The sequence below is a fragment of the Roseomonas sp. OT10 genome, from assembly GCF_020991085.1.
Taxonomy (GTDB): Bacteria; Pseudomonadota; Alphaproteobacteria; order Acetobacterales; family Acetobacteraceae; genus Roseomonas; species Roseomonas cutis.
In genome coordinates this window covers 1,370,794-1,593,697 of record NZ_CP087719.1, presented here as the reverse complement: position 1 = coordinate 1,593,697, position 222,904 = coordinate 1,370,794, and the positions used below count along the sequence as shown (strand labels likewise).

General features: G+C 73.1%; 210 protein-coding genes, 2 tRNA genes, 1 pseudogene and 1 riboswitch (2 of these 214 running past the window's edge). Of the genes and pseudogenes, 95 read left to right on the top strand and 118 right to left on the bottom strand.

The genetic code is table 11. From position 1 onward, the window contains the following. The 3 genes in view from LPC08_RS07360 to LPC08_RS07350 are tightly spaced (each overlapping or abutting the next) and all read right to left on the bottom strand, a layout consistent with a single transcriptional unit that may run on beyond the window. A protein-coding gene (locus LPC08_RS07360) for an alpha-ketoacid dehydrogenase subunit beta (RefSeq protein ID WP_230452055.1) crosses the window boundary here: on the bottom strand, positions 1-480 show its start. 513 nt of this gene lie to the left of the window's left edge; only the first 480 of its 993 coding nucleotides appear in the window; the start codon lies at positions 478-480; its stop codon lies beyond the left edge, outside the window. Next, positions 480-1,475, bottom strand: a complete 996-nt coding sequence (locus tag LPC08_RS07355) for a thiamine pyrophosphate-dependent dehydrogenase E1 component subunit alpha (RefSeq protein ID WP_230452054.1) — start codon at positions 1,473-1,475, stop codon at positions 480-482. Before LPC08_RS07355 ends, LPC08_RS07360 begins: the two co-directional genes overlap by 1 nt. Continuing rightward, complete coding sequence (locus LPC08_RS07350) at positions 1,472-2,257, bottom strand: IclR family transcriptional regulator (protein ID WP_230452053.1); 786 nt, start codon at positions 2,255-2,257, stop codon at positions 1,472-1,474. Before LPC08_RS07350 ends, LPC08_RS07355 begins: the two co-directional genes overlap by 4 nt. A 152-nt stretch (positions 2,258-2,409) precedes the next feature. Here LPC08_RS07350 and LPC08_RS07345 point away from each other — a divergent pair, with 152 nt between their 5' ends. Further along, positions 2,410-3,255, top strand: coding sequence for a dienelactone hydrolase family protein (locus LPC08_RS07345; protein ID WP_230452052.1), 846 nt, complete (start codon positions 2,410-2,412; stop codon positions 3,253-3,255). Between the two features lie 22 nt (positions 3,256-3,277). Here the strand turns inward: LPC08_RS07345 and LPC08_RS07340 are convergent, their stop codons facing one another. Beyond that, positions 3,278-3,868, bottom strand: coding sequence for a 3'-5' exonuclease family protein (locus LPC08_RS07340; RefSeq protein ID WP_230452051.1), 591 nt, complete (start codon positions 3,866-3,868; stop codon positions 3,278-3,280). Between the two features lie 65 nt (positions 3,869-3,933). Between LPC08_RS07340 and LPC08_RS07335 the strand changes: the two genes are divergently transcribed. After that, positions 3,934-4,974 (top strand): MBL fold metallo-hydrolase, encoded by a 1,041-nt coding sequence (locus LPC08_RS07335; RefSeq protein ID WP_230452050.1) that lies wholly within the window; start codon positions 3,934-3,936, stop codon positions 4,972-4,974. Here LPC08_RS07335 and LPC08_RS07330 read toward each other — a convergent pair. From LPC08_RS07330 to LPC08_RS07320, 3 genes are all read right to left on the bottom strand, one after another. Further along, the gene (locus LPC08_RS07330; protein WP_230452049.1) at positions 4,941-6,290 is read right to left on the bottom strand and encodes a glycosyltransferase family 4 protein; all 1,350 of its coding nucleotides are present in this window, start codon (positions 6,288-6,290) and stop codon (positions 4,941-4,943) included. The genes LPC08_RS07335 and LPC08_RS07330 overlap by 34 nt on opposite strands. 125 nt (positions 6,291-6,415) lie before the next feature. After that, a complete protein-coding gene (locus LPC08_RS07325; protein ID WP_230452048.1) occupies positions 6,416-6,712 on the bottom strand; it encodes a SemiSWEET family sugar transporter in 297 nt (98 codons plus the stop codon). Positions 6,713-6,838: 126 nt separating this feature from the next. After that, positions 6,839-7,156, bottom strand: coding sequence for an HU family DNA-binding protein (locus LPC08_RS07320; protein WP_230452047.1), 318 nt, complete (start codon positions 7,154-7,156; stop codon positions 6,839-6,841). A 228-nt stretch (positions 7,157-7,384) separates the two neighbouring features. Between LPC08_RS07320 and LPC08_RS07315 the strand changes: the two genes are divergently transcribed. Both LPC08_RS07315 and LPC08_RS07310 read left to right on the top strand, forming a co-directional pair. Next, a complete protein-coding gene (locus tag LPC08_RS07315) occupies positions 7,385-8,434 on the top strand; it encodes a DUF2891 domain-containing protein (protein ID WP_230452046.1) in 1,050 nt (349 codons plus the stop codon). Between the two features lie 78 nt (positions 8,435-8,512). Next, entirely contained in the window at positions 8,513-8,890 is a 378-nt protein-coding gene (locus LPC08_RS07310; protein ID WP_230452045.1) for a response regulator, read from the top strand. Between the two features lie 20 nt (positions 8,891-8,910). On the opposite strand, the gene LPC08_RS07305 is transcribed toward LPC08_RS07310, so the two are convergent. Further along, on the bottom strand, positions 8,911-9,306 hold the full coding sequence (locus LPC08_RS07305) for a metallopeptidase family protein (RefSeq protein ID WP_230453008.1): 396 nt from the start codon (positions 9,304-9,306) through the stop codon (positions 8,911-8,913). A 71-nt stretch (positions 9,307-9,377) separates the two neighbouring features. On the opposite strand from LPC08_RS07305, the gene LPC08_RS07300 reads away from it, so the two are divergent. Then, positions 9,378-9,674 carry a 4a-hydroxytetrahydrobiopterin dehydratase gene (locus LPC08_RS07300; RefSeq protein ID WP_230452044.1) on the top strand — a complete coding sequence of 99 codons (297 nt, stop codon included), beginning with the start codon at positions 9,378-9,380 and terminating at the stop codon, positions 9,672-9,674. 33 nt (positions 9,675-9,707) lie between these two features. Here LPC08_RS07300 and LPC08_RS07295 read toward each other — a convergent pair whose 3' ends face one another. From LPC08_RS07295 to hemC, 9 genes are all read right to left on the bottom strand, one after another. Continuing rightward, positions 9,708-10,700, bottom strand: a complete 993-nt coding sequence (locus LPC08_RS07295) for a Bug family tripartite tricarboxylate transporter substrate binding protein (protein ID WP_230452043.1) — start codon at positions 10,698-10,700, stop codon at positions 9,708-9,710. Beyond that, entirely contained in the window at positions 10,697-12,118 is a 1,422-nt protein-coding gene (locus tag LPC08_RS07290; RefSeq protein ID WP_230452042.1) for a hypothetical protein, read from the bottom strand. Before LPC08_RS07290 ends, LPC08_RS07295 begins: the two co-directional genes overlap by 4 nt. Then, positions 12,115-12,831 (bottom strand): GntR family transcriptional regulator, encoded by a 717-nt coding sequence (locus tag LPC08_RS07285; protein ID WP_230452041.1) that lies wholly within the window; start codon positions 12,829-12,831, stop codon positions 12,115-12,117. The genes LPC08_RS07290 and LPC08_RS07285 overlap by 4 nt, the downstream gene beginning before the upstream one ends. A gap of 245 nt (positions 12,832-13,076) precedes the next feature. Next, positions 13,077-13,946 carry a transglutaminase-like domain-containing protein gene (locus LPC08_RS07280; RefSeq protein WP_230452040.1) on the bottom strand — a complete coding sequence of 290 codons (870 nt, stop codon included), beginning with the start codon at positions 13,944-13,946 and terminating at the stop codon, positions 13,077-13,079. A gap of 187 nt (positions 13,947-14,133) precedes the next feature. After that, positions 14,134-14,208: transfer RNA gene (locus tag LPC08_RS07275), tRNA-Thr, on the bottom strand. A gap of 61 nt (positions 14,209-14,269) precedes the next feature. After that, on the bottom strand, positions 14,270-15,562 hold the full coding sequence (locus tag LPC08_RS07270) for a heme biosynthesis HemY N-terminal domain-containing protein (protein ID WP_230452039.1): 1,293 nt from the start codon (positions 15,560-15,562) through the stop codon (positions 14,270-14,272). Further along, positions 15,562-16,935 (bottom strand): COG4223 family protein, encoded by a 1,374-nt coding sequence (locus LPC08_RS07265; protein WP_230452038.1) that lies wholly within the window; start codon positions 16,933-16,935, stop codon positions 15,562-15,564. The genes LPC08_RS07270 and LPC08_RS07265 overlap by 1 nt, the downstream gene beginning before the upstream one ends. After that, positions 16,932-17,573 (bottom strand): uroporphyrinogen-III synthase, encoded by a 642-nt coding sequence (locus LPC08_RS07260; protein WP_230452037.1) that lies wholly within the window; start codon positions 17,571-17,573, stop codon positions 16,932-16,934. The genes LPC08_RS07265 and LPC08_RS07260 overlap by 4 nt, the downstream gene beginning before the upstream one ends. A gap of 95 nt (positions 17,574-17,668) precedes the next feature. Then, entirely contained in the window at positions 17,669-18,706 is a 1,038-nt protein-coding gene (hemC, locus tag LPC08_RS07255; protein WP_230452036.1) for a hydroxymethylbilane synthase, read from the bottom strand. Between the two features lie 63 nt (positions 18,707-18,769). Here hemC and tsaD point away from each other — a divergent pair, with 63 nt between their 5' ends. From tsaD to LPC08_RS07235, 4 genes are read left to right on the top strand one after another with little or no spacing between them, the layout of a single operon-like run. Beyond that, positions 18,770-19,822 carry a tRNA (adenosine(37)-N6)-threonylcarbamoyltransferase complex transferase subunit TsaD gene (gene tsaD, locus LPC08_RS07250; RefSeq protein WP_230452035.1) on the top strand — a complete coding sequence of 351 codons (1,053 nt, stop codon included), beginning with the start codon at positions 18,770-18,772 and terminating at the stop codon, positions 19,820-19,822. Further along, positions 19,819-20,400, top strand: a complete 582-nt coding sequence (locus LPC08_RS07245) for a GNAT family N-acetyltransferase (protein WP_230452034.1) — start codon at positions 19,819-19,821, stop codon at positions 20,398-20,400. The genes tsaD and LPC08_RS07245 overlap by 4 nt, the downstream gene beginning before the upstream one ends. Continuing rightward, positions 20,397-21,224 carry a 23S rRNA (adenine(2030)-N(6))-methyltransferase RlmJ gene (locus LPC08_RS07240; protein ID WP_230452033.1) on the top strand — a complete coding sequence of 276 codons (828 nt, stop codon included), beginning with the start codon at positions 20,397-20,399 and terminating at the stop codon, positions 21,222-21,224. Before LPC08_RS07245 ends, LPC08_RS07240 begins: the two co-directional genes overlap by 4 nt. Then, entirely contained in the window at positions 21,217-22,209 is a 993-nt protein-coding gene (locus LPC08_RS07235; protein WP_230452032.1) for an NAD(P)H-dependent glycerol-3-phosphate dehydrogenase, read from the top strand. Before LPC08_RS07240 ends, LPC08_RS07235 begins: the two co-directional genes overlap by 8 nt. Here the strand turns inward: LPC08_RS07235 and LPC08_RS07230 are convergent. From LPC08_RS07230 to ccmA, 4 genes are all read right to left on the bottom strand, one after another. Continuing rightward, a complete protein-coding gene (locus LPC08_RS07230; RefSeq protein WP_230452031.1) occupies positions 22,133-23,245 on the bottom strand; it encodes an alginate lyase family protein in 1,113 nt (370 codons plus the stop codon). The two genes, LPC08_RS07235 and LPC08_RS07230, sit on opposite strands and share 77 nt — an antisense overlap. A gap of 8 nt (positions 23,246-23,253) precedes the next feature. After that, positions 23,254-23,673 carry a hypothetical protein gene (locus LPC08_RS07225; RefSeq protein ID WP_230452030.1) on the bottom strand — a complete coding sequence of 140 codons (420 nt, stop codon included), beginning with the start codon at positions 23,671-23,673 and terminating at the stop codon, positions 23,254-23,256. A gap of 100 nt (positions 23,674-23,773) precedes the next feature. Continuing rightward, complete coding sequence (gene ccmB, locus LPC08_RS07220) at positions 23,774-24,436, bottom strand: heme exporter protein CcmB (protein WP_230452029.1); 663 nt, start codon at positions 24,434-24,436, stop codon at positions 23,774-23,776. Further along, entirely contained in the window at positions 24,433-25,059 is a 627-nt protein-coding gene (ccmA, locus tag LPC08_RS07215) for a heme ABC exporter ATP-binding protein CcmA (RefSeq protein WP_230452028.1), read from the bottom strand. The genes ccmB and ccmA overlap by 4 nt, the downstream gene beginning before the upstream one ends. Positions 25,060-25,122: 63 nt before the next feature. Between ccmA and acnA the strand changes: the two genes are divergently transcribed. The 4 genes from acnA (at position 25,123) to LPC08_RS07195 (ending at position 31,099) form a co-directional block, all read left to right on the top strand. After that, a complete protein-coding gene (gene acnA / locus LPC08_RS07210) occupies positions 25,123-27,825 on the top strand; it encodes an aconitate hydratase AcnA (protein WP_230452027.1) in 2,703 nt (900 codons plus the stop codon). Positions 27,826-27,895: 70 nt separating this feature from the next. Further along, positions 27,896-28,828, top strand: coding sequence for a diacylglycerol/lipid kinase family protein (locus LPC08_RS07205; RefSeq protein WP_230452026.1), 933 nt, complete (start codon positions 27,896-27,898; stop codon positions 28,826-28,828). Then, the gene (locus tag LPC08_RS07200; protein WP_230452025.1) at positions 28,825-29,595 is read left to right on the top strand and encodes a metallophosphoesterase family protein; all 771 of its coding nucleotides are present in this window, start codon (positions 28,825-28,827) and stop codon (positions 29,593-29,595) included. Before LPC08_RS07205 ends, LPC08_RS07200 begins: the two co-directional genes overlap by 4 nt. Before the next feature lie 298 nt (positions 29,596-29,893). Then, positions 29,894-31,099, top strand: coding sequence for a Hint domain-containing protein (locus LPC08_RS07195; protein ID WP_230452024.1), 1,206 nt, complete (start codon positions 29,894-29,896; stop codon positions 31,097-31,099). A 55-nt stretch (positions 31,100-31,154) separates the two neighbouring features. On the opposite strand, the gene LPC08_RS07190 is transcribed toward LPC08_RS07195, so the two are convergent. Continuing rightward, positions 31,155-32,285, bottom strand: coding sequence for an MFS transporter (locus LPC08_RS07190; protein WP_230452023.1), 1,131 nt, complete (start codon positions 32,283-32,285; stop codon positions 31,155-31,157). Positions 32,286-32,414: 129 nt separating this feature from the next. On the opposite strand from LPC08_RS07190, the gene LPC08_RS07185 reads away from it, so the two are divergent. The 4 genes from LPC08_RS07185 to LPC08_RS07170 all read left to right on the top strand — a co-directional run bounded on the left by LPC08_RS07185 (position 32,415) and on the right by LPC08_RS07170 (position 37,130). Further along, positions 32,415-35,342 (top strand): helicase-related protein, encoded by a 2,928-nt coding sequence (locus tag LPC08_RS07185; RefSeq protein ID WP_230452022.1) that lies wholly within the window; start codon positions 32,415-32,417, stop codon positions 35,340-35,342. A 37-nt stretch (positions 35,343-35,379) separates the two neighbouring features. After that, positions 35,380-35,670: an RNA-binding S4 domain-containing protein gene (locus LPC08_RS07180; protein WP_230452021.1), complete on the top strand. Its 291-nt coding sequence runs from the start codon at positions 35,380-35,382 to the stop codon at positions 35,668-35,670. Positions 35,671-35,817: 147 nt separating this feature from the next. Then, positions 35,818-36,150 (top strand): ferredoxin FdxA, encoded by a 333-nt coding sequence (fdxA, locus tag LPC08_RS07175; RefSeq protein WP_230452020.1) that lies wholly within the window; start codon positions 35,818-35,820, stop codon positions 36,148-36,150. 248 nt (positions 36,151-36,398) lie between these two features. Next, entirely contained in the window at positions 36,399-37,130 is a 732-nt protein-coding gene (locus tag LPC08_RS07170) for a CarD family transcriptional regulator (protein ID WP_230452019.1), read from the top strand. Positions 37,131-37,244: 114 nt separating this feature from the next. On the opposite strand, the gene LPC08_RS07165 is transcribed toward LPC08_RS07170, so the two are convergent. Together LPC08_RS07165 and LPC08_RS07160 are read right to left on the bottom strand one after the other, a co-directional pair. After that, complete coding sequence (locus LPC08_RS07165) at positions 37,245-38,048, bottom strand: Bax inhibitor-1/YccA family protein (RefSeq protein WP_230452018.1); 804 nt, start codon at positions 38,046-38,048, stop codon at positions 37,245-37,247. 110 nt (positions 38,049-38,158) lie between these two features. Beyond that, on the bottom strand, positions 38,159-38,659 hold the full coding sequence (locus tag LPC08_RS07160) for a nucleoside deaminase (protein ID WP_230452017.1): 501 nt from the start codon (positions 38,657-38,659) through the stop codon (positions 38,159-38,161). Between the two features lie 176 nt (positions 38,660-38,835). Between LPC08_RS07160 and LPC08_RS07155 the strand changes: the two genes are divergently transcribed. After that, positions 38,836-40,191 carry an Ig-like domain-containing protein gene (locus LPC08_RS07155; RefSeq protein ID WP_230452016.1) on the top strand — a complete coding sequence of 452 codons (1,356 nt, stop codon included), beginning with the start codon at positions 38,836-38,838 and terminating at the stop codon, positions 40,189-40,191. A 461-nt stretch (positions 40,192-40,652) separates the two neighbouring features. On the opposite strand, the gene LPC08_RS07150 is transcribed toward LPC08_RS07155, so the two are convergent. Beyond that, positions 40,653-43,244 carry an ABC transporter permease gene (locus tag LPC08_RS07150; protein WP_230452015.1) on the bottom strand — a complete coding sequence of 864 codons (2,592 nt, stop codon included), beginning with the start codon at positions 43,242-43,244 and terminating at the stop codon, positions 40,653-40,655. Beyond that, complete coding sequence (locus tag LPC08_RS07145; RefSeq protein ID WP_230452014.1) at positions 43,241-43,945, bottom strand: ABC transporter ATP-binding protein; 705 nt, start codon at positions 43,943-43,945, stop codon at positions 43,241-43,243. The genes LPC08_RS07150 and LPC08_RS07145 overlap by 4 nt, the downstream gene beginning before the upstream one ends. Before the next feature lie 157 nt (positions 43,946-44,102). On the opposite strand from LPC08_RS07145, the gene LPC08_RS07140 reads away from it, so the two are divergent. From LPC08_RS07140 to LPC08_RS07125, 4 genes are all read left to right on the top strand, one after another. Further along, entirely contained in the window at positions 44,103-44,717 is a 615-nt protein-coding gene (locus LPC08_RS07140; RefSeq protein ID WP_230452013.1) for an arylesterase, read from the top strand. 3 nt (positions 44,718-44,720) lie between these two features. Next, on the top strand, positions 44,721-45,257 hold the full coding sequence (gene thpR / locus LPC08_RS07135; RefSeq protein WP_230452012.1) for an RNA 2',3'-cyclic phosphodiesterase: 537 nt from the start codon (positions 44,721-44,723) through the stop codon (positions 45,255-45,257). 65 nt (positions 45,258-45,322) lie between these two features. After that, on the top strand, positions 45,323-45,763 hold the full coding sequence (locus tag LPC08_RS07130) for a DUF2946 family protein (protein WP_230452011.1): 441 nt from the start codon (positions 45,323-45,325) through the stop codon (positions 45,761-45,763). Positions 45,764-45,819: 56 nt separating this feature from the next. Next, positions 45,820-46,386, top strand: a complete 567-nt coding sequence (locus LPC08_RS07125) for a copper chaperone PCu(A)C (RefSeq protein ID WP_230452010.1) — start codon at positions 45,820-45,822, stop codon at positions 46,384-46,386. Between the two features lie 36 nt (positions 46,387-46,422). Here the strand turns inward: LPC08_RS07125 and LPC08_RS26190 are convergent, their stop codons facing one another. Continuing rightward, positions 46,423-48,471: a glycosyltransferase family 2 protein gene (locus LPC08_RS26190; RefSeq protein WP_304622071.1), complete on the bottom strand. Its 2,049-nt coding sequence runs from the start codon at positions 48,469-48,471 to the stop codon at positions 46,423-46,425. A 223-nt stretch (positions 48,472-48,694) separates the two neighbouring features. Between LPC08_RS26190 and LPC08_RS07110 the strand changes: the two genes are divergently transcribed. From LPC08_RS07110 to LPC08_RS26185, 3 genes are all read left to right on the top strand, one after another. After that, positions 48,695-49,402, top strand: a complete 708-nt coding sequence (locus LPC08_RS07110; protein ID WP_230452009.1) for an NAD-dependent deacylase — start codon at positions 48,695-48,697, stop codon at positions 49,400-49,402. A 62-nt stretch (positions 49,403-49,464) separates the two neighbouring features. Further along, positions 49,465-50,037, top strand: coding sequence for a uracil-DNA glycosylase family protein (locus tag LPC08_RS07105; RefSeq protein ID WP_230453006.1), 573 nt, complete (start codon positions 49,465-49,467; stop codon positions 50,035-50,037). 145 nt (positions 50,038-50,182) lie between these two features. Further along, positions 50,183-52,042: an AI-2E family transporter gene (locus LPC08_RS26185; protein WP_304622070.1), complete on the top strand. Its 1,860-nt coding sequence runs from the start codon at positions 50,183-50,185 to the stop codon at positions 52,040-52,042. A gap of 469 nt (positions 52,043-52,511) precedes the next feature. Here the strand turns inward: LPC08_RS26185 and LPC08_RS07090 are convergent, their stop codons facing one another. The 7 genes from LPC08_RS07090 to LPC08_RS07060 form a co-directional block, all read right to left on the bottom strand. Beyond that, positions 52,512-53,108, bottom strand: a complete 597-nt coding sequence (locus tag LPC08_RS07090; protein ID WP_230452008.1) for a cytochrome b — start codon at positions 53,106-53,108, stop codon at positions 52,512-52,514. A gap of 68 nt (positions 53,109-53,176) precedes the next feature. Further along, entirely contained in the window at positions 53,177-53,953 is a 777-nt protein-coding gene (locus tag LPC08_RS07085; RefSeq protein ID WP_230452007.1) for an ATP-binding cassette domain-containing protein, read from the bottom strand. Continuing rightward, entirely contained in the window at positions 53,950-54,918 is a 969-nt protein-coding gene (locus LPC08_RS07080) for a sugar ABC transporter substrate-binding protein (RefSeq protein WP_230452006.1), read from the bottom strand. The genes LPC08_RS07085 and LPC08_RS07080 overlap by 4 nt, the downstream gene beginning before the upstream one ends. 26 nt (positions 54,919-54,944) lie before the next feature. Next, positions 54,945-55,910, bottom strand: coding sequence for an ABC transporter permease (locus LPC08_RS07075; RefSeq protein ID WP_230452005.1), 966 nt, complete (start codon positions 55,908-55,910; stop codon positions 54,945-54,947). Between the two features lie 125 nt (positions 55,911-56,035). After that, entirely contained in the window at positions 56,036-57,496 is a 1,461-nt protein-coding gene (locus tag LPC08_RS07070) for a xylulokinase (protein ID WP_230452004.1), read from the bottom strand. Positions 57,497-57,504: 8 nt separating this feature from the next. Beyond that, positions 57,505-58,377, bottom strand: coding sequence for an aldose epimerase family protein (locus LPC08_RS07065; protein WP_230452003.1), 873 nt, complete (start codon positions 58,375-58,377; stop codon positions 57,505-57,507). Positions 58,378-58,384: 7 nt separating this feature from the next. Then, entirely contained in the window at positions 58,385-59,233 is an 849-nt protein-coding gene (locus tag LPC08_RS07060) for an NAD-dependent epimerase/dehydratase family protein (RefSeq protein ID WP_230452002.1), read from the bottom strand. A gap of 139 nt (positions 59,234-59,372) precedes the next feature. Between LPC08_RS07060 and LPC08_RS07055 the strand changes: the two genes are divergently transcribed. Further along, positions 59,373-60,725: an amidase gene (locus tag LPC08_RS07055; protein ID WP_230452001.1), complete on the top strand. Its 1,353-nt coding sequence runs from the start codon at positions 59,373-59,375 to the stop codon at positions 60,723-60,725. Between the two features lie 18 nt (positions 60,726-60,743). On the opposite strand, the gene LPC08_RS07050 is transcribed toward LPC08_RS07055, so the two are convergent. After that, entirely contained in the window at positions 60,744-61,211 is a 468-nt protein-coding gene (locus LPC08_RS07050; RefSeq protein ID WP_230452000.1) for a hypothetical protein, read from the bottom strand. Positions 61,212-61,324: 113 nt separating this feature from the next. Between LPC08_RS07050 and LPC08_RS07045 the strand changes: the two genes are divergently transcribed. The 5 genes from LPC08_RS07045 (at position 61,325) to LPC08_RS07025 (ending at position 66,113) form a co-directional block, all read left to right on the top strand. Beyond that, positions 61,325-61,807 carry an acyl-CoA thioesterase gene (locus LPC08_RS07045; protein WP_230451999.1) on the top strand — a complete coding sequence of 161 codons (483 nt, stop codon included), beginning with the start codon at positions 61,325-61,327 and terminating at the stop codon, positions 61,805-61,807. Between the two features lie 167 nt (positions 61,808-61,974). Beyond that, the gene (locus LPC08_RS07040; RefSeq protein WP_230451998.1) at positions 61,975-62,970 is read left to right on the top strand and encodes an MBL fold metallo-hydrolase; all 996 of its coding nucleotides are present in this window, start codon (positions 61,975-61,977) and stop codon (positions 62,968-62,970) included. 152 nt (positions 62,971-63,122) lie between these two features. Continuing rightward, entirely contained in the window at positions 63,123-64,337 is a 1,215-nt protein-coding gene (locus LPC08_RS07035) for an NADP-dependent isocitrate dehydrogenase (RefSeq protein WP_230451997.1), read from the top strand. 140 nt (positions 64,338-64,477) lie between these two features. Then, complete coding sequence (locus tag LPC08_RS07030) at positions 64,478-65,335, top strand: GGDEF domain-containing protein (protein WP_230451996.1); 858 nt, start codon at positions 64,478-64,480, stop codon at positions 65,333-65,335. A gap of 82 nt (positions 65,336-65,417) precedes the next feature. Further along, positions 65,418-66,113 carry a DUF599 domain-containing protein gene (locus LPC08_RS07025; RefSeq protein WP_230451995.1) on the top strand — a complete coding sequence of 232 codons (696 nt, stop codon included), beginning with the start codon at positions 65,418-65,420 and terminating at the stop codon, positions 66,111-66,113. A gap of 44 nt (positions 66,114-66,157) precedes the next feature. Here LPC08_RS07025 and LPC08_RS07020 read toward each other — a convergent pair. The 5 genes from LPC08_RS07020 to ssb form a co-directional block, all read right to left on the bottom strand. Next, positions 66,158-66,233: transfer RNA gene (locus LPC08_RS07020), tRNA-Lys, on the bottom strand. Between the two features lie 64 nt (positions 66,234-66,297). Then, positions 66,298-66,834, bottom strand: coding sequence for a peptidylprolyl isomerase (locus tag LPC08_RS07015; RefSeq protein ID WP_230451994.1), 537 nt, complete (start codon positions 66,832-66,834; stop codon positions 66,298-66,300). A gap of 56 nt (positions 66,835-66,890) precedes the next feature. Then, on the bottom strand, positions 66,891-67,433 hold the full coding sequence (gene coaD / locus LPC08_RS07010) for a pantetheine-phosphate adenylyltransferase (RefSeq protein ID WP_230453005.1): 543 nt from the start codon (positions 67,431-67,433) through the stop codon (positions 66,891-66,893). Between the two features lie 22 nt (positions 67,434-67,455). Further along, positions 67,456-70,176 (bottom strand): DNA gyrase subunit A, encoded by a 2,721-nt coding sequence (gene gyrA / locus LPC08_RS07005; protein ID WP_230453004.1) that lies wholly within the window; start codon positions 70,174-70,176, stop codon positions 67,456-67,458. Positions 70,177-70,341: 165 nt separating this feature from the next. Beyond that, positions 70,342-70,896, bottom strand: a complete 555-nt coding sequence (ssb, locus tag LPC08_RS07000) for a single-stranded DNA-binding protein (RefSeq protein WP_230451993.1) — start codon at positions 70,894-70,896, stop codon at positions 70,342-70,344. A gap of 355 nt (positions 70,897-71,251) precedes the next feature. On the opposite strand from ssb, the gene uvrA reads away from it, so the two are divergent. Beyond that, positions 71,252-74,134 carry an excinuclease ABC subunit UvrA gene (gene uvrA / locus LPC08_RS06995; RefSeq protein ID WP_230453003.1) on the top strand — a complete coding sequence of 961 codons (2,883 nt, stop codon included), beginning with the start codon at positions 71,252-71,254 and terminating at the stop codon, positions 74,132-74,134. A gap of 19 nt (positions 74,135-74,153) precedes the next feature. Here uvrA and LPC08_RS06990 read toward each other — a convergent pair whose 3' ends face one another. Continuing rightward, entirely contained in the window at positions 74,154-74,987 is an 834-nt protein-coding gene (locus LPC08_RS06990; protein WP_230451992.1) for a cyclase family protein, read from the bottom strand. Positions 74,988-75,150: 163 nt separating this feature from the next. Here LPC08_RS06990 and LPC08_RS06985 point away from each other — a divergent pair, with 163 nt between their 5' ends. Then, positions 75,151-76,026: an alpha/beta hydrolase gene (locus LPC08_RS06985; RefSeq protein WP_230451991.1), complete on the top strand. Its 876-nt coding sequence runs from the start codon at positions 75,151-75,153 to the stop codon at positions 76,024-76,026. 95 nt (positions 76,027-76,121) lie between these two features. Next, positions 76,122-76,367: a hypothetical protein gene (locus LPC08_RS06980; RefSeq protein WP_230451990.1), complete on the top strand. Its 246-nt coding sequence runs from the start codon at positions 76,122-76,124 to the stop codon at positions 76,365-76,367. A 1-nt stretch (position 76,368) separates the two neighbouring features. Here the strand turns inward: LPC08_RS06980 and LPC08_RS06975 are convergent, their stop codons facing one another. Further along, positions 76,369-77,184, bottom strand: coding sequence for a squalene/phytoene synthase family protein (locus LPC08_RS06975; RefSeq protein WP_230451989.1), 816 nt, complete (start codon positions 77,182-77,184; stop codon positions 76,369-76,371). Positions 77,185-77,294: 110 nt separating this feature from the next. Here LPC08_RS06975 and LPC08_RS06970 point away from each other — a divergent pair, with 110 nt between their 5' ends. Further along, positions 77,295-77,933 carry a superoxide dismutase gene (locus LPC08_RS06970; RefSeq protein WP_230451988.1) on the top strand — a complete coding sequence of 213 codons (639 nt, stop codon included), beginning with the start codon at positions 77,295-77,297 and terminating at the stop codon, positions 77,931-77,933. A gap of 138 nt (positions 77,934-78,071) precedes the next feature. On the opposite strand, the gene yajC is transcribed toward LPC08_RS06970, so the two are convergent. Beyond that, positions 78,072-78,425, bottom strand: coding sequence for a preprotein translocase subunit YajC (gene yajC / locus LPC08_RS06965; RefSeq protein ID WP_230451987.1), 354 nt, complete (start codon positions 78,423-78,425; stop codon positions 78,072-78,074). 168 nt (positions 78,426-78,593) lie between these two features. Here yajC and LPC08_RS06960 point away from each other — a divergent pair, with 168 nt between their 5' ends. Beyond that, on the top strand, positions 78,594-79,454 hold the full coding sequence (locus LPC08_RS06960; RefSeq protein ID WP_230451986.1) for an ATP-binding protein: 861 nt from the start codon (positions 78,594-78,596) through the stop codon (positions 79,452-79,454). Further along, positions 79,451-80,419, top strand: coding sequence for an MBL fold metallo-hydrolase (locus LPC08_RS06955; RefSeq protein WP_230451985.1), 969 nt, complete (start codon positions 79,451-79,453; stop codon positions 80,417-80,419). Before LPC08_RS06960 ends, LPC08_RS06955 begins: the two co-directional genes overlap by 4 nt. Positions 80,420-80,432: 13 nt before the next feature. On the opposite strand, the gene LPC08_RS06950 is transcribed toward LPC08_RS06955, so the two are convergent. From LPC08_RS06950 to LPC08_RS06935, 4 genes are all read right to left on the bottom strand, one after another. Further along, a complete protein-coding gene (locus LPC08_RS06950; protein ID WP_230451984.1) occupies positions 80,433-82,025 on the bottom strand; it encodes an ABC transporter substrate-binding protein in 1,593 nt (530 codons plus the stop codon). 87 nt (positions 82,026-82,112) lie between these two features. Continuing rightward, the gene (locus tag LPC08_RS06945; RefSeq protein WP_230451983.1) at positions 82,113-82,595 is read right to left on the bottom strand and encodes a DUF192 domain-containing protein; all 483 of its coding nucleotides are present in this window, start codon (positions 82,593-82,595) and stop codon (positions 82,113-82,115) included. 5 nt (positions 82,596-82,600) lie between these two features. Then, complete coding sequence (gene prpB, locus LPC08_RS06940) at positions 82,601-83,539, bottom strand: methylisocitrate lyase (RefSeq protein WP_230451982.1); 939 nt, start codon at positions 83,537-83,539, stop codon at positions 82,601-82,603. A 13-nt stretch (positions 83,540-83,552) separates the two neighbouring features. Beyond that, entirely contained in the window at positions 83,553-84,947 is a 1,395-nt protein-coding gene (locus LPC08_RS06935) for a sodium:proton antiporter (protein WP_230451981.1), read from the bottom strand. Positions 84,948-85,192: 245 nt separating this feature from the next. Between LPC08_RS06935 and LPC08_RS06930 the strand changes: the two genes are divergently transcribed. The 14 genes from LPC08_RS06930 to LPC08_RS06865 all read left to right on the top strand — a co-directional run bounded on the left by LPC08_RS06930 (position 85,193) and on the right by LPC08_RS06865 (position 96,341). Beyond that, entirely contained in the window at positions 85,193-85,870 is a 678-nt protein-coding gene (locus LPC08_RS06930; RefSeq protein WP_230451980.1) for an SRPBCC family protein, read from the top strand. 1 nt (position 85,871) lies between these two features. Further along, positions 85,872-86,780: an AAA family ATPase gene (locus tag LPC08_RS06925; RefSeq protein WP_230451979.1), complete on the top strand. Its 909-nt coding sequence runs from the start codon at positions 85,872-85,874 to the stop codon at positions 86,778-86,780. Beyond that, positions 86,767-88,005, top strand: coding sequence for a vWA domain-containing protein (locus LPC08_RS06920; RefSeq protein ID WP_230451978.1), 1,239 nt, complete (start codon positions 86,767-86,769; stop codon positions 88,003-88,005). Before LPC08_RS06925 ends, LPC08_RS06920 begins: the two co-directional genes overlap by 14 nt. Further along, the gene (locus tag LPC08_RS06915) at positions 88,002-88,334 is read left to right on the top strand and encodes an XdhC family protein (RefSeq protein WP_230451977.1); all 333 of its coding nucleotides are present in this window, start codon (positions 88,002-88,004) and stop codon (positions 88,332-88,334) included. The genes LPC08_RS06920 and LPC08_RS06915 overlap by 4 nt, the downstream gene beginning before the upstream one ends. Further along, positions 88,331-89,026: an XdhC family protein gene (locus tag LPC08_RS06910; protein ID WP_230451976.1), complete on the top strand. Its 696-nt coding sequence runs from the start codon at positions 88,331-88,333 to the stop codon at positions 89,024-89,026. The genes LPC08_RS06915 and LPC08_RS06910 overlap by 4 nt, the downstream gene beginning before the upstream one ends. A gap of 10 nt (positions 89,027-89,036) precedes the next feature. Further along, positions 89,037-90,671, top strand: a complete 1,635-nt coding sequence (locus tag LPC08_RS06905; protein WP_230451975.1) for an NTP transferase domain-containing protein — start codon at positions 89,037-89,039, stop codon at positions 90,669-90,671. Positions 90,672-90,717: 46 nt separating this feature from the next. Further along, on the top strand, positions 90,718-91,221 hold the full coding sequence (locus tag LPC08_RS06900) for a hypothetical protein (protein WP_230451974.1): 504 nt from the start codon (positions 90,718-90,720) through the stop codon (positions 91,219-91,221). Further along, on the top strand, positions 91,218-91,625 hold the full coding sequence (locus LPC08_RS06895) for a hypothetical protein (protein WP_230451973.1): 408 nt from the start codon (positions 91,218-91,220) through the stop codon (positions 91,623-91,625). Before LPC08_RS06900 ends, LPC08_RS06895 begins: the two co-directional genes overlap by 4 nt. 8 nt (positions 91,626-91,633) lie before the next feature. Continuing rightward, complete coding sequence (locus LPC08_RS06890; RefSeq protein ID WP_230451972.1) at positions 91,634-92,920, top strand: MFS transporter; 1,287 nt, start codon at positions 91,634-91,636, stop codon at positions 92,918-92,920. 88 nt (positions 92,921-93,008) lie between these two features. Further along, on the top strand, positions 93,009-93,887 hold the full coding sequence (phhA, locus tag LPC08_RS06885; protein WP_230451971.1) for a phenylalanine 4-monooxygenase: 879 nt from the start codon (positions 93,009-93,011) through the stop codon (positions 93,885-93,887). A gap of 606 nt (positions 93,888-94,493) precedes the next feature. After that, a complete protein-coding gene (locus LPC08_RS06880) occupies positions 94,494-94,844 on the top strand; it encodes a RidA family protein (protein ID WP_230451970.1) in 351 nt (116 codons plus the stop codon). Positions 94,845-95,132: 288 nt separating this feature from the next. Next, entirely contained in the window at positions 95,133-95,837 is a 705-nt protein-coding gene (locus tag LPC08_RS06875; protein WP_230451969.1) for a CHAP domain-containing protein, read from the top strand. 12 nt (positions 95,838-95,849) lie between these two features. Continuing rightward, positions 95,850-96,002 carry a cupin domain-containing protein gene (locus tag LPC08_RS06870; RefSeq protein ID WP_230451968.1) on the top strand — a complete coding sequence of 51 codons (153 nt, stop codon included), beginning with the start codon at positions 95,850-95,852 and terminating at the stop codon, positions 96,000-96,002. Positions 96,003-96,023: 21 nt separating this feature from the next. Beyond that, the gene (locus LPC08_RS06865) at positions 96,024-96,341 is read left to right on the top strand and encodes a cupin domain-containing protein (RefSeq protein WP_255702334.1); all 318 of its coding nucleotides are present in this window, start codon (positions 96,024-96,026) and stop codon (positions 96,339-96,341) included. Here LPC08_RS06865 and LPC08_RS06860 read toward each other — a convergent pair. Together LPC08_RS06860 and LPC08_RS06855 are read right to left on the bottom strand one after the other, a co-directional pair. Continuing rightward, positions 96,320-97,726 carry a cytochrome P450 gene (locus tag LPC08_RS06860; protein WP_230451966.1) on the bottom strand — a complete coding sequence of 469 codons (1,407 nt, stop codon included), beginning with the start codon at positions 97,724-97,726 and terminating at the stop codon, positions 96,320-96,322. The two genes, LPC08_RS06865 and LPC08_RS06860, sit on opposite strands and share 22 nt — an antisense overlap. A 73-nt stretch (positions 97,727-97,799) precedes the next feature. Then, positions 97,800-98,855 carry an alcohol dehydrogenase gene (locus LPC08_RS06855; protein ID WP_230451965.1) on the bottom strand — a complete coding sequence of 352 codons (1,056 nt, stop codon included), beginning with the start codon at positions 98,853-98,855 and terminating at the stop codon, positions 97,800-97,802. Between the two features lie 35 nt (positions 98,856-98,890). Between LPC08_RS06855 and LPC08_RS06850 the strand changes: the two genes are divergently transcribed. Further along, positions 98,891-99,514: a YidB family protein gene (locus LPC08_RS06850; RefSeq protein ID WP_441295832.1), complete on the top strand. Its 624-nt coding sequence runs from the start codon at positions 98,891-98,893 to the stop codon at positions 99,512-99,514. A 352-nt stretch (positions 99,515-99,866) separates the two neighbouring features. On the opposite strand, the gene LPC08_RS06845 is transcribed toward LPC08_RS06850, so the two are convergent. After that, entirely contained in the window at positions 99,867-101,990 is a 2,124-nt protein-coding gene (locus LPC08_RS06845) for a lytic transglycosylase domain-containing protein (protein ID WP_230451963.1), read from the bottom strand. A 103-nt stretch (positions 101,991-102,093) separates the two neighbouring features. Continuing rightward, a complete protein-coding gene (locus tag LPC08_RS06840; protein ID WP_230451962.1) occupies positions 102,094-102,960 on the bottom strand; it encodes a uracil-DNA glycosylase in 867 nt (288 codons plus the stop codon). A 103-nt stretch (positions 102,961-103,063) separates the two neighbouring features. Between LPC08_RS06840 and LPC08_RS06835 the strand changes: the two genes are divergently transcribed. Then, entirely contained in the window at positions 103,064-104,749 is a 1,686-nt protein-coding gene (locus LPC08_RS06835) for an electron transfer flavoprotein-ubiquinone oxidoreductase (protein WP_230453002.1), read from the top strand. A gap of 18 nt (positions 104,750-104,767) precedes the next feature. On the opposite strand, the gene LPC08_RS06830 is transcribed toward LPC08_RS06835, so the two are convergent. Beyond that, positions 104,768-105,100: a hypothetical protein gene (locus LPC08_RS06830; protein WP_230451961.1), complete on the bottom strand. Its 333-nt coding sequence runs from the start codon at positions 105,098-105,100 to the stop codon at positions 104,768-104,770. A gap of 10 nt (positions 105,101-105,110) precedes the next feature. Beyond that, positions 105,111-105,593 (bottom strand): peroxiredoxin, encoded by a 483-nt coding sequence (locus tag LPC08_RS06825; RefSeq protein WP_230451960.1) that lies wholly within the window; start codon positions 105,591-105,593, stop codon positions 105,111-105,113. A 197-nt stretch (positions 105,594-105,790) separates the two neighbouring features. Here LPC08_RS06825 and LPC08_RS06820 point away from each other — a divergent pair, with 197 nt between their 5' ends. Further along, positions 105,791-106,480, top strand: a complete 690-nt coding sequence (locus LPC08_RS06820; RefSeq protein ID WP_230451959.1) for a YqgE/AlgH family protein — start codon at positions 105,791-105,793, stop codon at positions 106,478-106,480. A gap of 55 nt (positions 106,481-106,535) precedes the next feature. Here the strand turns inward: LPC08_RS06820 and LPC08_RS06815 are convergent, their stop codons facing one another. Both LPC08_RS06815 and LPC08_RS06810 read right to left on the bottom strand, forming a co-directional pair. Further along, positions 106,536-109,076, bottom strand: a complete 2,541-nt coding sequence (locus LPC08_RS06815) for a PAS domain-containing protein (protein ID WP_230451958.1) — start codon at positions 109,074-109,076, stop codon at positions 106,536-106,538. A 57-nt stretch (positions 109,077-109,133) separates the two neighbouring features. Further along, positions 109,134-110,717 (bottom strand): ABC transporter substrate-binding protein, encoded by a 1,584-nt coding sequence (locus LPC08_RS06810; RefSeq protein WP_230451957.1) that lies wholly within the window; start codon positions 110,715-110,717, stop codon positions 109,134-109,136. A 141-nt stretch (positions 110,718-110,858) separates the two neighbouring features. Next, positions 110,859-110,966: riboswitch (TPP riboswitch) on the bottom strand. Between the two features lie 207 nt (positions 110,967-111,173). Between LPC08_RS06810 and LPC08_RS06805 the strand changes: the two genes are divergently transcribed. Beyond that, on the top strand, positions 111,174-112,706 hold the full coding sequence (locus tag LPC08_RS06805; protein ID WP_230451956.1) for a UxaA family hydrolase: 1,533 nt from the start codon (positions 111,174-111,176) through the stop codon (positions 112,704-112,706). 26 nt (positions 112,707-112,732) lie between these two features. Here LPC08_RS06805 and LPC08_RS06800 read toward each other — a convergent pair whose 3' ends face one another. Both LPC08_RS06800 and LPC08_RS06795 read right to left on the bottom strand, forming a co-directional pair. Next, complete coding sequence (locus LPC08_RS06800; RefSeq protein ID WP_230451955.1) at positions 112,733-113,494, bottom strand: hypothetical protein; 762 nt, start codon at positions 113,492-113,494, stop codon at positions 112,733-112,735. 11 nt (positions 113,495-113,505) lie between these two features. Next, positions 113,506-113,850 (bottom strand): FitA-like ribbon-helix-helix domain-containing protein, encoded by a 345-nt coding sequence (locus LPC08_RS06795; RefSeq protein WP_230451954.1) that lies wholly within the window; start codon positions 113,848-113,850, stop codon positions 113,506-113,508. 434 nt (positions 113,851-114,284) lie between these two features. Here LPC08_RS06795 and LPC08_RS06790 point away from each other — a divergent pair, with 434 nt between their 5' ends. From LPC08_RS06790 to LPC08_RS06765, 6 genes are all read left to right on the top strand, one after another. Further along, a complete protein-coding gene (locus LPC08_RS06790) occupies positions 114,285-114,743 on the top strand; it encodes a hypothetical protein (RefSeq protein ID WP_230451953.1) in 459 nt (152 codons plus the stop codon). Continuing rightward, positions 114,715-114,885, top strand: coding sequence for a hypothetical protein (locus LPC08_RS06785; RefSeq protein ID WP_230451952.1), 171 nt, complete (start codon positions 114,715-114,717; stop codon positions 114,883-114,885). Before LPC08_RS06790 ends, LPC08_RS06785 begins: the two co-directional genes overlap by 29 nt. Positions 114,886-114,961: 76 nt before the next feature. Next, positions 114,962-116,440, top strand: a complete 1,479-nt coding sequence (locus LPC08_RS06780) for a helicase HerA domain-containing protein (RefSeq protein WP_230451951.1) — start codon at positions 114,962-114,964, stop codon at positions 116,438-116,440. 100 nt (positions 116,441-116,540) lie between these two features. Then, complete coding sequence (locus tag LPC08_RS06775) at positions 116,541-117,275, top strand: FadR/GntR family transcriptional regulator (RefSeq protein WP_230451950.1); 735 nt, start codon at positions 116,541-116,543, stop codon at positions 117,273-117,275. A 68-nt stretch (positions 117,276-117,343) separates the two neighbouring features. Beyond that, positions 117,344-118,267: a 5-dehydro-4-deoxyglucarate dehydratase gene (gene kdgD, locus LPC08_RS06770; protein ID WP_230451949.1), complete on the top strand. Its 924-nt coding sequence runs from the start codon at positions 117,344-117,346 to the stop codon at positions 118,265-118,267. Positions 118,268-118,387: 120 nt separating this feature from the next. Then, the gene (locus tag LPC08_RS06765; RefSeq protein ID WP_230451948.1) at positions 118,388-119,176 is read left to right on the top strand and encodes a class II glutamine amidotransferase; all 789 of its coding nucleotides are present in this window, start codon (positions 118,388-118,390) and stop codon (positions 119,174-119,176) included. A gap of 542 nt (positions 119,177-119,718) precedes the next feature. Here LPC08_RS06765 and LPC08_RS06760 read toward each other — a convergent pair. From LPC08_RS06760 to LPC08_RS06730, 6 genes are all read right to left on the bottom strand, one after another. Further along, positions 119,719-121,725, bottom strand: a complete 2,007-nt coding sequence (locus tag LPC08_RS06760) for a PhoX family protein (protein WP_230451947.1) — start codon at positions 121,723-121,725, stop codon at positions 119,719-119,721. A gap of 149 nt (positions 121,726-121,874) precedes the next feature. Next, a complete protein-coding gene (locus tag LPC08_RS06755; RefSeq protein ID WP_230451946.1) occupies positions 121,875-123,212 on the bottom strand; it encodes an NTP/NDP exchange transporter in 1,338 nt (445 codons plus the stop codon). After that, positions 123,202-123,981, bottom strand: a complete 780-nt coding sequence (locus tag LPC08_RS06750; protein ID WP_230451945.1) for an aldo/keto reductase — start codon at positions 123,979-123,981, stop codon at positions 123,202-123,204. Before LPC08_RS06750 ends, LPC08_RS06755 begins: the two co-directional genes overlap by 11 nt. A gap of 322 nt (positions 123,982-124,303) precedes the next feature. Next, complete coding sequence (locus tag LPC08_RS06745; protein ID WP_230451944.1) at positions 124,304-124,669, bottom strand: hypothetical protein; 366 nt, start codon at positions 124,667-124,669, stop codon at positions 124,304-124,306. A 38-nt stretch (positions 124,670-124,707) separates the two neighbouring features. Then, complete coding sequence (locus LPC08_RS26180; protein WP_304622069.1) at positions 124,708-126,111, bottom strand: YadA family autotransporter adhesin; 1,404 nt, start codon at positions 126,109-126,111, stop codon at positions 124,708-124,710. A 337-nt stretch (positions 126,112-126,448) separates the two neighbouring features. Next, entirely contained in the window at positions 126,449-128,752 is a 2,304-nt protein-coding gene (locus LPC08_RS06730) for a molybdopterin-dependent oxidoreductase (RefSeq protein ID WP_230451943.1), read from the bottom strand. Positions 128,753-129,003: 251 nt separating this feature from the next. Between LPC08_RS06730 and LPC08_RS06725 the strand changes: the two genes are divergently transcribed. The 3 genes from LPC08_RS06725 (at position 129,004) to LPC08_RS06715 (ending at position 138,459) form a co-directional block, all read left to right on the top strand. Then, complete coding sequence (locus LPC08_RS06725; protein ID WP_230451942.1) at positions 129,004-131,940, top strand: family 16 glycosylhydrolase; 2,937 nt, start codon at positions 129,004-129,006, stop codon at positions 131,938-131,940. 323 nt (positions 131,941-132,263) lie between these two features. Continuing rightward, entirely contained in the window at positions 132,264-135,206 is a 2,943-nt protein-coding gene (locus tag LPC08_RS06720) for a family 16 glycosylhydrolase (protein WP_230451941.1), read from the top strand. A gap of 220 nt (positions 135,207-135,426) precedes the next feature. After that, positions 135,427-138,459: a family 16 glycosylhydrolase gene (locus LPC08_RS06715; RefSeq protein WP_230451940.1), complete on the top strand. Its 3,033-nt coding sequence runs from the start codon at positions 135,427-135,429 to the stop codon at positions 138,457-138,459. 23 nt (positions 138,460-138,482) lie between these two features. Here the strand turns inward: LPC08_RS06715 and LPC08_RS06710 are convergent, their stop codons facing one another. Continuing rightward, positions 138,483-139,079 carry a DUF2585 family protein gene (locus LPC08_RS06710; protein ID WP_230451939.1) on the bottom strand — a complete coding sequence of 199 codons (597 nt, stop codon included), beginning with the start codon at positions 139,077-139,079 and terminating at the stop codon, positions 138,483-138,485. 148 nt (positions 139,080-139,227) lie between these two features. Between LPC08_RS06710 and LPC08_RS06705 the strand changes: the two genes are divergently transcribed. The 4 genes from LPC08_RS06705 to LPC08_RS06690 are packed head-to-tail and all read left to right on the top strand — an operon-like array spanning position 139,228 to position 143,494. Beyond that, complete coding sequence (locus LPC08_RS06705) at positions 139,228-140,622, top strand: aspartate aminotransferase family protein (protein ID WP_230451938.1); 1,395 nt, start codon at positions 139,228-139,230, stop codon at positions 140,620-140,622. Next, positions 140,622-141,827, top strand: coding sequence for an O-antigen ligase family protein (locus LPC08_RS06700; protein ID WP_230451937.1), 1,206 nt, complete (start codon positions 140,622-140,624; stop codon positions 141,825-141,827). The genes LPC08_RS06705 and LPC08_RS06700 overlap by 1 nt, the downstream gene beginning before the upstream one ends. 8 nt (positions 141,828-141,835) lie before the next feature. Next, positions 141,836-143,092, top strand: a complete 1,257-nt coding sequence (locus LPC08_RS06695) for a hypothetical protein (protein ID WP_230451936.1) — start codon at positions 141,836-141,838, stop codon at positions 143,090-143,092. Positions 143,093-143,122: 30 nt separating this feature from the next. Further along, on the top strand, positions 143,123-143,494 hold the full coding sequence (locus LPC08_RS06690) for a hypothetical protein (RefSeq protein ID WP_230451935.1): 372 nt from the start codon (positions 143,123-143,125) through the stop codon (positions 143,492-143,494). Between the two features lie 51 nt (positions 143,495-143,545). Here the strand turns inward: LPC08_RS06690 and LPC08_RS06685 are convergent, their stop codons facing one another. Genes LPC08_RS06685 through LPC08_RS06675 form a run of 3 tightly spaced genes read right to left on the bottom strand, consistent with a single transcriptional unit; the run spans position 143,546 to position 149,168 of the window. After that, entirely contained in the window at positions 143,546-144,718 is a 1,173-nt protein-coding gene (locus LPC08_RS06685) for a hypothetical protein (RefSeq protein ID WP_230451934.1), read from the bottom strand. Further along, positions 144,715-147,735, bottom strand: coding sequence for a glycosyltransferase (locus tag LPC08_RS06680; RefSeq protein WP_230451933.1), 3,021 nt, complete (start codon positions 147,733-147,735; stop codon positions 144,715-144,717). Before LPC08_RS06680 ends, LPC08_RS06685 begins: the two co-directional genes overlap by 4 nt. After that, positions 147,735-149,168, bottom strand: coding sequence for a hypothetical protein (locus LPC08_RS06675; protein ID WP_230451932.1), 1,434 nt, complete (start codon positions 149,166-149,168; stop codon positions 147,735-147,737). Before LPC08_RS06675 ends, LPC08_RS06680 begins: the two co-directional genes overlap by 1 nt. Before the next feature lie 116 nt (positions 149,169-149,284). Here LPC08_RS06675 and LPC08_RS06670 point away from each other — a divergent pair, with 116 nt between their 5' ends. Next, positions 149,285-149,965, top strand: a complete 681-nt coding sequence (locus tag LPC08_RS06670) for an acylneuraminate cytidylyltransferase family protein (protein WP_230451931.1) — start codon at positions 149,285-149,287, stop codon at positions 149,963-149,965. Positions 149,966-149,977: 12 nt separating this feature from the next. Here the strand turns inward: LPC08_RS06670 and LPC08_RS06665 are convergent, their stop codons facing one another. From LPC08_RS06665 to LPC08_RS06645, 5 genes are all read right to left on the bottom strand, one after another. Continuing rightward, complete coding sequence (locus LPC08_RS06665) at positions 149,978-151,195, bottom strand: MFS transporter (protein WP_230451930.1); 1,218 nt, start codon at positions 151,193-151,195, stop codon at positions 149,978-149,980. An 85-nt stretch (positions 151,196-151,280) separates the two neighbouring features. Then, positions 151,281-151,682: a DUF350 domain-containing protein gene (locus tag LPC08_RS06660; protein ID WP_230451929.1), complete on the bottom strand. Its 402-nt coding sequence runs from the start codon at positions 151,680-151,682 to the stop codon at positions 151,281-151,283. Next, a complete protein-coding gene (locus tag LPC08_RS06655) occupies positions 151,679-152,824 on the bottom strand; it encodes a glutathionylspermidine synthase family protein (protein WP_230451928.1) in 1,146 nt (381 codons plus the stop codon). The genes LPC08_RS06660 and LPC08_RS06655 overlap by 4 nt, the downstream gene beginning before the upstream one ends. Before the next feature lie 6 nt (positions 152,825-152,830). Further along, a complete protein-coding gene (locus tag LPC08_RS06650) occupies positions 152,831-153,100 on the bottom strand; it encodes a hypothetical protein (RefSeq protein ID WP_230451927.1) in 270 nt (89 codons plus the stop codon). Positions 153,101-153,155: 55 nt separating this feature from the next. Beyond that, positions 153,156-154,475: an alanine racemase gene (locus LPC08_RS06645; RefSeq protein WP_230451926.1), complete on the bottom strand. Its 1,320-nt coding sequence runs from the start codon at positions 154,473-154,475 to the stop codon at positions 153,156-153,158. A 148-nt stretch (positions 154,476-154,623) separates the two neighbouring features. On the opposite strand from LPC08_RS06645, the gene LPC08_RS06640 reads away from it, so the two are divergent. After that, entirely contained in the window at positions 154,624-155,262 is a 639-nt protein-coding gene (locus LPC08_RS06640) for a metal-dependent hydrolase (RefSeq protein ID WP_230451925.1), read from the top strand. A 108-nt stretch (positions 155,263-155,370) separates the two neighbouring features. Here LPC08_RS06640 and LPC08_RS06635 read toward each other — a convergent pair whose 3' ends face one another. After that, complete coding sequence (locus LPC08_RS06635; RefSeq protein ID WP_230451924.1) at positions 155,371-156,147, bottom strand: SDR family NAD(P)-dependent oxidoreductase; 777 nt, start codon at positions 156,145-156,147, stop codon at positions 155,371-155,373. Positions 156,148-156,303: 156 nt separating this feature from the next. Here LPC08_RS06635 and LPC08_RS06630 point away from each other — a divergent pair, with 156 nt between their 5' ends. The 4 genes from LPC08_RS06630 (at position 156,304) to LPC08_RS06615 (ending at position 162,012) form a co-directional block, all read left to right on the top strand. Further along, positions 156,304-157,053, top strand: a complete 750-nt coding sequence (locus tag LPC08_RS06630; protein ID WP_230451923.1) for a gluconate 2-dehydrogenase subunit 3 family protein — start codon at positions 156,304-156,306, stop codon at positions 157,051-157,053. Next, entirely contained in the window at positions 157,053-158,819 is a 1,767-nt protein-coding gene (locus LPC08_RS06625; protein WP_230451922.1) for a GMC family oxidoreductase, read from the top strand. The genes LPC08_RS06630 and LPC08_RS06625 overlap by 1 nt, the downstream gene beginning before the upstream one ends. Beyond that, positions 158,816-160,048 carry a c-type cytochrome gene (locus LPC08_RS06620; RefSeq protein ID WP_230451921.1) on the top strand — a complete coding sequence of 411 codons (1,233 nt, stop codon included), beginning with the start codon at positions 158,816-158,818 and terminating at the stop codon, positions 160,046-160,048. Before LPC08_RS06625 ends, LPC08_RS06620 begins: the two co-directional genes overlap by 4 nt. A 341-nt stretch (positions 160,049-160,389) precedes the next feature. After that, positions 160,390-162,012, top strand: a complete 1,623-nt coding sequence (locus LPC08_RS06615) for a calcium-binding protein (RefSeq protein ID WP_230451920.1) — start codon at positions 160,390-160,392, stop codon at positions 162,010-162,012. A 130-nt stretch (positions 162,013-162,142) separates the two neighbouring features. On the opposite strand, the gene glpD is transcribed toward LPC08_RS06615, so the two are convergent. Beyond that, on the bottom strand, positions 162,143-163,693 hold the full coding sequence (glpD, locus tag LPC08_RS06610; protein ID WP_230451919.1) for a glycerol-3-phosphate dehydrogenase: 1,551 nt from the start codon (positions 163,691-163,693) through the stop codon (positions 162,143-162,145). 123 nt (positions 163,694-163,816) lie between these two features. Between glpD and phnD the strand changes: the two genes are divergently transcribed. Then, positions 163,817-164,791: a phosphate/phosphite/phosphonate ABC transporter substrate-binding protein gene (gene phnD / locus LPC08_RS06605; RefSeq protein ID WP_230451918.1), complete on the top strand. Its 975-nt coding sequence runs from the start codon at positions 163,817-163,819 to the stop codon at positions 164,789-164,791. Positions 164,792-164,855: 64 nt separating this feature from the next. Here phnD and LPC08_RS06600 read toward each other — a convergent pair whose 3' ends face one another. From LPC08_RS06600 to LPC08_RS06570, 5 genes are all read right to left on the bottom strand, one after another. Beyond that, a complete protein-coding gene (locus tag LPC08_RS06600) occupies positions 164,856-166,148 on the bottom strand; it encodes a capsule polysaccharide biogenesis protein (RefSeq protein ID WP_230451917.1) in 1,293 nt (430 codons plus the stop codon). Further along, on the bottom strand, positions 166,145-167,287 hold the full coding sequence (locus LPC08_RS06595) for a hypothetical protein (RefSeq protein ID WP_230451916.1): 1,143 nt from the start codon (positions 167,285-167,287) through the stop codon (positions 166,145-166,147). The genes LPC08_RS06600 and LPC08_RS06595 overlap by 4 nt, the downstream gene beginning before the upstream one ends. Next, positions 167,284-168,603 (bottom strand): aminotransferase class I/II-fold pyridoxal phosphate-dependent enzyme, encoded by a 1,320-nt coding sequence (locus LPC08_RS06590; protein ID WP_230451915.1) that lies wholly within the window; start codon positions 168,601-168,603, stop codon positions 167,284-167,286. The genes LPC08_RS06595 and LPC08_RS06590 overlap by 4 nt, the downstream gene beginning before the upstream one ends. After that, the gene (locus LPC08_RS26175; protein WP_304622068.1) at positions 168,600-175,865 is read right to left on the bottom strand and encodes a type I polyketide synthase; all 7,266 of its coding nucleotides are present in this window, start codon (positions 175,863-175,865) and stop codon (positions 168,600-168,602) included. The genes LPC08_RS06590 and LPC08_RS26175 overlap by 4 nt, the downstream gene beginning before the upstream one ends. Positions 175,866-175,945: 80 nt before the next feature. Beyond that, positions 175,946-177,346, bottom strand: coding sequence for a glycosyltransferase family 4 protein (locus LPC08_RS06570; protein ID WP_230451914.1), 1,401 nt, complete (start codon positions 177,344-177,346; stop codon positions 175,946-175,948). Positions 177,347-177,588: 242 nt separating this feature from the next. Between LPC08_RS06570 and LPC08_RS06565 the strand changes: the two genes are divergently transcribed. Then, complete coding sequence (locus tag LPC08_RS06565) at positions 177,589-178,782, top strand: FIST signal transduction protein (RefSeq protein ID WP_230451913.1); 1,194 nt, start codon at positions 177,589-177,591, stop codon at positions 178,780-178,782. Beyond that, the gene (locus tag LPC08_RS06560) at positions 178,779-180,155 is read left to right on the top strand and encodes a sensor histidine kinase (RefSeq protein ID WP_230451912.1); all 1,377 of its coding nucleotides are present in this window, start codon (positions 178,779-178,781) and stop codon (positions 180,153-180,155) included. Before LPC08_RS06565 ends, LPC08_RS06560 begins: the two co-directional genes overlap by 4 nt. 123 nt (positions 180,156-180,278) lie before the next feature. Here LPC08_RS06560 and LPC08_RS06555 read toward each other — a convergent pair whose 3' ends face one another. From LPC08_RS06555 to LPC08_RS06545, 3 genes are all read right to left on the bottom strand, one after another. Next, positions 180,279-181,466 carry a fatty acid desaturase gene (locus LPC08_RS06555; RefSeq protein ID WP_230451911.1) on the bottom strand — a complete coding sequence of 396 codons (1,188 nt, stop codon included), beginning with the start codon at positions 181,464-181,466 and terminating at the stop codon, positions 180,279-180,281. A 541-nt stretch (positions 181,467-182,007) separates the two neighbouring features. Next, complete coding sequence (locus tag LPC08_RS06550) at positions 182,008-183,018, bottom strand: C-terminal binding protein (protein WP_230451910.1); 1,011 nt, start codon at positions 183,016-183,018, stop codon at positions 182,008-182,010. Positions 183,019-183,103: 85 nt separating this feature from the next. Next, positions 183,104-184,075: a tripartite tricarboxylate transporter substrate binding protein gene (locus tag LPC08_RS06545; RefSeq protein ID WP_230451909.1), complete on the bottom strand. Its 972-nt coding sequence runs from the start codon at positions 184,073-184,075 to the stop codon at positions 183,104-183,106. A 214-nt stretch (positions 184,076-184,289) separates the two neighbouring features. Between LPC08_RS06545 and LPC08_RS06540 the strand changes: the two genes are divergently transcribed. The 6 genes from LPC08_RS06540 to LPC08_RS06515 all read left to right on the top strand — a co-directional run bounded on the left by LPC08_RS06540 (position 184,290) and on the right by LPC08_RS06515 (position 190,775). Then, positions 184,290-185,507 carry an FAD-dependent oxidoreductase gene (locus LPC08_RS06540; protein WP_230451908.1) on the top strand — a complete coding sequence of 406 codons (1,218 nt, stop codon included), beginning with the start codon at positions 184,290-184,292 and terminating at the stop codon, positions 185,505-185,507. 37 nt (positions 185,508-185,544) lie between these two features. Next, entirely contained in the window at positions 185,545-186,615 is a 1,071-nt protein-coding gene (gene gtdA, locus LPC08_RS06535; protein WP_230451907.1) for a gentisate 1,2-dioxygenase, read from the top strand. Then, positions 186,615-187,178, top strand: coding sequence for a MarR family winged helix-turn-helix transcriptional regulator (locus LPC08_RS06530; RefSeq protein WP_230451906.1), 564 nt, complete (start codon positions 186,615-186,617; stop codon positions 187,176-187,178). Before gtdA ends, LPC08_RS06530 begins: the two co-directional genes overlap by 1 nt. Beyond that, complete coding sequence (locus LPC08_RS06525) at positions 187,175-188,032, top strand: fumarylacetoacetate hydrolase family protein (protein WP_230451905.1); 858 nt, start codon at positions 187,175-187,177, stop codon at positions 188,030-188,032. Before LPC08_RS06530 ends, LPC08_RS06525 begins: the two co-directional genes overlap by 4 nt. A 59-nt stretch (positions 188,033-188,091) precedes the next feature. Next, positions 188,092-189,717, top strand: a complete 1,626-nt coding sequence (locus LPC08_RS06520) for an FAD-dependent monooxygenase (RefSeq protein ID WP_230451904.1) — start codon at positions 188,092-188,094, stop codon at positions 189,715-189,717. A gap of 68 nt (positions 189,718-189,785) precedes the next feature. Further along, positions 189,786-190,775: a Bug family tripartite tricarboxylate transporter substrate binding protein gene (locus LPC08_RS06515; RefSeq protein WP_230451903.1), complete on the top strand. Its 990-nt coding sequence runs from the start codon at positions 189,786-189,788 to the stop codon at positions 190,773-190,775. Positions 190,776-190,820: 45 nt separating this feature from the next. Here LPC08_RS06515 and LPC08_RS06510 read toward each other — a convergent pair whose 3' ends face one another. From LPC08_RS06510 to LPC08_RS06500, 3 genes are read right to left on the bottom strand one after another with little or no spacing between them, the layout of a single operon-like run. Next, complete coding sequence (locus LPC08_RS06510) at positions 190,821-191,633, bottom strand: thiazole synthase (protein WP_230451902.1); 813 nt, start codon at positions 191,631-191,633, stop codon at positions 190,821-190,823. Between the two features lie 5 nt (positions 191,634-191,638). Then, on the bottom strand, positions 191,639-191,866 hold the full coding sequence (gene thiS, locus LPC08_RS06505; protein WP_230451901.1) for a sulfur carrier protein ThiS: 228 nt from the start codon (positions 191,864-191,866) through the stop codon (positions 191,639-191,641). A gap of 54 nt (positions 191,867-191,920) precedes the next feature. After that, positions 191,921-192,610 carry a response regulator transcription factor gene (locus LPC08_RS06500; RefSeq protein WP_230451900.1) on the bottom strand — a complete coding sequence of 230 codons (690 nt, stop codon included), beginning with the start codon at positions 192,608-192,610 and terminating at the stop codon, positions 191,921-191,923. A 176-nt stretch (positions 192,611-192,786) separates the two neighbouring features. On the opposite strand from LPC08_RS06500, the gene LPC08_RS06495 reads away from it, so the two are divergent. The 3 genes from LPC08_RS06495 to accC all read left to right on the top strand — a co-directional run bounded on the left by LPC08_RS06495 (position 192,787) and on the right by accC (position 195,381). Continuing rightward, positions 192,787-193,080: a hypothetical protein gene (locus LPC08_RS06495; protein ID WP_230451899.1), complete on the top strand. Its 294-nt coding sequence runs from the start codon at positions 192,787-192,789 to the stop codon at positions 193,078-193,080. A gap of 404 nt (positions 193,081-193,484) precedes the next feature. Then, a complete protein-coding gene (gene accB, locus LPC08_RS06490) occupies positions 193,485-193,949 on the top strand; it encodes an acetyl-CoA carboxylase biotin carboxyl carrier protein (RefSeq protein WP_230451898.1) in 465 nt (154 codons plus the stop codon). Positions 193,950-193,962: 13 nt separating this feature from the next. Further along, positions 193,963-195,381, top strand: a complete 1,419-nt coding sequence (gene accC / locus LPC08_RS06485) for an acetyl-CoA carboxylase biotin carboxylase subunit (RefSeq protein WP_230451897.1) — start codon at positions 193,963-193,965, stop codon at positions 195,379-195,381. 446 nt (positions 195,382-195,827) lie between these two features. On the opposite strand, the gene LPC08_RS06480 is transcribed toward accC, so the two are convergent. Further along, complete coding sequence (locus LPC08_RS06480) at positions 195,828-196,814, bottom strand: Bug family tripartite tricarboxylate transporter substrate binding protein (protein WP_230451896.1); 987 nt, start codon at positions 196,812-196,814, stop codon at positions 195,828-195,830. A 154-nt stretch (positions 196,815-196,968) separates the two neighbouring features. On the opposite strand from LPC08_RS06480, the gene LPC08_RS06475 reads away from it, so the two are divergent. The 5 genes from LPC08_RS06475 (at position 196,969) to LPC08_RS06455 (ending at position 200,640) form a co-directional block, all read left to right on the top strand. Next, positions 196,969-197,163, top strand: coding sequence for a hypothetical protein (locus tag LPC08_RS06475; protein ID WP_230451895.1), 195 nt, complete (start codon positions 196,969-196,971; stop codon positions 197,161-197,163). Between the two features lie 146 nt (positions 197,164-197,309). Continuing rightward, the gene (locus tag LPC08_RS06470; RefSeq protein ID WP_370643346.1) at positions 197,310-198,113 is read left to right on the top strand and encodes an NAD kinase; all 804 of its coding nucleotides are present in this window, start codon (positions 197,310-197,312) and stop codon (positions 198,111-198,113) included. A gap of 12 nt (positions 198,114-198,125) precedes the next feature. Continuing rightward, entirely contained in the window at positions 198,126-198,272 is a 147-nt protein-coding gene (locus LPC08_RS06465) for a hypothetical protein (RefSeq protein WP_230451893.1), read from the top strand. Between the two features lie 67 nt (positions 198,273-198,339). Further along, entirely contained in the window at positions 198,340-199,143 is an 804-nt protein-coding gene (gene otsB, locus LPC08_RS06460; RefSeq protein WP_230451892.1) for a trehalose-phosphatase, read from the top strand. 3 nt (positions 199,144-199,146) lie between these two features. Beyond that, the gene (locus LPC08_RS06455) at positions 199,147-200,640 is read left to right on the top strand and encodes an alpha,alpha-trehalose-phosphate synthase (UDP-forming) (protein WP_230451891.1); all 1,494 of its coding nucleotides are present in this window, start codon (positions 199,147-199,149) and stop codon (positions 200,638-200,640) included. Here LPC08_RS06455 and aat read toward each other — a convergent pair. After that, positions 200,529-201,203 (bottom strand): leucyl/phenylalanyl-tRNA--protein transferase, encoded by a 675-nt coding sequence (aat, locus tag LPC08_RS06450; RefSeq protein ID WP_230451890.1) that lies wholly within the window; start codon positions 201,201-201,203, stop codon positions 200,529-200,531. The genes LPC08_RS06455 and aat overlap by 112 nt on opposite strands. Before the next feature lie 108 nt (positions 201,204-201,311). On the opposite strand from aat, the pseudogene LPC08_RS26290 reads away from it, so the two are divergent. Further along, a pseudogene (locus LPC08_RS26290) lies at positions 201,312-201,545 on the top strand (putative quinol monooxygenase); the annotation flags it as partial. A gap of 243 nt (positions 201,546-201,788) precedes the next feature. Continuing rightward, positions 201,789-203,387 carry an ABC transporter substrate-binding protein gene (locus LPC08_RS06445; RefSeq protein ID WP_230451889.1) on the top strand — a complete coding sequence of 533 codons (1,599 nt, stop codon included), beginning with the start codon at positions 201,789-201,791 and terminating at the stop codon, positions 203,385-203,387. Between the two features lie 141 nt (positions 203,388-203,528). Here LPC08_RS06445 and LPC08_RS06440 read toward each other — a convergent pair whose 3' ends face one another. After that, complete coding sequence (locus tag LPC08_RS06440) at positions 203,529-204,503, bottom strand: LysR substrate-binding domain-containing protein (RefSeq protein WP_230451888.1); 975 nt, start codon at positions 204,501-204,503, stop codon at positions 203,529-203,531. A 114-nt stretch (positions 204,504-204,617) separates the two neighbouring features. Between LPC08_RS06440 and LPC08_RS06435 the strand changes: the two genes are divergently transcribed. Both LPC08_RS06435 and ycaC read left to right on the top strand, forming a co-directional pair. Further along, positions 204,618-205,496, top strand: coding sequence for a pirin family protein (locus LPC08_RS06435; RefSeq protein WP_230451887.1), 879 nt, complete (start codon positions 204,618-204,620; stop codon positions 205,494-205,496). Positions 205,497-205,566: 70 nt separating this feature from the next. Then, on the top strand, positions 205,567-206,193 hold the full coding sequence (gene ycaC / locus LPC08_RS06430; RefSeq protein WP_230451886.1) for an isochorismate family cysteine hydrolase YcaC: 627 nt from the start codon (positions 205,567-205,569) through the stop codon (positions 206,191-206,193). Between the two features lie 621 nt (positions 206,194-206,814). On the opposite strand, the gene LPC08_RS06425 is transcribed toward ycaC, so the two are convergent. From LPC08_RS06425 to rpsG, 30 genes are all read right to left on the bottom strand, one after another. Continuing rightward, on the bottom strand, positions 206,815-207,207 hold the full coding sequence (locus tag LPC08_RS06425) for an Ivy family c-type lysozyme inhibitor (protein ID WP_230451885.1): 393 nt from the start codon (positions 207,205-207,207) through the stop codon (positions 206,815-206,817). Between the two features lie 74 nt (positions 207,208-207,281). Continuing rightward, positions 207,282-207,707 carry a 50S ribosomal protein L17 gene (gene rplQ / locus LPC08_RS06420; RefSeq protein WP_230451884.1) on the bottom strand — a complete coding sequence of 142 codons (426 nt, stop codon included), beginning with the start codon at positions 207,705-207,707 and terminating at the stop codon, positions 207,282-207,284. A gap of 27 nt (positions 207,708-207,734) precedes the next feature. Then, complete coding sequence (locus LPC08_RS06415; RefSeq protein WP_230451883.1) at positions 207,735-208,751, bottom strand: DNA-directed RNA polymerase subunit alpha; 1,017 nt, start codon at positions 208,749-208,751, stop codon at positions 207,735-207,737. A 26-nt stretch (positions 208,752-208,777) separates the two neighbouring features. After that, positions 208,778-209,176, bottom strand: a complete 399-nt coding sequence (gene rpsK / locus LPC08_RS06410; RefSeq protein ID WP_230451882.1) for a 30S ribosomal protein S11 — start codon at positions 209,174-209,176, stop codon at positions 208,778-208,780. 1 nt (position 209,177) lies between these two features. Beyond that, on the bottom strand, positions 209,178-209,555 hold the full coding sequence (gene rpsM / locus LPC08_RS06405) for a 30S ribosomal protein S13 (RefSeq protein WP_230451881.1): 378 nt from the start codon (positions 209,553-209,555) through the stop codon (positions 209,178-209,180). Positions 209,556-209,742: 187 nt separating this feature from the next. Next, positions 209,743-210,393: an adenylate kinase gene (locus LPC08_RS06400; protein ID WP_230451880.1), complete on the bottom strand. Its 651-nt coding sequence runs from the start codon at positions 210,391-210,393 to the stop codon at positions 209,743-209,745. Beyond that, positions 210,390-211,787 carry a preprotein translocase subunit SecY gene (secY, locus tag LPC08_RS06395; RefSeq protein WP_230451879.1) on the bottom strand — a complete coding sequence of 466 codons (1,398 nt, stop codon included), beginning with the start codon at positions 211,785-211,787 and terminating at the stop codon, positions 210,390-210,392. Before secY ends, LPC08_RS06400 begins: the two co-directional genes overlap by 4 nt. Before the next feature lie 93 nt (positions 211,788-211,880). Next, the gene (gene rplO, locus LPC08_RS06390) at positions 211,881-212,381 is read right to left on the bottom strand and encodes a 50S ribosomal protein L15 (protein WP_230451878.1); all 501 of its coding nucleotides are present in this window, start codon (positions 212,379-212,381) and stop codon (positions 211,881-211,883) included. A gap of 4 nt (positions 212,382-212,385) precedes the next feature. Then, positions 212,386-212,571 (bottom strand): 50S ribosomal protein L30, encoded by a 186-nt coding sequence (gene rpmD / locus LPC08_RS06385; protein WP_230451877.1) that lies wholly within the window; start codon positions 212,569-212,571, stop codon positions 212,386-212,388. Further along, on the bottom strand, positions 212,564-213,187 hold the full coding sequence (rpsE, locus tag LPC08_RS06380; RefSeq protein WP_230451876.1) for a 30S ribosomal protein S5: 624 nt from the start codon (positions 213,185-213,187) through the stop codon (positions 212,564-212,566). Before rpsE ends, rpmD begins: the two co-directional genes overlap by 8 nt. A 12-nt stretch (positions 213,188-213,199) precedes the next feature. Next, positions 213,200-213,553, bottom strand: a complete 354-nt coding sequence (rplR, locus tag LPC08_RS06375; RefSeq protein WP_230451875.1) for a 50S ribosomal protein L18 — start codon at positions 213,551-213,553, stop codon at positions 213,200-213,202. Continuing rightward, positions 213,553-214,089: a 50S ribosomal protein L6 gene (gene rplF, locus LPC08_RS06370; protein WP_230451874.1), complete on the bottom strand. Its 537-nt coding sequence runs from the start codon at positions 214,087-214,089 to the stop codon at positions 213,553-213,555. The genes rplR and rplF overlap by 1 nt, the downstream gene beginning before the upstream one ends. Positions 214,090-214,102: 13 nt before the next feature. After that, entirely contained in the window at positions 214,103-214,501 is a 399-nt protein-coding gene (gene rpsH / locus LPC08_RS06365; RefSeq protein WP_230451873.1) for a 30S ribosomal protein S8, read from the bottom strand. Between the two features lie 16 nt (positions 214,502-214,517). Then, entirely contained in the window at positions 214,518-214,823 is a 306-nt protein-coding gene (rpsN, locus tag LPC08_RS06360; RefSeq protein WP_230451872.1) for a 30S ribosomal protein S14, read from the bottom strand. A gap of 67 nt (positions 214,824-214,890) precedes the next feature. Next, entirely contained in the window at positions 214,891-215,457 is a 567-nt protein-coding gene (gene rplE / locus LPC08_RS06355; RefSeq protein ID WP_230451871.1) for a 50S ribosomal protein L5, read from the bottom strand. Continuing rightward, positions 215,454-215,774, bottom strand: a complete 321-nt coding sequence (gene rplX, locus LPC08_RS06350) for a 50S ribosomal protein L24 (protein WP_230451870.1) — start codon at positions 215,772-215,774, stop codon at positions 215,454-215,456. The genes rplE and rplX overlap by 4 nt, the downstream gene beginning before the upstream one ends. Next, on the bottom strand, positions 215,774-216,142 hold the full coding sequence (gene rplN / locus LPC08_RS06345; RefSeq protein WP_230451869.1) for a 50S ribosomal protein L14: 369 nt from the start codon (positions 216,140-216,142) through the stop codon (positions 215,774-215,776). The genes rplX and rplN overlap by 1 nt, the downstream gene beginning before the upstream one ends. Continuing rightward, the gene (gene rpsQ, locus LPC08_RS06340; protein WP_230451868.1) at positions 216,139-216,441 is read right to left on the bottom strand and encodes a 30S ribosomal protein S17; all 303 of its coding nucleotides are present in this window, start codon (positions 216,439-216,441) and stop codon (positions 216,139-216,141) included. Before rpsQ ends, rplN begins: the two co-directional genes overlap by 4 nt. Before the next feature lie 17 nt (positions 216,442-216,458). Beyond that, complete coding sequence (rpmC, locus tag LPC08_RS06335; RefSeq protein WP_230451867.1) at positions 216,459-216,665, bottom strand: 50S ribosomal protein L29; 207 nt, start codon at positions 216,663-216,665, stop codon at positions 216,459-216,461. Between the two features lie 4 nt (positions 216,666-216,669). Next, positions 216,670-217,089 carry a 50S ribosomal protein L16 gene (rplP, locus tag LPC08_RS06330; RefSeq protein ID WP_230451866.1) on the bottom strand — a complete coding sequence of 140 codons (420 nt, stop codon included), beginning with the start codon at positions 217,087-217,089 and terminating at the stop codon, positions 216,670-216,672. Between the two features lie 13 nt (positions 217,090-217,102). Beyond that, the gene (gene rpsC, locus LPC08_RS06325) at positions 217,103-217,780 is read right to left on the bottom strand and encodes a 30S ribosomal protein S3 (protein WP_230451865.1); all 678 of its coding nucleotides are present in this window, start codon (positions 217,778-217,780) and stop codon (positions 217,103-217,105) included. Position 217,781: 1 nt separating this feature from the next. Then, positions 217,782-218,186: a 50S ribosomal protein L22 gene (gene rplV, locus LPC08_RS06320; protein ID WP_230451864.1), complete on the bottom strand. Its 405-nt coding sequence runs from the start codon at positions 218,184-218,186 to the stop codon at positions 217,782-217,784. Between the two features lies 1 nt (position 218,187). After that, a complete protein-coding gene (gene rpsS, locus LPC08_RS06315) occupies positions 218,188-218,466 on the bottom strand; it encodes a 30S ribosomal protein S19 (protein WP_230451863.1) in 279 nt (92 codons plus the stop codon). A 4-nt stretch (positions 218,467-218,470) separates the two neighbouring features. Further along, positions 218,471-219,307 (bottom strand): 50S ribosomal protein L2, encoded by an 837-nt coding sequence (rplB, locus tag LPC08_RS06310; protein ID WP_230451862.1) that lies wholly within the window; start codon positions 219,305-219,307, stop codon positions 218,471-218,473. 3 nt (positions 219,308-219,310) lie between these two features. Beyond that, entirely contained in the window at positions 219,311-219,607 is a 297-nt protein-coding gene (locus tag LPC08_RS06305; RefSeq protein ID WP_230452999.1) for a 50S ribosomal protein L23, read from the bottom strand. A gap of 32 nt (positions 219,608-219,639) precedes the next feature. Then, entirely contained in the window at positions 219,640-220,254 is a 615-nt protein-coding gene (gene rplD / locus LPC08_RS06300; protein ID WP_230451861.1) for a 50S ribosomal protein L4, read from the bottom strand. Positions 220,255-220,264: 10 nt separating this feature from the next. After that, positions 220,265-220,942 (bottom strand): 50S ribosomal protein L3, encoded by a 678-nt coding sequence (rplC, locus tag LPC08_RS06295; protein ID WP_230451860.1) that lies wholly within the window; start codon positions 220,940-220,942, stop codon positions 220,265-220,267. Between the two features lie 20 nt (positions 220,943-220,962). Then, a complete protein-coding gene (rpsJ, locus tag LPC08_RS06290; RefSeq protein WP_043835383.1) occupies positions 220,963-221,277 on the bottom strand; it encodes a 30S ribosomal protein S10 in 315 nt (104 codons plus the stop codon). 5 nt (positions 221,278-221,282) lie between these two features. Beyond that, complete coding sequence (tuf, locus tag LPC08_RS06285) at positions 221,283-222,470, bottom strand: elongation factor Tu (protein ID WP_230449014.1); 1,188 nt, start codon at positions 222,468-222,470, stop codon at positions 221,283-221,285. 31 nt (positions 222,471-222,501) lie between these two features. Further along, positions 222,502-222,904 carry the 3' portion of a 30S ribosomal protein S7 gene (gene rpsG / locus LPC08_RS06280; protein WP_230451859.1) on the bottom strand. The gene runs 74 nt beyond the window's last position, so the window shows 403 of its 477 coding nt (coding positions 75-477); its start codon lies off the right edge, out of view; it ends in the stop codon at positions 222,502-222,504.

The window sequence follows — 222,904 nt, the reverse complement described above, 5'->3', positions numbered from 1 at the left end:
CGCCGCCTTCAGCAGCCCCTTGTTGTCCGCGGGCGTGGAAGGGCACGCCACGACCAGCCCCGGGACATGCGCGTACCAGCTCTCCAGCGACTGCGAATGCTGCGCGGCGGAGGAGCGCCACATGCCGATCGGCTCGCGCGCCACCAGCGGCACCCGGGTCTGGCCGCCGAACATGAAGCGCGCCTTGGCCGCCTGGTTGATCAGCTCGTCCATGGCGCAGAGCGCGAAGTCGGAGAAGCGCATCTCCACCACCGGCCGCGTGCCCATCATCGCCGCGCCGACGGCGGCGCCCATGATGGCGGATTCCGAGATGGGCGCGTCGGAGATGCGGTCGGCGCCGAACTCCGCCACCAGCCCGCGATACTGGCCGAAGACGCCGCCGCGGCCCAGATCCTCGCCCACCGCCCAGACGGTGGGATCGCGCCGCATCTCCTCGGCCAGGGCTTGCCGGGCGGCATCCAGATAGGTGATCACGGGCATCAGAAGGCGACCTCCGCCGGGCTGCCGATATCCTGCACGTCGGTGAAGGCGACGCTCGCCGGGGGGAAGGGCGCGGCGAAGGCCTCGTCGTAGGCGGCGGCCATCTCCGCCTCCGCGGCCGCGCGGTCGGCCTCCAGCTCCACCGCCGCGACGCCTGCCGCCAGCAGCACCTCGCGGGCACGGGCGATGGGGTCGTCCCCGGCATGCGCCGCGTTCTCCTCGGCGGTGCGATAGGCGGCCGGGTCCACGCCGGTATGGCCGGTGACACGCCAGGTGTGGGCGTGCAGGAAGCGCGGCCCCTCCCCCGCGCGGATCGCGGCCACCAGCCGCGCCGCGGCCTCCTCCACCGCCAGCACGTCGTTGCCGTCCACCTCCTCGCCCGGGATGCCGAAGGCGCGGGCGCGGGCGGAGGGGCCGGGCCCGGCCGTCATCGTCGCCGTGCGGGTGGTGGCGGCGTAGCCATTGTCCTCGCAGACGAACAGTACGGGCAGGTGGAACACCGCCGCCCAGTTCAGCCCTTCCAGGAAGGGCCCGCGATTGGTCGCCCCGTCGCCGAAGAAGCAGGCGACCACGCGGTTCTCGCCCTTCAGCTTCACCGCATGCGCGGCGCCGGCGGCGATGACGATGTTGGCCGAGACGACGCCGTTCGCCCCCAGCATGCCGACGCCGAAATCGGCGATGTGCATGGAGCCGCCCTTGCCGCCGCAATTGCCGCCCTCGCGGCCGAACAGCTCGCGCATCATCGCTCCCGGCTCGGCGCCCTTGGCGAGGGTATGGCCATGGCCGCGATGGGTGGAGAGCAGCAGGTCCTCGCGCGTCAGGCGGGAGATCACGCCCGTCGGCACCGCCTCCTGCCCGATCGAGGGATGGATGGCGCCCAGCACCACCTTCGCGTCCTGCCCGCGCAGCGCCGCCTGCTCCAGCGCGCGGATGCGCCACATCATCCGGTGATGCGCGCGCAGCCGGCCGCGATCGAGATTTCCTGGCGCGCTCACGCCGCATCCTCCTGCCGCAAACCCGTCTCTCCCATGATGTCGCGCAGCCGCTCCGCCTCGGCGCGCAGCGCGCGGACCAGTTCCGGCCGCCGTTCCGGCCCCATGCGGTCGCGGATGGCGGCGAGGCTGAGCGCCACCGGCGAACTTCCCGCCCGCGCCGGCAGCGCTACGCCGACCGCGTTCATCGCCGCGACGATGCGGCCCTCGTTCCAGGCATGGCCCTCCGCGCGGGTGCGGGCGACCAGGGCCGGCAGCGCCTCCGCCCCGAAGCCGGGGAATTGCGCCAGCCATTCGGCGTTGCGGGCAAGGCTCTGCGTCGCCTCCGCCTCCGGCAGCGCGGCGAGCAGGGCGAGGCTCCCCGCCCCCACCCCCAGCGGGCGGCGGTCGCCGACGTTCAGCGTCAGCGTGCGGATCGGATACTCACCCACGGCGCGGGCGACGCAGACGGCGGCCCCGCCCTCCTGCACCGAGGCGAAGACGGTATCCCCGGTCAGCGCCGCCAGCCGCTCCAGCGCCGGCTGCGCCAGGGCGGCGACATGCTGCTGCCAGGCGTGGCGGCCGATTTCGGCAGCCCCGGCACCGAGGCGGTAGCGGCGGGTGGACAGGTCCTGGAAGGCGAAGCCGACCTCGGACAACGCACCGAGCAGGCGGTGCGCGGTCGGGCGGCTGAGGCCGGCGGATTCCGCCAGCTCGGTCAGCGGCAACCCGGCCGGCCCATGCGCCGAGAGGGCGCGCAGGATCGCGGCGATGCGGTCGACGGTCTTGACGGCAGCATCCTGCACGCCTGCGCTTCCTCCACGGAGGCGGTCGGCGCCGCCTTTCCGAATTTGGCCGATTCGATAGCCCCGTTTCGGAATTCCTGTCCAGAGGCTCTCCCCTGGCCAGCGGGCGCGGGACGGGGCAGGCTCCTCCTTCCCCGGGAGGAATGTTTCGGATGGCGCAGGACGATCCCACCCGCCGCGGCGTGCTGGCCGCGGCCGGCACGCTGACCGGCTTCGCAATGGCCGCCCAGCCGGTCGTGGCTCAGACGGTGATCCAGACGGACACTGCCGGGCTGGAGGCGCGCGACGTCCAGATCCCCGCCGCCGACCGCGCCATCCCCGCCTACATGGCCCGGCCCGCGGGCGGCACCGCCGCACCGGTCGTGCTGGTGGTGCCGGAGATCTTCGGCCTGCACGAGCACATCAAGGACGTGGCCCGGCGGCTGGCCAAGGCCGGGCACTTCGCCGTCGCCATCGAGCCCTTCGCGCGCCAGGGCGATCCCACCAGGCAGGCGGACATGCAGGCGCTGATCCGCGACATCGTCTCCCGCACCCCCGACGCGCAGGTGATGTCCGACCTGGATGCGGCCGTGGCCTGGGCGAAGGCGCAGGGCGGGGATACCGGGCGCCTCGCCATCACGGGCTTCTGCTGGGGCGGGCGGATCGTCTGGCTCTATGCCGCGCACAACCCGGGGCTGAAGGCCGGGGCGGCCTGGTACGGGCGGCTGGAGGGCGAGACCAACCCGCTGCAGCCGCGCCACCCGATCGGGGTGGTGCGGGAGCTGAAGGCGCCCGTGCTGGGCCTCTACGGCGGCGCCGATACGGGCATCCCGGTGGCGAGCGTGGAGCGCATGCGCGCGGCGCTGCGCGAGGCGGGGCAGGCGAAGTCCGAGATCATCGTCTTCGACGGCGTGCCGCACGCCTTCAACGCCGACTACCGTCCCTCCTACCGCGAGGCGGCGGCGAAGGAAGGGTGGCAGCGGATGCTCGCCTTCTTCCAGGCGAACGGGGCAGGATAGTCCACGCCCTTCCCGCGGGCTCTCAGCCGCCAGCCGGCGCCTCGCCCCGCCGCCACGCCGCGGCGGCGGACTCCGCCGCCCGGCGGATCGCCTGGAAGCGGGCGAGCGACTGGCGCGCATCCTCCAGCGCGCGGTGCGCGGGCGGGCGTTCGGCGCGTTCCCACGCCTCCCGCGTCGCGGCGAGCAACGACCCCGCCATGACCTCCCGCTCCGCCTCCGGGATACCGGCGTCGCGCAGAGCCGCCTGCACCGCCGCCTCCTCCGCCTCGTCCGTGTCGCGCAGGCGCAGCGCGTGGCGGGGCAGGCCGGCGGCGCGCAGCAGGCGGCTGAGCCACTGGCCGTCCCAGGAGGGCGCGGTGGCGTAGAGGGACTGGCCCGCCAGCCGCTCGACCATGCGCCGCGCCACCGCCCCATGCGCCTCGCCCTCGCGCAGCAGGCGCTCGCGCGGGATGCGGTGGGTGGCCTCGGCCAAGGCGGACCAGTCCGTCCAGTCCGGCGCAGGGTGGATCAGGTGGTCCTCCCCCTCCCCGTCCTCGAAGACCCAGCCGACCTCGATCGGCACGCTGCGCTTGCCCAGCGAGCTGGCCTCGAAATCCAGGAAGACCCGGGCCATCGCTTGCCCCCTGCCGCCGTCATGGCTTGCCAACCGCGCCCGGGCGTCGGAGTTCCCACGGCACGATGCTCCCGCCGATCCATGCCAGCCTGGTGAACGGCCGCTTCGGCGACCCGGCCGTCTTCCTCGGTTTCCGCTTCGAGCGTCGCGCCCTGCTGCTCGACCTGGGCGCGCTGCACCTCCTGCCCGCGCGACAGCTGCTGAAGGTGGAGGCGGCGCTGGTCAGCCACGCGCATGTCGACCACCTGATCGGCTTCGACCACTGGCTGCGCCACCTGGTCGGGCGGCAGCGCACGGTCGCCCTCCTCGGCCCCGCCGGGATCGCGCAACGGATCGGCCACAAGCTGGCCGGCTATGCCTGGGACCTGGTCGATCTCTACGAGGCGGAGCTGACCTTCGCCGTGACGGAGGTGGCGCCCGACCTGTCCTGGCGCCGCATCCGCTTCCGCCTCTCCACCGGCTTCGCGCCTGAGCCCGGCGAGGCGGGCGCGGCGGAGGATGGGGTGGTGCTGCGTCTGCCGGGCCTTGCCATCCGCGCCGCGCCGCTGGAGCACCATCGCACCGCCTGCCTCGGCTATGCGCTGGCGCAGCCGGCCCAGGCGAACATCGACCGGGACTGGCTGGAGCGGCACGAGCTACCGGTGGGGCCCTGGCTCGCCCGGCTGAAGCAGGCGGTGCTGGACGGGGCGTCCGACGACCACCCCGTGCCCGTCTTCGCCCGGGCGGCCGAGGCGGCCGCCGCCCCCGCCCGGCCTCTGGGCGAGGTGCGCGGGGCCGTCGCCGTCACGCCGGGGATGCGGATCGGCTACCTGACCGACTTCGCCGACACGGCCGCGAATCGGGCAGCGGCGGTGGCCCTGGTGCGGGACGCCGACCTGCTGTTCTGCGAGGCAAGCTTCGCCGCCGCCGACGCAACCCTCGCGGCGCGGCGCGGCCACCTGACGACGCAGGCCGCCGGGGAGATCGCGCGGGTGGCGGGGGTGCGGTGCCTGGAACCCTTCCACTTCTCGCCCCGCTACGAGGGGGAGGAGGAGCGGCTGCTCGCCGAGTCGGCGGCGGCCTTCGCCGGGGATCAGCCGCCGAGCGGCACGCCCAGCCGGCCGTAGAGCGCCGCGATCCGGCGCTCATAGGCGGCGGCCGAGAACAGCGCCGCCTGGCGTGGCCCGGCTTCCGACAGGCGCCCACGCAGATCGGCATCCGTGTCGAGCGCCCGGATGCCCTCCACCAGAGCCCGCACGTCATAGGGGTCCACGGTCAGCGCCGCATCGCCCACCACCTCCGGCAGGGAGGCGGTGTCGGAGGTGAGGACGGGCGTGCCGAGGCTCATCGCCTCCAGGGCCGGCAGGCCGAAGCCCTCGTAGAGCGAGGGGAACAGCACGCTCCGGGCGCCGCGGATTACGCTGACCAGCAGGCGGAAGGGCAGGTAGTCCACCAGGATGATGCGCTCGCGCAGGCGGCGCCGGGCGGCCGTCGCCGTGCCCTGCCCCCCCGGCAGCACCCAGCGCTGGTGGTCCTCGTAGAGCATGCGGAGTTCCTCCTCGCTCTTCCAGGCCTGCTTGCCCACGATCACCAGTGGCCGCGCCACCCCGGAGGCGAGATGGGCCTCGATCAGCCGGCCGACGTTCTTCTTCGGCTCGATCGCGCCGAAGAACAGGAAGTACTCCTTCCAGCCCAGGCCGAGGGAGCCCATCACCTCGTCGCGCGCCTCGTCTTCCGGCTTGCGCGCCAGGGACGGGGGAAGCTCCACCGACTGGTAGGTGTTGGTCACCTTCTCCGGCGGGCAGCCGAGAAGGTTGATGATGTCGCGCCGCGACGCCTCGCTGACGGTGACGATGTGGTCCGCCTCTCGCACCAGCAGCCGGTTGAGCCGCAGGTAGCGGCGCTTGTGGTCCAGCGTGGTGTAGGGCAGGCGCAGCGGCACCAGGTCGTGCAGCGTGTAGATGTTGCGCAGGCCGCGGGCCACGACCGGCACCGGATAGGTCCAGTGCATCAGCCCCGGCCGCTCCGGCAGGCGCACCTTCAGCCGCGTCTTGTGCAGATTGAAGTGGTTGGCGGCGAGGGAGAACAGCTCCTCCACGTTCCACAGCGCGTCGAAATGCGGCAGCCGCGCCTCGAAGCTGCGCGTCAGCACCGTGCCCGTGATCGGCACCCGTTGTGCCTTGTGGCCGATCGCCGGCAGGAGCAGGCGCCGCACCGTCCGCAGGATGCGGCCCAGCGGCCGCGCCTTGCCGACGCGCCCGTCGAAGAAGGCGATCTCGCGGATCAGCGGGTCCTTGGACGGGCTTGCCCGCGTGCCGTAGAGGACGTCCACCGACGCGCCCATCGCCCCGAGCCGGAAGGACAGGTTGCGGGCATAGGTCGCAACCCCGGTGCCCTGCTCCAGCCCCAGATTATACCCATCGATGCAGATTCGTGGCGTCATGGCCCGAACCTAGAGCATTTCCGGCGCAGGCGCGTTCGCACCCCAGATCCTCGTCCGGAGAGCGGGGCCACGCGCCTGGACCGCGCCGATCCCTGGCGCCCCCCAGCCCGGCCGCGCGGGCCCGCTCAGCCGCCGGGATCGAGCGCGGCCGCCACCGCCTCCTTCTGCGGACGCGGCAGCAGCTTCATCACCAGGATGAAGGCGGACAGCAGCAGGCACAGCCCGTTCGTGGCGATCAGCGGCCATTGGCCCAGCAACAGCCCATAGGCCAGCCACAGCGCGAAGCCGAGCACGGTCACAGCATACATGCCGGCCGAGATGGCGGCGGTGTCACGGGTCCGAATGATCTTCCAGGCCTGGGGCACGAAGCTGGTGACGGAGGCCAGGGTCGCGGCGCCGCCGACCAGGGTCGCGAGATCCATCCTGCCTGCTCCCGGCAGGGCAGCCTCGCCACGGGGGCCGCCCTTGCGGGACAGAACCCCTCGCGGCCCGCCGGGTTGCCGGCGGGCAGGTCGCCGGGCCGGGGCCGGCCCGGCGACCCGAACGGATCAGGCGGGGGTCTTCGCCGCCTTGCGCTTGGCCTTCTTCAGGCCGGCGAAGGCGGACTCCTTCATGGCGGGGCTGGCCTTGAACTTCACGGTGGCGCCGGCCTTGACCGCGACCTTCTCGCCGGTGCGCGGGTTCAGCGCGGTCCGCTTCGGAGTCTCGCGCACCGAGAAGGAGCCGAACTCCGGCAGGGAGAAGCGGCCGGTGCTGATGATCTCGTTCTTGATCGCCTCGATCAGGGCGGTGGCCAGCTTGTTCGCGGCCACGCCCGTCATATCGCTGGACTGAACGATGACGTCGGTGAGGAACTTCTTAGACATGCGGGATCCCTTTCACGTCGTGCCGCGTAGCGCAGTCGGCGGTCCAGGCCAACGGGGGCGGAGGCCGCGGCCGAAGCCAAGCCGACCGGCCCGGGCGCCTCGCGGGCTCAGGCCACGGACACGATCCGCCGCACCATGCGGTCAATCCTTGAGCTTGCACAGCGATTCGCCGCGTGGTCACGAGAATCTTGCCGACCGGCACGCAGGAACGGGCGAGGAAGGAAGCCGATGATGACCGCAGCACTCACCGAGGCCCTGGCCGACCGATTCGCGGCGATCGCACTGGGGCACGTCACCCGCGAGTACCCCAATAAGCTGGACCACGTGCTGGCCGGCCCGGAGGATGCGCGGACGCCCCGGGCGCTGCACCCGATCTTCTTCGGCAGCTTCGACTGGCACTCCTGCGTCCATGCCTGGTGGCTGCTGGCCCGGCTGCGGCGGCGCTTCCCCGGCCTGTCCGCGGCGCCGCGGATCGCCACGCTGTTCGACGAGCTGCTCACCGAGGGCAACGTCGCGGCCGAGTGCGCCTACCTCGCCCGTCCCGGCGCGCGCGGCTTCGAGCGGCCCTATGGCTGGGCCTGGCTGCTGATGCTGGCGGCGGAGCTGGACCGGCGGGAGGACCCGCGGCCGGGGCGCGTGCTGGCCCCGCTGGCTCGGGCCTTCGCCGACCGGTTCCACGATTTCCTGCCGCGCGCCACCTACCCGATCCGCACGGGTACCCATACCAGCACCGCCTTCGCCCTGGCGCTGGCCCAGGAATACGCGGCGGCACGGGACCCGGCCCTGGCCCGGCTGCTGCGGGAGAAGGCCCGGGCCTGGTACGGCGACGACGCCGGCTGCCAGGCCTGGGAGCCGGGCGGGGACGACTTCCTCTCCCCGGCGCTCATGGAGGCGGAGTGCATGCGCCGCCTGCTGGACGGCGCGGATTTCGCGCGCTGGTTCGACGGCTTCCTGCCCCGCCTGGCCGAGGGCGAGCCGGCCACGCTCTTCCGCCCCGCCACCGTGAGCGACCGCAGCGACGGCAAGATCGCCCATCTGGACGGGCTGAACCTGAGCCGCGCGTGGTGCTGGCGGAGCTTGGCCACCTCCCTGTCCCCCGAGGACCCGCGGCGGCCGCGCATGCTGGAGGCGGCGCGGGACCACCTGGAGGCCAGCCTGCCGCACGTGTCCGGCGACTACATGGGCGAGCACTGGCTGGCCACCTTCGCCGTGCTGGCGCTGGACGCCGACGATGCGGACGGGCTTCACAACAACCGGAGCGATATCCCGACTTCGTGAGAATCGGTTTCAACGAGGGAACGATTCCCTAGGGTCGGGTCTTGAGACAGGGCACAGGAAGCCCGGGGAGTCGGGAGGTTGTCCGAGGTCATCATCATCGACGACGAAGCTCTGATCCGCAGCACGCTGGTGACGATCTTCGAAATCTCCGGGTGGCAGGCGTGTTCGGCCGGCAGTCCGGAGGAGGCGCTCGGCCTGATCAGCATGGCGTGCCCCCGCCCCCTGCTGGTGGCGGACCTGAACCTCGGCGAATCGGTGGACGGGTTCGAGGTTGCGGACCGGGCCCGGGGCATCCGCCCCGACCTGTCCGTCCTCTATGTCAGCGGCGAGCCGGAACGCCTCACGGGCCTCGACCTGTCCTGCCGGGAGCGGGCGCTCACCAAGCCCTTCCGGACCGAGGAGCTTCTGGCGGCCGTCCGCGACCTCCTGCCCCCGCCGGCGCTGCCTGGCGCCTGAGCGCCCGACGCGCACCCTCCCTACTCCTCGCCCTCCAGCCGCGCGATCTCCTCGTCGGAGAAGCCGAAGTGGTGGCCGATCTCGTGGATGAGCACGTTGCGGACCAGGCGGAAGAGGTCCTCCCCGCTCTCCACCCACTCCACCAGGATCGATTCGCGGTAGAGCTGGATGGTGTCCGGCTCCATCGGCACATCCGTGCTCGATCGCCCCGTCAGCGGCCGGCCGCGGTACAGGCCCGTCAGCTCCCAGGGGTGGTCCAGCTCCATCTCCGCGAGGGTGTCGTCATCCGGCACCTCCTCGACCAGGATGGCGACGCCGCGGATGGAGGCGCGAAGCTCCTGCGGCAGGGCGCCGAGCGCCGCCTCCGCCAGCTCGGCGATGTCGTCGATGCTCGGGGGGGTGGTGTAGCGCTGCATGGCCCGCACAGGGGGCGCATATCCGGCCCCGGCGCGTCAAGCACCGAGGCTGTTCCGATGGAGGTGGCGCGATGGTCCCGGCCCTGACGGCGGCGGAACGGGAGCGGATCCCCCGGGATCTGCCGGAATGGGAGCCGGTGCCCGGGCGCGACGCCCTGCGGCGCCGCTTCGCCTTCCGCGACTTCGGCGAGGCCTGGGGCTTCATGAGCCGCGTGGCCCTGCTGGCGGAGCGCCAGGATCATCACCCGGAATGGTCGAACGTGTGGAACCGCGTGGAGATCGTGCTGACCACCCATGACGCCCGGGGGCTCAGCGCGCGTGACCTGCGGCTCGCCCGGGCGATCGATGCCCTCCTCGCCGGACGCTGAGGCGCCGCGCCGCGGCGCCGTGGCGGGCCGCCGTCAGTCCACGCGGATGTTCGCCCGCTCGATCACCGCGCCGTAGCGTGCGCGCTCGGCCGCCACGAAGGCGGTGAAGGCCGCCGGGTCCATCGGCCGCGGCACCATGACCTGCTGGCGCATCTTCTCCTCCGTCTGCGGCTCGCGCAGCACGGCCTGGATCTCCCGCGACAGGCGTTCCACCACCGGCCGCGGGGTGCCGGCGGGAGCGGCGAAGCCGTGCCACGGATCGATGACGACCTGCGGCCAGGTTTCCGCCAGCGTCGGCAGATCCGGGGAGAAGGAGGCGCGCTCCGCCCCCGTGGTGGCGACGGCCCGCAACGCCCCGGACTGCACATGCGGCCAGGCGACGGAGGCGGCGTCGATCGCCAGGTCGATCTGCCCGCCGACCAGGTCCGTCATCATGGGGCCCGAGCCGCGATAGGGCACGTGCGTGGCCTTCACCCCGGCGGCGGCAAGGAACATCTCCATTGCCACATGGATCGCCGTCCCCGCGCCGGAGGAGCCGTAATTGGCCTGGCCCGGATGGTCGCGCAGCCAGGCGACCAGCTCCTGCAGGGTCCCGGCCGGAACCTTGCGCGGATTGACCACCAGCACGTTGGGCGTGGTGGCGCCGTTGCTGATGAAGGCGAAGTCGCCGACCGGGTCGAAGGGCAGCCTGTCACGGTAGAGCCAGGGATTGAGGCCGAAGGTGGTGAGGCTGACGATCCCGATCGTGTACCCGTCGGGCGCCGAGCGGGCGAGCGCGGCCACGCCGATATTGGCGGCGCCGCCCGGGCGGTTCTCCACCACCACCGGGCGGCCGAGCCGTGGCGACAGCCGGTCGGCGACGAGGCGCCCGATCATGTCCGTCGCCCCGCCCGGCGCGAAGGGCACGATCAGCGTCAGGCCGCGCTCGGGCCAGGCGCCCTGCGCCAGCCCGGGCCGCGACAGCAGCGCCGCGCCGGCGAGGCCCAGCAGCGCGCGGCGGCCGGGCTGGCGGAGGGTGTGGGTCATGCTGGTCCTCCCTGCGGCGCTTCGCGTCGGATGGCGCCGATGGCATCGAGCTTGGCGTCGGACAGGTAGCCGTAGCGGTTGACGAAGACCCGCCCCCCCGAGGCCCGCCAGGCGATGCGGAAGCGCGCCGCCACGTCCGCGAGCGGCCCGTAGCTGTGGGCGAAGGCGAAGACGGGGGTGCCGCCCGCCGCCATCCGTGCCGCGGCGATCTTGCGCGCCTGCGCGCCGGCGCCGACCGGGTGCGGCTCCTCCGGCTCCGGATAGCGCAGCCGCGCGGGATCGGCGGGCCCGTCCACCAGATCCAGCGCCTGCGCCAGCGCGGCGAGCAGCGCCGGGTCGCCGGGCCGCCCCATCCCCTCCGCCCAGAAGCGCAGAATCATCGGCCAGTGCATGGTGTAGAGCTTCACGCCCATCGCCGGCACCAGGGGTGCCAGCGCGGCCGGGTCGAAGCCGCTGACGACATCCAGCGGCGCCGGGAAGCCCTGCGGGATCAGCGCGATGCGGCCGCCGCTCGCCTCGCGCAGCGCCGCCGACGCGGCCCCGACGAAGCGCGTGGCCACGGCGGCCTTGAACCGCGCCAGCTCCACCAGCCCGGGCCGCGCGCGCATCAGGCGCAGCAGCGCGTCGGCGGTGCCGCCGGGCTGCGCCGCCAGGACCGCCTGCGCCGCGCGGCCATCGCGGATCGCATGCAGGACGGCGAGCGCATCCCGCTGCATCGTCTCCAGGTCGAAGCCCAGGCGGCGCGCCAGGGCCTGCGCCGGAAGCGAGAAGTCGAACAGGGCGGCCGCCGGCGCGTAGGGCGGGTATTCCGGCCAGTCCAGGCGGATCGCGTCGACCTCCGGATAGGCGCGCGCTAGATCGCGCAGCAGGGCGCGGAGGTAGTCCAGCACCGCTTCGGAGGCGAGCGACGCGTTGCCATCCACGCGCCCGGGCAGCTCCGATCCATCGGGCAGCAGGGGCCGGTCCTCGGCCGCGGGGCCGCCGAACTGGACCCGGTAGCCCGGCGGCATGGCCGCCTGCACCTGCAGGTGGACGGCCAGGCCACGGCGCTTCGCTGCGCGGATCGCGGCGGCGATGCGCGGCCCCTGCTCCATCGTCAGGGAATCCGGCTCCGCGGGCTGGTAGCGGAGCCCGGCATAGAGCGCCGTATCCGGCACGAAGGCCGGCGCGGCACGCACCCAGAGCTCGCGGCGCGCCCAGAGCGGACGGTCGAGCAGCCGCGCGCCGCCGGCACCGGCATCGATCGGCGGCTCCCGCCCGCCTTCCCCGTCCGGGGTCGGGGTCAGCACGTAGGGCGAGGTCGCGATCGCCGTCGCGCCCGCCCGGCGCTGGAGGTTGTCGAGGACGGCCTCCGCCCCTTCGGTGAGAAGGAACTCCGGCATCACGGTGATGCCGAGCTGGTCGCCTCGCGGGCTCATGGGCCGATCCAGTCCGGGTGCTGGCGCCGCAGCGCGTCAAGGTCGGCGGCATTCGCCTGGATATGCGACGCCATGGCCGCGCGCGCGGCTTCCGGGTCACCGGCCTCGATGGCGTCGAGGATCGCGGCATGCGCGGCCACCGCGGCCGCGATCCTTTGCCGCACCGCCACGGCGGCATGGTGGACGCGCTCCATGTGCGCCCGCGCGATGCGGCAGGACTCCCACATCAGGGGCAGGCCGGCCGCCTCGAACAGCGTGCCGTGGAAGGCCTCGTCGAGCGCATAGACGACATCCTGCCGCCCGGCCGCCAGCGCCTCCTCCTGTCCGCCGAGCAGGCGGCGCAGCACCGGCTGCCACGGGCCGATCCTGTTGGCGAGCCGCGCCGCGGCCTCGCCTTCCAAAAGGCGGCGCAGCGTCACCGCCTCCTCCTGGCGTGACAGGGACAGGCGGGTGACGAAGCTGCCGAGGTTGGGCATCACCTCGACCAGCCCTTCCTCGCGCAGCCGGCGCATGGCCTCGCGCACCGGGGTCCGGCTGACACCGACCCGCAGGGCCATGGCCGCCTCCGCCACAGGCGCGCCGGGATGCAGCTCGAGGCGCAGGATGGCGCGGCGCAGGGCGCTGTAGATCTGCTCGGGCGCAGGACGATGACGGTCCACCGAGGGCAGTTCGATCACCGCGGGTGGCAGGGCATCGTATCGTGAACGCGGCATGCGGCCATGCTGCACAACCGGGCGTACCCCCGCAATACCGGTATACCGGTACTGCGGGCCGCCACGGCGGTGACATCGTATCGTCTCCCGGCCCGAATCAGGGCCGGTGCGGAGCCGATCGCCCCGGCATCAGCGGAGCGTCGCGTCGGCGGTCAAATGGACGGCATCAGGCCCCGCCCGACGCCGCGCAGTCCAGCTCCGGACGGCACGGCGCCGCTGCGCCGCTCGCTTCGCAGGTCGCGCCGCTAAAGCCGGCCCGGAACCGCCGAAGGCTCCAGCAGGGGCTCCTCGACCTGCCCGAGGGATGCCGCCGCCAGCTCGTCGGTCTGCACCTCGAACCCCGCGAGGTAGTGCGATCCGAAGGTGGTGGTGATGGCGACATCCGTCGCATCCCGCCCGCGCGCCAACAGGATCCGTCCGATCCGCGGCACGTTGTTGCGGGCATCGAAGACGTGCCAGGCGCCGCCCAGATAGACCTCGAACCACGCGGCGAAATCCGGGACACCCCAGGGCTGCGGCGTGCCCATGTCGCCCAGGTAGCCGGTGCAGTAGCGGGCCGGGATGTTCAGGCAGCGGCAGAAGGTGATGGCGAGGTGCGCGTAGTCCCGGCACACGCCGCGGCCTTCGTCGAAGGCTTCGGCCGCCGTGCGGGTGGCGCGCGCCGCCTGGTAGTCGAAGGCGATGTGCCGGTGGACGTGATCGCAGACGGCCTGCACACGCTGCCAGCCGGGAGGGAGATGCCCGAACAGCCGCCAGGCGGCGTTGGAAAGCAGGTCCGTCTCGCAATAGCGGCTGCCCAGCAGGAAGCCGACCGCTTCGTCGGGCAGCGTCTCGACCGGGTGCTCCACGGCGTCAGGGACCAGGGTATCCGGAAGCCCGCTGTCGCGCACCACGGCGCTGTTCGACAGGGTGAAGCGGCCGGGCGGCGCGACCAGCCGCGTGCCGATGTTGCCGAAGATATCGCGATAGGGGCTGGCCGCGACCGGCGGATCGAAGACGGGCGCTTCGGGAACCAGGATATCGCCGGCGCGGCTGGGATGGATGGTGAGCATCAGCACCATGGGCGTGGGCTGAGGCAGGTCATAGGTAAGGCGGTATCCCACCTGGATGTGCATTCGGGTCCCTTCGACAGACGGCAGCGCCCACGTCCGATCGTCGGAGCCGTTGCGGTACCATAGCGGCCGGCCGGCCCCGCTGTGGGAAAGACGTTCCGGCGGTCCTCACATCTGCTCGACGGGTGGCCATGGGTCACCCGGCAGCGTCACGATGCGGGGTGATGCAGGCGAATGCCAGGGAGGGGAGTGGTGCCGACGCCCGGGATTGAACCGGGGACCTACTGATTACGAATCAGTTGCTCTACCGCTGAGCTACGTCGGCATCCGGCGGTGCGGCGCTCTCTAGCCGCACACGCCGCAACAGGCAACTCCGCCGGCGGCGCTCAGGCCGCGGAAAGCGTCCGGGACGGCGCGGCCCCGGCCCAGGCAATGCGGCCAACCGTCTGGCAATGGCTGCAGACCGGCTCCCACCGCGCCTGCTCCGTGCCACAGGCGGTGCAGACCCAGCGCGGCTCCGGCGCCGCGGCCGCGGCGGCCCGCAGCCAGCGGCCCTCGGCCGCCCGCCCGGCGGGCGTGTCGCCCAGCTCCACCCGTTCCAGCTCGACCAGGGCCAGGAAGACCCGGCGGTCGCCCTCGCCGCTCTCAGCCAGCGCCTCCAGCTCCGCCCGCGCCCGCCCGACCAGCGAGGCCGCCAGCGCCTCCCGCCCCAGCAACAGCCGGCTTTCGGGATGCTGGCGCCGCGCATGGGTCAGCGCCTCCGCCGACTTCATCCGCGTCAGGGGATCGGACTGGCCGGCCAGGTAGGCCTCGGCGATGGAGGGGTGCGGCTGGGCGGCCCAGGCTTCCTCCAGCACCTTGCGCGCCCGCCGGTCCTGGCCCGTCTCCGTGAGGCGGCCGGCATAGGCCACGGCCACCGGGGCGAAGCCCGGATCCGCCTCGAAGCCGCGCTTCAGGTAGTCCAGTGCCCGCGCCTGATCCGGCTCCTCCGCCGCCGAGGCCAGGGCCAGCGGCGCGACCGCCAGCCCGGCGGTCCCGCCGCCCTTGGGGCCGGCCAGCGCCAGGGCCTCGCGCCAGTCATGGGTGCGCAGGGCCAGATGGCCGCGCTCCTCGCGGATCCAGGCGGCGCCCGGCTGCGCCGCCTCCGCCTCGCGCGCCAGCCGGTGCGCCTCGGCCCAGTCCTCCTTCTGCATGGCGGCGCGCAACAGGCCGCGCAGCCCCAGGAAGCGCGCATCCTCACGCTCCGCCAGCGCGCGGAAGGCGGTGTTCGCGGCCTCCTCCCGCCCGGCCATCCGCTCCGCCTCGGCCGCGAGCAGCAGGGTGTGCGGCGTGTCGCCCAGCATGCGGCGGGCGCGCGTCACCTCCACCCGCGCCTGGTCGGGCGTGCCGGCGGCGAGGGCGATCAGCGCCCGCGTCACCGCCGCGTCGCCATCCGCGCGGTTGCGCGCGGCACGGCGCGCGCGCGCCCGGGCCGGCCAGGCGCGCAGCGATGCCCAGCCGCGCAGCAGCCCATGCAGCACCAGGAACAGCACGATGCTGCCGATCAGCAGCAGCCAGAGCGGCACGGCGACGAAGACGTCCCCGACATGCAGCTCCATGAATCCGCCCAGCACGCGGAGGTACCAGGCGGCGGCGACACCCGCCGCCAGGAGGATCAGCAGCCCGATCGCGCGCAGCATCAGCCGGCGCTCCGCTCGGCGCTCAGCTCACCCAGCGCGTTGCGTGCCGCCTGCAGCCCCCGCGCCTGGGCCAGCCAGCCTTCCATCGCCGCCTTGGACGGGGGCGGCAACCGCTCCAGCCGCGCGATGGCGGCCTCCAGGTCCCCGGCCTCCAGGGCACGGCGCGCGATCTCCAGCTCGCCGGAGACGCGATCGCCCACGACGACCTCCTCGCCGCGCCGGACCGTCACCAGGCCCTGGATGCGGGAGAGCGCCGAATCCATCACCCCCTGCCCCTGCGGCTGCGCCGCGTCGCGGGCGGCACGGGCCGCCTCCTCGAAGGACAGGCGCAGCGACGCCTCGGTCGGCGGCGCTGCGCTGGCATAACGCGCCAGCGGCGCCGGCGGGGTGCCGGGCAGCCCGGCCAGGGCCCCGCCCAGCGGCCGCCCGGCCTCCAGCGCGGCCTGGATGGCGCCGCGCGCGGCCAGGAAGCCCACCCGGCGTTCCGCCGCCTCCGCCTGCCGCAGCCGCTGGTCGATCGTCGCCAGCCGCTGGTCCAGCGCGGCAGCCTGGGCTTCCATCCGGCGGTCCATCTCCTGGTTCGCCGCCTCCACCCGCTGCGCGATGCTCTGGTCGAGCGCGGCGAGGCGCGGCTGCACGGCAGCCTCGGCGGCGCCGATGCGGTCGGCCAACTGCTTCTCCGCCGCGGCGATGCGCTGCTGGAAGGCCGCCTCGGCCGTCGTGGTCCGCTGCTCGGCGCGGCGCTCCGCCTCGGCGATGCGGGTGTCGGCCGTCGCGGCACGCTGCTCGATCAGCCGGCCGGCCTCGGCCTGCCGCCCCTCGATCGCCGCGAGGCGGGAATCGAGCTGCCGGTCCGTCTCAGCGCGGCGGGCATCGGCCGCGGCCCGGCGCTGGGCGAGGTCGGCCTCGAGCCCCGCCAGACTCTCCTCCAGCCGCTTGGTGCTGTCGTGCTCGCGTCCCTCCAGCCCCTGCAGCCGGGCCGCCAGCGCCTCGATGGCGGGCTTGTTGGAAGGGTCGCCGGGGGGGCGGGAGGCCAGGTCCTGCGCCGTGCTCTCGAGCGTGGCGAGGCGGCGCTCATTGCCCTGGATGCGCTCGGGCAGGCCGGCTGCGGGATTCGGCCGGCCCTCCAGCGCGGCGATCCGGCCGTCGATCGCGGCGATCTGCCCGCGCAGATCCTCGCCCGGCGCCGTGCCGGAGCGCGGCGAGGAGAACAGGAAGGCCAGCGCGCCGCCCAGCACCACGATCCCCACCAGGATCGGCAGCACGGCGGGGTCCAGCCACTTCGCCGGGGGCGAGGGCGGCAGGGTGCTGGCAGCGCGGGGCGCCGCGCCGGCAGGGGCGGCTTCCGGGGGCGTGGCGGGGCTGTCGCTCATGGGACGGGCAGCGATCCTTCTTGGCCCGCCGGCCCCAGCAGGGCCAGCAGGGCGTCCTGGTCCGGACGCGAGGCGACGCGCAGGTCCCGCCAGGGCAGGTCCTGCAGCGCCGAGGCCACGCGCGCGCTCAACGCGAGCGCGACGACGGCGGTTGCCGCCGCCGCCACGCCCGCTTCCCGCCACAGCCGCAGCGCGACCTCGGCCGAGCGGGGGGAGAAGAACAGGGCCGCGCCGACCTGGCCCTGGGCCAGGGCGTCGCGGGCCGGCTCCGGCAGGTGCCGGGCCGGTCCTGCGGCATACACGACGCGGCGCAGCACCCGGAAGCCCCGATGCCGCAACGCCTCGGCGAGGTCGCGGGCGTAGCCCTCCCCCGCCGCCAGCAACAGCGGCCCTTGGGCGGGGTCCAGCCGGGAGGCGGCCAGGGCGGCGAGGGAGTCCGCCGTGCCGCCGGCCGCGGCCACCATGCCCGCCCCGGCGGCGCGGGCCTCGGCGGCGCTGGCCTCCCCCACGGCCAGCACGGGAGCCGCCGGCCAGCGCCCGGCCAGGGCGCGGGCGGCAGCCCGGCTGGTCAGCAACACGGCCTGGGCGGCGGGCAGCGGCACGGTGCGGGCATCGAGCCGAAGGGCCGGTGCGAGCACGGGGACCCAGCCCAGCGCAGCAACCCGGGCGGCGGTCTCGGCCGCGCCCGGCTCGGGCCGCGTGACCAGGCAGCCCGCCGGGGGCGCGGCAGGCGTCAGTGGAAGATGTCGGCCGGGCTGTCGGCGCGCAGCTCGCGCCCCAGCGCCTCGCCCAGCGCCTCCGCCTCGGCGGCGGGGCCGAAGGTGCTGCGCTTGAGCAGGAAGGAGCCGTCGGGCCGCGCCACCAGACCGGTCAGGCGCAGCGAGCCGTCCGGCAGCAGCTTGGCGTGCCCGCCGATCGGCGTGCGGCAGGAGCCGTCGAGCGAAGCCAGCAGCGCGCGCTCCGCGCGGGAGACGGCGCGCGCCTCCGGGTCCTCGATGGCGGCGAGCAGCTCGTGCAGCTCCGTGTTGGCGGCGCGCACGGTGACGCCGACGATGCCCTGGCCGGCGGCGGGGACCATCGCCTCGGGGTCGATCACCACCATGCCCTCCGGCTCCAGCTCCAGCCGGCGCAGCCCGGCCAGCGCCAGCATCGTGGCATCGACCTCGCCATCGGCCAGCTTGCGCAGGCGGGACTGCACGTTGCCGCGGATCATCGTGACCGTCAGGTCGGGGCGCGCATGCAGGATCTGGCTCTGCCGCCGGACGCTGGCGGTGCCGACCAGCGCCCCGGCCGGCAGGGTGGCGAAGGGGTCGGAAGGGTCCAGCCCGACGCAGCGCGGCCCCGGCAGCAGCACGTCGCGCGCGTCCTCCCGCTTGAGGGTGCAGGCGAGGACGATGCCCGGCGGCATCTCCGTCTCCAGGTCCTTGAGGCTGTGGACGGCGAAGTCGATCCGCCGGTCCAGCAGCGCCTCGTGGATCTCCTTGGCGAAGAGCCCCTTGCCGCCGATATCCGCCAGGCGCCGGTCCTGGATGCGGTCGCCCGAGGTGGTGATGACGTGCTCCTCGAACGCCTCGGCCATGCGCAGCACGGGGCAGAAGCGGGTGATGAGCGCGAGGAAGGTCCGCGTCTGCCACAGCGCCAGCGGCGAGCCGCGCGTGCCCACGCGCAGCGGCAGGCCGTGGCCGGCGGGGCGGTGGTGCGACGGGACGGGGCCGCTGGTGGCCGTCGCCGGGATCGGCGCAGGGGACGCAGCGGGGTGGGCAGGCAGCATGCGGCGCGTCATAGAGCCGTCACGGCGGCGGGGAAAGCGGCGGCAGGCGTGGGTGAGGGTCCGATGGAACGCGTGAGTGGGCCCGTGCTGGGGCTGGAGAGCAGTTGCGACGAGACGGCGGCCGCCGTGCTGGCGCCGGACGGCACCATCCTGGCCGAGGCGCTGCTGACCCAGCTCGCCGAGCATGCCCGCTTCGGCGGCGTGGTGCCGGAGGTCGCGGCGCGCTCCCACCTGGTCCACCTGCCCCTGCTGGCCGAGCGGGTGCTGGAACAGGCCGGTGTGGCGCCCGCCGCGCTGGGCGGGGTGGCGGCGACCTCGGGGCCCGGGCTGATCGGCGGGCTGGTGGTGGGGGCCAGCCTCGGCAAGGGGATCGCCCTGGCGCATGGCCTGCCCTTCGTCGCGGTGAACCACCTGGAGGCGCATGCGCTGACCCCGCGCCTGCCCGGCCTGCTACCGGAGGCACCGGCCTTCCCCTACCTGCTGCTGCTGCTCTCCGGCGGGCATTGCCAGTGCGTCGCGGTGGAGGGGCTGGGACGCTACCGCCGGCTCGGCACCACGCTGGACGACGCGGTGGGCGAGGCCTTCGACAAGGCGGCCAAGCTGCTCGGCCTGCCCTGGCCCGGCGGGCCGCATCTGGAGCGGCTGGCGGCGGCGGGCGATCCGCGGCGCATCCCCCTGCCCCGCCCGCTGCTGGGGCGGGAAGGGTGCGACTTCTCCTTCTCTGGCCTCAAGACCGCCGTGGCCCATGCGGTGACGAAGCTGACGGACGAGGCGGGCAAGGCCGACATCGCCGCCGCCTTCCAGGCCAGCGTGTCCGCCGTGATGGCCGACCGCGCGCGGCACGCGCTGGCCATGATGACGGGGGCGACCGCGCTGGTGGTCTCGGGCGGGGTGGCGGCGAATGGCGGGGTGCGGACGGCGCTGGCCGGGGTGGCGGAGGCCGCCGGGCTGCCGCTGATCGCGCCGCCCATCCGGCTCTGCACGGACAATGCGGTGATGGTGGCCTGGGCGGGGATCGAGCGGCTGCGCGCCGGGCTGGCCGATCCGGTGGACCATGCCCCGCGCCCGCGCTGGCCCCTGGCGGAACTGGCCGGCCCCGATGCGGAGGCGGCATGAGGGGCCATGTCGCCGAGGGCGGCGGCATCCGCCTCAGCCGCCCCTCGCGGGCCGACGCCCCCGCGCTGATCGCCGCCCATCGGGCGAGCCGTACCCTGCACCACCCGTGGGTGCAGCCCTTCACCGACGAGGTGGGGTTCGAGGCCTGGTTCCTGCGTGGCCTGACCGGGCCGAACATCGGGCTGGTCGTGCGCCGGGTGGACGGCAACGCGCCGGTCGGGGTGGTGAACCTCAACGAGATCGCCGGCGGGGCCTTCCACAGCGCCTATCTCGGCTACTGGGCGATGGCCGGACAGGAGGGGCGCGGGGCGATGCGCTGGGCGCTGACGCTCGCACTGGAATTCGCCTTCCGGGACCTCGGGCTGCACCGGCTGGAGGCGAACATCCAGCCCGGCAACCTCCGCTCCATCGCCCTGGTCCGCGGGCTGGGCTTCCGGCATGAGGGCTTCTCGCCGCGCTACCTCCGCATCGGCGGGGAATGGCGCGACCACGAACGCTGGGCCCGCCTCACGGACGACCCGCCGGCGGAGGCGCCACTGGCGGAGGCGCCCCCGCCGGGGCAGAAGCCGGCCGCATGAACTACCGCCACGCCTACCACGCCGGCAACTTCGCCGACTGCCTGAAGCACGCGCTGGTGCACCATCTGGTCCTGGCGCTGGGCCGCAAGCCGAAGCCGTTCCGGGTGCTGGACGCCCATGCCGGGATCGGCCGCTACGACCTGACGGAGGAGCGCGCGGCACGCACGGGGGAATGGCGGCGCGGGATCGGCCGGCTGGACGGCGTGGCGGACGGCCCCCTCGCCCCCTGGCTGGACGCCGTGCGCGTGCAGGGCTGGCCGCCGCTCTACCCCGGCAGCCCGGCGCTGGTGCAGGCGCTGCTGCGCGAGGAGGACCGGCTGGTGCTGTGCGAGCTGCACCCCGAGGACCAGGCCGTGCTGCGGGCGGCGATGGGCCGCGACCCGCGCGTGGCGATCCACGAGCGCGACGGGTGGGAGGCGTCCCTCGCCCTGACCCCCTTCCCGGAGAAGCGCGGCCTGCTCCTCCTCGACCCGCCCTTCGAGAAGGAGGGGGATTTCGCGCGGCTGTCCGACACGATGCTGGCGGTGTGGAAGCGCTTCCGGGGCTGCGTCCAGGCGGCGTGGTATCCGGTGAAGCACCGCGCCCCGGTGCGCGACTTCCACGACGCCGTCCGCGCCGGCGGGCTGCGCGACGTCCTCGCCTGCGAGCTGTGGCTGCGCGAGCCGACCGACCCGACCCGGCTGAACGGCTGTGGCCTGGCCGTGGTGAACCCGCCCTACGGCTTCGAGGCGGCGGCGGGGGCGATGCTGGCCGCCCTACTGGAGCGTCTCGGGGATGGCGAGCCCGGCCAGGGCTTCGCCGTCACGCGGCTGGCCGATGAATAGGGTCGCGGTGATCGGTGCCGGCGCCTGGGGCACGGCGCTCACCGTGCAGGCCGCCCGCGCCGGGGCGGAGGTCTCGCTCTGGGCGCGCGACCCGGCCAGGGCGGCGGCGATGCGGGCGGGCGGGACGAATCCGCGCCTGCCCTCCGCCTCGCTCGCCGGCATCCGCGTGACCACCGACGCCGCCGAGGCGCTGGACGGCGCGGGGCTGGCGGTGCTGGCCGTGCCGGTGCAGCCGCTGCGCGCCACGCTGGCCGGCCTGCCGCCCCTCCCCGCCGCCGTCGTGGTCGCCAAGGGGGTGGAGCGCGGCACGCTGCGGCTGCCGCTGGAAATCCTGGCCGAGGCGCGTCCCGGCCTGCCCGCCGCTGTGCTCTCCGGCCCCAACTTCGCGCATGAGGTCGCCGCCGGCCTGCCCGCCGCGGCCGCCGTGGCGAGCCGGGACGCGGCGCTGCGCGAGGCGGTGCGGGAGCGGCTCTCCACCGCCGCCTTCCGCCTCTACGACAATGACGACCCGGTCGGGGTGCAGATCTGCGGCGCGGCCAAGAACGTCGCCGCCATCGCCGCCGGGGCCGTGGTCGGGGCGGGGCTGGGGGAGAATGCGCGCGCCGCGCTGGTCGCCCGCGCCCTGGCGGAGATCGGCCGGCTGGTCGATGCCGAGGGCGGGCGGAGGGAAACCACCGCTGGCCTCTCCGGGCTCGGCGACCTGCTGCTGACCTGCTGCGGGCCGAGCAGCCGGAACTTCGCCCTGGGCCATGCGCTCGGCCAGGGGCGCGGCGCCGCCGAGGCCCTGGCGGCCGGCACGGGCGTGGCGGAGGGTGCGGCGACCGCCCCGGCCCTGCTCGCCCGGGCGCAGGCCGCCGGGGTGGAGATGCCGCTCTGCGCCGCCGTGGTGGCCGTGCTGGAGGGCGGGCTCAGCGTGCCGGAGGCGGTGGCGCGGCTGCTGGACCGGCCGCGGCGGGAGGAGCTGCCGCCCCCCAGGCCCCGCTGACCCGGCCGCCGAGCCAGCGCACCGCATAGGGTCGGAAGGGCGCCAGCGCCGCCTCCAGGGACGGATCGGGCGCCGCCTGCGCCCGGATTTCCAGCCCTGCCCCGGACCGCAGGGGTGGCCGCCCGCCCAGCCAGGGGTCGTCCTGCGCCACCCCGGCCAGGGCCGCGACCGTCTCCGGCTCCTGGGCGCCGGCCAGGGCGAAGCGCGTCAGCCGGTCGAGTGCCGCCGCTTCCGCCGCCGGCAGCGCCACGCCGTTCGCGGCGGCCAGGCGCTCCAGCACCGCCACGGCCTGCAGCGCGAAGAGGTGGTAGTGCAACGCCAGCGCGCCGCGGGCCAGCTCCTGCGGCAGCGCGCCCTGCCCCGTGACCTGGGCGAGCTGGGCGCGCAGGCGCTCCATGCCCCAGTCGAACAGCACGCGGTCGTTCCCCGCGATCCCGGCGGCCGCGACCGCCAGCCCGGCCCAGGCGGCGTGGTTGTTGCGGGTGTCGCTGATGGCCGCGGCCGAGGGCCGGTCGTAGCGCGGCCGGGCCGCCTCGGCCACGCGGCGCAGCCAGAGCCCGACGCGCCCCAGCGCCACGGGGTCCAGCCCCGGTGCATCCCGGACCTTGAGGAAGGCCAGCGCGGCGCCGGCCAGGGCCCAGACCCGGTGATAGCCGCCCTGCTGGTTCACGGCGCCCAGCAGGGCCCCGTCCTTCGCCCAGGAATCGAGCGTGGCCAGAGCGCAGGCGGCGGCCCCGGCCATCCCCTCGCGGTGCCGGTCGGCCGGGCCCTGCACCGCGTCGAGGAAGCGGTCGAGCCGCGCCTGGACCGCCCGGTCGGCGGCCAAGCGGGCAGGATCGGGGCGCGAGAAGGCGGGATCGGCGTAGAAGGAGACGCCCTCGATGGCGCGGACCGGCTCGGGCGGCGGCGGGCAGTCGCGGGCGGGGCCGGCGGCGGGCGGGGCCGGCGGGAAAGGCCCGCGCAGCGGCTCGGCAGACCAGGCGCCTGGGGCGGAAAGCAGCACGGCCACCACCGCGCCGCACGGCGCCCGCCGCATCGCGCGGCTCAGGAGCCCTCGCCGCCGAAGAGCGGCAGCGGCGCCGGCTCGCCCGCGCGGCGCTTGGGACGCTCCTTCTCGGCGCGCAGGCGCAGCAGCTCGTCCAGCATCCGGTCCATCGTGACCCAGATCGGCTCGTTCCCCTTGCGCTCCTGCATGACCAGCCGGTGCGCGGCCAGGGTCACGTTCAGCGTGCCGCGCGTCGTCTCCGGACGCGGCATGCGCATCTGCACCAGCGCCTTCTCCACCTCCTCCAGCGGGACGTTCAGCGCCTCGGCGATCTGCGCCGGCTCCAGCCCCTGGCGGCGGAGCTGGCGCGCCTTGTCCCGCTGCTTCGGCTGCAGCGCGATGGAGGGCCGCAGCGCCTGGGTGCGGCGGGAGATCTCGCCGGCGCCGGCACCGGGCGCCTTGCCCTTGAAGGACGGCATGGACGGGTTCGCTCCTGTCTCGTCCCCTCCGATGCGCCGGGACGGGCCGCGGTTCAATCCCCTTCCCGCGCCCATCCGCCCGATCACCCGCCCGGGACCGTCAGTCCCCGCGGAGGGCGGCGCCGGCCGCCAGCGGGGCCAGCGGCAGCATCGCCGCCACCAGCGCGCCCAGCAGCAGCAGGTAGGGGCGCGGGGACAGCCCGCCCGCCGCCGCCTCGATCGCGGCGGCGGCGAAGATGGCGACCGGCACGGCCAGCGGCAGCACCAGCACCGGCAGCAGCGCCCCGCCGCGGCGGGCGCCGAGCGTCAGCGCCGCGCCCATCGTCCCCAGCAGCGACAGCGCGGCCCCGGCCAGCGCCAGCGCCGCGCAGGCCGCGGGCCAGGCCTCCGGCGACAGGTTCAGCATTGCCCCCGCCAGCGGCGTCGCCGCCACCAGCGGCAGGCCGGTGACCAGCCAGTGCCCCACCGCCTTGGCCAGCGCGATTCCGGCCGGCGGCAGGCCGGAGAGGCGCAGCAGGTCGAGCGAGCCGTCCTCCGCCTCCGCCCCGAACATCCGGTCCAGCGGCAGCAGGGCGGCGAGCAGGCCGGAGGCCATCAGCGCGCCGGGCGCGAGCCGGGCCAGCGCCTCCGGGCTGGGGCCGACGCCGAAGGGGAAGAGCGCGCAGACGACGAGGAAGAACAGCACCGCGGCGAGGATGTCGCCGGGATGGCGCAGCGCCAGCCGCAGCTCGCGCGCCAGGACGGCCAGCCAGATCGCGGTCACAGCGCGAGCTCGCGCGGTGCATCCAGCGGCAGCGGCAGGTGGGTGGTGACGACGACGATGCCCCCCGCCGCCCGGTGCGCGGCGAGAAGCGGCGCGAGGCGCGCGACCGAGGCGGCGTCGAGGCCGACCGTGGGCTCGTCCAGCAGCCACAGCGCCGCCGGCCCCAGCGCGAGCCGCGCCAGCGCCAGCCGCCGCCTCTGCCCGGAGGACAGGGCCCGCGCCGGCAGGTCCGCGACCGCGTTCAGCGCCAGCGCGTCCAGCGCCGGCTGCACCGCGCCGCCGAGCAGGCGTGCGGCGAAGCGGAGATTCTCCCGCACCGTCAGGCCGGGCTTGGCCGCGTCCAGGTGCCCCACCCAGCGCAGCCGCCTGGCATGCGCGGCGGGATCGGCAGCGATGTCCTGGCCGCACCAGGACACGGTGCCGGACTCGGGCCGCAGCAGCCCCGACAGGGCCCGCAGCAGCGACGACTTCCCGGCGCCGTTGCGCCCGGTCAGCACCAGCGCCTCGCCGCCTGCCACGGAAACGGTCAGACCGGTGATGACGGAATGGCCGCCCCGACGCAGGGACATGTTCTCGACGTGCAGCAGCCGCCCAACTCCGCCGTGGTTCCCCTGGACCCGCATCGGCCGCCATGCTTCAAGCCGATTGAAAAACATCAACCTTTTTGCGAAAGGTTCGCAACTACCATGCGGATGATCGGGCAGGATACGCTGAAGACCCGCCGAACCCTTTCGGTGGACGGCAAGGACTACCACTACTTCAGCCTGCCCGAGGCCGGGAAGGCCCTCGGCTACGACATCGCGAAGCTGCCCAACAGCCTGAAGGTGCTGCTGGAGAACGTGCTGCGCTTCGAGGACGGCCGCGCCTACACCGTCGCCGACGCCGAGGCCTTCGGCGGCTGGATCAAGGACGCCCGCTCCGACCGCGAGGTGCCGTTCCGCCCGGCGCGCATCCTGATGCAGGACTTCACCGGCGTCCCGGCGGTGGTGGATCTCGCCGCGATGCGCGACGGCATCCTCAAGCTCGGCGGCGACCCGCGCCGGGTGAACCCGCTGGTGCCGGTGGATCTGGTGATCGACCACTCGGTGATGGTGGACGTCTCCGGCACGCCCGACGCGCTCGAGAAGAACGTCGAGATCGAGTACGAGCGCAACGGCGAGCGCTACGAGTTCCTGCGCTGGGGCCAGTCCGCCTTCGACAACTTCCGCGTCGTCCCGCCGGGTGCCGGCATCTGCCACCAGGTGAACCTGGAGCACCTGGCCCAGGTCGTCTGGACCCGCAGCGAGATCGGCGACACCTACGCCTATCCCGACAGCTGCTACGGCACGGACAGCCACACCACCATGGTCAACGGCCTGGGCGTGCTGGGCTGGGGCGTCGGCGGCATCGAGGCGGAGGCGGCGATGCTCGGCCAGCCCATCGCCATGCTGATCCCGGACGTGATCGGCTTCCGCCTGACCGGCGCGCTGCGCGAGGGCGTGACCGCCACCGACCTCGTGCTGACCGTCACCCAGATGCTGCGCAAGAAGGGCGTGGTCGGCAAGTTCGTCGAGTTCTTCGGTCAGGGCCTCGCCAACCTGCCGCTGGCCGACCGCGCCACCATCGGCAACATGGCGCCCGAGTACGGCGCCACCTGCGGCTTCTTCCCGGTGGACGAGGTGACGCTGGGCTACCTCTCCCTCTCCGGCCGCGACGAGCACCGCATCAACCTCGTGCGCGAGTACTGCAAGGCCCAGGGCCTGTGGCGCGACGCGAACACCCCCGACCCGGTGTTCACCGACACGCTGGAGCTCGACCTCGCCACCGTGCAGCCCTCGCTGGCCGGTCCGAAGCGGCCGCAGGACAAGGTGCTGCTGGGCGATGCCGCGACCGCCTTCGCCAAGGACCTGCCGGCGCTCGCCGGCGGCCCCGCCGACATCGCCAAGCGCTACCCGGTCGCCAACGCCAACCATGACCTCGGCCATGGCGACGTGGTGATCGCGGCGATCACCTCCTGCACCAACACCTCCAACCCCTACGTGCTGGTCGCCGCCGGTCTCGTGGCGCGCAAGGCGCGGGCCAAGGGGCTGCGGCCGAAGCCCTGGGTGAAGACCTCGCTCGCCCCCGGCTCCCAGGTGGTGACGGACTACCTGACCAAGTCGGGCCTGCAGGAGGACCTGGACGCCATCGGCTTCAACACCGTGGGCTATGGCTGCACCACCTGCATCGGCAATTCCGGCCCGATCGAGGACCACATCGTGGACGCGATCGAGACGAACAAGCTGGTCGCCGTCTCCGTGCTGTCGGGCAACCGCAACTTCGAGGGCCGCATCCACCCGAACGTGCGGGCGAACTACCTCGCCTCGCCGCCGCTGGTGGTCGCCTACTCGCTGTTCGGCACGATCACCCGCGACATCACCACCGAGGCGATCGGCCAGGACCAGGACGGCAAGGACGTCTTCCTGAAGGACATCTGGCCGACCCAGAAGGAGATCAACGACATCGTCGCCTCCGCCCTGGACCGGAAGATGTTCATGGAGCGCTATGCGGGCGTCTTCGACGGCACCTCGCAGTGGCAGGCGATCAAGGTGGACGCGGACAGCGACACCTATCGCTGGAACTCCGGCTCCACCTACGTGCAGAACCCGCCCTACTTCGAGGGCATGACGATGCAGCCGGAGGAGAAGGCCGCCATCGAGGGCGCCCGGGTCCTGGCGGTGCTGGGCGATTCCATCACCACCGACCACATCTCGCCCGCCGGCTCGATCAAGAAGGCCTCGCCCGCCGGCGAGTACCTGTTGGAGCACCAGGTGCGGCAGGCGGACTTCAACAGCTACGGCGCCCGCCGCGGCAACCACGAGGTGATGATGCGGGGCACCTTCGCCAACATCCGCATCAAGAACCAGATGGTCCCGGGCATCGAGGGCGGCATCACCAAGCACCTGCCCTCGGGCGACGTGCTGCCGATCTACGACGCCGCCATGCGCTACAAGGCGGAGGGCGTGCCGCTGGTGATCTTCGGCGGCAAGGAATACGGCACCGGCTCCTCGCGCGACTGGGCGGCCAAGGGCACCTTCCTGCTGGGCGTGAAGGCCGTCGTCTGCGAGAGCTTCGAGCGCATCCACCGCTCGAACCTCGTCGGCATGGGCGTGCTGCCGATGGTGTTCAAGAACGGCGAGAGCCACGCCTCGCTCGGCCTGACCGGCGAGGAGACGATCGACTTCGTCGGCCTCGAGACCATCACCCCGCGCATGGACGTGACGATGGTGATCCACCGCCCCGACGGCACGGAGACGCGCACCACGCTGACGTGCCGCGTCGATACGGCCGACGAGGTCGAGTACTACAAGCAGGGCGGCATCCTGCACTACGTGCTGCGCTCGATGGCGGAATCGGCCCAGGCGGCCTGATCCCCTGCGGGCCGGGAGGGCAACTTGCCGTCCCGGCCCCGCGTTGCGCGGCGCGGAGACGGATGACCGCATGACCCGCGCTGTTCTGGTGTTGAATACGCGGGCCGGCACGCTGACCGGCCGGCCCGAGCTACCCGAGCGCATCGAGGCCATCCTGCGGGATTCGGGCCTCGACCTGCGGGTCATCGGTGAGGACGCAGCCCCCGACATGGAGGGGCGGCTTGACCTCGCCGCCGCCGATCCGGCGGAGCTGGTGATCGTGGGCGGCGGCGACGGCACGCTGCGCGGCGCCGCGCAGCGCCTCGCCGGCACCGGCCGCCTCCTCGGAATTCTTCCGCTCGGAACGCTGAACCTGCTGGCCAAGGATCTGGGCCTGCCGCTCGATCCCGAGGAGGCGACGCAGGTCGCCGCCCATGGGATCACGCGCGAGATCGATGTCGGCGAGGTGAACGGCGAGGTCTTCACCTGCCAGTCCGTGCTGGGGCTGCCCAACCATATCGGCCGGCACCGGCAGCTGCATCGCCGGGAGCGCACGATCTTCTCCCGGCTGCGCCTCTGGATCGCCCTGATCCGGGCCATGGGGCATCCGCCGCTGCGCCTGGCCCTGACGCGGCCGGGCGACCCGCGCCGGCGGCGGATCTGGGCGCTGGCGCTGTCGGTGGTGAACAACCCCTATGAGGAATCGCTGGGCCGCCTGTTCCACCGCCCGCGCCTGAGTGGCGGCGTGCTGGCGGTCTATCGGCCCCGCCGCTTCGGGTTGCTCTGGGCGATCCGCATGCTGCTGGCGATGGCGCTCGGCGCCTGGCGCAATCCGGCAGAGCTGGAGATCCTGCACACGCCGGCGCTCACGCTCCGCTCGCGCCGCTCGCATCTCCGGGTGATGAACGACGGCGAGATGCTGGTGCTCGCCACCCCGCTCGAGTACCGCAGCCGCCCGGGCGCCTTGCGGGTCCGGGTGCCTCCGCCGCCCGTGGACGCCGCGGCGGAAGGCCCGGCGGCATGAGGCGGATCGACCACATCTCCGACCTGCATTTCAACCGCATCGACCCGGCGGCGACGGCGGCGCTGCTGGACCGGCTGAACGAGGACCCCGCCGACCTGGTCGCCGTCTCCGGGGACCTGACGATGCGGGCGCGGCGCCGGGAATACGCGGCGGCCGCCGAGTTCCTGCGGGCCCTCCGCGCGCCCTGGATCGCCGTGCCGGGGAACCACGACATCACGGCCTACTGGCCCTGGGAGCGTTTCCTGGTGCCCTTCGGCCGTTGGCAGGAGGCCGTGGGCGCGACGACGGAGCCCGACTGGATCGATCCGGAAATCGCGGTGCTGGGCCTCAACACCGTGAGCCGCGGGGGGCTGTGGCACAGCTGGGCCGACGGCGCCGTCCATCGCCGGGCGCTGCTGCGCCTGCTGCGGCGGCTGCGCGGACTGCCACGGGGGCCGGTGCGCATCGTGCTGGCGCACCATCCCTTCCTGGCACCATCCTGGGCACCGGAGACCACCCTGGTCCGGGGCGCGCCGCGCGCCCTCCGGGCTCTGGCGCGCAGCGGCGTGCGGCTCATCCTCGCCGGCCATCTGCACCGCGGATACGTCAGCGACTTCGACGTCGCCGCCACGCACAGGCATCGCCTGACGGTGCTGCAGGCCGGCTCCGCCACATCCCTGCGTCTCCGCGGCGAGGCGAACGCCTACAACCGGATCATCGTGGAAGCCGGGAATGTTTCCTGGACGGTGTCGCGCTGGACCGGCACGGCCTGGATGGAAGCGGCCTAGAACACAGGCCCGAGACCCGGGGTTGCTGCTGTCAGCCCTTATGCACAACAGAACCCGCTGATCCTTGCACATTCCACAGACGAAAACGCCGACAGGTTGGTGCAGAACGCCGAAACTCGCCCGATCGATACGGTATCAGGTCCATCATGCACAACCTGGAGCGTATGTGAAACCAAACAATGCCTCGTTGCAGTGTCAGATTTCTGCACGACCGGCGAATTTCTATAGTACACGAGGTTAACGGGTCGTAACCCGACTGCCCCGAGGAAGCGCCGCCCCATCATCAGGAGCGCATCGGATGAGCGGAACTTTCACCCCCGGACCCGCTGCCACCGAAGGGAACGACACCTTCGTCGGTGGCGGCGACACCAATGCGGTCCAGGGCCTGGGTGGCGATGACCTTCTGGCCGGCCGCGACGGCAACGACACCCTCGATGGCGGCAGCGGCGACGACCTGCTCTCCGGCGGCGAGGGAGTCGACAGCCTCTCGGGCGGCATCGGCAACGACTACATCAAGACCGGCCCCGGGATCGGCAATGTCGCCTATGGCGAGGAGGGCGACGACAAGATCGTCGGCTTCGGCGGCACCGGGCTGCTGGACGGCGGCGCGGGCAACGACACGGTCGTCGGCGGCCTGGGCGACGACACGATCCTTGGCGGCGAGGGCAACGACAGCCTCTTCGGCGGCGCCGGGGACGACATCGTCCACCTCGGCCCGGGCGACAACTCCGTCTATGCGGGCGGCGGCAGCGACACCGTTGTCTTCTCCGGGGCCATCGGCGACTACACCTTCCAGTTCGTGAGTCCCGGCAACTCCCTCGTCACCGGCGCCGATGGCACGCTCAACCGCATCCATGGCTTCGAGACCTGGCAGTTCGCCGACACCAGCATCAGCAGCCCCAACCCCTGCTTCGCCGCCGGCACGCGCATCGCGACCCGTCGTGGCGAGGTGGCGGTGGAGGAGCTGGAGGTCGGCGACGAGGTTCAGGTCCTCTCCGGCCGCCAGGGGGCCTTCGCGCCGGTGCTGTGGCTCGGCTGGCGCGAGGTGGACCTGCTTCGCCATCCGCAGCCCGGGAAGGTCTGCCCGATCCGCATCCGGGCCGGGGCGTTGGGCCAGGGCGCGCCGTCGCGGGACCTGGTCGTCTCGCCCGACCACTGCCTCTGGATCGAGGGCCTGCTGATCCCCGCCCGCATGCTGGTCGATGGCGCCGCCATCCTGCGGGATTCGGGCGTGGCGCGCGTGACCTACTGGCACGTCGAACTGCCGCGCCACGACGCGCTGCTGGCCGAAGGCTGCCCGGCGGAGAGCTACCTGGACACCGGCAACCGCGCCGCCTTCGCCAATGGCGCGGCGACCGACCTCCATCCGGATTTCGGCGCCGATGACGGCCGCGACGCCGACCGGCTCGCCCCCCGCTTCGCCGCGGAGGATCCGCGCCTCCCCGCGATCCGGGCCGGGATCGCCGCCCGCTGGCAGCAGGCCGCCCGGGCCCGCGCGGCCTGAGGGGCCGCCCCCTCCTGCCTGCCCGGCCGTGGCAGGCAGCGCGGGCGGTCCGGCTTCAGCGATCGGGCTTCAGGGTCCAGGCCAGCGGCAGCGCGGCCAGGCACAGCCCGGCCATGACCAGGAACATGCCGCCGCCCATCGCCGCGTAGAGCGGCCCGCAGGCCAGGGTCAGCAGGGCCAGCGCGCCGCCGGCCCCCAGGCTCGCATGCAGGGTCTGCGCCGCGGCCGCGCGATTCGGCGGCACCATCTGCGACAGCAGGTGCATGGCCGCGAGGTGATAGGCCCCGAAGGTCAGCGCATGCAGCAACTGCGCCGCGGCCAGGGCCGGCAGGGCGGTGGTGGCCGCCAGCACGGACCAGCGCAACACCCCCGCCACCGCCGCGGCCAGGAAGAGCCGGCGGGGATCGAGGCGCAGCAGCACCCGGCGGCCGAACCAGAACATCGCCACCTCGGCCGCCACGCTGAGGCCCCAGAGCAGGCCGATCGCCGCCGTGTCATGGCCCGCCCGCGCCCAGTGGATGCTGCTGAAGCCGTAGAGCGCGGCGTGGCTGCCGTTGATCAGCGCCGAGACCAGGAGCAGCCGGCGCAGCCCGGGGAGCGAGAGCAGCCCGGCGAGGCCCGTGCGGACCGGCCGCCCGGCCCGCATCGCCGCCGGCAGCAGCCACGCCGCGGCGGCCGATGCCGCCATGGTGGCGCAGAGCAGCAGCGGCACCGCGCCATAGCCCGCGCGTTCCGCCACCAGCCCGCCCGCGATCGAGCCGAGGATGAAGGCGACCGAGCCGATGGCGCGGACGCGGCCGAAATCGAGCAGCCCGGCGCGGGAGGCCACCAGGGTCATCGCCTCGGCCAGCGGCCCCAGCGGCGCCATGCAGAGGCTCCAGAGGATCTGCAGCGCCATCAGCGCCGCCAGCCCCTGCGCCGGCAGCCAGAGCAGCGCCGCGCCCGCCCCCAGCAGCGCGCCGAGGGACAGCATCCCGCGCGGATCGGGCATCCGGTCGGCCAGCGCGCCCAGCGGCGGGGCGACGGCCAGCCGCGTGGCGGAGCCCAGGAACAGGACCAGCCCGACGGCCTCGGGCGACAGGCCCTTGGCCGCCAGGTAGGGCGGCAGGAAGGGCATGGTGATCCCGACCCCGCCGAACAACGTGCTCAGCAGCAGGGCATAGCGAGGGGCGGGAGAGGCCGGCACGGCGGCAGGCTTGCCCGCTCCGCCGCGCTTGCCAAGGCCGTCCGGCGAGCGGAAATGCCGGGGCCTGTTGCCAAGCGCGCAGGCGGGCGTCACACACTCGCCCCCGATATGAGCCACCACGCGCCGCCCATGTTCGAACCGCGGGTGAAGGCCGTCCTCGGCCCCACCAACACCGGCAAGACGCACCTCGCCATCACCCGGATGCTGGCCCACAGCTCCGGCATCATCGGCTTCCCGCTGCGCCTGCTGGCGCGCGAGAACTACGACCGGATGGTGGCCGCCAAGGGCGAGGGGCTGGTCGCCCTCATCACCGGCGAGGAGAAGATCGTCCCGCCCGAGGCGCGCTGGTTCGCCTGCACGGTGGAGGCCATGCCGCTCGACCGGCAGGTCGAGTTCGTGGCGGTGGACGAGATCCAGCTCTGCGCCGACCCGGATCGCGGCCATGTCTTCACCGAGCGCCTGCTGCACGCGCGCGGGCTGGTCGAGACCATGTTCCTCGGCGCCGAGACCATCCGCCCCCTGTTGCAGAAGCTGGTCCCCTCGGCCGAGGTCGAGACCCGGCCGCGCCTCTCCCAGCTCTCCTATGCCGGGCCGGCCAAGCTCACCCGCCTGCCGCCGCGCTCGGCCGTCGTCGCCTTCTCGGCCGGCGAGGTCTATGCCATCGCCGAGGCCATCCGCCGCCGCCGGGGCGGCTGCGCCGTGGTGATGGGCCGGCTCAGCCCCCGCACCCGCAACGCCCAGGTGGCGCTGTACCAGGAGCGGGAGGTGGATTTCCTGGTGGCGACCGACGCCATCGGCATGGGGCTGAACATGGACGTGGACCATGTCGCCTTCGCCAGCCTCAGCAAGTTCGACGGCCACCGCCCCCGGCCGCTGACCGCGCAGGAGGCGGCGCAGATCGCCGGACGCGCCGGGCGCGGGATGCGCGACGGCACCTTCGGCGTCACCGGCGACTGCCCTCCCCTCTCCGACGAGCTGGTGGAGAAGATCGAGGGCCACCAGTTCGAGCCGCTGACCACGCTGGCCTGGCGCAACAGCGCGCTCGACTACGCGGGCGTGGACGCGCTGCTGGACAGCCTCGCCGCACCCCCGCCCTTCGCGGGGCTCGCCAAGGGCAACGACGCCACCGACCACGTCACCCTGGCCGCCCTGGCGCGGGAGGAGGAGGTGCGGCGGCTGGCCGATTCCCGCGGCCGCGTGCGGCTGTTGTGGGAAGCGTGCCAGATCCCCGACTTCCGCAAGCTGGCCGACGACAGCCACACCCGCCTGTGCTCCCGCGTGTTCCGCCACCTGGTCGAGGACGGCGCGCTGCCGGAGGATTGGGTGGACGGGCAGATCGCCCAGCTCTCCAACATCGAGGGCGACCTCGACACGCTGATGGCGCGCCTCGCCTCGATCCGGGTCTGGGCCTACATCGCCGCCCGCGCCGACTGGGTGAAGGATGCCGCCCGCTTCCAGGGCGAGGCCCGCGCGGTGGAGGACAAGGTCTCCGACGCGCTGCACGAGCGCCTGACCGCCCGCTTCGTCGACCGCCGCGCCGCGCAGCTCATGCGCAAGCTGGACGACAGCGAGGAGGAGATGCTCTCCGCCGTCACCCGCCGCGGCGAGGTGGTGGTGGAAGGGCATCCGGTCGGCAAGATCTCGGGCTTCGAGTTCCAGGCCGACACCGCCGCGGATGCGGGGGAGGAGGAGCGCAAGGTCGTCCTGCGCGCCGCCCGCCGGGCGCTGCGCGAGGAGATGCCGCGCCGCGTCGCCCTGCTGGAAGCCAGCCCCGACGACGCCTTCGGCCTCACGCCGCTGCAACGGGTGACCTGGACCCTGCCCGGCTCGCCGCCGCCCGGCGCGCCGGGGCATGAATCCGCCGAGATCGCCCGCCTCAAGGCGGGGCCGAGCCCCGACAAGCCGATCGTCGAGCCGCTGTCCTCCGAATTCCTGGATGGCGCCCAGCGGGAGCGGGTGCGGGCGCGTCTCGCCACCTGGCTGGAAGGGCTGGTCAAGAAGGCCCTCGCCCCGCTGGAGGCGGCGGAGACCAAGGCCGCCGAGGACGCCGCCCTGCGCGGCCACCTGTTCCGCCTGCGCGAATACCTCGGCCTGCTGCCCGGCGGCACGGAGCGCGAGATCACTCCCGAGCTGCGGGCCAAGCTGAAGGCCGTCGGCGTGCGCGCCGGCCGCTTCGCCCTCTATCTGCCGGAGATGCTGAAGCCGCGCCCGATGGCGCTGCGGGCGCAGCTCTGGGCGCTCTCGGCGCAGAGCGCGGTGCCGCCGCTGCCGGTGGGGGGGCTGGTCTCGATCACGCCGCCCAGCAACTGGCCGCGCGGCTTCGCCGAGACGATGGGCTGGGTGAACGCGGGCGAGGTGCTGGTGCGCCTGGACGTCGCCGAGCGCATCGCGGGCGAGCTGGGCCACCTGACCCGGCGCGCCCCGGCGGTGATGCCGCACGACGTGGCCAGCCGCCTGGGGCTGAAGGCCGAGGCGCTGGCGCCGGCGCTCCAGGCGCTGGGCTTCCGGCTGGTGACGGCCGAGGCGGTGGGCGAGGAGGTCTATGGCCCCCCTGCCCCGCCCATGGTCGCGACCCGCCGGGAGGACCACCAGCGCCACCGCCATCCCCGCCCGGAGCGCCAGCATCGCGGGCCGCCGAAGCCCGCCCCGGCCGTGCCGCAGGACGGCGCGGCGGCCCCGGAGCCCGCCGCCGCCGAGGCGGGTGCGGAAGCCGGCGCCGAGGCGCCGCGCCGCGACGCCCCGCGTCCGCCCCAGCGGGAGCAGCGACACGGCGATCCCCGTCAGGGCGACCCGCGCCACAACCGCCCGCATCACGGCAAGCCGCGCGGCGAGCGTCCCTTCCCGGGCGCGCCCCAGGGCGGCGGCCGGAACGCCGAGGGCAACGAGCGCCAGGGCGGCCGCGGCGGGCCGCCGGGCGAGCGCGGCGACCGGCCGCCCCGCGACAACCGTGGCGAGCGGCCGCAGCGCGCCTTCCAGCAGCCGCCGCGCCGGGAGGACCGGGCGATGGACCCGGACAGCCCCTTCGCCGTGCTGGCGAAGCTGAAGCTGGGCAAGTGACGCCACGCCACAGCCCGGCCGCGAGGCCGCGCGCCGCGTGACGGAGGCGGAGGGCCGGGACTGGCAGCGCCTGGATGCCTGGCTCTGGTGCGCCCGGGTGGCGAAGACCCGGGCCGCCTGCACCCGGCTGGTGGAGGCCGGCGCCGTCCGTCTGAACCGCCAGCCGGCGGAGAAGGCGCATGCCCGGCTGCGCCCCGGCGACGTGCTGACCCTGGCGCTGGGCGATGCGGAGCGCGGCGCCATCCGGGTCTGGCGCGTCCTGGCCCTGGCGGGCCGGCGCGGCCCCGCCGCCGAGGCCCGGCTGCTCTACGAGGAACTGCCCGGCTGAGCTGCCGCCGCCGGCCAGCCCGCCACGGATGCGGCGCGGCCGGGACAGCCCGCCGATTTGGCGGCTTGCCGCGACCCGCCGCCCGCGCCATGTGACGCCCGCCGCCGCCCTGCGCCTGCCGCGGCGCTTCGCCAGGAGTCGCCCACCGTGACCTATGTCGTCACCGAGAACTGCATCCGCTGCAAGTACATGGACTGCGTCGAGGTCTGCCCGGTGGACTGCTTCTACGTGGGCGAGAACATGCTGGTGATCCACCCCGACGAATGCATCGACTGCGGCGTGTGCGAGCCGGAATGCCCCGCGGAGGCCATCTTCCCCGACAGCGACGACCGGGCGACGGACTGGGCGGAGCTGAACCGGACCTATGCGTCGCAGTGGCCCAACATCTCGCGCAAGGGCGAGCCGCCGGCCGATGCCGCGGAGTGGGATGGCAAGCCGGGCAAGCGCGAGCTGTTCGACCCGGCCGCCGGCAAGCCGTGACCTGCCGCCCCGCGCATGACGCGGGGCCGATTCCGTGCTAGGGGCAGCGTCCCCTGGGTCCAGCCTGTGCCCGGCGGCCGTCACCCAGGGGTGATTCCGCCGCGCGCTGTTGGCCACGGTGCCTTCGCTTGCCCTCGCGCGTTTCCTCCGGGAGACCGGAGGCGTGGCGGTGTGCCGCGACGCCCGGGACCCACGCGATGACCGCCGCCCCGTCCTGACGGGGCCGCCCCGCGAAGGAGATGAACCGCATGGCGGCAAATGCCAGGAAGGACCCCGCGTCCGCCACCCCGCCGGCTGCCCCGGCCGCGCGCCCGAGGGCGGCCGCGGCCCGGACCTCCACCCCCACCAGGAAGGCCGGCGAGACCGTCGAGGAGGCCGCCCCCCCCGCCGAGGCCCCGGCGGAGCCGGCGGAGGAGGCCGCGCCGTCCGTCGCCGCCGGCCCGATCCGCCCCGCCCCGCCGCCCAAGCCGCTGGGCAACCAGGGCAAGGACTTCAAGGCGGGGGACCATGTCGTCTACCCGACCCATGGCGTCGGCCAGGTGCAGGGGATCGAGGAGATCCCGGTCGCCGGCACCACCCTCAAGGTAATCGTCATCACCTTCGAGGAGAACCGGATGACGCTGAAGGTGCCGATGGCCAAGGCGCCCTCCTCCGGCCTGCGCAAGCTCGCCTCGCCCAAGGTCATGGACGAGGCGATGGACACGCTGAAGGGCAAGGCGCGCATCAAGCGCACCATGTGGTCCCGGCGCGCCCAGGAGTACGAGCAGAAGATCAACAGCGGCGACCCGATCGCCATCGCCGAGGTGGTGCGCGACCTGCACCGCAACGCCGGCCAGCCCGACCAGTCCTTCTCCGAGCGGCAGATCTACGAGCTGGCGCTGGACCGGCTGGCCATGGAGGTCGCGGCGCGGGACGGCACGGACAAGCCCGCGGCGACCCAGAAGCTGATGGACCACCTGGGCAAGGCCGGCGGCGGCTGATCCCCGGCCGCCCCCGCTGCCCGGCAGGCGACGGCCCCATGAAAAAACCCCCGGGGAGCGATCCCCGGGGGTTTTCCATTGGCTGTCGCCGCCGGTCATCAGGCCGAGGCGTCGTCAGTCCGAGGACTGGCGGACACCCATGAACTGCAGCATCAGCTGGAACAGGTTCACGAAGTTCAGGTACAGGCCCAGCGCGTCGAACACGCTGCGCTTCGCCGCCTCGTCCGTGCCCTCGGCATAGGCGTACTGGACGTAGTCCGCCTTGATGCGCTGGGTGTCGAAGGCCGTCAGGCCGACGAAGACGACCACGCCGATGACGCTGATCGCGAACTGCAGCGCCGTGCTGCCGATGAACATGTTCACGATGCCCGCGATGATGATGCCGATCAGGCCCATCATCAGGAAGCTGCCCATGCGGGTCAGATCCGTCTTCGTGGTGTAGCCGTACAGGCTGACCGCCGCGAACATGCCCGCGGTCACCAGGAAGGTGCTGGCGATCGAGGTGCCCACGTAGATCGCGAACAGGTTCGCCATGCTGGCGCCCATCGCGGCGCAGAACACCCAGAACAGCGCCTGCACCGTGCCCTTCGACATGCGGTTCACGCCGAAGGACAGGGCCAGGACGAAGGCCAGCGGCGACAGGATGGCGGCCCAGCCCAGCAGCGTCGGCTGCGTGGTCACGTAGCCGCTCGCCGTGCGGCCGATCGTGTAGAAGGCCTGCGCGGCCGAGGTGTTCGCGATCACGTAGGCGACGATCGCGGTGAGGGCCAGGCCCGACGCCATCCAGTTGTAGACCCGGAGCATGTAGGCGCGGAGCCCGGCATCCAGGACGGCGGCATCGGTGGTCGAGGCCCGACCCAGAGGCTGGGTCCAGGCCGAGCCGCCCGTCGGGAAGCGGTTGTCGGGACGCAATGCCATAGCGAGAAAGACTCCTCCGGCGGGAATGAGGGTTGGGACCATCCCCGCTGACGTGAGTAATATGGACAATCCGTAATGCGGTTCAACCAGAGAGATTCGGCCAGGCCCCTTCAGGCCGTTTCCGTCCAGTAGCCGCGATGGGGTTCCGCCCCCTCGCCCTCCAGGCAGGGTCCTATCACTGTGGGGGGTGCATGGGCGCTCTCCAAGACCGCGCGGCAGGAGAGCGACAGGCCCGCCGTCTCCGGCCGGGCGTTGCGCAGGTGCAGGATGGCCTCGGCCGACAGGCCATACACCACCCGGCCGATGCCGACGTAGAAGATCGCCGCGGCGCACATCGCGCAGGGTTCCCCGGAGGAATAGATGCTGGCGCCGGCCAGCCGCTCCCGCGGGACGCGGGCGGAGACGATCTGCGCCAGGGCGTTCATCTCCGAATGCGCTAGGGTGCCGTCGCCGCTGGCGCCCTGGGTGGAGCCGGCCTCGGCCAGCACCTCGCCTTCCGCATCCACGACCACCGCGCCGAAGGGGCGGTCGCCCCGCGCCCGGGCATCGGCCGCGGCCCGGTAGGCGCGGCGTAGCCAGAAGGCGTCCTCCTCGGTGAAATCCCCGCTCATCGCCCCCTCCGCGACCTCGCGCGCCGGCGCACGGTGCCACGGCGGCCCCGGCGAGGCGAGCCCGCCGGGACAAGGCCGGCACGGCCGATCGTAACGGCCGCGTCGTCATTTCGGCATGCAGACCGGCGCTGCCCTGCTAAAAGCGGCAGGGTAACGAACACCGGGATGTTCCAGCCATGGCCTCCGCCGCCGCGCTTGCCAACGCCGCCCCCATGGCAGCCGACGATGCCTTTGATATCCGGCCGGACGTCGTCACCTTCCTGCCGGTGGAGGACCTCCTCGCCAACGACTCCGACCCGGATGGCGATCCACTGACGGTCGTCGGGGCGACCCTCTCGACCGGCAGCACCGGCTCGGTCGAGTTGACGCCGGAGGGGATCTACTACATCGGCGACTTCTCCGCCGGCGCCTCGCTCTCCACCATCGTCTACACGGTGGCCGATCCCGCCGGGCTGACCTCCTCCGCCGTCATCCAGATCCGCTACGGGCTGCCGGACCTGCCGGCGCTGGAGCTGACGGTGGCGGAGGATTCGCGGGTCTTCGTGACGTCCTACGTCATCGCCCTGGGTGGCGGGACGACCTACACCCAGCCCGCGCATGGCGAGACGACGCAGGAAGGAAACCCGGACTACACCCGGGAGCAGTTCATCTTCTACACGCCGGATCCCGACTACAACGGCACCGATTCCTTCTACCTCAGCTTCGGTGCCTTCGGCGGGCCACAGCAGCGGACGCCGGTCGTGATCACGGTGACCCCGGTGCCGGACGCGCCGGTCGCCGCCGCGGACTCCGTCTCCACCGCCTTCGGCACGCCGCTGACCCTCTCCGCGGCACTGCTCCTCGCCAACGACACGGACGCGGATGGCGACAGCTTGGCCGTGACCGGGGTGGGCGGCGCTACCCATGGCAGCGTCGCGCTCGCCGGCGGCACCATCACCTTCACCCCGGCCGCCGGGTTCAGCGGCACGGCCAGCTTCACCTATACCGTCGGCGACGGCACCGGCCTGTCCGACACCGCCACCGTGACCGTCTCGGTCGGCGCGGGCAGCCCCGCCTACCTGCGGGGCACGGCCTCGGCGGACCTGTTCGACCGCAGCACGGCCACGGACCGGGTGCTGATTGCGGGGCTGGACGGGGACGACACGCTGCGCGGCGGGGCGGCCGCGGATGCGCTGAACGGCGGTGCAGGGAACGACGTGCTGAACGGCGGCGGCGGCAACGACCTGATCACCGGCGGCCAGGGCGCGGACCGCATGGCCGGCGGGGGCGGCAACGACACCTTCGCCATCGCCCGCGGCGAGCTGGGGGCCACCAACGCCACGGACCACATCGTGGACTTCCAGGGCGCAGGCGTGGCCGGCGGCGACGTCATCCGGCTGAGCGGCTTCGGCCCCGGCGCGACCCTCGACCTCGTTGGCAGCACGGGCAACGCCCTGGTCTACGAGGTCCATGCCGGCGGCGAGGCGCTGGGGCGGCTGTTGGTCAGCAGCGGCGGCGTTGCCCTGGCAGCGGGCGACTACGCCTTCGTCTGATCCGCGGGGCGTGATGCGTTGACGCCTGCCGGTTGCCGCCCATGGCCCGGGGGCAAGGCTCCGCCTCGCCCCCGATACCCCCACTCCGCCAGGCCCCGCTGATCCCCCTTGGGGGCCCTGGACCCGATCAGCGCTGCCGCGCGGATGACTGCGACGGGGTCGAGGCGCCGAGGAGCCACGCTCCTCGGCGGGTACGGCCTCCGCTCGCGCTGACGCTTTCTGGATTTCTTCTGGAGTCCCGCCTGTCCGAGCTCCGTCAGGGTTCAGCCCGCAGGCTGACGGCGGCCACGAAGCACCAGACCCCCAGCGGGGTCCGGGGCCCGCTTGTGGCCCCGGCAGGGGAGGGCCTGGGAGGGGACGGCGTCCCCTCCCGGTCCCACGCCAGGGCGCCCAGCGCAAAAGGTCGCGACATCCCGCCAGCGCGCCCCGCCCCGCCCTGTCGGGACGGCGGGGACCTGCCGCTACTCGTTGCGCAGGTACGGTGCCGGCCGGGCCCGCAGGGCCAGCGCCGTGCCCACCCAGCCCATCGCCATGGTCAGAAGGGTGCAGCCCAGGACGGTGAGCGCCAGCGTGCCCGGCAGGAAGACCCAGTCGGCCCGCATCACGAAGCGCGTCACCCCCCAGGAGGCCAGTGTCCCCGCCGCTGCCGCGATGATCCCCGCCGTGGCGCCGAGCAGGCCGAACTCCACCAGCCAGGCGGCGCGGATCTGGGCACGGGTCGCGCCGACGGTCTTGAGCACCACCGCGTCGCGGATGCGCCGCCCCTGCCCCGCCGCCACGGCGCCGGCCAGCACCAGCACGCCCGCCAGCAGGGTCAGCCCGGCGGTGGCGGTCAGCGCGGCGCCGATGCGGGAGAGCAGCTCGGCCACCGCCTCGATGGCATCGCGCACGCGGATGCCGGAGACGTTGGGGAAGGCGTCGCCGACCGCGCGCAGCACCGCCCCCTCGCGCGCGGCGTCGGAGCGGACCGTGGCGATGTGCGTGTGCGGCGCCGCCTCCAGCAGCCCGGGCGAGGCGATCAGGGCGAAGTTCAGGCCCAGGCCCCGCCACTCGATGTCGCGGGTGGAGGCGACGCGCAGCTCCACGTCGCGGCCCAGCACGTTGACGGTGATGGTGGAGCCCGGCCCCGCCTTCCAGCCGCGTGCCAGCCGGTCGTCGATCGAGACCAGCGGCGGGCCGCGGTAGTCCGTGGGCCACCACTCGCCCTGGACGATCCGCGTGCCCTCCGGCGGGGTGGCGGCATAGGTCAGCCCGCGGTCGCCGCGCAGGGCCCAGGCGGCCTCCTCGCTGCTCTGCACCTGCTCGGCCGGCACGCCGTTCACCGCGACGATGCGGGCGCGCAGGGAGGGCACGCGCGCCACCTCCGTCACCCCCGGCAAGCCGCGGGTCAGCGAATCGAAGCGCGCCGCCTGGTCGTTCTGGATGTCGATGAAGAAGAAGCTGGGCGCCGCGGCCGGCATCTGGTCGCCGATCTGGCGGCGGATGTTGCCCTCGATCAGCGCGATGGCGGCGAGGGTGGTGAGGCCGATGCCCAGCGACACCAGCATCAGCGCGGTCGGCGCGCCGGGCCGGTGCAGGTTGGCCAGCCCCAGCCGCAGCGCGGGATGCCGCACGCCGCGCAACCGCCGCGCCACCGCCTGTAGCCCCCAGGCACCCATGCGGAACAGGCCGAGGGTCGCGATGGCGCCGAGGCAGAACCACAGCGCGAAGAGCGGCTGCTCGGCCGTGCCGACCACCAGCGCCACCAGCAGCCCGACGGCGGCGCCGGTCGCCCCCAGCAGCGCCGCGCGCGGCCTGGCGCCGGCCGGCTGCACCGCGTCGCGGAACAGCGCGGCGCCGGGGATCTCCAGCGCCCGGCCCAGCGGCCAGAGGGAGAAGGCCACCGCCGTCAGCAGCCCATAGAGCGCCGCCAGCGCCAGCGGCGCCGGGTAGAAGCCGAGGCGCGGCGGCACCGGCAGGGTGCCCGCCAGGGCCTGCGCCCCCAGCCAGGTCAGCCCGACGCCCGCGACGAGGCCGAGGAGGGTGCCCGCCACGGCCAGGACCAGCACCTGGATCAGGTAGGTCGCGAAGATGGTCGCCCCCGGCGCCCCGAGGCAGCGGAGGGTGGCGATGGTCCTGGCCCGCCTGTCCAGCCAGGCGCGCACGCCCGTCGCCACGCCGATGCCGCCGACCAGCAGCGCGGTGAGCCCGGCGAGCGTCAGGAAGGAGGCGGCGCGGTCCAGGAAGCGGTTCACCCCGGGCGACCCCTCGGCCGAGGAGCGCAGCCGCCAGCCATGGTCCGCGAAGGGCTGGGCACGCAGCTCGGCGGAGAAGGCGGCGGGGTCGGTGCCGGGCGGCAGGCGCAGGCGGTACTGGTACTGCACCAGGGAGCCCGGCTGGATCAGCTGCGTCCCCGGCACCGCGGCCAGCGGCACCATGGCGCGCGGGCCGAGGATGGTGGGGCGCGCCACCTTGTCCGGCTCGCCCGTGACCTGGCCGCGATAGACGAAGCGCCCCTCGCCCAACCGGACCTCCTGGCCCGGGGTCAGGTTCAGCCGTTCCGCCACGATGGGCTCCAGCGCCAGCGGGTAGCGGCCCTGCGGATCGGGCTGCGCGCCGAGCGGGCCGGGCGGGTCCAGCACCAGGTCGCCATAGAGCGGATAGGCGCCGTCCACCGCCTTCAGCTCGACCAGGGTGCGCTCGCCGGAGGGCGCGACGGCCATGGCGCGCATCTCCACCACCTCGGACAGGGCGGCGCCGCGGCCGGCGATCCAGGCCCGCGCCGAATCCGGCAGCGGGCGGTAGGACATCTGCACCTCCAGGTCGCCGCCCAGGATGCGGGCGCCATCCGCGGCCAGCCCGGCCTCGGTGGCGGCGCGCAGCGTCCCCACGGCGGCAATGGCCGCCACGCCCAGGGCCAGGCAGGCCAGGACGATGCGCAGCCCCTTCACCCCGCCGCGCAGCTCGCGCCGCGCGAAGGCCCAGCCCATGGCGAGGGAGGAGGCGGGGCCGGCCGGGGCGGCCCCGCTCGCCGTGCCGGCCAGGCGGCCGGCGGTGGCTCCGCTGGCGCTCATGCCGCGTCGGCCACCGCGGACAGCGCGCTGTCGGAGACGATCCGGCCATCCTCGATGCGCACCTGGCGCTCGCAGCGGGCGGCGAGCGCCGGGTCGTGGGTGATCAGGATCAGGGTGGTGCCGAAGCGCTCCCGCAGGCCGAAGAGCAGGTCCATCACCGCCTCGCCGGTCTTGCGGTCGAGATTGCCGGTGGGCTCGTCGGCCAGAAGCAGCGACGGCCCGGCGGCGAAGGCGCGGGCGAGCGCCACGCGCTGCTGCTCGCCGCCCGAGAGCTGGCCCGGGTAGTGGTCCAGCCGGTGGGAGAGGCCGACCTGGGTCAGCGCCTCCTCCGCCCGCGCGAAGGCGTCGGCGCGGCCGGCGAACTCCAGCGGCACGGCGACGTTCTCCCGCGCCGTCATGGTCGGGATGAGGTGGAAGGCCTGGAAGACGATGCCGATCCGCTCGCGGCGCAGCCCGGCCAGCGAATCCTCGTCCAGCGCCGAGAGGTCGGCGCCCGCCAGGGTGAGCGAGCCCCCCGAGGCGCGCTCCAGCCCGGCCAGCAGCATCAGCAGCGATGTCTTGCCGGAGCCCGAGGGGCCGACGATGCCGATCGCCTCCCCCGTGCGAACGTCGAGGTCCACGCCCTTGAGGATGTTGACCTCTCCGGAACCGGCCCCCACCCTGAAGGTCAGGCCGCATGCCTCGATGAGGCGGTCGCCCACGGGCGATGCGGCTGGGGGCGAGGAGGGCATCATGGCATCCGGCATCGCCCGAAGATTGGCCCGGCGTATTGCGCTGCACAGGGGGCTGGTCGGTTTCGCACTGTGTCTGGTGACGCTGGGGCCGGCAGCGCCGGGCGTGGCGCCGCTGGGTCGGGCCATGGCCCAGCCATCGGCCGCGGGGGGCGCGTCCGGCGGCCCGCCCGCCCTGCTGATGCTGGGCGATTCGATCACCGCCGCCTATGGCCTCGCCCGCAACGAGGGGCTGCCGGCGCGGCTGGAGGCGGCGCTGCGCGAGCGCAGCCGGCCGGTGCGCGTCATCGATGCCGGGGTCTCGGGCGATACCACGGCCGGCGGACGCGCCCGGCTGGACTGGTCCCTGGCCGAGAAGCCGGATGCGGTGATCGTGGCGCTGGGCGGCAATGACGGCCTGCGCGTGGTCGAGCCGCGCGACACCTACGCGAACCTGGCCGCCATCCTGGACACGCTGAAGGAGCGCAACGTCCCCACCCTGCTGGCCGGCATGCTGGCGCCGCCGAACCTGGGGGCCGATTACGGGCGGGAGTTCGGCGCCGTGTTCCAGCGCCTGGCGCAGGAACATCCGGAGGCGGTCTTCTACCCCTTCCTCCTCGACGGCGTCGCGGGGGAGGAGGCGCTGAACCAGCCCGACCGCATCCACCCCAACCCGCAGGGCGTGGGGGTGATCGTGCAGCGGATGCTTCCCTCCGTGGAGGCGCTGCTCGACAAGGTGGCAGCAGCGCGCAGGGGGGGCTGAGCGATGCTGCGTCTGTTCGTGGCGCTGTCCCTGCCGGAGGAGCTACGCGAGCAGCTCGCCCTGCTCACCGGCGGCATCCAGGGCGCGCGATGGGTGCCGCCCGGGAACTACCACCTGACCCTGCGCTTCATCGGCGAGGTGCAGAACTGGAAGGCGGACGAGGTGGACGAGGCCCTGGCCGCCATCCGCGCCCGCCCCTTCGACCTGTCGCTGCGCGGCGTCGGGACCTTCGAGAAGGCGGGAAAGATCCAGTCGCTCTGGGTGGGGGTCGAGCGGACCGACGCCCTGTCCCACCTGCAGGCCAAGGTGGAGACCGCCTTGCAGCGCATCGGGCTGGAACCGGAGCGGAAGCGCTTCGCTCCGCACGTCACCCTGGCCCGCACGGACCGGGCCGACCCGGCGAAGCTCGTCGCCTGGGTGCAGGCGCACAACCTCTTCCGCGCGCCGACGATCCGGGTGGAGCAGTTCACCCTCTTCTCCTCGCGGCTGACCAAGGAGAGCCCGGTCTACGTGCCCGAGGTGGAGTACGACCTGGCCTGACCCCCTCCTCCGTCCGCCGCTCCGCGCCTGCTGGTCTGCGCCGGGCGATCGGGTATAGGGCGGCGATGGCTCGTCGGCGCCTTTCCTGGCTGCTTGCGGCGCTGCTGGCCCTGCAAACGGGGTTGGCGGCGGCGCATTGCCTGCGCCCGCTCCAGGCTGGCGCGAACGCGGCATTCCAGGCCGGGGCGGACGCAGGTTTCCAGGCCGGGGCGGACGCAGGTTTCCAGGCCGGGGCGGCCATGGAGATCTGCACCCCGGAGGGCATGCGCTGGCTCCTGCCCGACGGACAGACCCAGGACCCTGCGGACCATGGCCATGCCGGGCCGCATGGCTTCTGCCCCGCCTGCCACGCCCTGCCGCAGCTGGCCTTGCCGGACGGGCCGGTGCCGCCCGCACCGCGCTGGGTGTTGCTGGCCGAGGCCGGCAGCGTGCCCACCGCCCCGGCGTTGCGCCCTCCGGTGCGCGGGCCGCCGCATGGCGCGCGCGGCCCCCCGATCCCCGGTTGAACCGATGCGTGCCGCCATCCGGCGGCGCGCCCCCTCAACCGTCAGGATCCTTTCGCATGACCATTTCCTTCCGCCACGCGCCCGTGGCGCCCTCCCCCCGCTCGCCCTTGGCGTCCCATCTCCGCGCGCCCTTGGCCTCCCATCTCCGCGCGCCTTTGGCGCGACGCCCTGTCCTGGCCCTGCTTGCGGCCCTCACCCTTCCCGCCCCGTTGCTGGCCCACAGCTACAAGGCGGGCGAGGTCAGCATCGGCCATCCCTGGTCACGCCCCGCGGCACAGGGCGGTACCGGCGCCGGCTACCTGACCCTGCGCAACGGCGGCAGCGAGGCCGACCGGCTTGTCGGCGCCAGCAGCCCCGCCGCCCGCGAGGTGCAGATCCATGTCACCCGCGAGGAGAACGGCGTGATGCGGATGCGCCCGGTCGAGGCGGTGGACCTGCCGCCCGGCCAGGAGGTCGCGCTGGCACCCGGCGGGCTGCACCTGATGCTGCTGGCCATCGACCGCCCCTTCCGGGTGGGCGACCGGGTGCCGCTGACCCTGCGCTTCGCCCGGGCGGGGGAGGTGACGGTGGAGCTTTCGGTGGACGCCCCGCGCGGCGGGTCGGAGCCGGCGCACCGGCACTGAGGGGGGCACGGCCCGGCGTAGCCGGGCCGACCGCCCCTACCCCCCGGCCAGGTGCCGCGGCGGGAAGGCGAGATCCCATTCGGACCCGGGCAACAGGCTGAGGTTCGGGTTGTGGAACGGGTCCGCGGCGATCACCGCGGCCCAGCGCTGCCGCAGCCGTGCGACCTCCGCCGCCTGGAAGGCCGCGCGCTCCCCGGCATAGTGCGAGCCGTAGGTCTGCAGCTCGTGGTGATGCAGTTCCGCCTGGGGTGCATAGACCACCGCGTATCCCGCCTCCCGCACCCGCAAGGCGAGGTCCACGTCGTTGAAGGCGCTGGGATAGGCTTCGTCGAGCCCGCCGAGGCGCTCGTACAGCGTTCGGCGGACTAGCATGCAGGCGGCGGTGACGGCGGAGAAGTCCTGCGCCAGCACCGCGCGCGACAGGTAGCCGGGCGCGGCGCCGGGCAGGTGCCGGTTGGCATGTTCGCACACCCCGCCCGGGCCCATCAGCACGCCGCCATGTTGCAGGCTGCCATCGGGGTAGAGCAGCCGCGCGCCCACCATGCCGGTGGCCGGGTCGGCCAGCCAGGCGGCCATCCAGCGCAGCCAGTCGGCGCGGATGGGCGAGACGTCGTCGTTCAGCAGCAGGATATGCTCACCGGCGGTATGCGCGGCGGCATGGTTGTTGGCGGTGGAGAAGTTGAAGCGCGGCGCCTGCAGCCAGGCGACCGTGGCGCGGGGATCGGCCGAGAGCGCGTCGGCCGCGGCGCGCTGGACCGCGTCCAGCGGCCCCGGCTGCATCACCACCACATGCAGGTCGAGCGCCGGATAGTCCGTCCCGTCCAGGATGGCGCGTAGGCAGGCCAGGGAGTGCGGCTGCCGCAGGGTCGAGGGCACGATCGCCGTCACCCGCGGCGGCGGCTCCTCGCCCCTCAGCCGGAAGGTCAGGGGGAAGGTCGGCAGCGGCACCACGGCGGGGGCGGCATTGTCCAGCCGGCGCCCGGCCACCGCCGCCAGGATTTCCGGCGGCGCCGCCTCCGCATCCTGGCGGCGGTGCGTCAGCACATGCGGAATGCGGGCGCTGAAGGAACGCGCCCCGGCCGCGTGGCGGGCCAGCCAGAGGTCGAGCCGCAGTGCCTCCGCCCAGCCGGCCGCCGCCCCGGGCGTGCCCAGGTGCCGCAGCAGCACCTCCCGCCGCACGAGCCAGAGGCCGCGGGAGAGCGTGCCCGACAGCATCAGCGCCTCGCCGGGCGAGGGCCGGAACCGGGGCTCCGTGCGCTCGCCCCGGGCGGTCAGCGTATCCTCGTCGGTCAGCGCGATCTCGGGCAGGCCAAGCGCGGCCAGGGCACCGCCGGCCACCCGGGTCGCGTAGGGGGGAAGCACTTCCCCTGCCTGGAGCAGTCCGACGACCTCGCCCGGCAGCCTCTCGACCGCCTGCCGCAGGACCTCCGCGGAGGGGTGGCCGGTCACGACCTCCCACGTGGCGTCCCCCTGGGCCGCCAGGCTGGACCGCGTGGCCTCCAGCGCGGCGGAGGCCGGCTCCTGCGCGAGGACGAGATAGGCGATGGACGGCGCCGCGGGATCGGGTCGGCCCTGCGCCGGCCAGGCCTCGTAGGCGGTGATCCAGGTGCCGTAGCCGTAGCGCGGCAGTTGCAGGCGGTAGGCGGTCTCGGCCAGCAGCCCGCGCAGTGCCGCGCCGAACTGGCGCGGCTGGCGCATCGCCCCGACCAGGCGCCGCAGCAGCACCGGGCGGGGCACCTGCGCCAGCAGCCGCGCCGACGCCGTCGCGGCGCCGATCCTGCGCAGGGAAAGCGGCTCCGTCTCCTGCGCCCGGTCGGTCTCGGAGATGACGGCGAGCTGTGCCGTCGCGGCCCCGGCGGGCAGGAAGGCGATCAGGTCGAACCTCTCTCCCTCCCTCGCCTCGCCCGTCGCCGGGGATGGCAGGTGGAGCGGGCCATGCGCCGGACAGCCCCGTGCGTCGAGAAAGGACAGGACCAGCATGTCCCGGGGCCCGAGCCCCGCCACGCGGCCGGACAGGCGGCTCCAGGCGCCACGCCAGCCGGGCTTCACCGGAACCTGGCACAACACGCGAGGAGAACGGATCACGCCTGGCCTCCGCCCGCCACGCCATACCATCCGTCGTCCGGGGCCGCAGCCTCGTCTCGCCCAAAACCCTGGGGCCGCTGCATGCTCGTCCTGTAACCTGGGGCCGTCCCTGTAGCAGAGCCCCCGCGGATATCTAGGGCAGCCGGTAACAGGGCACCGCCCACAAGGGCGTGAGGGCCGGGTGGGATTGACCGCCCCGCACGGGCCATGGCCCATCCGGCACATGTCCTCCTCGCCTGCCATCCTCCTCCTCACCGGCGCCGGGATCAGCCAGGAATCCGGGCTGCACACCTTCCGCGACCGGGGCGGGATCTGGGCGACGGTGCCGCTGGAGGAGGTCGCGACGCCGGAGGCCTTCGCCCGCGATCCGGGGAAGGTCCAGGGCTTCTACAACGCCCGCCGCGCGCAGCTTCGGGAGGTGCAGCCGAATGCCGCCCACCTCGCCCTGGCGGAGCTGGACGCGCGCTGGCCGGGCGAGCTGCTGCTGGTGACGCAGAACGTGGACGACCTGCACGACCGGGCCGGCACGAAGCGGCTGGTGCACATGCATGGCGAGCTGCGCAAGGCGCGCTGCCTGCGCTGCGGCGCCGTGTCCTCCTGGGAGGAGGACCTCTCCACCGTCACGCCCTGCCCCGCCTGCGGCCAGGCGGGCGGCATGCGGCCCGACATCGTCTGGTTCGGCGAGATGCCCATGCACATGGAGGCGATCGAGGCGGCGCTCGCCCGCTGCGACATCTTCGTCTCCATCGGCACCTCGGGCAACGTGTACCCGGCGGCGGGCTTCGTGGCGCAGGCGCGCCGCCACGCGCGCACGCTGGAGCTGAACCTGGAGCCCAGCGCCGGCGCCGCCGGCTTTCACGAGACGCGGCACGGCCCGGCCACCGTGCTGGTACCGGCCTTCGTCCGCGAGATGCTGGGCCGGCTGCCGTGACGGCCGCCGCCCATCGGCCGCCCGGCGCGGCCGCCGCGCCGGCGCCCGTCCCCGCGGCCGGGCTGGCGGAGGCGGAGGCAGCGGCGCGGGCCTGCACCCTCTGCGCCCCGGTGCTGCCGCTGGGGCCACGGCCGATCATGCAGCTCGACCCACGCGCCCGGATCCTGATCACGTCCCAGGCGCCGGGGACCAAGGCGCACCTCTCGGGCATCCCCTTCGACGACGCCTCGGGCGAGCGGCTGCGCGACTGGCTCGGCGTGGACCGGGACACCTTCTACGACCCGGCCTGCTTCGCCATCCTGCCCACCGGCCTGTGCTACCCGGGCCGGCTGCCGCGCGGAGGCGACGCGCCGCCGCGCCCGGAATGCGCGCCGCTCTGGCACCCCCGGATCGTGCCGCTGCTGACAGGGGTGCGGCTGCGGCTGCTGGTCGGCTCCTACGCCATCCGCCGGGTGCTGGGGGCAAAGGGCCCGCCACTGGCGGAGCGGGTGCGGCGCCATGCCGACGTGCAGCCGGCGCACTTCCCCCTGCCCCACCCCTCCTGGCGCACCCTCGCCTGGGCGAAGCGGAACCCCTGGTTCGAGGCGGAGGTGATCCCGGCCCTGCGGCGGGACGTGTCGCGGCTGCTCCGGTAAGCCTTCCCCCGGCCGGCGCGACCCACGACATTGCCGCGCCCGCCCGCGCGCCAAACCCGCCGCGCCGCGCGGTGTTTGCCTCCTGCCGCGCGAATCGCGGCGCCGACCGGCCGGCCCCCTGCCCGGGAGAGACAGCGAACGCCTCATGGCCCCTTTCGACCCCCGGCGGCCGGCCCTGACGACCTCCGCCCTCGTGGCCCCCGCCTCCGGCACCCTGGTCAACGGGGCGATCGTGGTGGCGGCCATCTACTTCGGCCGCGATCTCTTCGTCCCCCTGGTGCTGGCGGTCCTGCTGGCCTTCGTCCTGGCGCCGCTGGTCCGGCTGTTCCGCAGCCTCCGTCTGCCCGGCGCCCCGGCGGTGCTGATCGCCGTGCTGCTGGCCTTCGCCATCATCCTCGGCATCGGCGCTGCGGTCGGCCGGCAGGTGGGGCTGCTGGCGGAGAACCTTCCGGCCTACCAGGCCACCATGCGCGCGAAGCTGGATTCGGTGCGCATGGGCGGGCAGATGCTGGAGCGTGCCAATGCCACGCTGCGCGACCTCGGCCAGGCGCTGAACCGCGGCGGGGAGGAGGCGGAGCGCCCCGCCCGGCGCCCGGCCACGGTGATCGAGGGCACCGGCCCCGACACCAGCGCGCTGGGCCTGCTGGGCAGCATCGTCACCCCCCTGCTGGGGCCCCTGGCGACGACCGGCGTGGTGATCGTCTTTACCGTCTTCGTCCTGCTCTACCGCGAGAACCTGCGCGACCGGCTGGTCCGCCTGGCCGGCAGCCGCGACCTGCCGCGCACCACGCTGGCGATGAACGACGCCGCCTACCGGCTGTCGCGATTCTTCCTCAGCCAGGTGGGGGTGAATGCCTGCTTCGGCATCGCCATCGCCCTCGGCCTCTGGGCGATCGGGCTACCCAACCCGCCGCTCTGGGGGATCCTGGCCGGGCTGATGCGCTTCGTGCCCTTCCTGGGCAACCCGATCGCCCTGGCGCCCATGCTGCTGCTGGCCCTGGCGGTGGACCCCGGCTGGAGCCTGGCCCTGCAGGTGCTGGCGCTCTACGCGGTCTGCGGGCTGCTGATGAGCCAGCTGGTCGAGCCCCTGCTCTACAGCCAGAGCACCGGGCTCTCGCCGATCTCGGTGATCCTCTCCGCGACCTTCTGGACCTTCATGTGGGGCCCGATCGGGCTGCTGCTGGCGACACCGCTCACCGTCTGCCTCGTCGTGCTGGGGCGGCATGTCGACCGGCTGGAGTTCCTCGACGTCATGCTCGGCGACCGGCCGCCGCTGCGGCCGGAAGAAACCTTCTACCAGCGCGCGCTCGAAGGCGATGCCGACGGGCTGGTGGAGCAGGCGAAGCGCCGGCTGCGCGACACGCCCCTGGCCACCTACTACGACGAGGTGGCACTGCGGGGGCTGGTCCTGGCCCAGGCGGACATGACGCGGGAGGCGCTGGAGGGCGAGCGGCTGGAGGCGATGCACCAGCAGATCGAGACCTTGCTGGATGATCTGGCGCATCGCGACCTGCCGCTGCCGGCCGTCGCGCGTCCGGCCGCCCTGACGGGGGAGCTGCCGCCGGGCTGGCGGCGGGAGGATGCGGTGGTCTGCGTCGCCGGGCGCAGCCGCTTCGACGACCTGGGCGCCGGCATGGCGGCGCAGGTGCTGCAGCGCCACGGCTTCGGCGCGCGCGCAGAGCCGAATGCCGTGCTGGGCGCGCATCTGGAACGGCTGGATCCGACAACCGTGCGGCTGTGCTGCCTCTGCGTGCTGGAGGAGGGCAACAGCGCCGCCAGCATCCGCTACTTCCTGCGACGCATCCGGCGGCAGTTGCCGGATGCCACGGTGATCATCGCGCTTTGGCACACGGATGCCGACAGCCCGATGCTGCAGGCGCTGCGCGCCGAGGGCCAGAACGAGACGGTGGTCAGCACGCTGCGCGAGATGGCCGGGCTGGCCCAGGCCCTGGCCCTGCAATCCGAGCGCGAGCGCAGCCGGGCACCGGAGGAACCGGCCGCCTGATACGGATGGCGGGATGTCTTGAACCGTCGTGCTGTGGTGTTCCATCGTCGGACCGGGAGGGGACGCCGGCCTTCGGCATCGACGCCGTGCGTCGATCCCCGTCCCGGACCCTCCCCTGCCGGGGCCACAAGCGGGCCCCGGTCCCCGCTGGGAGTTTGGTGCTTCCGGTAGGCTTCAGCCTCCGGGCTGAACCCTGACAGAGCGTGGACAGGCGGGACTCTGGAAAAACTTCAGAAGGCGTCAGAGAGTGCTGCGGCTGTACCCGCCGAGGAGCATGGCTCCTCGGCGCTGTGACCCCGTCGAAAGCTGTCCCGCGGCAGCGCTGATCGGGTCCAGGGCCCGCAGGGTCCTGGCGGAGTGGGGGTACGGGGGCGAGGCAGAGCCTTGCCCCCGGGCCACGGGCGCCACGCCACCAGGGACGCCGCGCGTATGGCGCCGCGAGCCTGGACGATACGGAGGGCCAGCGGGTCTACCTTGCTTCCTGCCCGGCCAGGGCCAGCCGCGGCCGCCGGCCGGCCATGCGGGCGAGCAGCCCGTCGCGCCAGGCGAAGGCATGGACCAGCGCCATTGCGACATGGCCCGCCACGAGCGCCAGCAGGCACCAGCCCAGCAGGCCATGGACAGCATTGGCCGGCGCCATCAGGGCGGGGATGCGCTCCGGCAGCGGCGGGAAGAGGGGCAGGCCGAAGGGCGCGAAGCCACGGCCGAAGCCATAGGCGCGCAGCAACCCCAGGGCAGGGATCACGAGCATCAGCGTGTAGAGCAGCCCATGCCCCAGCGTGGCGAGGCGGCCGAGCAGCGACGGGTCCTTGGGCGGGCGCCGGTGCCGGTTCGCCACCGCCCAGCTCACCCGCACCAGGGCGAGGATGAAGACCAGGAAGCCCGTCGAGGCATGGGTCCACCAGAGCGAGCGGACCAGCGGCACGTCCCAGAACAGCGCACGGGCGGTGGCGGTGAGGAACATCCAGGCAAGCAGCACCGCCATGCCCCAGTGCAGGACCCGGGTGACGCGGCCATAGGCCGCCGGCGTATCTTCCAGGGCCGAGGGAGATGGGGCGGGTGGCATGGCTCGCTCCTCTTGCTGCACCGCGAAAGATGTGGAGCCCGGCGGCGGGTGCCAAGGCCCGGCCCGCATCAGCCCGGCACGGACAGCGCCGCGCCCGCCTCCTGCCCCGTCATCACCATGTGGGCGAGCGTGTCGGGATCGAGCCCCGCCACGGGCCGGTCGATCACCTTGCGGCCCGCCTTCATGATCGCGACCCGCGTGGAGACGGCGCAGACATCGGCCATGTTGTGGCTGACCAGCAGCACCGCCTTGCCCTCGGCGTGCAGGCGGCGGATCAGGCCCAGCACCTGCGCCGTCTCCTTCACCCCCAGCGCCGCCGTCGGCTCGTCCATGATGATGAGCTCGGCCTGCCAGCGGAGCGCGCGGGCGATCGCCACCGCCTGGCGCTGCCCGCCGGAGAGGCGTTCCACCGGCACGGACATGTCCCGCTGCGGCAGCTCCAGCCGGTCGAGGAAGCCGCGCGCCGCCGCCGCCATGCCGCGCTTGTCCAGCCAGCGCAGGCCGAGCATGCCCCGCGTCAGCTCGCTGCCGAGGAAGACGTTCTGCGCGATGGAGAGCCGCGGGGCGAGGGCGAGGTCCTGGTAGATGGTGGCGATGCCCCGGCGCAGCGCATCCTGCGGCGAACGGAACGCCACCGCCTCGCCGCGCAGGCGCAGCGTGCCGTCGCTGGCCGGCTGCGCGCCCGCGATCACCTTCACCAGGCTGGACTTGCCCGCGCCGTTGTCGCCGCACAGCGCCAGCACCTCGCCGGCGCGGATCTCCAGGTCGACGCCGCGCACCGCCTCCACCGCGCCGTAGGACCTGCGGATTCCGTGCAGCGACAGCAGCGGCGGCGCGTCGCTCATCGCGCGGCGAACTGCGCCACGTTGGAGGCGTCCACCAGCGTGGCGTCGAGCAGCAGGTAGGGGCCGGTGGTCACGTCGGAGGCCGGCTGCTTCCGCACGACGATGCTCTCGACGGCGGCGGCGGCGCGGCGGCCCATCTCCTCGAAAGGGATGGCGACGGTGGCCTGGAGCGTCGATTCCGGATCGGCGATGCGGCGATAGGTCTCCTTGCCGCCGTCGATCGAGACGAAGGAGACCTCGCCCTTCTTCACGCCCTGGGCCTGGAGCAGGTCGTCCACGACATAGGCCTGCCCGTCGAAGGAGGCCCAGACGCCCTGGAAGCGGCCGCGATGGCGCAGCAGCAGCGCCTGCATCCCCGCGCGCACGTCGTCCTGCCAGCTCGCGGTGCGGGCCATGCTGTGGCTGCCCAGCACCGACACCGCCTGGTTCTCCGACAGCACGGCGTCGAGCATCTTGCCGCGGATGCGGGTGCCGACATTGCCGTCGAAGCGCACCGTCAGCAGCGCGCCGCGGTAGTTCATCCGCCCCAGCAGCCACAGCGCCGCCTGGGCGCCCACCTGGTACTCGTTCACCGCGATGTCGAACAGCGTGTGCGGGCTGGTGCCGGACATGACGGTGATGACGGGGATGCCGGCCGCCTTCGCCGCCTGGAACTGCGCGTCCGCCTCCACCGGCTTGCCCATGCACACCACGATGGCGCCGGGCCTGCGCTGCACCAGGGCGGCGAACTGCTCCGCGTGCTTGGGCAGCGAGCCCTCGGAGTTCAGCAGGGTGACGTCCCAGCCCTTCTCCCTGCCGTAGGCCGCCGCCGCGTTGGCGGCGCGGGCATGGGTCTCGGACGACATCTGGAAGCCGATGACCGCGAGGCTGAACGCCGGGTTCGTCCCCTGGGCCGAGGCGGGGCGCGCCGCGAGCGAGGCGGTGGCGGCCGCCGCCGCGGCGAGGGTGAGGTCGCGTCTGCGCATCGTTCGTCTCCTTGCCGGGGGCCGGTTCAGCCGGCCATCCGCATGTTCAGCGTCTTGGTGAAGGCCGCGCGCCGCATCACCGTGGCCGAGAGCGCGACCGAGCCGATGATGATGCCGCCGAGCACGATGTCCTGCGCGTAGTAGGGCGCGCCCAGCAGCACCAGCCCGTTGCCCAGCGCCTTGAGCATCAGCGCGGCGAGCAGCGTGCCGGCGACGTTGGGCCGCCCCGGCTCGATCATCGTCATGCCCAGCAGCACGGCGGCGATGGCGTAGAGGAAGTGGTCGTTCGCCATGTTCGGCGCGGCCGAGGACAGACCCGCCGCCAGCAGCACCGCCGCCAGCCCGGCGAGCAGCCCGGCCAGCGCCAGACCCAGCCGCTTCATCCGCGCGGTGCGGATGCCGGCGAGGCGCGCCGCCTCCTCCGCCTCGCCGGTGGCGACCATGTGCAGCCCGGTGCGGGTCCAGCGCAGCAGCCACCAGGCGGCGAGCGCCACCAGCGCCATCCACCAGACGAGGTTGGAGATGCCCAGCAGCGACCCGCGCGCCAGCCCGGTGAAGCCCGTGGGCCAGCGCCCGACGAAGGCCACGCCCTGGGTCAGCATGAAGCCCAGCCCCTTGGCGATGGCCGCCGTGCCCAGCGTCGCGATCAGCGAGGGCACCTTCAGCACCGTCACCGCCACCCCGTTCAGCAGCCCCGCCGCCAGCCCGACGCCCAGCCCGGCCAGCACCCCCACGGCCGGCGCGGCGCCGCCCTGGATCAGCGCCCCCGTGGTGACGGCGGCGAGGCTCGCCACCTCGGTCACGGAGAGGTCCAGCTCGGCGGTCGAGAGCGCCAGGGCGAAGCCGGTGGCCAGGATGGCCAGCACCGCCGTCTCCTTCAGGATCACGGCGAGGTTGCCGGGGCTGGCGAAGTTGTCGGCGAAGAGGGCGAAGAACAGCACCACCAGGAGGCCCGCGAAGGCGGTGCCGTAGCGCGCGAGGAGGGTCGTCATGCCGCCGGCCGGGGGGTTCGGGCCTGTTCCATGCCCCTGCGCCTAAAGCGGATCGCGGCGGACCGGAAGAGGCCGGCGCGCGATTCCGGCGCGGCCCGCCCGGCCCCCTCCCGGCCCGGATGCGGTCAGGGCGCGGGCAGGGCCGCCAGGGTCGCACCGGCCTCCCGGGTCGCCGCCACCGCCCCGGTCCAGGCGGCGAAGAGCGGCGCATAGGCGGCGTGCCGCGCCAGATCGGGCGCATGCCGCCGCGCCACCCGCGCCAGCGCCGCCTGCGCCGCGCCGATCCCGTCGAAGGCGCCCAGCCCCGCCCAGGCGGCGATCGCCCCGCCCAGCAGGCCGGGTTCCGCCGCCGCGCCCACCGCCACCGGCCGGCCGGTGACGTCCGCCTTCGCCTGCGCCCAGGCGGGGCTGGCCGCGCCGCCGCCGCCGAAGCGGATCTCCGCGACCGGGGCGCCGAGCGCCACCTCGGCCCGCTCCAGCACCGTGCGGTTGAGGAAGGCCACGCCCTCCAGCACAGCCCAGGCGAGGTCCACGGCCCCATGCGACCGGTCCAGCCCCAGGAAGGCGCCGCGCAGCGACGGGTCCCAGAAGGGCACGCGTTCGCCCTGGAGGAAGGGCAGGAACAGCGCCGGATGCGCCGCGCGCGGGGTGGAGAGCAGCGCCTCCAGCCCGCCTTCCGGCCAGGCGCCGCCGAGCGCGCCGCGCAGCCAGGCGAGCGTGTCCGCGCCGGACTGGCTGGGGCCGCCGAGCTGCTGCGCCCCCTCCCCCCAATCCACCGAGAGCAGGCCGGGCGCTGCGGCCGGCTTCGCGCCGATCGCGCCGAAGACCTCCGTGGTGCCGGAGATGGCGTAGGCGAGGCCGGGCCGCAGCGCGCCCATCCCCACCACCGTCGCCCAGGTGTCGTGCGCCATGGCCAGCACCGGCACCCCGGCCAGCCGCCCCAGCGCCCCGGGCAGGCCCGGCCGCACCGGGCCGAGGATCGCCGTCGGCTCCAGCACCGGCACGGCCGCCACGGCAGGCGGCACGCCGAGGGCGCCGAGCAGGCTGACCCCCGCCGCGTCCCAGGGCATGGCGGCGGCGCGCATCCGGGCGGCGGAGACGCGGTCGTTGGCGATCCGGCCGGTCAGCCGGGCGTTGAGGAAATCCTTCGGGTCCACCACCGCCGCGAGGCGGGCGAAGGCATCCGGTGCCCGTTCTGCCAGCCAGGCGAGGCGGGCGGCGGGGTGGTAGGGGTTGAGATGCTCCGCCTCCGCCCAGCCCGGCGGGGCGAGGCCGCGCAGGCGCTCCGCCTGCTCCTCCGCCCGGCTGTCGTGCCAGGTGATGGCGGGGCGCAGCACCGCGCCGGCCGCATCCAGGAAGACCTGCGTGCGGGTCGCGCCGCAGATGGCGACCGCGCGCACCGGCTCCTCGCCCAGCAGGGCGCCGGCGCCATCGGCGAGGAGGCGCCACCAGTGCTCCGGGTCGGCCTCGGTGCCGGCGCCCAGGCCGCTGGGCCGGCTCGCCTCCCGCACCACCGCCCCGTCGCGGTCCAGCAGCGCGGCCCGGAAGTTGGTGCCCCCCAGGTCGCAGGCAAGGACGAGGTCCACGCGGGACCCTACGGCGCCTCGGCCAGGGTGAGGCTGGCGGAGAGCGATTCTTCCGGCGCCAGCCAGGCCATGTCCCCCCAGGGCGCCAGGGCGCGCCGGTGCAGCACGTTGGTGATGTGGCTGACCGGCTCGACGCACAGCACCGCCTTGTCGCGCGGGGCATAGACCTGGAGGTTCCCGGCCCAGGCGCCCTCGGCGCGCAGCTCCAGCGGCGCGCCGCCCAGCTCCAGCCGCGCCACTCCGTCCCAGCCGGCGAAGTGACCGTCCAGGCCGAGCCAGTCCGCCTCCCCGCCCTCCAGGCCCGGAGAGGGCAACGCCTCGGTCAGCAGGTTGCGCGCATCCTTGGCGAAGCGGTGCGTGGCATGGAAGCCGAGCCGCGTGCCCTCCGGCCGCACGAACCAGGGGTGCCAGCCGAAGCCGAAGGGCAGGATGGTGGGGGCCGCGTTGGTCACGCCCAGCGCCAGCCGCAGCCCGGCCGGGGTCAGCGACACCTCCAGCACCGCCTCGTAGCGGTAGGGCTGGTCCCTGGCCGCGAAGCGCTGCACCAGCCGCGCGGAATCCGGGGCGGAGCGCGCCATCTCCCAGGGGTGCTCGCGCGCCAGCCCGTGGATGGCGTTGCCGCCGGAGAGGTCGTTGACCGGGTAGCGGTGCTCCCGCTCCCCCGCCTCGCCCTCGGCGCCGATCGACCAGCGGAAGCGGCCGTCCTCGATCCGGTTCGACCAGGGGATCATCCAGAAGGCGCCGGCCCGGGCAGAGTTCGGGTCGCCTCCGGGCGGGATCGGCGCCAGCACGTCCCGGCCGTCCCGGGTCAGGGAGGCGAAGGCCGCCCCGGCCTCCGGCAGCAGCACGGCCTGCCAGCCGCCGGCGGCGAGGACCAGCACGGCGCGGTCAGCCCTCGTCCAGGTCGAAGGAATGGCGCGGGCTGGGCGTGGCGCGGGTATAGCCGGAGGCGGTGTAGCCGCCGCCCTGGTAGCGCTCCGTCACCGGGTCGCCGCTGAGCTTGTGGCCGACCTGCTCGCGGAAGATCTCGGCGCTGTCCTGCGGCTGCCAGCCGATGCGGTCGCGGTGGTCCTTGCCCCAGAAGGTGTCCGGGTTGGCGCTGGCGCCCCAGATCACGCAGTGGCCGGTGCGCTCGGCCAGCACGGCGGCCTCCATCATGCGGGCGAGGTCGGCGTAGGACAGCCAAGTGGAGAGCATCCGCGCATCCACCGCCTCGGGGAAGGAGGAGCCGATGCGGACGTTGACGTTCTCCACCCCGTGCTTGTCCCAGTACATCCGGCCCATCAGCTCGCCATAGGCCTTGGACAGGCCGTAGAAGCTGTCGGGGCGGAACTCGCAGTCGGCGTCCAGCTTGGCCTCGTTGCCCTTCGGGCGCTCGTGGAAGCCGATGGCGTGGTTGGAGGTGGCGAAGACCACCCGCGCCTTCTCCCGCCGCGCCGCCTCGTAGATGTGGAACAGGCCGCGGATGTTGGGGCCGATCACCGTCTCGAAGGGCTGGTCGTTGCTGATGCCGCCGAAGTGCAGGATGGCGCCGCAGCCCTCCGCCAGCCGCAGGATGGTGGGGCCGTCGTTCAGGTCGGCGCGCTCGAAGCGGGCCTTGGCCGGCAGCTCGTCCGGGAAGGGGCTGATGTCGGTCAGCACCAGGGTCCAGCCCAGAGCGCCCAGCTCGCGCGCCAGCATGCGGCCGAGATTGCCGGAGGCGCCGGTGATCAGCACGGGCTTGGCGGGAAGGGTCACGGCGTTTCCTTGCATCGCGATGGAGTCCGGCGGCCCAGGGCGGACGGACCCGTTGGCGCGGAGGCTGGCCGCCGCGCCGGCCGCTTGTCAAACCTCCGCCACGGGTTTCCTGTCACCCGGCAGCACCAGGGGGCAGGGCATGGAGTTCCGCAGCATCGAGGCCGCAGCGACCGCGCTGGAGGCGGGCACCGCCACCGCCAAGGAGCTGGCCGAGGAGGCGCTGGCGCGCATCGCCGACACGGATGGCGAGGGCAGCCGCGCCTTCATCGCCGTGCAGGCGGAGCAGGCGCGCGCCGCCGCCGGCGCGATGGACGCGCTGCGCCGGGCGGGCCGGGCGCCCTCCCGCTGGGCGGGCATCCCGATCAGCGTGAAGGACCTCTACGACCAGGCGGGCGTCACCAGCCTCGCCGGCTCCGTCGCGCTGCGCGGCGCGGCGCCCGCCGCGGCGACCGCGCCGGCGGTGCAGCGCCTGGAACGCGCGGGATTCGTGGTGCTCGGCCGGACCAACATGGTGGAGTTCGCCTTTTCCGGCCTCGGCGTGAATCCGCATTACGGCACGCCGCTCTCGCCCTGGGACCGGCGGACGGGACGTCTGCCCGGGGGGTCATCCTCCGGCGCCGCGGTCGCCGTGGCGGATGGCATGGGGCTGGCCGGGCTTGGCTCGGACACCGGCGGCTCCTGCCGCATCCCGGCCGCGCTCTGCGGCCTCGTCGGCTGGAAGCCCACCGCCCGGCGCGTGCCGCTGGAGGGCACGGTGCCCCTCTCGCAGACGCTGGACAGCCTGGGGCCGATCGCCAACACCGTCGCCTGCTGCGCGGTGATCGACGGCTGGATGGCGGGCGAGGCGGACCCCGCCGCTCCGCCGCCCGCACCGCTGGCCGGGGCGCGCTTCGCCGTGCCGCGCGGCACCTATCTGTTCGACGGGGTGGAGGCGGCCGTCGGACGGGCCTTCGAGGCGGCGCTCGACGCGCTGCGCGCGGCGGGCGCGGTCATTGAGGATCTGGACCTGCCGGAGCTGGCGGAGATCCCGCGGGCCAATGCCAAGGGCGGCTACGCCGCCTCGGAGGCCTGGGCCTGGCACGCGCCGCTGGTCGCCCGGGCCCGCGATTCCTACGACCCGCGCATCCTGGCGCGGATCGAGCGCGGCGGGACGATGAGCGCGGCGGACTACCTGACGCTCCAGCGGGAGCGGGCACGGATCACCGCCCGCATCGATGCGCGCACGGCGTCCTACGACGCCCTCCTCTGCCCGACATCCGCCCTGACCCCGCCCGCCCTGTCGGAGGTGGCGGAGGTCGCGGAGTACGACCGGATCAACCTTCTGCTGCTGCGGAACACGGCGGTGGGCAACTTCCTGGACCGCTGCTCCATCAGCATCCCCTGCCAGGAGCCCGGGACCGCCCCGGTCGGGCTGATGCTGACCGGCGCGAACGGGGCCGACCGGGCGCTTCTGGCCCTGGCGCAATCGGTGGAGGCCGCGATCCGGCGCTGAGCCGCCCCTCGGGGCAGTTCAGGCCTCGTCCGAATCCACCACCGGCACGCGCGTGCCGGTGGGCGGGTTCAGCGCCCCGGTGCCGGGATCGTCGATGACGCCCGTCGCCATCAGCCCGATCTCGTCCGTGGTCCCGCCGGGCGCCCAGCCGTCGCGGCGCCACTCCTCCGTCCGGGCGTCCAGGTCGACGGCGCCGTGATCCTCGAACACGTCCAGCGCGTGCTCGACCAGATCGTCCCCCAGCTCGGCGGAGACCACCGTGCCGCCGCGGCGCAGCCCTTCCAGCCAGGCCTGCCGCTCCGGGTCGGGCAAGAGGAGCCGCGACAGCGTCTCGTCGACGCCGCTGCCGGCGCCCAGCCGCGTGCGGCCCTCGCCCGGCACCAGGTGGACCTGCTCCGGCGCCACCCCGTCATGGGCCTGGAGGTGCGCTGCCACGGCCTCCGCCGCGGCGCGGTTGTCGAACAGCGCCGTCACCCGTCGTGTCATGGTCCATGCTCCCTGCCGTGGCGCGTCTGCGGGGCAAACGGCCGCCCCGGCAGGCCGGTTGCCGCCCGCCCCGGGGGCATGGCCGCGCCGCCCCGTCCTGCGTATGAGCGGCCATGTCCCGTGCCCTGCCCCGACCGGTCCCCCTGCCCGCCTCCGCCCTGCCGGCGGCGGCCTGGCGCGGCCGGCAGCGGGTGCGCTTCGGGGATTGCGACCCCGCCGGCATCGTCTTCTTCCCCGCCTGGTTCGCCATGGGGCACGCGGCGCTGGAGGACTGGTTCGACGAGGCGCTGGGCATCGGCTTCCACGCGCTGCACGCGGCACGGCGGATCGCCACCGGCTATGCCCATGCCGAGGCGGACTACTTCCGGCCCGGGCTGATGGGGGAGGTCGTCCACCTCACCCCGCTGGCCGGGCGGATCGGCGGCGCCTCCTACGCGCTGACCGTGCATATCCACCGGGGCGAGGAGGAGCTGGCGCGGCTGCACCTGCTGGTCGCCACCACCGACCTGGACACCCGCCGCCCGGTGGCCGTGCCCGAGGACCTGCGCGCCGCGCTGCTCGCCTACCGGCAGCGTTGCGGAGGCCCGGCCGGCTGAGCGCGCGCCAGTTCCAAGGTTCCCGTTCCGGGGCCGTGCTGCCGGCGCTTGCGTCCTGGCTCCCCGGCGGCCAGCCTGCGCGGGGCCCGCCCGCGGGCCGGGGCGCTTCGGTGACGGCATGCGGACCGAAGACGCTCCACCCCCTGCCCTGCCGCGGAGAAGGCCGAATGCAGCACCCCACCCGCCGTGCCCTGCTGGGCGCCTCGCTGGCCCTTCCCATGGCCGGCACGGCCTTCGGCCCGGGCGGCCGTGCCTTCGCCGCCGCGCCCTTCCGCAACGATGCCTCGCCCGGCTGGCACCGCTTCCGCATCGGCGGCTTCGAGGCGACCATCCTCTCGGACGGCGCCATCGGCTTCCCGCCCGCCCTCATGGTGCCGGAAGCGCCGGCGGGCGAACCGGAGCGCCTGCTGGCCGAGCGCCTCCTGCCGACCGACCGCGTGGTGCTGGAGCTGAACGCGCTGGTGGTGAACACCGGCCGGCAGCTCATCCTGTTCGACACGGGCATGGGCTCCAGCATGGCGGACGTTCCGGACGCGGTGCCGCCCGGCACCGGGCGGCTGGCGACGAACCTGCGCGCCGCCGGGATCGAACCGGCGCAGATCGACCTGGTCTGCCTGACGCATGCGCACAGCGACCATTGCTGGGGTCTGGCCGATGCGGCCGGCGCGCCGGTCTTTCCCAACGCGCAGGTGGCGATCGCCGAGGCGGACCTGCGCTTCTGGACGGATGAGGGCAACCGCGCCGGGCTCGGCCCCTTCGGCGCGATGATCGATGGCGCCCGGAAGAACCTGGGCGCCTATCGCGACCGGCTGGTGATGGTGCGCGACGGGCAGGAGGTGGCGCCGGGCATCCAGGTGCTCGCCACCCCCGGCCATACGGTCGGCCATGTCAGCTATGCCGTCACCTCCGGAAACCAGGCGCTGGTGAACCTGGGGGACGTGGTGCACCACCCGCTGCAGCTGCGCCGGCCGGGCTGGAAGATGGCCTTCGACACCGATCCGGACCGCGGCATCGCCACCCGCCGCCGCGTGCTGGACCAGCTTTCCACCGATCGCGTGCCCGCCCTGGTCTACCACTTCGCCTGGGTCGGGGCCGGCCATGTGGTGCGCGGGGCCGATGGCTATGGCTGGATGCCGCTGGCCCTCTCCGCCGGGCTGCCCTGACGCCTCCCCCGCGCGGCACGCCCGGGCAGCGCCCAGCGCGCGCCTCGGCGGCCCGGCCGGGGTTGCTGCACGGCGGTGCCGGTGCGAATGTCCGGCCGCAGCGCCCGTGACATTACCGGGCCGCAACGAGCTTGTCGCGGAGCAGGATCGCAATGGCCAAGATCAAGGTGAAGACCCCCGTCGTGGAGATGGACGGGGACGAGATGACCCGCATCATCTGGGGGTTCATCAAGGAGAAGCTGATCCTTCCCTACCTCGACATCGACCTGAAGTACTACGACCTGGGCATCGAGCACCGCGACGCGACGGACGACCAGGTGACGGTGGACGCGGCGAACGCCACCAAGCAGTACGGCGTGGGCGTGAAGTGCGCGACCATCACCCCGGACGAGGCGCGGGTGAAGGAGTTCAACCTGAAGAAGATGTGGCGCTCGCCCAACGGGACGATCCGCAACATCCTCGACGGCACGATCTTCCGCGAGCCGATCATCTGCAACAACGTGCCGCGCCTGGTGCCGCACTGGTCCAAGCCGATCGTCATCGGCCGCCACGCCTATGGCGACATCTACCGCGCCGCCGAGACCAAGATCCCGGGGCCCGGCAAGGCCACCATCACCTGGACGCCCGATGGCGGCGGCACCCCGATCGAACTCGAGGTGACGCACTTCAAGGGCAAGGGCGTGCTGATGGGCATGCACAACACCAACGCCTCGATCGAGGGCTTCGCGCGGGCCTCCTTCAACTACGGCCTGGCGCGCAACTTCCCCGTCTACCTCTCGACCAAGAACACGATCCTCAAGGCCTATGACGGCGAGTTCAAGGACATCTTCCAGTCCATCTTCGACGCCGAATTCAAGGCCGAGTTCGACAAGCGTGGCCTGACCTACGAGCACCGGCTGATCGACGACATGGTCGCCGCCGCGCTGAAGTGGGAGGGCGGCTACGTCTGGGCCTGCAAGAACTACGACGGCGACGTGCAGTCCGACATCGTGGCCCAGGGCTTCGGCTCGCTCGGCCTGATGACCTCCGTGCTGCTCTCCCCGGACGGCAAGACGGTCGAGTCCGAGGCGGCGCACGGCACGGTGACGCGCCACTACCGCGAGCACCAGAAGGGCCGCGAGACCAGCACGAACCCGATCGCCTCGATCTTCGCCTGGACCCGCGGCCTCGCCTATCGCGGCAAGTTCGACGGCACGCCGGACGTGGTGGCCTTCGCCGACGCGCTGGAGAAGGTCTGCGTCGAGACGGTCGAGTCCGGCTACATGACCAAGGACCTCGCCATCCTGATCGGCAAGGACCAGCCCTGGCTGAACACCCAGGCCTTCCTCGACAAGCTGGACGAGAACCTGAAGAAGGCCATGGCCTGAGCCGCGACGCGGGCCTCCCGGCCAGGGGGGCCCGCTGCCGCGTTGCGGCATGGCTGGCGCGGCCAGCCGCGCGCCCGCGAGCCGGGTGACGAACGCTCCCGCATCCCGCCCGGCGCGGCGATGCCCCGGATACCGCGCCGATGCCGTCCTCCGCGTTCCTGCTTCCCCAGGATCTGATCCGGGCCGCGGTGCTGGCCCTGCTGGTGCTGGCGACCACCGCCTGCCTGCACCGTTGCTGGCTGCGGCGACGGCAGCAGGACCGGGCCCTCCTCCTGCTGCTGCTCGGCGCCACGGCGGTGCTGGGGATGACCGCCTTCCTCCTCGCGCAGGACTACCGGCTGCGCGTCCTGCCGGACCGGATGGCTGGCATGGCCGTGCCCGCCTGGGACGGCTGGCTGCTGGTCGACGGGGCCATGGGCCTGCTGGCGCTGGCGCTGCTGGCCGTGTCGCGCCAGCGCGACGACCAGTTGCAGCGCCTTCTTTCCGAAGCCACGACCGATCCGCTGACCGGCGTCCTGAACCGGCGCGCCCTGATGGCGCTGGCGGGGCCGGCGCTGGAGCGGCCGCGCCGGCAGGGCGAGCCCTCTTCCCTGGTGATGCTCGACCTGGACCACTTCAAGCGGATCAACGACGGGCACGGCCATGCCGCCGGGGATGCGGTGCTGCAACAGCTCGGCGCCGTCCTGCGATCCGCCAGCCGTGGCAGGGACATCATCGCCCGCGTCGGCGGCGAGGAATTCGTCCTCCTGCTCCCGGGCGAGGGCGTGGACGGGGCGCGCAGCGTCGCGGAGCGGCTGCGCGAGGACGTCGCCCGGCTGATCCCGCACCCCGGTGGCGAAGGCCACCGGATCACGCTGAGCGCCGGCCTGGCCGCGATCGGGCCGGGCGAGCCGGTGGCCGCGCTGGAGAAGGCCCTGTCCGCCGCCGACCAGGCCCTCTACGCGGCGAAGGCTGCCGGCCGCGACCGCGTGATCGTCGCCTCGGGACCGGTTCGATAGGCGTCCGGGCCGGCCTGTCCTACACCGGCCGCATGCGCAGCCGACCGTTCCGGATTCCGCCCCCCAGCCGGGGCCGGGGCCGATGATCCCCTTCCTCAGCCACCTCGACCTGCTGGGCCTCGCGGTCTTCCTCCTCTGCTGGGCCGGCTACGCCCTGGTCGCCGACCGCATCCCCGCGATCCGCGCCCGCAGCGTCATCGCGGCCATGGACGAGCACCGGCGCCGCTGGCTGGTCTCCACCCTGCCCAAGGAGAACCGGATCGCCGACGTGGCCATCGTCGGCAACCTGATGTCCTCCACCTCCTTCCTCGCCAATACCTGCATCTTCATCATCGGCGGCCTGATGGCGCTCCTCGCCTCGCCGGAGGTCGGGCGCCGCGTGCTGGAATCCGTGCCCTTCGCCCAGACCGGCCTGTCCGACGGCGGGTGGGAGGCGCGGATCCTGCTGCTGCTGCTGATCTTCGTGCGGACGTTCTTCGAGCTGACCTGGGCGCTTCGCCAGTTCAACTACGGCTCCATCCTGATCGGCGCCTTCCCGCGCGACGCGGCGAATGGCCTGCCGGCGGCCGAGATCGCCGCGCGGGTGGTGAACCGGGCGGCGCGGCACTTCAACACGGGGCTGCGCGCATACTATTTCGGCCTCGCCGCCCTCGCCTGGATCCTGCATCCGGTGGCGCTGATGCTGGCGAGCCTGTGGGTGGTGGCGGAGCTGCACCGGCGGGAGTTCCGGTCAGCCGTGAGGCAGGCCGTCATCGAGGGGGAGGAACAGCAGCGCTGACGCGGGCGGCGCTGACACAGGGGCGCCGGGACGGGGAACAGAACTGGTGTGCCCGCTCGGGCTCGAACCGAGGACCCCAAGATTAAAAGTCTCGTGCTCTACCGACTGAGCTACGGGCACGTCCCGGGGGTACGGGAAGCAGCCGCCGTGCCGGGTGTCAAGCCGGCACGGCGCGTCGCACCGGCTACTGGCCGTCCGGCACGTCGGCCGCGACGCGCAGCTTCTGGATCTTGTCCGGCTCGCGCACCATGCCGTTCGGGCCGCTGCCGCGCTTGATCTTGTCCACGACCTCCATGCCGCCGACGACCCGGCCCCAGATGGTGTACTGGCCGTCCAGGCTGGCCGCCGGGGCGAACATGATGAAGAACTGGCTGTTGGCGCTGTTCGGGTCCTGGGTCCGGGCCATGCCGCAGACACCGCGGATGAAGCGCGCCTTGCCCGGCGAGCTGAATTCGGCCGGCAGGTTCGGCAGCGGGCTGCCGCCGGTGCCGGTGCCGGTGGGGTCGCCGCCCTGGGCCATGAAGCCCTCGATCACCCGGTGGAACGGGGTGCCGTCGTAGAAGCCCTGGCGGGCCAGGGTCTTGATCCGCTCGACATGCTTGGGCGCGAGGTCGGGCCGCAGTTCGATCGTCACCCGGCCGTCCTTGAGATCCATCAGCAGGATGTTCTCGCGGTCGGCCGAGGGCGCACCCTGGGCCTCGGCGTTGTTGGTCTCGCTCATCAGCGTTCCTCCAGCAATCATAGTGGCGGTCAGCAACGTGCGTCGCCGCATCTGGGCTAGCTCCCCTTGGATTCCGGCACCCCGTCCAGGCCGAGGCGGGCCAGGGTGCGGGCGTGGGTCAGGGGCGGGACGAAGCTGGACACGTCCCCCCCCAGCCTCGCGATCTCCTTCACGAACCGCGAGGAGATGAACTGGTTGCGTTCGCTGGCCATCAGGAAGACCGTCTCCACCCCGGCATCGAGGCGGTGGTTCATCCCGGCCATCTGGAACTCGTAGTCGAAATCGGACACGGCGCGCAGGCCGCGCACGATCATCCCCGCGCCCACCTCCCGCGCATAGCCGATCAGCAGCCCCTGGAAGGGCCGGACCTCGATGCAGGTGCCGGTGCGCTCGGCGACCAGGGCGACCTCGGCCGCGGCCAGCTCCACCCGCTCCTCCAGCGGGAAGAGCGGGTTCTTCTCGGCATTGGTGGCCACGCCGACGATGAGGCGGTCGACCAGCCGGGCGGCCCGGGCGATGACGTCCAGGTGGCCGTTGGTCACCGGGTCGAAGGTGCCCGGATACAGCCCCACCCGCTCGGTCCCGCCCGGCCGGGGCATGCCCGGCTCAGGCACGCCCGATTCAGGCATCCTCCGCCCCGCTGTCTCCCGCCGCGGTTTCCCCCGCTCCGGCATCCGTGGCCTCTCCATCCTCCACCACGGGGAAGCAGGAGGTGACGCGCTCGCTGTCGTCAAGCCGCAGCAGGGTGACGCCCATGGCCTGCCGCCCGGTCACCCGGACCTGGTCGACCGGTAGGCGGATCAGGCGGCCGGCATCGGTCACCAGCATCACGTCGTCCCCGGGGCGCGCCGGGAAGGTCGCCACCACCTCGCGCCCGGTGCGGGGGCTGAGGGAGATGTTGGAGATCCCCTGCCCGCCGCGCCCGGTCACCCGGTACTCGTAGGCCGAGGAACGCTTGCCGAAGCCGCCATCGGTGACGGAGAGGATCAGCTCCTCCGCCTGCTCCATCTCGGACAGGCGCTCGGCGGACAGGGAGGCGCCCTCCCCCTCCTCCTCGCTCTCCTCGGCCTCCACCTCGGCGCCGTTGCCGTTCGCCTCCGCCTCGCCCTCCTCGGCGCCGTTGCGGCGCCTCGCGGCGGCGGCCTTGAGATAGGCCATGCGCTCCGCCTGGGTCGCCGCGACGTGGCGCAGCACGGACAGCGCGATCACGCTGTCCCCGTCGGCGAGGCGGATGCCGCGCACCCCCGTGCTGTCGCGCCCGGCGAAGACGCGGAGCTGGTCCGCCTCCGCCACGAAGCGGATGCAGCGGCCGCCGCGGGTCGCGAGCATCACGTCGTCCCCCTCGCGGCAGGTCTGCACGCCGACCAGCGAATCCCCCTCGTCCAGCTTCATGGCGATGAGGCCGGTGGAGCGGACGTTGCGGAAATCCGACAGGCGGTTGCGCCGGACGTTGCCCTGGATGGTCGCGAAGACGAGGTGCAGGTTGTCCCACAGCGACTCGTCCTGCGGCAGCGGCAGGACCGCCGTCACCTGCTCGTCCTGCTGGAGCTGGAGGAGCTGGCGCAGGGAACGGCCGCGCGCGGCCGGGGCGGCGAGCGGCAGCTTCCACACCTTCTCGCGGAAGGCCATCCCGCGCGAGGTGAAGAACAGCACCCACTGGTGCGTGTGCGCGTTGAAGGAGCGCACGACCACGTCGTCCTCGCGCGTCGTGGCGGCCGAACGCCCGCGCCCGCCGCGGTTCTGCGCGCGGAAGCTCTCCAGCGTCGTGCGCTTGACGTAGCCGTCGCGGGTCAGGGTGACGACCATCAGCCCCGGCTCGATCAGGCTCTCGTCATCCTGCTCGGCGAAGCCGTCCACGATCTCCGTCAGGCGCGGCGTCGCGATCTGGGCGCGGACCTCCGCCAGCTCCTGCGCCATCAGCTCCAGCCGGCGCGGGCGGGAGGCGAGGATCTCCAGCAGCTCGCGGATGCGCCCGGCGATCTCGTCCAGCTCGGCGATGATCTTCTCGCGCTCCAGGCCGGTGAGGCGCTGGAGCCGCAGCTCCAGGATGCCGCGCGCCTGGGTCTCGGTGAGGTGCACCGTGTCGTCGATGACGACGTTGCCCGCATCGTCCACCAGCGCCAGCAGCGCGCCGACATCGCCCGCCGGCCAGGCGCGCGCCATCAACGCCTCCCGCGCCGCGTTCGCGTCGGGGCTCTCGCGGATCAGGCGGATCACCTCGTCGATGTTGGCGACCGCGATGGCCAGGCCGATCAGCAGGTGGCCGCGCTCGCGCGCCTTGCCCAGCCGGTAGCGCGAGCGGCGGAGGATCACCTCCTCGCGGAAGGCGATGAAGGCCTGCAGCGCGTCCTTCAGCCCCATCTGCCGCGGCCGGCCGTGGTCGAGCGCCAGCATATTCACCGCGAAGGTCGTCTGCAGCGCGGTGAAGCGGTAGAGCTGGTTCAGCACCACCTCCGGCGTCGCCTCGCGCTTCAGCTCGACGACGATGCGCATGCCGGAGCGGTCGCTCTCGTCGCGCAGGTCGGAGATGCCCTCGACCTGCTTGGAGCGCACCAGCTCCGCCATGCGCTCGATCAGCGTCGTCTTGTTGACCTGGTACGGGATCTCGGTGATCGCGATGAGGGAGCGGCCGCCGCGCAGCTCCTCGATGCTGGCGCGCGCCCGCACGGGGATGGAGCCGCGCCCCGTCTCGAAGGCCAGCCGGATGCCGGAACGCCCGAGGATCAGCCCGCCGGTCGGGAAGTCCGGCCCGGGGATGATCCGCATCAGTTCTTCCAGCGTCGTATCCGGCTCGCGGATCAGCGCGAGCGTCGCGTCGATCACCTCCCCTGCATTGTGGGTCGGGATGTTCGTCGCCATGCCGACGGCGATGCCGTTGGCGCCGTTCACCAGCAGGTTCGGGAAGGCCGCCGGCAGGACCCGCGGCTCCTGCGCGCTCTCGTCGTAGTTCGGCTGGAAGTCGACCGTGTCCTCGTCGATGCCGGCCAGCAGCGCGGCGGCGGACTTCGCCAGACGCGCCTCGGTGTAGCGCATCGCCGCCGGCGGATCGCCGTCGATCGAGCCGAAATTCCCCTGCCCGTCGATCAGCGGCAGCCGCATCGAGAAGGGCTGCGCCATGCGGACCATGGCGTCGTAGATCGCGGCGTCGCCATGCGGGTGGTAGACGCCCATCACGTCGCCGACCACGCGGGCCGACTTGCGGTGCGGCTTGTCCGGCGTGTAGCCCGCCTCGTGCATCGCGAAGAGGATGCGCCGGTGCACGGGCTTCAGCCCGTCCCGCGCATCCGGCAGGGCGCGCGAGACGATCACGCTCATCGCATAATCGAGGTAGGAGCGGCGCATCTCCTCCTCGAGCGCCACGGGAATCCCCGTCAGCGTGCCTTCGGGGGTCGTGCCCGAGCCCGGCTCCTCGCCGGGGCTGCTGCCGTCGTCGTCGCTCTCGCTCACGCTCTCGTTCCAGTCAGAAGTCGTTCAGGCCGGCCGTCCCCGGGGGAACGGGATGGGGGCTCAGAACGGGATGTCGTCGTCCAGGTCGCCCTTCGGCGCGTCCCAGCCGCCGCCGCCGCCGCCGCGTGCCGGGCGGGAGGCGCCGCCGCCCGAACCGCCGCCGAAGCCGCCGCGCTCCCCGCCGCCGGAGCGGGCGCCGCCGCCATAGCCGCCGCGCTCGCCGCCGAAGCCGCCACCGGAGGGGGCCTCACCCCCCTCCCCGCCGCCGCGGCCGCCCAGCAGGGTCAGCTCGCCGCCGAAGTTCCGGAGCACGATCTCGGTCGTGTAGCGCTCCTGGCCTTCCTTGTCGGCCCACTTCCGGGTCTCGAGCTTGCCCTCGATATACACCGAGCTGCCCTTGCGCAGGTACTTCTCGGCGACGTCGCCCAGCCGCTCGTTGAAGATCGCGACCGAGTGCCACTCGGTCTTCTCCTGCCGGTTGCCCTCGCGGTCCTTGTAGGTCTCGGTGGTCGCCAGCCGCAGGTTCACGACCTTGCCGCCGTTCTGGAAGTTGCGGACCTCCGGGTCCCGACCCAGATTCCCGATCAGGATCACCTTGTTGACGCTACCGGCCATGCCGCCCTGTCCTTCGCTCCGGAACCGCAACCTCTCCGGGATCGCGGAGAATCGCACGCGCCCGCGCGGCAGGGCCGGCGGGAACGCGCAACCTAGACCCCGGGGGCGGCGCTAGCCACCCCCGGGGAGGCCCCCCATGGACAGGCCGGTGGAGAAACCCGACCACGGAACCATGCGGAGAGAGCGGTCCAGGGCCGCCCCCCGGCAAGCCCCTTCCCGCCAGCCCCATATGGTGTCACAACCCCGGGAACACAATGCGAACGCCCCGGCGGCCACCCTGAAAATCAGGACATCCCGGACCTTGCCCGACAGCCTCCCCCCTGCCCCGAAGACCCGCGCGGCCCCGACCCAGCACCTGGCGGGCGCGGCCATCCGCGTGCGGGGGGCGCGGCAGCACAACCTGAAGTCGATCGACCTCGACATCCCCAAGGACACGCTGACGGTCATCACCGGGCTGTCGGGATCGGGCAAGTCCTCGCTCGCCTTCGACACGATCTATGCCGAGGGGCAGCGGCGCTATGTGGAGAGCCTGTCGGCCTACGCCCGGCAGTTCCTCCAGCTGATGGGCAAGCCGGACGTGGACAGCATCGAGGGCCTCTCCCCGGCCATCTCGATCGAGCAGAAGACGACCAGCCACAACCCCCGCTCCACGGTCGGCACGGTCACCGAGATCTGGGACTACATGCGCCTGCTCTGGGCGCGGGTGGGGGTGCCCTATTCCCCCGCCACCGGCCTGCCGATCGAGGCGCAGACGGTCAGCCAGATGGTGGACCGGGTGATGGCCATGCCGGAGGGCACCCGCCTGCTGATCCTGGCCCCCGTCGCGCGCGGCCGGAAGGGCGAGTGGAAGAAGGAGCTGGCCGAGTGGCAGCGCCGCGGCTTCGAGCGCGCCAAGATCAACGGCGAGCTGGTCCGCATCGAGGAGGCGCCGAACCTCGACAAGAAGAAGAAGCACGACATTGAGGTCGTGGTGGACCGCATCGTCGTCCGCGACGGCGCCCAGACCCGGCTGGCCGACAGCTTCGAGACGGCCCTGGGGCTGGCCGACGGCGTCGCCTATGCCGAGAACGCGGATGGCGGCGAGCGCACGGTGTTCAGCAGCCGCTTCGCCTGTCCGGTCAGCGGCTTCACCATCGAGGAGATCGAGCCGCGGCTGTTCTCCTTCAACTCGCCCCAGGGCGCCTGCCCCGTCTGCGACGGGCTGGGGACGGAGAGCTACTTCGACGCCGCGCTGGTGGTGCCGGACGAGCTGCGCGCCCTGTCGGAAGGCGCCGTCGCGCCCTGGTCCGGCGGCGCCTCCTCGGAATACTACGACCAGACGCTGGAGAGCTTGGCGCGGCACTTCAAGGTGCGGCTGACCACCCCCTGGCAGGACCTGCCGGAGGTGGTGCGCAAGGCCATCCTGACCGGCACGGGCAGCGAGGTCGTGGCACTCCGCTACAAGGACGGGCTGCGCGCCTACGAGGTGAAGAAGCCCTTCGAGGGCGTCATCCCCAATCTCCAGCGACGCCTGCGCGAGACGGACAACCCCTGGGTCCGCGAGGACCTGCTGCGCTACCAGGCGGAGCGCCCCTGCGCCGCGTGCAACGGCGCCCGGCTCAAGCCCGAGGCGCTGTCGGTCAAGGTCGCCGGGCTGAACGTCAGCGAGGCGGCGGCGCTCTCCATCCGCAAGGCGATGGAGTGGTTCGCGGGGGTGGACAGGACCCTCACCCCCCAGCGGCTGGAGATCGCCGGCCGCATCCTGCGCGAGATCAACGAGCGGCTGCGCTTCCTGGTGGATGTGGGGCTGGACTACCTGAACCTCGCCCGCTCCTCGGCCACGCTTTCGGGCGGGGAGAGCCAGCGAATCCGCCTCGCCTCGCAGATCGGCTCCGGCCTGACGGGGGTGCTCTACGTGCTGGACGAGCCCTCGATCGGCCTGCACCAGCGCGACAACGAGCGTCTGCTGGGCACGCTGCGCCGCCTGCGCGACCTGGGCAACACCGTGCTGGTGGTCGAGCATGACGAGGACGCGATCCGCGCCGCCGACCACCTGGTGGATATCGGCCCCGGCGCCGGCAAGCATGGCGGCCGCGTCATCGCTCAGGGCACGCCGGAGGAGGTCGCGGCGCATCCGGACAGCGTGACCGGCGCCTACCTCTCCGGGCGGCAGCGGATCGAGGTGCCGGCGGAACGCCGCGCGCCGGACAAGGACCGCATGCTGCGCGTCGTGGGGGCGCGCGGGAACAACCTGAAGAACGTCTCGGCCAGCATCCCGCTGGGCACCTTCACCTGCGTCACCGGCGTCTCCGGCGGCGGCAAGTCCACGCTGGTGATCGAGACGCTGTACAAGGCCGCCGCGCGACGGCTGATGGGCTCCGGCACCGTCCCCGCGCCGCACGACCGGATCGAGGGGCTGGAGCTGCTCGACAAGATCATCGACATCGACCAGTCGCCGATCGGCCGCACCCCGCGCTCCAACCCCGCCACCTATACGGGGCTGTTCGCGCCGATCCGCGACTGGTTCTCGGAGCTGCCGGAGAGCCGCGCGCGCGGCTACAAGCCCGGCCGCTTCAGCTTCAACGTCAAGGGCGGGCGCTGCGAGGCCTGCCAGGGCGACGGGCTGATCAAGATCGAGATGCACTTCCTGCCCGACGTCTACGTCACCTGCGACACCTGCAAGGGCAAGCGCTACAACCGCGAGACGCTGGAGGTGAAGTTCCGCGAGAAGTCGATCGCGGACGTACTGGAGATGACGGTGGACGAGGGGGTGGAGTTCTTCTCCGCTGTCCCCACGATCCGCGAGAAGCTGGTGGTGCTGAAGGAGGTGGGACTCGGCTACATCCATCTCGGCCAGCAGGCGACCACCCTCTCGGGCGGCGAGGCGCAGCGCATCAAGCTGGCCAAGGAGCTGTCGCGCCGCGCCACCGGCCGCACCCTCTACATCCTGGACGAGCCCACCACCGGGCTGCACTTCGAGGACGTGCGCAAGCTGCTCGAGCTGCTCCAGGCGCTGGTGAAGACGGGCAACACGGTGGTGGTGATCGAGCACAACCTGGAAGTCATCAAGACCGCCGACTGGCTGCTCGACCTCGGCCCGGAGGGCGGCGAGGGCGGCGGGCGCATCGTGGCGGAGGGCACGCCGGAGGCGGTCGCCGCCAACCCGGAGAGCCACACCGGCCGCTTCCTGGTGCCCCTGCTGGAAGGCCGCCCTGTGGTGCCGGCGCCGAGGCCGAAAGGCAAGGCGCGGAAGGGCTGACCGACCCTACCGCCCTGGCTCACACCAGCGCCAGGATTCGCCCCGGCCCGCCGGTCGCGCCGCGCACCTTCGGGGCGCCGACGACGATCTGCGCGCCCTTCGCGGGCAGGGCGTCGAGGTTGGCGAGCCCCTCGATCCCCCAGCGCCCGCTGCCCAGCCAGGCGTAGTGGACCGGGAAGGTGGCGTCCCGCCCGGGATCGAGGGAGAGCGTGTCCACGCCGATGGATCGCACCTGCCGCTCGGCCATCAGCATGGCCGCCGTCTCGGCATGGAAGCCCGGCATGTGGTTGACCCCGGCGGCGTCGCGGTTGGTGAAGCGCGGGGAGTCCAGGAGCCGGTGCCAGCCGGAGTTCATCACGACGCAGCATCCCTCCGGCAGGGGACCGTTTGCGGCCTCCCAGCGGCGGATGTCGTCAGGGGTCAGGGTCGTGTCCGCGTCCTCCTGCGCCCGCTGGCGGATGTCGATCACCGCCACCGGCAGCACCAGTTCGCTGGCGGGGATGGCATCGATGCTGCGGCCGTCGGCGGTGAAGTGCAGCGGCGCGTCCAGATGCGTGCCGGTGTGCTCGACCAGGGTCCAGCGGTTGATGTTCATCCGGTCCTTGGCGAAGCGCAGCATCGGCTCCGTGGTGAACCAGCGCGAGCCGTCGAAGGTCGGGAAGCCGTCGTAGAGCGGGTGGGTCAGGTCCTGCACCCCGGTGAAGCTGCGGGTCACGGCGGGCGCCGATGGCGGCGCCTGCGCGGCGGCGGGGGCCCCCGCCGCCGCGACGGCGACGGCCGCCAGCCCTCCGCCGAGCAGGCCGCGGCGCGAGGCGTGGCGGTGCATGGCCTGCAGGCAGCCGGGTGGGCACATGGTCCGTCTCTCCCTTGCTGGCCTTCGCGGCCGTTTCGCCAGGAGGATGACCCCGCACCCCCTCCCCGTCCAGCGCCGTGACCATTTCCGGCGGCCGATGGCCGGGCCTATCCTCGCCGTCGCGTGGCGCCCGCACGGGGGCCGCGGCACGGAGGACGCTTCCATGAACTGGTTCACCCGGCGCGGCATGGCCGCCGCGCTGTCCGTCGCGCTGTCGCTCGCCGCGATCCCCGCCTGGGCGGGCAGTATCGTCACGCGGGAGTTCCGCTCCGCCCAGCTCGACCGGCCGTGGAGCTATTCGATCTACCTGCCGGACGGCTACGAGGGCGGGAACCTGCGCTACCCCGTGCTCTACCTGCTGCACGGCAACGGCGGCTCGCTGAACGAATGGCCGGTGAAGGGCAACCTCCAGGCCACCGCCGACCGGCTGATGCGCGCGGGCGAGATTCCGCCCGCCATCATCGTCATGCCCGATGCGGGGACGAGCTGGTACGTGGACCGCAAGGAGAGGATGGAGAGCGCGGTCCTGCAGGACCTGATCCCCGACGTGGAGCGCAGCTTCCGCACCCTGACCACCCGCGAGGGGCGGCTGATCGGCGGGTTGTCCATGGGCGGCTATGGCGCGCTGCGCTTCGTCATGCTGCGGCCCGACCTGTTCGCCGCCGCCGCCCTGCTCTCGCCCGCCATCTACGACCCGGAGCCGCCGGAGACCTCCTCCGCCCGCCGCGTCGGCGTCTTCGGCGCGGAGCAGTACGACACGGCGATCTGGACGTCGCTAAACTGGCCCGTGCTGTGGGACGCCTTCCTGGCCAAGGGCATCGCCGTGCCGATGTACATCAACTCCGGCGACGACGACGACTTCTTCATCGAGGGCGAGGCGACCCGCCTCTACGACCGCCTGCGCCGGGCGAAGCAGCCGGCGCAGCTGCGGATCGTGGACGGGGCGCATGTCTGGCCGGTCTGGGAGAGCACGATCGGCGACGCCATGCGTTACGTCTTCTCCTTCAGCGCCCGCCCTGCCCTGCCGGAACCGCGCTGACGGCCTGCAACCCAGGGCGGCCCCGGGCATTCGATCCGGTAACGGGATGTCCCCCGCACGCGGCGCCGGGACGCCCGCCTTCGGGGAGTCGTGTCATGCTCAAGGTCGCCGCCCTGGCCTTCCTGCCCACCGCCGCCGTCCTGTTCGGCCTGCTCGCCGTGCCACTCGCCATGATCCCCGGCCTGCGCGACAGCTTCGCCCAGGGCGCCACGCTCTACTACGGCGCGGCGGCGCTCAGCTTCGCCCTGGCCGTGCCGATCTCCTGGTACATCGCCCATCGGATGCTGAGCCGCCGCGAGCGCGCCCTGCTCGATGCCGGGGCGGGGCGCGGACGGGCCTGAATCACACCCGGCCGCGCAACCCGGCCAGCGTCACCGCCCAGCGATCCCCGGCGCCGCGCGCCGCGGGAGGATGCGGCGGTGCGCCGTCGCGCGCGATGCGGTGCAGGTCGCGCCGCGCCAGCACCCCGGGCAGCGCCGCCGCCACCGCCTGCCGCGGCAGGGCCCGCAGCACCGGGCGCGCCGAGTTCAGCGAGGCCAGCGCCTCGGCCGCCAGCCGCTTCGTCGCCTCCCGCACGGCCGGATCGCGCGGGTCCGCGCTCCGCGCGCCGTCGAGCAGCTCCACCGGCAGGGGGGAGACCCCCTCCTCCCCCGCCAACACCGCGAGCCCGCCTAGCAGCCGCGCGAGGCCGGAGGCGGCGCCCCAGGCCTGCAACCCGACCAGCGTGCCCGGCGGCGCGCCCAGCAGCCGCCCCGACGCCACGGCGAATCCCCCCGCCGTGCCGCGCAGCCAGGCGGCGAAGGCGGCGGGGCTGGGGCTCTCCTCCTCCACCTCCGCCTCGCGCGCGTCGATCATGGCGCCGAGGTCGGCCGGATCGAGCTGCCCGGCGGTGATGGCCGCGTGCAGCGGCTCCGCCACCTCGTGCCGCCGGGCGGGGCGGCCGGCGGCGGCGGCCTCCACCGCGTCGCGCCACCATTGCAGACGGATCAGCGCGATGGTCGGCTGGCTGGCCACGGCGCGGGCCCGGGCCAGCTCGCGGTCGAAGGCGATCAGGGCGAAGAGGGACTCGCGCCGGTCGGGCGGCGCGAAGAGGGCGCAGAGGAACCGGTCCGGGTCGCCGCGACGCGCCAGGGTGCCGATGGGCGAAAGCTCGGGCATCGGACGGGGTTCTGGCGAAGCCGCGGCGTCACGTCCAGCGGCGCCCCCGGTTGACGCTGCTGTAACACCTGCCCACCTTCCGCGCGGTCCCAACCACGGGAGAGACCCAGATGGCCTTCAGCCTGCCCCCGCTGCCCTACGATGCCGGCGCCCTCGCGGCCCGCGGCATGTCCCAGGAGACGCTGGAGCTGCACCACGACAAGCACCACCAGGCCTATGTCACCGCGCTCAACGGCATGATCGAGAGCAAGGGCCTGGCCGGGAAGAGCCTGGAGGAGATCGTGAAGGCGGCCGGGGCCGGCGGCGCCGAGTCCCAGCCCGTGCTCAACCAGGCCGGCCAGCACTACAACCACATCCTGTTCTGGCAGGTGATGTCCCCGAACGGCGGCGGCGACAGCCTGCCGGCCGCGCTGGCGGCGAAGGTCGACAGCGACCTGGGCGGCCTCGCCAAGTTCAAGGAGGACTTCAAGCAGGCGGGCGTGACGCAGTTCGGCTCCGGCTGGGCGTGGCTGATCGTCGATGGCAGCGGCAAGCTGAAGGTCACCAAGACCCCGAACGGCGCCAACCCGCTCTCCACCGGCGAGGGCACGCCCATCCTCGGCGTGGACGTGTGGGAGCACTCCTACTACGTCGATTTCCGCAACCGCCGCCCGGACTACCTCCAGAACTTCATCGACAAGCTGGTGAACTGGGAGGTCGTGGCGGCCCTGCTGCAGCAGGGCGGCCTGAAGAGCGGCCAGACGGCCTGACCGGCACCCCCGCGTCCGGGCGGGGCGGCCATGGCCCCAACCCCGGCGCGGGAGGCATGAAAAACGGGGCGTCCCTTCACCGGGGCGCCCCGTTCGTTCCGGTGGGTTCGTACCGGCGGGCCCGGGGCCCGTGCGGCATCAGCCCTTGGCGGAGACCGCCGCGTCGTTTGCCGCCTGCGGCCGCACCACGCTGCCGATGGTGCCGCGCACGACGGTGACGCGGACGTTCGGGGCGATTTCCACCTCGATCTCGTCCGAGCCTTCCTTGACCTTGGTGATGGTGCCGACGATGCCGCCCGCCGTGACGATGCGGTCGGACCGCTTGAGTGTGCCCAGCATGTCCCGGTGCTCCTTCATCTTCTTCTGCTGCGGCCGGATGAGCAGGAAGTAGAAGACGACGAAGATCAGGGCGAGCGGCAGGATCTGCATCGCCATGGCGGCGGCACCGCCTGCTCCGGCGGCGTCCTGGGCGTAGGCGGGGCTGATGAACATGAACGGGCGTTCCCGGCTTGCGAAGGAGGAGGGCGGAACCTAGCTTCCGCCCCCCTGCCGTCAACCCGCCTTGCCGGTCGGCCTTCCGGACGCCCCCCCCCGGGATCTCCCCCGCGATCCCTCCCGGGCCCCTCCGTGCCGACCCAACCGGAGCCTGCCTGTCCCGCCATGGATGCCGATCTGCTGCCGGCCCTGAACCGCATCGCCGCCGCGCTGGAGCGGATGGCGCCCGTGCCGCCCGAGCCGCCCGGCCTGGAAGGGGCGGATGCCTTCGTCTGGCACCCGGGACCCTCCCCCCGGCTGGTGCCGGTGCCGAAGGTCTCGGCGGTCGCGATCGACCTGCTGCGCGGGGTGGACCGGCAGAAGGACATCCTGCTGGAGAACACGCTGCGCTTTGCCCGCGGCTTCCCGGCCAACAACGCGATGCTCTGGGGCTCGCGCGGCATGGGCAAGTCGTCGCTGGTCAAGGCGGCGCACGCCACGGCCAATGCGGAGGTGCCGGGCAGCCTGGCGCTGATCGAGATCCATCGCGAGGACATCCGCACCCTGCCCGATCTGCTGACCCTCCTGCGCGGGCAGGAGCGGCGGGCGCTGGTCTTCTGCGACGACCTCTCCTTCGAGAAGGAGGATGCGGACTACAAGGCGCTGAAATCGGTGCTGGACGGCGGCATCGAGGGACGGCCGGCCAACGTGCTGTTCTATGCCACCTCGAACCGTCGCCACCTGATGCCGCGCGACATGATCGAGAACGAGCGGTCCAGCGCCATCAACCCGGGCGAGGCGGTGGAGGAGAAGGTCAGCCTCTCCGACCGCTTCGGCCTGTGGATCGGCTTCCACAATTGCGACCAGCCCACCTACCTCGCCATGGTCGAGGGCTATGCCGAGGCGCTGGGGATCGAGGTCCCGGTGGAGGAGCTGCATGCCGGGGCCAAGGAATGGACCGTCACCCGCGGCTCCCGCTCCGGCCGGGTGGCGTGGCAGTACATCACCGACCTGGCCGGCCGCCAGGGCGTGCGCATCCCCGCTTGAGCGAGGCGCCACCCGCCGGAGCCCGGCGCGGCCCGGGCGGGCGCTTCCTGAACCCGGATGGCGGCCGCGCCGGCCAGCCCTGGCGCGCGGTGTGGAAGCTGCGCCGGGAACCGCCCGGCCCGCCCTGGCCGGAATGGGTGGAGGACCCGCCGCTCCCCCCGCCGGCCGAGCCGCCGCCGGGCCATGTGGCGGTGACCTTCATCGGCCATGACAGCTTCCTGATCCGCTTCGCCGGCGGCCCGACCCTGCTGACCGACCCGATCTGGAGCGCGCGTTGCAGCCCCCTCTCCTTCGCCGGGCCGAAGCGCCACCGGGCGCCCGCCCTGGCCCTGGAAGCATTGCCGCCGATCGACGCGGTGCTGCTGTCGCACAACCACTACGACCACATGGACCTGCCGACGCTCCGCGCGCTGCGCGCCCCGCGCATCCTCACCGGGCTGGGCTGCGGCGCCTACCTCGCGCGCAAGGGGATCGCGGGGGCGGAGGAGCTGGACTGGTGGCAGGAGTCGGCCCTGCCGCAGGGCGCGATGGCCACCTACCTGCCGATGCGGCATTTCTCCGCGCGGAGCTTTCGCGACGCGGGCCGCATGCTCTGGGGCGGCTTCGCGGTGACGACCCGTGGAGGCGGGCGGTTCTTCTTCGCGGGCGACACCGCCTATGGCCCGCACCTAGCGGAGATCGGGGCACGCCTCGGTCCCTTCGGCGTCGGGCTGGTCCCGATCGGCGCCTACGAGCCGCGCTGGTTCATGCAGGTCGTCCATGTGGACCCGGAGGAGGCGGTGCGGATGCGCGGCGACCTGCGGGTGCGGACGGCGGTGGCCATGCATTTCGGCACCTTCCGCCTGACGCGGGAGGCGATCGACGCGCCGGTGCTGGGAATGGAGGCGGCGCGGGAGGCCGCCGGGTTGCCGCCCGACGCCTTCCGCGTGCCCGCCTTCGGCGAGACGCTGGTGCTGCCGATGTAGCGGGACGGGCCGGTCAGGCCGGCTTCACCCCCCACATGTACGGCATCGAGCCCTTCAGCGGCGGCGTGATGCTCTTGCGCCAGGCGCTGCGGATGAAGAACTGGCCCAGCGGCACCGTGGCCACGTCGTCCTGGGCGACCCGGTTGATCTCCTCGGCCAAGCGCTTCTGGTCGGCCGGGTCCGCGGCGTCGAACCAGGCCTGGATCTTCTCCTCCGTCCCCGGGCTGGTGTACCAGCCGAACCAGCCCGCCGCTCCGTTGCCCCGGACCAGGGTGGAGACGGCCGGGTTCAGGTAGGCCAGCGCCGAGCCGAAGGTGTGGAAGATGCTCCAGCCGCCCTTCTCCACCGGCTCGCGCGAGGCGCGGCGCTGCACCACCGTGCCCCAGTCCGTCTCCGCCAGCTCCACGTTCATCCCGATCCGCCGCAGCGCATCGGCGGTGATCTGGCCGTGCGGCGCGATCAGCGGGAAGTCGGTGGGGTTGATGATGACCACCTTCTGCCCGGCATAGCCCGATTCAGCGAGCGCCTGCTTGGCCCGGTCCAGGCTGCGCGGCGGGGCGTTGAGGGCTGAGAGGTTCTCGACGCCGTAGGGCGTGCCGCAGGGGAACAGGCTGTGGCACTCGCGCCAGACGGATTTCTCGTCGCCCAGGATGGCGGTCATGTAGTCCGGCTGGTTCACCGCCAGCGCCACGGCGCGGCGCACCTTCGGGTTGTCGAAGGGCGGTTGCAGGTGGTTCAGCCGCATCACGCTCATCGTGCCGGCCGGCGCCAGCACGTCCACCGTGATGTCGCGGTTGCGCTTCAGCGTCGGGATCAGATCGCCCAGCGGCTGTTCCAGCCAGTCCACCTCGCCGTTCTGCAAGGCGGCCGCCGCCGTCGCCGGGTCGGTCAGGATGTGCCACTCGATGCGCGGGTAGTGCGCGACCTTGCCGCCCGTCGCCCAGTCCGGCGCGCCCTGGCGCGGCACATAGCCGTCGAACTTCGCATAGGCGACGCGGCTGCCGGTGACGAACTCGTCGCGCAGGAAGCGATAGGGGCCGGAGCCGACGATCTCCGTGATCTGGGTGTTGGCGTCCGTGCCGCGCGCCACGCGCTCGGGCATGATGAAGGCGACGTTGGCGTCCGGCTTGGCGATGGCATCCAGCAGCAGCGGGAAGGGCCGCTTCAGCCGGATCTCCAGCGTGCGGTCGTCCGCCGCGCCCCAGCTGTCGACCGAGCGCGCCAGCGCCTGGCCGAAGCCGTCGCGCTTCGACCACCGCTCCAGGCTGGCGGCGCAGTCCTGCGCCCGCACCGGCGTGTCGTCGTGGAACTTCAGCCCCTCGCGCAGGCGGATACGCCAGACCCGGCCGTCATCCGAGACGGTGTGGCCCTCCGCCATCTGCGGTTGCGGCCGCTGCTGCGAGTCCACGGCATAGAGCGTGTCATAGACCGCATAGCCATGCATCTGCGTGACGATGGCCGAGGTCCAGATCGGGTCCAGCGCCGTCAGGTTCGCCTGCGGCACGAAGCGCAGGGCGGCGGTGCGCGCGGGCTGCGCCACGGCCGGCGAGGCGAGCGCGGCAAGCCCGCCCGCGGCGGCGCTCCCCAGCAGAGTCCGACGACGCATGGCTTCCAGCCCCCGGTTGTCCTTGGGGCAGGAGGCTATGGGAGGGTGCGGCGCAGCGTCAACGCGCCGCCTGCCCCGGCGCCCGGATCAGCGCGCGTTGCCGAAGATCCGCTGCTCCACCCTGTCGCCGGGGTGGATGCCCAGCCGCTCGGCGGTGCCCGCCGCCAGCTCCAGCGTCGCGCGCACCGGGCCGCGGCTCTCGATGGTGGCGAGGCTGAGCGGCACGGTGCGCTCCGCGACCCGGTGCACCCGGCCATCCGCGGTGATGAACACCATGTCCAGCGAGGTGACGGTGTTGCGCATCCACATCGCGCTCTCGCGCGGCATGCCCCAGTCGAACAGCATGCCGCCATCGGCCGGGACGGAGGTGCGGAACATCAGCCCCACCGTCTGCTGCTCGGGCGAGAGCGCCATCTCCACGTTGAAGTCGTGGCGCTTGCCGTCGCGGGTGACGATGGTCAGCCGCTCGGTCGGCAGGTGCGGCTGCGGCCCGGTCTGGGCCCGGGCCGCCAGCGGCCCGGCGGCGAGCGGCGCCGCCAGGGCCAGACGGAGCAGGCGTCGCCGGCGCAAGACGGTCACTCCGCCGCCTTGCTGCCGTCCTGCGGCATGCCCTGGGGGATGACCGTCTTCACCAGGGTCGCGTCCAGCGCCTCGTAGTCGTGGTAGCCGATGGTCTCGTAGAGCTCGGCCCGCGTCTGCATCCGGTCGAGCATCTTCATGGTCCCGCCATCGCGGTTGATCGCGGCATAGAGCTCCTCCATCGCCTTGTTGGCGATGCGGAGCTGGCTGACCGGCCAGATGACCATGGCATAGCCCATCTCCTCGAACTCCTTGTCCGTGAAGAAAGGGGTGCGGCCGAACTCGGTCATGTTCGCCAGCAGCGTCACGCCGGGCATGCGGCGGGCGAACTCCCGGAACATCTCGGCGGTGGTCAGCGCCTCGGGGAAGATCGCGTCCGCCCCGGCCTCCAGGTAGAGCTTCGCCCGCGCCACGGCGCCGTCCATCCCCTCGCTGGCCGCCGCGTCGGTCCGGGCGATGAGGAAGAGGTTCCGCCGCGCCTTGCGGGCCGCCGCCACCTTGGCCGCCATGTCGCGCGCATCGGCCAGCTTCTTGTCGTTCAGGTGGCCGCACTTCTTCGGCAGCAGCTGGTCCTCGAGGTGCACGGCGCCCGCGCCCATCTCCTCGAAGGTGCGGACCATGTTCATCACGTTCAGCGCCTCGCCGTAGCCGGTGTCGCCATCCACCAGCACCGGCAGGCCCGAGGCGCGCACCACCTGGCGGATGTGCCAGGCGACGTCGTCCACCGTGATCATGCCCAGGTCGGGCAGGCCCATATTGGCCGACATGGCGGCGCCCGACATGTACAGCGCCTCGAAGCCGGCCCGCTTCGCCAGCAGCGCCGCCATGCCGCAATGCGCGCCGGGCATGCGCAGGATGCCCGGCCGGTCCAGCAGGGCGCGGAAGCGCTGCCCGGCCGGGGCATCGGGCAGGTCGGCGGCAATCACGTAGGGCATGGTCGGGACGTCCTCAGAAGAAGATCAGCGTGGCCAGGAAGAAGACCGGCAGAAGCACCACGGCGGCCCAGCCACAATAGCCGAAGAAGGAGGGCATGGGCGTACCCTGCCCCTCGGCGATGGCCTTGACCATCAGGTTCGGCGCGTTGCCGATATAGGAGTTGGCGCCCATGAACACCGCGCCGCAGGAGATGGCGGCCAGGATGCGCGCCCCCGGCCCCATCAGCCAGGCGGGGTCGCCGCCGGCCAGCTCGAAGAAGACCAGGTAGGTCGGCGCGTTGTCGAGGAAGGAGGAGAGCGCCCCGGTCAGCCAGAAGTAGACCCAGGGGACCGGCCGGCCGAGCGCATCCTCCGTCAGCGCCACCAGCGGCGCCGCGGCGCCGGAAGCGCCGGCCTGGAGGATCAGCAGCACCGGGGCCATGGTGACGAAGATGGCGGCGAAGAGCTTCGCCACCTCGATCATCGCGCCCCAGCCGAAGCCGTTCGCCTCCCGGACGGAGGCGGGGGTCAGGCGCACGGAGGCCCAGGCAACGGCCAGGAACACCGCCACCGCCAGCAGCCGCTCCACCCCCATCGGCTGGCCCAGCACGATGACCCGGCCGGGCTGCCAGACCCCCTGGAGCAGCACGGTGCCCACCACGACTCCCAGCAGGGCCAGGTTCACCAGCCCCTCCACCCGCAGCGGCCGGTGGGGCGCCAGCGCCGGGGCCATCGGCGCCTCGCGGGCGAAGGCGCGGCGGTCGAGCAGGAAATAGAGCAGCAGGAGCAGCCCGGCGCAGAACAGGAAGGGCGGCAGCAGATGCCGCACCGGCCAGAAGAACGACACCCCGCGCAGGAAGCCGAGGTAGAGCGGCGGGTCGCCCAGCGGCGTCAGGCTGCCGCCCAGGTTGGCGACTAGGAAGATGAAGAAGACCACGGTGTGGGTCCGGTGCCGGCGGAAGGCATTGGCCCGCAGCAGCGGCCGGATCATCAGCATCGAGGCGCCGGTGGTTCCCATGACGGAGGCCGCGGCCATGCCGGCGGCCAGCAGGGCGGTGTTGGTCACGGGCGTGCCGACCAGCGTGCCGCGCAGCAGCACCCCGCCCCCCGTCGCGTAGAGGGCGAGGAGCAGCGCGAGGAAGGGCAGGTACTCGCCCAGCAGCACATGCGCCAGCAGGTGGAAGGCGGCCCCGGCCCCGGCCAGGGCGGCGAAGGGCAGCAGCAGCGCCAGCGCCCAGCCGGCCGCCACCTTGCCGTAGTGATGGTGCCAGAGCCGCGCCGCCAGCAGCGGCAGGAGGGCGATGGAGAGCAGCAGGCCGGCGAAGGGCAGGCCCCAGAGCAGCGACAGCCCCGCGCCCCCGGCCGGTGGCTCCGCCGCGGCGAAGGCCGGCGCGGCCACCACGGCCAGCCCCGCCAGGGCCGCCGGCACCGCCCCCCGGAGGCCGCCGATCCTGGCCGGGAGGCATGTGCCGGAGCTCCACCTGCCTGCCATCCGCCCTGCCCACCCCCGCGGCCATCCTGCCCGGAGGCCCTACACCCGCCCGCCCCCAGGCGCCAATCCGGGCCCTTCCCGGAGCGGGGCGGCGCAGCAAATCCGCCCTCCGGCCGTTTCCGGGCCGCGGCGTCTCGCTTAGGGTGGCGCCCGACCAGCGAGTGGGTGAGGGAATTGCGTCGATGGAAATGACCGGCGAGCGGAGGATCGAGGCGCCGCGGCAGCGCGTGTGGGATGCGCTGAACGACCCGGAGGCGCTGAAGGCCGCCATTCCCGGCTGCGAGTCGGTGGAGCGTACCGCGGACGACCAGTTCCAGGCCCGGGTGGCCATGCGGATCGGCCCGATGGCGGCGAAGTTCGGCGGCAAGGTCACGCTGACCAACATCAACCCGCCCGTCTCCTACACCATCACCGGCGAGGGGAATGGCGGCGCCATGGGCTTCGCCAAGGGCGGCGCCGACGTGGCGCTGGAGGAGATCGACCCGGGCGCCACCCTGCTGAAATACGCGGTGAAGGCCCAGGTGGGCGGCAAGATGGCCCAGCTCGGCGCGCGGCTGATCGACAGCACGGCCAAGCAGATGGCGGACCAGTTCTTCGACCGCTTCGCCGCCCAGCTCTCCGCGCCGCCGGCCCCTGTCGCCGCCGCCCCGGCGGCCGAGCCGGCCCCCTTCGCGGACAGCACCATCGGCCGCTACGAGGGCGCGCCGGAGCTGGTGGTGGCCGAGAAGACCGTGGACGAGGTCCACAAGCTGGAGGAATGGTGGGCGCGGGTGCCGAGCCACATCTACGGCTTCCCCCTGGCCTTCTGGATCGGCTGCGTCTTCATGGTGATCATCCTGGCCCTGCTGTTCCTGATCTGACATGACAGGACCCTTCCCGGCCGACGTGGCGGCGACGCAGCGGCTGCTGGCCGGGGGCGGCTACGTCGCCGACCGGGCGCTCGCGACCGCCGTCCACCTCGCCCTGCACATGGGCCGTCCCCTGTTCCTCGAGGGCGAGCCGGGCACGGGGAAGACGGAGATCGCCAAGGTCCTCTCCGCCATGCTGCCGCGCCGGCTGGTGCGGCTGCAGTGCTATGACGGGCTGGACCTGAACGCCGCCGCCTACGAGTGGGACCATGCCCGCCAGCTCATGGCGATCCGGCTGGCCGAGGCGGCGGGCCAGGCGGAGGACCGGGAGCGCCTGGAGGCGGGGCTCTACGACCGCCGCTACCTGCTGCGCCGCCCGCTGCTCGACGCGCTGGAGGGCGCGCCCGCCGTCCTGCTGATCGACGAGCTGGACCGCGCCGACGAGCCCTTCGAGGCCTTCCTGCTGGAGATCCTGGCGGACAACCAGATCACCGTGCCGGAGCTGGGGACCATCCGGGCGGACGTGCCGCCGGTCGTCGTCATCACCTCCAACCGCACGCGCGAGGTGCACGACGCGATCCGCCGGCGCTGCCTCTACCAATGGGTGGACTACCCGGACGCGGCGCGGGAACGGGCCATCCTGAAGCTCCGCGCCCCGGGCGTGGGCGAGGCGCTCTCGGCCCAGATCGTCGCCTTCGTGCAGCGGCTGCGGGCCGGCGGCGAGTGGTTCAAGCTGCCCGGCGTGGCGGAGACCATCGACTGGGCCCGGGCGCTCGCCGCCCTGGACGCGACGGAGCTGGAGCCGGCGCTGGTGGACGAGACGCTGGGCGCGCTGCTGAAGTACCAGGACGACATCGCCCGGCTGCGCGGCGCCGAGGCCGCCCGGCTGGTCGCCGAGGCGAAGCAGGATGCGGCCGCCTGAAGCGACCCCCCGCCCCCGGGTTCCGGCGCTGCCGGACTCCGGCGGGGCGATCCCGGCCAACCTGATCGGCTTCGCCCGGCTGCTGCGCCGCGCCGGCCTGCCGGTCGGGCCGGCCGAGAGCCTGGCCGCGGCCGAGGCCCTGGCCGTCGCCGGGATCGAGGACCGGCGCGTGGTGAAGGCGGCGCTGCGCGCCACGCTGCTGCACCGGCACGAGCACGCCGAGATCTTCGACCACGCCTTCGAGCTGTACTGGCGCGACCCGGAGGCCGCCCGCCACGCCGCCGCCATGGCCGCGCTCTCCGGCGTGCGGGACAAGCGAAAGCCGCCCCCCGCCGCGCGCCGGGTGCAGGAGGCGCTGGCCGGCGAGCGCCCTCCCCCGCCGAAGGACCGGCCGCCTGAGGAGGAGCCGCCGCAGCTCGACGTGACCTTCACGGTCAGCGAGCGCGAGCGCCTCGGCGCGATGGATTTCGAGGCGATGGGCGCGGAGGAGATCGCGCAGGCCAAGCGCGAGATCCGCAGGCTCACCCTCCCCCTCCGCCCCATCGCCACCCGCCGCTTCCGCCCCGACCCGACCGGGCCGCGCACCGACCTGCGCGCCACCATCCGCGAGAGCCTGCGCCAGGGCGGCGAGATCACCGGCATCCGCCGCCGCCGCCGGGTGCGCCGCCCGCCGCCGCTGGTGGTGCTGTGCGACATCTCCGGCTCCATGGCGCGCTACGCCCAGGTGATGGTGCATTTCCTCCATGCGGTGGCGAACGACCGGGAGCGGGTGCACACCTTCCTCTTCGGCACGCGGCTGACCAACGTGACGCGCCAGCTCCGCCACCGCGATGCGGAGGTCGCCTTCGAGATGGTCGGCCGCGCCGTGCCCGACTGGTCCGGCGGCACGCGGATCGGCGACGCGCTGGCGCTGTTCAACCGGCTCTGGGCGCGGCGCGTGCTGGGCCAGGGAGCGGTGGTGCTGCTGATCACCGACGGGCTGGACCGCCAGGGCGCCGACGGGCTGGCGGAGGCCACCGAGCGGCTGGCGCATTCCTGCCGCCGGCTGATCTGGCTGAACCCGCTGTTGCGCTATGCCGGCTTCCAACCCAAGTCCCAGGGCGCGCGGGCGCTGCTGCCGCATGTGCATGAGCACCGCCCCGTCCACAACCTGAACAGCCTGCGCGCCCTGGTGGCCACGCTGTCCGGCCAGCCCGGGGCGCCGGGCGGGAGACATTCGGCATGAGCGAGGCGACGACGGACGCCGAGGACATCCTCGCGGTCGCGGAGGGGTGGCGTCGCGCGGGCGAGACGGTGGCGCTGGCGACGGTGGTGGAGACCTGGGGCTCCTCCCCCCGCCCCGCCGGCTCGCGCCTGGCGGTGACGGAGAGCGGGCGGCTGGCCGGCTCCGTCTCCGGTGGCTGCATCGAGGGGGCGGTGGCGGAGGTCGCCCGGAAGACCATGGCGACCGGCGAACCGCAGCTCCTCGACTTCGGCATCGCCGACGAGCGCGCCTGGGAGGTCGGGCTCGCCTGCGGCGGCAAGCTGAAGGTCTTCGTGGAGAAGCTGGCGTGACGCCGGACACGCTCGGGCGGCTGCGCGCGGCCCATGAGGCGCGACGGCCGGTGGCGTTGCTGACCCGCCTGCCGGACGGCGCGCAGCATCTCTACCCCGACGAGACGCTGTCCGAGGCGCTGGAGGAGGTCGCGCGCAACGCGCTCGATTCCGACCGGGCGGCCACGGTCGCGGTGGGCGACGAGAGCTGGTTCGTCCACCCGCACAACCCGCCGCTGCGGCTGATCGTGGTGGGGGCGGTGCATGTCGCCCAGGCGCTGGTGCCGATGGCGGTCGCCGCCGGCTATGCCGTGACGGTGGTCGATCCACGCCGCGCCTTCGCGACGGAGGAGCGTTTCGCCGCCGGGGCCACGCTGATGACGGAATGGCCGGACGACGCCATGGCCGCCCTGGCGCCGGACACGCGCACCGCCATCGTCACCCTGACGCACGACCCCAAGCTGGACGACCCCGCGCTGGATGCGGCGCTGCGCTCGGCCGCCTTCTATATCGGCGCGCTGGGCAGCAAGCGGACCCATGCGAAGCGTCTCGGCCGGCTGGCGGAGCTGGGCCACGCGGACGCCGCCTTCGCCCGCATCCACGCGCCGGTCGGGCTGGATATCGGCGCGGTGACGGCGCCGGAGATCGCGCTCTCCATCCTGGCCGAGATCGTCGCCACCCGCCGCGGCGGCCGGCTGGCGCAGCGCGGATGACGGGGCGGGCATGATCTTCGGCCCCACCCCGCTGGCGGAGGCGGAACGCGCCGTGCTGGCGCACACGCTGCGCCTGCCCGACCGGGTGCTGAAGAAGGGCACGGTGCTGGATGCCGCCGCCGTGGCCTCCCTGCGGGCCGCCGGGCACGGGACGGTGATCGCCGCCCGCCTGGAGCCGGGCGACGTGGCGGAGGACGCCGCCGCCGACCGGCTGGCCGACGCGCTGATGCGCGGTTCGGCCGGCAGGGGCCTGACCCGCTCCCGCGCCGCCACGGGGCGGGTGAACCTCTTCGCCGCCCTCCCCGGGGTGCTGGGGGTGGATGCCGCGCTGGTCGACGCGATCAACGCGCTGGATGAGAGCGTGACCCTCGCCACCCTGCCGCCCTTCGCCTCGGTGGCGCCGAAGGAGATGGTGGCGACCATCAAGGTCATCCCCTTCGCCGTCCCTGGCGCCGTGCTGGACCGGGCGGAGGCCCTGGCGCGCGGGGGCGAGGCCCTGGCCCTGCACCCCTACCGCCCGCTGCTGGCCGGGCTGGTGATCAGCGAACTCCCGGGGATGAAGCAGGCCATCTTCGACAACGCCGCCCAGGTGACCGGCGCCCGCATCGCCGCGCTGGGCGGAACCCTGCTGCCGCCCGAGCACGTCCCGCACGAGACGGCCGCCATCGCCGCCGCGCTGGGACGGCTGCGCGCGGCGGGGGCGGAGCTGCTGCTGGTGGCCGGCGCCTCGGCCGTGGTGGACCGGCGCGACGTGGGGCCGGCCGGGATCGTCGCGGCGGGCGGGGAGATCGAGCATTTCGGCATGCCGGTCGATCCCGGGAACCTGCTCTGCCTCGGCCGGATCGGCGAGGTGCCCGCCCTCGTCCTGCCCGGCTGCGCCCGCAGCCCCAAGCTGAACGGCTTCGACTGGGTGCTGCAGCGCCTCGCCGCCCGCATCCCCGTGACCCGCCGCGACATCATGGGCATGGGCGCGGGCGGGCTGCTGATGGAGATCGAGAGCCGCCCCCTTCCCCGCGAGACCGCCGCCCGGTCCCGCGGGACACGGCGCGTGGCGGCGGTGATCCTGGCCGCCGGCCTGTCGCGCCGGATGGGCCCGCGCAACAAGCTGCTGGTGCCGGATGCGGCGGGCGTGCCGATGGTGGCGCGGGTGGCGGACCATGCCCTGGCCAGTGCGGCGGAGCCGGTGATCGTCGTCACCGGCCACCAGCACGAGGCGGTGGAGCAGGCCCTGGCTGGCCGGCCGCTGCGCCTGGCGCATGCGCCCGGCCATGCCGAGGGGCTGTCCGCCTCGCTGCGCGCCGGGCTCGCCGCCGTCCCGGAGGAGGCGGAGGGGGTGCTGGTCCTGCTGGGTGACATGCCGCTGGTGAGCGGGGCGGTGCTGGACCGGCTGATCGAGGGCTTCGACCCGGTGGCGGGGCGCGCCATCGTGCAGCCGGTGCATGCCGGCCGGCCGGGCAACCCCGTGCTCTGGTCGCGGGAGTTCCTGCCGGAGATGCGGGCGCTGAGCGGGGATGCCGGCGCGAAGCGGCTGCTGGAGCGGCATGCGGCGCGGGTGGCCCGGGTGGAGGTCGCGGACGACTCCGTGCTGCGCGACTTCGACACCGCCGAATCGCTGCAGGCCCTGGCGGAGGCGGCCGGGGCCTGACGCCGCGCCCCTTCCGCCTCCGGCGGCCGGTCCCCATCTTGCCGGGGTGACACCCTCCATCGGCGTGGCCTGCGGGCCGGGCGGCGAGCTGGCCTACGCCGTGCCCATTCCTCCCGAGGCCATGCCCCCCGTCCCGCCCCGCGCGCTGCTCGCCGCCTGGGACACGGCGCGCGCGGCGGCCCATGCCCGGTTGCGCGGCCCGGAGCGGGCGCTCCGCTTCGCCCTGCCGGGCGCCGGGCCGGGCGGGGCGGCGGTGGAGCTGCGCCTCGCCGATCCGGATGCCCGCTGCTGGGCGGAGGCGATCGACGGGGTGGTGGACCTCTCCACCCTGCCTGGCCTCGCCGTGCTGCTGCGGCTGCTCGCGCTGCTCGATGCCATGGGCCGGATGCCCTGGCTGCGCGGCCTGTTCGACATCGGTGCGGGCGGGACGCTGCTGCACCCTTCCCTTCTCGCCGCCGCGGCCGATCTCCCCCTGGACCGGGCCGCCCGACTGGACGAAACCAGCCTCCGACGCCGCCTCTCGCGGCTGCCCGCCGGAGCATGCGCATGAAACGAACCGCCGCCCTCGTCCTCCTCCCGCTGCTCGGCGGCTGCGCCGCCCAGCCTACGGCGCCGCTCACCGCCGAACAGGCGCGGCAGAACGCCCTGACCGCCGCCTGCCGCCGGGAGGCGGAGCGAGTGGTCCTGTTCCGCGACCGCGGCCAGACCATGCGCAACGACGACATGGATGCGCGCATGGGCGTCTCCGGCAACCTCTCCTCGCGGGCGGAGAGCGACCGGCTCGGCGCGACCTTCGAGCGCGACCGGATCGCGGCGGAGTGCGTGCGGTCCAATTCCGGCGAGGCGGCCCCCGCGGCGGACAGCCTCCCCACCGCCGCGCCCGTCGCCGCGCCCGCGGCCCCCGCCGCCCCCGCGACCGGCCGCCGCAGCAGGGGGGCCCGGGGCGGGGGCTGACCCCGCCCTTGCCCGGACTCCTACGGCGACTCGGCGGCAGCGCGCTGGGGCGCGCCTTCGCCACCGGCAATGCCCGGCTCTATTTCAGCCTGAGCCTGCTCTCCTGGACGGGGATGTGGATGCAGCGCATCGCCGTGGCCTGGCTGGCCTGGGAGATGACGCGCAGCCCCTTCTGGGTCGGCATGGTCGCCTTCAGCGACCTCGCCCCCGCCGTCCTGTGCAGCCCGGTGGCGGGCGCCCTGGCGGACCGCTTCGACCGGATCCGGCTGACCACGGTGACCCAGGGGCTGACCGCGTTGCAGGCCCTGGCGGTGGCCGGGCTCACCGCCTTCGGCATGATGGACATCGTCCTGCTCATCGGCCTGAGCCTCCTCGGCGGCGCCATCTCCTCCTTCGCCCAGCCGGCGCGGCAGGCGATCATCCCCGGCCTGGTCCGGCGCGAGGACCTGCCGGCGGCGGTCGCGGTCAACAGCCTGGTCTTCAACGTCGCCCGCTTCCTGGGGCCGGGGTTCGCCGGCGTGCTGGTGGCCACCGCCGGGGTGGTGGTGACGGTGGGGCTCAACGCCCTCGCCTTCATCCTCGCCACGGCGACCATGCCGCTGCTGCGCGTGGCGGAATCCGAGCGCCGCGGCCATTCCACCACCGGCAGCGTCTGGACGGAGACGGTCGCGGGCCTCGCCTATATCATGCGCCATCCCGGGCTGGGCCCCATCTTCGCCTTCAGCGCCGCGACCTGCCTGACCCTGCGCGGCGTGCAGGAGGTGCTGCCGCCGTATGTGGAGCGGCTGTTCGGGCGCGGTGCCGAATCCCTGGCCCTGCTGACCGCCGCGATCGGCATCGGTGCCCTGCTCTCGGGCCTCGTCATCGCCGGGCGCGACCGGCTCGCCGGGACGGTGCGGCTGGCCGTGCTGGCCGTGGCGGGGCAGGCGCTGGTGACCGGGCTGTTCGTGGCGACCTCCTGGTTCCCCTTCGCCGTGCTCTGCACCCTGCTGATGGGGGCGGGGGCCTCGATGCACGGCATCGCCGCCCAGACCCTGATCCACCATGCCGCCGACCCGGCGATGCGCGGCCGCTCCATCGCGCTCTGGGGCCTGACCACCCGGGCCTTCCCGGCCGCGGGGGCGCTCATCCTGGGCATCAGCGCCGAGACCTTCGGGCTGCGACTGCCGACCCTGGCGGCGACGCTGCTGGGCTTCGCCACCGCCGCCTGGGGCTGGTCCCGGCTGCGCGTCATGGAGGCGAGCCTGGAGGCGCCGCCGGCCGACGCCCCGCGCACCGACCCACGGCGCGCCTGACCGCGCCCGCCGTGCAGCCTTTGGCCCCGCCGCGCGTCAACCGCGTGGAGCGGGGCCGCAGCCCCGGGCCCGATGGCGGAGGAACCCCATGGACGCTGCGAAGCATGGCGCGGCGGCCGGCGATGCGGCCCGGCCCGGACGCGCGGACTGGACCGTGGACCAGGGCTGGGAGAGCTACACGCCGGAGGAGCACGGCGTCTGGCGCACCCTGGCCGAGCGGCAGGGCGGGTTGCTGCCCGGACGCGCCTGCGACGAGTTCCTCCAGGGGCTGCGCCTCCTGGACCTGGGGTCCGGCGGCATCCCCGACTTCCGCCGGCTGAGCGAGGTTCTGACGCGGCGGACCGGCTGGCAGGTGGTCGCGGTGCCGGGGCTGGTGCCGGACGAGGTGTTCTTCGACCACCTGGCCCACCGCCGCTTCCCCGCCGGGCGCTTCATCCGCCGGCCGGAGGAGCTGGACTACCTGGAGGAGCCGGACGTCTTCCACGACGTCTACGGCCACGTGCCGATGCTGATGCACCCCGCCTTCGCCGACTACATGCAGGCCTACGGAGCCGGGGGGCTGCGGGCGCGGCGGCTAGGCGCCCTGGAGAACCTCGCCCGCGTCTACTGGTACACGGTGGAGTTCGGATTGGTGGAGGGACCGGAGGGGCTGCGCCTCTACGGCGCCGGCATCGCCTCCTCCCGCGCGGAGACGATCTTCGCGCTGACCGACGACTCGCCGCATCGGCTTCGCTTCGCGCTGGAGCGGGTGCTGCGGACCCGCTACCGCATCGACGACTTCCAGGAGACCTACTTCGTCATCCCCGGCTTCGACGCGCTGCTGGAGCTGGCGCGCATCGACTTCGCCCCGCTCTATGAGCGGGTCCTGGCCCTGCCCACGATCGAGCCAGGCGAGATCCTGCCGGAGGACATCTTCGTTGCCCGTGGCACAGGGGCGTATCATGCCGCCAGGCGACCGGCCGGCTGATAGCGACGGCGGGATAACCTGACCCGTCGTGCTGTGGTGGTCCTGCGGCGGACCGGGAGGGGACGCCGTCCCCTCCACGGACCCTCCCCTGCCGGGGCCACAAGCGGGCCCCGGTCCCCGCTGGGAGTCTGGTGCTCCGTGGTGGGTGTCAGCCTCCGGGCTGAACCCTGATGGAACGCGGACACGCGGGACTCTGGAATAGCTTTGAAGGCGTCAGTGAGTGCTGCGGCCGTGCCCGCCGAGGAGCATGGCTCCTCGGCGCCTCGGCCCCGTCGCAGGTAGCCTCGCGGCAGCGCTGATCGGGTCCAGGGCCCGCAGGGTCCTGGCGGAGTGGGGGTACGGGGGCGAGGCGGAGCCTTGCCCCCGGGCCATGGGCACCACGCCGGCACGGATCAAGGGACATCCCGCCGTCTGTATGAGGCCCGGAACGGCCGGCGCCCCACCTTCTGCGCGTAGCAGCGGAAGGCGGATTTCGTTCCTATAACAAAACGTAACCGGGCTTTCCTACGGTGAGAGGCGGAAATGACGAGGCGGGCAGATTCCCCCGCGGGGCGATCCGTCCTAGAAGCCGCGCGCCCCGTTCGGCGCAGGAAGAAGGACCCCGCGATGAGCAAGATCACCCGCCACGGCACGAACCCCATCCTTTCCACCGCGGTGGAGTACCATGGCTTCGTCTTCACCGCCGGCCTCACCGCCGACGATACCTCGCAGGACGTGACCGGCCAGACGAAGCAGGTCCTGGCCAAGATCGACGCGGCCCTGGAGGAGCTGGGCACGGACAAGACCCGCCTGCTGACGGCCCAGATCTGGCTGAAGGACATCCGCGACCGCGACGCGATGAACAAGGTGTGGACCGAGTGGCTGCCCCAGGGTGGCGCCCCCTGCCGCGCCTGCGTCGAGGCCAACATGGCCGATCCCCGCCTGCTGGTGGAGATCATGGTCAGCGCCTGCCGCTGATTCCGGCCCCTCAACGCTGTGGCGGCGGCGCCGCCACAGTGTGCCTATCCGGTCCGCGACCCGAAAGCCTAGGAAAACGGTCTTGATCGCGGCGGCGTGAATACCCCCGAACGAATGAATCACGTCGCTTTACGCCATGTTTCGCGTTCACGGCTTGGCGAGCATGAAACCCGCCGGTACCCGCTTCATACCACGGCGCGGCCGCGGGACGGGGCGCCGGGGGGCACCCCGGCAGTTGGTCCCGGAGGGGGGTTGGGGTTCATGCGGATCCAGGCGTCTGCCATCACCATGGCCGTCCTATTGGGCGGCCTGCTGCTTCCGGCCGGTGGCGCGGAGGCCGCGCAGCAGCGTCAGGCATCCAAGCAGAGCCGCCCCGCCGCCGCCCATGTCTCCACCCAGCGCGGCCCGCGGGTCGCGATCAACCGCCAGGCCTCGCGCTCCCGCCAGAACGGCCAGGCCGCGATGCGCAGCGCCCTCTACTCGGGCAGCATCTCCTGCGTGCCCTATGCCCGGATGGTCACGGGCATGGACATCTCCGGCAACGGCTGGGCCTGGTGGGGGAACGCCGCCGGCCGCTACGAGCGCGGCCAGCGCCCGGAGCCCGGCTCGGTGCTCGCCTTCCGCGCCTCCGGCGGCATGCGTTCGGGCCATGTCGCGGTGGTCGAGCGGATCGTCAATTCCCGCGAGATCACGGTCCAGCACTCCAACTGGGAGGGTCCGGGCATCCGCAAGGGCACGCCGATGCGCGGCGTCTCCGTCGTCGACGTCTCGGCCAACAACGACTGGACGGCGGTGCGCGTCCAGGTGGGCCGCAGCGACGACACCTATGGCCGCGCCTACCCGACCTATGGCTTCATCCACAATCGCCCGACCGGCGGCGCCACCCTGCGCTACACCTCCACCCAGCCGAGCGCCCCGCGCTACCAGGAGGTGGCGGAAGCCCCGGCCATCCCGCGCTCGCTGGACCTGACCGTCCGCAACCTGGACCGCTGAGCCGGGGCTCCGGTGAGCACGCCGGAGCTTCTCCGCTTCGGTCGCGGCGCGGGGGCGCCGAACAACCCCCGCCTGCCGGCGCTGCTGTATCGTGGCGCCCTGCCCGACCCGACCCCCGAGACCGCCGAGGCCCGCTTCGCCGCCCATCGGTGGCCGCCCGCCTAGCGCAACGGGGTCTATCCCTTCCTGCACTGGCATTCCCAGGCGCACGAGGCGCTCTGGGTGGTGCGCGGCCATGTCAGGGTGCAGCTGGGCGGCGATGACGGGCCGGTGGTCACGCTGGCGGCCGGCGATGCCGTGGTGCTGCCGGCCGGCACGGGCCATCGCAACCGCGGCGCCAGCGCCGACCTGCTGATCGTCGGCGCCTATCCGGACGGCACGGGCGAGGTCGATCTCGGCCGCGACGGCGAGGCACTGGAGCCGGCCGCGCGGCGGGTGGCGGAGGTGCCCGACCCGCCCTGCTGCCCCGTGACGGGCGGCCCCTACCCCACCGGCCGCGGCTGAAGCCGCAGCCGCATCCCCCCCTCCGGCCGCAGCGTCAGGCGGAAGCGCGGCAGCGGCGGCGCGCCGGGGCCGGGCGCGAGGTCGAAGCGGCGGATCAGCATGGCCAGCAGCGTCGTCATCTCCGCCAGGCCGAAGGCCGCCCCGGCGCAGACCCGCGGCCCCACCCCGAAGGGCAGGTAGGCGAAGCGCGGGATGCGCTTCGCGTTCTCGGGGCGAAACCGCTCCGGCCGGAAGGCGTGCGGCTGCTCCCAGATCTCCTCGTGCCGGTGCAGCAGCCAGGGGATGCAGAGCAGCGTGTCGCCCGCCCGCAGCGGCCAGCGCCGGATCACGTCGGCCCGCGCCGCCTGCCGCGCCAGCACGGCGACCGGCGGGTAGAGGCGCATCGCCTCCTGCAGCACCGCCCTGGCCTCGGTGAGCTGGGGCAGCCGCGCCGCCTGCGGCTCGGCGGCGCCCAGGACGGCCATCGCCTCCTCCCGGACCCTCGCCGCCGCGGCGGGGTCGGCGGCCAGCAGGTAGAGCGTCCAGGCGAGGGCATTGGCCGCCGTCTCGCTGCCCGCCAGGAGCAGCATCGCCACCTCGTCCAGCAGCCCCGCCGCATCGAGCAGCGGCGTGCCGTCCTCGCCCCTGGCCTCCCGCATCCCGGCGAGCAGGCCATCCGGCGGCACGGCCATGCCCAGCAGCGCGCCGATGCGCCGGCGGATGGTGGCCGCCGCCGCGCGCGCGGCCACGCCCTGCCGGCCGGCGAGCGGCCCCGGCAGCCCCAGCAGGTGCGGCAGGTCAATCACGTTCACCCGCGCCTGGTAGGTGGCGAAGGCTGCGGCGATGCCCTCGGCCTCCTCCTCCGGGACGGCAGGCCCGAAGGTGGCCCGCAGCATCACCCGCAGCGTCGCCGCCGCGAGGTCCGGCGCCACGTCCACTACCCTGTCCGGCGCCCCCGCCCAGCGCCCGTCCAGCCAGTGCCCCGCCTCGACGAAATGCGGCTGGAAGCGCGCCACGCCGCCGGGGTGCAGCAGCCGCGCCACCGCCGGCCGGCGGCGCGCCCAGAGGGTCCCGTGGTTGGCGAAGAGGCTCTCGCCGATCACCGGCCGCAGCGCCTGCTCCTTGAAGTGGCTCTTGCGGTTGTAGGCTTCGGCGCGGGCGACGAAGACCTCCCGCACGACCTCCGGATCGTTGACGATGACGACGCGGCGGCGGAGCAGCCGCACGGACATGACCTGCCGCCGGTAGGCCAGCCGCGGCAGGGCGCGCAGGATGTCGCCGCGATAGGCCAGCAGGCCGCGCAGCAGCCCGGGCGCGCTTTCTGGCGGCTCGGGCCGCGGCGGGGTGAAAGCCCCCGCCGCCCCCTGGGGGGACGGCGCGGCGCCCGCCGGGACGGGCGCGCTCACCGCGTGGCGCAACGGCCGGCCCAGAGGGTGGCCCATAGGGTGGCCCAGGGGGTAGCCTGGGCGGCGCCGCGGGTCACGCGGCGGACAGCACGACGCGGCCGGTGACGCGGCCCTCGCGCAGCCGGTTCAGGGCGGCGTCCGCCTGCTCCATCGGCATGGTGGAGACGGGCAGCGGCGACAGCCGCCCCTCCTTCGCCAGCCCGACCACCGCGCGCAGGTCGCCCGGAGAGCCGACATAGGAACCGCGCAGCGACAGGGCGCGCATCGCCATCAGCGGCAACGGCACCGCCAGCTCGCCGCCGAACAGGCCGACCTGCACCAGCGTCCCGCCCTTCACCAGCGCATCGAAGGCGAAGCGCGCCGTGGCGGTGCCGTTGACCAGGTCGATCACGGCGCGCACCGGGCCGCCGCAGGTCTCGACGATCCGCGCGGTGGTGTCCTCGCCGCCCGCCTGCACCGTGTCGGTGGCGCCCGCCTCGCGGGCGGTGGCGAGCTTCTCCGCGGAGACGTCGACCGAGACGATGCGCCGGTGCCCCAGCGCCCGGAGCATGGCGATGGCGTTCAGCCCCAGCCCGCCCGCCCCGACCAGCACGATGGGCGTATCCGGGGGCAGCGGCATCACCTTGCGGATCGCCGAATAGACGGTGATGCCGGAGCAGGCATAGGTCGCGGCCACGGCCGGCTCGATCCCGTCCAGGTCCACGAGGTGGCGCGGCTCCGGCACCAGCACGTGCGTCGCGTAGCCGCCGTTCTGGAAGATGCCCAGCGCCTTGCCCTGGAGGCACATGTGGTCCTCCTCGGCGAGGCAGCGGTCGCAATGGCCGCAGCCGACCCAGGGGTAGACGACCTTCGCCTGGCCCGCCGTCAGCCCCTTCGCCTCGGGGCCCCAGCGCAGCACCTTGCCGACGATCTCATGCCCCATGGCCAGCGGCAGGACCAGGCCGCGGTCCTTCATGGTCATCTTGCCGCGGCTGCCGAGGTCGTACTCGCCCTCCCAGATGTGCAGGTCGGAATGGCAGACGCCGCAATGCGTCACCTCCAGCAGCACCTGCTTCCCCACCGGCTCCGGGGTGGGCAGCTCGATCTCCTGCAACGGCTTCCCGTTCTCCACGACGGCCCAGGCCCGCATCCTCGCGCTCCATCCCTGATGACGATTGGCGCAGGATGGCAGCAGCCCCGGGCCGGCATGGCAAGCGGGCAGCGTCGCGCCGGGACGACAACCCCGTCCGCCCGACGGCGTTCTCCGCAGGCCGAGCAGGAGGACAGGCGATGAACGAGATGCTTTCGCGACTGGGCGGCGCCGCGCTGAACGACATGCGCGGGACGCCGCTGGACAGCATCCTGAACCAGCTCATGAACGGCCAGCAGGGGGCGTCCGGGCTCCAGGCGCTGGTCGACCGGCTGCGTCAGGGCGGGCTGGGACCGCAGGTGGATTCCTGGGTCGGCGAGGGCGAGAACGCGGACGTCGCCCCGCAGGATCTGGAGCGTGCGCTGGGCGCCGAGGAGATCGGACGTATGTCGCAGGCGACCGGCGTGCCGCAGCAGGGCATGTCCGGCATCCTCGCGGCGCTGCTGCCGATGCTGATCAACGCCCTCACCCCGCGCGGGCAGCTCCCGACACGGGACGAGGAGCTGCCGAGCCAGGGCTCCTCCGGCGGACTCGGCGGCATCCTCGGGGGTATCCTGGGCCAGCTGGGGGGCGGCGGCGGACAGGCGCCGACCTCCGGCACGGGCAGCTTGCAGGACATCCTCGGCTCCCTCCTGGGCGGGCGTGGGACGCAGCGCTGAGCCGGTGCGCAAACCGCGCCAGCCCATGTCCGATGGTGATGGTCGGGCGCGCGGGCGCAGGCTGGGCGGCCTCAGGCAGCGCCCGGCCCAACGCGAGGGGCAGACGCGGCGCAGCGGCCGCGTCCATGCCATCGGGCACCAGTCCGACGTCAGCCCCTGCCAGCCCATGGCGATGCGGGCGCTGGCCCCGTGATCCAGTCGGCTCCCGTCGCCGTCCCAGGCCTGGACGCGGCCTTCCGCGAGTTCCGCGCCCGCTTCCTCGCGGCGGAGGACCGTCCGGGCCGGCGGGTTTCGCAGTGCGGCTGTACGGGCGCCGCGACGCTTCCCGCACTCGGTCCGGTGGACCGGGGCGTCAGTGGGCCGCGGCGTTCCGTACCGCGCCCTGCTGGCGGACCATGCGCGCCACCTCCTCCGCGCTGGTGAAGCGGGGAAAGGCCCCGGCCGCCAGCGCATCCAGGCTGGGCGACGGCAGGCCGAGGCGGCTGGCGTAGATCCAGGAATAGGTCAGCACGCGCTGCACGAAGTTCCGCGTTTCATCGATCGGGATGGATTCGATGAACAGGAACGGGTCGTCGCGATGCTGGTTGGAGGGCTGCCAGCGCTGCAGGTTGCCGGGCCCGGCATTGTACCCGGCCAGCACCCGGATGAGGTCGCCCTTCACCTGCTCCTGCTGCGCCAGGTGGTGGAGGTAGCGCTGTCCGATCTCCAGGCTGAAGGCGGGGTCGTGCAGGCGCTGCGCCCCCAGCGGCCCGCCCAGCGAGGAGTCGTTGGCGACGAAGGCCGCGGTGGCCGGCATCACCTGCATCAGGCCGCGCGCCCCGGCCCCGGACACCGCCCGGGGGTCGAAGTTCGATTCCTGCCGGGCCAGGGCGTAGATCAGCGCGGGATCGACGCGGTAGCCGTTGAGGGGCTCCAGCTTGGGCACGGGGAAGCGCGTGAAGTCGCGCGGGCGGCCATCCTCCGTCTGGGCCAGCCCGGCGAGCTGGGCGGCGAACTCCGTCATCCCCGCCTGGGTCGCGGCGGCCAGCGTCGCGCGGGAGAGCATCGGGTTGCCCTGCACGGCGGGCCAGAGCCGGCGCAGCTCCGCCTCCGCCCGGTCCTTCTGGCCGACCTGGAGCAGGGCGAGCGCCCGCCAGCCGCCGGCATTCTCGGCCAGGGCGGCGGCCTCGATCTCCGCGGCCGAGTCGCGCTCCCAGGCGAAGCCAGGCGGCAGGCCGAGCGCGCGGCGGGCCACCAGCCCGTAGAAGGTCCGCGGCTCCTGCGCCGCCTGGAGCATCCAGGAGACGTAGAGCTGCGGCTGCCGGGCCCGGACGGCCGCGCGGGCGGTCCAGAAGGCGGCGGCGGCGCGCAGCACGGCCGGGGCGTCGTCGGCCCGGGCGGCGGCTTCGAAATAGGGCCGGGCGATGTCGAACTGCCCGCGGCCCCAGGCGGCGAGGCCCGCGACGAAGGCCGGCAGGGCCCGGCCGGGGGCGTTGCGCACCGCCTCGGCGGCGACGCGGAACGCTTCCGTGTCGTCGCCGCGCTGGAACAGGGCCTGCGCCACCTCGCCCTTGAGCAGGGCGGCATAGGCCGGAGTCATGCCGCGCGTGCCGTTGATCAGGCGCAGCGCCGCGGTGGCATCGCCCGACTGGGCCCGGTCGCGGACGGAGCGGTCCAGGGTCTGGTTCCGCACGACCGCCCGCGAGGCGGGGGTGCTTTCCTCCGGCACGATGTCCGTGGTGGCGGCCAGGGTGGCATCCGACGGGGCCGGCGGCAGGCTGGCCCCGCGCGGGCTGCGCTCGGCCAGCAGGGCGTAGATCGCCGGGGCGTCCGGATGGTCGGCGTTGGCGGCCAGCCAGGACTGGAGCTGGGCCGGGCTCGGCTCCGTCCGCTTCGCCAGCCAGCGCTCGGCCAGCAGGTGGCCGACCAGTCGGCGATCCTCCAGCAGGGAGATCTCGCGGTCGGCACCGGCGATGTCGCCGCCCTTCTGCAACTCGAAGGCCCGCCGCAGACGGGTGGCGTCGGAGGGGGCGAGCGGCTGCGGCAGCCCGGCCACCTGGCCGGGGCGGAGGGCGGGGGCGACGGCGATCTCGCTGAGCCGCACGGAGCGTCCCAGCGGGTTCGCCCGCGCCGCCCGGCTGGAGGAGGCGAGGACCACCTGCGGCGCGGGCTGGGGGCGCGCGGAACGGGCGGCTTCGGCGAGGCTCGCGACCTGCCGGCGTGGCGTGGCGGCCCAGCTGCCGCGCCGGTCCGTGGCGGGCAGGATGCGGATGCTGGCGCTGCGCGTCAGCGTGTTTCCCCGGGACGGGACGGCAGGCTGCTGGGTGACGGACAGGTCCAGCGGGGTGTGCGGAAGGGTCTGGGCGGTACCGGTCCTCGGCAGGGTGCTGCCGAGCAGCGAGGCCAGCATGACGGTGGCGACGCGGGCGGTACGGCGGTGATGAAGGGACAGGGTGAAAGGTCGTCTCGCGACGGCGTTCGTGTTCTGGGCTCCCATGGCGCCGTGGGCGTAGCGGGGGCGGCCCCGGTGACGCAACCCCCAAGGACGAGACGAATCTCACGCCACGGGATTTTCCCGGTCTGGCGGGCCCCTGCCCCGCTCAGCCGCCCCCGTCGCGCCCGGCATCCAGGCGGCGCCGCAGCAGGATCAGGTCCTGCCACGCCTCGCGCTTCGCGGCCGGCTGGCGCAGGAGGTAGGCGGGGTGCAGCGCCGGCAGGGCGGGGACGCGGCCCAGCCCCTCGACCTCCAGCATGTGCCAGCGGCCCCGCAGCCGCGTGATCCCCTCCTTGGCCCCCAGCAGCGCCTTCGCCGCCGTCCCCCCGAGCAGCACGACGAGCCGGGGCCGGGCCAGGGCGATGTGGCGACGGGCGAAGGGGAGGAAGAGCGACACTTCCGCGTCGGTCGGGGTCCGGTTCCCGGGCGGGCGCCAGCACAGGATGTTGGTCAGGTAGAAATCCCGCTCCCGGCTCAGCCCGATGCTCGCCACCATCCGGTCCAGCAGCCTGCCCGAGACGCCGACGAAGGGCTTGCCCAGCCGGTCCTCGTCGGCGCCGGGGGCCTCGCCGATCATCATCAGCCCGGATTCCGCCACGCCGTCCGAGAAGACGATGTTCGTGGCGGTGTCGCGCAGCGCGGCCTCGAACCGTTGCATCGCCGCCTTCAGCGCCTCCAGGCTGTCGGCCGCGGCGGCGAGGTCGGCCGCACGCAGCGCCGCCGGGGCCAGCACGGCCCCCGGGTCCAGCGCGGCACGGAGCGGCCGCGCCGGGGGGGCAGCCGGCGGGCGGCGGGCGGGCGGCGCCGCGGCCTCCGGCGGGACGGCGACCGACGGCGTAGCGGCGGCCAGCGGCGCCGCGGCCGGGCGCGGGCGGGCGCGGTCGAGCGGCGCGTCCTCCAGCGCCTCGTCGGCGCCCCAGGCGATCTGCAGGGCGAGCGCCGCGCGCAGGGCGTCGGCCTCCGTCATATCCATGCGGCGGATATCAGGCCCGGCCGGGGTTCCGTGCAACCGGGCGGGTGCTACATCCGGCGGGTGGCCGGGGAATGGGGGAAGCGCTTTGTCCGACCGGGAGGCGATGGAATTCGACGTGCTGGTGGTGGGGGGTGGCCCTGCGGGGCTGGCCGCTGCGATCCGGCTGAAGCAGGTCTCGCCGGGGCTGAGCGTCTGCCTGGTGGAGAAGGGCAGCGAGATCGGCGCCCATATCCTCTCCGGCGCGGTGCTGGAGCCGCGGGCGCTGGACGAGCTGTTCCCCGACTGGCGCGACGACCCGCCGGCGCTCGCCACCCCGGCCGGCGAGGACCGCTTCATGCTGCTGACCGAGAGGCGGGCGTTCAGGCTGCCCACGCCGCCGCAGATGCACAACCACGGCAACTGGATCGTCAGCCTGGGCAATGTCTGCCGCTGGCTGGGCGCGAAGGCCGAGGCGCTGGGGGTGGAGGTCTATCCGGGCTTCGCGGCTTCCGAGACCATCCTCGAGGACGGGCAGGTCCGGGGCGTGGTCGCCGGGGTGATGGGCATCACCCGCGACGGCGAGGAGGGGCCGAACTTCCAGCCGGGGATGGAGCTGCGCGCCACCTACACCCTCTTCGCGGAGGGCTGCCGCGGCTCGCTGACCAAGCGGCTGGAAGCCGGGTTCGACCTGCGCCGCGACGCGTGGCCGCAGACCTATGCGCTGGGCATGAAGGAGCTGTGGGAGATCCCGAAGGAGCGGCACACGCCCGGGCTGGTGTGGCACTCCGTCGGCTGGCCGCTGCCGCGCGACACCTATGGCGGGTCGTGGCTGTACATGCTGGGCGAGAACCTGGTCTCCACCGGCTTCGTGGTGGGGCTGGACTATCCCAACCCCTGGCTCTCCCCCTTCGACGAGTTCCAGCGCTTCAAGACCCACCCCGAGGTGCGGAGGATGCTGGAGGGGGGCAAGCGCATCGCCTACGGCGCCCGCGCCCTGAACGAGGGCGGCTGGCAGTCCATCCCCCGCCTCGCCTTCCCCGGCGGCGTGCTGATCGGCGACGGGGCGGGGTTCCTGAACGTGCCCAAGATCAAGGGCACGCACCTGGCCATGAAGACGGGCATGCTGGCGGCCGAAGCCGCGGCCGAGGCCCTGGCCGGCGACCGGCGCGCGGTGCTGGACGCCTATCCGCGGTCGATCCAGTCCTCCTGGGTGGCCGAGGAGCTGAAGGGCGTGCGCAACATCCGCCCGGGCTTCGCCAGGCTGGGCTTCTGGGGCGGCATGGCCCATGCGGCGCTGGACACCTACGTCCTGAAGGGCCGCGCGCCCTGGACGATGAAGCACCACGCGGACCACGAGACGCTGCGCGACGCGGCGCAGAGCCCGCGCATCGCCTATCCGAAGCCCGACGGGGTGCTGAGCTTCGACCGGCTGTCCAGCGTGTTCCTGTCCAACACCAACCACGAGGAGGACCAGCCGGTCCATCTGGTGCTGAAGGACCCGGCGCGCTGGAAGCCGGTGAACTGGGACCGCTTCCGCAGCCCCGAGAGCCGCTACTGCCCGGCCGCCGTCTACGAGGCGGTGGGGCCGGAGGCGGAGCGCGTGCTGAAGGGCGAGCCTGACGCCCAGGCGCTGGAGGCGCCGGGCGGGCAGAGTGCCGAGGTCGAGGCCGGCGACGCCGCCGCGCGCCTGGTGATCAACGCGCAGAACTGCGTCCACTGCAAGACCTGCGACATCAAGGACCCCAGCCAGAACATCGACTGGCACACCCCCGAGGGCGGCGGCGGACCCAACTACATCGGCGGCATGTGAGGGCGACGCGCGGCGGGGCTACTTGCCCCGCCGCAGCGCCCGCGCATTGGCGGCCACGCGCTTGCGCGCCGGGGCCACTGCGGCCTCGGTCACGGCCTGGATGTGCTCGCCGCGCAGCGCCGCCTGCCCGGCATCGACGAAGCCCTGGGTGAAGGCGAGCTGCTTCTCCATCGCCATGTCGGCCAGCGTCGCCGCGGCGGTGCCCGGCCGGGTCATCAGCTGTGCGCTGCGCATGGTGAAGACCAGCCCGGTCTGCCAGGCGAAGAGGCCCCAGCGCGTCGCCTCCGTCAGCGGGTTGGGCATGGACATCAGCGGGATGTTCGGCCGGGGCAGGCCGGCGCGGCGCTTCACGCGCGGGCCCTTACAGCGAGGCCAGGACGGCGTCGACGCCGCTGACCTCGAAGGCGCCCGGCGCCTCCACGGCGATACGGGCGACGACGCCGTCCTTGATGACCATGGCGAAGCGCTGCGAGCGCACGCCGAGGCCGCGCGCGGTCAGGTCCAGCTCCAGCCCCAGGGCCTTGGTGAGCGCGCCGGACCCGTCGGCCAGCATCGCCACCTGGTCGGTGATGCCCTGGTCCTTGCCCCAGGCCGCCATCACGAAGGCGTCGTTCACGGCGACGCAGGCGACCCGGTCCACGCCTTTCGCCCTCAGCTCCGCCGCCTTCTCCACATAGCCGGGCAGGTGCCGGGCGGAGCAGGTGGGGGTGAAGGCCCCGGGAACGCCGAAGAGGACGGAGGTGCCGCTGGCGAAGAGGGTCCCCGTGTCCACCTCGCGCGGGCCCTCGGCGGTGGCCTGCATGATCTTGACCGCGGGGAAGCGGTCTCCGGGCTGGATCGTCAAGGCGAAGCTCCTCGGGCATGGGCGGCACGGCGGGCTCCGGCGGAACGGTGCCGGCCGGGCCTCTCCGCGCATCTCAGCCCGCGGCCGGGCCGTGTCAATGTTGCGGGACGTGACGGCGCCTCACTTTTCGCGTCCGCAGCAAAGGCATGCGGGCGGTGCTTGCGAGGCGCGTGCGAGGCCGCCACATTCGGGGGACCATGGCTCGGCGACCGCAAGACGACCCCGATCCCTCCCTGCCGGAGGAGAAGGATTCCGATCACCGGCGACCCTCCCGCCGTGGCGGCACGCGCGGGCGGCGGCCGACCTCCACGATCGGCGCGACGGACCAGGGCGGCTACCTCGCCGGGCAGATCCTGATCGCCATGCCGTCGATGCAGGACCCTCGCTTCGCCCGCAGCGTGATCTGCGTCTGCGCGCATTCGCCCGACGGGGCGATGGGAATCGTGCTGAACAAGCCGATCGAGAACCTCTCCTTCGACGACCTGCTCAAGCAGCTCGACGTGGCGCCGGTGCCGCCGGCGCGGCGGATCGCGCTGCATGCGGGCGGCCCGGTGGAGGGCGGGCGCGGCTTCGTGCTGCATACCTCCGACTGGTCCAGCGAGGGCAGCCTGACGGTCGATCCCTCCCTGGCGCTGACCGCCAGCGTGGACATCCTGAAGGCGATCGCGACCGGCGGCGGACCCCGGCGCGGGCTGCTGGCCCTGGGCTATGCCGGCTGGGGCCCCGGGCAGCTGGAGCACGAGATCCATGGCAATGCCTGGCTCAACGTCTCGCCCGACGAAGCCCTCCTGTTCGAGGAGGAGGAGAACGACGCGAAGTGGCGCCGGGCCCTGGCCAAGCTGAGGGTGGACCCGCTGCTGCTGGTCGGCACGGCCGGCCGCGCCTGAACCGGCGCCCCGGCCGGCCCCCGGGCGGGGCGGACCCTGCCGGCGCGGCGCGTGCTCAGCCGCACACCATCTCCCGCAACCGGGCCGCCAGCGCGTCCAGGGTGAAGGGCTTGGTGAGCATCTGCATGCCCGGGGCCAGCCCTTCCGGGCCGAAGGCATCATCGGCATAGCCGGTGATGAACAGCACCTTCAGCTCCGGCCGAAGGGCCCGCGCCGCCTCCGCCAGCTGCCGGCCGTTCATCCCGCCCGGCAGGCCGACATCGGTGACGAGCAGGTCGATCCGCCCGACCGACTGCATCAGGGCGAGGCCATGCGGGCCGTCCGGCGCCTCCAGCGCGCGGTAGCCGAGCTCCCGCAGCACCTCGATGACGACCTGCCGGACGGTGTCCTCGTCCTCCACCACCAGCACCGTCTCCCCGGCGCCCGGGTCCGGTGCGACGAGGGAGGCGGCGGAGAGCCGCTCCGCCTCCGCGGCGCCGCTGTGCCGTGGCAGGCGGATGGAAAGGGCGGTGCCCTGCCCCACCCGGCTCTCGATGCCGACCTGCCCGCCGGACTGGCGCACGAAGCCGTAGATCATCGACAGCCCCAGCCCGGTGCCCTGGCCGATGGGCTTGGTGGTGAAGAAGGGATCGAAGGCGCGGCGCATCACCTCGGGGGTCATGCCCGTCCCGTTGTCGACCACGCGCAGCAGCACGCCGTCCGCCTCCGCCGCCGGCCCCGCGGGATCGTTGCGGGTCTCGATCACCACGCGCCCGCCGCCCGGCATCGCGTCGCGGGCGTTGATGACCAAGTTGAGCAGGGTGTTCTCCAGCTGGTTCGCGTCGCAAAGCGTGGACCACAGTCCCGGCCAGGCGCGGATCTCGAGCTGGATGGCCTCGCCCAGGCTGCGGCGGAGCAGATCCTCCATCGAGGCGACCAGCCGGTTCACGTCCACCGGCCGGGGGTCGAGCGGCTGCCGGCGGGCGAAGGCCAGCAGGCGATGGGTCAGCGCCGCCGCGCGGTGGGAGGAGGCGATGGCCGCCCCGATGTAGCGCTCCAGCCCCTCCGGGCGGCCGCCGGCGATGCGGTTGCGCAGCAGCTCCAGGCTGCCGACGATGCCGGTCAGCAGGTTGTTGAAGTCGTGCGCGATGCCGCCGGTGAGCTGGCCCACCGCCTCCATCTTCTGCGACTGGCGCAGCGCCTCCTCCGTCTGGCGCTGGCGCGTGATGTCGTCGATCAGCACCACCACCGCGACCGGCTGGCCCAGCTCGTCGCGGACCGGCGCGGCGCGGATGGATAGCCAGGCAATCTCGCCGTTGCGGTGGCGGTACTGCATGTCCTCCGGCCCCGTCGCCTGGCCGCTGCGCAGCACCTTCGCGCCCGGATACTCCTCCCGCGCATAGGGTCGGCCATCGGGGTGGATCGCGCCCTGGAAGAGATACGGCCCCGACGAGCCCAGGATGGTGCGCGCCATGGCGTTGGCCGAGCGCAGCGTCCCGTCCGGGGCATCCAGGATGAGGACGCCCAGCGGCAGGTGCGTCAGCACCGCGTCGAGCTGCGCCCGCTCCCGCGCCAGCTCGGCCGTGCGCTCGGCCACGGTGCGTTCCAGCCCGGTGCGCAGCCCGTGCAGCACCTGCTCCACCCGCTTGCGCTCGGTGACGTCCAGGATGACGCCGGTCAGCCGGATGGCCTGGCCGGAGCCGTCGCGCTGGAAGCGGCCGCGGGTGGCGACCCAGCGCGGCCCGCCCTCGCGCGAGTGCAGCCGGTACTCGTGGGAGATGGTGGTGTCGTAGCCGGCGACGGCGGTCCGCAGGCTGGCCAGCACGCGCTCGCGGTCCTCCGGCAGCATGGCTGCCGCCGCCCGCTCCAGCGGCACGCCGGAGGCGGCCTCGGCGACGGTGAGGCCGTAGAGGCGGGCGAAGCGCGCATCGGCGCGCAGGCGGCCGGCCGGCAGGTCGATCTCATAGGTTCCGACGGTGTCGGCGGCATCGAGGGCGAGCTCCATCCGCTCCTCCACCTCATGCCGCGCGGCCAGCGCCGCGTCACGCTGGGCCAGGGCCCGCCGCAGCTCGAGCTGGTTCATCACCTGGCGCGCCAGGGCGAGCAGGGCGGAGGCCTGATCCGGCGCCAGGCCATCCGGCCGCGGCACGTAGTCCAGCACGCACAGGCTGCCGAGCGGCAGGCCGTCCGCGGAATGGAGGGGCGCGCCGGCGTAGAAGCGCAGGTGCGGCGCGTCGGTGACCAGCGGGTTGCCGGCGAAGCGCGGATCGCGCGTGGTGTCCGGCACCACGAAGAGCTCCCGCTGCAGCATCGCATGGGCGCAGATGGAGACGCCCCGTTCCGTCTCGCGCACGCCCAGGCCGATTTCCGACTTGAACCACTGCCGCACCTCGTCCACCAGCGTGACGACGGCGATCGGGGCGTGGCAAAGGCGCCCGGCCAGGGCCGTCAGCTCGTCGAAGCCGGGCTCTGGCGGCGTGTCGAGGATGCCGTAGCTGCGCAGGGTGGCGAGGCGGGTCGGCTCGTCCCAGGTCGGCTCGCAGGCGGGTGCCGCCCCGCCCGGGGTGCCGGGCGGCGCATCCGGGTCAGGCGCGGCGGGACGACGGGACGAGGCCACCCCGCGGCTTTGCCCCGTCCCCGCGGGGGAGACAAGGGCGCCGGGCGCCTCGGCCACTCAGGCCCGCTTCACATTCCACAGATAGGGGTTCGGCCCCTGGAGCACGCCGGAGAGGTCGGCGCGGAAGCCCGTCTGCAACACGAACAGCCCCGTGGGGATGAAGGGCACGCTGTCCCAGGCCGCCTGCTGCACCGCGCGGAAGGCAACGGCCTGGGCGGCGGCATCGGGCGCGTAGAGCCAGTCCTGGATCGCCGCCTCCGCCACCGGGTCGGTGGGCCAGCCGAACCAGGCGGAGGCGCCGTCGCCGCGCACGCCGTAGTTCACCGCCGGATTCGCGACCGAGCCGGCGGGGAAGTTGGTGGGCAGCAGGCTCCAGCCCCCCTTCTCCACCGTGTCGCGGTTGGTGCGGCGCTGGAGCACCGTCGCCCAGTCCGTCTCCACCAGATCAACGTTGAGCCCCATGCGCGTGAGCAGGTCGGCGGCGAGCCGCCCCTGCGGTGCGATGGCGGCGAAGTCGGAGGGGTTGAGGATCACCACCTTCGCCCCCGCCTGCCCGGCCTCCTTCACGATCGCCCGGGCGCGGTCGAGGTCGCGCGGCGCGGCCGGGCGGTTCTCCACCCCGGCCAGGGTACAGGGGAACATGGCGTGGCATTCCTGCCAGTCGTTCGGCTGGGCCACGCTGGCCATGTGGTCCGGCTGGCTGACCATGTCGCGCAGCGCGCGCCGCACCTCCACCCGGTCGAAGGGCGGGTGCAGGTGGTTGGGCCGCAGCACGCCGAGGAAGCCGGTCGGGTCGTAGACCTGGGTCCGCAGGTGTGGGTCGCGCTGCATCTGGGGAACCAGGTCGGGCAGCGGGTACTCCACCCAGTCCACCTCGCCCGTGCGCAGCGCCGCCGCCGCCGTCGCGCCATCGGGGATGATGTGCCACTCCAGCCGGTCGAAATGCACCCGCTTGCCGCCGGAGGCGCCGTTCGCCGGCTCCTCGCGCGGCACGTAGGCGTCGTTGCGCGCATAGGCGACGCGGCTGCCGGAGACGAACTCGTCGGCCAGGAAGCGCCAGGGGCCGGAGCCGGTGATCTCGGTGATCGGCTGGTTGCCCGGGGTGCGGGCGAGGCGCTCCGGCATGATGAAGCAGGGCACCGAGGCGGGCTTGCCCAGCGCGTAGAGGAAGGCCGGGAAGGGCCGCGTCAGCCGCACCGTGAAGGTCCGGTCGTCGGTCGCGCGCCACTCCCCCACCACCTTGCGCAGGATCTGGCCGAACAGGTCGCGCGAGGCCCAGCGCTCCAGCGAGGCGATGCAGTCCGTGGCGCGCACCGGCTCGCCGTCGTGGAACTTCAGCCCCTCGCGCAGGCGGACGGTCCAGGTGAGGCCGTCATCCGAGACGCTGTGCCCCTCGGCCATCTGCGGGTGCAGGGCGAGCGTCGTGTCGGTGGCGTAGAGCGTGTCGAAGACGCAGAAGCCGTGCGTCGTGGTGATCGTTGCCTGGAGGAAGATCGGGTCCAGCACGGTCAGCGCCGCCTGCGGCACGAAGCGCAGCGTCCGGGCGCGGGCGGCCGGCGCCACGGCGGGCTGGGCCAGCGCGGGACGCGCCAGCAGCGGCGCCGCGGCAGCGGCCGTCAGCAGGGTGCGGCGATGGAGCATTCCGGAAGCCTCCGCGCGTCCGGGGCAACCGGCGCGGAGGGTGGGCGCCGGCCAGCGGGCGCGCGGCACGCCCGCGCCGGCCGGCCACGGCGCCGGGAGGCGTCGCACCGCTCGGAGCGGGGGTGGGGGCAGCGCGGGCTGGCCATGCGGACTCACCGATCCCTTCGCCGGTCCTAACCGGATCAGGTTCCAGGGGTCGCGGGCCGATCCCGCCTCTCAGCCCGCGAACGGGCTCCCCCCGATGATGCCGCCGGTATGCGGCCGCCGCCGCGACGGCGCAAGAGGCGCGGAGCCGCGCGCCGCGCAGGGGACGGGGCGACCGATGCCGGGCGGCGCCCTGGCAGCCTTGGCGCCCCGGCGCGACCCAGACACCGGGGCGGTAGCGGGCGACCGCGGGGCGGCGACAGCGCGGCGGAACCGGATTAGCGTGGCGGCAAACGGAGGAACCCCGCCGCCATGGACGCCGTCACCCAGCCCCCCGTCATCCGCCTGCATCCCGAGGACGGCGTGGTGATCGCCCGCATCGCCATCCCGCCGGGGACGAGCGTGGCGCCGGGGGTGACGACGCTGCGCCGCGTGCCGCCCGGGCACAAGATCGCCGTGCGGCCGATCGCGAAGGGCGAGGCGATCCGGCGGTACGGGCAGATCATCGGCTTCGCCACGCGCGACCTGCCCCCCGGGGAATGGGTGCATGTGGAGGAGTGCGTGATGGGCGACTTCTCCAAGGACTATGCCTGGGGGGTGGATGCCTCCCCCACCGCCTATGTGCCGGAGCCCGCGACCTTCCAGGGCATCCGCCGGCCGGACGGGCGGGTGGCCACGCGCAACTACCTGGGCATCGTCACCAGCGTGAACTGCTCCGCCCATGTGGCGGAGCTGATCGCCATGGCCTTCCGCCGCAACCCGCTGACCGGCGACGACCCGCTGGCCGCCTGGCCCAACGTGGATGGCGTCGTCGCGCTGACGCACAAGACGGGGTGCGGGATGACGGCGGGCGAGCCGCTGGAGCTGCTGCGGCGGACGCTGGGCGGCTATGCGCGGCATGCCAATTTCTCGCACGTCATCGGCATCGGGCTGGGCTGCGAGGTCAACCAGATCGGCGACATGCTGCGGGAGCAGAAGCTGTCCGGCCGGCTGCGCTCGATGGACATCCAGGAGATGGGCGGGGCGCGCAAGACCGTCGCGGCGGGGATCGATTTCGTGCGCGAGGTGCTGGCGGAATCCAACGCCGTGATGCGGGAGACGGTGCCGGCGAGCGCGCTGTGCGTCGCCCTGCAATGCGGCGGGTCGGACGGGTATTCCGGCATCACCGCCAACCCGGCGCTGGGCGTCGCGAGCGATATCCTCGTGCGGCACGGGGGGACGGTGATCCTCTCCGAGACGCCGGAGACCTATGGCGCCGAGCACCTGCTGACCCGACGCGCCGTGTCGCGCGAGGTGGGGGAGAAGCTGGTCGGGCTGATGCGCTGGTGGGAAGCCTATTGCGAGCGGGAGGGGGCGGAGATGAACGCCAACCCCTCGCCCGGGAACAAGGCGGGCGGGCTGACCACCATCCTGGAGAAGTCGCTGGGCGCCATGGCCAAGGCGGGGAGCACCAACCTGGTGGAGGTGGTGCGCTATGCCGAGCCGGTGACGGCCAAAGGCTTCGTCTTCATGGACACGCCCGGCTACGACCCCGTGGCCGCCACCGGGCAGGTGGCGGGAGGGGCGAATCTGGTGTGCTTCACCACCGGGCGGGGTAGCGTGTTCGGGGCGAAGCCGGCGCCGAGCCTGAAGCTGGCGACGAATTCCGCGATGTATGCCCGGATGGAGGAGGATATGGACGTGAACTGCGGGACCATCCTGACCGGGGAAGAGACGGTAGAGCAGGTGGGGGAGCGGATTTTCCGGACCATGCTGCGGGTGGCGAGTGGGGAGCTGACGAAGAGCGAGGCGTTCGATTTTGGAGCGGCGGAGTTTGCGCCCTGGGTGATCGGGGCGACGATGTAGAATTTTGCGGCGCAGTTACAATTTACTTATTTGAGGTGCAAGGGTGGAAAATGTCGCCGCATAATGGATAAACGAGGAACCCGCACAGAAATTATAACTATTATTGGAGCCGCTACGGATAACAGCAAACTAATCCACGCCCAATTTTCTTTGCTAATGGCATCATTAAGATATCTTGCTAAAAATACAAAAATAGCAAAAATGCACCCAACAATCACAAGAACTAAACATCCAATTCCGTCCTCTTTAGCGGCTGGATTTGTTCTAACAAATCCCCCAGGCATGCCTTGAACTGTTCCGCTAACCCGAACATTGGAAGCATCGCCAGGGTCGTCCTCAGTTAATAATTCAATTTTTACGCCTTGATGTCGCTCAAAATAATCAAAATCCAGAAATATTGTTGCGGCCATGTTTTCATCTGGTGTCATTGAGAATTTGTTGTGCTCGACGGAAGTCTTCGCTATTGTTGCCTTAAGAACAGAACGAACTGTCGGAATTAATATTACAGGTTTGTCGCTCTGAATAACCGCATGTTTTGTGATCGTCGTAGTACCTGAGTTCCATACTCTTATCGTTATTCTATAGAGAGATCTTATTTCAGATCCATTAAAAAGAATAGATATTTCCCCGGGAAGACTATTCTTTTTCTCTCCCAGCAATTCCTGACAATGAACGCTGTAGGAGACTCGCGTTATCATCCTGGCCTTGTAATAAAAATAAAATCCCATCAAGAATGACAGCACTCCTAACGGATTTGCTATGATGCCTATTAATGTATTTATATCCATTTAACACCTCGTCACGATTTAATTCTCTGAAATGTTACGTCTGTATCAGCGCCGAGATGACGTTGGCATCTAGCAGAATCACTTTCCGAACTCGACCGGTCGCGGCGCCTACCCCGGAACGCCTCGGTCCCTTCGCGGACGGCGTCGTATTCCACGTCGCTCAAACTCATCCTGGCGAAGAGCGCCGCGATCCGCGTTCCCATGCCTTCGCCCGGGCGGTCATCGCTCTCCCCAGCCAGCGTCACCCGCAGGATGTCACGCGTCTCCGCCTCCATGCTGCGGCCATGGCGCTCCGCGCGCCGCCTCAGCCTCCGCTTGGTCTCCTCGTCCAGATTGCGGACCACCAACTGCACCATGGGCTCCACCTTCCACGCGACCACGACATGATATCGCGGTATCGCCATCCCACCCGGTCAATCGCCCTCCCCACCCCTACCACTCTATACTCCCCGGCCGCCCACCTCCGCTGCCCGAAGTCCCCGTCCCGTATGACCATCGCGATCGAGATGGGCCACATCACGCCCGCCCACTCCCCCCGCGACCCCGGGCTTGGAAGAGTTCCCCGGAGTGCAGAGGGCGGTGATCGACCCAGAGGGCGACTTCGTCATCGACGCCGCCGCCCAGACGGAGCGCAGATGAAGCAGGTCTCCCCTTGATCGCATCACCCCCTGGTTCGAGGCCGGAGTTCCGCGCAGGGCTCCATCTGCTGGCCAGCGCCTTCGCCTTACTTTCCCGGGATGGCAAGCCTCTGCCCGTACTCGTTGGTGGGGCAGTCGTGGAGTTCGATACGATGAGCCAGATGCATTCCGGCGACTTCGATCTGGTCACCGCTTTCCATGAAGAAGTCGGCGCCGCGCTGCTGCAGGTCGGCTTCCGGCGAGAGGATCGTCCGGGATGGCGGCAGGGCGGTTACTATCACCCGACACTCCCCATCGGCGTGGAATTCGTTTCCGGCCTCTATTTCGACGGCCGGGCCGACCGTCAACGCATCCGCCTTGTGGATGTCGGGGCCGGCGACGTGCCGATGGCCGCAACGGAGGACATGATCGCGGATCGCCTGGGCCAATGGGTGGCGGGCGACCGTCGCGATCCGGAGCTTCGGGCACAGGCCCACCTGCTCTATGCTCTGGCGGAGGCCCCGGACGACGCCTACCTGAACAGGCGCATCCGCGAGGAGACGGCAGGTGAACTCGATCTCTCCGATCTGAAGAGCAGCGACGATGAAACGCATCACCCTGGCGGAGCGTGAGGCCCAGATCCGGCGCAAGCTGGCCGAGGGCGTCCGTCTCCCCCCACCCGACAAGCTCGCCAACTCCGGCCGCCGCCGTACGGAGAGCAAGCGCGCCCTCCTCGCCCGCATCGCGGAGCAGCGCCGCCCCGAACAGGGCTGACCCGCGCCCCTCCGACGGCGGACCGCGCTATACTCCCGCGCCCAACCCTACCCGCCCCCCGGAGTCCCCGCCCCGCATGACCATCGCGATCGAGATGGGCCACACCACGCCCGCCCACTCCCCCGCGACCCTGGACCTGGAAGAGCTCCTCTCCACCCGCCTCCTGGTCCAGGGCAACTCCGGCTCGGGCAAGTCCCACCTCCTCCGCCGCCTGCTCGAACAATCCGCCCCCTGGGTGCAGCAGGCGGTGATCGACCCGGAGGGCGACTTCGTCACCCTCGCCGACCGCCACGGCCACCTCGTCATCGACGCCGCCGCCCAGACGGAGCGCCAACTGACCCAGGCGGCGGAGCGCGTGCGGGCGCACCGCGTCTCCGTCATCCTGAACCTGGAGGGGCTGGACGCGGAGGGGCAGATGCGCCACGCGGCCGCCTTCCTGAACGGCCTCTTCGACGCGGAGCGCGACCTCTGGACCCCGCTGCTGGTGGTGGTGGACGAGGCGCAGCTCTTCGCCCCCGCCGCCGCCGGCGAAGTCTCGGACGAGGCGCGGAAGCTCTCGCTCGCCGCCATGACCAACCTGATGTGCCGCGGCCGCAAGCGCGGGCTCGCCGGCATCATCGCGACCCAGCGCCTGGCCAAGCTCGCCAAGAACGTGGCGGCGGAGGCGTCGAACTTCCTGATGGGCCGCACCTTCCTCGACATCGACATGGCCCGCGCCGCCGACCTGCTGGGGATGGAGCGGCGCCAGGCGGAGATGTTCCGCGACCTGCCGCGCGGGAACTTCGTCGCCCTGGGCCCCGCCCTCTCCCGCCGCCCGCTGCCGATCCGCATCGGCACGGTGGAGACGGCGACCCGCTCCGCCGGCCCGAAGCTGACCCCCCTCCCCCAGGCCCCGTCGGAGGAGGTGCGCGACGCCATCCTCACCCCCGCGCCGGAACCCGCCCGCCCCGTCCGCCGCGCCCCCGCCCCGCCGCCGCCGGACATCCTCGCCCAGCTCGCCGCCGCCCGCCCCGCGCCGCTGCACGACCGCGCCCCGGCGGAACCGGCGATGGACCCGGCCGAGCGCGAGGCGATGCTGGAGGCGGTGATGGCCGGCCTGCTGGAGGACCCGGAGGCCGCCTTCCGCCCGGTCGGCGTGCTGTACCAGGACTTCCTCGTCCGCTGCCGCATCCGCGCCCTACCCGGCCGCGCGCCGGACCTGCCGGACTTCCGCCGCCGCCTCTCCGCCGCCCGCGCGGGGGTAGGGGCGGAGGCGACGGAGCGCCCAGAATGGGCCGAGGCGGCGGAGCGCGCGAAGACCCTGCCGGAGGACGTGCAGGGCATCTACCTCCTCCTCGCCCGCGCCGCGCTGGACAAGCGCCCCTGCCCGTCGGATGCGGCCATCGCGGCCGCCTATGGCACGCGCTCGCTGGGCCGCGCCCGGCGGCTGCTGGGCTGGCTGGAGGAGCAGGGGATGATCGTGGTCCAGCACGACCGCGCCGGCCGCCGCGTGGCGCTGGTGCTGCTGGGCTGGGAGACGGCGCCGGGCGATGCCGACGCGGCGGAGGCGGCCTGACCGGGGCGAGGACCGCGTTCCCTGTTGTATGACAAGTGTGCTTGCGGCATGAAGGGCCATGCCCGCGACGCCTCCCACCGGCACGCAAGGCCATGACCCCATGGCGACCTCCCCCACCCCGCCCCGCCGGCGCCCGAGCCTGACGCAGCAGGTCACCCGCGACCTGCTGGCGGAGATCGAGCGCGGCGGGCTCCGCCCCGGCGATCCCTTCCCGACCGAGCGCGAGCTGACCGCCCGCTACGGCGTCAGCCGCACCGTGATCCGCGAGGCGATGTCGAGCCTGCGCGCCTCCGGCCGCCTGGTGGTGGAGCAGGGGCGCGGCGCCTTCATCGGCACGCCCTCCCCCACCCCGTATCGGCTGGACCCGGCGGAGATCGGCACGGCCGAGGATCTGCTGCGGCTGATGGAGCTGCGCATCGCGCTGGAGTCCGAGGCGGCGGCGCTGGCCGCGCAGCGCCGGGATGCGCCGGCGGTGGCGGCCCTGGCCCGCCTCGCCGAGCGCTTCGCAGCGGGGATGGAGGATTCCGAGGCGTCGCGCCGGCTCGACCTCGACTTCCACCGCCAGATCGCGGCGATGACGGGCAACCCGTATTTCGGGCAGGTGCTGGACAGCTTCGCGGCCGGGCTGCTGCCCCGGGCGCGGCTGGACCTGTTCCGCGACGATCCCATGGCCCGCGCCGAATACCAGCGCCGCCTGCAGCTGGAACACGCCCATATCCTGGAGGCCATCGCGCGCGGCGATGCGGAGGGCGCGCGGGCGGCCATGCGGCTGCACCTGTCGAACAGCCGGGAGCGCCTGCGCCGCGCGCGGGAGGCAATCGCGGAGGCGCCGTGACGCTTGCTTCCGCATCCGGCGATTTGTATGACGTCTGACAAATCCACCGGTCCGAGAGGAACGCCGTCATGACCGAGACCTTCACCCCGGAGGCCCTGAAGGCCGCGCTGCCGACGGGACTGCTCTCCTTCCCGGTGACGGACTTCACCCCGGACGGCGATTTCGACCAGCCCGGCTACCGCCGCCGCCTGGAGTGGCTGGCGCCCTACGGCACCGCGACCCTCTTCGCCGCGGGCGGCACGGGCGAGTTCTTCTCCCTCACCCCGCGCGAGTTCCCGGCGGTGATCCGCACCGCGGTCGACGGCAGCGGCGGACAGGTGCCGATCGTGGCCGGGGCCGGCGGCGGCACCCGCCTCGCCATCGAGTACGCCCAGGTGGCGGAGGAACAGGGGGCGGCCGGCATCCTGCTGATGCCACCCTACCTGACCGAGGCCTCCCAGGCCGGGCTGCGGGCGCATATCGCCGCGGTCTGCAAGGCCACCCGGCTGGGGGTGATCGTCTACAACCGCGCCAACTGCCGCCTGGCGCCGGAGACCCTGGCCGCCGTCGCGGACGCCTGCCCGAACCTGATCGGCTTCAAGGACGGGGTCGGCGAGATCGAGGCGATGATGGGGGTCCGCACGAAGCTCGGCGACCGCCTGACCTATCTCGGCGGCCTGCCCACGGCGGAGGTCTATGCCGCTGCCTACAAGGCGATGGGCGTGCCGACCTACTCCTCCGCCGTCTTCAACTTCATCCCGCGCACGGCGCTGGAGTTCTACGCGGCGGTGATGGCGGGGGATGCGGCGACGACCACCCGCCTCCTGCGGGACTTCTTCTTCCCCTACCTGGCGATCCGCAACCGCCAGCCCGGCTATGCGGTCAGCATCGTCAAGGCGGGGGCGGAGCTCGTCGGCCATGGCGCCGGCCCCGTGCGCCCGCCGCTGAGCGACCTGACGGGCGAGGAGCGGGAGCAGCTCGGCGCGCTGATCGCCAAGCTCGGGCCGCAATAGCCCGGCCGCCTCCGCGGACTCGGCGCGACGGGCCGTGTCGGCGGGGTGGGTTTGCCTTCCTTTCGCCGGTTTCAAGGACCTAGAGTATGCGCCTGCGACGGTGAACGAAGGTCCTGCCCTGTGTGCCGGTTCCTTGCCTATCGCGGCGACCCGATCCTGATGGAGACGCTGGTCGCCGCCCCCTGCCACTCCCTGATCCACCAGTCCCTGCACGCCTGCGAGGCGAAGACGGAAACCAACGGCGACGGCTTCGGCCTCGGCTGGTACGGCGAACGGGCGGAGCCGGGCCTGTACCGGGAGGTCCGGCCCGCCTGGTCGGACGAGAACCTGCGCTCCATCGCCGCCCAGGTCCGCTCCCGGCTCTTCTTCGCCCATGTCCGCGCGGCGACGGGCACCGCCACCACGCGCGCCAACTGCCACCCCTATGCCCATGGCCGCTGGCTGTTCATGCACAACGGGCAGGTGGGCGGCTGGCGGCAGCTCCGCCGTCCCATCGAGGCCCTGATCCCCGACCGCTACTACGATGCCCGCGGCGGCACCTCGGACAGCGAGGCGCTGTTCCTGGTCGCCCTTGGCCAGGGGCTGGAGGAGGACCCGGTCGGCGGCATCACCCGCATGCTGGCGCTGGTGCATGGGCTGATGCGGCAGAACGGCGTGGCGGAGCCGTTGCGCTTCACCGCCACCCTGTCGGATGGCGAGTCCCTCTGGGCCTTCCGCTGGGCCTGCGACGCCCGCCCGCCCAGCCTCTACTACCGTGCGACGGAGACAGGGCTGGTCCTGGTGTCCGAGCCGATCGATGAGGACCGTGCCGTCTGGCACGAGGTGCCGCGCGGCCACGGCCTGACGGCACGGCCGGGCGCGGCCCTGGTGCTCACCCCGCTGGCGCAGGAGATGGCGAAGGCCGCCTGACGCCGGGAGTAACGGGGCGCCCGGCCGGTGGACATGACGATCGCGAGAAGGCTGCAAATCTTACTTGCGATTGGTTCGCAATCGCGGCATAGAGCCTTCACCCCTCGCGGGGGCAGGATGGAGCAAGGCTCATACAGCACCACCGCTCGATCGGCCTGACGGACCTCGTCGCCCTGATGGCGTCGCACCGCGCCGCCTTGGCGCATGACGCGCCGCAGCCGGGCGTGCTGGATCCCAGGGCCTTCGACCGGATCTCCGCCTACCTCCGCAACACGGACCGGGGCCTTGCGCCCCGGCCCCGGCCGTCCTCCTCCCCACCCGCGGCCGGGACTGGAACGGGTTCGCCCTGACGACTTGCAGGGCGAACCCGGGCCCCGCCTCCCTTCTCCCCGGAAGGGCAGGGGCACATCCCGCAACCCATGCGGCGAAACGCTGGGACGGGGTGTTGCCCTTCCGGATGGCGGGCCGGCGGATGTCCGCCGGCCCGCCGACGCGGCAGCGTGCGGCGTCGCCAGGACGCGGTTGCGCGCCGCCGATGCGCCTCAGCTCCCGATCTCGCCCCCGTCGCGGCGGCGGATCGCGATGACGCTGGGGCGCGGCGGCATGCCATCCGCGAAATCGGGCCATCGGGTCGAGGGGTTCTCGAAGCTGCTACCCTTGTCCTCTCCCGGGTGCTGGATCGCCAGGAAGACGGTGTGGTCGCCCGGCGGGATCAGCGGGCCACACACCTCCGCCCCCTGCGGCGCCTGGTAGAAGCGCCGAGTCAGCGCCCTCCCCTCGCCCTGGGTGTCCGCGGCGTAGAGCCCGTCCGGCACCCTGGCCGCGGCCGGCGCGCCGTCTGTCGCGATCCAGATGCGCCCCTTGCTGTCGAAGGCGCAGTTGTCGGGACAGGACAGCCAGCCGGATTCGGCGGTCACCGCGCGGTGGTACTGCGTCCCCGGATGCGTGCCGGGCTGGCCGGCCATCAGGAAAATCTCCCACCTGCCCTCGGTCGCGGCATGGTCCACCTTCGGACGGCTGGCCGCGCCGTGCCCGCCGGCGCCGACCACCGGCGGGATCATCTCCACCACATGGCCGTGCGCATTGGCCGCGCGCGGATTCACCGCGTCCAGCCGGTCCGCCCTGCGGCTCGTGTTGTTGGTCAGCATCACGTAGACGCGGCCGTTGACCGGGTTGGCCTCCACATCCTCCGGCCGGTCCATCGGCGTGGCGCCGAGCAGGTCGGCGGCGCGGCGCGTCTCGATCAGCACCTCCGCCTGGCCGGCGAAGCCGTTGGCCTCCGTCAGCGGGCCCTGGCCATGGACCAGGGGCAGCCACTCCATCCGCCCGTCATCGTGGAAGCGGGCGACGTAAAGCGTGCCCTCGTCCAGCAGGTCGCGGTTGGCGGCGAGGTCCTGCGGGTCCCAGGGCCGGGCGGTGACGAACTTGTAGACGTAGTCGAAGCGCTCGTCGTCGCCGGAATAGATCACCACCCGCCCGTCGGCGGAGATCGCGTGGGTGCAGCCCTCATGCTTGAAGCGACCCAGCGCGGTGCGCTTCACCGGCACGGCGTCGGGGTCGTAAGGGTCGAACTCGACGATCCAGCCGAAGCGGTTCGGCTCGTTCGGCTCCTTGTCCAGGTCGAAGCGCTCGACATGGCGGCCCCAGGCATAGACGGCGTCCCTGGCGATGCCGTAGCGCCTGTACGTCTCCCGCTGCGTGCCGGTCTCCGCCGCCTCGCCGCCGAAATACTGGTTGAAGTTCTCCTCGGCCGTCAGCACCGTGCCCCAGGGCGTGTTGCCGCCGGCACAGTTGTTGAGCGTGCCGAGCACGTACCGCCCGGTCGGGTCGGCTGAGGTGCGAAGCCGTGGATGCCCCGCCGCCGGGCCGGAGACGCGCATCGGCGTCGTGCCGGTGATGCGGCGGTTCCAGCGGCTGTCGCGGTGATAGGTCCATTGCCCGTCCCGCAGCGACACCTCCACCACCGACAGGCCGTGCGCCGCGATCTCCGTCAGCGCCTGCTCCCGCGTGGTGCGCAGCCGCGCCCCCGCGCCCTCGCCGATGCCGGGGAACATCAGGTTGGTGTTGGTGTACTCGTGGTTCACCACCAGCAGCCCGTGCGTGCCGCTGCGCTCGCCCTTCGGCAGCGGGAAGAAGTCCAGGTAGTCGTTGTTGTAGCCGAATTGCTGCGCCTGGGATTCCGCGTTCTGGCGGTGCGGGTCGAAGGCCGGCGCATCGCCCAGGATCGGGTCACCCCAGCGCAGCACCGTCTGGATCTCGTAGCCCTCCGGCACCGCGTCGCGCTCGCCGCCCGCATGCGGCAGGCCGGTGAAGCCCAGCGTGCTGCCGCCGGCCGATGGGCCGGACGCGGCCGGCCGCTGTGCCTGGGCCGGATCGGTCAGCCCTTCCGCCAGCAGCATGGCGGCGGCGGTGCCGAACAGCCCGCCCAGCGCCGCGCGCCGGTTCAGGCGGCGGCCGATGATCTCGCCGATGGTGTCGCTCGGCGCCGGGTTGCTGCCGATGTCCTCGATCTCGGGCGGCCGCGAAGCCGGGATGCGCGTGTCGGGCATGGTCCTGTCCCCCTCTCCGGAGGCCTGCGCCCCCGCCGGGGCGCCTTGAACCGCGCTCGCACGACATGGTCATGACGGGCCCGTGAACCTGCCGTGTCACGGAACGGGCCGCGCGGCGCCCCGCGGCCCGCCCTGGCCTTGGCCGGGGCCTACTCGGCCGCCGAGCGCGCCGGCACCAGCGGGGCCGACGCCGCGCGCTCCTCCTGCCGCCGCCCCAGCCACAGGGCGAGGAGGAGCCAAGCCAGGGAGAGCGGCACGCCCACCACCGCCACCCCGCCGAGCCCCAGCCCCAGCGCCGCCAGCCCGGCATAGGACCAGGAGCCGATCTGGTCTCCGGCGCGGTAGACCACCGTGTCGATGAAGCTCTTCGCCTTGTACTTGTCCTCGCGCGGCAGGACGGTGAAGAGCACCTCGCGGGATGGCCGGGCCAGGGCGAAGTTGCTCACGCGCCGTGCCACCTGCGCCGCCACCAGCACGGCGAGTCCGGGCCAGAGGGCGAGCGCCCCGAAGCCGAACATGCTGAACAGCGGCAAAGCGGCGAGCGTCGCGCCCACTCCCAGGGCGCCGAGGAGGCGGCTGGTCAGGAAGAGCTGGATCAGCAGCGTCAGCGTGTTCACCAGCAGGTCGACATTGGCGAAATAGGCCGTGCGCGCGGCGCGGCTGGCGAAGGCGCTGGCGACGATCGATGCCTGCTCGAAGTAGAGGAAGGTGGAGGTCACCGAATACAGCAGGATGAATCCCGCGAGGCCCAGCAGGTAGGGCGAGCGGAAGGTATGGGTCAGCCCCGCCCAGATGCCGCCGCCGATCGGCGCCTCGTCACGCGCGGCCTCGCCGGGCGTGCGGCGGAACCCCTCCGCGATCACGGAAAGGCGCCGCACCGCCAGGACCGACAGCTCCAGCAGCAGGATCGAGGCGAGCAGCAGCGGCGTCGTCCCCGTCCAGGCCACGAGCCCGGAGGTGATGGAGGAGCCGAGGATCGCCCCCAGCGTCGCCCCGGCCGCGAGGAAGCCGAAGAGCCGCTTGCCCTGCTCGCGGTCGAAGACGTCGACGATGAAGGCCCAGAAGACCGAGACGACGAAGAGGTTGAAGACGGAGGTCCAGACGAAGAAGACCCGCCCGATCCAGGTGTTCCACTCGGGCGGCGCCAGGCCGAACAGGGCGATGAAGGCCACGAGGTTCAGCATGAAGAAGCGGTAGGCGATGGTGATGAAGCGCACCCGCGGCAGGCGGCGCACGAGGGCGGCGAAGGCGGGATTGACCGCCAGCATCGCCAGTAGCGTCGCGGTGAAAAGCCAGGCGAGGTTGTCCACCCCGCCCTGCACCCCCGCCTCGTCCCGGATCGGCCGCAGCACGTAGTAGGCGGAGAGGATGGAGAAGACGTAGAGCCAGGACCAGCCCAGCGCCGCCACCTCCTCCGGCCGCACATCGATGGCGCGGCGCAGCAGGCGCCGCGCCGCCCCTTCCGGCGCGCCGGCGTCAGAGGCCATCGATGAACTGCTCCATCCGCCGCCGCATCGCCGCATCCGGCAGCCGGCCGCGCGCGGCGTCGAGGTTGTCGTCCACGTAGCGCGCCTGGGCCATGCCGGGGGCGGGGCAGGTCACCGCCTCGTTGCCCAGCAGGTACTTCAGGAAGAACTGCGCCCAGGTCGCCGCGTCGAACTCCGCGGCCCAGGGCGGCAGTTCCTTGCCGCGCACCGCCTCGAACAGGCGGGAGCGGCCGAAGGGCAGGTTCAGCATCACGGCCATGCCGCGGTCCTTCGCCAGCGGGATGATGCGCTCCGCCGTCTTCCGGTTGTCCAGCGCGTAGTCCACCTGGATGAAGTCCACCTGCTCCCGGCGCATCACCGCCTCGAACTCCTCGTACTGCCGCTCGAAGGAGGTGGTGAGGCCGACATAGCGGATGCGCCCGGCAGCCTTGAGGTCGCGCAGGGTCCGCAGGTGCGTTTCCGTATCGCGCAGGTTGTGCACGGCAATCAGGTCGATCTTCTGCGCGCGCAGGTCCTGGAAGGACTTCTCGATCTGCGCCACGCCCTGCTCGCGGCCCTGGATGCTGACCTTGGTGGCGAGGAAGACCTTGTCCCGCACGCCCAGCTCCTCGACGATCCGGCCGGTCACGGCCTCGGCCGTGCCATAGGTGGGCGAGGTGTCGATGACCGTGCCGCCCAGCTCCACGAACCGGGCCACGGTCTGCTTCAGCGGGGCGAACTCCTCCTCCGTCCGCACCGCCTCGTAGCGCCGGGCGGTGCCAAGCCCCATGGCCGGCAGAGTCTCGCCGCTGGAGGGGATGGGGCGACGGATCAGCGGGGGCCGGGCAGCGCCGGCCTGGGCCCTGGCGGGATGGGGGAGCAGGCCCGCAACGCCGGCGGAGAGTCCGGTGGCAAGCAGGGTTCGACGATTCCAGGCCATGACGCATCCCTTCCTGTGGCCGGCCCGCCGGGGCGGGCCCGGTCCGGCTTCCCGGCAGCGTCCATCGTCGAGGCGCGAGGCCGCTGGTCCATCATGGAAGGGTCACATTCCCCCGCAGGGCGAGACAAGAATGCGTTTGCGCCCGGGGCCCGCCCCCTGCCGGGGAGCGGGTTCAGCGCGGGTCGGGCAGGTTCCGCAGCAGGGAGGGCGTGACGCAGCTCATCGTCCCGATGGTGTTCGCGCCATACTGCGCATAGCCCGAAGGATTATCCGGCACGATCGGTGCGGAGATCGGGATGTAGAAGTAGCAGACGCTTCCTGTTTCCGGATCGCGCCAGCGCTGCACGATCGTGTCGCGCAGCGGGCCCCGGTACAGCCGCTCCAGCTGCAGGGTCGGGAAGTCCTCCCAGCGCGGCCGCGCCGGGTCGGGCTGGGCGGGCGATCCCTGGCTCTGCGTGGCCGGCCGCCCATCCTGCTGCGCCAGGGCCGGACCGGGCGGCCCGGCCCCGAGCGACAGGAGGCCGGCCAGGACCGGCACGAGGCCGGCCCTGGCCCGACGGCCGTGTTGCCGCACCGTCAGAACTCGAAGGCGACGCCGACCCGTCCCACGAAATCCCCCGCCCCGCCGGTCGCGACGCCGCCCTGAAGCATCGCCGGGCGCGGCGTGTTCAGCCGGTGCGCGACAGAGAGGCCCGCGCCCGCCTGGTACATGTAGGTGCTGACGTTGAAGGACATGGTGGTCCGCCCCGGCGCCGACGGCATGGGCGGATTGGTCAACGACGCCACGGCGGCGATGCCGCGCCGCGCCTCGTAGCGGTTGCGGCGGTTCTCCGCCCGCAGTTCGTTCGCGACATTGCCCATGTTGACGGCGAACTCGTTGCGCAGCCCGGTGATGCCCTGCTGCAGCTGGCTCACGTTCACGCCATCGGTGGCATTGATGCCCGGGGCCAGGTTGGTCAGGCGTCGTTCCGCCCCGGCGGAGCCGAGCGACACGGTGCCGGGCACGTCCGCGACCGAGCCTGCGCCGAGGGCCACGGAATTGGCGGCCTGGGCAGAGGCACCCTGCCCCAGCGCCACGGACTGCGCGCCGATGGCCCGCGAGTCGCCGCCGAGCGCCACGGCGCCCAGCTCGGTCGCCGCGGAGCGGCTGCCGAAGGCGATCGCATCGACCTGGGTGGCGGCCGAGCGGACGCCGACCGCGGTGCTCCCCGAGGCGCTGGCCACGGCGCCGGAGCCGATGGCCGAGGCGTTCAGCCCGGTGGCCGTCGCCAGGTAGCCCTGGGCCAGCGACTGGTTCCCGACGGCCACGGCACTGGAGCCCATGGCCAGGGCGTTCTCGCCGGTCACCCGCGCCGCCGTGCCCATGGCCAGCGAGCTGGTGCCGGTGGCCGAGGCCGCGCTGCCGAGCGCGGTGGAATCCGCGCCCCGCGCGACGGCATTGGTGCCGAAGGCGTCGCTCCGCACGCCCAGGGCCTGGCTGTTCGAGCCGATCGCGTTGCTGCCGCCGGCGCTGGCATTGGCGGAGTAGCCGAAGGCGGAGGCGCCGGCGGCGCTGGCGCTGGCGCGGTCGCCAACGGCAAGGGCCTGCGCCGCGGAGGCCTTGGCGGCGGGGCCGACGGCCACCGCCTCCCCTGCCGTGGCCTGGCTGGCACGGCCGACGGCGAGGGCGCTGCCCTCGCTCGCCGTGGCGCGCTCGCCCACCGCGACGGCGCCGGCCCCGGTCGCCGAGCTGTAGGCGCCGCTGGACAGGGCGCGCAGCTCGCTCGCGGTCGCCCCGACGCCGATGGCGATGGCGTAGGTGCCGGAGGCCGCGGCGGGAGCAGCGGCGGCGGCACTGACGGCGGTGGAGCCCGCTCCGGTGGCGCTGCCACCGCCCACGCTCTGGGAATGGGCAAGGGACGGCAGGGCGGCGAGGGCAGAAGCCAGAACGAGGCCAGTCTGCGAGCGCCGACGCAGGTGGCGGTCAGCGAAGTGAACCATCCGGTGACTCCAAACTTTCTTGCGGAGGCGTGAGCGCGTATCCGTCAGCAATATATCGAAAATCTCAACAATCTAGACAATCAACTAACGTCGATCCTGCAACCGCTCTACAAAATTAACACATGGACAGGTTCCGCGCACTCGTGCCGCAGGCGGTGAATCCGGGCGTCGGACGGCGAGATGCGAGATGTGCAAAGCGATCGCGGCAACAGAGATGCGTTGCGAAATCATAACGTGACGATATCGTCACGTACGCGGCCCGTGCGTGCCGTTCTGCTTGTCGCCGCTACGGCACCTCGGCGTGACGCTCAGACGGCGTCGCGCGCTGCGAATCGCATCAGGCCAGCTCCGCCTGCGGCGCCAGCTCCGGTGGCGCGTGCACGCGGATCGGGGGAAGCGCCGCGCGCCAGGCTTCCACCTCGATCAGGCAGGATTGCGCCGCGCACCCCTGCCCCAGGGGCGACGTCCCCACATCCTGCGTCAGCACGTTGGGATTGCCATGGACGCACAGCGAGCCCTGCGGATCCCACCAGGCGCCGGTCGCCATCGCCACCACGCCCCGACGGATCGCCTCCGTCAGCCGCACCCCACCCAGGCAGGCGCCGCGGTCGTTGAACAGCCGGACCACCTGCCCGTCCGCCAGCCCGCGTGCCGCCGCGTCGTCCGGATGCATCCAGACCGGCTCGCGGCCCTGCACCTTCGAGGCCAGCGAGACCCGGGCGGGATCGAGCTGCCCGTGCAGCCGTGTCGACGGCTGGAATGACAGGAGGTGCAGCGGGTAGCGCTCCGCCAGCTCGCCGCCCAGCCACTCGCGCGGGGCCTTCCACACGGCGTGGCCGGGCAGCCCGGCATGGCCGAAGCCCGCGATGGTTTCGGAATACAGCTCCACCTTGCCCGAGGGCGTGGCGAGCGGGTGGCTCTGCGGGTCGCGGGCGAAGTCGGCGAAATCCACCCGCGGCACCTCGGGCAGGTCGAACTCGACGTGTCCCTCGGTCCAGAATCGGTCGAAGTCCGGGACCTCCACCCCCATCCGCCCGCAGGCACGGCGCCAGCGCTCATAGAGGTGGCGCAGCCACGCATCCTCGTTCCGCTGTTCGGTGAAGCGGTCGCGCCAGCCCAGCGCATCCGCGACATCCGCCAGGATGTCATGGTCATGGCGCGCCTGCCCCTGCGGCGGCACGGCCTGGTGCATCGCCCGCACGAAGCGGTCGCGCGACGAGCTGGCGATGTCGTTGCGCTCCAGCGTCGTCGTCGCCGGCAGGACGATGTCGGCATGGCGGGCCAGCGCGGTCCACCACGGCTCCTGCGCGATCACCGTCTCCGCCCGGTTCCAGGCGCGCAGCAGCCGGTTCAGGTCCTGGTGGTGGTGGAAGGGGTTGCCCCCCGCCCACCAGATCATCCGCGTATCCGGCAGGCGCAGCAGGCGGCCGTTATAGGGCATCACGCCGCCGGGCCGCTCCAGCAGCTCCGTGACGCGGGAGACGGGGATGGCGAGGCCAGGATTGCGGGTGGCGGGCAGGCTGACGCTCGGCAGCTCCTGCCGCGGCGTGCCCATGCCGTTGATCGAGCCATAGCCGAAGACGATGCCCTGGCCCGGCTGGCCGATCCGCCCCAGCGCGCTGGCCAGGGCCACCAGCGCCCACCAGGGCTGCTCGCCATGCTCCGCCCGCTGCAGCGACCAGGTGGCGGTGACCATGGTGGGGGTGGACGCCGCCTCGAGCGCCAGGCGGGTGATGGTCTCCGCCGGCACGTCGCAGAGGGGCGCGGCCCAGTCCGGCGACTTCGGCGTGCCGTCCGTCTCGCCCATCACATAGGCGCGCAGCCGGTCCCAGCCGGTCGTGCAGCGGTCGAGGAAGCCGCGATCCTCCCGCCCCGCGGCGACCAGGGCGTGGATCATCGCCAGCACCAGCGCACCGTCGCCGCCCGGCCGGACCGGGACCCATTCGGCGCCCAGGAAGTCCGCCGCATCGCCCCGCAGCGGCGAGAGGTTGACGAAGCGCACCCCGGCCGCCGCGGCCCGGCGCATCAGCGGCACGTAGTCATGCGCCCCGCCCCCGCCCGCCGTCACCAGCCCGTTCTTCAGCGGCAGCCCGCCGAAGCAGAGCATCAGCCGGGTATGGGAGATGATGGTGGTCCAGTCGGTCACCGGCCCGGTGATGACGTCGTTGGTGCCCAGGACATGCGGCATCAGCGTCATGCCGGCGCCATAGGAATAGTTCGTCGTCTGGCTGGTGTAGCCGCCGCCCATGCCGAGGAAGCGGTGCAACTGGCTGCGCGCATGGTGGAAGCGCCCGGCGGACGACCAGCCATAGGAGCCGGCGAAGATGCCGCCATGGCCTTGCGCGGCCCGAATGCGCGCCTCCTCCTCCGCCACCAGCCGGATCGCCCGGTCCCAGGACAGCGGCACGAAGCGGTCGGCGCCACGCACCGATCCCGCCCGCCCGCCCCGCAGCCACCCCTCCCGCGCATAGGGCCGGTCGATCCGGCAGGGTGCGTGGACGAGATCCGGCACGCCCTCGATCAGCGGGCCCGGCGCCGGGTCGCGCGCGAAGGGGCGCACCCCGACCACACGGCCATCCTCCACCACGGCGTCGAAATAGCCCCAGTGCGAGGCGTGCGGGCGGATCTCGGTCACAGGCATGGGGCCCATCATGGCGCAAGCAGGCCCTGGCCGACAGGGATCGCCGCCACGGCCTGCGCCTCGGGCCGGCCGGCGCTAGCCAAGCCCGGCCTCGTCCCCTAGCCTTAATGTGATCATCAAATATTGGGTATCTCTATTGATGGTGTATTAACGCCTCCCACGCGGCCTCCGGGATAACCTCCGGACTTCTACAACCCGGGGATGCAGAATCCTTCTGCCCTCGCCCAGCCATCGGACAGGTCAGAACCGCCATGCTCTCCCCGACGATCCCGGCGGCCGGCGCCGGGCCCCTGAAGGCCAACAGCTATACGCTCGGCGGTGCCGTGCAGCTGGCCACCGGCCCGGTCGCCCTGGCCGCCGCAGAGGCGCTCGGCAACGCCCGGTATGCCGCCGTGCACCTGATCGGCCAGGCCCGGGTGACCCTGACGAACTACGTGCAGTCGGACGTTGTGACGGAGGGAGGGGACGACACGGTGCTGGTCTCCGGCGCCAAGCGCGGCAGCCTCCAGACCGGCGCCGGCAACGACACCATCCGCGTCTCCGCCCTCTCCAACAATCCCGGCGCCGGCAACGCCTTCCTCGTCGATGCCGGCTCCGGCAACGACCTCGTCGCCTTCACCGGCCATCCCGGCATGACCGAGGCCACCATCCGCCTCGGCGACGGCAACGACACCCTCTCCCTCTCCGGCCTGCGCCTCGGCGCCATCGACGCGGGCTCCGGCGACGACCTCGTCTCCCTCTCCCTCGACGGCCTCTACAGCCTGCGCGGCGGCGGCGGCACCGACACCCTCCAGCTCTCCCTCAACGCCGCCTCCCTCGCCTTCGCCCGCGGCCCCGACGGCGCCCTCTCCATCACCCTGCCCGGCCGCGCCGGCGTCGAGGCCCAGCTCCTCGACTTCGAGCGCGTCCGCTTCCTCGACGGCACCGAGGCCTCCGTCGCCGACCTCCTCGCCGGCCGCCTGCCCACCTCCCCCACCCTCGCCGCCCAGCCCGGCAGCAAGCCGCAGGCCTGGCTCACCGGCGTCTCCTCCGCCCCGGAGACGATCCGCGGTTCCGACACCGTCAACGACGCCCTGTATGCGGGACACAGGAACGACACGCTGATCGGGGGCAAGGGCGACGACTGGTACTACGTCGCCGACGGCCAGAAGGTCATCGAGCAGTCGGGACAAGGCATCGACACCGTCACCTACTGGGGCGGCCTCAGCTACACCCTGCCCGACAACGTCGAGAACCTGACCCTCGCCCTGGACAAGGTCCGCGGTTCGACAGGACGGCATATCGAGGGGATCGGCGGCTCGACGGGCCTGGCCGGCTATGGCAACGCGCTGAACAACTGGATCATCGGCGACAAGGCGGACAACATCCTCGACGGCCGCGGCGGCAACGACGTCCTCACCGGCGGCGGCGGCGCCGACACCTTCATCCTCGGCGGCGGCAACGGCCACGACACCGTCCGCGACTTCACCCCCGGCACCGACCGCCTCCTGCTCACCGAACGCTTCGACTGGCGCGCCGCCGCCACCGACACCCCCGACGGCCTGCTCCTCGCCCTCCCCTCCGGCGACACCGTCCGCCTCGACGGCGTCTCCCTCGCCCAGCTCTCCGACCGCGACATCGCCCAGCCCCTCGACCCCGCCTCCCTGCGCCTCACCTTCCAGGACAGCTTCGACAGCCTGAGCCTCCTCGACGGCTCCTCGCCCGACGGCGGAACCTGGCGCCCCAGGACGCATTGGGGTCCGGGCGTCTTCATCACGCCGGAGGACATCCAGTACTTCGTCCACGCCAACTGGGCCGGGCAAGGCGTGAGCCCGTTCCATGTGGAGGACGGGGTGCTGACGATCGAGGCGACCTACCGCCCCGACCTGGCCGCGCTGACCAACAACCGGCCCTACCTCTCCGGCGTCCTCACCACCGAGGGCACCTTCGCCCAGCAGTACGGCTACTTCGAGGCCCGCATCAAGCTGCCGGCCGACAACGGCACGACGCCGCTCTACCCCGCCTTCTGGCTGCTGCCTGTCGACGGCTCGTGGCCGCCCGAGCTGGACATCGTCGAATACGCCTCCTCCCGCCCCGGCCAGATCCAGCAGATGGAACTGACCCGACCGATGACGGACCCCACCGGCTGGCACACCTACGGGCTGGAATGGACCGCCGATCGGGTGGCCTGGTACGTCGACGGCGTGATGACCCAGGTCATCTACGGCCACAGCGTCCATACGCCGATGTATGCCCTGCTCAACCTCAACGTCCCGCGCGTCGATGGCGGGCTGCCGGCGCCGGTGGCGACGGGCGCTGTCGTCGGCAGCGTGCAGGTGGACTGGGTCCGCGCCTATGAATCCCGCGAGGACGCGGCCCCGGCGGCGACCGTCGCGGCCGGGGCGCCGCAGATCGTGCTCAGCGCCGGCGCCTTGCAGCCCGGCGGCACGCCGGCTGCGGCCGATGCCTTCCGCTACACCGCGGATGCCAGCGCCTCGATGGATTTCCTGCCGCTGGACCTGGATCTCCGCGCACTGTCCGGCTGGACCAATCTGCATCTCGAGAACGACCGCTCCGCCGATGCCCTCGCGCTCGACCTGAGCAATGGCTGGGTCGGCATGAACCTGCAGCTCACCGATGCCGATGGCGGGCACTTCACCCTCGACGACTTCCTGATGGTCGAGCTGCATCTCGACGGCACGAAGGGCAGCACCGTGTCCCTGTCCCGCCTGCAATCGGGGCTGATCGAGACTGGCCCGGGCCACGACCACGTCACCATCGCATCGGCCCAGATCTGGCAATCCGCGCGCGGGCGCGGGGTGGAGGTCGCCGCCGGCGCGGGAAGGGATACGATCGAGGGCTGGACCAGCGGCTCCGGCGGCGGCCTGCTGGCCGATGGCGGCAGCGGCGACGACGTGATCCGGGGCTCCATCCAGGCGGACACCCTCACCGGCGGCGACGGCTCCGACCAGCTGACCGGACTGGCGGGCCAGGACACCTTCGTCCTCCATGCGCGGGAGACCGGCGCGGACGTCATCACCGACTTCACGCCGGGCGAGGACGTGCTGCGCCTGGAAGGGCTGGTGGCCAGGCAGGTGACGCTGTCGGCCGTGGCATCGGGAACACTGCTGACGACCCCGACGGGAAGCCTGTTGCTGCAGGGCGTGTCCCTCGCCTCCCTCCCGGCCGATGCCATCCTGTACGGCTGACCGCCGCCCGCACGTCCCGGCGGGGCCACGGGCGCGGCGCCACCTCCGCTGACCGGGCCGGAGCCGGGGAGCCGGCTTCCAGGAGGAGCAGTTCCGGCCCTGCTGCGGGAGGGGGGTGGCGGGCGACGCCGAGGCCGTCCGCCGCGTAGCACGGCCTGACTGTTACGGGTTCATGTTTTCCACCATTGGGCGATTAACAGAAATAAAAGCAACCTGAGGTTGTTTTATAGGTTGGTTAGTACGACCTTGCTCGATGAGTGCTGTCCCAGGGCACGGCGACGAGCCGGGCAAGAGTGTTGACCAGCAACGGAGGAAGGCCAGTCATGCCCGTTCCCGCTCCGGAATTGCCGCAGTCCTCGGCCAGCAACCTGTCGGACGGCCGCTACACGCTTGGCGGCGCTGTCCTGACGGCCCCCCAGGACGGGCTGACCCTCGTGGCCAATGGGAGTTGGGGCAGCGGCCGGCTGGCAGCGGTCCGCCTGTCTACGGAGACATCGGTCAATCTCCGCAACTACGTGCAGTCGGATGTGGTGACGGAGGGAGGGGACGACACGGTGCTGGTCTCCGGCGCCAAGCGCGGCAGCCTCCAGACCGGCGCCGGCAACGACACCATCCGCGTCTCCGCCCTCTCCAACAATCCCGGCGCCGGCAACGCCTTCCTCGTCGATGCCGGCTCCGGCAACGACCTCGTCGCCTTCACCGGCCATCCCGGCATGACCGAGGCCACCATCCGCCTCGGCGACGGCAACGACACCCTCTCCCTCTCCGGCCTGCGCCTCGGCGCCATCGACGCGGGCTCCGGCGACGACCTCGTCTCCCTCTCCCTCGACGGCCTCTACAGCCTGCGCGGCGGCGGCGGCACCGACACCCTCCAGCTCTCCCTCAACGCCGCCTCCCTCGCCTTCGCCCGCGGCCCCGACGGCGCCCTCTCCATCACCCTGCCCGGCCGCGCCGGCGTCGAGGCCCAGCTCCTCGACTTCGAGCGCGTCCGCTTCCTCGACGGCACCGAGGCCTCCGTCGCCGACCTCCTCGCCGGCCGCCTGCCCACCTCCCCCACCCTCGCCGCCCAGCCCGGCAGCAAGCCGCAGGCCTGGCTCACCGGCGTCTCCTCCGCCCCGGAGATGGTCCACGGCTCCGATGACAGCAATGACGCCATCTATGCCGGCGGTGGTGACACGCTGGTCGGTGGCAAGGGCGACGACTGGTACTACGTCGCCGACAATCAGACCGTGCTGGAGCGAGCCGGTGAGGGTATCGACACCATCACCTACTGGGGCGGGCGCAGCTACACCCTGCCCGACAACGTCGAGAACCTGACCCTCGCCCTCGACAAGGCCCGCGGCTCCACCGGGCAGCAGATCGAAACCATTGGCGGCTCGACGGGCCTGGCCGGCTACGGCAACGCGCTGAACAACTGGATCATCGGCGACAAGGCGGACAACATCCTCGACGGCCGCGGCGGCAACGACGTCCTCACCGGCGGCGGCGGCGCCGACACCTTCATCCTCGGCGGCGGCAACGGCCACGACACCGTCCGCGACTTCACCCCCGGCACCGACCGCCTCCTGCTCACCGAACGCTTCGACTGGCGCGCCGCCGCCACCGACACCCCCGACGGCCTGCTCCTCGCCCTCCCCTCCGGCGACACCGTCCGCCTCGACGGCGTCTCCCTCGCCCAGCTCTCCGACCGCGACATCGCCCAGCCCCTCGACCCCGCCTCCCTGCGCCTCACCTTCCAGGACAGCTTCGACAGCCTGAGCCTCCTCGACGGCTCCTCGCCCGACGGCGGAACTTGGCGCCCCAGGACGGCGTATGGCGATGGGACCATCATCCATCCCAACGACGTGCAGTACTACGTCCACCCCAACTGGGCCGGGCAAGGCGTGAACCCGTTCCATGTGGAGGACGGGGTGCTGACGATCGAGGCGACCTACCGCCCCGACCTGGCCGCGCTGACCAACAACCGGCCCTACCTCTCCGGCGTCCTTACCACCGAGGGCACCTTCGCCCAGCAGTACGGCTACTTCGAGGCCCGCATCAAACTGCCCGAGGACACGGGCATGTACCCCGCCTTCTGGCTGCTGCCTGCGGACGGCTCCTGGCCGCCCGAGCTGGACATCATGGAGTTCACCTCCTCCAGGCCCGACGAGCTGCAGCAGATGGAGCTGACACGCCCCCTCGACGATCCCACCGGCTGGCACACCTACGGGCTGGAATGGACCGCCGATCGGGTGGCCTGGTACGTCGACGGCGTGATGACCCAGGTCATCTACGGCCACAGCGCCCATACGCCGATGTACACGCTGCTGAATCTGAGCGTCGGCACCGCGGGCGGCGTGATCGGCGACATGCCGGCCGACGCGCGGCCGGGCGACGTCGTCGGCAGCATGCAGGTGGACTGGGTCCGCGCCTATGAATCCCGCGAGGGCGCGGCCCCCGCTTCGACCGTCGCGGCGGGTGCGCCGGCGCTGACGGTGAGCCTCGGAAACCTGCAACCCGGCGGCACGCCGGCCGCAGCCGATGCCTTCCATTACATCGCCGACACCGATGCCGACATGGATTTCTCGGTGACGGATCTGGGGATGGCGTCGCTGTCCGGCTGGAACAACCTGCATGTCGGGAACGACCGCTCCGCCGACACGCTGACGCTCGACCTCGGGAATGGCTGGGCCGGCATGAACCTGCAGCTCACCGACGAAGACGGCGGCCGCTTCACCCTCGACGACTTCCTGATGCTGGACGTGACCCTGGGCGGGACGCAGGACAGCAGCGTGACGCTGATGCGCCCGCAATTCGGCCAGGTCACGACCGGATCGGGCAACGACGTGGTGAGCATCACCGAGGCCCGCATCTGGGACTGGAGCCGGGGGCGCGTGCTGGAGGTCCGCACGGGCGCGGGGAACGACACCATCGAGGGCTGGACCAGCGGGTCGAGCGGCGGCCTGTTCGCCGATGGCGCCAGCGGCGACGACGTGATCCGGGGCTCCATCCAGGCGGACACCCTCACCGGCGGCGACGGCTCCGACCAGCTGACCGGACTGGCGGGCCAGGACACCTTCATCCTGCGCCCCGGCGATACGGGTGCCGATGTCATCACCGACTTCACGCCGGGCGAGGACGTGCTGCGCCTCGAATACATCTCGGCCACGGAGGTCACGCTGTCCGACACCGCCGCGGGGGCCCTCCTCACCACGCCGACGGGAAGCGTGCTCCTGCAGGGGGTCGCCGTGTCCCTTCTCTCTCCCGACAGCATCCTCTACGCCTGACGGCCTGCGGCACCGGGGCGGCCGCCGGGGGACAGGCTCCCGTCCCACGGCCACGCCGCCCTGGGTAGCCTTCGGTGCAGGAACGCACACGGAATCTTGTATTGGTGGTGCAAACGGCATTCTGCACTACCTAGGGTAGCGCCTACGCACCAGATTTCCGTTGCATAGAATGCTGCACCGCGACAAAGGCTAACCTCTGCAAGGCAAGGTACCCACCGAGATGGACTTCCCGTCCGCGCCGCCCGTGTCGACGGCCTGGCGCTTTGCCCTCGGCACCTTCGGCTACGGTTCCTTCGGAACGCCGGTCGGTGACGCCGTTCCGCCCGGCAGCCTGGTCGTGACCGATCCAGGCTCCTTCACCATCGCCTCCATCGGCGCCAAGCCGACACCGCTTCCCGCGACGACGGGCCGCGTCCTGTCCGGCACCGGCAGCTGGACCACCATGCGCAACATCGCCGTCCACCACGACGACACGGCGCCGCTGACCGTCCGCGGCTTCGTGGAAGCGCATATCCTGGCCACGGCGGCCGACAGCGACATCACCCTGGCCGGCGCCAAGCGGGGCGTGATCGAAACCGGCGACGGCCGCGACCGCGTGGTGGTGGAGGCCTATTCGAACGCCCGTGGCGCCGGCAACAGCTTCCTGGTCGACACGGGTGCCGGCGACGACATCCTGACCTTCCACGGCCAGGCCGGGATGACCGAGGCCTGGCTGTATGGCGGCGCCGGGAACGACATCCTGACCGTTTCCGGCCTTCGGCTCGGCTGGATCGACGCGGGGGACGGCGACGACGAGATCCATGTCACCCTGGACGGGCTGTACCAGATCCATGGTGGCGCCGGCAGCGACGTCCTGGTGCTGTCCCGCACGCTGGGCGAGCTGACGCTGTCCCTCAGCGGCGGCGCCCTGTTCCTGGGCCTCGCCGGCAACAGCGGCGCCGGGCTGCTGCTGGACGGGGTGGAGCACCTGCGGTTCTCCGACGGCGCGGAGATGACGGCCGGCCACCTCATCGCCCTGCTCTCGCCCGCCCCGCCGGCCATGGCGGGCGCCGAGCCGACGAACACCATCACCGGGACGGAGGAGCCGGAGCGGCTGGTCGGCACGGACGGCCACGACCTCTTCCAGGGCGGCGGCGGCGGCGACACGATGGTGGGCGGGCTGGGCGACGACACCTATGTCGTCACGGGCACCGGCGCGTCCAACATGTCGGGCCGCGGCTACGAGACGGTGGTCGAGGACCTCGGCGGCGGCACCGACACGGTGATCTACACCGGCAGGAGCAGCTATACGCTGGCCGACAACGTCGAGAACCTGATCCTGGCCTATGGCGGCAACCGTCCCTCCAGCAGCCACATCGCCTATATCGGCGGCATGGGCGGCGTCTCCGGCTACGGCAACGCCCTGGCCAACATGATCACCGGGGATGAGGGCGACAACACCATCGACGGCAAGGCCGGGAACGATGTCCTGACGGGCGGCGAGGGGAAGGATACCTTCGTCTTCGGGGCGGGCTACGGCAAGGACACCGTCACCGACTTCACGCCGGGCGTCGATCATATCCGGCTGCTGCAGCGGATCGACCCGCTGGCCGCGATCGCCGACACGCCGGCCGGGGCGGTGCTGACGCTGGCCGGCGGCGATACCCTGACCCTGGCCGGGATCACCGCCGCGCAGCTGTCCCTGGGCGACTTCGAGATCCCCGTCGACCTCTCGCAGTACCACCTCTCCTTCTCCGACGAGTTCGACAGCTTCGATCCGCTCCTCGGCAAGGGCGGCGATGGCGGAACCTGGCGCACGCGCACCAGCTCCGGCCTGGGCAACATGGTCGCCTACAATGACGAGCAGTACTTCGTGGATGCGCAGTGGAAGGGGCTGGGGATCGATCCCTTCTCCGCGCAGGACGGGGTGCTGTCGATCACCGCCACCTACCGGCCGGACCTGACCTCCCTGACGGAGGGGCGCGAATACACCTCGGGCGTCATCACCACCCAGGGGACGTTCGCGCAGCAGTACGGCTACTTCGAGGCCCGGGTGAAGATGTCGGAGGGAACAGGCTTCGCGCCCGCCTTCTGGCTCCTGCCGGTCGACGGCGGCTGGCCGCCCGAGATCGACATCATGGAGATCTACACCCGGCTCAACGACAGCGTCCTGCAGATGGGGCAGGTCGTGCAGGGCATCGAATCCACGGATTGGCACACCTACGGCCTGGAATGGACCGCGGAGAAGCTGGTCTGGTACATCGACGGCATCCCGACCTACACCGTGTACGGCCACGGCATCGACGAGCCGATGTACATCATCCTCAGCTACGGCGTCGGCGGCTATGCCGGCTCCCTGCCGGAGGAGGCCGCGGCCGGCTCGGCCGTCGGCACGCTCCAGATCGACTGGGTCCGTGCCTACGAAGCCAACGATCCCGCCGTGCGGGGCCCGGCGGCGACGGTGGCGGACGGCGCGCCGGAGGTGACCTACAGCATCGGCAAGCTGGCGGTGGGCGCCGCCCCGGCCGCGGCCGACGCGTTCCACTACCTGGCCGACACCACGGGGTGGGTGACGCTCTTCGGCGAGGGGATGGCGCTCGCCTCGCTGACCGGCTGGGCCAGCGTCAAGGTCATGAACGACCGGGCCGCCGACAGCTATTCCGCCGTGCTGGACAATCCCTGGGTGGGAATGAACGTCCAGATCGCGGATGACGACGGCGGCACCTACGCCTTCAACGGCTTCGCCATGGCGGAGCTGCACCTGGGCGGCACGGCGGACAGCAGCGTGACCATCGCCCGCGGCCTCTACGGGCTGATCGAGACGGCGGATGGCAACGACACGGTCACCGTCTCCGGCACCACCGCCTGGAAGAGCACGCCGCAGAAGACCTTCACCGTCTCCACCGGTGCCGGCGACGACCGCATCGACGCTTCCGGCTCGGCGATCAGCAACCTGGTGGCGGAGGCGGGCCCGGGCAACGACCGCGTGATCGGTTCCGCCCTGGCGGACCGGATCGCGGGCGGGGACGGCGCCGATACGCTGACGGGCGGCGGCGGCGCGGACATCTTCGTCTTCCGCGGCACCGAGACCGGGCAGGATGTCATCACGGACTTCACGGCCGGGACGGACATGCTGCGGCTGGAGGGCGTGGCCGCGGCCGCCGTCACGCTCACCGCCTCCGGCGACGACACGCTGGTGCAGTTCCTCGGCGCCTCCATCCTGGTGCAGGGCGTGGCCCCGTCCAGCCTGGAGCACAGCTTCGTCTACGCCTGAACGACTCCCCCCCCGGCGGGGGTTCACCCCCCGCCGGACTGCCACCGCCGGATCGCCTCCGACGAGTAGAGCAGCATGAGCACGTTCAGGGTCAGGTTGTCGCGGATCACCGCCAGGGCGAGCAGTTCCAGCCCCAGCCCGACCAGGACCGAGGCCCAGGCGGGCAGCCACGCCGCCAGCGCGAACCCCGCCAGCATCGCCAGGATGTCGGACAGCGAGTTGACGACGCTGTCCCCGAAATAGTCGAGGGAGATGGTGGCCTCGCGGTAGTGGCGGATGACGGCGTTGGTGTTCTCCACGATCTCCCAGGCCGCCTCCACCGCCGTGGCCGCCACGGCGCGCCAGGAGAGCGGCCAGCGCGGCACGAGCCAGCGCAGCGCCGCGTAGAAGAGCAGCCCGTGCACGATGTGCGAGGGCGTGTACCAGTCCGACAGGTGCTGCGAGTTCTCGGCGCTCTGCACCTGCCCGTGCCAGAGCTTGATCGTCCCGCAGCTGCACCAGGGCACCCGCCCCATCGCCAGCTGCACCGCGGCGACCAGCGCCAGGATCGCGAGGATGGCGGCGACGGCCCATGGCCAGCGGGGAGGTCGCGAGGCAGGGGGCACGACGGCGGGCGGCATGGCGCGAGGCTCGGCCAGGCCTCGCCGGAGCGCAAGCCACCCCGGGCCCTGCGCGCCGGCGGACCCTGCCCCCCGCGCCCGCCGCGGTGTCCAGCCCGGCCCGATCCGTCCTAGACTGCCGCCGAAGCCGCCCCAGGGACCAGCCCCGATGCCTCCGCGCCCCAACTCCGCCGCCGCCCGTGACGCGGCCCATGTCCTGCACCCCTATACGGAGCTGCAGGCGCATCGCGAGACCGGCTCCCTGGTCATCGAGCGCGGCCGCGGCGTGTGCGTCGTGGACGAGTTCGGTAAGGAGTACATCGAGAGCGTCGCGGGCCTGTGGTGCGCCTCCCTCGGCTTCGACAACGAGCGGCTTGTGCGGGCGGCCGAGGCGCAGATGCGCAAGCTGCCCTTCTACCACGCCTTCACCGCCAAGACGCACGAGCCGCTGATCGAGCTGTCGGAGATGCTGGTGGCCCGCGCGCCCGTGCCGATGGCGCGCGCCTTCTTCGCCAATTCCGGGTCGGAGGCGAACGACAGCGCGGTCAAGATGATCTGGTACTACAACAACGCGGTCGGCCGGCCGCGGAAGAAGAAGATCATCTCGCGGATGAAGGCGTATCACGGGGTCACCGTCGCCGCCGCCTCGCTGACCGGCCTGCCCGTCAACCACCGGATCTTCGACCTGCCGATCGCGGGCATCCTGCATGCCGGCACGCCGCACCACTACCACGAGGCGCGGCCGGGCGAGAGCGAGGAGGCCTTCGCCACCCGCCTCGCCGAGGAGCTGGAGGCGCTGATCCTGCGCGAGGACCCCGACACGGTGGCGGCGATGTTCGCCGAGCCGGTGATGGGCGCGGGCGGCGTGATCCTGCCCCCTGCCGGCTACTTCCCGAAGATCCAGGCGGTGCTGCGCAAGTACGACATCCTGCTGGTCGCCGACGAGGTGATCTGCGGCTTCGGCCGCACCGGCGCCTACTGGGGCAGCCAGACCTTCGGGATGGAGCCGGACATCCTGACCTGCGCCAAGGCGCTCTCCGCCTCCTTCCTGCCGATCTCGGGCGTGCTGGTGACGGAACGGATCTTCGACGGGCTGGCGCAGGGCAGCGCCGAGGTCGGCACCTGGGGCCACGGCTTCACCTATTCCGGTCACCCCGTCGCCGCCGCCGTCGCGGTCGAGACCCTGAAGATCTACGACGAACTCGACATCGTCGGCCATGCCCGCACGGTCGGGGCCTGCATGCAGGCCGGGCTGCGCCGGCGCTTCGCCGACCATCCGCTGGTGGGCGAGGTGCGCGGCACCGGCCTGATCGCGGGGGTGGAGCTGGTCGCGGACCGCCATGCCCGGCGCAACTTCGACCCGAAGCTGAAGGTCGGCGCGCGGCTGGTGCAGCTGGGCCACGAGCACGGCGTGATCCTGCGCGCCATGACCAACGACAGCATCGGCTTCGCCCCCCCGCTGATCATCACCGAGGCGGAGGTGGACGAGATGCTGGACCGCTTCGGCCGCGCGCTGGACGCCCTGGCCGTCCAGCTGCGCCGGGAGAGCCTCGCAGTCGTCTGATGCCGCTGCCCTGGCGCGCGCCCGCCTTCCCGCTGGCGGTCGGCGCGGCGGTCGCGCCGACGATCGCCGTCCTGCAATCCAAGGCCATGGCGCCGTTGGCGGTACTGGTCCTGGCGCTGTCCATCCTCGCGCACCGGCGCGCCGTGGGACACTGGCCACGGCTCCGGGGGGGGGGCGCCGGGGCGGCCACGCTGGCCGGCCTCGCCCTCTGCGGCTGGGCGGCGCTGTCCGCCGCCTGGGCGCTGGAGCCCGCGCGGGCGCTCGCCACCGCCGGGCAGGTCGCGGCCCTGCTGCTGCTCGGCGCGGCCGCCGCGCGCGCGATGGCCGAGGCACCGCCGCCGCCCTGGCTCGGCCGCTGCGTCTTCTGGGGCGTGCTGGCCGGGCTGGCGGCGGGGATGGCCGATCTGCTGACCGGCCAGGCGTTGCGGATGGGCGTGCGCGGCCTCAGCGAGGCGCCCGCCGGGCTGGAGTTCGGGCTGAAGCCGGCTGCCTCGGTCGCCGCGCTGCTGCTGCCGCTGCTGCTGCTGGCGCCGCTCTCCCGCGCCTCACGGGCCGCGGGGGTGGTGGCCGGCGCGGCCGCCCTGCTGCTCCTGCCGGGCGACACGGCCAAGCTCTCCGGCCTGCTGGGGGTGCTGGTGGCGCTGGGTGCGATGCGGCTGCCGCGCCTCGCCAGGCATCTCGCCGCGGCCGGCCTCGCGGCCCTGCTGCTGCTCGGCCCGGTGCTCAGCGCGCTGCTGATCCGGCCGGAGGTCGCGGCGCGGCTGCCCTATTCCGGCGTGCACCGCCTGCTGGTCTGGGACTTCGCCCTGGGCCGGGCGGCGGAGCGGCCCTGGCTCGGCTGGGGCATGGAATCCAGCCGCGCCCTGCCCGGCGGGCGCCAGCCCCCGTCGCCGGCGGCGGTGGCACGGCTGGAGGTGACGCGGCCGGACTTCCTGGATGGCCTGGCACGGCCGGGCACGGAATCCCTACCCCTGCACCCCCATAACGGCCCGATCCAGATACGGCTGGAGCTGGGCCGGATCGGGCTGGTCCTGGCGGCGGGCTTCGCGGCGCTGCTGGCGCTGGCCGTGCCGTCGGCCGGGCTGGGGGTGATCGCCGCCGGGCTCCTGACCTTCCTCCTCTCCTTCGGCACCTGGCAGCCCTGGTGGCTCGCCAGCCAGGCCCTGGCCGCGGCGCTGACGGCCGGACTCGCTCGGCGCCCGTGACGGCATGCGTGACGGCGCCCGTGGGGCTGACGGTCCGCCACAGCCCGCTCACCGGGCTGCTGCAGATCGGCTTCCGGCTGGAGACACCGGCCGCGCCGGGCACCCTGGGGGGCGAGTTCCGCGCCCTCGGCGCGAGCCCGTCCGGCGTCGCGCCGGCCAATGCCACGCTGGAGTTGGTCCGGCATGCGCCCGGCTGGCTGCGGGTGGAAGCGACGGCGATGCTGCCGCCGCATCTGCCGATCGACACGCTGCGCCTGCTGCTGACCCGGGACGGCGCCCCGTTCCTCTCCGTCGCCCCCTCCCCCGCCCTTCGCGAGGAGTCGGCGCCGGCGACGCTGGAGCCGGCGCAGGGCGGCGTGCGCGCCACCGCCTGGGCCATGCCGGGGGTACGGCCGGGGCTGCGCGTGGACAATCGGACGGAAGCCCTGCACCGCCTGGCATCGGGACTCTGGCACACGCTGCTGCCGGCGCCGCCGCACCGGCTGGCAGTGACGACGCCGGGCGATCCGGGGCTGGTGACCAACCCGCTGGAGGGCTGGCTCTCCCCCACGCCGCACGATCCGCGGCTGGACGCGCTGCGTGGCCGCCATGCCGGGGAGACGGCCTGGCTGGTCGGCAACGGCCCGTCCGTGCGGATGGAGGATCTGGAGGCCCTGCGCGGCCGGCTCTGCTTCGGCTTCAACCGGCTTCACCTCGCCTATGACCGCAGCGGCTTCCGCCCCACCCACACGGTCAGCGGCGACCCGCAGATGATCCGGGACTTCGGCGCCCGCATCGCGGCCGAGGCGGGCGGCACGGTCTTCCTGGCCGCGCCGGAGCGGCCCGACCTGCCCGGCGACTGGATCTGGCTGCGGCAGGAGGCGGTCTGGCCGCCGCTCTTCTCGCTCGATCCGCGCCGGGTGGTGGGGGCGGGCGGCTCCTCGCTCTTCGTGGCCATGCAGCTCGGCTGGTGGATGGGCGTGCGGCGCTTCCTGCTCTACGGCGTGGACTTCGCCTTCGCCGATGCCGCGCCGGGCGCGGACGGGCTGGCCCGCGGCGACGGCAACCACTTCATCCCCGGCTACCGGGATGGGCGCCCCTGGGTGCCGCCCTCCTGGCGCGATATCTGCGCCGCCTTCCTCCTCGCCCGGCGGCTCGCGGAGTCGGAGGGCGGCTGGCTGCGCAACGCGACCCGGGGCGGGCGGCTGGACTGGCTGCCGCGGGAGGATTTCGCCGTGGCCGTGCAAAGCCATGCGGCACCCGGGCGAGATTTCCGGCACATTTGATTTTGGAAACGACCGCAAAGGCAGCCCGCCATGGACGATCCGTCGGAAAGCACGCTAGAGTTGCGCATGGACCAGGCCTGGACAACCATCGATGCCGCGGACGACCTTCGTCTCGGCGAGGTCATGCCAGCCTGGTTCGCGGGCCGGATGATGGCCGATGACTGGCCCTTCGCCCTGCTCCTCTCGACCGGCCAGGCCATGCTGATCCGGCGGATCGACTCCATCCATGTCTCCCACAGCGGGCAGGTGCTGCTGGACGTGAACATGGCCACGGAGCTGAGCGGCCTGTTCCCGGCGGGCAAGGTGCTGGTCGCGCCGACCGGCCGGACCCGCGCCACCGTGAACCTGTCCCATGTCGTCGCCGCCTTCGAGGTCGAGGACGGGCCCGACGCCGAGGAGTGAGGCCCGACGCGGGGCTGCCCGCCCGGAGGCTCGCACCCGGGTAGGCCGGCCTCAGAACAGGCTTTCGAACTCCACCAGCGGAAAGGCATCGAGCCTGGTCCCCGGCGTGGCGTTCAGGACGCTGACACCGCGCGCCGCCGCCCAGGCCCGGACATAGGCGTAGCAGGCCTCCGACCAGGCAGTGCGCGGCGGGACGAAGACGCGGTTGGCGGTATAGGCCCCGGTGAAGTGCGTCGGCCCCAGGGCCGCGCTGCCGTCCCAGAGGTCGGCGACCAGGCGGGGATGCCGCGCCAGCGCCTCGGGCGGCATGACCGCGGTCGGGTTGGGCGGCTCCGTCCCCAGCCCGATTCGTGCGATCGGATAGGAATGGTCCACCCCGATCAGCACCACCGGGTTGCAGCCCAGCAGCACGGCCGCCTGGATCAGCGGGATGGTGACGGTGAAGCTGTTGAACAGCAGCGTGGGCGTGTCGGAGGCCTGCGGGAAGGACAGCAGCGCGTCGCCCGCCGGCAGCTCCGCCGGCATCGGCACGGGACACAGGTTCGGCAGGCGCAGGAAGCCGAGATACTCGAAGGGCACGAGCTTCACCGCCGGATCGTCGGCCAGCCCCGCCTCGTACTCGTCGCGGTACATCTCGATCTGCAACCGATCGGAGATGCCCCAGTAGGGGAAGGCGAAGCCCCAGTCGCCATAGCCCAGGAAGCTGCGGTTCGCGCCCAGCAGCACCTCGCCGCGCAACCGTTCCATCGGCAGCCGGCGCAGGCTGGGCCCGTTGCCGACGACGAAGGCGCGGCGCCCGGCATGCCGGCCACGCAGCCCGTCGGGCAGGAGCGGGATCTCCGCCGTCAGCACGGCCTCGTGCCCCTGGAAGGTGAAGCGCCGGACGCCGAGGGCGTGCATCACCCGCACCGCCGGGAAGCGGTCGTTCCAGGCCGGCTGCGTCTCCCCGGGCCGGAAGCGCAGCGGCAGGGCGGCCGGCTCGGCCAGCACCAGCCCCGCCTCGGCCACGTGGCCCAGCAGCGGACGCAGGCGCAGCGCCTCCGGATGGTCGGGCGCCGGCGGCAGCACCGCGTGACGCAGCCCGTGCCGCCGGGCGAGCCCGGCCAGGAACGGCGCATCCGCCGCATCGCCCAGCAGCAGCGGTGGCACGCCTCCCACCGGGGTCTCGTGCAGCCAGGCCTCGGCGAGATCCGCATCGGCGGCGTTGACGTGAACGAGCCTCACGCCGCGGGTCCCGGTGCCGGCGGCAGGATCGCATCCAGCGCGGCATAGGGTGCCGGCGCCAGCGCGGTGGCCGGCACGGCGCCCGCCAGCAGCGCCCGCACCGTCCCGCGCGGCCAGGGCCCCTGATCGTGCGGCACCGCCACGGCCACGCCCCGCGCCGCGGCGGCGAGGCTGGCGGGCGAGCCGGTGCCCGGCGGCCCGAGATCCAGCACGCCGCGCAGCATCCCCGGCGGCAGCGCCAGCAGCGCCGCCGGCCAGGCCAGCGGCACATCGGCCGGCAGGCGCAGCCGGTCGCGCAGCGCCGCCTCCGGCTCCAGCGGCGGCGCATCGACCACCACCAGCGGCCTCGCATCCCCGCCGGCCATCTCCTCCAGCATGCCCGCCAGGTCGCCCGGCCCGGCTTCCGTCGCATCGAAGGCCAGCCACGGCCCCGCCCCCGGCGGCGCGGGCAGGTCCGGCAGCGTCAGCGCGGCCAGCACGCCCGGCCCGTCCGCGCCCAGCGGCAAGGCCCCCGCCGGGCCGTGCCAGCCGCCTTCCGCCGGACGCCGCAGCACGGGCCCCAACCCCGGCTCCGCGCGCAGTCGATCCAGCAGCGCCGCCAGGGCGTCGGCGCCCGGATGCAGGTCGTTCAGCAGCAGCACCCCGTCCGCCAGCGCCCGCCAGTCCTCCAGGCGTTCCAGGAACCCCTGGGGGTTGCCGTGCAGCAGAAGGAGCAGCGGGGCCCGGCGGCGCAGCTCCGCCAGCACGGCCCGGTCCGCCGCCCCGCGAAGATGCTCCAGCGGACCCACGCCACCGATCGTCGCCAGCGTCACCGGCCGCGCCGCGTCGGACAGCAGCCCGTCCGGCAGCAGGGCCAGGCTCGTCCCCCAGCGATCGCCGTTCCGCCCGCGCGGCCGCAGCGGCACCTCCACCGCATGCGCCAGGGCATCGCCGCGCCGGAACTCCACGCGCAGCACCTCGCCGGTCGCAGCGGGGTCGCGCGCCTGCAACACGAAGCCGCCATAGGCATCGCCGTATTCGCGATGGCGCGCGTGCAGCCCGCCCTGCAGGCGGTCGGGCAGGGTCTCGCCCAGCAGCCGGTCGCCCAGCAGCACCCGCACCGCGGTCACGCGCGGACGGGACAGCACCCAGCCTTCCAGCTCGACCACGCCGTAGGCGTCGCGCTCGGCGCGCTCGATCCCGGCGCGCAGCGGAAGCGCCGCCGGGTCCTCGCCGGCATCCGCATCCTCCCCGCCGGGCTCCGGCCCGGGGGTCGGCAGGCCCGGCGGGGCGGGCGGCAGGTCGAGCGGCACGCGCCGCACCGCCACCCCATCGCGGCCATAGCCGACCAGCGTCACGGCCCCCGCCGCCTCCAGCAGCCAGGCGGCGTCGCGTTCCGCATGGATGGCGAAGCCCGCGCATGGCGCCGCAGGGGTCGAGGGGCGCGACAGGCCGTGCTGGCACCAGAGCACCCGCGGGCCGGCCAGGGCTTCGAGCGCCAGCAGCGGCGGGTTCGCCATCGCCCAGCCGGTGACCACCGCCCCCTCGGGTTCGCGCCGCCCCTGCACGCCGCCGGACTGCCAGCCGGCGGGCGGCTCGTCGCCCCCGACCAGCGCGGCCTGCACGGAACACCGGGTCGCGGCGCGGCCGAGCGCCTGTCCCGCGCCGTCCAGCGCCAGCGCCTCGACCAGCAGGCTGTCGCCCTCGGGCAGATGGTGGCGGACCAGCGCGAAGCCGGACGGCGCATCCGGCCCGGGCCGTGCCTCGCCGAGGGGGCGGCCATCCGCCCACAGCTGGACCCGCCCGCCCGGCGGCAGCACGGCGCGGCCGCGCAGCTCCAGCATCGCGCCGGGATGCAGCCGTGGCGGCAGCAGCCGGAGACCGGCCCGGGCGTCCGCCGCCCGCTCCGGCCGGGGCAGCGGCGGCAACGCCCCGGGTGGCGGCGCGGCGAGGAAGCGCTCCAGGCTGGCCAGCGCCGCCCGGCCGCAACGTTCCACCGAGCCGACCGATTCGACCGCCGCCGGCAGATGCGCCCAGTCCTCCGGCGGGCTCGCCGCCACGCGCAGCACCGCCTCGCGCAGCGCCGCGACGTCACCCGGCGGCACGGCCACCAGCGCATCGCCGCAGACCTCGCGCAGCACCGGCAGGTCGTAGCAGACGCAGGGCGTGCCGGCGGCCAGCGCCTCGATCGGGGGAAGGCCGTAGCCCTCGAAGCGCGAGGGATAGAGCAGCAGCCGCGCCCGCTTCAGCTCGACGAACTTCCGCGTCTCGCCCGCCAGCGGATGCACCTCCACCTCGATGCCGTGACGACGCGCCACCGGCACCAGCGTGTCGCGCCAGGCCGGGTCCAGCTCCGGGCTGCCGACGATCAGCGAGAGCGTCCAGCCGCGCAGCGCCTCGCACAGCACGGCCGGGATGTCGGCGGCGCCCTTGTGCGGGTCGCGCGGCCGCACGAAGGCGAGGATGCGCCGCTCGCGGTACTGCGGCGCCACACGCGCCAGGGCGTCGAGGTTGATCGGCTGGTGCCAGTGGTCGTGCAGGATGCGCGGGTCGCCGAACCAGTCGCGCGCATGCCGCTCCGACTCGCGGGAGTTGCTGAGGACCAGCAGCCCGGTCGCCGCCGCCTCCTCCGCCAGCAGGCGCCACTCGGCCCAGCCCGCCTCGTCCCGCCGCACGGGCGAGAGCGCGTTGAACCAGTTCGGCGTCTCGAAGTTGAACAGGGCCAGCCGCGCCCCGCGCCGCCGCGCGAAGCCACGCGCCCCGACATAGACGGCGCGATCGCGAGAGCTGGTCGGGATCAGCAGCACCAGGTCGAAGCGTCCGGGCGGCAGGCCCTGGTGGAAGTCGGGGGTCAGGTAGGTCTCCACCCGCCCCGGCCGGCCGAAGCGCCGCAGCGCGGCGTGGAACACCGGCAGGTGGTTCGTGACGAAGCAGACCGAGGCCCCGGCCCGCGCCAGGCATTGCGCGAGCACGGTGGCGGCGAGCCGGCCGCCGCCGTAGTTCCCGGGCGCGTTGGTGACGAACACGGCGACCCGCATCAGCCGATCGCCATCCCGGCGCCGGCCAGCCGCCCCAGCAGGGCCGCGCATCCCGGCGGCGCCCCGCCGGGCAGCGACAGCGCGGCGCAGCCGGCGTGCAGCGCCAGGGCCAGCAGCGCCGCCGCGGCCGGGCGCGGCGGGCCGGGCGACAGGAGGGGCAGCACCCCCGCGTCGAAGCCCAGCGCGGGCGCGGCGGGGCGCGTCCAGAAGCGCGGATCGGCCGCGTCGAACAGCGTCGCCGCCTCGCCCCGGCGCGGGTCGTACGGCGTGGCCAGCACCACCGCCCGGGGCTGCGCGTCCCCCGCCAGGAACAGCCCTTCGGCGCGCAGCACCGCCGCGCGGCCGGCCCAGGCGCCGCGCAGCGCCGCGAGACGCCGGGCATCCTCGGCGCTGGCCGATGGCAGCAGCGGCAGCGCCTCCAGCCCCCAGCCCTCCACCGCCACGGCCAGCGCGCGCGCCTCCTCGCCCGCGCCGCCGACGAGCAGCCGGCCGATCCCCAGCGCCGCGGGCCGGCCCAGCCCCTCGCCCAGCCGGAACATCCGGCCGGGGCCGCAAAGCCCGGCGAAGGCGATGGCGGGCGCCGTTCCCTCCAGCCCGTCGAGCAGCAGCCCGGTCGGCCGGCCATCCGCCAGCCGGGCGGTCAGCAGGCACCGGAACAGCGCGTGGTCCAGCGAGCCCGCCTCCGGGCGCAGCGCAGGGGAGAGGCCGAGCGCGGTCGCCACGCACCCCGCCGGGGCGCCGGGCCCCGCTACGACGGTCGCCGCGCCGGGGCAGAGCTGCCGCAGGGCGAGCCGCGCCGCCTCATCCGGCAGCACCGCCACCGCGTCGTCCAGCACCGCGCGCATCCGGGCGAGCAGCCGGTGGCGCGGCGGGCCGGGGAAGACCCGGCGTGGCGCGTTCGCCACGGCGCGGGCCAGCACCACGGCCCGGGGGAGGCCCGGCGGCGCGCCCAGGCGGGAGAGCAGGCGCGGCGTCTCCGCCACCAGCCGCACCGGCCGGCCGAGCTCCGCGAGCAGCCTGGCCAGGGCCGCTTCCAGCGCGGGGTCCGGGCCGGGCTGGTCCCAGTCGGCGGCATCCCCCATCGGCTCCCGGGCGGGACGCAGCCAGGCGAGCAGGTCGAAGGGAGCCGGCGGCTCCACGGCCCGGCCCAGGCGAAGGGCTTCCGGCGAACCGGGGGCGGGGCAGAGCAGCAGCCACGGTATCGCGCCGGCGCGCCGCACCAGCCCGGCCAGGTCCCGCAGGATCTCCCAGGCCGGGCCCGCCGTGGCCGTGGCGGCGAAGAGCACGCCGCGTTCCGGCGCCTCGCGCAGCCGCTCCGTCGTCCGGGCGTCGCGCGCCACCACCGCCTCCACGCCCTCGTCCGACGGCACGGCACCGGGGGACGGGGCCACCGGGGAGCCGGCGGCGGGGGATACGGCCTGGGTCTGGGTCACGGCGGGTCCGCCGCAGCTTCCCCCCGGTGCCGGGCGGATGGCAACCGGCCCCCGGCTTGCCGGCCCTCCGCCGCCGCGCGCATCCTGTCCGGCAGAAGGATCGGCAGTGTGTGGTGATGCGCGTCCTCGCCATGATTCCCGCCCGCCTGGGCAGCCAGCGCCTGCGGCAGAAGAACCTGCAGACGCTGCGCGGGGCGCCGCTGATCGCGCATGCCGTGCGCAAGTGCCTGGCGGCCGGCGTCTTCGACGAGGTCTGGGTGAATTCGGAGGCGCCCGAGATCGGGACCGTCGCCGAGGCGGAGGGGGCCCGCTTCCACCGGCGCCCGCTCCCGCTGGCAGACGATGCCGCGACGTCGGAGCAGTTCGTCGCCGAGTTCCTGGAGCGGCACGAATGCGATGCGGTGGTGCAGGTGCATTCGATCGCGCCGCTGCTGACGGTGGCCGAGCTTCGCGGCTTCGTCGCCCGGCTGCATGCGGCGGAGTGCGACGTGCTGCTCAGCGTCACCCGCGACCCGCTCGAGCACCTGTATCGCGGCCAGCCGGTGAACTTCACCTTCGCCGAGAAGACCAACAGCCAGGATCTGGAGCCGGTGGAGCGCATCGCCTGGTCCGTCACCGGCTGGCGGCGCGACACCTACCTCGAGGCGTGCCGCAACGGCCGCTGCGCCACCTATGCCGGGCGGATCGCCACCTGGCCGGTGGGGCGGCTGGCGGGGCACGTCATCAAGACGGCCGAGGACCTCGCCATGGCCGAGGCGCTGTGGGAGGTGGCGCATGGCTGGGCGAAGCCCGGCTGAGGGCGCGCCCCGTCAACGCGCCGGGCGGCGCTCCGTCGCGAAGAGGGCGAGGGCGGCGAGGACCAGCAGGGCGCTGCCCCCCATGGCCAGCCGCCAGCCGCCGTGATGGTAGGCCAGCGGCGCCAGCGCCGAGCCGGCCGCGCCGCAGAGGAAGAGCAGCGTCATGTAGGCGGCGTTCAGCCGCCCCCGGGCCTCCGCCGAGAGGCCGTAGATCGCCCGCTGGGAGACGATGTGGTTCGCCTGCGTCGCCGCATCCAGCAGGATGGCCGTGACCGCGAGCACCGCCATCGCCCCGGCCGCAGCCGACCACCCCGCCGCCAGCAGCGACAGGATCGCCGTCAGCATGGCCAGGCCCGTCAGGGCCCGCGTCAGGCCGCGATCGGCCAGCCGGCCGATCAGCGGGGCGGCGAGCGCACCCCCCGCCCCGGCCAGGGCGAAGAGGGCGATGCCCTTCTGCGTCAGCCCGAAGCGGTCGTGCAGCATCAGCGGCGCCGCGGTCCAGAACAGGTTGAACACCGCGAAGAGCGCGCCCTGGTAGGCGGCGCGCCGGCGCAGCAACGGCTCCTCCACCACCAGCGCCAGGGTGGAGGTCAGGATGCCGCCATAGTGCCGCGTCGACTGCGGCCGCCGCTGCGCCAGCCGGCGCCACAGCAGCAGCATGATCCCCAGCATCAGCACGGCGGAGACCCAGAAGATCGCGCGCCAGCCGAACTGCGAGGCCAGGAAGCTGGCGGCTGGCCGCGCCAGCATGATGCCGGCGATCAGCCCGCCCATGACGTTGCCGATGACGCGGCCGCGCCGGGACTCGGGCGTCAGGTGCGCCGCCAGCGGCACGAGGATCTGCGCGCCGACGGAGCAGAAGCCGGCCAGGAAGGAGCCGAGCAGGAAGGTCGCGGCGGAGGTGCTGGTGGCGACCAGCAGCAGCCCGGCGACCACCCCGGCGGTGGTCAGCAGGATCAGCCGGCGGTTCTCGACCAGGTCGGCGAGCGAGACCAGCAGGAACAGCCCGGCGCCGTAGCCGACCTGCGTCAGGGTGACGACCAGCCCGGCCGCGCTCTCGTGGAGGTGCAGATCGGGGGCGATCAGCCCGATCAGCGACTGGGCGTAGTAGATGTTGGCGACCATCGCGCCGCAGGAGACGGCGAAGATCGCCACGGTCGCGGCATCGAGCCCGGGCGCCCCGATCGGCGCGGCGTCTGGGGGTGGGGCGTCGCCGGGTGCGGAAGGCATGGCGCGATTGTCCGGGGCAGGCCCCGCTCCCGGCAAGGCCGCCCCGGGCATGGCTGGGTGGCGCGCCGGCGCCTGGCCGCCCGGGTCAGGTCGTCAGGCAGGCCGCGTTCAGCAGCCCCGCGCCGATGGCGATCGCCGCCTTCAGGATGGCGCCCGCCACCTCGCCGCGCTGCTCCATCGCCGCGCGCCAGTCCGGCAGCAGCCGGGTCGCGAGGAAGAAGACGGCGAGCTGGGCCAGCAGGGCGACGATGCTCCAGACCAGGGCGTCCAGCAGCCCGGCGGAATGGGAGATGGCCGAGCCGATCGGCAGCGCGAAGCCCAGCACCGCCCCGCCCAGCTTGATGGCCGCCCCCGTGTTGCCGGCACGGATCAGCGCCAGCTCCTCATGCGGCGTGATGCGCATGTAGAGCGCGACCGCCGACGCCAGCAGCGCCAGGCCGGTGACGAAATGCGCCAGGAAGGCGGGCAGCGCGGCGAGGCTGGTCATGCGGGGCGCGGCTCCTCATGCGGGGTGAAGGCGTGCGGCACGAAGCGGCTGGTGTCGCGCGTCAAGGGCGTGGCGTCCTCGCGGATTCCCAGACCGCAGGGGCGCCCCGCGACGACCCAGCTTCCCAGGACCGGGTAGCGCCCACCGAAGCGGGGCAGCTCCGCCCATTCCTGCCAGAGCACAGGCTGGTCGCCATAGGGCCCGGGCGTCCGCTGCCCGCCCGGGGCGAGGAGGTTGGCGCCCTCCCGGCCCCAGAAGGGCTTGCCGATTTCGGGGCGGCCCGTGCGGCCGGGCTCGCGGAAGGCGGGGAGGAGGTTGGGATGGCCCGGGAACATCTCCCAGAGCAGGGCGAGGAAGCCCTTGCCGGCCGGGATCATGCGCCAGGGCGGCTCGATCCAGCGGGTCCGCTCCGCGGCCGTCGCGTCCTGGCGCAGCATCCGGGCGAAGCGCTCGCGCAGCAGCCAGTCCCAGGGGTAGAGCTTGAAGACGGCGTCGATCGGACGCTCCTCCCGGTCGCGGAAGCGGCCCCTGCCCCAGCCGATCTCCCCCACGGCCAGGAAGGGCGCCTCCAGCCCAGCCTGCAGGGCGGTGTCGCGCAGGTAGTCCACCGTGCCGCGATCCTCCGCCGAAGCCGCGACGCAGGCGAAGTGCACGCGCCCCGGCAGGTCCATGGCGGGCCAGGCGGCGATCAGCGCCTCGTGGATTCCGTTGAACTGGTCCAGCCCGGGATCGGTGCAGCGCAGCCATTCCCACTGCACCACCGAGGCCTCGAACAGCGCGGTCGGGGTGTCGGCATTGTACTCCAGCAGCTTCGGGGGGCCGCTGCCGTCCCAGCGCAGGTCCATGCGGCCGTAGAGGCTGGGCTCGCCGGCTCGCCACGACGCCTTGGCCAAGGCCCAGTCCGCCTCGCCGATGCCCAGGATCTCGCGGCGGTTCCACCGCACCGCGTGGTCCACGGCAAGGCGGCTGATCCGCTCCAGCTCCGCCGTCGCGTCGTCCAGCGCGTCCACCTCCGCCGCGGTGAAGCGGTAGGAAGCGGTCTCGTCCCAGTAGGGCTCGCCCTCGATCTCGGCGAAGGCGAAGCCCAGCGCCGCCGCGCGCTCGCGCCGGTCCGGCCGGGGGGTCTCTGCGACGCGCCGCATCGGCGCTCAGCCGCCGGAGGAGAAATGCGCCGCGCTGGCGCCGAAGCCACCGCGCTCGCTGCCGCTCCAGTGGCTGGAGGAACCGCTGGCGTGATAGGCGGAGGCACCCGAGCCGCCGCTGCCTGAGGCGTCCTCCCCCGCGCAGATGCGATCGGCGTCCTTCGCGTTCTCCGCCCGCGCCGCCTCGCACCGCGCCTTCTGGTCGTCGCAGGCGCTGGCGGCGAGGAGTATCCCGCCGCCGACCAGCACCAGCCGCAGTTGCCGCGCCCGGCGCATGGGAGCCGGGCCGACGGGACGGCGCGGCGCGGGGTCCGGCGTCGGGCGCACGGGATCAGAAGAAGGTGCGGATCGCGCCGACCACGTTCCAGTGCTCGTCCACCAGCATCACCACCTGCCACTTGTCGAAGGTGGTGCAGGGGTGGCCGAGCCCCAGCGAGACGAGGTCGCCCACCGCCACCCGCCCGTCATCGGGGCCCAGCAGGTAGCCATGCTGGTCGTTCGTCCCCCCGATCTTCCAGAAGGGCCCGATGGCGCGCGGCGCCACATCCTCGCCCGGGCGGAAGATGCGCAGCGGCACGGGATTGCCCGCATCGGTGGAGATGTCGCGCTTGCCGCAGGTGAGGATGGCCCGCCCCGGCTCCGGCACGGACTGGACCATGGCCCAGACCTCCATCGCCGCCTCCAGGTCGCCGGGCGGGAAGTCCAGCGCCGCCTCGTCCCGCATGCGGCGGTAGTTGGCCGCGTAGCCCAGGCTGTCATGCGTCAGGTAGCAGCCGGAGCGCAGCACCTGCCGCACCGGCCGGCCCATGTCCCCGGAGGCCGCGGCCAGACGCGGGCCGATGCGGTCGAAGAAGGCGGTGCCGCCGGCGGTCAGCAGCACCTCCTCCAGCCCGAACAGCCCCGCCGCCGCCACGGCGCGGGCGATGCCGGTCAGCCCGTCGAGGAAGGCGTCCACCGCCGCCGGGTCGGGCAGCAGCCCCTCGAAGGCCTCCACCCCGGCGAGCGCCAGGCCCGGCGCGGCGGCGACGGCGCGGGCGACGGCCAGCGCCGTCGCCTTGTCGCGCGCGCCGGTGCGGCCGCCGGGGATGCCGACCTCCAGCAGCACGCGCAGCGGCCGGTCGGGGCGGTGACAGGCCGCGCCCTCGGCCAGCGCGGCGACGACGGCCAGGCTGTCGGCCAGGACGTAGAGCTCCATCCCGCCCTGGAGCGCCTCGAAGCAGGCATCCACCGCCAGCCGCCCGACCGGCTGGTTGGCCCAGATCACGCGCGGCACGGCGAAGCGGCGCGCGACCTGCAACTGCTGCATCGTCGCGACGGTGATGCCCCAGGCGCCCTGTTCGAGCTGCAGCTCCCAGAGCTGCGGCGCCATGGTGGTCTTGCCGTGCGGGCAGAGGTCGAGCCCGTTGCGCCGCGCGAACTCCTGCATCCAGGCGGCGTTGCGGCGCAGGACCTCCACGCGGATCGCCGCCGCCGGCATGGGCAGGTCGCCGCGCAGCAGGTTCCAGCCCTGCTCGCCCACCTCGCGCAGGGTCAGCCGCGCGCCGGGCGGGATGCCCTTCACCAGCGCATCCAGCGGGAGGTCGGCCAGCAGCGGGTCGCGGGGCAGCAGCGCGGCGGGAAGCGCCGTCGCCGGGGTGGTGGGCCGGTCCATGCGGCGGATTCTGCCATGCCGCCCGACCGACGGCGAGGTCTCGAGTCGAATTCCGGGCGCTCGCGGCGTTTTTCATGCCGCTTCAACCTTGTAGGTTGTTCTCTTCACACTCTATGCAAGCGATGCAACGGCCAGGACCGGCGACGGCATGATGGCGGGTTCCCATGTGGCGCTGGGCGCCGCGGCCTGGCTGGCCGCCGCCCCCCGCCTGGGCCTGCCGGCGGTCGAGGCCACGCCGCTGGGCCTCGCGGTGCTCGGCGCCCTGCTGCCGGACATCGACCATCCGAAATCCTGGGTCGGCAAGCGGGTGAAGCCCGTCTCGACCATCATCGGCGCGGTGTTCGGCCACCGCGGCATCACCCACTCGCTGCTCGCCGTCGTCGCCTGCGCCGTGCTGCTGGCGCGCGACGGGCTGCCGCATGCCGTCGTCGCGCCGGTGGTCGTGGGCTACCTGTCGCACCTCGCCGCCGACCTGCTGACGCCCGGCGGGCTACGCCTCGCCTGGCCCCTGCGCGGGACCTATGCGCTGCCGCTCTGCCGCACCGGCTCTCCCTTCGAGCCGCTGGTGGTCGCGCTGATCCTCGCCTGGGCCGGCTGCGGCACCTTCGGCACGCCCGATCCCCGTGCCGCCTGGAACAGCGTGCGCCGGGCGGAGGGGCTCTGCCGGCTGTGGCAGGGCTGCGCCACCCAGGCGCACAGGCCCGGCGAGCCGGCCCCCCGCCGCGTCGCCGCGACCCGCGAGCCGGCGCCGCCCCCGCCCGCCCGGCGGCGCGAGGGGGCCGGATAGCCCCTCCGGGCCGGGACGCCCGGCACCGCGCGGCAGCCGGTTCCATCCCGCCGCAGGCCGCGCGCGATGGCCGGCACGGGCGAAGGCCGCCTTCCCCGGCGCTGCGGCTCAGCCGGCGATGTGCACGCCCCCGTTCACGTGCAGCACCTGCCCGGTGACGTAGCCAGCCGCCGGCGAGGCGAGGTAGGCCACGGCGGCGGCGACGTCCTCCGGCTCGCCCAGGCGCCCCAGCGGGATCGTCTGCGCCATCGCCTGGAAGCGTGCCGGGTCCATCGCCGCGTGCCGGTCAGCATCCTTGCGGGTGAAGCCCGGCGCCACCGCGTTCACCGTGACCCGTTCCGGCGCCAGCTCGATGGCCAGCGCCTTGACCATCGCCTCCACCGCCGCCTTGGCCGCGGCGCTGGCGGGGAAGAGCGTCAGCTCCGGCCGGAAGGCGTGCGAGACGAAGGAGCCGATGGCGACGATGCGCGGATCGCGCCCGTGCTTCAGCAGGGGCAGCGCGGCGCGGGCCAGGTCGAAGAAGGCGGTCTGGATGGTGGCGACGGAGCGTGCATAGGCCTCCGGCGTCAGCTCCGCGAAAGGCGTGCGGTCGGCGAAGCCCGCGTTGCTGACCAGCACGTCCAGACCGCCGTAGCGGGCCCGCGCGGCTTCCACCAGCGCGGCGGCGGTGCCCGGGACCGTCAGGTCGCCCAGGACCACGACCGCCTCCGCCCCCTTCGCGACGAGCGACTCGGCCACGCGCGCCGCGCCCGCCGCGTTGCTGCGCGCATGGACCACGAAGCCCGTGCCCGGCGCCGCGAGCGCCCGGCAGATCGCCGCGCCGATGCCGCTGCCCGAGCCGGTGACCAGGATGCTCCTCGGCCGCGCCGTCAGTCCGCTCTCCATGCCCCGCTCTCCCCGCTGCCTCCGCTGGATGCCGCTCCCGCGGCGGCCCGGCAAGCGCGCCGGATGACGGTGAAGACATGATCATCGCGGAGCCGTGTCTGGACCCTCCGCCGGGCTGGGCGTCCCCTCGGTGACCGGTTACCGAAGGGATCGTTCATGCCTCCTCCCCCGCCCCGGATCACGCGCCGACGTCTGCTCGCCGCCACGGCCCTGGCGGGCGTGGCGCTGCCGGCGGCGGCGGAGGTGGTACGCGGGGCCCTTCCCTGGCGCCCGGGGGAGGCCTATCCCCCCATCGCCGTGCGCCCGGACGGCAACTGGGTGTTCTTCACGCCCGAGGAGGCCGCAACGGTCGAGGCGGTGGTGGACCGGCTGATCCCGGCGGACGATCTCGGCCCGGGCGGCAAGGCGGCGGGCTGCGCCGTCTTCATCGACCGCCAGCTCGCCGGCCCCTATGGCAGCGCCGCCTGGTGGTACATGCAGGGCCCCTTCCCCAGCGACCCGCTGCCCACCCAGGGCTTCCAGAGCCCCGATCCGCCGGCCGTGCACTGGCGCAAGGGGCTGGCCGCGCTGGCCCAGTACTGCCGCGCCACCTTCGGCAACCGGGGCTTCGCGCAGCTTCCGCGGGCCGACCAGGACAAGGTGCTGACGGCGCTGGAGAAGGGCGAGGCGCAGTTGCCCGGCGTACCGGCCAGGCCCTTCTTCGAGCAGATGCTGTCGAACACCATGGAGGGCTACTTCGCCGACCCGATCTACGGCGGCAACCGAGACATGGCGGGCTGGAAGCTCGTCGGCTTCCCGGGCACGCGCTACGACTACCGCGACGTGCTGGAGAAGCCGGGCCAGCCCTATACGCTGCCGCCGGTCGGCATCATGGGACGGCCCGCCTGGAACGGGGGGCAGGGCTGATGCCGCGCCTTCCGAAACGCGACGTGGTGGTGGTCGGGCTGGGCTGGACCGGCTCGATCCTCTCCTACGAGCTGGCGCGCGCCGGGCTCGACGTGGTGGCGATCGAGCGCGGGCCATGGCGCGACACCGCCTCGGACTTCCATCCCGCGACCGCGGCGGACGAGCTGCGCTACGGCATCCGGCACGAGCTGTTCCTGCGCCCGGCGCAGGAATCCATCACCGCGCGCAACCTGCCCAGCCAGCGGGCGCTGCCGATCCGCACCTGGGGCAGCTTCCTGCCGGGCAACGGCGTCGGCGGCGCGGGGGTGCACTGGAACGGGCACACCTGGCGCTTCCTGCCGACGGACTTCAACTGCCGCAGCCACAATGTCGAGCGCTACGGCGAGGGCTTCCTGCCGGAGAACAGCACCATCCAGGACTGGCCCGTCACCTATGACGAGATGGAGCCCTACTACGACCGCTTCGAGCATATCTGCGGAATCTCGGGCAAGGCGGGCAACATCAAGGGGGTGATCCAGGAGGGGGGCAACCCCTTCGAGGGCTGGCGCTCGCGCGAATACCCGACGCCGCCGCTGAAGATGAACCGGGCGCAGCAGCTCTTCGAGGGGGCGGCGAAGTCGCTCGGGCTGCACCCCTTCCCGCTGCCCGCGGCGAACATCTCCGTGCCCTATACCAACCCCTATGGCGTGCGGATGGCGCCCTGCACCTATTGCGGCTTCTGCGAGCGCTTCGGCTGCGCCAACTACTCCAAGTCCAGCCCGCAGACCTGCGTCCTGCCGGTGCTGATGCGCCAGCCCGGCTTCGAGGCGCGCACCAACTGCGAGGTCACGATGGTGAACCGCACCCCGGACGGCAGGACGGCGACGGGCGTGACCTATGTGGACCAGCAGGGGGTGGAGTGGGAGCAGCCGGCGGAGATCGTCCTGCTCTGCGCCTATGCCCTGTTCAACGTGCGGCTGCTGCTGCTGTCGAAGATCGGCCAGCCCTACGATCCCGCCAGCGGCGAGGGCGTGGTCGGGCGCAACTACTGCTACCAGACCAATGCCGGCTGCAACGTCATCTTCGAGAACGAGCGGATGAACCCCTTCGCCGGCGCCGGCTCGCTGGGGATGATGGCGGACGACTACAATGGCGACGTCTTCGACCACGGGCCTCACGGCTTCATCGGCGGCGCCAACCTGAACTGCACCACCACCAACGGCCGCCCCATCACCAACCGCCCCACCCCGCCCGGAACGCCGCGCTGGGGCAGCGCCTGGAAGAAGGCGACGGCCGAGACCTACAACCGGGTGCTCAACGTCGGCTCGCAGGGCAGCTCCTATGCCTATCGCGACTGCTTCCTGGACCTCGACCCAACCTACAAGGACCCGCTCGGCCGGCCGCTGCTGCGCATGACCTTCGACTACAAGCCGAACGAGCTGAAGATGTCGCGCTTCATCGTGGACCGGCTGGCCGAGATCGCGAAGGCGATGAACCCGCAGCACGTCATCCGCAACGACCGCTCCGCCCCCTGGTCGGTGGTGCCCTACCAGACGACGCACAACACGGGCGGCGCGGTGATGGGCAACGACCCGAAGACCAGCGTGGTCAACCGCTACCTCCAGCACTGGGACGTGCCGAACCTCTTCGTCGTCGGCGCCTGCAACTTCCCGCAGAACGCCGGCTACAACCCCACCGGCACGGTCGGCGCGCTGGCCTACTGGCTGGTGGACGCGATCCGCGACCGCTACCTGAAATCCCCCAACCAGCCGCTGGTGCCGGCATGAGGGCGCGGCTGCTGCTGGCCGGCGCCGTCGCGGCGCTGGGCCTCGCGCTGTCCGCCGACCAGGGGCGGGCGGCGCCGGACGACTACGTGCAGGTCGAGCGCGGCCGCTACCTGGCGACGGTGGGCGACTGCATCGCCTGCCACACCGGCCCGGCGGGGCAATATGCCGGTGGGCGGGCGATCGAGACGCCCTTCGGCGACATCTACGCCGCCAACCTGACGCCCGACAACGACACGGGCATCGGGCTGTGGAGCGCCGAGGACTTCCGCCGCGCCATGCATGAGGGGCGCGGGCGCCACGGCACGCGGCTCTACCCGGCCTTCCCCTACCCATACTACACGCGGGTGACGCGGGAGGACACGGATGCGATCTACGCCTTCCTCCGCACCCTGGAGCCGGTGCGCAACCCGGTGGACCGCAGCGCCCTGCCCTTCCCGCTCGACATCCGCCTCGCCATGCTGGGCTGGAACACGCTGTTCTTCACCCCGGAGGAGTTCCGCCCCGACCCACAGCGATCGGCCGAATACAACCGCGGCGCCTATCTGGTGGAGGGGCTGGGCCATTGCGGCGCCTGCCACACGCCGAAGAATTTCCTCGGCGCCGACAGCGGCGGCCAGGCCCTGGCGGGCGGCGAGCTGCAGGGCTGGTACGCGCCCGCCCTCACGAACGACGCGCGCACGGGGCTGGGGCGGTGGAGCATCGACGACATCGTCGCCTATCTGCGCGACGGCCGGAACGCCCACAGCACGGCCAGCGGCCCGATGGCGGAGGTGGTGGGCTTCTCCACCAGCCTGATGCGGGAGGACGACCTGCGCGCCATGGCCGTCTACCTGAAGGAGCGGCCGGACCAGCCCGCGGCGGCGCCGCCGCCCGCCCCGGACCCCGCGCGGATGCGCGTCGGCGAGGCGCTCTACGTCGACAACTGCATCGCGTGCCACCGTCGCGATGGAACCGGGGTGGAGCAGATGATACCTCGCCTGGCCGGCAGCGCGGTCGTGCAGCAGGGCGGCCCCGAGACGCTGTTGCGCGTGGTGCTCCAGGGGGTGCGCGGCGTGGCGACCAAGGCCGCGCCGACCGCGCCGGCCATGCCGGCGTTCGGCTGGCGACTCAACGATGCCCAGGTCGCGGATCTCGTCACCTATCTCCGCTCCGCCTGGGGCAATGCCGCGCCCGCGGTCACCCCTGACCAAGCCCGGCAGATGCGGCAGCGACTGCAGACGCCCGGCTAAGGCGGTCCGCCGCGCAGCGGGATGGGGGTCCGGCTGAAGGCCGGGCGCCTGCCCGGTGTGCATCGCCCGATCGTTGCTGCCCTATCGCGCGAGCAAGGAGCGGATACCCGCGGCAGGCGACAAGACATTCCATCTGGAGTTGCGGATTCTTCTGGATAAACCCAACAAGTTCAGTACATAAGATGTAATGCAATCGAAATAAAATATTGCTCAATATTGATATTGTCCTCACAATTTTCGATCTGGCGCGGCCTTTGTTGCGCTCTATGCGCCCCGGGAAGCGCCAGATCTGCCCGGCTCCGATCACGAGGGCCGGAAAACAAGAAATGTGAGGAATCCCCATGGCCATCACGAATATCGGGCTCACCGGAACCGGCGTCGTCATCAACACCAACGACACCGGCACCCTGGTGGACTTCGCCACCCTGCCGCTCGTCCTGAACGACCCGACCTTCCTGCCCTGGCTCAACGCCGGCACGCGGGCCACCGCCCTGACCCGGAACCTCGGTGGCAACGACGTCATCACCGGCGGCAACGGCAACGACACCTTCCATGGCGGCGCCGGCGACGACCAGCTGCACGGCAATGGCGGCCGCAACCTGCTCTATGGCGATGGCGGGCCGGTCTTCGACGGCTCGGCCGCGAACTTCGTCCGCAACGGCTCCTTCGACTCCTATGATCCCACCAAGGCCTCCGGCAGCCCGGCCGATTTCCTGCGCGTCTCGGCGGGCGGGCTGTACGACTGGACGCTGACCAACCCCGCCGATCCGGTCGCCGAGCTGGTCTCCGCGGGCCATGGCCGCGGCGCCCCGTCCGACGGCCCCTTCTGGCTCGACCTCGCCTCCTCCCCGGGCGACGTGACGGTGACCCAGGAGATCGGCGGGCTGACGCGGGACGGGATCTACGTCCTCAGCTTCGACCTCGCCGCGAACCCGTACCAGACGGAGTCGGTCGAGGTCAGCTTCGGCGGCACGGTGCTGGGCACCATCACGCCCGCCAGCGGCAACCTGTCCGATGCCGGGCACCACTACAGCTTCGCCGTCACCGCCGCGGCCACGGGCGGCACCCTGTCCTTCCGCAACGTCGGCAACGGCGACAACGTGGGCGTCAGCATCGACAACGTCCGCATGAACGCCCTGGCCGACGCGGCGGCGGGCAGCGGCGACGGCAACGACACGCTGACGGGCGGCAACGACGCCGATACGCTGGTCGGCGGCGGCGGCAACGACACGGTGCATGGCAATGACGGCAACAACCGCCTCTATGGCGGCGCCGGCAACGACACCATCACCGGCGGCAACGGCAACGACCGCGCCTGGGGCGGCAGCGGCAACGACCTCATCTACGTCAACGACGGCAACAACTTCGTCGATGCCGGCAGCGGCAACGACACCGCCTATGGCGGCAACGGCAACGACACGATGCTGGGCGGCGCGGGCAACGACCTGCTCATCGCCAATGGCGGGAACAACCTGTTCCAGGTCGGCGGCGTCGCCGGTGCCCTGTCCGACGGCAACGACACCATGACCGGCGGCAACCAGGCGGACCGCTACTTCCTGTTCCTCGACGACCGCGACGGCAACTCGGCGGGCTGGGGCAACGACGTCATCACCGACTTCCGGCTGGCCGAGGGCGACCGGCTGGTGGCCTTCAACCCGACCGCGGGCTTCTGGGACGACACGGGGTCGCTGAACGGCCTGGTCAGCAGCGACTTCATCACCGCCAGCCGTTCGGCCGATGGCGGTGACCTGGTGCTGCGCTTCAACGACAGCGACGCTCCCTCCGTCCTGACGCTGCGCTACTTCTTCTGGAACAACTACGCCGAGACGGTCGGCACCACCGCCGGCGCGGAGATCGGCGACGCCCGCCTGGTGCAGATGCTGCTCAACGTCGTCGAGGACGGCACGCCCATCGCGACGGGCGCGGCCTTCCTCACCGCCTCGCACGACTACCTGCTGGCCTAGCGGCCCCGCCATGCCGTCCCGGGGGAGGCCCTGCCTTCCCCGGATCCGGCCGCCGGGGCGGAAGCTGGGCCGCCCCGGTCCGGCACCGCCGCCGGGCCGGGCGCGCCGGCCACGCGCCGGCGCACCCGGCTCAGTCCGGCAGGGCCGCGCCCGTCCCCACCCGCGCGGCGAAGGCCTCGGCGAAGGCCTCCCGCTCGCCCTCGCTCATGTGCAGGCCGCGCTTGGTCCGTCGCCAGAGCGCGTCGTCCGGGACCCGCACCCATTCCCGGGCCACCATCCATTCCAGCTCGCGCTCGGTGATGCCGCCGCCCAGCTCGCGGCCCAGCGCCGCCGCGTCGCGCGCGCCGCCCAGCACCGCATCCAGCTCGCCGCCATAGCACCGGAACAGCCGCCAGAGCCGCGCCTCCTCCAGGAAGGGGTAGCGGCGAGCGGCCTCGGCCACGAAGCCCTGCGGCGTCCGCCCGCCGAGGTCGCCGCCGGGCAGCGGTGCCGTCGCCGTCCAGGCGGGGCGCGTCTCGCCCAGCGCGTGGCAAAGCTGCCCGACCGCATCCTCGGCCAGCCGGCGGAAGGTGGTGATCTTGCCGCCGAAGACGGAGAGCAGCGGCGCGCCCGCCCGGTCCAGCTTCAGCACGTAGTCGCGCGTCACCTCGGAGGGGTTGGCCTCGCCGGAATCATGCAGCGGCCGCACGCCGGAATAGGTCCAGACGATGTCGCCCGGCGTCACCTCCCGCCGGAACTGGCGCGAGACGGCGCGGCAGAGATAGGCCGCCTCCTCCGGCGTGCAGCGCGGCGGGCCGGAGGCGGGGTCGTGCGGCACGTCCGTCGTGCCGATCAGGGTGAAGTCCTGCTCGTAGGGAATGACGAAGACCACCCGCCGGTCGTCGTTCTGCAGGATGTAGGCCTGTTGCCCCTCATACAGCCTCGGCACGACGATATGGCTGCCGCGCACCAGGCGTACCCGGTCCGGCGCCGCCACCCCCGTCTCCGCCAGCGCCTGCATCACCCAGGGGCCGGCGGCATTGGCGATGGCCCGGGCCCGCACGCGGCGCTCCGCGCCGCCCGCGGCGCCGCGCCCCGACACGTCGCGCAGGACGCAGTCCCACCCGTCCGCGCCGCGCCGGGCGGAGACGAACTCGGTCCGCACCAGCACCGTGGCCCCCCGCGCCGCCGCGTCGCGGGCGTTCAGCACGACGAGGCGCGCATCCTCGACCCAGGCATCCGAATAGGCGAAGCCGCGCGACAGCTCCGGCTTCAGCGGCGCCCCCCAGGGATGCCGCCGCAGGTCCAGGGATTCGCTGCCCGGCAGCGTCACCCGCCGCGCGAGGTGGTCGTAGAGGAACAGCCCCGCCCGCAGCATCCAGGCCGGCCGCATCCCCGGCACGCGCGGCAGCACGAAGCGCATCGGCCAGGCGATGTGCGGGGCGAGGCGCAGCAGCACCTCGCGCTCCGCCAGCGCCTCCCGCACCAGGCGGAACTCGTACTGCTCCAGGTAGCGCAGCCCGCCATGGATCAGCTTCGACGAGGAGGAGGAGGTCGCCCCCGCCAGGTCGCCGCGCTCGGCCAGCAGCACGGAGAGTCCCCGCCCCGACGCATCGCGCGCGATCCCCGCGCCATTGGCGCCGCCGCCGATGACGAGCAGGTCCACCGGATCCGAACCGTGCCCTGCCGCTTCCCCATCCATGCCTCCCAGCCTGACACGCGCACGGCCGGGCGCAAGCCGGGGGCGGATGCGCTTGGCCCCGCGTGGCAACCGTGTGACGATGCGCCCCGGACCAACGCCCCTCCCCTGCCGGAGCAAGCCCCCATGCTCTCCCGCCGCCAGCTGCTGGCCGCCACCGGTTCCGCGCCGCTCCTCGCGCCCCTGGCGGCGCGGTCCCAGGCCACCCCCGATGCGGTCGCCATGCCTGCCCCGGGCCGCCGCGCCTGGGCGGAGCAGGTGCCGCAGATCCGCCTCGGCGTGCTGGGCGGCGAGACGGAGACGGACCGGCTGGGCCGCTACGAGGGCTACCGCAAGCTGTTCGAGGACATCTTCCAGGTGCCCACGCGGATGTTCTTCGCCTCCGACTACGCGGGCGTGCAGCAGGCCTTCGCGGCGAAGCAGCTGGAGATCGCCAACATGGCCCCCGCCGCCTATGCGGGCGTCTGGATGGACACCAATGGCGGGGTGGAGCCGATCCTGGTGACGCGGGAGTCCGACGGCAGCACCTCCTACGTCGCCGTCATGTATGTCCGCAGCGACAGCGGCATCACGAAGATCGAAGACCTGCGCGGGAAGTCCATTGCCTGGGCCGACCCCAACAGCGCCTCCGGCTACCTCATCCCGCGTGCCGAACTGCGCGCGGCGGGCATCAACCCCGAGCCGGGGCAGTTCTTCGCCCGCACCGGCTTCGCCGGCGGGCACGACCAGGCGCTGGTGGCGGTGCTGCAACGCCAGTACGACGCGGGTGTCACCTGGGTCTCCGGCCAGGGCGAACCGCCCTATACCCGCGGCGTGCTGCGCGCGGCGGTGGAGAAGGGCATGCTGAACATGGCCGACCTCCGCATCATCTGGACCTCCCGGCCCATCCAGAACGGGCCGATCGTCGTGCGCTCCGACCTGCCGGCGGCGTTCAAGGAGGACATGATCGCCTTCCACCTCGCCCTGCCCAAGGCGCATCCGGATATCCACCGCGCGGTGGAGCGTGGCAGCGCGATCGGCTGGGCCCGCACCAGCCACGCCGACTATCAGGTCTTCGTCGACATGCGCCGCGCCGAGGCGGCGGAGCGCCGGCGCCGCTGAGGCCCGGCTAGGGCTTCCCGGCCAGGGGGTCCCGGTAAGGGGGCCAAGGCGGGGGAACGCCCCCTCAGCGCCGTTGCGCCATCTCCGCCACGGCCTGCCAGCCCCATTCCACCGGGACGTTGAGCAGGCCGTGGTGCAGGCGGTGCACGGCGTTGCGGACCGCCGCGTCCAGCCCCGCGCGCGCGTAGAAGACGCCACGGATGTGCAGGCAGTGGGCGATCGCGCGCAGGAAGCATTCGCGCAGCAGCGGCTCCGGCGGCGCCGCGGCGCGCCAGAAGCCGTCCAGCCCGCCGGGGTGGACCAGGCCGGGGATCCTGTAGATCGCCTCGCCCAGCGCATGGGTCGGCAGGCCGTCGATGATGGCGCGCAGGCCGACGGTGCTGTTCACCGTGACCACGCCCTGCACGCTCTCGGTGATGTCGCCCAGGTTGCCGCCGCCCAGGTAGTGGACGCGCTCCGAGGCACCGAAGCGGCGCGCGATCTGCCGCACCCGGCGGTGCCACATCTTCAGGCCCGGATCGAGCGGATGCACCTTCACCAGAAGCTGCGCCTCCGGCGGCGCATGCGCGGCGAAGGAGGCGACGACATCGGTGATCGCCGAATCCATGTCCGGATAGGGCGAGTAGGCGCGCAGGGAGAAGTCCGTCTCCATCTGCATGGCGAAGAGGAAGAGCGGCCCCTTCGGCCCCGCCACGCCCTTCAGCCCCTCCAGGATTCGGGCCGCGCGCCGGTTCTCCCGCCCGCGCAGCAGCAGCCGCATCGCCGTGCCGGCATAGACGGGGATCGGATGGTAGAGCTGGTGCGTGCGATAGTGGGGAAAGGGCCAGGGCAGCAGCATCGCCATGTGATAGGCGATGTCCCAGATCGCCTGGGTGCGGAAGCAGTCGCGATGGTGCACCACCAGGTCCGGCGGCGGCAGCGCGCGCCCCAGCGCGATGATGGTGTCCGGATCGCGGGGAAAGCGGCTCTCGGCGTTCATGCCGTCGCGCTCCAGCACGATCCAGTCGGGCCGGATGTAGCCGAAGTCGGTCGCCACCACCTGCACGCCGCGGCGCCGCGCAGCGTCGATGGCGGGCTTGTGCTGCGGCCGCTGCTCGCCCAGCAGGACGAGGTCGGTCGCCCCGCGCTCCTCCAGGAAGCGGTCGATCCAGCCGGGCCAGTCCTCCGCCCGGCCGCGGTAGTCCACCGCGCCCCGCCCCCACCACAGCAGCCTGTCGCCCAGGTTCAGGTTCACCCGCGCGACCTGGTGCCCGAGCGCGCGCAGCCCCTCGCCCACCTCGCGGAAGAAGGGGCTGATCGGCCCCTGGAGGAAGACGAAGGAACGCGGGCCGCTGCGGCCGGGCGGGATCGCGTTCATGCCAGCGCCGCCCCGTAGATCCGCCAGCGCCCCGTCTCCGGCGCGGGAAGCCGCGCCATGGCGGCCAGCATGGCGGCGTTGTCTTCCAGGATCCAGGACACCTCCAGCCGCGCCCAGCCGCGCCGCCGCGCCAGCGCGATGGCGCCCGAGAGCATCGCGCCCACCGCCATGGCCGAGACCGCCCCGCCCCGGAAGGCGCGGCGCACGCCCAGCAGCGGCAGCCGCCCCGAGGTGGTGCGCCCGGCCAGCGCCGGCAGCATCCGCGCCCAGCCGAAGGGAGCGAGCCGCCCGTCCAGCCGCGCCGTCGCCTCCTCGATGTTCGGCACCACGGCGCAGAGGCCGATCGCCTCGCCCCGCCATTCGGCGAAGAGCACCCGCCCCGCCAGCAGCAGGGGCGCGAGGAGGCGGCGCATCACCCCCGCCTCCGCGGCGCTGACCGGCTGCGCGCCCCAGTTCCCGGCCCAGGCATCGTTGTAGAGGTCGCGCAGCAGCGCCACCTCCGTCGCCAGGCGCCTCCGGCGCAGGGGCCGCACGCGCAGCCCGTCCCGCCCCGGCCAGCGGGCCAGCAGCGGCGCGAAGCGGGCGGAATGGCGCTCCCCGGCGAGATCCAGGGTGCAGGCCAGCACGTCCTTCTCCGGCCGCAGCCCGGCCGCTTCCAGCATCGGCGGCAGCCAGCCCGGGTTGCGCGGCATGCGCAGCATGGGCGGCGCCCCGAAGCCCGCCACCTGGGCGCCGACCTCGTGGTTGATCGACCAGGAGAGCGGCCCGCGGAGCCGCGACGCCCCCCAGCCGCGCAACCGGGCCGAGGCCGCATCCAGCAGCGCCGCCAGCACGGCCGGATCGTGCTCCAGCGCCAGGAAGCCGCAATGCCCGACCCCGCCGGTGGAGCCGTCGCGCGGCAGCGCAGCGGCGATCCGCCCGACCGGCCGCCCGTCGCGCAGGGCCAGGAACCGCGCGATCCGCCATTCCGCCAGGGCGGGGTTGAAGCCGGGATCGAAGGTGCGTCGCTGCTCGGCCAGCAGCGGCACCGACCAGCCCGCCGCCTCCCCGCCCAGCAGGGCCGGCAGGCGGAGCCAGGCGTCCGCCGCCGCCTCGTCGGCGACCTCGGCCACGGTCGGGGCGGCGGCGATCGTGCTCACCGCCCCAGGTCCAGCGGCGCCAGCCCCGCGAGGGCCTCGGCCACCGCCTCGGCCGCCGCGTCGAGCTGCGGCTCCTCATGCTCGGCGCTCAGGAAGAAGCGTAGCCGCGCCGCCTGTTCCGGCACGGCGGGGAAGACGATCGGCTGGACGTTCACCCCGCGCGCGAAGAGCGCCGCCGAGAGGCGTGCCGCCCGGACCGAGGAGCCGGTGATCACCGGCACGATGGCGCAGCCGGCGGAGGTCCCGGTGTCGAGGCCGAGGTCGCGCAGCCGGTCCCGGAAGTGGCGGGCATTGTGCCGCAGCCGCGCCACCCGCCAGGGTTCGGCCTGCATGACGGCCAGGGATTCCAGCGCGGCGGCGGCCAGGGCCGGCGGCAGCCCAACGGAGTAGACGAAGCCCGGCGCGGTGTGGCGCAGCCACTCGATCAGGTCGCGCTGCGCCGCGATGAAGCCGCCGCAGGCCGAGAGCGTCTTGGACAGCGTGCCCATCCAGATGTCGACCCCCGCCGGATCGACGCCCTGCTCCTCGAAGATGCCGCGTCCGGTGGGACCGAGCACGCCGAGCGAATGCGCCTCGTCGACCATCAGCCAGGCGTCGTGCTGCCGCGCCATCGCCACGAAGCGGGCGAGGTCGGGCAGGTCGCCGTCCATGGAATAGTGGCCCTCGATCACCAGCAGCGCCCGCCGCGCGCCGCGCCGCGCCGCCGCCAGCTCGCGCTCCGCCGCCGCCGCGTCGTTGTGGGCGAAGGGGATGCGCCGCGCGCCGGAGAGGCGCGCGCCCTCCGTGCAGGAATTGTGGATGGCGGCGTCGTGCACGATCACGTCGCGCGACCCCATCAGGTGGCCGATCAGCGTGACGTTGGTGGCATGGCCCGAGACCATGCAGAGCGCGTCCTCGGTGCCGTAGTTCTCCGCCAGGGCGCGCTCCAGCGTCGCATGCACCGGCCGCTCGCCGGAGACCAAGCGGCTGGCGGAGGCGGAGACGCCGTACCGGTCGATCGCCGCCTTGGCCGCCGCCGCCACGCGCGGATCGCCGTTCAGGCCGAGGTAGTTGTAGGAGGAGAAGTTGACGTAGCGCCGCCCGCCGATCTCCGTGGTGCCGCCCGCCACGGCGTCGTGCGGCCGGAAGAAGGGGTTCTCCAGCGACAGCGTCTCCACCGCCGTCTGCAGCAGCGCGAAGTCGCGCATGCCCGGCAGGTCGGAGAAGCCGCGCCGCCCCGCCGCCTCCGGCCCGTCATCCTGCCGGGCCCGCCGCTTGGCGAGGCGCTGCAGCAGCGCCAGCCGGGCGCCCGCGGAAAGGCCGAAGCCGCCGGTCACTCCGCCGCCTCCCGCGTCGGCTCGAAGTGCTGCAGCAGCACCGCGACCTGCGCCTCCTCGCCGCGCTCGCCGTGCAGCCCCTCCACCACCCGCGCCGCGAGCCCGGCCAGGGTCAGATCCTCCGTCACGGCGGCGAGCGGCACGGAGAGGCCGAGCCGCTGCTCCAGCGCGCCGCGCAGCTCCAGCCCGCCCAGGCTGTCCAGCCCCAGCCGCGCCACGGGGGCATCGGCGGGGATCGCATCGGCGGGCAGGCGCAGGATGCGGGCCAGCTCCTCGGCCGCGATGCGCAGCAGCAGCGCCTTGCCCTCCTCGGGCGGCAGCTCCAGCAGGTGCGCGCGCATGTCGTCCACGTCCCCGGCCGTCCCGGCCGCCTCCCGCACCGTGGCGAAGGCGGGCTCGCGCAGCACCGGCAGGGCGGCGCCGAGCCGGCCCCAGCCCAGCCGCGCCAGGTACGCCACCGGCGCCCCGGAGCCGAGCAGCGCCGGGAGGGCGTCGAGCGCCTCGCCCGCCGCCATCGGCTCCACGCCCAGGCGGCGGGAGAGGGTCTCCGCCACCCCCGTCTCGCGCGCCAGGACGCCCGCATCGGCGATCGGGCCCCAGCCCACGGCCAGGGCCGGCAGCCCGCCCGCCCGCCGCCGCCGCGCCAGCGCCTCCAGCGCGGCATTGGCCGCGACGTAGTTCCCCTGCCCCGGATTGCCGAGCGGCGTGGTGGCCGAGGAGAAGAGGAGGAACAGCGCCGGCTGGTCCGCCCGCGTCAGCCGGTCCAGGTGCTCCGCCGCCAGCAGCTTCGGCGCCAGCACCCGCGCGAAGCGGGAGGCGTCCAGCGTCGCCACCCCGCCATCGTCGAAGACCGCGGCCGCATGCACCACGCCGCCGATCGGCCCCTCCGCCCGCAGCGCCGTCAGCACCGCGCCCAGCGCCTCCGCATCCGCGGCGTCGCACGCATGGGCCGTGGCCCGTGCCCCCAGCGCCGCCAGCGCCCGCAGCGCGGCCGCGGCCTCCGGCGTGGCCGGGCCGCGGCGGGAGAGCAGCGCCAGCCGCCGCACGCCGCGCGCCGCCAGCCACTTCGCGCATTCCAGCCCGAAGCCCGCCGTGCCGCCGGTGACCAGCACCGTGCCGGCGGGGGGGACCCAGGACGGCGCGGCAGGCGCCGCCTGATGCGGCGGGCGGATCACCAGCTTGCCGATATGCGCGCTGGCCTGGAGCGTGCGGAAGGCGTCCTCCACCCGGGCCGCGGGGACGACGCTGCGCGGCAGCGGGCGCAGCGTGCCGACCGCCAGCCGGGCGCGCAGCCCGTCCAGCAGCCGCGCCGCCTCCGCCGGGCGGGCGGCGGGAAGCTGGTCCACGTCCACGCCGAAATAGCTGATGTTGCGGCGCATCGGCCGCAGCGCGATGCGGCGATCCTCGGCATAGTCGCGCTTGCCCAGCTCGATGAACCGGCCCCAGGGACGCAGCAGCGCGAGGGAGCGCTCCATCGCGTCGCCGGCCAGGCTGTTCACCACCACGTCCACGCCGTCGGGCCAGTGCAGGCGCAGCGCATCGGCGAAGCCGGGATCGCGGCTGTCCAGCACCAGCTCCGCCCCGGCGGCACGCAGGAAGGCGCGCTTGGCCGGTGTGCCGGCGGTCATCGCCACCCGCGCCCCCGCTTCCTGCGCGATCTGCAGCGCGGCCAGTCCGACCGCCCCGGCGCCGCCATGCACCAGCACGCGCTCGCCCGGGGCGAGGCGGGCGCAGCCTTCCAGCGCATGGGCGGCGGTGAGGAACGCCACCGGCACCGTCGCGGCGGCGGCGAAGCCCATCCCCTCCGGGATCGGCGCGATCGCCTCCACCCGGGTCACCGCCCGGCTGGCGAGCGCGCGGGGGGCAAAGCCGAAGACCCGCAGCCCCTGCCGAAGCCCCACGCCGGGCCCCACCGCCTCGACCGTGCCGGCGAACTCCATGCCCAGCCCGGCGCCGGCGAAGCCGCCCTGCAGGATCTCCTCCGGCAACAGGCCCTGCGCCCACATCAGGTCGCGGAAGTTCAGCCCCGCGGCCTCCACCCGCACCAGCACCTCGCCGGTGGCGAGGTCGGGCGCGGTGGGCAGCGTCTCCCAGCCCAGGCTGCCGAGCTGGCCCGGCTGCCGCACGACCAGCCGCGCCGGCCCCCGCGGGCGGTCGGGCTCGGCAGCGCCGGGGCGCAGGCGCGGGGCGCGTCGCGTCGCCTGCGCCAGCAGCGCCTCCGGCTCCGCGCCGGGCGACAGCAGTTCCGGCAGCAGCCGCGCGGCGGCGGCGGCCGGGGCCAGGGCGGCATCCACCAGCAGCCGGCGCGGCGCCAGATCCGGCATCTCGTTGGCCAGCACGCGGCAGAGCGCCCGCACCGCCTCGGCCGGCGGGTGGGTGTCGTCGCCCTGGGTGACGACGGCGAAGCGGGCGGCGGCGCCCTGGGCCACCTGCGCCAGCGCGACCAGCCCGGCGAGGGCGGTCGGCAACGCCTCCGCAGCCGATCCCGCCAGCGCCACCACTAGCGCCCCGCGCAGCCGGCGCGGCGGCAGGTTCGCGGCATCCTCCAGCCGCGTGAGGCCGAGCTGGGCGGGCTGCGGCAGAGCGGCCAGCGCCTGGGCCAGGGCCTCCGCCAGCGGGCGGGCCGCGCTGTCGGCGACCAGCAGCATGGGCGGCAAGGGTCCGGCGGGAGCCGGTGCCGTCGCGGCCAGGCGGGCGGGTTCCACCGGCCGCCGGGCGGAGAGCAACAGGGCCGGCCAGGGTGCCGCCCGCAGCGGCTCGGCCAGCCCCTGCAGCCAGCCGTCGGCGGCCAGGGCATCGCGCCAGGCCGCGGCCCCCGGCAGCGGGCGGCCGCTCCACCAGGATGGGTCCTGGCCGAGCGCGAGATCCAGCACGCGGCCCGGCAGCGGCTCCGCCAGCAGCAGCGTGCCGCCTTCCGCCAGCGCCGCGGCGAGGCCGGGCAGCAGGGCCGTGCCCAGCCGGCCGCGCGCGGCGGCGCCGACGCCCACCACCAGATCGGCCGCAACCGGGCAAGGTGTCCCGGATTCCGGATCCCAGGCCAGGGGCAGCCGCTCCACCAGCCCGCGGGCGCCGGGCAGCACCCGCCCCTCCCCGGCCACGTGGTGCAACACCCTGCGGCCGGTGGCGCCCAGCGCCTCGGCCAGGCGGCGGCTCAGTGCCGCGCTGCCCAGATCCAGCACGCGCAGCGGCCGGCCCGCCGGCCAGGCGGCGGCCAGGGCCCCGGCGGCGGCCACCACCACCTCCGCCAGCCGGTCGGGGCCGGCGGCCTCCTCCGGCATGGGCAGCGCGGCGCCCTCGCCCGCCAGGGCGAGCGGCAGGCGTTCCGCCGCCAGGGCGAGCCAGGCGAGGTCATGCGCCATGGAGGGCTGCTCGGCCAGGACGGAGCGCCAGATGTCCTCGGCCGGCGGCAGGACCGATTCCGGCAGGGGGCGCAGCCCGTCCTCCGGGTCGTTCGCCGCCAGCCCATCCTCCTCCAGCGCCCGCAGCAGGGCGTCCGCCAGGGGGGATGGCCGCGGGGATGGCTGCGGGGATGGCTGCGGCAGGGCGCGGCGCGACACCCCGGTGGCAAGCGCCGCATGGGCCACGGCGCCGGCCCAGCCCTCCAGCAGCAGCGCCGTCTCGGACAGGTCCAGCGCCTCCTCCGCCTGCCGCGCGGCGGTCAGCGCGGCGTCGAGCGCCGGGGCGGGCGGCGGCAGCGCGGGATCGGTGGTGGGCAGATCCTCCATGCGGAAGACCATGGGCTCGGCCGCGGTCCCCAGGCCGAGCCGCACCCGCTGCAGCGCCGCCTCCTCGATCAGCGCGACGGCCTGGCCCTGCGCGTCGCGGAGCAGCAGCCGGGCCGCGGCCGAACGCTCCCCGGCGCGCAGCAGCGCCAGCTCCGCGATGGCCGCCGGCGCGGCGCCGCGGCGCCAGACCAGCCGCTCCACCCGGACCGGGAGCAGCGCCTCCGGAACCGCCGCCCCCCGCCCCGACAGGTCCGGCATGGCGGGGGCCAGCAGCGCGATCAGGGCCTGCAACGCCCCGTCCAGGCGGACCGGGTGCAGCAGGAAGGCGGCATCCGGCGGCGCGGCCTCAGGCAGCACCAGGCTGGCACGGGCCCGGCCGAAATCCGCCTGCACCTCCCGCAGCGGCCGGAAGGCGGGGCCGTAGTCCAGCCCCAGCCGCGCCGCCAGCGCGGTCACCGCCGCGCCCTCCATCCGGCGCGGCTCGGCCAGCGGCGCGGCCGGCCCTGCCGACAGGGCGGAGAGGCTCGCCTCCCCCACCCGCCCCCGGGCGTGCAGGGTCCAGCCCTCCTCGGCGAGGCGGCGCCGGCTCTCCAGGGTCAGGGCGCCCTCATCCGACAGGCGCACGCGAACCTGCCGCGTCTCCGCCTCCGACAGCGGCATGGGCCGCAGGATCTGGAAGGCGGCGACCTCCAGGACCGGCGCCTCCGGGAAGCGCCAGGCGGCGGCGGCCAGCGCCATCTCCAGCATGGCGGCGGCCGGCAGCACCGCCTCCCCGCCCAGCCGGTGGTCGGCCAGCCAGGGCTCCAGCACCGTGTCCAGGTCGCGCGTCCAGGGGCCGGCCTCGGCGGAGCGGCGCATCCCCAGCAGCGGGTGGTCGTGATGCGGGTCGTGGAGCCGGTTGTCCTCCGAGCTGCGGGCCAGCCAGTGCCGCTCCCGGGCGAAGGGGGTCAGCGGCAGGTCCCGTGCCGCCGGCCCCGCATAGGCCGGGCCGTTGCGGGGGTCGGCGCCGCGCGCCGCGGCACGGTCGGCGATGGCGGCCACCGGATCGCCCGCCTCGGGTCGGTCGCGCTTCGACAGGCCCGGCAGGACGACCGCACGGGCCTCGCGCGTCGTCTCCCGCAGGTAGGATTGCAGGACGGGGTTCGGGCCGATCTCGACGAAAAGCCGCGCCCCCCGTTCCAGCGCCAGCGCGACCCCGTCGGCGAAGCGCACCGGGTCGCGCAGGTTGCGCCACCAGTATTCCGCGTCCGGCTCCCCCACCGGCGCACCGTGCACGGTCGAGAGGAAGGGGATCCGGCCGCGGCGGGGCGCCAGCCCCTCCAGCGAGCGCAGCAGGGCGGCCCGCACCGGGTCCATGGCGGCGGAGTGGAAGGCGTAGTCGAGATCGAGCTCGACGCAGTGCAGCCGCTGCGCCTTCGCCTGCGCGGCAAGCCGCGCGATCGCCTCGGCCGGGCCGGCGATGGTGACGGCGCGCGGGGCGTTGCGGGCGGCGATCTCCAGCCCGGGGCCGCAGGCGGCCAGCAGCGGTTCCATCGCCTCGGCCGAGCAGGCGAGCGCCGCCATGCGGCCCCGGCCCCGGGTGGCGTGCTGGGCGGCGGAGCGCGCCACGACCAGGCGTGCCGCCTGCGCCATGTCCAGCAGCCCGGCCGCCAGCGCCGCCGCCACCTCGCCCACCGAGTGGCCGAGCACGAGGTCCGGCACCAGCCCCTCGGCCGCCAGCCCGCGCAGCAGCCCGGCCTGCACCGCGAAGAGAAGCGGCTGGGCGACGTCCGTCGCCGCCAGCGCTTCCTCCTCCACCCCGTCGGCGAGGCGCGCAGCGGGGGACCAGCCCAGCAGCGGCGCCAGCGCGGCATCCGCCTCCTCCACCCCGGCGCGGAAGCCGGCATGGCTTGCGAGCGCCGCCTGGGCCATGCCCGGGTACTGCGCGCCATTGCCCGAGAAGACGAAGGCGATCCCGCCCGCCGGCCCGGCCTGGCCCTCCGTGACCCCGCCCGGCTTGCGCCCGGCGGCCCAGTCGGCCAGCGCCGCCGCCAGGACCGGCGCCTCGTTCCCGCGCACGACCAGACGGTGCGGGCCCAGGTCGCGATGGCGCGCGGCGCCGCGCAGCAGCGCCGGCAACCGGGCCTGCGTCGTGCCCTCCAGCCGCTCGCGCCAGCGGGCGGCGAGCAGCGGCAGGGCGGCGGGGGAACGGGTGGAAAGCAGCAGCGGCGGTAGCGCGGCTGCCGGCTCGTGCGCCGGCGCACGGGCGGGGATGGCGGCCGCAGGGGCGGCCGTCAGCAGGGCCGTGGCGTTGGTGCCGCCGAAGCCGAAGGAGTTGACCCCCACCACCGGGGCCGGCGACGCGGCGCCGCCCTGGGAGAGCGGCTCGGGCCGGAGCGGCACGCGCAGGTTCAGCGCCGCCAGGTCGACATGCGGGTTGGGCGTCTCGAAATGCAGGCTGGGCGGGATGGTCCCGTGCTGCAGCACCAGCATCGCCTTCAGCAGCCCCGCCATCCCCGAGGCGGGCTCGGTATGCCCGATATTGGTCTTGGCCGAGCCGACCGGCAGCGGCTTGCGCCGGCCCCGGCCCAGGACCTGCCCGATCGCGCTGACCTCGACGGGGTCGCCCACCTGGGTGCCCGTGCCATGCGCCTCGAAATAGGCGACGCGGCGCGCCGGGATGCCGCTTCGCTCCAGCACCCGGGCCATCAGTGCGGCCTGCGCCTCCAGGTTCGGCAGGGAGAGGCCGATGGTGCGGCCCGCGCTGTTCACGCCGCTGCCGATCAGCACGGCGCGCACCGGATCGCCATCCGCCAGCGCCGCCGCGAGCGGCTTGAGCAGGACGACCCCCGCCCCTTCCGCCCGGACATAGCCATCCGCGCCGGCGTCGAGGAAGCGGCAGCGGCCGGTGGGCGAGAGCATCGATGCCCTGGAGAAGCCGGCGAAGGCATAGGGCGAGAGCAGCAGCTGCACGCCGCCCACCACCGCCGCCTCCACCTCGCCACGCTCCAGCGACTCCATGGCATGGTGCAGCGCGACCAGCGAGGAGGAGCAGGCGGTGTCCACGGTCTGCCCGGGGCCGCGCAGGTCGAAGACGTTGGTCAGCCGGTTGGCCAGGATCGACAGGGTGTTCCCCGTCATGAAGTACCGGTCCGCCCCGGCAGGGTCGGAGAGCCGCAGCTCGCCGTAATCGGTCGAGGAGCCGCCGATCCAGACGCCGATCTCCCGCCCCGCCAGAGCGGAGGGGCGGCAGCCTGAATCCTCGATCGCCTCCGCCGTCACCTCCAGCAGGAGGCGCTGCTGCGGATCGGCCTCGGCGGCCTCGCGCGGGCTGAGTCCGAAGGCCGTGGCGTCGAAGCCCGCCACGTCGCCCAGATGCCCCGCCGCGAAGGTGTAGGAGCGGCCCGGCTCACCCCGCCGGGGGTGGTGGAACAGGCGCTGGGAGAAGCGGTCCTGCGGGAGGGTGGACACCACGTCGCGCCCGGCCAGCAACAGATCCCAGTAGGCCGCCAGGTCGGGCGCGCCGGGGAAGCGGCAGGCGGCTCCGATGATGGCCACGGGAGCTCGTCGGGCCCGCCCGCCGCCCCGCCCAGAATCTTGATTCATCCGGCTCACTAATTACGATTTTATAATGAATCTTACGTGCGTTGCAATGCCGCAAGGGCCGGTACCCTGTCCGCCAGGACCAGCCCGGCCTCCCAGGGCTCGGCGGCATCGCGGGCGGGAAAAGGCATTGTCGTCGCCGGGCGCACCTCCGTGGCGGTGATGTGGGCGAGCAGCACCTCCACGCGTCGGAAATGCTCGTCCCAACCGGGTGGCTGCCAGCCGCCGAGACGGTCGAGCTGCGAGGCACGCGCGGCGCTGCCCGGCGCCGCATAGGCCAGGATCCGTTCCCGCCAGCGCGGACCGTCGAGGGGATCGAGGTACTCCGGGACGTCTCCGCCCACTTCGCGCAACGACGCCAGATCCGATGCGATCACCGGCACGCCGAGCGCCAGCGCCTCGCCCAGCGGGAGGCCGAAGCCCTCGGCGAAGGAGGGGAAGAGGAGGGCCCGCGCGCCCCGCATCAGTTCCCACACCTGACGGTCCGGCAGGGACCCCATCTCCTGCACCACGCCGCGCAGGGTGGTGCTGCGCTCCAGGAGGTCCACGACATTCTCGTTCTCCCAGCCACGCCGTCCCAGGACCAGCAGGCGCGGCGTCTCCGGGCCGAGGCGGTCGACGAGGTCGCGCCAGATATGCAGGAGCAGGAGATGGTTCTTGCGCGGCTCGATGGTGCCCAGGATCAGGAAATAGGGGTTCGACGCAGGCCCCGTGGCCAGGGCGGGAAGCGGCGGGCGGGGCGCCTCGATCCCCAGCGGCGCGACGAGCACCGGAGGCGGCAGGGCCCGCGGCCGCATGTGCCCGGCCAGCACGGCCGCGGTATGCCGGGAGTTGACGATGACCCCGTCCGCCAGGGAGACCGTGGTGCCGATGCGGCGGAGGTGCCGCCCCGACTGGCCGGGGCGGGCATATTCGGGGTGCGTCGCCGGGATCAGGTCGTGGATCAGGGGGACGAAGGCGCATCCCCGGCTGCGCAGGGCGCGGATGGATTCCTGGCGCTCCAGCGCGCGATGGGAGACCAGCAGGAAAGCCTTAGCGCCGGGGCGCGCCAGCACGGCCGTCATCTCGCGACGGCCGAAGCCCAGCGCCGCGCGCAGTTGCAGCCGCCGGGCGAGGCGGCGGGCCGCCCCCGCCTCCGCCGAGGCGAGGTCCCCACCCCGCGACCAGGCCTCGCATAGGCAGCGGACCAGATCGCGCACCGCGCCGGAGGGCACCACGCACCAGGCGCCGGAGGGCGACATGGTGACGAAGCTGCAATCCGCCTGTGGCCGCATGGCCCAGTGGCGGGCGTAGGCCAGCTCCACGCGGTCGATGCCCGACGGCGCCGCCTTGCCGCCGCAGGCCAGCAGGCGGGAGACGTCCAGCACCACGTAGGGTAGCATCGGGTCCTGGTCTGCACCGCAAAGCAGGCCGGGAATGATCTCAGAGCTTCTCATCCGCTCCTTCCCCGCCGTTGCGGGCCCCGAAGAACGGGGCTGTGCGATGCAACGTGAAAGGTGTTTCATCACAGGTCAATGAGCACGTGGAACCATTGCGGCATCCTGGGCACCATCAAGGCCTGTAACGAAACGTGCACCTAACCGGTGGTAGTCATGAACTCTTTGCCACGCAAGGCAGGTTGTGCTCGAAAGGCAGTCACAAACTCAGACAAGCCGAGGATGAAAAGGGCCAGCCCGCTGTGATCCGCGTCGCCTATCACCGGCACATCGACCCGCGGGTCTGTGTCGAACGATGCGTCGCATCCCTCGGCATGGCGCGGCCGGATCTCGTCCTGGCCTTTTGCGGCGGGAAGCTGGATCCGGACGTGGTCCTGCCCACCCTGCGGGACCGGCTGGGCGGCGCGCCCGTCTACGGCGGGGCCGCCGCGGGCGCGATCACCCGGGAGGCCTATGGCTACAGCGGGCTGGAGCTGCTCCTCGTCGGCTTCCAGGGCGCGGAGGTCACGCCCCGCACCGTGACCCAGGAGCTGGGGCAGGACGAGGAGGCCGCCGGCCGGACCCTGGGTGCCGCCGTGCGGGAGGTCGCCGCCGAGGATGCGGTGGTGGTGGTGCTCTACGACAGCGTGGCCAGCCGCCCGCCCCTGCGGCTCCACCCCGCCAGCCGGATCGTGCGCGGCTTCCACGAGGGGCTGGGCGGCCACCGCGTCTGCCTGCTGGGCGGCGGGCTGCTGACGGACATGAACCTGTCGGATGGCTGGGTCTTCGATGGCGAGCGCTGCCGGCACCACCTCGCCCTCGCCCTGGTCTTCCCGCCCGGGATCGAGGCGGAGACGGTGATCCTGCACGGCTGCCGGCCGGTCAGCACCTTCATGGAGATCACCCGGATCGACGGGGCGGAGGTCTACGAGCTGGACGGCATGCCGGCGCTCGGCGTGATCGAGCGCATGCTCGGCCTGCCGCTGGGCGAGGCGCAGGGGCAGGAACTCTCCCTGCTCGCGACTCTGGGCCAGAAGCAGGGCGACCCCTTCGCGCCCTATGACGAGAACGCCTATGTCAACCGGCTGATCCTGCGCGCCAATCCGGAAACCGGCTCCGTCACCCTGTTCGAGCCGGATTTCGAGCTGGGCGCCAAGGTGCAGATCATGGGGCGCGACAACTCACTGATGCTGGAATCCGTCACGGAGGGGATCGCGGCGCTCAACGAGGCGGTGCGGGACGGCGACAACCTCCTGGCCCTCTACATCGACTGCGCCGGGCGGGCGAGCGCCCGCAGCGGCGCCCCGGTCGAGGAGGCGGAGCTGGTGCTGCGCGACTTCGCCCCGCGCATCCCCTTCGCGGGCTTCTACTCGGGCGTGGAGATCGCTCCCTTCCAGGGCTATTCTCGGCCACTCGACTGGACCGGGGTACTGTCGGTGCTGCGACGACGGGCATGAAGCCACTGCCATTGCCATTGCCCGATTCCGGACCGCTGGAGCGCGAGCTCGCCTATTACCGCCGGGAGTGCAACGCCCTGGGCGCCCGGCTGCTCCGCCTGCAGGAGGAGCAGAGCCAGGCCTTCCGCGAGGCGCGGCGCAGCCGCACGGTGGCGAAGCTGATCCGCGAGGCCTACCGGCTGGCGGACGGCATCGATTCGCCGGAGGAGCTGGGCGGGCCGATGCTGGGCGTGGTGCTGGAGAACGCCATGTGCGACCGCGCCGCGCTGCTGCAGGAGGTGCCGCACGGCAGCGGGCAGTTCGTGGTCACGCACCGGCTCGGCCTGACGGGCGACGCCTCGCCGCCGGTCCTGCTCTCCACCCGGCCGGCCTTCTTCTACACGACGTCCAAGACGCGCATCGAGCCGCCGGCCTACGAGCTGACCGGGATCCTCCGCCTGCCCTATATCCTGTGGGCCTACGACGCGGCCTCGGGCCTCGCCCTGATCCTGGGGAACCAGAGCGAGAGCAACGTGAGCCGCCCCTTCGAGGAGGGGGACCAGGAGCTCGTGGAGGGCGCCCTCTCCGTCTACGTCGACGTGCTGATGCGCAAGCGGGCGGAGGTCGCCATGCGCGAGGCGAAGCAGGTGGCCGAGGAGGCGAGCACCGCCCGCTCCCGCTTCCTCGCGACGCTGACCCACGAGCTGCGCACACCGCTCAACGCCATCATCGGCTTCTCCGAGATGATGGCGCCCTCCTCCCCCTATGCGGTCACCACGGACCAGGCGCGGCAGTACAACGGGCATATCCTCACCTCGGCGCAGCACCTGCTCGTGCTGATCAACGAGATCCTGGACTACTCCGCCCTCTCGCGCGGCCGGGCCTCGCTGGCGGCGCGCTGGATCCCGGCCGCCGAGCTGGTGGAGGAGACGGTCGGCGCCTCGCTGGCGGTCGCGGCCGATCGCGGCATCCGCGTCTCCGCGCTGACGCCGCAGGAGCCGGTGTGGATCCGGGTGGACCGCACCCGGATGCGCCAGATCCTCGACAACCTGCTGAGCAACGCCATGCGCTTCACCAGGCCGGGCGGAACCGTGGTGCTGGCGGTCGCCGATACCCCGGACAACGGCCTCTCGCTGGAGGTGCGCGACAGCGGCGTCGGCATGCGCGCCGAGGACATCCCGCGAGCGCTGGAGCCGTTCCAGCAGATCGACAACCCCCTGACCCGCGCCTCGCCGGGAACGGGGCTCGGCCTGCCCATCGCGAAGGGCCTGGCGGAGGCGCATGGCGGCAGCCTGGTGATCCGCAGCGCGCCGGACGTGGGCACCACGGTCATGGTCCATCTGCCGCCGCAGCGCGTGCATCGCGGCACCGACGCGCCCGCCGCGGCCGACTAGCACCCGCCCTCGCGTGGCTCCGCGCGGCGGCCGCCTCCGGGGCGGACCTTCCGTGGCCACCCGCCCCGCGAGGATGCCACGGGTGTGGCGATCCTCGTCTCCCCCGCGTCGGCGCCTCACTGGTCAGGCGACCACGCCGGGCGGCGTCGCGGCCAGGGTGGCAAGGTTGCGGTCCACGGCCCGGATGAGGCCCCAGTTCTCGCTGTAGTTGGCGGGGAAGCCGGGCGAGCCGGCATCCAGGTCCTGTTGCCGGGCGTGGCTGTACTGGGTCCACTTCTTGGTGGCCGGGCGGCGATGGTGGAAGTCGTGGCAGGGGGCGTCGCCCACCAGCACGAAGACCCGCGCGAAGACGGCGCCGACCAGCATCCGGGCCCACCACCAGCCCCAGGCGGTCAGGCCACCCAGGCTGGCGGGGGAACGGTCCGGCGGCATGGCGCCGGGGAACACGCCCGTGGTGGAGGCGCAGACGAAGGCCTTCCCGCGGGCGCGGATCAGATCGACGTCCGGGAAGCGGTGCTCGCACAGGATGCGGAAGACGGTCGCGACCTGCAGCAGCACGGTCAGCGGCAGGAACCAGGCGACCAGCACGGGCACCCAGGCCCCCGTCACGGCCGCGGCCGCCAGCGGCACGGCGACGCCCGCCCGGGCCATCCAGTCATGTGCCCGGTCGCCGCTGAACATCGCCGCCTTCAGGCGCCGTCGCAGGAAGCGGATATGGAAGGCGGGCGAGACCAGGTTGACGATCACCCGGCGCCACAGCGTCCGCAGCGGCACGCCGGGTTCCAGGCCGCAGACCCCGAAGACGAAGCCGGTGAATTCGTCTTCCTCGGTCAGCAGCTTGTTGGCGCTGTGATGCAGCATGTGGTCGCGCTGGTAGTCCTCGAAGCGTGTGAACAGCAGCAGGGCCGAGACGATGCGTCCGACCTGCCGGTTGCGCTCCCGTGTCGCGAAGACGGTACCGTGCGAGCAGTGGTGGAAGATGACCACCTGGTACAGACCCAGCCCGGAGCAGGTCGTGGTGAGGCCCGCCGTCACCAGCAGTGCCGCCAGCCACCAGGGCAGGGCGAGCATCAGCGCAGCCAGGGTCAGGGCGGCGCCGCCGAGGATGGCGGCCAGGCCGCTGGCGACGAAGCTGGCGGGGTGGCGCTCCGGCGCCTCCTCCCCCGGGGCGGGCTTGGCGGTGACCCAGGTCAGGAAAGGCTGCATCCAGCCGGGCAGCGCGGCGGCCATGCGGGCCCTGGGGTCGTTGCGGAGCGGCAGGCTCGACAGCGTGTCGAGGGCGGGGGCCGGGGCATGAGATTGATAGTGCACGGCAGGTTCCTTTTCCCGTTGGTCGTCCGGATGGCTGGCAGTTAGGCCAGCCGGCTCAATCTGCACCAGACGTAAGGAATTCTGCGACAATCAATCTATGCGGGTATTCAAATACTAAACGCTCGTTACGGATGTGGTTACAGTCTTTTTTCAGTCGATACGTATTACCGAGCGAGACTATTCTTAATCAAATATGCTTTCAGCAACTCCTTCTACCGTTCGTTGTGTCTTTCTCAGATGATGGCCACCCGTCATCCGTTACTGTTCTGTCAGGCACTCCGCATCGGCTTGCACGCCGGCGATGGCTCCAACCCAGGCCCTGGGATGGGCGCCACCTCCGCTTGGCGAGTCGGCGTGACGCGCCCCTGCCAGCCGTTGCCCGGAACCTCTGCAATCCCGTGGACGCGGCCCCCGCCCAGGCACCGGGGAAAGGCCCTGCCTGCGGCGCGGCCGGAGTCGCCGGGGTGGTCGGAGCCGCCCCGGCGACGGGCACCGCGCGGGCGGCACCTTGTCACCTCCGGTAGGGCCGTCAGGGGCCGCCTCAGTCGCTGCCCGGCGGGATGACGTTGGTCTGCAAGCCGTCCACCAGCACATCGCGCATGGTTTCGGCGCTCTTGACCCGGATGTCCTCCCACGCCTCGCGGGTATGGAAGGCGCTGTGCGGGGTGATCACCAGCCGTCCCGCCAGCCAGGGCTCCCGGGCCCGGTAGGCGGAGAGGAGGGCGGGGAGCGGCTCGACCGGCGGCTCCTGCGGCAGGACATCCAGCCCGGCGCCGGCCAGGTGCCCGTCCTTCAGCACGGCGTACAGGCCGTCGATGTCCAGGACCGGGCCGCGGGCCGTGTTCACCACGACGCCGCCGGCCGGCATCAGGCGCAGCAGCCGCTCCGTCACCATGCCCCTGGTCGTCCGGGTCAGGGGGGTATGGATGGACAGGGTGTCGGCGGTGGAGAACAGCTCCTCGATGGTGCGGACCCGCTCGATGCCCAGGGCCCGGTCCACCCCGTTGGGCAGGTAGGGGTCGAAGAAGACCACCCGCCAGCCGAAGGCCTTCGCCCGCAGGGCGGCGGCCGTGCCGATCCGCCCGAGGCCCAGCACGCCGAAGGTCCGGGTCTGCGGCCGCTGGATCAGCGGATGGTCCAGATAGGCCCAGGGCGCCGGCGGCTCTGCCCGCTGCATCTCGTGGTGCAGGATGATGCCGCGGCGCAGGGACAGGGCCAGTGCGACGGCGTGGTCCGCGACCTCCATCGTGCCGTAGTCGGGCACGTTGCAGACCTTCACACCCCGCGCGTCGAGCGTGTCGCGGTCCAGCCGGTCATAGCCCACCCCCATGCGGACCACGGCCTTCAGCCGGGGGAAGCGCGCGATGTCGGCGGCGCGCAGCCAGTGGCGGAAGATGAAAAGGCCGTCCACCTGGGCGCAGAGCTCGTCCGGCAGATCGGCGAGGGAGGCCGCCCCGCCGCCCTGCAGCAGCCGCACCTCCGGGCCGAGCACCTTCCGCTCCAGCGCCGTGTCCGGATACATGCCCTCCGGCTCGAGCACGGTCAGCGTCATGTCGGGCGGAATCCCCCTCTCCATTCCGTGAGGATGCGGCCCAGCCCCACCGCGCGCAACCGCCGGGCCCGCATCCCTGCCGCGATCAGTCGGCGCTGACCTTCGCCTCCCGGATGACCTTGGCCCATCGCTGCAGGTCGCCCGAGATCAGCGTCGCGAAGGCCTGCGGCGTGCCCCCCGCGGCGACCATGCCCTGCGCCTGCAGGGCCGCCCTGGTGGAAGGCTCCCGGAGCCAGGCGTTGCATTCCGCGTTCAGCCGCGCGACCAGCTCGGCCGGCATTCCCGCCGGCGCCAGCAGCCCGTACCACAGGTTCACCGGCGGCATGGGCAGCCCCGCCTCGGCGATGGTCGGCAGGTCCGGCGCCGCCGCCGCCCGGTGCTCGCCGCCCACCGCCAGCAGGCGGATCTGCCCGGCCTGGGCCAGGGGCAGCGCGGTGTGGACCGGCAGGAACATCAGGGCGATGCGCCGGCCGATCAGGTCCTGCACCGCCGGGGCGGAGCCGCGATAGGGCACGTGGTTCAGCTCCACCCCGGCGGTGAGGCCGAAGAGCGCCATGGACAGGTGCTGCGGCGTGCCGTTGCCGGGCGACGCGTAGTCCAGCTTGCCCGGATTGGCGCGCGCATGCGCGATCAGCTCCCGCAGGTCGCGCACGGGCAGGTCGGGCTGCACGACCAGGGCCAGCTCGGCGGTGGTGAGCTCGATGATCGGCGTGAAGCTCGCCACCGGGTCGTAGGGGAGCTGGGCGACCAGCCCCGGGTTGATGACGAAGGCATTGCCCTGGAGCATCAGCGTCCGCCCGTCCGGGGCCGCGCGGGCCACCGCCTGGCTGCCGATGTTGCCGCTGGCGCCGGCGCGGTTGTCCACCACCACCGGATGGCCCAGCCGCGCGGTCAGGAAGGGCGAGAGCAGCCGGGCCAGGATGTCGTGCCCGGTCCCGGGCGTATAGGGCACCACCAGAGTCACCGGCCCGTCGATGGCCGGCTGGGCCAGGGCGGGACAGGTGGCGGCAAGGGGCAGCAGCGCGGCCGTGGCCGCCAGTCGCCTGCGGGTCAGCATGGTCGTCTCCTCCTTCGTCTCGGCCCTTGGCAGGCACCCTGCGCGACACCCTGCCGGGGCGGGGGCGCCTCTGTCGACGGGGCATCCGCCCCGGCAGGCCGCCGCCTCCCCTGCCCCGCCGCGATCACCGTCGCGGCGGGAGGCTTGCGCCGTTCGTAAGGGAACCTTATAGATAGGATACCTAATGAATGCCAAGCGGGAGCGAGACCGTCCCTTGCCCGATCCGATCGTCATCGTCGGCGCCGGTCCTACCGGGCTGACAGCCGCCCTGTCCCTGGGGCTGGCCGGGATCCCCGTGCTGCTGCTCGAGGCGGAGCCGGCACTGACCCACGACCTGCGCGCGGGCTCCTACCACCCGCCCACGATCGAGATGCTGGACGCGCTCGGCGTGGCCGGCCGCATGCACGAGACGGGGATCAAGGTGCCCACCTGGCAGATCCGCGACCGCCTGGCCGGGGTGGTGGCGGAGTTCGACCTCTCGCTGCTGCAGGACGAGACGCCCTATCCCTACCGCCTGCACCTGGAGCAGCACCGGCTGACGCCGCTGCTGCTCGACCGCATCCGGGAGGCCGCGCCCTCCGTCGCCGTGCGCTTCGCCGCGCCGGTGGAGACGGTGGCGCAGGACGGCTCGGGCGCCACCGTCACCCTGCGCGAGGGGGAGGCGATCCGGGCCTCCTGCGTCATAGGCGCGGACGGGTCGCGTAGCGTCGTGCGCAAGGCCATGGGGGTGGAGTTCGAGGGCTTCACCTGGCCCGACCGCTTCCTGGTCGCCAGCACCACCTTCGACCTCGGCGCGCTGGGCTTCTCCGGCGCCGGCTACATCGCCGACCCGGAGGCCTGGGCGGCGGTCTTCCACGTGCCGGACACCGGCCCGCCAGGCCTCTGGCGCATCGCCTACCCGATCCCGCCCGAGGCGGAGGAGGAGGTGGAGCTGCGGCCGGAGAACATCCAGCGCCACCTCTTCCACCTGCTGGAGAGCGCGCGCCCCGAGCCGCCCGGCGGCCGCTTCACGCTGAAATACGCCTCCGTCTACCGCGTGCACCAGCGCGTGGCGCAGCGCTTCGCCGACCGGCGGCTGATCCTTGCCGGCGATGCGGCGCATGTGAACAACCCGCTCGGCGGGCTGGGCCTGAACGGCAGCGTGCACGATGCGGTGAACCTCGCCGCCAAGCTCGCCCGCATCTGGCACGATGGCGCGGACCGCGACACGCTGCTCGACCTCTATGACCGCCAGCGCCGCCCCATCAACATCCGGGCGGTGCAGGCGATGAGCATCCGCAACAAGGCGCTGCTGGAGGAGAAGGACCCGGCGGTGCGGCGGCAACGCCTGGAGGAGCAGCGCGCATTGGCGGCCGATCCGGTGCGCGCCAAGGCGCACCTGATGAACACCTCCATGATCAACTCGGTGCGCGAGGCGGCGGCGATCACCTGACGAGACGCAGGCGGGCCGCGAAACAGGGAGGAGCAGGATGCCAGACGACCACGCCACGGCCCCCGGGCCCGATGCGGCGACCCGGGCGAAGCGCGAGGAGTTCTACGGCCGCATCGCCGGGGAATCCCTCGCCCCGCTCTGGGAGGTGCTGAAGGGCCTGGTGCCGCCCGAGCCGCGCCCGACCCCCCGCCCCTATCTCTGGCGCTACGAGACGGTGCGCCCCTACCTGATGGAGGCCGGCCGCCTGCTGACCGCCGAGGAGGCGGAGCGGCGCGTGCTGGTGCTGGAGAACCCGGCCTTCCCGGGCAAGTCCCGCGCCACCGCCACGCTCTATGCGGGCATCCAGCTGGTGATGCCGGGCGAGGTAGCGCCGGCGCACCGCCACACCGCCTCCGCCCTGCGCTTCGTGCTGGAGAGCGCGGGCGGCCATACCGCGGTGGGGGGCGAGCGCACCACCATGCGCGCGGGGGACTTCGTCATCACCCCCTCCTGGGCCTGGCACGACCACGGCAACGAGAGCGGCGAGCCCATCCTGTGGATGGACATCCTCGACCTGCCGATGGTGAACTTCTTCGAGAGCGGCTTCTCCGAGCACCACAACGACAAGGCCCAGTCGATCGGCCGGCCGGAGGGCGATGCGCTGGCCCGCTACGGCGCCGGGCTGCTGCCGGTGGAAGGGGGCAGCCCGTTCGGCCGCACCTCGCCGATCTTCAACTACCCCTTCGAGCGCACCCGCGCCGCGCTCGCCTCCGTCGCGGCCGCGGGCTCCCTGGACCCGCACTGGTCCGCCACGCTGCGCTACGCCAACCCCATGGACGGCGGCTGGGCGATGCCCACCATCGCCTCCTGGATGACGCATGTCCCCGCGGGCACCGGCACCGCCGCGCTGCGCAGCACGGACGGCATCGTCGTCGCGGTGGCGGAGGGCCGCGGCGTGGCGCGGATCGGCGACCAGCGGATCCCCTTCGGGCCGCAGGACATCTTCGTGGTGCCGAACTGGACCTGGCGCGCCTTCGAGGCGGAGGAGGACTGCTTCCTCTTCTGCTCCTCCGACCGCGTGGCGCAGGAGAAGCTGGGCCTGTGGCGCGAGGAGCGCGGCCAGGCCTGATGCCGCCCGCCGCCGGCGCCCGACGGCGCCCCCTTCCACCGGACGCGGCGGCGGAGACGGAGCCGCCGCTGCCGGTGCGCGACCTGGTGGGCTACCAGCTGCGGCGGGCGCACACCCTGTTCGCGCTGCACTGGCAGCAGGCGTTCCGCGGCGAGGGTCCGCATGTCACGCCGATGCAGGCGGGGATGCTGATGACCCTGTCCGGCAGCCCCGGCCTGACCCAGGCGGCGCTGGCGCGGCTGATGGACGTGGAGGGGCCGACGCTGCTGCAGGCGCTGGACAAGCTGGAGCGCAACGGGCTGGTGCGGCGGGAGCGGCGGCCGGACGACCGGCGCGCCTACGCCCTGCACCTGACGCCGCAGGGCGAAGCCGCCGCCGGCGCCGCCCGCCGCTTCGTGCCGGAGCGCGAGGATGCGCTGCTCGCCGACCTCTCGGCAGGGGAGCGGACGCTCCTGCTCGACCTGCTGCAGCGCGTGGTGCGCCGCAGCCATGAGGTGATTGCCGACCTCGCATCCCAGCCCGGGGCTGCCGCGGTCCGGAACAGGAAGGAAGACCAGCCGTGAAGCTCTGCTTCTTCGACGACAACCGCCTGGGTGTGGTGGAGGGCGACAGCGTGCGGGACGTGACGCCCGTGCTCGAACGCCTGCCCGCCTATCGCGTGCCGCTGCCGCGCTTCGACCCGCTGGTCGCCGCCCTGCCGGAGCTGCGGCCCGCGCTGCGCGACGCCGCCGCCACGGCCCCGGCGAAGCCCGTCGCCGCCGTCCGCTTCCTCGCGCCCGTCGCCAACCCGGGCAAGGTCGTCGCCGCGCCGGTGAACTACAAGGCGCATCTGGACGAGGCGATCGCCGAGCCGGAGACCTTCTCCGCCGCGCATGTCCGCAAGATCCAGGAGACGGGGCTGTTCCTGAAGGCCACCAGCTCCGTCGTCGGCATGTCGGAGGGCGTGGCACTGCGCTTCCCGGACCGCCGCAACGACCACGAGATCGAGCTGGCGGCGATCATCGGCAAGGCCGGCACCAACATCACCGAGGCCGACGCGCTGGACCACATCGCCGGCTACACGCTGGGGCTGGACATGACGGTGCGCGGGCCGGAGGAACGCAGCCTGCGCAAGTCGATCGACAGCTACACGCTGCTCGGCCCCTGGATGGTGACGGCGGACGAGTTCGGCGATCCGGGCGATGTCGGCCTCTCGCTGGAGATCAACGGCGAGCCACGGCAGAAGGCGCGCACGAAGGACCTGATCCTCTCCGTGCGGGCGCTGATCGCCTTCGCCTCCTCCTTCTACACGCTGCAGCCTGGCGACGTGCTGATGACGGGCACGCCGGAAGGCGTCGGACCGGTGCGGCCGGGCGACCGGCTGACCGCGACGATCGAGCGGATCGGCAGCCTCGACGTGGCCATCCGCGCGGCCTGAGCCGGCAAGGCGGGAGGCGGCCGGGACCGCCGCCCGGCAAGGGAGGAGCCAGGATGGGCATGATGCAGGGGGCGGCCGGCACGGACGCGCAGGTCGCCATCGTCGGCGGCGGGCCGGTGGGCATGGGGCTCGCCATCGAGCTGGGGCAGCGCGGCATCCGTTGCGCGGTGGTCGAGCGCTACCGCCAGCCGCAGCCCATCCCCAAGGGCCAGAACCTGACCCAGCGCACGCTGGAGCACTTCCACTTCTGGCACGCCGAGGCGGCGCTGCGCGCGGCCCGCACCATCCCGCGGGAGTACGGCATCGGCGGGCTGACCGCCTATGGCACGCTGCTCGGCGGCCATGCCTACGACTGGCTGCAACGCGAGCTGGTGCGGCCCTTCTACTTCACGGACAACGAGCGCCTGCCGCAATACGCGACGGAGGCGGTGCTGCGCGCCCGCGCCGCGGAGATCCCGGCGGTGGCGACGCATTACGGCTGGAGCGCGACGGAGATCGCCCAGGACGGGGAGGGCGTTACCCTCACCATGGCGGAGCGCGACGGGACGGGACGGCGCCAGCTGCGCGCGGACTACCTCGTGGGCTGCGACGGCAGCCGCTCCCTGGTGCGGGAGCAGGCGGGCATCACCCAGACGCGCTCCGACCACGACCGGCTGATGGTGCTGCTGGTCTTCCGCTCGCGCGGGCTGCACGAGCTGCTGTCGCGCTTCCCGGGCAAGTCCTTCTACAACGTGCTGCACCCGGACCTGGACGGCTACTGGCAATTCTTCGGCCGCGTGGACCTGGGCACCACCTGGTTCTTCCATGCCCCCGTCCCGCCCGGCACGACGAAGGACAGCATGGACTTCGCCGCGTACCTGCACCGTGCCGTGGGCGCCGAGTTCGACGTGGAGTTCGAGCATATCGGCTTCTGGGACCTGCGCGTCGCCATCGCCGACGGCTACCGCGCGGGCCGGGTCTTCATCGCCGGCGATGCCGCGCACAGCCACCCGCCCTATGGCGGCTACGGCATCAACACCGGGCTGGAGGACGCGGCGAACCTCGGCTGGAAGCTCGCCGCGACGCTGCAGGGCTGGGGCGGGGCCGGTCTGCTGGACTCCTACGATGCGGAGCGGCGGCCGGTCTTCGCCTCCACCGCCCGCGACTTCATCGAGCGGTCGATCCAGGCCGACCGCGACTTCCTGCGCCGCTTCGACCCGGCACGCGACCCCGTGGCCTTCGAGGCGGAATGGCGCGCCCGCGGCTCCGGCGCCCGCTCCGAGGTCGGCGCCTTCGAGCCGCACTACGAGGGCTCGCCCATCGTCTTCGGCCCGCCCGGCGGCCGCTCCGGCGCCCTCGGCGCGCATCGCTTCGAGGCGCGGGCAGGGCACCATCTGGCGCCGCAGCCGCTGGCCGCGGGCGGCAACGTCTACGACGCGCTGGGCGAGGGCTTCACCCTGCTGGCCCTGGGCGGCGACCCGGCCCTGCCCGACCGCTTCGCGGCCGCGGCGGCCCGGCTGGGCATCCCGCTGGCCATCCTGCGCGACGCGGGCACCGAGGCACGGGAACGCTATGCGGCCGATCTGGTGCTGGTCCGCCCCGACCAGTTCGTGGCCTGGTCGGCCCACGAAAGCCTGCCGGAGGGGGACTTGGCGGAGGCGGAGGCGGCGTCGATCCTGCGCCGGTCCGCCGGCCTGGACGGATAGGGCCGCCCTCCGCACCGGGACGGCGGCGACGATGGACCGGCGCAAGCCCGGCCACAGGGAGGAAGACGATGCTGCGACGGCGCCTGATCGGGGGCACGCTCGCCCTCTCCGCCATGCCGGGGCTGCCGGCCCTGGCCCAGGGCCCGGCACGCCCGCCGCCGCCCTTCCCCAACCGGCCGGTGCGCATCGTCGTCGGCGTCGCCCCGGGCGTCGGCACCATCGACCTGACCGCCCGCGCCGTGGCCGACCCGATGTCGGCGCTGCTCGGCCAGCCGGTGGTGGTCGAGAACCGGGCGGGCGCCGCGGGCATCCTGGCGGCGGAATACGTCGCGCGCTCGGCCGCGGACGGGCACACGCTGTTCCTGGGCGGGGCGGACACCATCGTCCATGCCTTCATCCTCGCGGGCCGGCCGCCCATGGACCCGTTCACGGACTTCACGCCGATCTCCCGGGCGACGCGGGACCACTGGATGGTGGTGGCCCCGCCCTCGCTCGGGGTGAACAGCCTGGCGGAGCTGGGCGAGCTGGGACGGCGCCGTCCGGGCGAGCTGACCTATGCCTCCTTCGGTGTCGGCACGCTGTTCCACCTGCTCGGCGCGCGCTTCTGCCAGCGGCTGGGCTTCGAGGGCGTGCACGTCCCCTATCGCGGCGACTACACGCCCGACCTGCTGGCGGGGCGCGTCTCCTTCCTGGTGCAGCCCACCGCCCTGCTGCTGCCGCACGTCACGGCGGGCCGGCTGAAGGCCCTGGCCGTGCTCTCGCCGCAGCGCCTGCCGGCGCTGCCCGAGGTGCCGACCATCGCCGAGGCGGGCTATCCCGATCTCGGCTTCAACATGGGGGTGATCCTCTTCGCCCCGGGCGGCACGCCGCCGGAGGTCGTGGCGCGGGTGAACGAGGCCTATGACGCGGCCGCGCACGCCCCGGCGGTGCGCGCGCGGCTGGCGGACCTGTCGATGGAGACGGTGGGCGGCTCGCAGGAGCAGGCCGCGGAGTACACGCGCTGGATGGTCGGCTTCATCGACGACATGCGCGCGGCGGTGCTCGGCGCCGCGCGCTGAGGTCCCGCGTCCGGGGGCCCGACGCCCCGGGACGCGGGCGGCGGGTCAGCCCCCGCGGATCAGCCCGCCGGTGGGGGAGGAGGGATCGGCGCTGTAGTTGCGCGGCATCCGGCCGGCGAGGAAGGCGTGGCGGCCGGCCTCCACGGCGGCCTTCATGGCGCGGGCCATGCGGACCGGGTCCTTCGCATGGGCGATGGCGCTGTTCAGCAGCACGGCGTCGCAGCCCAGCTCCATGGCCAGCGCCGCCTCGCTGGCCGTGCCGATCCCGGCATCGACCAGCACGGGGACCTTCGCCTCCCGCTTGATGGCGCCGATCATGTAGGGATTCACCACCCCCATGCCGGAGCCGATCGGGGCGCCCAGCGGCATGATGGCGACGCAGCCCATCTCCTCCAGCCGCTTCGCCGCCACCGGGTCGTCGGCGCAGTAGACCATCACCTCGAAGCCGTCGGCGATCAGCGCTTCGGCGGCCTCGAAGGTCGCGCGCATGTCCGGGTAGAGGAAGGGCGGCGGGCCCAGCACCTCCAGCTTGACCAGGTTCCACCCCCCCGCCTCGCGCGCCAGGCGCAGGGTGCGGACGGCATCCTTCGCCGTGTGGCAGCCGGCGGTGTTGGGCAGGTAGGTGTAGCGGTCGGGGGGGACGAAATCCTGCAGCATCGGCGCGCCGGGATCGGAGAGGTTCACCCGCCGCACCGCGACGGTGACGATCTCCGCGCCCGAGGCGGCGATGGCGGCCGCCGTCTCCTCCAGGGACTTGTAGCGCCCCGTGCCGACGATCAGGCGGGAGCGGAAGCGGCGGCCCGCGACCTCCCAGGCATCCTCAGCCTGAAGCGGATCCAGGGCGGGAACGGTATCCATGCGGTTCAGCCTCCGCCGATGAAGTGGACGACCTCCAGCGCATCGCCCGGGGCGAGCAGGGTCGATTCGTAGGCGGAGCGCGGGACGATCTCCTCGTTCCGCTCGACCGCGACCTTGCGGCGGTCCAGGCCGGTCAGGGCCAGCAGCCCGGCGACGCTGGTGCCCGCCGGGACGTCCCGCCCCTGCCCATTGACCGTGATCGCGATCGTGCCGCTGGCGAGGGTGTCCGACATGCCCCGGGATGTGGCCCGGCCCGCGCCCGGACACAAGCCGTGGCGCGGCAGCGGTCAGCCCTGCGCCGCGGGCTCCGGCAAGGCGAAGAGGTAGCCGACGTGGCGGACGGTGCGGATCAGATCCTCGTCGCCCAGCTTGCGCCGCAGCTTGCTGACCAGCGTGTCCACGTTCCGCCCGGAATCGGCGCCGACATGCCGGCCGAGCGCGGCCTGCGCCAGCTCGTCGCGGCTGACCGTCGTGCCGGCCCGCCGCAGGAAGCGCTCCAGCAGGTCGAACTCGGCGGTGGTGAGGTTCAGGTCCCGCCCCCGGCAGGTGGCGCGGCGCGAGGCCGGGTTCAGCCGCACCTCCCCCACCTGCAGCTCGGCAGCCGGCGCCGCGGTGACCCGCTCCGTCCGGCGCAGCACGGCGCGCACCCGGGCGGCCAGCTCGCGGAGGCGGAAGGGCTTGGCGACGTAGTCGTCGGCGCCGATCTCGAGCCCCAGGACCCGGTCCGTCTCCTCGTCCCGCGCGGTCAGCAGGATCACGGGGATGGTGGAATGCCGGCGCAGCGTCTTCAGCACCTCGAAGCCGGTGCGCCCGGGCAGCATCACGTCCAGCAGCATCAGGTCGTAGCCCTCGGGCGAAGCCACCATCGGGGCGCCGGGATCATGGACCACGTCCACCGAGAAGCCTTCCGGGCGCAGGTGATCGGCGACCATGCCCGCCAGCTCGACATCGTCATCCACCACGAGGATTCGTTGCATCGCGGCTTCCTGCCCCCGGACCACGTCGAGTTGTGTGGAGTTGCTTGGCATCTTGCCACGGGCCCGGGCGGGAACCGACACGTTTCCAAGGCTCTGCACCCGTCATCACGGCGCGGGGCGGTAGAGCCTGCGGAGGCCGCCCTCCTCCACGGGCCGGCCCCCAGGAGCCAGACGCGATGTCCGCCGCCCGGACCGCCCACTTCCTTCCCCACCCGGCCAGCCGGGCTGCCGCCCGCCCCTGGCGCCCGGCCGCCGCGCCATACCCCCGCCCTCCTGCCAGGGCCACCCGGCAGGCGAGCCGCCTGGGCCCGCTCCTGGTCGTGATGCTCTGCATCCTCGCCTGGGCCTGGATGGCCAGCCGGCCCGGAGGCATGGCGCCCGGGGCCGAGGGCTTCTGCCTCGGCGCCAGCCTGCGCCTGGCGGGCACCGGCTGTTCCGCCGCCGGGGCCGGCCCGCACCCCACCCCTTAGGCCGCGCGCCCGTTCCCGCCGGCGCCGCCCCGCCGCCCGTACCCGCGGGCGGCCGCCCGCCTCGGCGCTTGCCCCCTCCCGCGCACCCTGCTAGCCCGGCCCGGTTTCCCCCGAGAACCGACCGTGTCCCCGCCCGCCTTCACCCTGCCGTACGGACAGAACGCCGGATGCCCGCCGCGGCCGGTGCCGCCCGTCCGCGCCCGGCATGCGGCGGCCCGGGGCACGGCCCCTGTCCCGGGGCGGCACGGCCGGGGCGGCAGCCGCCGCGCCACGGCCCACCCCTCCTCCCTTTCCCCACGGCCCCGGAAGGGCCCGGCGACGCCCGCCGGCGGCTCCTTCCGACGGGCGGCCGGCACCCTGGCGCTCCCCCGCGCCACGGTCCCGCACGACATGGACCAGCACGCATGAGCGGCCTTTCCTTCGACCCCGAGGCCATCAAGGCCCTGGCGCAGATCCTGCGCGAAACCGACCTGACCGAGATCGAGCTGGTGGAGAAGGACGCCCGCATCCGCGTGGCGCGCGAGATCACCGTCACCGCCGCCCCGGTCGCGGCCATGGCCCCCGCCGCCCCCGCGGCGGCGCCGGCTGCCCCGGCCTCCGCCGCGCCCCAGGCCCCGGCCGCCGACAAGCCGCATCCGGGCGCCGTGACCTCGCCGATGGTGGGCGTGGCCTATCTGGCGCCGGAGCCGGGCGCCGCCCCCTTCGTCACCCAGGGCCAGCAGGTCAGCCAGGGCCAGACGCTGCTGCTGATCGAGGCGATGAAGACCTTCAACCAGATCAAGGCGCCCAAGTCCGGCACCGTCACCCGCATCCTGGTCGAGACGGGCATGCCGGTGGAATACGGCGAGCCGCTGCTGGTGATCGAGTAAGGGGCGGCCGCGCATGTCGAGCACGGTGCTCGCCCGCCCGCCCTTCCCCCGCGCCCCCGGCGGCCCGCCCTTCGGCAAGATCCTGATCGCCAACCGCGGCGAGATCGCGCTGCGCGTCCACCGCGCCTGCCAGGAGATGGGCATCCGCACGGTGGCGGTGCATTCCACCGCCGACGCCACGGCGATGCACGTGCGGCTGGCCGATGAGAGCGTCTGCATCGGCCCGCCCCCGGCGCGCGACAGCTACCTGAACGTCGCCGCCATCCTCTCCGCCGCGACCATCACGGGGGCGGAGGCGATCCACCCCGGCTACGGCTTCCTGTCGGAGAATGCCCGCTTCGCCGAGATGGTGGAGGCGCACGGCCTGACCTTCATCGGCCCCTCGCCCGACCACATCCGCATGATGGGCGACAAGATCGCGGCCAAGGACGCGATGCGCCGCCTGGGCGTGCCGCTGGTGCCCGGCTCGCCCGGCGCGCTCGCCTCGCTGGAGGAAGCGCGCGAGGTCGCGGCGCAGGTGAAGTACCCCGTGCTGATCAAGGCGGCGGCGGGCGGTGGCGGGCGCGGCATGAAGGTCGCCCACGACGAGTCGGAGATCGAGGAGGCCTGGCGCGTCGCCCGCACCGAAGCCAAGGCCGCCTTCGGCGACGACGCGGTCTATCTGGAGAAGTACCTCGACCGGCCGCGGCACATCGAGCTGCAGGTTCTGGCGGACAACCACGGCAACGTCGTGCATTTCGGCGAGCGCGACTGCTCCCTCCAGCGCCGCCACCAGAAGCTGGTGGAGGAGGCGGGCAGCCCCGTCCTGACCGCGGCCGACCGCGAGGCGCTGGGCGCGACCGTGACGGGCGCGCTCCGGCAGCTCGGCTACCGCAATGCCGGGACGCTGGAGTTCCTCTGGCAGGACGGGCAGTTCGCCTTCATCGAGATGAACACCCGCCTGCAGGTGGAGCACCCGGTGACGGAGATGGTCTGCGGCGTGGACCTGGTGCGCGAGCAGATCCGCGTCGCCGCCGGCGAGCCGCTCGGCTACAGCCAGCAGGACGTGCGCTTCATCGGCCATGCCATCGAGTGCCGCATCACGGCGGAAGACCCGCTGACTTTCGCCCCCTCGCCGGGCCGGGTCACGACCTACCACGCGCCGGGTGGGCTGGGCGTGCGGGTCGACAGCGCCCTCTACGCCGGCTACGCGGTGCCGCCGCACTACGACAGCCTGGTGGGCAAGCTGATCGTCCACGGCGCCACCCGGGCCCAGGCGATCGCCCGCGCCCGTCGTGCCCTGGACGAGATGGTGGTGGCAGGCATCGAGACCACCATCCCGCTGCACCAGGCGATCATGGCAGACCCGGAGTTCCAGGCCGGCGATTACACCATCCACTGGCTGGAGAAATTCGTCGCCCAGCAGGCGGAGCGGATGCGGCCGCGCGGCTGAGGCCTGCCGCCCCCTGGGCCGCTCATGCCGATGGCGGAATGACCTGGCCCGTCGTGCCGTGGTGTTCCGGCGGTGGACCGGGAGGGGACGCCGTCCCCTCCCAGACCCTCCCCTGCCGGGGCCACAAGCGGGCCCCGGTCCCCGCTGGGAGTCTGGCTCTCCGTGGTGAGCGTCAGTCTCCGGGCTCAGCCCTGACGGAACATGGACAGGTGGGACTCTGAAAAAAGCTTTCAGAGGGCGTCAGCGAGTCCTGCGGCCGTACCCGCCGAGGAGCATGGCTCCTCGGCGCCGTGACCCCGTTACAGACAGCCTCGCGGCAGCGCTGATCGGGTCCAGGGCCCGCAGGGTCCTGGCGGAGTGGGGGTATCGGGGGCGAGGCAGAGCCTTGCCCCCGGGCCACGGGCTCACCCTACGCCAGCACGGATAAGGACATCGCACCGACCGCATCAGTCCACGCGGATGCCCGCCTCGCGGATCAGCACCGCCATGCTTTCCCGTCCCTCGGTCACGAAGCGGGCGAAGTCGGCCGGCGAGGAGCCGACCGGCACCGCCACGATCTGATCCAGCCGGGCCCGGACCTCCGCATTGGCCAGGGCGGCGACCACGCCGGCATGCAGCCTCTCCTGCACCGCCTGCGGCGTGCCCGCCGGGGCGAAGAGGCCGACCCATTCGGACACCTCGAAGCCGCGCAGGCCCAGTTCGGCGAAGGTCGGCACGTCCGGGCGGACCTCGACGCGCTTCGCCGTGGCCACGCCCAGGAAGCGGGCGCGGCCGCTGTCCACCACAGGCCCGGCCGAGAGCATGGTGATGCAGGCCGCGTCGACCGTCCCGGCGGCGAGGTCGCGCGCCGCATCGGCGCCGCCGCGATAGGGAACATGCGTCAGCTCCACCCCGGCCAGGGCCTGGAAGCGCGCCAGCGCCATGTGGCCCGCCGTCGCATTCCCCTGGGTGCCGACGCTGAGCGCGCCGGGCCGCTGCTTCGCCAGGGCGATGAAGGCGGCCAGATCCTGCGCCGGCAGGTCGCGCTTCACGGCGATCACCTGCGGGAAGGTGGTCACCAGCGAGATGGGGGCGAAGGCGGTGGCGTAGTCGAAGGCCAAGCCACGCAGCAGCGAGGGATTCACGATGTGGGAGGAGGCATCCAGCATCACGGTGTAGCCGTCCGGCTGCGCCTGGGCGACGACCGCGCCGCCATTGGCGCCGCTGCCGCCGGTGCGGTTCTCCACCACCACCGTCTGGCCCAGCGCCTCGCCCAGCCGCGGCGCGATCAGCCGGGCGGCGCTGTCGGCCGCGCCGCCGGCGGCGAAGGGCACGATCAGCCGGATCGGCCGCTGCGGCCAAGCCCCGCCCTGTGCCAGGGCGGGGCCTGGCCGCAGGGACGGGGCCAGCGGGGCCGCCAGGGCGGCTAGCAGGGCGTGGCGGCGTGTGGTCATGGCAGGCGTTCCTCCTCCGGCCGGCCGCCATGCTGCCCGCGGCCCGGAGCGTCAAGCCCGATGGCAGGGCGGCGCCGGGCGGGCCAGCCTCAACCTCCCGCGGGCAGCGCCGTTGCGCTGCGCAGGGGGCCATGGCGGCCCTGGGGACCTGACGATGCTGCGCACCATCTTCCTTCTCGCCGTGCTGGCGCTGGTGATCTCGCTGGCCGCCCGCGTGTTGCAGCTCGGGGCCTCGCTGGCGCTGCTGGCCGTGGCGGCGATCGCCGGGGCGGTCGCCCTGGTGCTGGGCCTTATCCTCCTGTCCCGGCGCAGCGGCCCGAAGGACCCGGCCGGCCCCCCGGCGCCGTGAGCCGTCCGCCCGCCCCTCCCCTTGCGGCGGCGGCCACAGCGCCGCCCTATGGGCGGGCGTGACGAAGGAGAGCCCGCCATGCCCGCCCATGCAGCCGCCGTGAAGGCCGGACTCCGGACGGCATGAGCGCCTCCCTGCCCGGGCCCATGGTCAGCGCGCCTCTGCCGGCCGACCTGCCCACCGACCTGACCGGGCGCATCGCCTTCCTCTGCGCCGGCACGGACAAGGCCGCGGCCGCCCGCGCACGGCTGGTCGCGCTCTACGGCGACGCCACCCCGGAGGAGGCGGCCGTGGTGGTCGCCCTGGGCGGGGATGGCTGCATGCTGGAGACCCAGCACCGGCTGCTGGGCCGCAACCTGCCGGTCTATGGCATGAACTGCGGGAGCGTCGGCTTCCTGATGAATGAGTTCCGCGAGGAGGAGCTGCCGCAGCGGCTCTCCGCCTCCCAGGCCGCGATGCTGCACCCGCTGCGGATGACGGCGCGCTGCGCCGACGGGACGACCACGGAGGCGCTGGCGATCAACGAGGTGTCGCTGCTGCGCGAGACGCGCCAGGCCGCGAAGCTCCGCATCACCGTGGATGGCAAGGTGCGGCTGGACGAGCTGATCTGCGACGGCGCGCTGGTCAGCACGCCCGCGGGCAGCACGGCCTACAACCTGTCCGCCCATGGGCCGATCGTGCCGCTGGGCGCGAACCTGCTGGCGCTGACGCCGATCAGCGCCTTCCGCCCCCGGCGCTGGCGCGGCGCCCTGCTGCCGAGCGAGGTGCAGGTGGCCTTCAGCATCCTGGAGCCCGACAAGCGGCCCGTGGCGGCGGTCGCCGACTACACGGAGGTGCGGGAGGTGCTGGAGGTCGGGGTGCGGGAGGACCGCGACCTGCGCCTGACCATGCTGTTCGATCCGGATCACGGGCTGAGCGAGCGGATCATCGCGGAGCAGTTCACCGTGTGATGCCGCGGGAACGTGCCAGCACCCGCCGCGATGCACCTGCGCGGGCGTCCCGGCGGCCGGATGGTCCGGCAGGCCTGCGGCCGGCTGGACGAGCCACTCTTCCGCGTGCCGGCGATCCGGCGGAATGCGTGGTACGCGCTGATCCTCCTGCACAAGTAGACGGCGGCGCCGTGCCGTCCCGGCCATGGGGTTGCAGGACCACCCCCGTGGCTGAGATAGGAAGGGCATGGTGAGCCCCACCCCCCAGCCTTCCGCCCCGCCCCTGCCCGCTGCGGACGCGGCCCTGTTCCTGGACTTCGACGGAACGCTGGCGGAGCTGGCGCCGAGGCCCGACCTCGTCGCCGTGCCGCGGGAACTGCCGGTGACGCTGGAGCGGCTGCAGGCCGCCCTCGGGGGCGCGGTCGCGATCGTGACCGGCCGCGGCCTGGATGTGGCGAGGGGCTTCCTGCCCGTGCCGGAACTGGTGATGGCGGCGGAGCATGGCGCGCTGCTCGATCCGCCTGACCCGGCCTCGCCCCCCCTGCCCTCGCCGCACCCGGCCTGGCGCCAGGCGGTGGACGATTTCGCCGCCACCCACGAAGGGGTGGTGCGGGAGCAGAAGCGGCACGGTCTGGTGCTGCACTTCCGCCTGGCCCCGGAGGCCGAGGGCGCCGCGCTTGCCCTGCTGGAGGCCCTGGCGGCGGAGGCGCCGGATGATTTCCGCGTGGTGCCGGCCCATGCCGCCGTGGAGCTGCGGCCGCGCTTCGCCGACAAGGGCCGCGCCGTGCACCGGCTGATGCAGCGGCCCGCCTTCGCCGGGCGCAAGCCGATCTTCATCGGCGACGACGTGACCGACGAGGACGGCATCACCGCCGCCTATGCGCTGGGCGGGCTGGGCTACCGCATGCCCGACGACTTCGCCGGGCAGCCGTCCCGCCTGCGCGCCTGGCTGGCGCGCGCCGCCGATGCGCTGCATGCCGCCCCTGCCGGCGAGGCGGGCAGCCCCGAGTCGCTGCCCGGCGGACGCACCGCGGCCGGGCAGGAGCGCTGAGCCATGGGACGGCTGGTCATCGTCTCGAACCGCGTCGCGGTGCCGAAGCGCCAGGAGGCGCCCGCGGCGGGCGGCCTGGCGGTGGCCCTGAAGGACGTCTTCGAGGACCGCAGCGGCCTCTGGTTCGGCTGGAGCGGGCAGGTGGTGCCGGAGGTCGCCGAGGGGGTGAAGACCGCCCGGCGCGGCAACGTGGACTACGCCGTCTTCGACCTGTCGGAGGATGCCTATCGCGGCTTCTACGTCGGCCATGCCAATGGCGTGCTCTGGCCGCTCTTCCACTTCCGCCTCGGTCTGCTCTCCTATGACCGCTGGCAGGCGGAGGCCTATCGCGAGGTCAACCGCGACTTCGCCCGCCGGCTGATGCCGCTGCTGCGCCCGGACGACACGATCTGGGTGCACGACTACCAGCTCACCCCGCTCGGCGCGGCGCTGCGCGAGCTGGGGTCGACGCATCGCATCGGCTACTTCCACCACATCCCCTTCCCGCCCTACGCCGTCTTCTCCGCCCTGCCGGGGGCGGACGCGCTGCTGACGGACCTCCTCGCCTACGACCTGGTCGGCGTGCAGTCGCACCGCGACCTGCAGGGGCTGATCGACTGCATGAACCACGGCACGGGAATGCAGATGGCCTGGGAGGGGGAGGTGCGCCTCCGCGGCCGCACGACGCGCCTGCAGGCCCACCCCATCGGCATCGCCACCCAGGACTTCGCCGAGACCGCGGCGCGGGCGGTGCGGGAGCCGGCCACCCGGCGGCTGGTGAGCAGCCTCGGCGGCCGTTCGCTGGCCATCGGCGCCGAACGGCTGGACTACACCAAGGGGCTGCCCGAGCGGCTGCTCGCCTTCCGGGCGCTGCTGAAGGACTATCCGGAGCACCTGAACCGGGTGACCTACCTGCAGGTCGCCGCACGGTCCCGCAACGACATCGAGAGCTACCGCGACCTGCGCCGCGACCTCGACCGGCTGGCGGGGACCATCAACGGCGACTACGCCGAGCCGGACTGGACGCCCGTGCGCTACGTCGCCCGCACCGTGGCGCGCGAGCACCTGGCCGGCTTCTACCGCGTCTCGAAGCTGGGCCTGGTGACGCCGCTGCGCGACGGCATGAACCTGGTCGCCAAGGAATACGTCGCGGCGCAGGACCCGGAGGATCCCGGCGTGCTGGTCCTGTCCCGCTTCGCCGGGGCCGCGGAAGGCATGCCGGAGGCGCTGCTGGTCAACCCGTTGGATGCGGAGGGCGTGGCCCAGGCGATGCACGAGGGGCTGCGCATGCCACGGGACGAGCGGCGGGACCGGCATGGCGCGATGTACCGCCGGCTGGCCGCGGCCAATGTCGGGCAGTGGGCCCGGAACTTCCTCCAGGTGCTGGAGGAGGGGGAGCCGCCCTCTCAGCCATCGCCGGAGGCGGCCGAGCGCAGGGCCCGCACCTCCTCCTCCAGCGCGCCGGGGGGCAGTTCCGTCTCCCATCGCGCGGGGAGCCGCAAGGCCGTCGCGAGCTGAGCCTTGTACTCCGCCTGGGGGATCTCCACCGCCCCGAAGCGGGCGAGATGGTCCGTCAGGAACTGGGCGTCCAGCAGGGCGAAGCCGCCACGGCGCAGCCGGACAGCCAGATGCGCCAGCGCGACCTTCGACGCGTCCGTCTCGCGCGAGAACATGCTCTCGCCGAAGAAGGCCGCCCCCAGGCGCACGCCGTAGAGGCCCCCGACCAGCTGCCCATCCCGCCAGGTCTCGATGGAGTGCGCGTGGCCCATGCCGTGCAGGGCGTTGAACAGCGCCTCCACCTCCGGGTTGATCCAGGAATCCAGCCGCCCCGGGGCGGGGGCGGCACAGCCGGCGACCACGGCGGCGAAGTCCCGGTCCGCGGTCACGGTGAAGCGGCCTGACAGCAGCGTCCTGGCCAGGCTGCGGGAGAGGTGGAAGCGGTCGAGCGGCATCACCCCGCGCCGTTCCGGGTCCAGCCAGAACAGGCGCGTGGAACGTCGCCCCTCCGCCATCGGGAAGAGTCCGGCGGCATAGGCGCGCAGGACCAGGTCCGGGGTGATCGCGACGCTGCGGCGGCTCATCGCCGCCGATCCTGGCATGCGGCGCGGCGCGGCGCATCTGCTCCGCATCCTTTCGCGCCGGTCCCGGCCGTGGTTGCATCCGGACGGCCTCGCCGCCCGTAGGGGGGCATGACCGTCCGGGCACCGATCCGCCCGGAGCGCGGGCTGCCGATCCTCTCCACCATCCGGCTGCGCCCGGCGGGCCGGCCCCACTTGGCGCGGCTGCTCCCCACCTGTCTTGGGGCGCAGCAGAGGGAGCCGGGCTGCCTCGGCATCGAGACCCATACGGGCTTCGACGCTCCGCTGGACGTCGTCGTGGTCGAGCGCTGGCGCGGCCCGGAGGCCGTGGCCTCGCATCTGGCGTCGCCGCGCGTGCGGCCGCCTTCCCCGACGGCCGGGCGCCGTATCCCGGGGATTCGCCGCGGGCGCTGGCCTGCGAGGCGGCATGACGCCGGACGGGGCATGCGGGGCCGCCGCCGGTTGACGCGGGACGGCCGCGCCGGGAACCTTGGCCGTGGCGTCGACGCCGGGACCGCCGCGCGAGAGTCCGCACCGGAGGTGTCCGCCTCCGGCCGCGGGACACCGGCCCGGCCTGGGAGAATCCGCATGACCACCCCGGTTTGCCTCGGCCCTTCGCGCCGGATGCTCCTCGGCGCGGTACTGGCCGCCCCCGCCCTGGCGGCACCGCGCCTGGCGGCATCCCAGGGGCCGCGGGTGCTGCGCTTCGTGCCGCAGGCGGATCTCGCCGTGCTGGACCCGGTCTTCACCACGGCGGCGGTGACGACCTGCCACGCCAACATGGTCTTCGACTCGCTCTACGGGCTCGACACCGCCTTCCGGCCGCAGCCCCAGATGGTCGAGGGGCATACGGTCGAGGATGACGGCCTGACCTGGACCATGACGCTGCGCGAGGGGCTGCGCTTCCACGATGGCGAGCCGGTGCGGGCAAAGGATGCGGTGGCGAGCGTGAGGCGCTGGGGGGCGCGCGACATGTACGGGCAGGAGGTGATCGCCCGCTCGCACGAGATCGCGGCGCTGGACGACCGCCGGCTGCGCTTCCGGCTGAGGCAGCCCTTCCCGAACCTGCCGGCGGCGCTGGGGAAGAACGGCGCCTCGATCTGCGTCGTGATGCCGGAGCGGCTGGCGGCGACGGAGCCGACGAAGCAGGTGACGGAGATGGTGGGCAGCGGCCCCTACCGCTTCCTGGCCGAGGAGCGGATGGCCGGCGCCCGCGCCGCCTATGCCCGATTCGAGGGCTATCTTCCCCGTCCCGGCGGCGCCCCGGACCGGCTGGCCGGGCCGAAGGTCGCGCATTTCGACCGGGTGGAATGGTCCATCATCCCCGACCAGGCGACCGCCGCCGCCGCGCTGATGGCGGGCGAGGTGGACTGGCTGGAGACGACCAGCAACGACCTCCAGCCCATGCTGAAGCGCCACCGCGCCCTGACCGTGCGGCTGTGCGAGGATCTGTTCGGCTGCATCCTGCGCTTCAACTGGCTCCAGCCGCCCTTCGACAAGCCGGCCATCCGGCGGGCGCTGCTGGGCGCGATCAGCCAGGAGGACTTCATGTCCGCCGCCTACGGCACGGACCCGGCGGCCTGGGAGATCGGGGTCGGGTTCTTCACCTCCGACTCGCCCATGGCCAGCAAGGCGGCGCTGGAGCCGCTGACCGGCAAGCGCGACCTCGCCAAGGTAAGGCGCGACCTCGCCGCCGCCGGCTATGCGGGGGAGAAGGTGGTGGTGCTGCAAGCGGATGACTACGCCACGCTGAAGGGGCTGGCCGAGGTCGCGGGGCACACGCTGCGCGAGGTGGGCATGAACGTGGAGGTGCAGTCGGGGGACTGGGGCACGGTCAGCCAGCGGCGTGGCAACAAGGGCCCGCTCGACAAGGGCGGGTGGAGCGTCTTCGTCACCAGCCTGAGCAACACCATCGACCCGGGCGGGCATCTCGGCCTGCGCGCCAACGGGGCGCGGGCCTGGTTCGGCTGGCCGGACAGCCCGGCCCTGGAATCGCTGCGCCAGGACTGGATCGCCGCCCCGGACACGGCGGCGCAGAAGCGGATCTGCGAGGCGATGCAGATCCAGGCCATGCAGGACGTGCCCTATGTCCCGTTGGGGGAGTACCGGACCCTGACCGCCTACAAGAACGACCTGACCGGCATGCCGCCCGGGGCGCCCCTCTTCTTCGGGGTGAGGCGGGGGTAGCCTTCGCGCAGAACACCGACGGCGAGCCCGGCTTCTTCGCCGGCTACAGCCGCCTGCCGCGCTCGGTGGCAGGGCTGGACGGGGCGCCGGAATGGCCGGCGCTGCGCGCCCTGCTGCCGCCGCTGGCGGGGGCGCACGTCATCAATCTCGGCTACGGCTTCGGCCGGTTCTGCCGCCGGGCGGCGGAGCGGGGGGCCGTCCAGGTGCCGGGGCAGGATCTGCCAGCGCCTCGTACTCCCGCGCGACGTGGTCGATGAAGGCGCGGGTCGCGGGCAGCAGGCCGCGCCGCGTCGGGAAGACGAGGTGGATCAGCCCCTCCCGCGGCGCCCAGCCCGGCACCAGCTCGACCAGCGCGCCGCGTCCCAGGTCGTCGTCCACGACCATCGAGGGAAGCTGGACCACGCCGATTCCGGCCAGCGCCGCCTGGCGCAGGCTCTCCATATCCTCCGACAGGAAGCGGGGGCGATGGTGGATCGCCGCCTGCGCGCCGTCCGCGCGCCGGAGGTGCCAGGCATACTCCTCCCGCCCGGCATGCCAGCCGAGGCTGGGCAGGCCGGCCAGCTCCGCGGGCGTGGCGGGCCTGCCGGAGCCGGCGAGGAGCGAGGGCGCCGCGACGATGCGCTGCGGGCTCGGGCCCAGCTCGCGCATGACCAGCCCGCTATCCTCCAGCGGGGGGAAGCGCACGCGGAAGGCCAGGTCCACGCCCTCGCCGATCAGGTCCACGCGGCGGTTCGTGCCCTCCAGGTGCAGCTCCACCTCCGGGCAGGCGGCCATGAAGCGGGCGATCATCGCGCCGACCTGGAAATGCAGCAGCGTGGTGGGGCAGGTGACCCGCACGATGCCCCGCGGCCGGGCGTGGCGCCGGTCGATCGCGTCCTGTGCCGCCTCCGCCTCCACCAGCATGGCCACGCAGTGCCGGTGATACTCGCGGCCGATCTCGGTCACCTGGAAGCGGCGCGTGGAGCGCTGGATCAGCCGGACGCCCAGCCGATCCTCCAGCAGCCCGATCCGCCGGCTGAGGCGGGAGCGCGGCATCCCCAGGCGGCGGGCCGCCGCAGCGAAGCCGCCAGCCTCGACCACCTGCACGAAGTAGTAGAGGTCGTTCAGGTCCTGCATCCGATTGTCCTATCCCTGGGACAGAGTGACCGGATACCGGGCCCTGCGGACGGATTGGCGGATGCATAGCTTGGCTGCGGCAGGTGGCCAAACGCCATCTGGGGAGTCCAAGTCATGCGCAAGCTACTCGGGGTCTACAGCGCGCCTCGTCCGCACTGGGTCGGGGACGGCTTTCCCGTCCGCACCATGCTCTCCCATCACGACCAGGGCCGCCACGTCAGCCCCTTCCTCATGCTCGACCATGCCGGCCCCCACCGCTTCGAGCCGACGACCGCGCGGCGCGGGGTGGGGGCGCATCCGCACAAGGGCTTCGAGACGGTCACCATCGTCTATGACGGCGAGGTGGAGCACCGGGATTCCACCGGCGCCGGCGGGGTGATCGGCCCGGGCGACGTGCAGTGGATGACCGCGGCCGCCGGCATCGTGCATGCGGAGTTCCACTCCCCCGCCTTCGCCGCGCGCGGCGGGCGCTTCGAGATGGTCCAGCTCTGGGTGAACCTGCCGGCGCGCGACAAGGGTGCGGAGCCCGGCTACCAGACGCTGGCCGATGCCGCGATCCCCTCGGTCGCGCTGCCGGACGGCGCGGGGCGCGTCCGGGTGATCGCGGGCGCCTTCGGCGGGACCCGTGGTCCCGCGCGCAGCTTCACGCCCGTCGACATCTTGGACGTGCGCCTGGAAGCCGCCGGCTCCGTCAGGATCGACGTGCCGGAAGGCCGCACCCTCGCCATCGTCGTGCTGGACGGCAGCGCGGAGGCCGATGGCCGCCACCCCGTGCATGCCGGGCAGACGCTGCTGTTCGGGCCCGAGGGTGGCCCCGTGACGGTCGCGGCGAGCGGGGCGGCGAAGTTGCTCGTCCTTTCGGGCGAGCCGATCGACGAGCCGGTGGCCGCCTATGGTCCCTTCGTGATGAACACACAGGAGGAGATCCGGCAGGCGATGGGAGATTTCCAGGCCGGGCGCTTCGGCCGCCTCCCTCCTGCCGACGCCGCCTGACGTTTCCCTGCCCCGGCCCTGGCGGGCACCGGGGCAGGCTTCCCCCCCCCGCCCGCCGGAAGGAAACACCATGGCGAAGCCCTATGTGAGGCTCGACAAGGACCAGGCCGCGATGCTGCTGGTCGACCATCAGACCGGGCTGCTCTCCCTGGTCCGCGACATCGACCCGGACCGCTTCAAGAACAACGTCCTGGCGGTGGCGGATCTGGCGAGGTACTTCAAGCTTCCGACCATCCTGACGACCAGCTTCGAGGACGGCCCGAACGGCCCCATCGTCCCGGAGCTGCGCGAGGCCTTCCCCGATGCGCCCTTCATCGCGCGCCCCGGGCAGATCAACGCCTGGGACAACGAGGACTTCACGCGCGCGGTGAAGGCCACCGGGCGGAAGCAGCTCATCATCGCGGGCGTCGTCACCGAGGTCTGCGTCGCCTTCCCGGCGCTGTCCGCCCTGGCGGAGGGCTTCGATGTCTTCGTGGTGACCGATGCCTCGGGCACCTTCAACGAGCTGACGCGTCATTCCGCCTGGGACCGCATGTCCGCGGCTGGGGCGCAACTGATGACCTGGTTCGGGCTCGCCGGCGAGCTGCACCGTGACTGGCGCAACGACGTCGAGGGGCTGGGCGCGCTGTTCTCCCAGCACATCCCCGACTACCGCAACCTCATGACCTCCTACGCCAAGCTGTCCGGAGGGACATGAGCGAAGGCGGAGGGCACGCGCGGGTACGAAGCCGCACTGGAGCAAGTGCAACCGGTCAGCCGCGATCCGGCCTGGGCCGAATCGATAATCATACCGCTGGCGGGATGACCTGACCCGTCGTGCTGTGGTGTTCGGGCGTCGGCACCGGGAGGGGACGCCGTCCCCTCCCAGACCCTCCCCTGCCGGGGCCACAAGCGGGCCCCGGTCCCCGCTGGGAGTCTGGTGCTTCCGGTAGGCATCAGCCTACGGGCTGAACCCTGACGGAACGTGGACAGGCGGGACCCTGAAAAAGCTTCAGCGAGGGCGGCGGCCGGTCCCGCCGAGGAGCATGGCTCCTCGGCGCTGTGACCCCGTGTCAGGCTGTCCCGCGGCAGCGCCCTTCGGGTCCAGGGCCCGCAGGGTCCTGGCGGAGTGGGGGTATCGGGGGCGAGGCGGAGCCTTGCCCCCGGGCCACGGGCGCACCCCGCGCCGGCACGGATCAGCGCATCCCGCCATCCGTATCGGCCAGTGGAGTTGCCCTCGTCGAACCGGGACAGCCTGACAGATCGGGCTACTGTTTCGTTCCGGTATCGTTGCCGGCTGGGTTGGGTCGGACGCATTTCGCCTTCCCGGCCTTCGCGGCTACCGGCCCTTGGACACCCGTTCGGCGAGGTCCGGCCGGATCGTACCCACGGCGCGGACGAAGGTCGCCGGCCAAGCGGTGCCGCGCGGTGGCACCTGGCGGTCCAGCGCGCCATCCGTCACCAGAAGCATGTAGAGCACGCCGGTCGCCGGATCGTGGCCCAGGAACAGCCCGTCCCTGCGGCAGTCGCCGCCCTCGCAGCCCCAGGCCCAGGCGAGTCCGTCCTCCACCGTGACCGCGCTGCCGGGGGCGCGGAGATGCTCGAAGATCATCTGCTGCCGGCCGCGGACCACGCTGCGCAAGGTGGGCGCCACGTCTTCCCAGGCGGCCAGGTCCTGCATCGGCCGGCCGGACAGGCTCTCCAGCCCCGCCGCCCATGCCGGCGTCGCCACCAGCAGGAGGCCCGAAAGCAGAAGGGCGGGTGGTCTCCCACCCGCCCCTCGCAGAGCCCTTCGCAGAGAGGCGATCACGCCGCCTCCTGCTGCTCCTCGTCGCGCTCCGGCTTCGGACCGCTGTCCTGGCCCTTGGCGGCCGGGTCGCGGTCGACCAGCTCGATGATCGCCATCTCGGCGGCATCGCCGTAGCGGACGCCGGCGCGCAGCACGCGGGTGTAGCCGCCCTGGCGGGTCGCGTAGCGCTCGGCGATCGGGCCGAACAGCTTGGCCACCACCTTGTCGTCGCGGATCTGCGCGAGCGCCTGGCGGCGGTCGTGCAGGCTGCCGCGCTTGCCCAGCGTGATGATGCGCTCGACGTAGGGGCGCAGCTCCTTCGCCTTGGGCAGGGTGGTGGTGATCTGCTCATGCTTGAGCAGCGAGGTCGCCATGTTCCGGAACATGGCGATCCGGTGGCTGGAGGTGACGCCGAGCTTCCGGCCGGCCATCCCGTGACGCATTGTCTTCTACTCTCTTCCTGCTCGGCCTCAGAAGGGCTCTTCGACCTTGCGGGCCAGGTCCTCGATGTTCTCGGGCGGCCAGCCGGTCACGGTCATGCCCAGGGAGAGACCCATGGAGGCGAGGACCTCCTTGATCTCGTTCAGCGACTTGCGCCCGAAATTCGGGGTCCGGAGCATCTCCTGCTCAGACTTCTGCACGAGGTCGCCGATATAGACGATGTTGTCGTTCTTCAGGCAGTTCGCCGAACGGACGGACAGCTCCAGCTCGTCGACCTTGCGCAGCAGGTTGCGGTTGAACGGCAGGTCGTCCTCGACCTCCGCCACCTTGGCCTCGCGCGGCTCGTCGAAGTTGATGAAGAGCTGCAGCTGGTCCTGCAGGATGCGGGCGGCGAGCGCCACGGCGTCATCCGGCGTGACCGTGCCGTCCGTCTCCACCGTCAGCACCAGCTTGTCGTAGTCCGTGCGCTGGCCGACGCGGGTCGGCTGCACCTGGAAGGCGACACGGCGGACGGGCGAGTAGATCGCGTCCACCGGGATCACGCCGATCTCCTGGTCCTCGGTCCGGTTCTCCGACGCGGGCACGTAGCCCTTGCCGGTGGCGACCGTCAGCTCCATCGACAGCTTGGCGCCGTCGTCGAGCGTGCAGATCACAAGGTCGGGGTTGGCGATCTCGATGTCGCCGGTGACCTGGATCTGGCCGGCGGTCACCTCGCCCGGGCCGGTCGCCTCGAGGGCGAGGCGCTTGGTCCCCTCCCCCGGCATCCGGATGGCGAGGCGCTTGATGTTGAGGACGATGTCCGTGACATCCTCCTGCACGCCCTGCAGCGAGGAGAACTCGTGCAGCGCGCCCTCGATCTTCACGGCCGTGACGGCCGCGCCCTGCAGCGAGGAGAGCAGGATACGGCGAAGCGCATTGCCGAGCGTCTGGCCGAAGCCGCGCTCCAGCGGCTCCGCGACCAGGGTGGCGGTACGCGTGGGATCGGCACCCGGATCGACATCCAGGCGCTCGGGCTTGATCAGGGAACGCCAGTTGCGGTCCAGCACGTCTGTCTCTCCTGCTGCCGCTCCGCTCAGACCCGGCGCCGCTTGCGCGGACGGCAGCCGTTGTGCGGGATGGGGGTCACGTCCTTGATCGCCGTGACGTAGAAGCCGACGGCCTGCAGGGCGCGCAGCGCGCTCTCGCGGCCCGAGCCGGGACCGGAGACCATGATCTCCAGCGTCTCCATACCGTGCTCGCGGGCCTTCTTGCCGGCATCCTCGGCCGCGACCTGCGCGGCGTAGGGGGTGGACTTCCGGCTGCCCTTGAAGCCCTGCGACCCGGAGGACGACCAGGCGATGGCATTGCCCTGGCTGTCGGTGATCGTCACGATGGTGTTGTTGAAGGTCGCGAGCACATGCGCCACGCCGGTGGCGATGTTCTTGCGCTCCTTCTTGCGGGGGCGGGACCCCGCCTGCGGCTGACGCGCCATCTTACTTCGTCACCTTCTTCTTGCCGGCGATCGCGACCGCCTTGCCCTTGCGCGTGCGCGCATTGGTGTGCGTGCGCTGGCCGCGGACCGGCAGGCCGCGGCGGTGGCGCAGGCCGCGGTAGCAGGCCATGTCCATCAGCCGCTTGATGTTCATCGCGACCTCGCGACGCAGGTCGCCCTCGACCCGGTAGTCGCGGTCGATCATCTCGCGGATGCGGAGGATCTCGTCGTCGGTCAGCTGGTTCACGCGACGCTCGGCCGGGATGCCGAGCTTCTCGCAGATCTCGACCGCGTTCTTCGGGCCGATGCCATAGATGTAGCGCAGGGAGATCTGCACACGCTTGTTGGTCGGGATGTTCACGCCGGCGATGCGCGCCACGTCTCGGTCTCCTGGAGCTCTGCCGCTCCTGTGGGGCCGGCGGGCGGGCAGCCTGGGCCGGCGAGGTGATCTTGACCCGTCCGGCTGGAGTCGGTCCGGGCCTCTGCAAGCGGAAGCGCGGTTGGACCGTGGCCCACCCGCGAGAAGGGGCGAGGTAGTCCCCTCGCCCGCCGGAGTCAAGGGTTAGTCAAGGCTGGCCCAGCACCGCTTCCAGCTCGGCCGTCACGGCGTCCATCTCCGCCATGCCGTCCACGCTGCGCAGCTTCCCCTGCGTGGCGTAGTAGGGCAGCAGCGGCGCCGTCTGGGCATCGTAGGCGGCGAGGCGGGCAGCCACCGTCTCCGCCTTGTCGTCGGCGCGTCGGGTGAACTCGGTTCCGCCGCAGACGTCGCAGACGCCCGCCGCCTTCGTGGGCTTGAAGGTGTCGTGATAGCCCGTGCCGCAGGCGGCGCAGGTGAAGCGACCGGCGATGCGCTCGACCAGCGCGGCGCTGTCCACCTTCAGCTCGATCACGTGGTCGAGCTCCCGCCCCTTCTCCCGCAGCATCACGTCCAGGGCCTCGGCCTGGGGCACGGTGCGCGGGAAGCCGTCCAGGATGAAGCCCTGGGCGCAGTCCGGCTTCTCGATGCGCAGGGCGAGCATGGCGGTGATGATCGCGTCGGGCACCAGCCCGCCGCTCTCCATGATCGCCTTGGCCTCCTGCCCGATGGCCGAGCCGGACTTCACCTCGGCCCGCAGCATGTCCCCGGTGGAGATCTGTGCGATGCCGTACTTCTCCTCCAGGCGCTTGGCCTGGGTGCCCTTCCCCGCCCCTGGCGGTCCCAGAAGGATCAGGTTCATCGCCGGCGCCCCGCGGGGGGACGGACGGGCGGGAGGGAGCGGGCCCCCGGCCCGGCCGGGCCCAGACGAGCCTTGCGGATCAGCCCTTCATACTGATGGGCAAAGAGATGGGACTGCACCTGGGCCACCGTATCCATGGTTACGGACACGATAATCAGAAGCGAAGTTCCGCCGAAATAGAAGGGGACACCGTACTGGCTGATCAGGAATTCCGGGATCAGGCAGACGATGCAGAGGTAGATCGCCCCGACCAGGGTCAGCCGCGTCAGGACGCGGTCGAAATAATCCGCCGTCGCCTGGCCCGGGCGGATGCCGGGGACGAAGCCGCCGTACTTCTTCAGGTTGTCCGCCGTCTCCTGCGGGTTGAACACCACCGCCGTGTAGAAGAAGGCGAAGAAGATGATCAGGGCGACGTAGAGCGCCATGTAAAGCGGCTGGCCATGCGCCAGGGCCTGCGCGATCCGGGTCAGCCAGGTCTCCTCCGTCCCCTGCCCGCCCGCGAACCCGGCGAAGGTCGCCGGCAGCAGCAGCAGCGAGGAGGCGAAGATGGGCGGGATCACGCCGGCCGTGTTCAGCTTCAGCGGCAGATGGGTGGAGTCGCCGCCGAACATGCGGTTGCCCACCTGGCGCTTGGGGTACTGCACGGGGATGCGGCGCTGGGCACGCTCCATGAACACCACGAAGGCGATCACCGCCAGCGCCACCAGAAGGAAGAAGATGATGAAGGGCGTGGACAAGGCCCCGGTCCGGCCCAGCTCCAGGGTCGCGACCAGGGCCGTCGGCACGTTGGCCACGATGCCCGCGAAGATGATGAGGCTGATGCCGTTGCCGATGCCCCGCGCGGTGATCTGCTCGCCGAGCCACATCAGGAACATCGTGCCGCCCACCAGCGTGACCACGCAGGAGATGCGGAAGAACATCCCAGGCTCATGCACCGCCGCCCCGAAGGCGCCGCGCATCCCCTCCAGCCCCACCGCGATCCCCCAGGCCTGGAAGAGGGCGATCAGCACCGTCAGGTAGCGGGTGTACTGGTTGAGCTTCTTGCGGCCCGACTCGCCCTCCTTCTTGAGGGCCTCCCAGGCCGGGATCGCCGCCGTCATCAGCTGCACGATGATCGAGGCGGAGATGTAGGGCATGATGTTCAGGGCGAAGACCGTCATGCGCCCCAGCGCGCCGCCCGTGAACATGTCAAACATGCCCAGGATGCCGCCGCCGTGCTGGCGCAGGATGTCGGCCATGACCGCCGCGTCCACGCCAGGCACGGGGATGTAGGTGCCCAGCCGGTAGACGATCAACGCGCCCAGGGTGAACCAGAGCCGCTTCTTCAGCTCGGTGGCGCGAGAGAGCACCCCGAGGTTCAGATTGGCGGCGAGCTGCTCGGCGGCAGACGCCATAGCTTCCTCTCCTCACGACTGCGGCGCCGGGGTTGCCCCGCGGCGCCGCAGCGAAGACCTTGGTGGGTCAGGTAGCCGTCCGGGAGAGCCCGATCAAGCGGACTCGCCGGCTTCCGCCTCTGCGGCCGGCGCGGTGACGGTCACCGTGCCGCCCGCCGCCTGCACCGCCGCGATCGCCGCGGCCGAGGCCCCGGTCACCGCGATGGTCACGGCGCGCTTGATCTCGCCCTTGGCCAGCAGGCGGACGCCCACCCGCTTGCCGCTGACGCGGACCACGCCCGCCTCGGCCAGCGCCGCCTCGTCGATCGTGCCGTCCGCCTTCAGGCGCCCGTCCTCGATCGCCTTGTCCAGCGCGCCCAGGTTCAGCGGCGCGTATTCCTTGCGGAACAGGTTCACGAAGCCCCGCTTCGGCAGGCGCCGGTAGATCGGGAGCTGACCGCCCTCGAACCCGTTTAGCGACACGCCGGTGCGGGCCTTCTGGCCCTTCATGCCGCGGCCGGAGGTCTTGCCCTTGCCGGACCCGATCCCTCGGCCGACGCGCTTGAACTTCGGGCGGGCGCCCTCGTTGTCGCGCAGCTCGTTCAGCTTGACCATCGGTTCAGCCCTCCACCTTCACGAGGTGGGCCACCTTGCGGATCATCCCGCGCACCGCCGGAGTGTCCTCCAGCTCGCGCGAGCGATTCAGCTTGTTGAGGCCGAGCCCGACCAGCGTCTCCCGCTGGCCCGGCTTGCGGCCGATCGGCGACCCGGTCTGGGTCACCGTCACGGTCTTCTTGTCAGACACCCGCAGCCTCCTGGGCCGGCGCGGCCTCGTCCTTGCGCGGGCCAAGCAGGTCGGAGACCTTCTTGCCACGGCGCGCGGCGACGGCGCGCGGCGAGGTCACCTTCTGCAGGGCGGCGAAGGTGGCCTTGATCATGTTGTGCGGGTTCGTCGTGCCGGTGCACTTGGCGACCACGTCGCCCATGCCCAGCGTCTCGAACACCGCGCGCATCGGGCCGCCGGCGATGATGCCCGTGCCCGCCGGAGCGGCGCGCAGGATCACGCGGCCGGCGCCGAACTCGCCGATCATGTCGTGATGCAGCGTCCGGCCCTCGCGCATCGGCACGCGGATCAGCGTCCGCTTGGCGCGCTCGGTCGCCTTGCGGATCGCCTCCGGCACCTCGCGCGCCTTGCCGGCGCCCCAGCCCACGCGGCCCTTCTGGTCGCCCACCACCACGAGCGCCGCGAAGGAGAAGCGGCGACCGCCCTTCACCACCTTGGCCACGCGGTTGATGGTCACCAGCTTGTCGCGGAACTCGTCGCTCTCGGCGTGCTGCTGCTGCTGGTTGCGGTCGCCGTCGCGACGACGGCCACGGCGCTCGCCGCCCTCGCCGCCGCCCGACCTCGGTGCATATGCCATGTCAGACGCTCCTTAGAACGACAGCCCGCCCTCGCGGGCGCCGTCCGCCAGGGCCTTCACCCGGCCATGATACAGGTAGGGCCCACGGTCGAAGACGACCGCGGTCACCCCGGCGGCCACCGCGCGCTCGGCGACCAGCTTGCCGACGGTCGACGCCGCGTCCCTGTCGGCGCCGGTCTGGGCCCGCAGGTCCTTCTCCAGCGTCGAGGCGGCAGCGAGGGTGCGGCCCGCGCTGTCGTCGATCACCTGGGCATAGATGTGCCGGCCCGAGCGGAAGACGGACAGGCGCGGACGCCCGCCGGCCTTCTGCCGGAGCTGGTAGCGAAGCCGGGCGCGCCGGCGTGCCTCGAGAGAGATCTTCGCCATTACTTCTTCTTACCCTCCTTCCGGAGGATGGTCTCGTTGTCGTACCGGATGCCCTTGCCCTTGTAGGGCTCGGGACCGCGATAGGCCCGGATCTCGGCGGCCACCTGGCCGACCCGCTGCTTGTCCGCACCCTCGACCCTGATCGCCGTGGGGCGCTCGGTCGTGATCTTGATCCCCTCGGGGATCGCGTAGCGGATCTCGTGCGAGTAGCCGAGGTTCAGCACCAGCTCCTTGCCCTGGACCGCGGCACGGTAGCCCGTGCCGGTGATCTCCATGGACTTGGCGAAGCCGGTGGAAACCCCCGTCACCATGCCGTTGATCAGGGAGCGGGTGGTGCCCCACAGGGTGCGCGAGCGGCGGTCGGAACCCTTCGGCTCCACCTTCACGCTGTTGCCCTCGATGGTGACGTCCACCGCATCGGTGACCACCGGCAGGCGCAGCTCGCCGAGCTTGCCCTTGGCCACCACGACGCCGTCCTGCAGGGCGACGGAAACGCCGCTGGGAACGGTCACGGGATACTTGCCGACGCGCGACATGGCTTCGGCCTCCTCAGAACACGCGGCAGAGGACCTCGCCGCCAACATTGGCGACGCGGGCCTCGGTGTCGCTCATCACGCCACGGGGCGTGGAGAGGATGGAGATGCCAAAGCCGTTGTAGACCTTCGGCAGCTCCTTGATCTTCGCGTAAACCCGGCGGCCCGGCTTGGAGACGCGGTTGATCTCCTTGATGACCGGCTCGCCCTCGGAATACTTGAGCTCGATGTCGAGCACCTTCACGCCGGGACGCACGTCCTCGATGCGCCAGGCGCGGATGTAGCCCTCGCGCTTCAGCACCTCGAGCACGTCCGCGCGCAGGCGCGAGGCGGGCGAGGCGATGCGGCTCTGCCGCGCGCGCTGGCCGTTGCGGATGCGGGTGAGCATGTCACCCAACGGATCGGACAGGGACATGAGGTCCTCCCGTCTCTTACCAGGAGGCCTTCACGACGCCCGGGAGATGCCCGGCCGACGCCAGATCGCGCAGCATGTTGCGGCTCAGCTTGAACTTCCGGTAGTTGCCGCGGGGGCGACCGGTCAGCTCGCAGCGCAGGCGCACGCGCACCTTGGCCCCGTTGCGCGGCATCTGCGCCAAGCGCAGCGTCGCCTCGAACCGCTCCTCGACGGGCAGCTCGCGATCCATGATGATGTTCTTCAGGGCGCTTCGCTTGTCCGCATAGACGGTGGACAGGCGAATCCGCTCCTTGTTCTTCTCGACAGCCGAAGTCTTGGCCATACGATCTACCCTCCAGAACCTGTCCCGCCCGTCGGCCCGGAGGCCGGGGGCGAGTGGTTTTCCGAGATCAGTTGTTGAACGGAAGCTCGAAGCCCTTCAGCAGGGCCTTCGCTTCCTTGTCGGTCTTCGCCGTGGTGACGAACTGGATGTCCATCCCGCGGATCGCCTCGACCTTGTCGTAGGCGATCTCCGGGAAGACAATCTGCTCCTTGAGCCCCAGCGCGAAGTTGCCACGCCCGTCGAAGCCCTTGTTGCCCGGCAGGCCGCGGAAATCGCGGATGCGCGGCAGGGCGATCGTGACCAGACGGTCGAGGAACTCGTACATCCGGGCCTTGCGCAGCGTCACCTTGCAGCCGATGGCCTGGCCCTCGCGGATCTTGAAGCCCGCGATGGCCTTCTTCGCCAGCGTCTTCACCGGCTTCTGGCCGGAGATCAGCGCCATCTCGGCCACGGCGGCGTCGAGCTTCTTCTGGTCGCCGGCGGCCTCGCCCACGCCCATGTTGATGACGATCTTCTCGAGCTTCGGCACCTCCATCGGGGAACCGTAGCCGAACTGCTCCAGCAGCTGCTTGCGCACCACCTCGCGGTAATGCTGCTGCAGCCGCGGCAGCTCCTTCTGCGCCGTCTCGCTCATGCGTCGAGCACCTCGCCGGAGGCCTTCGCCACCCGGACCTTCTTGCCGTCGTCCTGGATCCGGAAGCCGACGCGGGTCGGCTTGCCGGACTTCGGATCGAGCAGCGCCAGATTGGAGAGGTCGATCGACGCCTCCTTCTCCTGGATGCCGCCCGGCTGGTTCATGCCACGCGGCTTGCTGTGCCGCTTGACCACGTTCACGCCCTGCACCACCGCCCGGTTCTCGGTCGGCAGCACCTGCAGCACCTCGCCCCGGCGGCCCTTGTCCTTGCCGGCCAGCACCTGGACGGTGTCGCCCTTGCGGATCTTGGCGGCCATCACAGCACCTCCGGAGCCAGGGAGATGATCTTCATGTAGCGGCGGGCGCGCAGCTCGCGCACCACCGGGCCGAAGATGCGGGTCCCGATCGGCTCGTTCTGCTTGTTGATCAGCACGGCCGCGTTGTTGTCGAAGCGGATCGCCGTGCCGTCCACGCGCCGCACCGGATAGGCGGTGCGGACGATGACGGCCCGGTGGACCTCGCCCTTCTTCACCTTGGCGCGGGGAATGGCGTCCTTGACGGAGACGACGATGATGTCGCCGACCGACGCGGTCTTCCGCTTGGAGCCGCCCAGCACCTTGATGCACTGGACCTTGCGCGCGCCGGAGTTGTCGGCGACGTCGAGGTTGGATTCGACCTGGATCACGCCGCGGCCTCCTCAGCCACGGCCGGGGCCGGGGCGTCGAAGCCGGCGGGGCGGTCGACCGCCTGGCCGTTGCGCTCGATCACCAGCCAGCTCTTGCGCTTGCTGATGGGCCGGCACTCCTCGATGCGCACGGTGTCGCCTTCCTTGCACAGGCCGGCTTCGTCATGCGCCGCGTAGCGGCCAGAACGCTTGATGAACTTCTTGTAGAGCGGATGCATCACGCGACGCTCGACGAGGACGGTGACCGTCTTCGCCATCTTGTCGCTGACCACCCGCCCGGTGAGGACGCGCTTCGGCATGGGCCGGGGTCTCCTCGTCAGGCCTTGGGGGTCGTGCGGGCGTTGGCCGCCTGCACGGTCTTGATCCGGGCGATGTCCCGGCGCACCTGCTTGATGCGCGAGACCGCCTCAAGCTGCCCGGTAGCACGCTGGAAGCGCAGGTTGAACTGCTCCTTGCGCAGATCAAGCAGTAGAGTTTGGAGCTCGTCCGGGGACTTGCCCCGGATCTCCGTGATCTTGGTCATACCCTTACGCCTCCGCGCCGAGGCGCGTCACGAACTTGGTCTTGATCGGCAGCTTGGCCGCGCCCAGACCCAGCGCCTCGCGCGCCGTGTCGGACGGCACGCCGTCGATCTCGAACATGATGCGGCCGGGCTTCACCCGGGCCACCCAGTACTCCGGCGCGCCCTTGCCCGAGCCCATGCGGACTTCCGCGGGCTTGGTCGAGACGGGAACGTCGGGGAAGATGCGGATCCACACCCGGCCCTGGCGCTTCATGGCGCGCGTGATCGCGCGGCGGGCCGCCTCGATCTGGCGGGCGGTGACGCGCTCCGGCTCCAGGGCCTTCAGGCCGAAGCCGCCGAAGGACAGGGTGAACCCGCCCTTCGCCAGCCCATGGATGCGGCCCTTATGGGCCTTGCGGAACTTCGTGCGCTTCGGTTGCAGCATTGTTCATCCCGCCTCAGCGCTGAGGCGCCTGTTCCGCGGCGCGCTTGTCCTGCGCCATCGGATCATGGGCCAGAATTTCACCCTTGAAGATCCAGACCTTGACACCGCAGGTGCCGTAGTTGGTCTTCGCCGTCGCCGTGCCGAAGTCGATGTCGGCGCGGAGGGTATGCAGGGGCACGCGGCCCTCGCGGTACCACTCCATGCGCGCGATCTCGGCCCCGCCCAGGCGGCCGCCGCAGTTGATGCGGATGCCGCCGGCGCCGAGGCGCATCGCGGACTGCACGGCGCGCTTCATGGCGCGGCGGAAGGCCACGCGGCGCTCCAGCTGCTGGGCGATGCTCTCGGCGACCAGGGTCGCGTCGATCTCGGGCTTGCGGATCTCCATGATGTTCAGGGAGACCTCGGCCCCGGCGAGCTTCGCCAGGTCCTTGCGCAGCACCTCGATGTCGGCGCCCTTCTTGCCGATCACGACGCCCGGGCGGGCGGCATGGATCGTCACGCGCGGCTTCTTGGCCGGGCGCTCGATCACCACCCGCGACACGCCCGCGCCCTTCAGCCGCTCACGCAGCTTGGTGCGCAGCTTCAGGTCGTCGTGCAGCATCTTGGAATAGCCGGCATCGGCGTACCAGCGGCTGTCCCAGGTGCGGTTGATGCCCAGCCGCAGCCCGATCGGATTGACCTTGTGACCCATGTTACGCGGCCTCCTGCTGCGCCGGCTCCGGCGCCGCCTGCTGCTCGGCCACGACGATCTTGAGGTGGGAGAACCACTTCTCGACCCGGGACGAGCGGCCGCGGCCGCGGGCATGGAAACGCTTCATCACCACGGCGCGGCCGACCTCCGCCCGCGCGACGACGAGCTTGTCGACGTCGAGCTGGTGGTTGTTCTCCGCGTTAGCGATGGCGCTCTCCAGCGTCTTCTTCACGGTGTCCGAGATGCGCCGCTTGCTGAAGGTCAGGATCGCGACAGCGTCCTGCGCCTTCCGCCCGCGGATCAGCCCGGCGGCCAGGTTCAGCTTGCGCGGGGAGACGCGGATGTTCCGTGTCACCGCCTGCGCTTCGGTCTCCTCGAGACCGCGCTCGTGCTTCGGCTTGCTCATCTCAGCCCCGCTTCGCCTTCTTGTCGGACGAATGCCCGGTGAAGGTGCGCGTCGGGGAGAACTCGCCGAACTTGTGCCCGACCATGTTCTCGTTGACCTGCACGGGGATGAACTTCTTGCCGTTGTACACCCCGAAGGTCAGCCCGACGAACTGCGGCAGGATCGTGCTTCGGCGCGACCAGATCTTGACGATCTCGTTGCGCGTGGACGACCGGGCCGCCTCCGCCTTGTTCAGCAGGTAGCCGTCGACGAACGGCCCCTTCCATACGCTGCGCGCCATCGGCTCAGCCCTTCGTCGCGTTGCGCCGACGGACGATCAGCCGGTCGGTGCTCTTGTTGGTGCGGGTCTTGTAGCCCTTGGTCGGCTTGCCCCACGGCGTGACCGGGTGACGGCCGCCCGAGGTCCGGCCCTCACCACCGCCATGCGGGTGATCGACCGGGTTCATGACGACACCGCGGTTGTGCGGCTTGCGGCCCAGCCAGCGCGAACGGCCAGCCTTGCCCATCTGCTGGTTGCTGTTGTCCGGGTTGGACACCGCGCCGATCGAGGCCATGCACTCGGCCCGGACCAGGCGCAGCTCGCCCGACATCAGCTTGATCTGGGCATAGCCGACATCCTTGCCCACGAGCTGGGCATAGGTACCGGCCGAGCGCGCGATCTTGCCGCCGGCGCCGGGCTTCATCTCGATGTTGTGGATGATCGTCCCCACGGGGATCGCACCCAGCGGCATCGCGTTGCCCGGCTTGATGTCGGCCCGCTCCGCCGCCACCACCGTGTCGCCGGCCTTCAGCCGCTGCGGCGCGAGGATGTAGGCGAGCTCGCCGTCACGGTACTTGAGCAGCGCGATCCAGGCCGTGCGGTTGGGGTCGTACTCCAGCCGCTCGACCACTGCCGAGATGCCCAGCTTCGTGCGACGCTTGAAGTCGACGTAGCGGTAGGCCTGCTTGTGTCCGCCGCCGCGGAACCGCACCGTGATGCGGCCATGCTGGTTGCGGCCGCCCGAATGGGACTTGCCCTCGGTCAGCTTCTTGACCGGGGCGCCCTTCCACAGCTCGGACCGGTCCACCAGCACCGTCCCGCGCAGGGACGGGGTGACCGGGTTGAAGGTCTTCAATGCCATGGCTTACGCGAGCCCCGTCGTGAGGTCGATGGACTGGCCGGGGGCCAGCTGCACCATCGCCTTCTTCCAGTCCGAGCGCTGGCCGGGGCGGCCCCGGAAGCGCTTCGTCTTGCCCTTGACCACCAGCGTGTTCACGGTCCGCACATCGACCCCGAACAGCCCCTCGACCGCCGCCTTGATCTGCGGCTTGGTCGCATCCAGGGCGACCTTGAAGGTGACCTGGCCGGTCTCGTTCATGGCGGCCGCCTTCTCGGTCACGATCGGCGAGAGGATGACCTGATACATCTTCTCGCGGCCGATGACCGGGCGCTTGGCCTTCTCCTGCGTCTCGCTCACGCCAGCCGCTCCTTCAGCGCCTCGACGCCCGCCCGCGTCACCGCGAGCACGTCGTGGTTCAGGATGTCGTACACGTTCGCGCCGACGGTCGGCATGACCTGCACCTTGGGCAGGTTGCGCGCGGCGCGGACGAAGCCCTTGGCCGGGGCCGCATCGACCACCAGCGCGCTCTTCCAGCCCAGCGCCTTGACCTGGGCGGCCAGCTTGGAGGTCTTGCCCTCCTCACCGGTCGCGTCCAGCACCACCAGCTTGCCCTCGGCCGCCTTCTGGCTGAGCGCGCTGATGAGGCCCAGGCGACGGACCTTCTTGTTCAGGCTGTAGCCGTGGTCGCGCACCACCGGGCCGTGGACGATGCCACCGGTCCGGAACTGCGGCGCCCGCAGCGAGCCCTGGCGGGCATTGCCGGTGCCCTTCTGGCGATAGGGCTTCTTGGTGGTCCCGGAGACCTCCCCCATGCCCTTCACCTTGTGGGTGCCGGCGCGGCGCTTGGCGAGCTGCCAGTGCACCACGCGCGCCATGATGTCGGCGCGCGGCTCGGCGCCGAACAGCGCCTCCGGCAGTTCGACCTCGCCGGCCTCGGCGTTGTCGAGGGTGATGACCTTGATCTGCATCGTCGTCACCTCAGGCCGGATACGGCGCGTCGGCCGGACGGGCACGCTTCACGGCGTCGCGCACGACGACCCAGGCGCCCGTGGCGCCGGGGACGGCGCCCTTGACCAGCAGCAGCCCCTTCTCCGCATCGACGCCCGCCACCACCAGGTTCTGGGTGGTGATGCGCTCGACGCCGAGATGGCCGGCCATCTTCTTGTTCTTGAAGGTCTTGCCCGGATCCTGGCGGTTGCCGGTGGAGCCGTGCGAGCGGTGGCTGATGGACACGCCGTGCGTGGCCTCCAGGCCGGCGAAGTTCCAGCGCTTCATCGCGCCGGCGAAGCCCTTGCCCTTGGAGGTCGCCGTGACGTCGACCTTCTGGCCCTTCACGAAATGCGCGGGCGTCAGCGTGGCGCCGGGCTCCAGCACGGCGTCGGCCGCCACGCGGAACTCCGCGACCTTCGCCGGAGCCTCGACGCCGGTCTTCGCGAAATGGCCCTTGTTGGGCTTGGAGACGTTCTTGACCTTCGCCTTGCCGGCGCCGAGCTGAAGGGCGACGTAGCCGTCCTTCTCCTCGGTCCGGGTGGCGACCACGCGCACCTCGTCGACGTGCAGCACGGTCACGGGAACGGTCGAGCCGTCCTCGTTGAAGAGCCGGGACATACCCAGCTTGCGGGCGATCAGGCCGGTTCGGCCGTTACGCGCGGCCATGGCAGTTTCCCTTCGGCCTCTTAGATCTTGATCTCGACGTCCACGCCGGAGGCCAGGTCGAGCTTCATCAGCGCGTCCACGGTCTGCGGCGTGGGGTCCACGATGTCGAGGAGCCGCCGGTGGGTGCGGATCTCGAACTGCTCGCGGCTCTTCTTGTCGACATGTGGGGAGCGGTTCACGGTGAACCGCTCGATGTGGGTCGGGAGCGGGATCGGACCCCGCACCCGGGCACCCGTCCGCTTCGCGGTGTTGACGATCTCCCGCGTGCTGCCGTCCAGCACGCGGTGATCGAACGCCTTGAGGCGGATGCGGATGTTCTGCGCGTCGGCAGCCATGGTCGTTACGCCGCGATCGAGGCGACGACGCCGGCGCCGACGGTGCGGCCGCCCTCGCGGATGGCGAAGCGCAGGCCCTGGTCCATGGCGATGGGCGCGATCAGCTCGACGTCCATGGCGACGTTGTCGCCCGGCATCACCATCTCCACCCCTTCCGGCAGCTTCACGATCCCCGTCACGTCCGTCGTGCGGAAGTAGAACTGCGGCCGGTAGTTGGTGAAGAACGGCGTGTGGCGCCCGCCCTCCTCCTTCGTCAGGATGTAGGCCTCGGCCTTGAACTTCGTGTGCGGCGTGATCGAGCCGGGCTTGGCCAGCACCTGCCCGCGCTCCACGTCCTCACGCTTCGTCCCGCGCAGCAGCGCGCCGATGTTGTCCCCCGCCTCGCCGCTGTCCAGCAGCTTGCGGAACATCTCCACGCCCGTCACCGTCGTCTTGACCGTGTCCTTCAGGCCCACGATCTCGACTTCCTCGCCCACCTTGACGATGCCCCGCTCCACGCGGCCCGTCACCACCGTCCCGCGCCCCGAGATCGAGAACACGTCCTCGATCGGCATCAGGAACGGCAGGTCCTTCGGGCGCTCCGGCTGCGGGATGTAGGCGTCCACCGCCTCCATCAGCTTCAGGATCGCCTGCTCGCCGATCTCCGGCTGCTTGTCCTCCAGCGCCATCAGCGCCGAGCCGTGGATGATGGGAATGTCGTCGCCCGGGAACTGGTAGGAGGACAGCAGCTCGCGCACCTCCATCTCCACCAGTTCCAGCAGGTCCGGGTCCGCCATGTCCACCTTGTTCAGGAACACCACCAGCGCCGGCACGCCCACCTGCCGCGCCAGCAGGATGTGCTCGCGCGTCTGCGGCATCGGACCGTCGGCCGCCGAGACCACCAGGATCGCGCCGTCCATCTGCGCAGCCCCCGTGATCATGTTCTTCACGTAGTCGGCGTGGCCCGGGCAGTCCACGTGCGCGTAGTGCCGGTTCGCCGTCTCGTACTCCACGTGCGCCGTCGAGATCGTGATCCCGCGCGCACGCTCCTCCGGCGCCTTGTCGATCTGGTCGTAGGCCGTGAAGGTCGCCCCACCCGCCTTCGCCAGCACCTTCGTGATCGCAGCCGTCAAAGACGTCTTGCCGTGGTCAACGTGCCCGATCGTCCCGATGTTGCAGTGCGGCTTGTTCCGCTCGAACTTCGCCTTCGCCATGTTCGTATCTCTCTAAAAGATCGGGGTTCTGTTACCAGCGGTAGTGGCTGAAGGCCTTGTTGGCCTCTGCCATCCGGTGCGTGTCTTCGCGCTTCTTCACAGCGGTGCCGCGGTTGTTCGCCGCGTCCATCAGCTCGCCGGAGAGGCGCTCCTCCATGGTGCTCTCGCCCCGCTTGCGCGCGGACTCGATCAGCCAGCGGATCGCCAGCGCCTGGCGCCGCTCCGGGCGGACCTCGACGGGCACCTGGTAGGTGGCGCCGCCGACGCGGCGGGACCGCACCTCGACCGCCGGCTTCACGTTGTCCATCGCCTCATGGAACACGCGGAGCGGGTCGGCATCCTTGCCGGCGCGGCGCTGCAGCGTGTCCATGGCGGCATAGACGATGCCTTCGGCCGTGCTCTTCTTGCCGTCGTACATCAGCACGTTCATGAAA

Excerpts from the sequence above, each read along its gene's own strand:
- LPC08_RS07045 (WP_230451999.1), top strand. The coding sequence starts at position 61,325 with ATGTCCCGTGCCCTGCCCCGACCGGTCCCCCTGCCCGCCTCCGCCCTG.
- LPC08_RS06600 (WP_230451917.1), bottom strand. The coding sequence starts at position 166,148 with ATGAACGCGATCCCGCCCGGCCGCAGCGGCCCGCGTTCCTTCGTCTTC.
- thiS (WP_230451901.1), bottom strand. The coding sequence starts at position 191,866 with ATGTCGGACACCCTCGCCAGCGGCACGATCGCGATCACGGTCAATGGG.
- LPC08_RS06715 (WP_230451940.1), top strand. The coding sequence starts at position 135,427 with ATGGACTTCCCGTCCGCGCCGCCCGTGTCGACGGCCTGGCGCTTTGCC.
- phnD (WP_230451918.1), top strand. The coding sequence starts at position 163,817 with ATGCTCTCCCGCCGCCAGCTGCTGGCCGCCACCGGTTCCGCGCCGCTC.
- LPC08_RS06550 (WP_230451910.1), bottom strand. The coding sequence starts at position 183,018 with ATGACGCTGACCGTGCTCGAGCCGGAGGGCATGTATCCGGACACGGCG.
- LPC08_RS06710 (WP_230451939.1), bottom strand. The coding sequence starts at position 139,079 with ATGCCGCCCGCCGTCGTGCCCCCTGCCTCGCGACCTCCCCGCTGGCCA.
- coaD (WP_230453005.1), bottom strand. The coding sequence starts at position 67,433 with ATGCCCCGGCCGGGCGGGACCGAGCGGGTGGGGCTGTATCCGGGCACC.
- LPC08_RS06560 (WP_230451912.1), top strand. The coding sequence starts at position 178,779 with ATGAAGCCACTGCCATTGCCATTGCCCGATTCCGGACCGCTGGAGCGC.
- LPC08_RS06680 (WP_230451933.1), bottom strand. The coding sequence starts at position 147,735 with ATGCGGGTCGCCGTGTTCGTCACCAACGCGCCCGGGAACTACGGCGGC.
- LPC08_RS06975 (WP_230451989.1), bottom strand. The coding sequence starts at position 77,184 with ATGCCCGAGCTTTCGCCCATCGGCACCCTGGCGCGTCGCGGCGACCCG.
- rplP (WP_230451866.1), bottom strand. The coding sequence starts at position 217,089 with ATGCTGCAACCGAAGCGCACGAAGTTCCGCAAGGCCCATAAGGGCCGC.
- LPC08_RS07050 (WP_230452000.1), bottom strand. The coding sequence starts at position 61,211 with ATGACACGACGGGTGACGGCGCTGTTCGACAACCGCGCCGCGGCGGAG.
- LPC08_RS07025 (WP_230451995.1), top strand. The coding sequence starts at position 65,418 with ATGATCCCCTTCCTCAGCCACCTCGACCTGCTGGGCCTCGCGGTCTTC.
- LPC08_RS06970 (WP_230451988.1), top strand. The coding sequence starts at position 77,295 with ATGGCCTTCAGCCTGCCCCCGCTGCCCTACGATGCCGGCGCCCTCGCG.
- secY (WP_230451879.1), bottom strand. The coding sequence starts at position 211,787 with ATGGCGTCTGCCGCCGAGCAGCTCGCCGCCAATCTGAACCTCGGGGTG.
- rpsE (WP_230451876.1), bottom strand. The coding sequence starts at position 213,187 with ATGGCATATGCACCGAGGTCGGGCGGCGGCGAGGGCGGCGAGCGCCGT.
- LPC08_RS06960 (WP_230451986.1), top strand. The coding sequence starts at position 78,594 with ATGGATGCCGATCTGCTGCCGGCCCTGAACCGCATCGCCGCCGCGCTG.
- LPC08_RS06820 (WP_230451959.1), top strand. The coding sequence starts at position 105,791 with ATGGCTCGGCGACCGCAAGACGACCCCGATCCCTCCCTGCCGGAGGAG.
- LPC08_RS06630 (WP_230451923.1), top strand. The coding sequence starts at position 156,304 with ATGCCTCCTCCCCCGCCCCGGATCACGCGCCGACGTCTGCTCGCCGCC.
- LPC08_RS07075 (WP_230452005.1), bottom strand. The coding sequence starts at position 55,910 with ATGACGACCCTCCTCGCGCGCTACGGCACCGCCTTCGCGGGCCTCCTG.
- LPC08_RS06495 (WP_230451899.1), top strand. The coding sequence starts at position 192,787 with ATGTCCGCCGCCCGGACCGCCCACTTCCTTCCCCACCCGGCCAGCCGG.
- ccmA (WP_230452028.1), bottom strand. The coding sequence starts at position 25,059 with ATGCGGGTCCAGGGGAACCACGGCGGAGTTGGGCGGCTGCTGCACGTC.
- LPC08_RS06500 (WP_230451900.1), bottom strand. The coding sequence starts at position 192,610 with ATGCAACGAATCCTCGTGGTGGATGACGATGTCGAGCTGGCGGGCATG.
- LPC08_RS06805 (WP_230451956.1), top strand. The coding sequence starts at position 111,174 with ATGGACGCCGTCACCCAGCCCCCCGTCATCCGCCTGCATCCCGAGGAC.
- LPC08_RS06875 (WP_230451969.1), top strand. The coding sequence starts at position 95,133 with ATGGCCGTCCTATTGGGCGGCCTGCTGCTTCCGGCCGGTGGCGCGGAG.
- LPC08_RS06845 (WP_230451963.1), bottom strand. The coding sequence starts at position 101,990 with ATGGGAGCCCAGAACACGAACGCCGTCGCGAGACGACCTTTCACCCTG.
- LPC08_RS06670 (WP_230451931.1), top strand. The coding sequence starts at position 149,285 with ATGCGCGTCCTCGCCATGATTCCCGCCCGCCTGGGCAGCCAGCGCCTG.
- LPC08_RS07150 (WP_230452015.1), bottom strand. The coding sequence starts at position 43,244 with ATGAGCGCCAGCGGAGCCACCGCCGGCCGCCTGGCCGGCACGGCGAGC.
- LPC08_RS06750 (WP_230451945.1), bottom strand. The coding sequence starts at position 123,981 with ATGGGGCTTGGCACCGCCCGGCGCTACGAGGCGGTGCGGACGGAGGAG.
- LPC08_RS06520 (WP_230451904.1), top strand. The coding sequence starts at position 188,092 with ATGATGCAGGGGGCGGCCGGCACGGACGCGCAGGTCGCCATCGTCGGC.
- LPC08_RS07270 (WP_230452039.1), bottom strand. The coding sequence starts at position 15,562 with ATGCTGCGCGCGATCGGGCTGCTGATCCTCCTGGCGGCGGGTGTCGCC.
- LPC08_RS07080 (WP_230452006.1), bottom strand. The coding sequence starts at position 54,918 with ATGCGCAGACGCGACCTCACCCTCGCCGCGGCGGCGGCCGCCACCGCC.
- rpsK (WP_230451882.1), bottom strand. The coding sequence starts at position 209,176 with ATGGCGCGTCAGCCGCAGGCGGGGTCCCGCCCCCGCAAGAAGGAGCGC.
- LPC08_RS06785 (WP_230451952.1), top strand. The coding sequence starts at position 114,715 with ATGAAACGCATCACCCTGGCGGAGCGTGAGGCCCAGATCCGGCGCAAG.
- LPC08_RS07340 (WP_230452051.1), bottom strand. The coding sequence starts at position 3,868 with ATGGCCCGGGTCTTCCTGGATTTCGAGGCCAGCTCGCTGGGCAAGCGC.
- LPC08_RS07185 (WP_230452022.1), top strand. The coding sequence starts at position 32,415 with ATGTTCGAACCGCGGGTGAAGGCCGTCCTCGGCCCCACCAACACCGGC.
- LPC08_RS07225 (WP_230452030.1), bottom strand. The coding sequence starts at position 23,673 with ATGCCGTCCTTCAAGGGCAAGGCGCCCGGTGCCGGCGCCGGCGAGATC.
- rplR (WP_230451875.1), bottom strand. The coding sequence starts at position 213,553 with ATGGCGAAGATCTCTCTCGAGGCACGCCGGCGCGCCCGGCTTCGCTAC.
- LPC08_RS06445 (WP_230451889.1), top strand. The coding sequence starts at position 201,789 with ATGACCACCCCGGTTTGCCTCGGCCCTTCGCGCCGGATGCTCCTCGGC.
- LPC08_RS06510 (WP_230451902.1), bottom strand. The coding sequence starts at position 191,633 with ATGGATACCGTTCCCGCCCTGGATCCGCTTCAGGCTGAGGATGCCTGG.
- LPC08_RS06790 (WP_230451953.1), top strand. The coding sequence starts at position 114,285 with ATGAGCCAGATGCATTCCGGCGACTTCGATCTGGTCACCGCTTTCCAT.
- LPC08_RS07245 (WP_230452034.1), top strand. The coding sequence starts at position 19,819 with ATGAGGGGCCATGTCGCCGAGGGCGGCGGCATCCGCCTCAGCCGCCCC.
- LPC08_RS07110 (WP_230452009.1), top strand. The coding sequence starts at position 48,695 with ATGTCCTCCTCGCCTGCCATCCTCCTCCTCACCGGCGCCGGGATCAGC.
- LPC08_RS06620 (WP_230451921.1), top strand. The coding sequence starts at position 158,816 with ATGAGGGCGCGGCTGCTGCTGGCCGGCGCCGTCGCGGCGCTGGGCCTC.
- LPC08_RS07140 (WP_230452013.1), top strand. The coding sequence starts at position 44,103 with ATGGCCCAGCCATCGGCCGCGGGGGGCGCGTCCGGCGGCCCGCCCGCC.
- rplO (WP_230451878.1), bottom strand. The coding sequence starts at position 212,381 with ATGGTCAAGCTGAACGAGCTGCGCGACAACGAGGGCGCCCGCCCGAAG.
- LPC08_RS07280 (WP_230452040.1), bottom strand. The coding sequence starts at position 13,946 with ATGCACATCCAGGTGGGATACCGCCTTACCTATGACCTGCCTCAGCCC.
- tuf (WP_230449014.1), bottom strand. The coding sequence starts at position 222,470 with ATGGCGAAGGCGAAGTTCGAGCGGAACAAGCCGCACTGCAACATCGGG.
- otsB (WP_230451892.1), top strand. The coding sequence starts at position 198,340 with ATGGTGAGCCCCACCCCCCAGCCTTCCGCCCCGCCCCTGCCCGCTGCG.
- accC (WP_230451897.1), top strand. The coding sequence starts at position 193,963 with ATGTCGAGCACGGTGCTCGCCCGCCCGCCCTTCCCCCGCGCCCCCGGC.
- gtdA (WP_230451907.1), top strand. The coding sequence starts at position 185,545 with ATGCCAGACGACCACGCCACGGCCCCCGGGCCCGATGCGGCGACCCGG.
- rplX (WP_230451870.1), bottom strand. The coding sequence starts at position 215,774 with ATGGCCGCCAAGATCCGCAAGGGCGACACCGTCCAGGTGCTGGCCGGC.
- rplV (WP_230451864.1), bottom strand. The coding sequence starts at position 218,186 with ATGAGCAAGCCGAAGCACGAGCGCGGTCTCGAGGAGACCGAAGCGCAG.
- LPC08_RS06930 (WP_230451980.1), top strand. The coding sequence starts at position 85,193 with ATGGAAATGACCGGCGAGCGGAGGATCGAGGCGCCGCGGCAGCGCGTG.
- LPC08_RS06570 (WP_230451914.1), bottom strand. The coding sequence starts at position 177,346 with ATGAGAAGCTCTGAGATCATTCCCGGCCTGCTTTGCGGTGCAGACCAG.
- ycaC (WP_230451886.1), top strand. The coding sequence starts at position 205,567 with ATGGCGAAGCCCTATGTGAGGCTCGACAAGGACCAGGCCGCGATGCTG.
- acnA (WP_230452027.1), top strand. The coding sequence starts at position 25,123 with ATGCGGATGATCGGGCAGGATACGCTGAAGACCCGCCGAACCCTTTCG.
- LPC08_RS06690 (WP_230451935.1), top strand. The coding sequence starts at position 143,123 with ATGGACGATCCGTCGGAAAGCACGCTAGAGTTGCGCATGGACCAGGCC.
- rpsN (WP_230451872.1), bottom strand. The coding sequence starts at position 214,823 with ATGGCCAAGACTTCGGCTGTCGAGAAGAACAAGGAGCGGATTCGCCTG.
- LPC08_RS07265 (WP_230452038.1), bottom strand. The coding sequence starts at position 16,935 with ATGAGCGACAGCCCCGCCACGCCCCCGGAAGCCGCCCCTGCCGGCGCG.
- LPC08_RS07130 (WP_230452011.1), top strand. The coding sequence starts at position 45,323 with ATGGCTCGTCGGCGCCTTTCCTGGCTGCTTGCGGCGCTGCTGGCCCTG.
- LPC08_RS06400 (WP_230451880.1), bottom strand. The coding sequence starts at position 210,393 with ATGAACCTGATCCTTCTGGGACCGCCAGGGGCGGGGAAGGGCACCCAG.
- kdgD (WP_230451949.1), top strand. The coding sequence starts at position 117,344 with ATGACCGAGACCTTCACCCCGGAGGCCCTGAAGGCCGCGCTGCCGACG.
- LPC08_RS06645 (WP_230451926.1), bottom strand. The coding sequence starts at position 154,475 with ATGGACCGGCCCACCACCCCGGCGACGGCGCTTCCCGCCGCGCTGCTG.
- LPC08_RS07015 (WP_230451994.1), bottom strand. The coding sequence starts at position 66,834 with ATGAGCGAGACCAACAACGCCGAGGCCCAGGGTGCGCCCTCGGCCGAC.
- LPC08_RS06435 (WP_230451887.1), top strand. The coding sequence starts at position 204,618 with ATGCGCAAGCTACTCGGGGTCTACAGCGCGCCTCGTCCGCACTGGGTC.
- LPC08_RS06800 (WP_230451955.1), bottom strand. The coding sequence starts at position 113,494 with ATGGATATAAATACATTAATAGGCATCATAGCAAATCCGTTAGGAGTG.
- LPC08_RS07085 (WP_230452007.1), bottom strand. The coding sequence starts at position 53,953 with ATGAGCGACGCGCCGCCGCTGCTGTCGCTGCACGGAATCCGCAGGTCC.
- LPC08_RS07205 (WP_230452026.1), top strand. The coding sequence starts at position 27,896 with ATGACCCGCGCTGTTCTGGTGTTGAATACGCGGGCCGGCACGCTGACC.
- LPC08_RS07040 (WP_230451998.1), top strand. The coding sequence starts at position 61,975 with ATGCAGCACCCCACCCGCCGTGCCCTGCTGGGCGCCTCGCTGGCCCTT.
- accB (WP_230451898.1), top strand. The coding sequence starts at position 193,485 with ATGAGCGGCCTTTCCTTCGACCCCGAGGCCATCAAGGCCCTGGCGCAG.
- LPC08_RS06700 (WP_230451937.1), top strand. The coding sequence starts at position 140,622 with ATGCCGCTGCCCTGGCGCGCGCCCGCCTTCCCGCTGGCGGTCGGCGCG.
- LPC08_RS06650 (WP_230451927.1), bottom strand. The coding sequence starts at position 153,100 with ATGCGCCGGGCGCGGCAACTGCGGCTGGTGCTGGTCGGCGGCGGGATA.
- LPC08_RS07345 (WP_230452052.1), top strand. The coding sequence starts at position 2,410 with ATGGCGCAGGACGATCCCACCCGCCGCGGCGTGCTGGCCGCGGCCGGC.
- LPC08_RS07055 (WP_230452001.1), top strand. The coding sequence starts at position 59,373 with ATGGAGTTCCGCAGCATCGAGGCCGCAGCGACCGCGCTGGAGGCGGGC.
- LPC08_RS06895 (WP_230451973.1), top strand. The coding sequence starts at position 91,218 with ATGAAACGAACCGCCGCCCTCGTCCTCCTCCCGCTGCTCGGCGGCTGC.
- rplB (WP_230451862.1), bottom strand. The coding sequence starts at position 219,307 with ATGGCATTGAAGACCTTCAACCCGGTCACCCCGTCCCTGCGCGGGACG.
- LPC08_RS06730 (WP_230451943.1), bottom strand. The coding sequence starts at position 128,752 with ATGCCTGTGACCGAGATCCGCCCGCACGCCTCGCACTGGGGCTATTTC.
- LPC08_RS07125 (WP_230452010.1), top strand. The coding sequence starts at position 45,820 with ATGACCATTTCCTTCCGCCACGCGCCCGTGGCGCCCTCCCCCCGCTCG.
- LPC08_RS07325 (WP_230452048.1), bottom strand. The coding sequence starts at position 6,712 with ATGGATCTCGCGACCCTGGTCGGCGGCGCCGCGACCCTGGCCTCCGTC.
- LPC08_RS06985 (WP_230451991.1), top strand. The coding sequence starts at position 75,151 with ATGAACTGGTTCACCCGGCGCGGCATGGCCGCCGCGCTGTCCGTCGCG.
- LPC08_RS07285 (WP_230452041.1), bottom strand. The coding sequence starts at position 12,831 with ATGCCGCGTTCACGATACGATGCCCTGCCACCCGCGGTGATCGAACTG.
- LPC08_RS07195 (WP_230452024.1), top strand. The coding sequence starts at position 29,894 with ATGAGCGGAACTTTCACCCCCGGACCCGCTGCCACCGAAGGGAACGAC.
- LPC08_RS07305 (WP_230453008.1), bottom strand. The coding sequence starts at position 9,306 with ATGCAGCGCTACACCACCCCCCCGAGCATCGACGACATCGCCGAGCTG.
- tsaD (WP_230452035.1), top strand. The coding sequence starts at position 18,770 with ATGGAACGCGTGAGTGGGCCCGTGCTGGGGCTGGAGAGCAGTTGCGAC.
- LPC08_RS06720 (WP_230451941.1), top strand. The coding sequence starts at position 132,264 with ATGCCCGTTCCCGCTCCGGAATTGCCGCAGTCCTCGGCCAGCAACCTG.
- LPC08_RS06880 (WP_230451970.1), top strand. The coding sequence starts at position 94,494 with ATGAGCAAGATCACCCGCCACGGCACGAACCCCATCCTTTCCACCGCG.
- LPC08_RS07030 (WP_230451996.1), top strand. The coding sequence starts at position 64,478 with ATGCCGTCCTCCGCGTTCCTGCTTCCCCAGGATCTGATCCGGGCCGCG.
- LPC08_RS26185 (WP_304622070.1), top strand. The coding sequence starts at position 50,183 with ATGGCCCCTTTCGACCCCCGGCGGCCGGCCCTGACGACCTCCGCCCTC.
- LPC08_RS06725 (WP_230451942.1), top strand. The coding sequence starts at position 129,004 with ATGCTCTCCCCGACGATCCCGGCGGCCGGCGCCGGGCCCCTGAAGGCC.
- LPC08_RS06530 (WP_230451906.1), top strand. The coding sequence starts at position 186,615 with ATGCCGCCCGCCGCCGGCGCCCGACGGCGCCCCCTTCCACCGGACGCG.
- LPC08_RS06760 (WP_230451947.1), bottom strand. The coding sequence starts at position 121,725 with ATGCCCGACACGCGCATCCCGGCTTCGCGGCCGCCCGAGATCGAGGAC.
- LPC08_RS07315 (WP_230452046.1), top strand. The coding sequence starts at position 7,385 with ATGATGACCGCAGCACTCACCGAGGCCCTGGCCGACCGATTCGCGGCG.
- yajC (WP_230451987.1), bottom strand. The coding sequence starts at position 78,425 with ATGTTCATCAGCCCCGCCTACGCCCAGGACGCCGCCGGAGCAGGCGGT.
- LPC08_RS07295 (WP_230452043.1), bottom strand. The coding sequence starts at position 10,700 with ATGACCCACACCCTCCGCCAGCCCGGCCGCCGCGCGCTGCTGGGCCTC.
- LPC08_RS06440 (WP_230451888.1), bottom strand. The coding sequence starts at position 204,503 with ATGCAGGACCTGAACGACCTCTACTACTTCGTGCAGGTGGTCGAGGCT.
- LPC08_RS07155 (WP_230452016.1), top strand. The coding sequence starts at position 38,836 with ATGGCCTCCGCCGCCGCGCTTGCCAACGCCGCCCCCATGGCAGCCGAC.
- LPC08_RS06905 (WP_230451975.1), top strand. The coding sequence starts at position 89,037 with ATGATCTTCGGCCCCACCCCGCTGGCGGAGGCGGAACGCGCCGTGCTG.
- LPC08_RS07160 (WP_230452017.1), bottom strand. The coding sequence starts at position 38,659 with ATGAGCGGGGATTTCACCGAGGAGGACGCCTTCTGGCTACGCCGCGCC.
- LPC08_RS07170 (WP_230452019.1), top strand. The coding sequence starts at position 36,399 with ATGGCGGCAAATGCCAGGAAGGACCCCGCGTCCGCCACCCCGCCGGCT.
- rplQ (WP_230451884.1), bottom strand. The coding sequence starts at position 207,707 with ATGCGTCACGGGATGGCCGGCCGGAAGCTCGGCGTCACCTCCAGCCAC.
- hemC (WP_230452036.1), bottom strand. The coding sequence starts at position 18,706 with ATGCTGCCTGCCCACCCCGCTGCGTCCCCTGCGCCGATCCCGGCGACG.
- LPC08_RS07235 (WP_230452032.1), top strand. The coding sequence starts at position 21,217 with ATGAATAGGGTCGCGGTGATCGGTGCCGGCGCCTGGGGCACGGCGCTC.
- LPC08_RS07335 (WP_230452050.1), top strand. The coding sequence starts at position 3,934 with ATGCTCCCGCCGATCCATGCCAGCCTGGTGAACGGCCGCTTCGGCGAC.
- rplD (WP_230451861.1), bottom strand. The coding sequence starts at position 220,254 with ATGCAGATCAAGGTCATCACCCTCGACAACGCCGAGGCCGGCGAGGTC.
- LPC08_RS06980 (WP_230451990.1), top strand. The coding sequence starts at position 76,122 with ATGCTCAAGGTCGCCGCCCTGGCCTTCCTGCCCACCGCCGCCGTCCTG.
- LPC08_RS07090 (WP_230452008.1), bottom strand. The coding sequence starts at position 53,108 with ATGCCACCCGCCCCATCTCCCTCGGCCCTGGAAGATACGCCGGCGGCC.
- LPC08_RS06775 (WP_230451950.1), top strand. The coding sequence starts at position 116,541 with ATGGCGACCTCCCCCACCCCGCCCCGCCGGCGCCCGAGCCTGACGCAG.
- rpsH (WP_230451873.1), bottom strand. The coding sequence starts at position 214,501 with ATGTCCCTGTCCGATCCGTTGGGTGACATGCTCACCCGCATCCGCAAC.
- LPC08_RS07165 (WP_230452018.1), bottom strand. The coding sequence starts at position 38,048 with ATGGCATTGCGTCCCGACAACCGCTTCCCGACGGGCGGCTCGGCCTGG.
- LPC08_RS06950 (WP_230451984.1), bottom strand. The coding sequence starts at position 82,025 with ATGCGTCGTCGGACTCTGCTGGGGAGCGCCGCCGCGGGCGGGCTTGCC.
- LPC08_RS06515 (WP_230451903.1), top strand. The coding sequence starts at position 189,786 with ATGCTGCGACGGCGCCTGATCGGGGGCACGCTCGCCCTCTCCGCCATG.
- LPC08_RS06660 (WP_230451929.1), bottom strand. The coding sequence starts at position 151,682 with ATGACCAGCCTCGCCGCGCTGCCCGCCTTCCTGGCGCATTTCGTCACC.
- LPC08_RS06665 (WP_230451930.1), bottom strand. The coding sequence starts at position 151,195 with ATGCCTTCCGCACCCGGCGACGCCCCACCCCCAGACGCCGCGCCGATC.
- rplC (WP_230451860.1), bottom strand. The coding sequence starts at position 220,942 with ATGGCCGCGCGTAACGGCCGAACCGGCCTGATCGCCCGCAAGCTGGGT.
- LPC08_RS06795 (WP_230451954.1), bottom strand. The coding sequence starts at position 113,850 with ATGGTGCAGTTGGTGGTCCGCAATCTGGACGAGGAGACCAAGCGGAGG.
- gyrA (WP_230453004.1), bottom strand. The coding sequence starts at position 70,176 with ATGCGCCGCTCCTACCTCGATTATGCGATGAGCGTGATCGTCTCGCGC.
- LPC08_RS07035 (WP_230451997.1), top strand. The coding sequence starts at position 63,123 with ATGGCCAAGATCAAGGTGAAGACCCCCGTCGTGGAGATGGACGGGGAC.
- LPC08_RS06640 (WP_230451925.1), top strand. The coding sequence starts at position 154,624 with ATGATGGCGGGTTCCCATGTGGCGCTGGGCGCCGCGGCCTGGCTGGCC.
- ssb (WP_230451993.1), bottom strand. The coding sequence starts at position 70,896 with ATGGCCGGTAGCGTCAACAAGGTGATCCTGATCGGGAATCTGGGTCGG.
- rpsS (WP_230451863.1), bottom strand. The coding sequence starts at position 218,466 with ATGGCGCGCAGCGTATGGAAGGGGCCGTTCGTCGACGGCTACCTGCTG.
- LPC08_RS06470 (WP_370643346.1), top strand. The coding sequence starts at position 197,310 with ATGGTCAGCGCGCCTCTGCCGGCCGACCTGCCCACCGACCTGACCGGG.
- LPC08_RS06840 (WP_230451962.1), bottom strand. The coding sequence starts at position 102,960 with ATGGATATGACGGAGGCCGACGCCCTGCGCGCGGCGCTCGCCCTGCAG.
- LPC08_RS06615 (WP_230451920.1), top strand. The coding sequence starts at position 160,390 with ATGGCCATCACGAATATCGGGCTCACCGGAACCGGCGTCGTCATCAAC.
- rpmC (WP_230451867.1), bottom strand. The coding sequence starts at position 216,665 with ATGACCAAGATCACGGAGATCCGGGGCAAGTCCCCGGACGAGCTCCAA.
- LPC08_RS06925 (WP_230451979.1), top strand. The coding sequence starts at position 85,872 with ATGACAGGACCCTTCCCGGCCGACGTGGCGGCGACGCAGCGGCTGCTG.
- LPC08_RS06990 (WP_230451992.1), bottom strand. The coding sequence starts at position 74,987 with ATGTGCCCACCCGGCTGCCTGCAGGCCATGCACCGCCACGCCTCGCGC.
- LPC08_RS06780 (WP_230451951.1), top strand. The coding sequence starts at position 114,962 with ATGACCATCGCGATCGAGATGGGCCACACCACGCCCGCCCACTCCCCC.
- LPC08_RS06755 (WP_230451946.1), bottom strand. The coding sequence starts at position 123,212 with ATGGCCTCTGACGCCGGCGCGCCGGAAGGGGCGGCGCGGCGCCTGCTG.
- LPC08_RS06625 (WP_230451922.1), top strand. The coding sequence starts at position 157,053 with ATGCCGCGCCTTCCGAAACGCGACGTGGTGGTGGTCGGGCTGGGCTGG.
- LPC08_RS06705 (WP_230451938.1), top strand. The coding sequence starts at position 139,228 with ATGCCTCCGCGCCCCAACTCCGCCGCCGCCCGTGACGCGGCCCATGTC.
- LPC08_RS06480 (WP_230451896.1), bottom strand. The coding sequence starts at position 196,814 with ATGACCACACGCCGCCACGCCCTGCTAGCCGCCCTGGCGGCCCCGCTG.
- rplE (WP_230451871.1), bottom strand. The coding sequence starts at position 215,457 with ATGAGCGAGACGGCGCAGAAGGAGCTGCCGCGGCTGCAGCAGCATTAC.
- thpR (WP_230452012.1), top strand. The coding sequence starts at position 44,721 with ATGCTGCGTCTGTTCGTGGCGCTGTCCCTGCCGGAGGAGCTACGCGAG.
- LPC08_RS06835 (WP_230453002.1), top strand. The coding sequence starts at position 103,064 with ATGGAATTCGACGTGCTGGTGGTGGGGGGTGGCCCTGCGGGGCTGGCC.
- LPC08_RS26180 (WP_304622069.1), bottom strand. The coding sequence starts at position 126,111 with ATGGTTCACTTCGCTGACCGCCACCTGCGTCGGCGCTCGCAGACTGGC.
- rpsJ (WP_043835383.1), bottom strand. The coding sequence starts at position 221,277 with ATGGCTGCCGACGCGCAGAACATCCGCATCCGCCTCAAGGCGTTCGAT.
- glpD (WP_230451919.1), bottom strand. The coding sequence starts at position 163,693 with ATGGATGGGGAAGCGGCAGGGCACGGTTCGGATCCGGTGGACCTGCTC.
- LPC08_RS07230 (WP_230452031.1), bottom strand. The coding sequence starts at position 23,245 with ATGCGGCGGGCGCCGTGCGGCGCGGTGGTGGCCGTGCTGCTTTCCGCC.
- LPC08_RS07330 (WP_230452049.1), bottom strand. The coding sequence starts at position 6,290 with ATGACGCCACGAATCTGCATCGATGGGTATAATCTGGGGCTGGAGCAG.
- LPC08_RS06455 (WP_230451891.1), top strand. The coding sequence starts at position 199,147 with ATGGGACGGCTGGTCATCGTCTCGAACCGCGTCGCGGTGCCGAAGCGC.
- LPC08_RS06920 (WP_230451978.1), top strand. The coding sequence starts at position 86,767 with ATGCGGCCGCCTGAAGCGACCCCCCGCCCCCGGGTTCCGGCGCTGCCG.
- LPC08_RS07240 (WP_230452033.1), top strand. The coding sequence starts at position 20,397 with ATGAACTACCGCCACGCCTACCACGCCGGCAACTTCGCCGACTGCCTG.
- prpB (WP_230451982.1), bottom strand. The coding sequence starts at position 83,539 with ATGCCCTACGTGATTGCCGCCGACCTGCCCGATGCCCCGGCCGGGCAG.
- LPC08_RS07200 (WP_230452025.1), top strand. The coding sequence starts at position 28,825 with ATGAGGCGGATCGACCACATCTCCGACCTGCATTTCAACCGCATCGAC.
- rpsC (WP_230451865.1), bottom strand. The coding sequence starts at position 217,780 with ATGGGTCACAAGGTCAATCCGATCGGGCTGCGGCTGGGCATCAACCGC.
- LPC08_RS06635 (WP_230451924.1), bottom strand. The coding sequence starts at position 156,147 with ATGGAGAGCGGACTGACGGCGCGGCCGAGGAGCATCCTGGTCACCGGC.
- LPC08_RS06655 (WP_230451928.1), bottom strand. The coding sequence starts at position 152,824 with ATGCGGCGCGTCGCAGAGACCCCCCGGCCGGACCGGCGCGAGCGCGCG.
- phhA (WP_230451971.1), top strand. The coding sequence starts at position 93,009 with ATGGACGCTGCGAAGCATGGCGCGGCGGCCGGCGATGCGGCCCGGCCC.
- LPC08_RS06850 (WP_441295832.1), top strand. The coding sequence starts at position 98,891 with ATGGCAGCAGCCCCGGGCCGGCATGGCAAGCGGGCAGCGTCGCGCCGG.
- LPC08_RS07290 (WP_230452042.1), bottom strand. The coding sequence starts at position 12,118 with ATGAGCCCGCGAGGCGACCAGCTCGGCATCACCGTGATGCCGGAGTTC.
- LPC08_RS07300 (WP_230452044.1), top strand. The coding sequence starts at position 9,378 with ATGGTCCCGGCCCTGACGGCGGCGGAACGGGAGCGGATCCCCCGGGAT.
- LPC08_RS06545 (WP_230451909.1), bottom strand. The coding sequence starts at position 184,075 with ATGCTGACCCGCAGGCGACTGGCGGCCACGGCCGCGCTGCTGCCCCTT.
- LPC08_RS06855 (WP_230451965.1), bottom strand. The coding sequence starts at position 98,855 with ATGCGGGCCTGGGCCGTCGTGGAGAACGGGAAGCCGTTGCAGGAGATC.
- LPC08_RS06915 (WP_230451977.1), top strand. The coding sequence starts at position 88,002 with ATGAGCGAGGCGACGACGGACGCCGAGGACATCCTCGCGGTCGCGGAG.
- LPC08_RS07320 (WP_230452047.1), bottom strand. The coding sequence starts at position 7,156 with ATGTCTAAGAAGTTCCTCACCGACGTCATCGTTCAGTCCAGCGATATG.
- rplF (WP_230451874.1), bottom strand. The coding sequence starts at position 214,089 with ATGTCGCGCGTCGGCAAGTATCCCGTGACCGTTCCCAGCGGCGTTTCC.
- LPC08_RS06810 (WP_230451957.1), bottom strand. The coding sequence starts at position 110,717 with ATGCTCCATCGCCGCACCCTGCTGACGGCCGCTGCCGCGGCGCCGCTG.
- LPC08_RS06475 (WP_230451895.1), top strand. The coding sequence starts at position 196,969 with ATGCTGCGCACCATCTTCCTTCTCGCCGTGCTGGCGCTGGTGATCTCG.
- aat (WP_230451890.1), bottom strand. The coding sequence starts at position 201,203 with ATGAGCCGCCGCAGCGTCGCGATCACCCCGGACCTGGTCCTGCGCGCC.
- rpsQ (WP_230451868.1), bottom strand. The coding sequence starts at position 216,441 with ATGCCGAAGCGCGTCCTCACCGGGCGGGTGGTCAGCGACAAGATGGCG.